This window comes from Streptomyces sp. 4N124 (assembly GCF_052245395.1).
Classification (GTDB): domain Bacteria; phylum Actinomycetota; class Actinomycetes; order Streptomycetales; family Streptomycetaceae; genus Streptomyces.
This window is the reverse complement of record NZ_JBQQBS010000007.1, coordinates 1-222,199: the sequence shown is the minus strand read 5'-3', so window position 1 is coordinate 222,199 and position 222,199 is coordinate 1. Positions and strand designations below refer to the sequence as shown.

The 222,199-nt window shown below is 70.4% G+C and carries 223 protein-coding genes, 2 rRNA genes, 7 pseudogenes and 2 riboswitches (1 of these 234 cut by a window edge); of the genes and pseudogenes, 122 read left to right on the top strand and 110 right to left on the bottom strand.

Annotated elements, in window-relative coordinates; translation table 11 throughout:
* Positions 1–473 carry the final stretch of a glycoside hydrolase family 43 protein gene (locus ACTWQO_RS10055; protein WP_443236862.1) on the top strand. It extends 1,039 nt beyond the left edge of the window, so 473 of the gene's 1,512 nt are visible here — the last part of the coding sequence; its start codon lies beyond the left edge, outside the window; it ends in the stop codon at positions 471–473.
* A 57-nt stretch (positions 474–530) separates the two neighbouring features.
* Complete coding sequence (locus tag ACTWQO_RS10050; RefSeq protein WP_443236861.1) at positions 531–2,285, top strand: cellulase family glycosylhydrolase; 1,755 nt, start codon at positions 531–533, stop codon at positions 2,283–2,285.
* Positions 2,286–2,352: 67 nt separating this feature from the next.
* On the opposite strand, the gene ACTWQO_RS10045 is transcribed toward ACTWQO_RS10050, so the two are convergent.
* The 3 genes from ACTWQO_RS10045 to ACTWQO_RS10035 form a co-directional block, all read right to left on the bottom strand.
* Positions 2,353–2,520, bottom strand: a complete 168-nt coding sequence (locus tag ACTWQO_RS10045) for a substrate-binding domain-containing protein (RefSeq protein WP_443236860.1) — start codon at positions 2,518–2,520, stop codon at positions 2,353–2,355.
* Between the two features lie 94 nt (positions 2,521–2,614).
* Positions 2,615–2,761 (bottom strand): hypothetical protein, encoded by a 147-nt coding sequence (locus tag ACTWQO_RS10040; RefSeq protein WP_443236859.1) that lies wholly within the window; start codon positions 2,759–2,761, stop codon positions 2,615–2,617.
* On the bottom strand, positions 2,754–3,101 hold the full coding sequence (locus ACTWQO_RS10035) for a LacI family DNA-binding transcriptional regulator (protein ID WP_443236858.1): 348 nt from the start codon (positions 3,099–3,101) through the stop codon (positions 2,754–2,756). The genes ACTWQO_RS10040 and ACTWQO_RS10035 overlap by 8 nt, the downstream gene beginning before the upstream one ends.
* Positions 3,102–3,138: 37 nt before the next feature.
* Here ACTWQO_RS10035 and ACTWQO_RS10030 point away from each other — a divergent pair, with 37 nt between their 5' ends.
* A complete protein-coding gene (locus ACTWQO_RS10030) occupies positions 3,139–4,263 on the top strand; it encodes a GH12 family glycosyl hydrolase domain-containing protein (RefSeq protein ID WP_443236857.1) in 1,125 nt (374 codons plus the stop codon).
* 139 nt (positions 4,264–4,402) lie between these two features.
* Here the strand turns inward: ACTWQO_RS10030 and ACTWQO_RS10025 are convergent, their stop codons facing one another.
* Positions 4,403–6,049: a glycoside hydrolase family 27 protein gene (locus ACTWQO_RS10025; protein ID WP_443236856.1), complete on the bottom strand. Its 1,647-nt coding sequence runs from the start codon at positions 6,047–6,049 to the stop codon at positions 4,403–4,405.
* 413 nt (positions 6,050–6,462) lie between these two features.
* Between ACTWQO_RS10025 and ACTWQO_RS10020 the strand changes: the two genes are divergently transcribed.
* The 3 genes from ACTWQO_RS10020 to ACTWQO_RS10010 are packed head-to-tail and all read left to right on the top strand — an operon-like array spanning position 6,463 to position 11,131.
* Entirely contained in the window at positions 6,463–8,079 is a 1,617-nt protein-coding gene (locus ACTWQO_RS10020; RefSeq protein ID WP_443236900.1) for a glycoside hydrolase family 43 protein, read from the top strand.
* A gap of 52 nt (positions 8,080–8,131) precedes the next feature.
* Positions 8,132–10,138 carry a non-reducing end alpha-L-arabinofuranosidase family hydrolase gene (locus ACTWQO_RS10015; RefSeq protein ID WP_443236855.1) on the top strand — a complete coding sequence of 669 codons (2,007 nt, stop codon included), beginning with the start codon at positions 8,132–8,134 and terminating at the stop codon, positions 10,136–10,138.
* A 27-nt stretch (positions 10,139–10,165) separates the two neighbouring features.
* A complete protein-coding gene (locus ACTWQO_RS10010; protein ID WP_443236854.1) occupies positions 10,166–11,131 on the top strand; it encodes a glycoside hydrolase family 6 protein in 966 nt (321 codons plus the stop codon).
* A gap of 60 nt (positions 11,132–11,191) precedes the next feature.
* Here ACTWQO_RS10010 and ACTWQO_RS10005 read toward each other — a convergent pair.
* A pseudogene (locus tag ACTWQO_RS10005) lies at positions 11,192–11,332 on the bottom strand (twin-arginine translocation signal domain-containing protein); the annotation flags it as partial.
* A gap of 210 nt (positions 11,333–11,542) precedes the next feature.
* Here ACTWQO_RS10005 and ACTWQO_RS10000 point away from each other — a divergent pair.
* The 4 genes and pseudogenes from ACTWQO_RS10000 (at position 11,543) to ACTWQO_RS09985 (ending at position 17,320) form a co-directional block, all read left to right on the top strand.
* Positions 11,543–12,084 (top strand): annotated as a pseudogene (locus ACTWQO_RS10000) (GNAT family N-acetyltransferase).
* 105 nt (positions 12,085–12,189) lie between these two features.
* Positions 12,190–15,564: a pyruvate carboxylase gene (locus tag ACTWQO_RS09995; RefSeq protein ID WP_443236853.1), complete on the top strand. Its 3,375-nt coding sequence runs from the start codon at positions 12,190–12,192 to the stop codon at positions 15,562–15,564.
* Positions 15,565–15,646: 82 nt separating this feature from the next.
* Positions 15,647–16,006 carry a DUF779 domain-containing protein gene (locus tag ACTWQO_RS09990; protein ID WP_443236852.1) on the top strand — a complete coding sequence of 120 codons (360 nt, stop codon included), beginning with the start codon at positions 15,647–15,649 and terminating at the stop codon, positions 16,004–16,006.
* Positions 16,007–16,081: 75 nt separating this feature from the next.
* The gene (locus ACTWQO_RS09985; protein WP_443236851.1) at positions 16,082–17,320 is read left to right on the top strand and encodes a phosphodiester glycosidase family protein; all 1,239 of its coding nucleotides are present in this window, start codon (positions 16,082–16,084) and stop codon (positions 17,318–17,320) included.
* Between the two features lie 14 nt (positions 17,321–17,334).
* Here the strand turns inward: ACTWQO_RS09985 and ACTWQO_RS09980 are convergent, their stop codons facing one another.
* The 6 genes from ACTWQO_RS09980 to ACTWQO_RS09955 form a co-directional block, all read right to left on the bottom strand.
* Positions 17,335–17,529 (bottom strand): hypothetical protein, encoded by a 195-nt coding sequence (locus ACTWQO_RS09980; protein ID WP_362943950.1) that lies wholly within the window; start codon positions 17,527–17,529, stop codon positions 17,335–17,337.
* A gap of 129 nt (positions 17,530–17,658) precedes the next feature.
* Positions 17,659–18,522, bottom strand: coding sequence for a phosphatidylinositol-specific phospholipase C/glycerophosphodiester phosphodiesterase family protein (locus ACTWQO_RS09975; protein ID WP_443236850.1), 864 nt, complete (start codon positions 18,520–18,522; stop codon positions 17,659–17,661).
* 223 nt (positions 18,523–18,745) lie between these two features.
* Positions 18,746–19,819 (bottom strand): acyl-CoA dehydrogenase family protein, encoded by a 1,074-nt coding sequence (locus tag ACTWQO_RS09970; RefSeq protein WP_443236849.1) that lies wholly within the window; start codon positions 19,817–19,819, stop codon positions 18,746–18,748.
* The gene (locus ACTWQO_RS09965) at positions 19,816–20,997 is read right to left on the bottom strand and encodes an acyl-CoA dehydrogenase family protein (protein ID WP_443236848.1); all 1,182 of its coding nucleotides are present in this window, start codon (positions 20,995–20,997) and stop codon (positions 19,816–19,818) included. Before ACTWQO_RS09965 ends, ACTWQO_RS09970 begins: the two co-directional genes overlap by 4 nt.
* Positions 20,994–21,971 carry an NADPH:quinone oxidoreductase family protein gene (locus ACTWQO_RS09960; RefSeq protein ID WP_301978027.1) on the bottom strand — a complete coding sequence of 326 codons (978 nt, stop codon included), beginning with the start codon at positions 21,969–21,971 and terminating at the stop codon, positions 20,994–20,996. The genes ACTWQO_RS09965 and ACTWQO_RS09960 overlap by 4 nt, the downstream gene beginning before the upstream one ends.
* A gap of 84 nt (positions 21,972–22,055) precedes the next feature.
* The gene (locus ACTWQO_RS09955) at positions 22,056–22,643 is read right to left on the bottom strand and encodes a helix-turn-helix domain-containing protein (RefSeq protein WP_443236847.1); all 588 of its coding nucleotides are present in this window, start codon (positions 22,641–22,643) and stop codon (positions 22,056–22,058) included.
* 79 nt (positions 22,644–22,722) lie between these two features.
* Between ACTWQO_RS09955 and ACTWQO_RS09950 the strand changes: the two genes are divergently transcribed.
* The 8 genes from ACTWQO_RS09950 (at position 22,723) to ACTWQO_RS09915 (ending at position 30,442) form a co-directional block, all read left to right on the top strand.
* On the top strand, positions 22,723–23,658 hold the full coding sequence (locus ACTWQO_RS09950; protein ID WP_443236846.1) for an NAD(P)/FAD-dependent oxidoreductase: 936 nt from the start codon (positions 22,723–22,725) through the stop codon (positions 23,656–23,658).
* Positions 23,659–23,775: 117 nt separating this feature from the next.
* The gene (locus tag ACTWQO_RS09945) at positions 23,776–25,314 is read left to right on the top strand and encodes an ATP-dependent DNA ligase (RefSeq protein ID WP_443236845.1); all 1,539 of its coding nucleotides are present in this window, start codon (positions 23,776–23,778) and stop codon (positions 25,312–25,314) included.
* The gene (locus tag ACTWQO_RS09940; protein WP_443236844.1) at positions 25,311–25,769 is read left to right on the top strand and encodes an NUDIX domain-containing protein; all 459 of its coding nucleotides are present in this window, start codon (positions 25,311–25,313) and stop codon (positions 25,767–25,769) included. Before ACTWQO_RS09945 ends, ACTWQO_RS09940 begins: the two co-directional genes overlap by 4 nt.
* A 74-nt stretch (positions 25,770–25,843) precedes the next feature.
* Positions 25,844–27,238: an NADP-dependent succinic semialdehyde dehydrogenase gene (locus ACTWQO_RS09935; protein ID WP_443236843.1), complete on the top strand. Its 1,395-nt coding sequence runs from the start codon at positions 25,844–25,846 to the stop codon at positions 27,236–27,238.
* A 25-nt stretch (positions 27,239–27,263) separates the two neighbouring features.
* Positions 27,264–27,500, top strand: a complete 237-nt coding sequence (locus tag ACTWQO_RS09930; protein ID WP_443236842.1) for a DUF6213 family protein — start codon at positions 27,264–27,266, stop codon at positions 27,498–27,500.
* A 74-nt stretch (positions 27,501–27,574) separates the two neighbouring features.
* Positions 27,575–28,684, top strand: coding sequence for a type III polyketide synthase (locus ACTWQO_RS09925; protein ID WP_301978033.1), 1,110 nt, complete (start codon positions 27,575–27,577; stop codon positions 28,682–28,684).
* Positions 28,685–28,698: 14 nt separating this feature from the next.
* The gene (locus tag ACTWQO_RS09920; protein WP_443236841.1) at positions 28,699–29,913 is read left to right on the top strand and encodes a cytochrome P450; all 1,215 of its coding nucleotides are present in this window, start codon (positions 28,699–28,701) and stop codon (positions 29,911–29,913) included.
* 7 nt (positions 29,914–29,920) lie between these two features.
* Entirely contained in the window at positions 29,921–30,442 is a 522-nt protein-coding gene (locus tag ACTWQO_RS09915; RefSeq protein ID WP_443236840.1) for a cupin domain-containing protein, read from the top strand.
* On the opposite strand, the gene ACTWQO_RS09910 is transcribed toward ACTWQO_RS09915, so the two are convergent.
* Complete coding sequence (locus tag ACTWQO_RS09910) at positions 30,439–31,668, bottom strand: acyl-CoA dehydrogenase family protein (protein WP_443236839.1); 1,230 nt, start codon at positions 31,666–31,668, stop codon at positions 30,439–30,441. The genes ACTWQO_RS09915 and ACTWQO_RS09910 overlap by 4 nt on opposite strands.
* Before the next feature lie 165 nt (positions 31,669–31,833).
* On the opposite strand from ACTWQO_RS09910, the gene ACTWQO_RS09905 reads away from it, so the two are divergent.
* Positions 31,834–32,475: a TetR family transcriptional regulator gene (locus ACTWQO_RS09905; RefSeq protein WP_443236838.1), complete on the top strand. Its 642-nt coding sequence runs from the start codon at positions 31,834–31,836 to the stop codon at positions 32,473–32,475.
* Positions 32,476–32,487: 12 nt separating this feature from the next.
* Here ACTWQO_RS09905 and def read toward each other — a convergent pair whose 3' ends face one another.
* Positions 32,488–33,027 carry a peptide deformylase gene (def, locus tag ACTWQO_RS09900; RefSeq protein ID WP_443236837.1) on the bottom strand — a complete coding sequence of 180 codons (540 nt, stop codon included), beginning with the start codon at positions 33,025–33,027 and terminating at the stop codon, positions 32,488–32,490.
* A 111-nt stretch (positions 33,028–33,138) separates the two neighbouring features.
* Here def and ACTWQO_RS09895 point away from each other — a divergent pair, with 111 nt between their 5' ends.
* The 7 genes from ACTWQO_RS09895 (at position 33,139) to ACTWQO_RS09865 (ending at position 40,882) form a co-directional block, all read left to right on the top strand.
* Positions 33,139–34,377: a MurT ligase domain-containing protein gene (locus ACTWQO_RS09895; protein WP_443236836.1), complete on the top strand. Its 1,239-nt coding sequence runs from the start codon at positions 33,139–33,141 to the stop codon at positions 34,375–34,377.
* A 16-nt stretch (positions 34,378–34,393) separates the two neighbouring features.
* On the top strand, positions 34,394–35,122 hold the full coding sequence (locus ACTWQO_RS09890) for a type 1 glutamine amidotransferase (RefSeq protein WP_210571132.1): 729 nt from the start codon (positions 34,394–34,396) through the stop codon (positions 35,120–35,122).
* A 191-nt stretch (positions 35,123–35,313) separates the two neighbouring features.
* The gene (locus tag ACTWQO_RS09885; RefSeq protein WP_443236835.1) at positions 35,314–36,339 is read left to right on the top strand and encodes a 6-phosphofructokinase; all 1,026 of its coding nucleotides are present in this window, start codon (positions 35,314–35,316) and stop codon (positions 36,337–36,339) included.
* Between the two features lie 114 nt (positions 36,340–36,453).
* Positions 36,454–37,404 carry a cytochrome c oxidase assembly protein gene (locus ACTWQO_RS09880; protein WP_443236834.1) on the top strand — a complete coding sequence of 317 codons (951 nt, stop codon included), beginning with the start codon at positions 36,454–36,456 and terminating at the stop codon, positions 37,402–37,404.
* A gap of 135 nt (positions 37,405–37,539) precedes the next feature.
* A complete protein-coding gene (locus tag ACTWQO_RS09875; protein ID WP_443236833.1) occupies positions 37,540–38,853 on the top strand; it encodes a DUF6777 domain-containing protein in 1,314 nt (437 codons plus the stop codon).
* 27 nt (positions 38,854–38,880) lie between these two features.
* Positions 38,881–40,698, top strand: a complete 1,818-nt coding sequence (locus ACTWQO_RS09870; protein WP_443236832.1) for a protein kinase domain-containing protein — start codon at positions 38,881–38,883, stop codon at positions 40,696–40,698.
* A gap of 13 nt (positions 40,699–40,711) precedes the next feature.
* Positions 40,712–40,882 carry a hypothetical protein gene (locus ACTWQO_RS09865; protein ID WP_301978043.1) on the top strand — a complete coding sequence of 57 codons (171 nt, stop codon included), beginning with the start codon at positions 40,712–40,714 and terminating at the stop codon, positions 40,880–40,882.
* 3 nt (positions 40,883–40,885) lie between these two features.
* On the opposite strand, the gene ACTWQO_RS09860 is transcribed toward ACTWQO_RS09865, so the two are convergent.
* The 4 genes from ACTWQO_RS09860 to ACTWQO_RS09845 are packed head-to-tail and all read right to left on the bottom strand — an operon-like array spanning position 40,886 to position 44,936.
* Positions 40,886–42,100: a sensor histidine kinase gene (locus ACTWQO_RS09860; protein WP_443236831.1), complete on the bottom strand. Its 1,215-nt coding sequence runs from the start codon at positions 42,098–42,100 to the stop codon at positions 40,886–40,888.
* Positions 42,097–43,809, bottom strand: a complete 1,713-nt coding sequence (locus ACTWQO_RS09855; protein WP_443236830.1) for a sodium/solute symporter — start codon at positions 43,807–43,809, stop codon at positions 42,097–42,099. The genes ACTWQO_RS09860 and ACTWQO_RS09855 overlap by 4 nt, the downstream gene beginning before the upstream one ends.
* Before the next feature lie 12 nt (positions 43,810–43,821).
* Positions 43,822–44,184, bottom strand: coding sequence for a hypothetical protein (locus ACTWQO_RS09850; RefSeq protein ID WP_443236829.1), 363 nt, complete (start codon positions 44,182–44,184; stop codon positions 43,822–43,824).
* A 2-nt stretch (positions 44,185–44,186) separates the two neighbouring features.
* Positions 44,187–44,936, bottom strand: coding sequence for a LytR/AlgR family response regulator transcription factor (locus ACTWQO_RS09845; protein WP_443236828.1), 750 nt, complete (start codon positions 44,934–44,936; stop codon positions 44,187–44,189).
* A 76-nt stretch (positions 44,937–45,012) separates the two neighbouring features.
* Here ACTWQO_RS09845 and ACTWQO_RS09840 point away from each other — a divergent pair, with 76 nt between their 5' ends.
* The 5 genes from ACTWQO_RS09840 (at position 45,013) to ACTWQO_RS09820 (ending at position 51,550) form a co-directional block, all read left to right on the top strand.
* Positions 45,013–45,504: an Lrp/AsnC family transcriptional regulator gene (locus tag ACTWQO_RS09840; RefSeq protein ID WP_443236827.1), complete on the top strand. Its 492-nt coding sequence runs from the start codon at positions 45,013–45,015 to the stop codon at positions 45,502–45,504.
* Positions 45,505–45,639: 135 nt separating this feature from the next.
* Positions 45,640–46,452 carry a dimethylargininase gene (gene ddaH, locus ACTWQO_RS09835; RefSeq protein WP_443236826.1) on the top strand — a complete coding sequence of 271 codons (813 nt, stop codon included), beginning with the start codon at positions 45,640–45,642 and terminating at the stop codon, positions 46,450–46,452.
* Positions 46,449–47,669 carry an ornithine--oxo-acid transaminase gene (rocD, locus tag ACTWQO_RS09830; RefSeq protein ID WP_443236825.1) on the top strand — a complete coding sequence of 407 codons (1,221 nt, stop codon included), beginning with the start codon at positions 46,449–46,451 and terminating at the stop codon, positions 47,667–47,669. Before ddaH ends, rocD begins: the two co-directional genes overlap by 4 nt.
* A gap of 143 nt (positions 47,670–47,812) precedes the next feature.
* A complete protein-coding gene (locus tag ACTWQO_RS09825; protein WP_443236824.1) occupies positions 47,813–50,260 on the top strand; it encodes a SpoIIE family protein phosphatase in 2,448 nt (815 codons plus the stop codon).
* A 60-nt stretch (positions 50,261–50,320) separates the two neighbouring features.
* Complete coding sequence (locus ACTWQO_RS09820; RefSeq protein WP_443236823.1) at positions 50,321–51,550, top strand: SpoIIE family protein phosphatase; 1,230 nt, start codon at positions 50,321–50,323, stop codon at positions 51,548–51,550.
* 33 nt (positions 51,551–51,583) lie between these two features.
* Here the strand turns inward: ACTWQO_RS09820 and ACTWQO_RS09815 are convergent, their stop codons facing one another.
* Positions 51,584–53,221 carry a cutinase family protein gene (locus ACTWQO_RS09815; RefSeq protein ID WP_443236822.1) on the bottom strand — a complete coding sequence of 546 codons (1,638 nt, stop codon included), beginning with the start codon at positions 53,219–53,221 and terminating at the stop codon, positions 51,584–51,586.
* A 152-nt stretch (positions 53,222–53,373) separates the two neighbouring features.
* Positions 53,374–54,210: a winged helix-turn-helix domain-containing protein gene (locus ACTWQO_RS09810; protein WP_443236821.1), complete on the bottom strand. Its 837-nt coding sequence runs from the start codon at positions 54,208–54,210 to the stop codon at positions 53,374–53,376.
* Between the two features lie 329 nt (positions 54,211–54,539).
* Between ACTWQO_RS09810 and ACTWQO_RS09805 the strand changes: the two genes are divergently transcribed.
* Positions 54,540–55,265: a lysophospholipid acyltransferase family protein gene (locus tag ACTWQO_RS09805; RefSeq protein ID WP_443236820.1), complete on the top strand. Its 726-nt coding sequence runs from the start codon at positions 54,540–54,542 to the stop codon at positions 55,263–55,265.
* A 70-nt stretch (positions 55,266–55,335) separates the two neighbouring features.
* A complete protein-coding gene (locus ACTWQO_RS09800) occupies positions 55,336–56,349 on the top strand; it encodes an NAD-dependent epimerase/dehydratase family protein (protein ID WP_443236899.1) in 1,014 nt (337 codons plus the stop codon).
* A 48-nt stretch (positions 56,350–56,397) separates the two neighbouring features.
* Here ACTWQO_RS09800 and ACTWQO_RS09795 read toward each other — a convergent pair whose 3' ends face one another.
* The 8 genes from ACTWQO_RS09795 to ACTWQO_RS09760 all read right to left on the bottom strand — a co-directional run bounded on the left by ACTWQO_RS09795 (position 56,398) and on the right by ACTWQO_RS09760 (position 63,470).
* Positions 56,398–57,984 (bottom strand): alpha/beta hydrolase, encoded by a 1,587-nt coding sequence (locus ACTWQO_RS09795; RefSeq protein WP_443236819.1) that lies wholly within the window; start codon positions 57,982–57,984, stop codon positions 56,398–56,400.
* Positions 57,985–58,096: 112 nt separating this feature from the next.
* The gene (locus ACTWQO_RS09790) at positions 58,097–58,888 is read right to left on the bottom strand and encodes an urease accessory protein UreD (protein WP_443236818.1); all 792 of its coding nucleotides are present in this window, start codon (positions 58,886–58,888) and stop codon (positions 58,097–58,099) included.
* Positions 58,876–59,553, bottom strand: coding sequence for an urease accessory protein UreG (ureG, locus tag ACTWQO_RS09785; RefSeq protein WP_443236817.1), 678 nt, complete (start codon positions 59,551–59,553; stop codon positions 58,876–58,878). The genes ACTWQO_RS09790 and ureG overlap by 13 nt, the downstream gene beginning before the upstream one ends.
* A 72-nt stretch (positions 59,554–59,625) precedes the next feature.
* Positions 59,626–60,300, bottom strand: a complete 675-nt coding sequence (locus ACTWQO_RS09780) for an urease accessory protein UreF (RefSeq protein ID WP_443236816.1) — start codon at positions 60,298–60,300, stop codon at positions 59,626–59,628.
* Positions 60,301–60,311: 11 nt separating this feature from the next.
* Entirely contained in the window at positions 60,312–62,033 is a 1,722-nt protein-coding gene (locus tag ACTWQO_RS09775; protein WP_443236815.1) for an urease subunit alpha, read from the bottom strand.
* A complete protein-coding gene (locus ACTWQO_RS09770; protein WP_443236814.1) occupies positions 62,026–62,337 on the bottom strand; it encodes an urease subunit beta in 312 nt (103 codons plus the stop codon). The genes ACTWQO_RS09775 and ACTWQO_RS09770 overlap by 8 nt, the downstream gene beginning before the upstream one ends.
* A 49-nt stretch (positions 62,338–62,386) precedes the next feature.
* Positions 62,387–62,689: an urease subunit gamma gene (locus tag ACTWQO_RS09765; protein WP_067256018.1), complete on the bottom strand. Its 303-nt coding sequence runs from the start codon at positions 62,687–62,689 to the stop codon at positions 62,387–62,389.
* Between the two features lie 151 nt (positions 62,690–62,840).
* Positions 62,841–63,470 (bottom strand): TetR/AcrR family transcriptional regulator, encoded by a 630-nt coding sequence (locus ACTWQO_RS09760; protein WP_443236813.1) that lies wholly within the window; start codon positions 63,468–63,470, stop codon positions 62,841–62,843.
* A 124-nt stretch (positions 63,471–63,594) separates the two neighbouring features.
* Here ACTWQO_RS09760 and ACTWQO_RS09755 point away from each other — a divergent pair, with 124 nt between their 5' ends.
* On the top strand, positions 63,595–64,611 hold the full coding sequence (locus ACTWQO_RS09755) for an ABC transporter permease (protein WP_443236812.1): 1,017 nt from the start codon (positions 63,595–63,597) through the stop codon (positions 64,609–64,611).
* A 75-nt stretch (positions 64,612–64,686) separates the two neighbouring features.
* Here the strand turns inward: ACTWQO_RS09755 and ACTWQO_RS09750 are convergent, their stop codons facing one another.
* Positions 64,687–64,974, bottom strand: a complete 288-nt coding sequence (locus ACTWQO_RS09750) for a type II toxin-antitoxin system Phd/YefM family antitoxin (RefSeq protein WP_443236811.1) — start codon at positions 64,972–64,974, stop codon at positions 64,687–64,689.
* Between the two features lie 87 nt (positions 64,975–65,061).
* Between ACTWQO_RS09750 and ACTWQO_RS09745 the strand changes: the two genes are divergently transcribed.
* The 3 genes from ACTWQO_RS09745 to ACTWQO_RS09735 all read left to right on the top strand — a co-directional run bounded on the left by ACTWQO_RS09745 (position 65,062) and on the right by ACTWQO_RS09735 (position 67,049).
* A complete protein-coding gene (locus ACTWQO_RS09745; protein ID WP_443236810.1) occupies positions 65,062–65,697 on the top strand; it encodes an ATP-dependent Clp protease proteolytic subunit in 636 nt (211 codons plus the stop codon).
* A 7-nt stretch (positions 65,698–65,704) separates the two neighbouring features.
* On the top strand, positions 65,705–66,013 hold the full coding sequence (locus ACTWQO_RS09740) for a hypothetical protein (protein WP_301978068.1): 309 nt from the start codon (positions 65,705–65,707) through the stop codon (positions 66,011–66,013).
* 357 nt (positions 66,014–66,370) lie between these two features.
* Positions 66,371–66,571: riboswitch (cyclic di-AMP (ydaO/yuaA leader) on the top strand.
* Between the two features lie 4 nt (positions 66,572–66,575).
* Positions 66,576–67,049 carry a C40 family peptidase gene (locus tag ACTWQO_RS09735; protein WP_362951850.1) on the top strand — a complete coding sequence of 158 codons (474 nt, stop codon included), beginning with the start codon at positions 66,576–66,578 and terminating at the stop codon, positions 67,047–67,049.
* Between the two features lie 86 nt (positions 67,050–67,135).
* Here the strand turns inward: ACTWQO_RS09735 and ACTWQO_RS09730 are convergent, their stop codons facing one another.
* On the bottom strand, positions 67,136–67,597 hold the full coding sequence (locus ACTWQO_RS09730) for an ATP-binding protein (protein ID WP_443236809.1): 462 nt from the start codon (positions 67,595–67,597) through the stop codon (positions 67,136–67,138).
* A 212-nt stretch (positions 67,598–67,809) separates the two neighbouring features.
* Here ACTWQO_RS09730 and ACTWQO_RS09725 point away from each other — a divergent pair, with 212 nt between their 5' ends.
* A complete protein-coding gene (locus tag ACTWQO_RS09725) occupies positions 67,810–68,679 on the top strand; it encodes a helix-turn-helix domain-containing protein (RefSeq protein ID WP_443236808.1) in 870 nt (289 codons plus the stop codon).
* A 9-nt stretch (positions 68,680–68,688) separates the two neighbouring features.
* The gene (locus ACTWQO_RS09720) at positions 68,689–68,913 is read left to right on the top strand and encodes a DUF397 domain-containing protein (RefSeq protein WP_443236807.1); all 225 of its coding nucleotides are present in this window, start codon (positions 68,689–68,691) and stop codon (positions 68,911–68,913) included.
* Between the two features lie 62 nt (positions 68,914–68,975).
* Here the strand turns inward: ACTWQO_RS09720 and ACTWQO_RS09715 are convergent, their stop codons facing one another.
* Positions 68,976–70,103 (bottom strand): 8-amino-7-oxononanoate synthase, encoded by a 1,128-nt coding sequence (locus ACTWQO_RS09715; protein ID WP_443236806.1) that lies wholly within the window; start codon positions 70,101–70,103, stop codon positions 68,976–68,978.
* A gap of 147 nt (positions 70,104–70,250) precedes the next feature.
* Between ACTWQO_RS09715 and bioB the strand changes: the two genes are divergently transcribed.
* The 4 genes from bioB (at position 70,251) to ACTWQO_RS09695 (ending at position 74,187) form a co-directional block, all read left to right on the top strand.
* Entirely contained in the window at positions 70,251–71,408 is a 1,158-nt protein-coding gene (bioB, locus tag ACTWQO_RS09710; RefSeq protein ID WP_443236805.1) for a biotin synthase BioB, read from the top strand.
* Positions 71,401–72,681 carry an adenosylmethionine--8-amino-7-oxononanoate transaminase gene (locus ACTWQO_RS09705; protein WP_443236804.1) on the top strand — a complete coding sequence of 427 codons (1,281 nt, stop codon included), beginning with the start codon at positions 71,401–71,403 and terminating at the stop codon, positions 72,679–72,681. The genes bioB and ACTWQO_RS09705 overlap by 8 nt, the downstream gene beginning before the upstream one ends.
* 1 nt (position 72,682) lies before the next feature.
* Entirely contained in the window at positions 72,683–73,399 is a 717-nt protein-coding gene (gene bioD, locus ACTWQO_RS09700; RefSeq protein WP_443236803.1) for a dethiobiotin synthase, read from the top strand.
* Positions 73,400–73,497: 98 nt separating this feature from the next.
* Positions 73,498–74,187 carry a class I SAM-dependent methyltransferase gene (locus tag ACTWQO_RS09695; protein ID WP_443236802.1) on the top strand — a complete coding sequence of 230 codons (690 nt, stop codon included), beginning with the start codon at positions 73,498–73,500 and terminating at the stop codon, positions 74,185–74,187.
* Here the strand turns inward: ACTWQO_RS09695 and ACTWQO_RS09690 are convergent.
* Positions 74,182–74,556 (bottom strand): fic family toxin-antitoxin system, toxin component, encoded by a 375-nt coding sequence (locus tag ACTWQO_RS09690; protein ID WP_210586041.1) that lies wholly within the window; start codon positions 74,554–74,556, stop codon positions 74,182–74,184. The two genes, ACTWQO_RS09695 and ACTWQO_RS09690, sit on opposite strands and share 6 nt — an antisense overlap.
* Positions 74,557–74,560: 4 nt before the next feature.
* Positions 74,561–74,800, bottom strand: coding sequence for a toxin-antitoxin system HicB family antitoxin (locus ACTWQO_RS09685; RefSeq protein ID WP_086853303.1), 240 nt, complete (start codon positions 74,798–74,800; stop codon positions 74,561–74,563).
* A gap of 167 nt (positions 74,801–74,967) precedes the next feature.
* Between ACTWQO_RS09685 and ACTWQO_RS09680 the strand changes: the two genes are divergently transcribed.
* From ACTWQO_RS09680 to mug, 9 genes and pseudogenes are all read left to right on the top strand, one after another.
* The gene (locus ACTWQO_RS09680; protein ID WP_443236801.1) at positions 74,968–75,768 is read left to right on the top strand and encodes an ABC transporter ATP-binding protein; all 801 of its coding nucleotides are present in this window, start codon (positions 74,968–74,970) and stop codon (positions 75,766–75,768) included.
* Positions 75,769–75,772: 4 nt separating this feature from the next.
* The gene (locus ACTWQO_RS09675) at positions 75,773–78,343 is read left to right on the top strand and encodes an ABC transporter permease (RefSeq protein WP_443236800.1); all 2,571 of its coding nucleotides are present in this window, start codon (positions 75,773–75,775) and stop codon (positions 78,341–78,343) included.
* 46 nt (positions 78,344–78,389) lie between these two features.
* A complete protein-coding gene (locus ACTWQO_RS09670) occupies positions 78,390–79,253 on the top strand; it encodes an LLM class F420-dependent oxidoreductase (RefSeq protein WP_443236799.1) in 864 nt (287 codons plus the stop codon).
* A 61-nt stretch (positions 79,254–79,314) separates the two neighbouring features.
* Positions 79,315–79,740: pseudogene (locus ACTWQO_RS09665) on the top strand (GNAT family N-acetyltransferase).
* 172 nt (positions 79,741–79,912) lie between these two features.
* Complete coding sequence (locus tag ACTWQO_RS09660; RefSeq protein ID WP_443236798.1) at positions 79,913–81,247, top strand: hemolysin family protein; 1,335 nt, start codon at positions 79,913–79,915, stop codon at positions 81,245–81,247.
* Positions 81,244–82,257: a hemolysin family protein gene (locus ACTWQO_RS09655; RefSeq protein ID WP_443236797.1), complete on the top strand. Its 1,014-nt coding sequence runs from the start codon at positions 81,244–81,246 to the stop codon at positions 82,255–82,257. The genes ACTWQO_RS09660 and ACTWQO_RS09655 overlap by 4 nt, the downstream gene beginning before the upstream one ends.
* Positions 82,258–82,322: 65 nt before the next feature.
* A complete protein-coding gene (locus ACTWQO_RS09650) occupies positions 82,323–83,105 on the top strand; it encodes an SGNH/GDSL hydrolase family protein (protein ID WP_443236796.1) in 783 nt (260 codons plus the stop codon).
* 105 nt (positions 83,106–83,210) lie between these two features.
* On the top strand, positions 83,211–84,653 hold the full coding sequence (gene purB, locus ACTWQO_RS09645; RefSeq protein WP_443236795.1) for an adenylosuccinate lyase: 1,443 nt from the start codon (positions 83,211–83,213) through the stop codon (positions 84,651–84,653).
* Positions 84,650–85,222: a G/U mismatch-specific DNA glycosylase gene (gene mug, locus ACTWQO_RS09640; RefSeq protein WP_443236898.1), complete on the top strand. Its 573-nt coding sequence runs from the start codon at positions 84,650–84,652 to the stop codon at positions 85,220–85,222. Before purB ends, mug begins: the two co-directional genes overlap by 4 nt.
* On the opposite strand, the gene ACTWQO_RS09635 is transcribed toward mug, so the two are convergent.
* Genes ACTWQO_RS09635 through ACTWQO_RS09625 form a run of 3 tightly spaced genes read right to left on the bottom strand, consistent with a single transcriptional unit; the run spans position 85,200 to position 87,319 of the window.
* Positions 85,200–85,613 (bottom strand): hypothetical protein, encoded by a 414-nt coding sequence (locus ACTWQO_RS09635; protein ID WP_443236794.1) that lies wholly within the window; start codon positions 85,611–85,613, stop codon positions 85,200–85,202. The genes mug and ACTWQO_RS09635 overlap by 23 nt on opposite strands.
* 58 nt (positions 85,614–85,671) lie before the next feature.
* Positions 85,672–86,397 (bottom strand): ABC transporter permease, encoded by a 726-nt coding sequence (locus ACTWQO_RS09630; RefSeq protein ID WP_443236793.1) that lies wholly within the window; start codon positions 86,395–86,397, stop codon positions 85,672–85,674.
* Position 86,398: 1 nt separating this feature from the next.
* Positions 86,399–87,319 carry an ABC transporter ATP-binding protein gene (locus tag ACTWQO_RS09625; RefSeq protein WP_443236792.1) on the bottom strand — a complete coding sequence of 307 codons (921 nt, stop codon included), beginning with the start codon at positions 87,317–87,319 and terminating at the stop codon, positions 86,399–86,401.
* A gap of 107 nt (positions 87,320–87,426) precedes the next feature.
* On the opposite strand from ACTWQO_RS09625, the gene ACTWQO_RS09620 reads away from it, so the two are divergent.
* The 3 genes from ACTWQO_RS09620 (at position 87,427) to ACTWQO_RS09610 (ending at position 90,524) form a co-directional block, all read left to right on the top strand.
* The gene (locus ACTWQO_RS09620; RefSeq protein WP_443236791.1) at positions 87,427–88,590 is read left to right on the top strand and encodes a sensor histidine kinase; all 1,164 of its coding nucleotides are present in this window, start codon (positions 87,427–87,429) and stop codon (positions 88,588–88,590) included.
* Positions 88,591–88,604: 14 nt separating this feature from the next.
* On the top strand, positions 88,605–89,267 hold the full coding sequence (locus ACTWQO_RS09615) for a response regulator transcription factor (RefSeq protein ID WP_443236790.1): 663 nt from the start codon (positions 88,605–88,607) through the stop codon (positions 89,265–89,267).
* A gap of 99 nt (positions 89,268–89,366) precedes the next feature.
* On the top strand, positions 89,367–90,524 hold the full coding sequence (locus ACTWQO_RS09610) for an ROK family transcriptional regulator (protein WP_443236789.1): 1,158 nt from the start codon (positions 89,367–89,369) through the stop codon (positions 90,522–90,524).
* Between the two features lie 69 nt (positions 90,525–90,593).
* Here the strand turns inward: ACTWQO_RS09610 and ACTWQO_RS09605 are convergent, their stop codons facing one another.
* Both ACTWQO_RS09605 and sigJ read right to left on the bottom strand, forming a co-directional pair.
* A complete protein-coding gene (locus ACTWQO_RS09605) occupies positions 90,594–91,355 on the bottom strand; it encodes a GntR family transcriptional regulator (protein ID WP_443236788.1) in 762 nt (253 codons plus the stop codon).
* Between the two features lie 120 nt (positions 91,356–91,475).
* A complete protein-coding gene (gene sigJ / locus ACTWQO_RS09600; protein WP_443236787.1) occupies positions 91,476–92,363 on the bottom strand; it encodes an RNA polymerase sigma factor SigJ in 888 nt (295 codons plus the stop codon).
* A gap of 144 nt (positions 92,364–92,507) precedes the next feature.
* Here sigJ and ACTWQO_RS09595 point away from each other — a divergent pair, with 144 nt between their 5' ends.
* On the top strand, positions 92,508–93,338 hold the full coding sequence (locus tag ACTWQO_RS09595; RefSeq protein WP_443236786.1) for an alpha/beta fold hydrolase: 831 nt from the start codon (positions 92,508–92,510) through the stop codon (positions 93,336–93,338).
* 87 nt (positions 93,339–93,425) lie between these two features.
* Here the strand turns inward: ACTWQO_RS09595 and ACTWQO_RS09590 are convergent.
* Positions 93,426–94,214 (bottom strand): annotated as a pseudogene (locus ACTWQO_RS09590) (DMT family transporter); the annotation flags it as partial.
* Positions 94,215–94,261: 47 nt separating this feature from the next.
* Between ACTWQO_RS09590 and pdxR the strand changes: the two are divergent.
* The 3 genes from pdxR (at position 94,262) to ACTWQO_RS09575 (ending at position 98,872) form a co-directional block, all read left to right on the top strand.
* A complete protein-coding gene (gene pdxR / locus ACTWQO_RS09585; RefSeq protein WP_443236785.1) occupies positions 94,262–95,743 on the top strand; it encodes a MocR-like pyridoxine biosynthesis transcription factor PdxR in 1,482 nt (493 codons plus the stop codon).
* A gap of 142 nt (positions 95,744–95,885) precedes the next feature.
* The gene (locus ACTWQO_RS09580; protein ID WP_443236784.1) at positions 95,886–97,460 is read left to right on the top strand and encodes an alkaline phosphatase D family protein; all 1,575 of its coding nucleotides are present in this window, start codon (positions 95,886–95,888) and stop codon (positions 97,458–97,460) included.
* 146 nt (positions 97,461–97,606) lie between these two features.
* Entirely contained in the window at positions 97,607–98,872 is a 1,266-nt protein-coding gene (locus tag ACTWQO_RS09575) for a GNAT family N-acetyltransferase (RefSeq protein ID WP_443236783.1), read from the top strand.
* Between the two features lie 11 nt (positions 98,873–98,883).
* On the opposite strand, the gene ACTWQO_RS09570 is transcribed toward ACTWQO_RS09575, so the two are convergent.
* Positions 98,884–100,104 (bottom strand): trans-sulfuration enzyme family protein, encoded by a 1,221-nt coding sequence (locus ACTWQO_RS09570; RefSeq protein WP_443236782.1) that lies wholly within the window; start codon positions 100,102–100,104, stop codon positions 98,884–98,886.
* Positions 100,105–100,163: 59 nt separating this feature from the next.
* Between ACTWQO_RS09570 and ACTWQO_RS09565 the strand changes: the two genes are divergently transcribed.
* Both ACTWQO_RS09565 and ACTWQO_RS09560 read left to right on the top strand, forming a co-directional pair.
* Entirely contained in the window at positions 100,164–100,655 is a 492-nt protein-coding gene (locus ACTWQO_RS09565) for an Lrp/AsnC family transcriptional regulator (RefSeq protein WP_443236781.1), read from the top strand.
* Positions 100,656–100,687: 32 nt separating this feature from the next.
* Positions 100,688–102,379, top strand: coding sequence for a DUF885 domain-containing protein (locus ACTWQO_RS09560; protein ID WP_443236780.1), 1,692 nt, complete (start codon positions 100,688–100,690; stop codon positions 102,377–102,379).
* Positions 102,380–102,394: 15 nt separating this feature from the next.
* On the opposite strand, the gene ACTWQO_RS09555 is transcribed toward ACTWQO_RS09560, so the two are convergent.
* The 3 genes from ACTWQO_RS09555 to ACTWQO_RS09545 all read right to left on the bottom strand — a co-directional run bounded on the left by ACTWQO_RS09555 (position 102,395) and on the right by ACTWQO_RS09545 (position 104,361).
* Entirely contained in the window at positions 102,395–103,228 is an 834-nt protein-coding gene (locus tag ACTWQO_RS09555) for an SDR family oxidoreductase (RefSeq protein WP_443236779.1), read from the bottom strand.
* 94 nt (positions 103,229–103,322) lie between these two features.
* Positions 103,323–103,838: an immunity 21 family protein gene (locus tag ACTWQO_RS09550; RefSeq protein ID WP_443236778.1), complete on the bottom strand. Its 516-nt coding sequence runs from the start codon at positions 103,836–103,838 to the stop codon at positions 103,323–103,325.
* A 46-nt stretch (positions 103,839–103,884) separates the two neighbouring features.
* A complete protein-coding gene (locus tag ACTWQO_RS09545; protein WP_443236777.1) occupies positions 103,885–104,361 on the bottom strand; it encodes a rhodanese-like domain-containing protein in 477 nt (158 codons plus the stop codon).
* A 94-nt stretch (positions 104,362–104,455) separates the two neighbouring features.
* Here ACTWQO_RS09545 and ACTWQO_RS09540 point away from each other — a divergent pair, with 94 nt between their 5' ends.
* On the top strand, positions 104,456–104,902 hold the full coding sequence (locus tag ACTWQO_RS09540; protein ID WP_210571067.1) for an Lrp/AsnC family transcriptional regulator: 447 nt from the start codon (positions 104,456–104,458) through the stop codon (positions 104,900–104,902).
* Between the two features lie 2 nt (positions 104,903–104,904).
* Here the strand turns inward: ACTWQO_RS09540 and ACTWQO_RS09535 are convergent, their stop codons facing one another.
* The 5 genes from ACTWQO_RS09535 to ACTWQO_RS09515 all read right to left on the bottom strand — a co-directional run bounded on the left by ACTWQO_RS09535 (position 104,905) and on the right by ACTWQO_RS09515 (position 111,101).
* Entirely contained in the window at positions 104,905–107,889 is a 2,985-nt protein-coding gene (locus ACTWQO_RS09535; protein ID WP_443236776.1) for an AAA family ATPase, read from the bottom strand.
* Positions 107,886–109,049, bottom strand: a complete 1,164-nt coding sequence (locus ACTWQO_RS09530; RefSeq protein WP_443236775.1) for an exonuclease SbcCD subunit D — start codon at positions 109,047–109,049, stop codon at positions 107,886–107,888. Before ACTWQO_RS09530 ends, ACTWQO_RS09535 begins: the two co-directional genes overlap by 4 nt.
* A gap of 108 nt (positions 109,050–109,157) precedes the next feature.
* Positions 109,158–109,784 carry a YigZ family protein gene (locus ACTWQO_RS09525; protein WP_443236774.1) on the bottom strand — a complete coding sequence of 209 codons (627 nt, stop codon included), beginning with the start codon at positions 109,782–109,784 and terminating at the stop codon, positions 109,158–109,160.
* Positions 109,785–109,848: 64 nt separating this feature from the next.
* A complete protein-coding gene (locus ACTWQO_RS09520; RefSeq protein WP_443236773.1) occupies positions 109,849–110,388 on the bottom strand; it encodes a SixA phosphatase family protein in 540 nt (179 codons plus the stop codon).
* Positions 110,385–111,101: a hypothetical protein gene (locus ACTWQO_RS09515; protein ID WP_443236772.1), complete on the bottom strand. Its 717-nt coding sequence runs from the start codon at positions 111,099–111,101 to the stop codon at positions 110,385–110,387. Before ACTWQO_RS09515 ends, ACTWQO_RS09520 begins: the two co-directional genes overlap by 4 nt.
* Before the next feature lie 167 nt (positions 111,102–111,268).
* Between ACTWQO_RS09515 and ACTWQO_RS09510 the strand changes: the two genes are divergently transcribed.
* From ACTWQO_RS09510 to ACTWQO_RS09500, 3 genes are all read left to right on the top strand, one after another.
* Positions 111,269–111,676, top strand: coding sequence for a CoA-binding protein (locus ACTWQO_RS09510; RefSeq protein WP_443236771.1), 408 nt, complete (start codon positions 111,269–111,271; stop codon positions 111,674–111,676).
* A 44-nt stretch (positions 111,677–111,720) separates the two neighbouring features.
* The gene (locus tag ACTWQO_RS09505) at positions 111,721–112,671 is read left to right on the top strand and encodes a formylglycine-generating enzyme family protein (RefSeq protein ID WP_443236770.1); all 951 of its coding nucleotides are present in this window, start codon (positions 111,721–111,723) and stop codon (positions 112,669–112,671) included.
* Between the two features lie 69 nt (positions 112,672–112,740).
* The gene (locus tag ACTWQO_RS09500; RefSeq protein WP_443236769.1) at positions 112,741–113,964 is read left to right on the top strand and encodes a 4-hydroxybenzoate 3-monooxygenase; all 1,224 of its coding nucleotides are present in this window, start codon (positions 112,741–112,743) and stop codon (positions 113,962–113,964) included.
* Here the strand turns inward: ACTWQO_RS09500 and ACTWQO_RS09495 are convergent.
* A pseudogene (locus ACTWQO_RS09495) lies at positions 113,959–114,027 on the bottom strand (transcriptional regulator); the annotation flags it as partial. The gene ACTWQO_RS09500 and the pseudogene ACTWQO_RS09495 overlap by 6 nt on opposite strands.
* Before the next feature lie 74 nt (positions 114,028–114,101).
* Between ACTWQO_RS09495 and ACTWQO_RS09490 the strand changes: the two are divergent.
* Entirely contained in the window at positions 114,102–115,133 is a 1,032-nt protein-coding gene (locus ACTWQO_RS09490; protein ID WP_443236768.1) for a cation diffusion facilitator family transporter, read from the top strand.
* Between the two features lie 3 nt (positions 115,134–115,136).
* On the opposite strand, the gene ACTWQO_RS09485 is transcribed toward ACTWQO_RS09490, so the two are convergent.
* Positions 115,137–115,697: a YbaK/EbsC family protein gene (locus tag ACTWQO_RS09485; RefSeq protein ID WP_443236767.1), complete on the bottom strand. Its 561-nt coding sequence runs from the start codon at positions 115,695–115,697 to the stop codon at positions 115,137–115,139.
* A gap of 23 nt (positions 115,698–115,720) precedes the next feature.
* Positions 115,721–116,293, bottom strand: a complete 573-nt coding sequence (locus tag ACTWQO_RS09480; RefSeq protein ID WP_443236766.1) for an XRE family transcriptional regulator — start codon at positions 116,291–116,293, stop codon at positions 115,721–115,723.
* A gap of 115 nt (positions 116,294–116,408) precedes the next feature.
* Between ACTWQO_RS09480 and ACTWQO_RS09475 the strand changes: the two genes are divergently transcribed.
* Entirely contained in the window at positions 116,409–117,266 is an 858-nt protein-coding gene (locus ACTWQO_RS09475) for an EamA family transporter (protein ID WP_443236765.1), read from the top strand.
* 1 nt (position 117,267) lies between these two features.
* Here ACTWQO_RS09475 and ACTWQO_RS09470 read toward each other — a convergent pair whose 3' ends face one another.
* The gene (locus ACTWQO_RS09470) at positions 117,268–118,032 is read right to left on the bottom strand and encodes an acyltransferase (RefSeq protein ID WP_443236764.1); all 765 of its coding nucleotides are present in this window, start codon (positions 118,030–118,032) and stop codon (positions 117,268–117,270) included.
* 110 nt (positions 118,033–118,142) lie between these two features.
* Here ACTWQO_RS09470 and ACTWQO_RS09465 point away from each other — a divergent pair, with 110 nt between their 5' ends.
* The gene (locus tag ACTWQO_RS09465; protein WP_443236763.1) at positions 118,143–118,673 is read left to right on the top strand and encodes a gamma carbonic anhydrase family protein; all 531 of its coding nucleotides are present in this window, start codon (positions 118,143–118,145) and stop codon (positions 118,671–118,673) included.
* Between the two features lie 67 nt (positions 118,674–118,740).
* Here ACTWQO_RS09465 and ACTWQO_RS09460 read toward each other — a convergent pair whose 3' ends face one another.
* Together ACTWQO_RS09460 and ACTWQO_RS09455 are read right to left on the bottom strand one after the other, a co-directional pair.
* Entirely contained in the window at positions 118,741–119,385 is a 645-nt protein-coding gene (locus ACTWQO_RS09460) for a DedA family protein (protein ID WP_443236897.1), read from the bottom strand.
* 121 nt (positions 119,386–119,506) lie between these two features.
* Positions 119,507–120,916: an MFS transporter gene (locus ACTWQO_RS09455; protein ID WP_443236762.1), complete on the bottom strand. Its 1,410-nt coding sequence runs from the start codon at positions 120,914–120,916 to the stop codon at positions 119,507–119,509.
* A gap of 198 nt (positions 120,917–121,114) precedes the next feature.
* On the opposite strand from ACTWQO_RS09455, the gene ACTWQO_RS09450 reads away from it, so the two are divergent.
* On the top strand, positions 121,115–121,981 hold the full coding sequence (locus ACTWQO_RS09450; protein ID WP_443236761.1) for a helix-turn-helix domain-containing protein: 867 nt from the start codon (positions 121,115–121,117) through the stop codon (positions 121,979–121,981).
* Between the two features lie 42 nt (positions 121,982–122,023).
* Here the strand turns inward: ACTWQO_RS09450 and ACTWQO_RS09445 are convergent, their stop codons facing one another.
* The 3 genes from ACTWQO_RS09445 to ACTWQO_RS09435 form a co-directional block, all read right to left on the bottom strand.
* Positions 122,024–124,501 (bottom strand): beta-glucosidase family protein, encoded by a 2,478-nt coding sequence (locus ACTWQO_RS09445; protein WP_443236760.1) that lies wholly within the window; start codon positions 124,499–124,501, stop codon positions 122,024–122,026.
* A 221-nt stretch (positions 124,502–124,722) separates the two neighbouring features.
* Positions 124,723–126,477 (bottom strand): RICIN domain-containing protein, encoded by a 1,755-nt coding sequence (locus ACTWQO_RS09440; RefSeq protein ID WP_443236759.1) that lies wholly within the window; start codon positions 126,475–126,477, stop codon positions 124,723–124,725.
* Between the two features lie 343 nt (positions 126,478–126,820).
* Positions 126,821–127,258: a DUF4442 domain-containing protein gene (locus tag ACTWQO_RS09435; protein WP_443236896.1), complete on the bottom strand. Its 438-nt coding sequence runs from the start codon at positions 127,256–127,258 to the stop codon at positions 126,821–126,823.
* 135 nt (positions 127,259–127,393) lie between these two features.
* Between ACTWQO_RS09435 and ACTWQO_RS09430 the strand changes: the two genes are divergently transcribed.
* Positions 127,394–128,707 carry an MFS transporter gene (locus ACTWQO_RS09430; protein ID WP_443236758.1) on the top strand — a complete coding sequence of 438 codons (1,314 nt, stop codon included), beginning with the start codon at positions 127,394–127,396 and terminating at the stop codon, positions 128,705–128,707.
* Here the strand turns inward: ACTWQO_RS09430 and ACTWQO_RS09425 are convergent.
* The 3 genes from ACTWQO_RS09425 to ACTWQO_RS09415 all read right to left on the bottom strand — a co-directional run bounded on the left by ACTWQO_RS09425 (position 128,669) and on the right by ACTWQO_RS09415 (position 131,771).
* Positions 128,669–129,514: a spermidine synthase gene (locus tag ACTWQO_RS09425; protein WP_443236757.1), complete on the bottom strand. Its 846-nt coding sequence runs from the start codon at positions 129,512–129,514 to the stop codon at positions 128,669–128,671. The genes ACTWQO_RS09430 and ACTWQO_RS09425 overlap by 39 nt on opposite strands.
* 96 nt (positions 129,515–129,610) lie before the next feature.
* Entirely contained in the window at positions 129,611–130,780 is a 1,170-nt protein-coding gene (tuf, locus tag ACTWQO_RS09420) for an elongation factor Tu (RefSeq protein WP_443236756.1), read from the bottom strand.
* Between the two features lie 268 nt (positions 130,781–131,048).
* A complete protein-coding gene (locus ACTWQO_RS09415) occupies positions 131,049–131,771 on the bottom strand; it encodes a DNA alkylation repair protein (protein ID WP_443236755.1) in 723 nt (240 codons plus the stop codon).
* A 49-nt stretch (positions 131,772–131,820) separates the two neighbouring features.
* On the opposite strand from ACTWQO_RS09415, the gene ACTWQO_RS09410 reads away from it, so the two are divergent.
* Positions 131,821–132,591: a TVP38/TMEM64 family protein gene (locus tag ACTWQO_RS09410; protein WP_443236754.1), complete on the top strand. Its 771-nt coding sequence runs from the start codon at positions 131,821–131,823 to the stop codon at positions 132,589–132,591.
* A gap of 10 nt (positions 132,592–132,601) precedes the next feature.
* On the opposite strand, the gene ACTWQO_RS09405 is transcribed toward ACTWQO_RS09410, so the two are convergent.
* Positions 132,602–133,771, bottom strand: coding sequence for a thiolase family protein (locus ACTWQO_RS09405; protein ID WP_443236753.1), 1,170 nt, complete (start codon positions 133,769–133,771; stop codon positions 132,602–132,604).
* Positions 133,772–133,898: 127 nt separating this feature from the next.
* Between ACTWQO_RS09405 and ACTWQO_RS09400 the strand changes: the two genes are divergently transcribed.
* Positions 133,899–134,369, top strand: a complete 471-nt coding sequence (locus ACTWQO_RS09400) for a winged helix-turn-helix transcriptional regulator (protein WP_443236752.1) — start codon at positions 133,899–133,901, stop codon at positions 134,367–134,369.
* Between the two features lie 21 nt (positions 134,370–134,390).
* On the opposite strand, the gene ACTWQO_RS09395 is transcribed toward ACTWQO_RS09400, so the two are convergent.
* Both ACTWQO_RS09395 and ACTWQO_RS09390 read right to left on the bottom strand, forming a co-directional pair.
* Complete coding sequence (locus ACTWQO_RS09395; RefSeq protein WP_443236751.1) at positions 134,391–135,317, bottom strand: PmoA family protein; 927 nt, start codon at positions 135,315–135,317, stop codon at positions 134,391–134,393.
* Complete coding sequence (locus ACTWQO_RS09390; RefSeq protein ID WP_443236750.1) at positions 135,314–136,570, bottom strand: Gfo/Idh/MocA family protein; 1,257 nt, start codon at positions 136,568–136,570, stop codon at positions 135,314–135,316. The genes ACTWQO_RS09395 and ACTWQO_RS09390 overlap by 4 nt, the downstream gene beginning before the upstream one ends.
* 261 nt (positions 136,571–136,831) lie before the next feature.
* Between ACTWQO_RS09390 and ACTWQO_RS09385 the strand changes: the two genes are divergently transcribed.
* Together ACTWQO_RS09385 and ACTWQO_RS09380 are read left to right on the top strand one after the other, a co-directional pair.
* Positions 136,832–137,707 (top strand): undecaprenyl-diphosphate phosphatase, encoded by an 876-nt coding sequence (locus ACTWQO_RS09385; protein ID WP_443236749.1) that lies wholly within the window; start codon positions 136,832–136,834, stop codon positions 137,705–137,707.
* A 138-nt stretch (positions 137,708–137,845) separates the two neighbouring features.
* Positions 137,846–138,025, top strand: a complete 180-nt coding sequence (locus tag ACTWQO_RS09380; protein ID WP_301978154.1) for a hypothetical protein — start codon at positions 137,846–137,848, stop codon at positions 138,023–138,025.
* A gap of 20 nt (positions 138,026–138,045) precedes the next feature.
* On the opposite strand, the gene ACTWQO_RS09375 is transcribed toward ACTWQO_RS09380, so the two are convergent.
* On the bottom strand, positions 138,046–138,786 hold the full coding sequence (locus ACTWQO_RS09375) for an SDR family NAD(P)-dependent oxidoreductase (RefSeq protein WP_443236748.1): 741 nt from the start codon (positions 138,784–138,786) through the stop codon (positions 138,046–138,048).
* Between the two features lie 148 nt (positions 138,787–138,934).
* On the opposite strand from ACTWQO_RS09375, the gene ACTWQO_RS09370 reads away from it, so the two are divergent.
* Positions 138,935–139,411, top strand: a complete 477-nt coding sequence (locus tag ACTWQO_RS09370; protein WP_443236747.1) for a nuclear transport factor 2 family protein — start codon at positions 138,935–138,937, stop codon at positions 139,409–139,411.
* A gap of 124 nt (positions 139,412–139,535) precedes the next feature.
* On the top strand, positions 139,536–141,101 hold the full coding sequence (lnt, locus tag ACTWQO_RS09365; protein ID WP_443236746.1) for an apolipoprotein N-acyltransferase: 1,566 nt from the start codon (positions 139,536–139,538) through the stop codon (positions 141,099–141,101).
* Here lnt and ACTWQO_RS09360 read toward each other — a convergent pair.
* Both ACTWQO_RS09360 and ACTWQO_RS09355 read right to left on the bottom strand, forming a co-directional pair.
* The gene (locus tag ACTWQO_RS09360) at positions 141,025–141,930 is read right to left on the bottom strand and encodes a Gfo/Idh/MocA family protein (protein ID WP_443236745.1); all 906 of its coding nucleotides are present in this window, start codon (positions 141,928–141,930) and stop codon (positions 141,025–141,027) included. The genes lnt and ACTWQO_RS09360 overlap by 77 nt on opposite strands.
* Positions 141,902–143,146: an FAD-dependent monooxygenase gene (locus tag ACTWQO_RS09355; protein WP_443236744.1), complete on the bottom strand. Its 1,245-nt coding sequence runs from the start codon at positions 143,144–143,146 to the stop codon at positions 141,902–141,904. The genes ACTWQO_RS09360 and ACTWQO_RS09355 overlap by 29 nt, the downstream gene beginning before the upstream one ends.
* Positions 143,147–143,233: 87 nt before the next feature.
* Here ACTWQO_RS09355 and ACTWQO_RS09350 point away from each other — a divergent pair, with 87 nt between their 5' ends.
* The 3 genes from ACTWQO_RS09350 to ACTWQO_RS09340 all read left to right on the top strand — a co-directional run bounded on the left by ACTWQO_RS09350 (position 143,234) and on the right by ACTWQO_RS09340 (position 144,941).
* The gene (locus ACTWQO_RS09350; RefSeq protein WP_443236743.1) at positions 143,234–143,830 is read left to right on the top strand and encodes a TetR/AcrR family transcriptional regulator; all 597 of its coding nucleotides are present in this window, start codon (positions 143,234–143,236) and stop codon (positions 143,828–143,830) included.
* 40 nt (positions 143,831–143,870) lie between these two features.
* Complete coding sequence (locus ACTWQO_RS09345; protein WP_443236742.1) at positions 143,871–144,383, top strand: DinB family protein; 513 nt, start codon at positions 143,871–143,873, stop codon at positions 144,381–144,383.
* A 99-nt stretch (positions 144,384–144,482) separates the two neighbouring features.
* Complete coding sequence (locus ACTWQO_RS09340) at positions 144,483–144,941, top strand: hypothetical protein (RefSeq protein ID WP_443236741.1); 459 nt, start codon at positions 144,483–144,485, stop codon at positions 144,939–144,941.
* 33 nt (positions 144,942–144,974) lie between these two features.
* Here the strand turns inward: ACTWQO_RS09340 and ACTWQO_RS09335 are convergent, their stop codons facing one another.
* The 8 genes from ACTWQO_RS09335 to ACTWQO_RS09300 all read right to left on the bottom strand — a co-directional run bounded on the left by ACTWQO_RS09335 (position 144,975) and on the right by ACTWQO_RS09300 (position 151,846).
* Complete coding sequence (locus ACTWQO_RS09335; protein WP_443236740.1) at positions 144,975–145,448, bottom strand: hypothetical protein; 474 nt, start codon at positions 145,446–145,448, stop codon at positions 144,975–144,977.
* A gap of 105 nt (positions 145,449–145,553) precedes the next feature.
* Entirely contained in the window at positions 145,554–146,237 is a 684-nt protein-coding gene (gene ung / locus ACTWQO_RS09330; RefSeq protein WP_443236739.1) for a uracil-DNA glycosylase, read from the bottom strand.
* An 80-nt stretch (positions 146,238–146,317) separates the two neighbouring features.
* Positions 146,318–147,898, bottom strand: a complete 1,581-nt coding sequence (locus ACTWQO_RS09325) for an ABC transporter substrate-binding protein (protein ID WP_443236738.1) — start codon at positions 147,896–147,898, stop codon at positions 146,318–146,320.
* Positions 147,899–148,084: 186 nt separating this feature from the next.
* On the bottom strand, positions 148,085–148,849 hold the full coding sequence (locus ACTWQO_RS09320; RefSeq protein WP_443236737.1) for an SDR family oxidoreductase: 765 nt from the start codon (positions 148,847–148,849) through the stop codon (positions 148,085–148,087).
* Between the two features lie 11 nt (positions 148,850–148,860).
* On the bottom strand, positions 148,861–149,622 hold the full coding sequence (gene fabG / locus ACTWQO_RS09315) for a 3-oxoacyl-ACP reductase FabG (RefSeq protein ID WP_443236736.1): 762 nt from the start codon (positions 149,620–149,622) through the stop codon (positions 148,861–148,863).
* A 113-nt stretch (positions 149,623–149,735) separates the two neighbouring features.
* A complete protein-coding gene (locus tag ACTWQO_RS09310; RefSeq protein WP_443236735.1) occupies positions 149,736–150,185 on the bottom strand; it encodes a DUF3037 domain-containing protein in 450 nt (149 codons plus the stop codon).
* On the bottom strand, positions 150,182–150,946 hold the full coding sequence (locus ACTWQO_RS09305; RefSeq protein WP_443236734.1) for a HipA family kinase: 765 nt from the start codon (positions 150,944–150,946) through the stop codon (positions 150,182–150,184). Before ACTWQO_RS09305 ends, ACTWQO_RS09310 begins: the two co-directional genes overlap by 4 nt.
* Before the next feature lie 195 nt (positions 150,947–151,141).
* Positions 151,142–151,846 carry an ANTAR domain-containing protein gene (locus ACTWQO_RS09300; RefSeq protein WP_443236733.1) on the bottom strand — a complete coding sequence of 235 codons (705 nt, stop codon included), beginning with the start codon at positions 151,844–151,846 and terminating at the stop codon, positions 151,142–151,144.
* 124 nt (positions 151,847–151,970) lie between these two features.
* Between ACTWQO_RS09300 and ACTWQO_RS09295 the strand changes: the two genes are divergently transcribed.
* Entirely contained in the window at positions 151,971–152,297 is a 327-nt protein-coding gene (locus ACTWQO_RS09295; RefSeq protein ID WP_443236732.1) for a helix-turn-helix transcriptional regulator, read from the top strand.
* Between the two features lie 289 nt (positions 152,298–152,586).
* Here the strand turns inward: ACTWQO_RS09295 and ACTWQO_RS09290 are convergent, their stop codons facing one another.
* Entirely contained in the window at positions 152,587–153,063 is a 477-nt protein-coding gene (locus tag ACTWQO_RS09290; protein ID WP_443236731.1) for an SRPBCC family protein, read from the bottom strand.
* 285 nt (positions 153,064–153,348) lie between these two features.
* Between ACTWQO_RS09290 and ACTWQO_RS09285 the strand changes: the two genes are divergently transcribed.
* Positions 153,349–153,525: a hypothetical protein gene (locus ACTWQO_RS09285; RefSeq protein WP_443236730.1), complete on the top strand. Its 177-nt coding sequence runs from the start codon at positions 153,349–153,351 to the stop codon at positions 153,523–153,525.
* Positions 153,526–153,753: 228 nt separating this feature from the next.
* Here the strand turns inward: ACTWQO_RS09285 and ACTWQO_RS09280 are convergent, their stop codons facing one another.
* Positions 153,754–155,271: an FAD-dependent monooxygenase gene (locus ACTWQO_RS09280; RefSeq protein ID WP_443236729.1), complete on the bottom strand. Its 1,518-nt coding sequence runs from the start codon at positions 155,269–155,271 to the stop codon at positions 153,754–153,756.
* 297 nt (positions 155,272–155,568) lie between these two features.
* Here ACTWQO_RS09280 and ACTWQO_RS09275 point away from each other — a divergent pair, with 297 nt between their 5' ends.
* From ACTWQO_RS09275 to ACTWQO_RS09220, 12 genes are all read left to right on the top strand, one after another.
* A complete protein-coding gene (locus ACTWQO_RS09275) occupies positions 155,569–156,588 on the top strand; it encodes a sigma-70 family RNA polymerase sigma factor (protein ID WP_443236728.1) in 1,020 nt (339 codons plus the stop codon).
* A 103-nt stretch (positions 156,589–156,691) separates the two neighbouring features.
* Positions 156,692–157,582: an SDR family oxidoreductase gene (locus ACTWQO_RS09270; RefSeq protein ID WP_443236727.1), complete on the top strand. Its 891-nt coding sequence runs from the start codon at positions 156,692–156,694 to the stop codon at positions 157,580–157,582.
* A 372-nt stretch (positions 157,583–157,954) separates the two neighbouring features.
* Positions 157,955–158,242, top strand: a complete 288-nt coding sequence (locus tag ACTWQO_RS09265; RefSeq protein ID WP_443236726.1) for a gas vesicle protein GvpO — start codon at positions 157,955–157,957, stop codon at positions 158,240–158,242.
* 46 nt (positions 158,243–158,288) lie between these two features.
* On the top strand, positions 158,289–158,735 hold the full coding sequence (locus ACTWQO_RS09260; RefSeq protein WP_443236725.1) for a gas vesicle structural protein GvpA: 447 nt from the start codon (positions 158,289–158,291) through the stop codon (positions 158,733–158,735).
* Positions 158,732–159,481, top strand: a complete 750-nt coding sequence (locus ACTWQO_RS09255) for a GvpL/GvpF family gas vesicle protein (protein ID WP_443236724.1) — start codon at positions 158,732–158,734, stop codon at positions 159,479–159,481. Before ACTWQO_RS09260 ends, ACTWQO_RS09255 begins: the two co-directional genes overlap by 4 nt.
* A gap of 27 nt (positions 159,482–159,508) precedes the next feature.
* A complete protein-coding gene (locus ACTWQO_RS09250; RefSeq protein WP_443236723.1) occupies positions 159,509–159,772 on the top strand; it encodes a gas vesicle protein GvpG in 264 nt (87 codons plus the stop codon).
* Positions 159,769–160,371, top strand: a complete 603-nt coding sequence (locus tag ACTWQO_RS09245; RefSeq protein ID WP_443236722.1) for a DNA primase — start codon at positions 159,769–159,771, stop codon at positions 160,369–160,371. The genes ACTWQO_RS09250 and ACTWQO_RS09245 overlap by 4 nt, the downstream gene beginning before the upstream one ends.
* Positions 160,368–161,366: an SRPBCC family protein gene (locus ACTWQO_RS09240; protein WP_443236721.1), complete on the top strand. Its 999-nt coding sequence runs from the start codon at positions 160,368–160,370 to the stop codon at positions 161,364–161,366. Before ACTWQO_RS09245 ends, ACTWQO_RS09240 begins: the two co-directional genes overlap by 4 nt.
* Positions 161,363–161,731, top strand: coding sequence for a gas vesicle protein (locus ACTWQO_RS09235; RefSeq protein ID WP_443236720.1), 369 nt, complete (start codon positions 161,363–161,365; stop codon positions 161,729–161,731). Before ACTWQO_RS09240 ends, ACTWQO_RS09235 begins: the two co-directional genes overlap by 4 nt.
* A complete protein-coding gene (locus ACTWQO_RS09230) occupies positions 161,728–162,510 on the top strand; it encodes a GvpL/GvpF family gas vesicle protein (protein WP_443236719.1) in 783 nt (260 codons plus the stop codon). Before ACTWQO_RS09235 ends, ACTWQO_RS09230 begins: the two co-directional genes overlap by 4 nt.
* The gene (locus tag ACTWQO_RS09225) at positions 162,507–162,695 is read left to right on the top strand and encodes a gas vesicle protein (protein WP_443236718.1); all 189 of its coding nucleotides are present in this window, start codon (positions 162,507–162,509) and stop codon (positions 162,693–162,695) included. Before ACTWQO_RS09230 ends, ACTWQO_RS09225 begins: the two co-directional genes overlap by 4 nt.
* Positions 162,692–162,976 (top strand): gas vesicle protein K, encoded by a 285-nt coding sequence (locus ACTWQO_RS09220; RefSeq protein ID WP_443236717.1) that lies wholly within the window; start codon positions 162,692–162,694, stop codon positions 162,974–162,976. Before ACTWQO_RS09225 ends, ACTWQO_RS09220 begins: the two co-directional genes overlap by 4 nt.
* Before the next feature lie 73 nt (positions 162,977–163,049).
* On the opposite strand, the gene ACTWQO_RS09215 is transcribed toward ACTWQO_RS09220, so the two are convergent.
* Positions 163,050–163,553 carry a DUF5709 domain-containing protein gene (locus ACTWQO_RS09215; RefSeq protein ID WP_443236716.1) on the bottom strand — a complete coding sequence of 168 codons (504 nt, stop codon included), beginning with the start codon at positions 163,551–163,553 and terminating at the stop codon, positions 163,050–163,052.
* 108 nt (positions 163,554–163,661) lie between these two features.
* Between ACTWQO_RS09215 and ACTWQO_RS09210 the strand changes: the two genes are divergently transcribed.
* A complete protein-coding gene (locus tag ACTWQO_RS09210) occupies positions 163,662–163,928 on the top strand; it encodes a DUF6480 family protein (RefSeq protein WP_443236715.1) in 267 nt (88 codons plus the stop codon).
* Positions 163,929–163,992: 64 nt separating this feature from the next.
* On the opposite strand, the gene ACTWQO_RS09205 is transcribed toward ACTWQO_RS09210, so the two are convergent.
* Complete coding sequence (locus tag ACTWQO_RS09205) at positions 163,993–164,196, bottom strand: cold-shock protein (RefSeq protein ID WP_443236714.1); 204 nt, start codon at positions 164,194–164,196, stop codon at positions 163,993–163,995.
* 456 nt (positions 164,197–164,652) lie between these two features.
* Here ACTWQO_RS09205 and ACTWQO_RS09200 point away from each other — a divergent pair, with 456 nt between their 5' ends.
* Positions 164,653–165,138 carry a Rieske (2Fe-2S) protein gene (locus tag ACTWQO_RS09200; RefSeq protein ID WP_443236713.1) on the top strand — a complete coding sequence of 162 codons (486 nt, stop codon included), beginning with the start codon at positions 164,653–164,655 and terminating at the stop codon, positions 165,136–165,138.
* Here ACTWQO_RS09200 and ACTWQO_RS09195 read toward each other — a convergent pair.
* Positions 165,125–165,775, bottom strand: coding sequence for a cysteine hydrolase family protein (locus tag ACTWQO_RS09195; RefSeq protein ID WP_443236712.1), 651 nt, complete (start codon positions 165,773–165,775; stop codon positions 165,125–165,127). The genes ACTWQO_RS09200 and ACTWQO_RS09195 overlap by 14 nt on opposite strands.
* A gap of 142 nt (positions 165,776–165,917) precedes the next feature.
* On the opposite strand from ACTWQO_RS09195, the gene ACTWQO_RS09190 reads away from it, so the two are divergent.
* Entirely contained in the window at positions 165,918–166,385 is a 468-nt protein-coding gene (locus ACTWQO_RS09190; protein WP_443236711.1) for a pyridoxamine 5'-phosphate oxidase family protein, read from the top strand.
* 1 nt (position 166,386) lies between these two features.
* Here the strand turns inward: ACTWQO_RS09190 and ACTWQO_RS09185 are convergent, their stop codons facing one another.
* Positions 166,387–167,289, bottom strand: a complete 903-nt coding sequence (locus ACTWQO_RS09185) for a LysR family transcriptional regulator (RefSeq protein ID WP_443236710.1) — start codon at positions 167,287–167,289, stop codon at positions 166,387–166,389.
* Between the two features lie 75 nt (positions 167,290–167,364).
* Between ACTWQO_RS09185 and ACTWQO_RS09180 the strand changes: the two genes are divergently transcribed.
* On the top strand, positions 167,365–168,417 hold the full coding sequence (locus ACTWQO_RS09180) for a DMT family transporter (RefSeq protein ID WP_443236709.1): 1,053 nt from the start codon (positions 167,365–167,367) through the stop codon (positions 168,415–168,417).
* Here the strand turns inward: ACTWQO_RS09180 and ACTWQO_RS09175 are convergent.
* Complete coding sequence (locus tag ACTWQO_RS09175; protein WP_443236708.1) at positions 168,379–169,710, bottom strand: aminotransferase class I/II-fold pyridoxal phosphate-dependent enzyme; 1,332 nt, start codon at positions 169,708–169,710, stop codon at positions 168,379–168,381. The two genes, ACTWQO_RS09180 and ACTWQO_RS09175, sit on opposite strands and share 39 nt — an antisense overlap.
* A gap of 59 nt (positions 169,711–169,769) precedes the next feature.
* On the opposite strand from ACTWQO_RS09175, the gene ACTWQO_RS09170 reads away from it, so the two are divergent.
* Positions 169,770–170,462, top strand: coding sequence for a pyridoxamine 5'-phosphate oxidase family protein (locus ACTWQO_RS09170; RefSeq protein WP_443236895.1), 693 nt, complete (start codon positions 169,770–169,772; stop codon positions 170,460–170,462).
* Entirely contained in the window at positions 170,456–171,088 is a 633-nt protein-coding gene (locus tag ACTWQO_RS09165) for an FMN-binding negative transcriptional regulator (RefSeq protein WP_443236707.1), read from the top strand. The genes ACTWQO_RS09170 and ACTWQO_RS09165 overlap by 7 nt, the downstream gene beginning before the upstream one ends.
* A 94-nt stretch (positions 171,089–171,182) precedes the next feature.
* On the opposite strand, the gene ACTWQO_RS09160 is transcribed toward ACTWQO_RS09165, so the two are convergent.
* Complete coding sequence (locus ACTWQO_RS09160) at positions 171,183–172,187, bottom strand: EamA family transporter (RefSeq protein ID WP_443236706.1); 1,005 nt, start codon at positions 172,185–172,187, stop codon at positions 171,183–171,185.
* A gap of 80 nt (positions 172,188–172,267) precedes the next feature.
* A complete protein-coding gene (locus ACTWQO_RS09155; protein WP_443236705.1) occupies positions 172,268–172,798 on the bottom strand; it encodes a Clp protease N-terminal domain-containing protein in 531 nt (176 codons plus the stop codon).
* Positions 172,799–173,018: 220 nt separating this feature from the next.
* Between ACTWQO_RS09155 and ACTWQO_RS09150 the strand changes: the two genes are divergently transcribed.
* Both ACTWQO_RS09150 and ACTWQO_RS09145 read left to right on the top strand, forming a co-directional pair.
* Complete coding sequence (locus tag ACTWQO_RS09150) at positions 173,019–173,186, top strand: hypothetical protein (RefSeq protein ID WP_443236704.1); 168 nt, start codon at positions 173,019–173,021, stop codon at positions 173,184–173,186.
* A 112-nt stretch (positions 173,187–173,298) separates the two neighbouring features.
* Positions 173,299–173,727 (top strand): type II toxin-antitoxin system Rv0910 family toxin, encoded by a 429-nt coding sequence (locus tag ACTWQO_RS09145; protein ID WP_443236703.1) that lies wholly within the window; start codon positions 173,299–173,301, stop codon positions 173,725–173,727.
* A gap of 105 nt (positions 173,728–173,832) precedes the next feature.
* On the opposite strand, the gene ACTWQO_RS09140 is transcribed toward ACTWQO_RS09145, so the two are convergent.
* Positions 173,833–174,450, bottom strand: coding sequence for a PadR family transcriptional regulator (locus tag ACTWQO_RS09140; protein ID WP_443236702.1), 618 nt, complete (start codon positions 174,448–174,450; stop codon positions 173,833–173,835).
* Positions 174,451–174,638: 188 nt separating this feature from the next.
* On the opposite strand from ACTWQO_RS09140, the gene ACTWQO_RS09135 reads away from it, so the two are divergent.
* The gene (locus ACTWQO_RS09135; protein ID WP_443236701.1) at positions 174,639–175,448 is read left to right on the top strand and encodes a PhzF family phenazine biosynthesis protein; all 810 of its coding nucleotides are present in this window, start codon (positions 174,639–174,641) and stop codon (positions 175,446–175,448) included.
* 70 nt (positions 175,449–175,518) lie between these two features.
* Here the strand turns inward: ACTWQO_RS09135 and ACTWQO_RS09130 are convergent, their stop codons facing one another.
* Positions 175,519–176,319 (bottom strand): CPBP family intramembrane glutamic endopeptidase, encoded by an 801-nt coding sequence (locus ACTWQO_RS09130; RefSeq protein ID WP_443236700.1) that lies wholly within the window; start codon positions 176,317–176,319, stop codon positions 175,519–175,521.
* 186 nt (positions 176,320–176,505) lie between these two features.
* On the opposite strand from ACTWQO_RS09130, the gene ACTWQO_RS09125 reads away from it, so the two are divergent.
* Entirely contained in the window at positions 176,506–178,278 is a 1,773-nt protein-coding gene (locus ACTWQO_RS09125) for a substrate-binding and VWA domain-containing protein (protein WP_443236699.1), read from the top strand.
* Positions 178,279–178,288: 10 nt separating this feature from the next.
* Here the strand turns inward: ACTWQO_RS09125 and ACTWQO_RS09120 are convergent, their stop codons facing one another.
* Positions 178,289–179,806, bottom strand: coding sequence for a glutamate--cysteine ligase (locus ACTWQO_RS09120; protein WP_443236698.1), 1,518 nt, complete (start codon positions 179,804–179,806; stop codon positions 178,289–178,291).
* Positions 179,807–180,364: 558 nt separating this feature from the next.
* Between ACTWQO_RS09120 and ACTWQO_RS09115 the strand changes: the two genes are divergently transcribed.
* The 3 genes from ACTWQO_RS09115 to ACTWQO_RS09105 all read left to right on the top strand — a co-directional run bounded on the left by ACTWQO_RS09115 (position 180,365) and on the right by ACTWQO_RS09105 (position 182,903).
* On the top strand, positions 180,365–180,949 hold the full coding sequence (locus ACTWQO_RS09115; protein ID WP_328441655.1) for a hypothetical protein: 585 nt from the start codon (positions 180,365–180,367) through the stop codon (positions 180,947–180,949).
* A gap of 472 nt (positions 180,950–181,421) precedes the next feature.
* A complete protein-coding gene (locus ACTWQO_RS09110; RefSeq protein ID WP_443236697.1) occupies positions 181,422–181,616 on the top strand; it encodes a DUF5999 family protein in 195 nt (64 codons plus the stop codon).
* Positions 181,617–181,859: 243 nt separating this feature from the next.
* A complete protein-coding gene (locus tag ACTWQO_RS09105; RefSeq protein ID WP_443236696.1) occupies positions 181,860–182,903 on the top strand; it encodes a LacI family DNA-binding transcriptional regulator in 1,044 nt (347 codons plus the stop codon).
* Here the strand turns inward: ACTWQO_RS09105 and ACTWQO_RS09100 are convergent.
* The 9 genes from ACTWQO_RS09100 to kdpF all read right to left on the bottom strand — a co-directional run bounded on the left by ACTWQO_RS09100 (position 182,896) and on the right by kdpF (position 192,751).
* Entirely contained in the window at positions 182,896–183,951 is a 1,056-nt protein-coding gene (locus tag ACTWQO_RS09100) for an endo-1,4-beta-xylanase (protein WP_443236695.1), read from the bottom strand. The two genes, ACTWQO_RS09105 and ACTWQO_RS09100, sit on opposite strands and share 8 nt — an antisense overlap.
* 48 nt (positions 183,952–183,999) lie before the next feature.
* On the bottom strand, positions 184,000–184,764 hold the full coding sequence (locus tag ACTWQO_RS09095; protein WP_443236894.1) for a carbohydrate ABC transporter permease: 765 nt from the start codon (positions 184,762–184,764) through the stop codon (positions 184,000–184,002).
* A gap of 56 nt (positions 184,765–184,820) precedes the next feature.
* Entirely contained in the window at positions 184,821–185,819 is a 999-nt protein-coding gene (locus ACTWQO_RS09090) for a carbohydrate ABC transporter permease (RefSeq protein WP_443236694.1), read from the bottom strand.
* A 6-nt stretch (positions 185,820–185,825) separates the two neighbouring features.
* Positions 185,826–187,118, bottom strand: a complete 1,293-nt coding sequence (locus ACTWQO_RS09085; protein ID WP_443236893.1) for an extracellular solute-binding protein — start codon at positions 187,116–187,118, stop codon at positions 185,826–185,828.
* Between the two features lie 435 nt (positions 187,119–187,553).
* Positions 187,554–188,237 carry a response regulator gene (locus tag ACTWQO_RS09080; protein WP_443236693.1) on the bottom strand — a complete coding sequence of 228 codons (684 nt, stop codon included), beginning with the start codon at positions 188,235–188,237 and terminating at the stop codon, positions 187,554–187,556.
* Complete coding sequence (locus tag ACTWQO_RS09075; RefSeq protein ID WP_443236692.1) at positions 188,237–188,869, bottom strand: potassium-transporting ATPase subunit C; 633 nt, start codon at positions 188,867–188,869, stop codon at positions 188,237–188,239. The genes ACTWQO_RS09080 and ACTWQO_RS09075 overlap by 1 nt, the downstream gene beginning before the upstream one ends.
* 5 nt (positions 188,870–188,874) lie before the next feature.
* A complete protein-coding gene (gene kdpB / locus ACTWQO_RS09070; RefSeq protein WP_443236691.1) occupies positions 188,875–190,992 on the bottom strand; it encodes a potassium-transporting ATPase subunit KdpB in 2,118 nt (705 codons plus the stop codon).
* A complete protein-coding gene (kdpA, locus tag ACTWQO_RS09065; RefSeq protein ID WP_443236690.1) occupies positions 190,989–192,653 on the bottom strand; it encodes a potassium-transporting ATPase subunit KdpA in 1,665 nt (554 codons plus the stop codon). Before kdpA ends, kdpB begins: the two co-directional genes overlap by 4 nt.
* Positions 192,654–192,661: 8 nt before the next feature.
* Positions 192,662–192,751: a K(+)-transporting ATPase subunit F gene (gene kdpF / locus ACTWQO_RS09060; RefSeq protein WP_009326374.1), complete on the bottom strand. Its 90-nt coding sequence runs from the start codon at positions 192,749–192,751 to the stop codon at positions 192,662–192,664.
* Positions 192,752–193,257: 506 nt separating this feature from the next.
* Between kdpF and ACTWQO_RS09055 the strand changes: the two genes are divergently transcribed.
* The 4 genes and pseudogenes from ACTWQO_RS09055 to ACTWQO_RS09040 all read left to right on the top strand — a co-directional run bounded on the left by ACTWQO_RS09055 (position 193,258) and on the right by ACTWQO_RS09040 (position 196,147).
* Positions 193,258–195,207, top strand: a complete 1,950-nt coding sequence (locus ACTWQO_RS09055) for an amino acid transporter (RefSeq protein ID WP_443236689.1) — start codon at positions 193,258–193,260, stop codon at positions 195,205–195,207.
* A 233-nt stretch (positions 195,208–195,440) separates the two neighbouring features.
* Positions 195,441–195,554: pseudogene (locus tag ACTWQO_RS09050) on the top strand (transposase family protein); the annotation flags it as partial.
* Complete coding sequence (locus ACTWQO_RS09045) at positions 195,511–195,933, top strand: transposase family protein (RefSeq protein WP_443236688.1); 423 nt, start codon at positions 195,511–195,513, stop codon at positions 195,931–195,933. The pseudogene ACTWQO_RS09050 and the gene ACTWQO_RS09045, both read left to right, overlap by 44 nt.
* Positions 195,917–196,147: a transposase family protein gene (locus ACTWQO_RS09040; protein WP_443236687.1), complete on the top strand. Its 231-nt coding sequence runs from the start codon at positions 195,917–195,919 to the stop codon at positions 196,145–196,147. The genes ACTWQO_RS09045 and ACTWQO_RS09040 overlap by 17 nt, the downstream gene beginning before the upstream one ends.
* 364 nt (positions 196,148–196,511) lie before the next feature.
* Here ACTWQO_RS09040 and ACTWQO_RS09035 read toward each other — a convergent pair whose 3' ends face one another.
* A complete protein-coding gene (locus tag ACTWQO_RS09035; RefSeq protein WP_443236686.1) occupies positions 196,512–197,276 on the bottom strand; it encodes an SDR family oxidoreductase in 765 nt (254 codons plus the stop codon).
* A gap of 137 nt (positions 197,277–197,413) precedes the next feature.
* Between ACTWQO_RS09035 and ACTWQO_RS09030 the strand changes: the two genes are divergently transcribed.
* Both ACTWQO_RS09030 and ACTWQO_RS09025 read left to right on the top strand, forming a co-directional pair.
* The gene (locus tag ACTWQO_RS09030; RefSeq protein WP_443236685.1) at positions 197,414–198,454 is read left to right on the top strand and encodes a hypothetical protein; all 1,041 of its coding nucleotides are present in this window, start codon (positions 197,414–197,416) and stop codon (positions 198,452–198,454) included.
* 152 nt (positions 198,455–198,606) lie between these two features.
* The gene (locus ACTWQO_RS09025) at positions 198,607–198,792 is read left to right on the top strand and encodes a hypothetical protein (RefSeq protein ID WP_443236684.1); all 186 of its coding nucleotides are present in this window, start codon (positions 198,607–198,609) and stop codon (positions 198,790–198,792) included.
* A 279-nt stretch (positions 198,793–199,071) separates the two neighbouring features.
* On the opposite strand, the gene ACTWQO_RS09020 is transcribed toward ACTWQO_RS09025, so the two are convergent.
* On the bottom strand, positions 199,072–199,524 hold the full coding sequence (locus tag ACTWQO_RS09020) for a MarR family winged helix-turn-helix transcriptional regulator (protein WP_443236683.1): 453 nt from the start codon (positions 199,522–199,524) through the stop codon (positions 199,072–199,074).
* A gap of 499 nt (positions 199,525–200,023) precedes the next feature.
* On the opposite strand from ACTWQO_RS09020, the gene ACTWQO_RS09015 reads away from it, so the two are divergent.
* The 3 genes and pseudogenes from ACTWQO_RS09015 (at position 200,024) to ACTWQO_RS09005 (ending at position 203,150) form a co-directional block, all read left to right on the top strand.
* Complete coding sequence (locus ACTWQO_RS09015; protein WP_443236682.1) at positions 200,024–200,929, top strand: NAD(P)H-binding protein; 906 nt, start codon at positions 200,024–200,026, stop codon at positions 200,927–200,929.
* 262 nt (positions 200,930–201,191) lie between these two features.
* Complete coding sequence (locus ACTWQO_RS09010; protein WP_443236681.1) at positions 201,192–201,665, top strand: VOC family protein; 474 nt, start codon at positions 201,192–201,194, stop codon at positions 201,663–201,665.
* Between the two features lie 96 nt (positions 201,666–201,761).
* Positions 201,762–203,150, top strand: a pseudogene (locus ACTWQO_RS09005) (dihydrolipoyl dehydrogenase family protein).
* Here the strand turns inward: ACTWQO_RS09005 and ACTWQO_RS09000 are convergent.
* On the bottom strand, positions 203,107–203,340 hold the full coding sequence (locus tag ACTWQO_RS09000; RefSeq protein ID WP_443236680.1) for a transposase: 234 nt from the start codon (positions 203,338–203,340) through the stop codon (positions 203,107–203,109). The pseudogene ACTWQO_RS09005 and the gene ACTWQO_RS09000 sit on opposite strands and share 44 nt — an antisense overlap.
* 176 nt (positions 203,341–203,516) lie before the next feature.
* Here ACTWQO_RS09000 and ACTWQO_RS08995 point away from each other — a divergent pair, with 176 nt between their 5' ends.
* From ACTWQO_RS08995 to ACTWQO_RS08970, 6 genes are all read left to right on the top strand, one after another.
* Complete coding sequence (locus tag ACTWQO_RS08995) at positions 203,517–204,044, top strand: hypothetical protein (RefSeq protein ID WP_443236679.1); 528 nt, start codon at positions 203,517–203,519, stop codon at positions 204,042–204,044.
* Between the two features lie 57 nt (positions 204,045–204,101).
* Positions 204,102–204,497, top strand: a complete 396-nt coding sequence (locus ACTWQO_RS08990; RefSeq protein WP_443236678.1) for a TOBE domain-containing protein — start codon at positions 204,102–204,104, stop codon at positions 204,495–204,497.
* Between the two features lie 165 nt (positions 204,498–204,662).
* The gene (gene modA / locus ACTWQO_RS08985) at positions 204,663–205,481 is read left to right on the top strand and encodes a molybdate ABC transporter substrate-binding protein (protein WP_443236677.1); all 819 of its coding nucleotides are present in this window, start codon (positions 204,663–204,665) and stop codon (positions 205,479–205,481) included.
* 17 nt (positions 205,482–205,498) lie between these two features.
* Positions 205,499–206,317: an ABC transporter permease gene (locus ACTWQO_RS08980; RefSeq protein ID WP_443236892.1), complete on the top strand. Its 819-nt coding sequence runs from the start codon at positions 205,499–205,501 to the stop codon at positions 206,315–206,317.
* A gap of 145 nt (positions 206,318–206,462) precedes the next feature.
* Complete coding sequence (locus ACTWQO_RS08975; RefSeq protein WP_443236676.1) at positions 206,463–207,554, top strand: ABC transporter ATP-binding protein; 1,092 nt, start codon at positions 206,463–206,465, stop codon at positions 207,552–207,554.
* Positions 207,555–207,581: 27 nt separating this feature from the next.
* Positions 207,582–208,001 (top strand): TOBE domain-containing protein, encoded by a 420-nt coding sequence (locus ACTWQO_RS08970; RefSeq protein WP_443236675.1) that lies wholly within the window; start codon positions 207,582–207,584, stop codon positions 207,999–208,001.
* Between the two features lie 48 nt (positions 208,002–208,049).
* Here the strand turns inward: ACTWQO_RS08970 and gcvP are convergent, their stop codons facing one another.
* On the bottom strand, positions 208,050–210,935 hold the full coding sequence (gcvP, locus tag ACTWQO_RS08965) for an aminomethyl-transferring glycine dehydrogenase (protein ID WP_443236674.1): 2,886 nt from the start codon (positions 210,933–210,935) through the stop codon (positions 208,050–208,052).
* A 175-nt stretch (positions 210,936–211,110) separates the two neighbouring features.
* Positions 211,111–211,206: riboswitch (glycine riboswitch) on the bottom strand.
* A 113-nt stretch (positions 211,207–211,319) separates the two neighbouring features.
* On the opposite strand from gcvP, the gene ACTWQO_RS08960 reads away from it, so the two are divergent.
* Positions 211,320–211,691, top strand: a complete 372-nt coding sequence (locus ACTWQO_RS08960) for a PRC-barrel domain-containing protein (RefSeq protein WP_443236673.1) — start codon at positions 211,320–211,322, stop codon at positions 211,689–211,691.
* Here the strand turns inward: ACTWQO_RS08960 and ACTWQO_RS08955 are convergent.
* From ACTWQO_RS08955 to ACTWQO_RS08900, 12 genes are all read right to left on the bottom strand, one after another.
* Positions 211,613–213,079, bottom strand: coding sequence for a DNA polymerase IV (locus tag ACTWQO_RS08955; protein WP_443236672.1), 1,467 nt, complete (start codon positions 213,077–213,079; stop codon positions 211,613–211,615). The two genes, ACTWQO_RS08960 and ACTWQO_RS08955, sit on opposite strands and share 79 nt — an antisense overlap.
* Positions 213,080–213,136: 57 nt before the next feature.
* The gene (locus tag ACTWQO_RS08950; RefSeq protein WP_443236671.1) at positions 213,137–213,781 is read right to left on the bottom strand and encodes a MerR family transcriptional regulator; all 645 of its coding nucleotides are present in this window, start codon (positions 213,779–213,781) and stop codon (positions 213,137–213,139) included.
* 259 nt (positions 213,782–214,040) lie between these two features.
* The gene (locus ACTWQO_RS08945; protein WP_004002801.1) at positions 214,041–214,514 is read right to left on the bottom strand and encodes a bifunctional nuclease family protein; all 474 of its coding nucleotides are present in this window, start codon (positions 214,512–214,514) and stop codon (positions 214,041–214,043) included.
* Between the two features lie 85 nt (positions 214,515–214,599).
* Positions 214,600–215,337 carry a transcriptional regulator FtsR gene (gene ftsR / locus ACTWQO_RS08940; RefSeq protein WP_443236670.1) on the bottom strand — a complete coding sequence of 246 codons (738 nt, stop codon included), beginning with the start codon at positions 215,335–215,337 and terminating at the stop codon, positions 214,600–214,602.
* A gap of 44 nt (positions 215,338–215,381) precedes the next feature.
* Positions 215,382–216,272, bottom strand: a complete 891-nt coding sequence (locus ACTWQO_RS08935; protein ID WP_443236669.1) for an FHA domain-containing protein — start codon at positions 216,270–216,272, stop codon at positions 215,382–215,384.
* A gap of 130 nt (positions 216,273–216,402) precedes the next feature.
* The gene (locus tag ACTWQO_RS08930; RefSeq protein ID WP_443236668.1) at positions 216,403–217,251 is read right to left on the bottom strand and encodes a DUF881 domain-containing protein; all 849 of its coding nucleotides are present in this window, start codon (positions 217,249–217,251) and stop codon (positions 216,403–216,405) included.
* Positions 217,252–217,256: 5 nt separating this feature from the next.
* The gene (locus tag ACTWQO_RS08925; protein ID WP_003988855.1) at positions 217,257–217,589 is read right to left on the bottom strand and encodes a small basic family protein; all 333 of its coding nucleotides are present in this window, start codon (positions 217,587–217,589) and stop codon (positions 217,257–217,259) included.
* Positions 217,586–218,416 (bottom strand): DUF881 domain-containing protein, encoded by an 831-nt coding sequence (locus ACTWQO_RS08920; protein WP_443236667.1) that lies wholly within the window; start codon positions 218,414–218,416, stop codon positions 217,586–217,588. The genes ACTWQO_RS08925 and ACTWQO_RS08920 overlap by 4 nt, the downstream gene beginning before the upstream one ends.
* A gap of 167 nt (positions 218,417–218,583) precedes the next feature.
* A complete protein-coding gene (locus tag ACTWQO_RS08915; RefSeq protein ID WP_443236666.1) occupies positions 218,584–221,079 on the bottom strand; it encodes a sugar phosphate nucleotidyltransferase in 2,496 nt (831 codons plus the stop codon).
* 115 nt (positions 221,080–221,194) lie between these two features.
* Positions 221,195–221,806, bottom strand: coding sequence for a CDP-alcohol phosphatidyltransferase family protein (locus ACTWQO_RS08910; protein WP_210570956.1), 612 nt, complete (start codon positions 221,804–221,806; stop codon positions 221,195–221,197).
* Positions 221,807–221,914: 108 nt separating this feature from the next.
* Positions 221,915–222,031, bottom strand: a 5S ribosomal RNA gene (rrf, locus tag ACTWQO_RS08905).
* 72 nt (positions 222,032–222,103) lie between these two features.
* Positions 222,104–222,199 (bottom strand): 23S ribosomal RNA (locus ACTWQO_RS08900); the annotation flags it as partial.

Below are 222,199 nucleotides of genomic sequence, written 5' to 3'. Positions count from 1 at the left end.
GGGGCGGCTCCCTGGACGAGCCCGACGTGGTGTTCACCGGCCGACGCCAGCAGCACCACACCTGCCGGTCCCGCACCCTGGTCGACCCGTCCGAGGGAAGCGGCGGCCTCGCCGTCCGGCTGGACGAGCGGCACCACTACGCGATCGAGGCGTCCGGGACTGACGTACGGGTGATCGCGCGCGTCGGCTCCCTGCGCACGGTGGTGGCCGAACACTCCGTGCCTGCCGGGCCCTTGGTTCTCGCCCTCACCATCACGGACCCACCACCTCCGCACGGACCGTGCACCGGACCCGACGTCGTCTCCCTCGGCATCGAACAACCCGACGGCACCTTCACCGAGTTCGCGGCCCTCGACGGCCGCTACCTGTCGACCGAGGTCGCGGGCGGCTTCACCGGCCGGGTCATCGGCATGTACGCCACCGCAGGCACCGTCCACTTCGACTGGTTCGACTACGAGCCCCTCGAAGGCTGAACCGGCCGAACGGCACGACCGAAACCGAAGGGCACGACCGACCGAGAGGGACGACATATGAAGGACATACGGCACCCCGCACACCATCACAGCCGCGCCCCCGGCCGCCTGGCCTCTCTGCTCCTGGTGCTCGCCGTCATGCTGGGACTGGCCGGCGGCACCTCGACCGCCGCGACCGACACCACGGCGGAGCCGACGCGGTCCACCGTCAGAGTTCCGGCCCGCGCGATGGACGCCGTCGCGGCGATGCAGCCCAGCTGGAACCTGGGCAACACGCTGGACGCGATTCCCAACGAGGATTCGTGGGGCAACGGGCAGACCACCAAGGCGACGTTCGAGAAAGTCCGCGCGGAGGGTTTCCGAAGCGTCCGCATCCCGGTGACGTGGGGCGACCACCAGTCCGCCACCGCGCCGTACACCATCGACGCCACCTACATGGCCCGCGTCAAGCAGGTCACCAACTGGGCGCTGAACAGCGGACTGTACGTCGTGCTCAACGTCCACCACGACTCGTGGCAGTGGGTCGAGAAGATCACGAGCGACCACGACAACGTGATGGCCCGGTTCAACTCCACCTGGTCCCAGATCTCCACGACCTTCCGTGACGCGCCGCGCGCTCTGGTCTTCGAGGGCATCAACGAGCCGAGCTTCGCCGGCGCCACGGATGCGCAGAAGTTCCAGTACCTGAGGGAGCTGCAGACCTCGTTCCACTCCCTGGTCCGCGCCTCGGGCGGCGCGAACGCGAACCGCCTGCTGAGCCTGACCACGCCGGCCGGCAGCCCCGACCAGGCCTTCATGGACGACCTGTACAAGACGATCACCTCGCTGAACGACAGTCAGCTCATAGCTCAGGTGCACTTCTACAGCTGGTACCCGTTCAGCGTGAACGTCGCGGGCGGCACCCACTACGACGCCACCGCGCAGAAGCACCTGGACGACACCTTCGCCAACATGCACAACACCTTCGTCGCCAAGGGCATCCCGCTCTACATCGGCGAGTACGGCCTGCTCGAATGGCCCAACCACTTCCACCCCTCCCGCGTCGAGCGGGGCGAGGCGCTGAAGTACTACGAGCATGTCGGCTACACGGCGCGCAAGTACGGCCTCACCACCGCCCTGTGGGACCCGTTCTCGTACCTGAACCGCGAGACCCTGCAATGGCGTGACCCGGCCCTGATGAACTGGATCAAGTCGAGCTGGACCACCCGCTCGGGCACGGCCTCCTTCGACAAGGTCTTCGTGCCGAAGTCCGGCCCGATCACCGCCAAGTCGCTCACCCTGAACCTCAACGGGACCAAGTTCCGCGGGGTGTGGCAGGGCGACACCAAGCTGACCGCGGGGCGGGACTACACCGTCTCCGGCAACCAGCTGACCTTCACCCCGACGGCGCTGACCCGCCTGGTCGGCAACCGCGAGTACGGCGTCAACTCGACGCTCCAGGCCCGGTTCACCAGTGGGCTGCCCTGGAACATCGACATCGTCACCAACGACGTCCCTGTCCTGACGAACGCCTCCGGCACCACCGAGTCGTTCGCCGTTCCCACCCAGTACCGGGGCAACGACCTGGCAACGATGCACGCCACGTACGCCGACGGCACCAACGCCGGCCCGACCGACTGGACGCCGTTCCAGGAGTTCAACAAGGCCTTCTCACCGGACTACCCGAACAGCACGATCATCCTGCCCCCCGAGTTCCTCAAGACGCTCCGCGACGGGGAACCGGCGACGCTGGTCTTCCACTTCTACAGCGGCACCACCGTCACGTACCACGTCACGAAGTCCGGCAGCTCGGTCACCGGCACAGCCTCCTGACCGACCGACCAGCCCTTCGCCCTGGTTGCCCTGCCCGGCAACCAGGGCACGCGTGTCAGCGGCTCCCTCACTCCTCCTTCGGCGGAGCCGTGCTCTCCCGGACGGTGAGGGTGGTCGCGATCTCCAGTCCCACCTGCGGCACTTCCTCGCCGCGACCGAGCGCCAGAGCCAGCTCGGTGGCGGCCGCCGCCATCTCGGCCAGCGGCTGATGGACCGTGGTCAAGGGGGGATCCATCCAGGCCACGGTAACCCGTGCTCGCGGGTGAGCTGGGTCTTCACCACCAGGCCGGGTTCCATCGGCACGGTCCGGCTTCCGTGAGAGCGGAATACTAGCCGGACAGCCGTGCGAGGCAGAAGGAGTGGTCAGGTCCGCTGATCATGGCGATGCGCGGGTGCCCCAGGTCGACCAGATGCCGGGTCGCCGCCTGACCGCCCCTCCAGTTCGTGGCACCCACGAACGGAACGTCGTCAGGCAACTCGTCGATCGGGTCGAAGACGACGAACGGGATGCCCTTCGCCGCCAGTTGGCCCCGTTCGGCTTCCGAGAGCTGGGCGACCGACGCGGGCCCGGGTCTCGTCCGACACCCCCGACCGGCCGTTGAGCACCTTCGACACGGTGGGCACGGATACGCCCGCGGACTCGGCGATGTAAGCGATCGTCACCGATGCGGGTCCCCCGCCGCGCTCTCCGTGGCCCCCGTCGAAGGTCTTTCCGCCCGGTTGTCCGGCACAGTCGCCTTTCCCCGGGGCACAGCTCCGACGTGGAGGATTGTCATGAGCATGCAAGCACTCTACAGTCCGCCGAAAACAGCTCATGGGAGCGCTCCCAACCACCTCCGAAAGAGGGTTCACCATGCGATCGTTACCGCACCTTCCCCGCACCGTGCGCGGCACATGGGGCGCGCTCGTCACCGCGCTCGCCACCGTCGCCGCGCTCTTCGCCGCCACGCCCCCGGCCCAGGCCGACACCACCGTCTGCGAACAGTTCGGCTCGACCGTCATCCAGGGCCGATACGTCGTCCAGAACAACCGCTGGGGCACCAACGACCCTCAGTGCGTCACCGCCACCGACACCGGCTTCCGGCTCTCCCGGGCCGACGGCTCCGTGCCCACCAACGGCGCGCCGAAGTCGTACCCGTCCCTCTTCAACGGCTGCCACTACACCAACTGCTCGCCGGGGACCAACCTCCCCGCGCAGCTCTCCGGCATCTCCAGCGCGCCGAGCAGCATCTCGTACGGCTACGTCGGCGACGCCGTGTACAACGCCTCGTACGACATCTGGCTGGACCCGACGCCCCGCACCGACGGCGTGAACCGGACCGAGATCATGATCTGGTTCAACAAGGTGGGCCCGATCCAGCCCATCGGCTCCCAGGTCGGCACGGCCACCGTCGGCGGACGCACCTGGCAGGTGTGGTCGGGCAGCAACGGCTCCAACGACGTGCTGTCCTTCGTCGCTCCGTCGGCGATCGACGGCTGGAGCTTCGACGTGATGGACTTCGTCCGGCAGGCCGTGGCCCGCGGACTGGCCCAGAACAACTGGTACCTGACCAGCGTTCAGGCCGGCTTCGAGCCCTGGCAGAACGGCACCGGACTGACCGTGAACTCGTTCTCGTCGGCCGTCAACACGGGTGGTGGACCGGGCGGCCCGGGCGGCGCCACGACCTGCGCGGTGTCGTACGCCACGAACGTGTGGCAGGGAGGCTTCACCGCGGACGTCACCGTCGCCAACACCGGTTCGGCCCCCGTCGACGGCTGGCGCCTCGCCTTCGCTCTGCCCTCCGGCCAGCAGATCACCAGCGCCTGGAACGCCTCCGTCTCCCCGTCCTCGGGATCCGTCACGGCCAGCGGCCTGACGTACAACGCGAGCATCGCCCCCGGCGGCAGCCGTACGTTCGGGTTCCAGGGCACCTACAGCGGCAGCTTCGCCGCGCCGGGCGGGTTCAGCCTGAACGGGACCGCCTGCACCGGGACATGACGTGACCGGCGCCGGACGCTTTCGTGCCGTCCGGCGCCATGACAGCCATCCGCGGCGAGGGCCGTCGCCGCGGATGGCGCCAAGAAGGTTCACGGTGTGGGCCCGCCTGGAGGCACTCCTCTTCTCAAGCCGCGGCTCCTCACACGCGGGTCCACTTCTGGTTGGCCTGGCCGTTGCAGGTCCACAGGACCAGCGGGGTTCCGTTGGCGGTGCCGGCGCCGTTGACGTCGAGGCACAGCCCCGCGTTGACGTTGCGGATCGATCCGTCGGAGCCGACGGTCCACTTCTGGTTGTTCTGGCCGTTGCAGGGCCAGGTGATGACCCGGGTGCCGTTGGTGGTGCCCTGGTTGTAGGCGTCCAGGCACTTGTCGCCGAAGACGCGGATCTCGCCGCCGGCCCACGTGGTCCACAGCTGGTTGGCGGCCGTGTGACAGTCCCAGATGAGTACGGTGGCCCCGGCCGCGGTGGAGGCGTTGTCCACGTCCAGACAACGGCCGGATGCGGTGCCGCGCAGCCGTGAGGTGGTGGCGGCGAGCGGGCTGCCCCCGGTCACCCGGAACACGGCCACGCCGTGCGCGGGGACGCTCGCCGAGATCTGCCCGGACGTGCGGGACGTGCCGCCGGTCCACAGGTCGGTGAGGGTGAACTGCCCGCCGGACAGGCCGACTTGCGCGGCCGTGGTGGTGACCGTCGCCGTGCTGCCTCCCCGGTTGAACAGGCCCACCGCGACCGAGCCGTCGGACAGGGGCTTGGCGAACACCTCGGTGGCGCCGTCGTCGCGCACCCTGCGCCCGCCCGCGCCCAGCGAGTCCTGGTTCACCGCCAGCAGACGCGGGTTGCGCAGGATCGCGCTCACGTCGGCGGACATGGTGCGGATGTCGTTGCCGGCCATGAGCGGGGCGCCCATCAGCGCCCACAGGGCGAAGTGGGAGCGGGACTCGGTCAGTGACAGGCCGGGGCGGCCGACGACCAGCATGTCGGGGTCGTTCCAGTGGCCCGGGCCCGACTGCGCGGCGAGCGGCGCGGTGACGTCCAGGACGTTGCCGACGCCCATCGGATAGCTGTTGGTGTTGCCGTTCTGCCAGATGTCGAGCAGGTCCTCGGTCGTCCGCCACAGATCGGCGACCTCGCCCCAGTTGTACGTGGCGCCGGTGATGGCGTGGAAGCTGTTGGGGTTGATGCTGTAGACGATCGGCCGCCCGGTGGCGCGCAGGGCGTCGCGCATGAGCGAGAACCGCACGACCTGCTCGTCACGGGTGCCCTCGGAGGAACACCAGTCGTACTTGAGGTAGTCGACGCCCCACGAGGCGAACGTGTTGGCGTCCTGGACCTCGTGCCCCCTGCTGCCCGTCGCCCCGGGATAGGCGCCGGTGGTCTGCGCGCAGGTGCGCTCGCCCGGCACCTGGTAGATGCCGAACTTCAGGCCCTTGCTGTGGATGTAGTCCCCGAGGGCCTTCATCCCGCTCGGGAACTTGGCCGGATTGGCCCGCAGGTTTCCTGCCGCGTCGCGCTGCGGGTCGAACCAGCAGTCGTCGACCACGACGTACCGGTAGCCGGCGTCCCGCATGCCGGAGGACACCATCGCGTCGGCGGCCTGGCGGACCTGCGCCTCGGTGATCCCGCACCCGAAGCTGTTCCAGCTGTTCCACCCGAGAGGCGGGGTGAGCGCCGGGCTGCCCGGCGCGGCCGAGGCGGTGGTTTGAGAGGAGGCCGTCACGGACGCGGTGATCGTCAGCGCAGCGGTCGCGAGGAGGCGGAGCAATCGTCCGCCTGATCGTCTGGACACCTAGGGCTCCTTTTCCGGGGATCACGCAAGGAAGGTGGTCCGAAATTTCGGATGTCATTCGGAAACTGAGAGCCTCACGGATACTAGAGAGGCGAGCGGTCATGTCAACACGTCCGGCAGACCTGCCACGCCTTGCACGCCAGGCACCTGGGAATGCGGCACATCCGGGCTCATCCGAGTAAGTGACCTGCACTGATTCGCACTCAGCAGGCTCGAATATTTCGAGACATCCTACGAATCATGCGGAAACTCTTGACGGCGCCCACCGGCCCCCTATCATCCAGGTTGCTCGACAACTCGACTTGTATTCGAGATCCCGAACACGCCAGAGCCGCTCCACTCGAACCCGGCAGGGCACTTCCGGGTTGCGCCACCACAACGGCCGAGCCGCAAGGAGCACGCCACCCATGCATATGTCATGGCCCCATCAACCACTGTCCCGTCGTCGCGCGCTGACGGCCGCCACCGGCCTGGCCACCGGCGCGGTCCTCCCCCTGGCCACAGCCCAGGGGCCGGCCCGCGCAGCCGCCGCGGCGTACACGAACCCGGTGATCTGGCAGGACTTCGCGGACATCGACATCATCCGCGTCGGCGACACCTTCTACGCCTCCGCCTCGACGATGCACTATGCGCCGGGGGCGCCCGTCCTGCGGTCGTACGACCTGGTGAACTGGGAGATCGCCGGCCACTCGGTGCCCGTGCTCGACTTCGGCGCCAAGTACGACCTGAACGGCGCCCGTGGCTACGTCCGGGGCGTCTGGGCGTCGTCGCTGGCCTACCGTCCGAGCAACAGGACGTTCTACTGGCTGGGCCAGATCGACTTCGCCCGGACGTACATCTACACCGCCACCGCCGTCGAGGGGCCGTGGAGCAGGCTGACGACGATCAGCACGCCGTACTACGACGCGGGCCTGCTCGTGGACACCGACGACACCCTGTACGTGGCCTACGGGAACACCACCATCAGCGTCGCCCAGCTCTCGCCCGACGGCCGCAACCAGGTGCGCACGCAGCAGGTGTTCACGACACCGTCGAGTGTCGGCACGCTGGAGGGTGCCCGCTTCTACAAGATCAACGGGCAGTACTACATCTTCCTGACCCGCCCCGCCAACGGCCAGTACATCCTGAAGTCGTCGAGCGGCCCCTTCGGTCCGTACACGATGCGGCAGGTCCTTCTCGACCTGCGCGGGCCGATCCCCGGCGGTGGCGTCCCGCACCAGGGCGGGCTGGTGCAGACGCAGAGCGGCGCCTGGTACTACATGGCCTTCGTCGACGCGTATCCCGGCGGCCGGATGCCCGCCCTGGCACCCGTCACCTGGACCTCGGACGGCTGGCCCGTCGTGCAACTCGTCAACGGCGCATGGGGCACCTCGTATCCCAGCCCGGCCGTGCCCAATCCACCCCGCCAGGTCACCCCCATGACCGGCGTCGACACCTTCGACGGCACCACCCTCAAGCCCAGGTGGGAGTGGAACCACAACCCGGACAACACCAAGTGGTCGGTCGCCAACGGCCTGACCCTGCGGACCGCGACCGTCACCAACGACCTCTACTGGGCCCGTAACACCCTCACGCACCGCATCCAGGGCCCCACCTCCACCGCCACGGTCCAGCTCGACCACTCCGCGATGCGGTACGGCGACCGGGCCGGACTCGCGCTGCTGCGTGACTCCTCCGCCTGGGTCGGCGTCAAGCGCGACAGCGGCGCGACGCGGGTGGTGATGGTCAACGGGCTGACCATGGACGGCAATTGGAACACCACCGGCACCGGCACCGAGGTCGCGAGCGCGCCCGTCTCAGGCGGCCTGATCTGGCTGCGCGCGGGCGCGGACATCCGACCCGGCGCGGCTCGCCCCGGCGCCTTCTCCTACAGCACCGACGGCACCACGTTCACCCGGCTCGGGCCCGCCTTCTCCATGGGCAACGACTGGCGGTTCTTCATGGGCTACCGATTCGCCCTCTTCAACCACGCCACGCAGGCGCTCGGCGGCGCGGTCCGCGTCACGCGGTTCGAGCTGTCCACGCCCTGAACGATCGGAGGATCGCACACCCATCCCCCCACCGAACCGAACGAGGAGAACCATGAACCCGCTGAAACGACTCGGCCGTCGCCGAGCCTCGGTGTCAGCCCTGCTGGCGGCGGTCACCCTGGTGACGCCCGGGAGCGCGACCGGCGCACCCGACGACGTCAAAGCCTCCACCCTGGGCGCCCAAGCCGCCCAGTCCGGACGCTACTTCGGAACCGCCGTGGCCGCCGGACGGCTCGGCGACGGAACGTACACCGGCATCCTGGACCGCGAGTTCAACTCGGTCACACCCGAGAACGAGATGAAGTGGGACGCGACCGAGCCGTCCCGCGGCTCGTTCAACTTCGGCCCCGCCGACCAGATCACCAACCGCGCGGCGGCCCGCGGTCAGCGCCTGCGCGGCCACACCCTGGTCTGGCACTCCCAACTGCCCGGCTGGGTCAGCTCCATCAGGGACGCGAACACCCTGCGCAGCGTGATGAACAACCACATCACCACCGTGATGAACCGCTACAAGGGCCGGATCCACTCCTGGGACGTGGTCAACGAGGCCTTCGCGGACGGCGGCAGCGGTCAGCTGCGCGGCTCGGTCTTCCGGGACGTGCTGGGCAACGGCTTCCTCGAGGAGGCGTTCCGCACCGCGCGGTCGGCCGACCCGGCGGCCAAGCTCTGCTACAACGACTACAACATCGAGAACTGGAGCGACGCGAAGACGCAGGGCGTCTACCGCATGGTCCGCGACTTCAAGGCGCGCGGCGTGCCCATCGACTGCGTCGGCCTCCAGGCCCACTTCGGCACCGGCGGCCCGCCCGCCGGCTTCCAGACGACGCTGTCGAACTTCGCCGCCCTCGGCGTGGACGTACAGATCACCGAGCTGGACATCGCGCAGGCGCCGCCGACCGCTTACGCGAACACGGTGCGGGCCTGTATGAACGTCGCGCGCTGCACCGGCATCACCGTCTGGGGCATCCGGGACAGCGACTCCTGGCGGGCCTCGGAGAACCCGCTGCTGTTCGACCGCGGTGGCAACAAGAAGCCGGCGTACAACGCGGTGCTGACGACGCTGGGCGGCACGCCCGCCGCCACCCGGAGCGCCCCCAAGGCCGCCGCCCTGCCCGGTAGTTACTCGTGGAGCTCCAGCGGCCAGCTGATCTCGCCGAAGCCGGACGCCGCACACAACATCGCCGGGATCAAGGACCCGACGGTCGTCCACTACAACGGCAAGTACCACGTGTTCGCCAGCGTCGCCAGCTCCTCGGGATACAACCTGGCGTACCTGAACTTCAGCGACTGGTCCCAGGCCGGCTCGGCCACGCACCACTATCTGGACCGCAGCGCCATCGGGCAGGGGTACCGGGCCGCGCCGCAGGTCTTCTACTACGCGCCGCAACGCCTGTGGTACCTCGTGTACCAGACCGGCAACGCGTCGTACTCCACCAACCCCGACATCAGCAACCCGAACGGCTGGAGCGCGCCGCGCAACTTCTACTCGCAGATGCCCGACATCATCCGGCAGAACATCGGCAACGGCTACTGGGTCGACATGTGGGTGATCTGCGACAGCGCCAACTGCTACCTGTTCTCCTCCGACGACAACGGGCACCTCTACCGCTCGCAGACGACCGTCGGCCAGTTCCCGAACGGCTTCACCAACACGGTCATCGCGGCACAGGACTCCAAGTACGCCCTGTTCGAAGCGAGCAATGTCTACAAGGTGCAGGGCAGTAATCAGTACTTGCTCCTGGTCGAGGCCATCGGCTCGGACGGCCGGCGCTACTTCCGCTCCTGGACCTCGGGCAGCCTGGCCGGCTCCTGGACACCTCTCGCAGCGTCCGAGAGCAATCCGTTCGCGCGGGCCAACAACGTCACCTTCCCCTCGGGGGCCTGGACCAGGGACATCAGCCACGGCGAGATGATCCGTGCCGGCTACGACCAGACACTCACCATTCCCTCCTGCCGGCTCCAGTACCTCTACCAGGGCATGAACCCCAACGCGGGCGGCGACTACAACCTCCTCCCGTGGCGGCTCGGCCTCCTCACCCAGACCAACTCGACCTGCTGACCGAGTCAGAAAGCCGAGGTACCCGTCATGCGCCGCAGACTCCTCGCCCTGGTGGCAGCGCTCTCCTCGCTGCCACTGGCGCTCGCCGCCGCCCCGTCCGCCCACGCGGCCGACCCGACGACCATGACCAACGGGTTCCACGTGGACCCCGACTCCAGCGCGAAGCGGTGGGCCGCCGCCAATCCCGGTGACGGCCGGACATCCGCGATCAACACCTCCATCGCCAACACCCCGACGGCCCGCTGGTTCGGGTCCTGGAGCGGCACCATCGGCACGGCGACCGGCGCGTACGTGGGCGCCGCGGACGCCCAGGACAAGCTGCCCATCCTCGTCGCCTACAACATCTACAACCGCGACTACTGCGGCGGGCACTCCGCGGGCGGAGCCTCCTCGCCGTCCGCCTACGCGAACTGGATCGCCCAGTTCGCGGGCGGGATCGCGGGCCGCCCGGCCGTCGTCGTCCTCGAACCGGACTCCCTCGGGGACTACGGCTGCATGACCCAGGCCCAGATCGACGAACGCGAGACCATGCTCACCGGCGCGCTCGCCGAGTTCAACCGCCAGGCTCCCAACACCTGGGTGTACATGGACGCCGGCAACCCGGCCTGGGCGAGCGCGGCGACCATGGCCCAGCGCCTCCACGAAGCCGGCCTCCGACAGGCCCACGGCTTCTCGCTCAACGTCTCCAACTACCTGACCACGGCCGAGAACACCGCTTACGGCAACGCCGTCAACAATGAACTGCGCACCCGGTACGGCTACACCAAGCCGTTCGTCGTGGACACCAGCCGCAACGGCAACGGCTCCAACGGCCAGTGGTGCAACCCTTCAGGCCGCCGTATCGGCACCCCCACCCAGCTGGACGGAGGCGCCGAGATGCTCTTGTGGATCAAGGTCCCGGGCGAGTCCGACGGCAACTGCGGGGTGGGAAGCGGCTCTTCGGCCGGACAGTTCCTCCCGGAGGTCGCCTACAAGATGATCTACGGCTACTGATCCGGGTGCGGGCCGAGGTCGACCGCAGGGTGGTCGGCCCAGGCACCCCAGTTGGTCCCGGTCACGCGAGCCGGATTCCGAACCACTGCAGGCGGAGAGCAGTGGCATCCCACCTGCCACCGCTGCGGTGGCGACCGCCGTGGAGGCGAGGAAGCCTCTCCTGCTGGGTCCGGAGGGGGCGGAGGCGGAGTTCGGCGTCATTGCTTCAACCCTTCCTGGCGCACCTGAAGCAGACATCCAACTACTACGACGCGAGGTAGGGGGTGCTGACCACTTGAGCTCGCCCTGGCGTCGAACAATCGTCGAAGCGCTTCGAAATACCTGCTTCTTCACATCAATGGCACCCCGCTCGCGGCCGGCCTGGAGGACTTCGTCGCGGCTCTCGCCCAGGTCCGGGAAAGGCACGGAACGATGAAGAGTGAGGACGCCGCCGCACTCGACGATCCGGTGGGCGAGTCACTGCGCGGCCACCACGCGGCCCTCGCCCGGCTGCTCGGTCCGGGCGGGTTCGCCGACATGTTCAGCTGCCCGGCGACCGGCCCGTCCAGCCGCGTGCCGCGACCGGCACCGACATGGTCGAACTGGGTCCGGCCGATGTGCCCGAGATGCTCGACCTCGCCGCGCGAACCCGGCCCGGGCCGTTCTGGCAGCGCACCCACGAACTCGGCACCTACCTCGGCATCCGCGCGGCCGGCAGGCTGGTGGCCATGGCGGGCGAACGGCTCCGGCCTCCGGGATGGACCGAGATCAGCGCGGTGTGCACGGCACCCGAGGCACGCGGGCAAGGCCATGCCGCCCGCCTGGTGAGCCCGCTCACCGCAGGCATCCGCTCCCGGCACGAACGTCCCTTCCTGCACGTGGCCGAGACGAACACCGCCGCGATCGCACTCTACGGGCGGCTCGGCTTCGAATCCCGCACCCACGTGACCTTTCGAGGGTTCCGGACGCCGTGAGCGCAACGGCCGCATCTCCCAAATCGTGTCCCGGCTCACATGGCATGACCGCGGCGTCGCCGACACCATGGTCCTCGTCACGGGCAGGCCGCGAAGGGATCCAGGATGTTCCGCAAGGTACTGGTCGCCAACCGAGGCGAGATCGCCATTCGTGCGTTCCGCGCCGGCTATGAGCTGGGGGCGCGCACCGTCGCCGTGTTCCCGCACGAGGACCGCAACTCGCTGCACCGGCTCAAGGCGGACGAGGCGTACGAGATCGGCGAGCCGGGCCACCCGGTGCGGGCGTATCTCTCGGTCGACGAGATCGTACGAGCGGCTCAGCGGGCCGGCGCGGACGCCGTCTACCCGGGCTACGGCTTCCTCTCCGAGAACCCGGAGCTGGCCCGTGCCTGCGAGAGCGCGGGCATCACCTTCGTCGGGCCGGACGCGGACACGCTGGAGCTGACCGGTAACAAGGCCCGCGCGGTGGCCGCCGCCCGCGCGGCCGGCGTACCGGTGCTCGGCTCCTCGCAGCCCTCGAACGACGTCGACGAACTGGTCCGTGCCGCCGACGACGTCGGCTTCCCGGTGTTCGTGAAGGCCGTCGCGGGCGGCGGAGGGCGTGGCATGCGGCGCGTGGAAACGCCGGCGCAGTTGCGCGAGTCCATCGAGGCGGCCTCGCGCGAGGCGGCGTCGGCTTTCGGTGACCCGACTGTCTTCCTGGAGAAGGCCGTTGTGGAGCCCCGCCACATCGAGGTGCAGATCCTCGCCGACGGCGAGGGCAACGTCATCCACCTGTTTGAGCGGGACTGCTCGGTGCAGCGCCGCCACCAGAAGGTGATCGAGCTGGCGCCCGCGCCCAACCTCGACCCGGATCTGCGGGAGCGGATCTGCGCGGACGCCGTGCGCTTCGCCCGCGAGATCGGCTACCGCAACGCCGGCACCGTGGAGTTCCTGCTCGACCGCGACGGCAACCACGTCTTCATCGAGATGAACCCGCGCATCCAGGTCGAGCACACGGTCACCGAGGAGGTGACCGACGTCGACCTGGTCCAGGCACAAATGCGCATCGCCTCCGGCGAGACCCTCGCCGACCTCGGGCTCGCCCAGGAGACGCTCACCCTGCGCGGCGCCGCGCTGCAGTGCCGTATCACCACCGAGGACCCGGCCAACGGCTTCCGCCCCGACACCGGCCGGATCAGCGCCTACCGCTCACCGGGCGGCTCGGGCATCCGTCTGGACGGCGGCACCACGCATGCCGGTACCGAGATCAGCGCGCACTTCGACTCGATGCTGGTGAAGCTGACCTGCCGGGGCCGGGATCTCACCGCCGCGATCGGCCGGGCCCGGCGCGCGGTCGCCGAATTCCGGATCCGCGGTGTCTCCACGAACATCCCGTTCCTCCAAGCCGTCCTGGACGACCCCGACTTCCAGGCCGGCCGGGTCACCACGTCGTTCATCGAGCAGCGGCCTCACCTGCTGACGGCACGGCACTCCGCGGACCGCGGCACCAAGCTGCTGACCTATCTCGCCGACGTCACCGTCAACAAGCCGCACGGCGAGCGACCGGACCTCATCGACCCCACGACCAAGCTGCCGCCCCGGCCGGCCGGTGAGCCGCCCGCCGGCTCCCGGCAGCGGCTTGCCGAGCTCGGCCCCGAGGGCTTCGCCCGAGCGTTGCGCGAGTCGCCGCTCCTCGGCGTCACCGACACCACCTTCCGCGACGCCCACCAGTCCCTGCTGGCCACCCGGGTACGCACCAAGGACCTGCTGGCCGTCGCCCCCGTCGTCGCGCGCACCCTGCCCGAGCTGCTCTCCCTGGAATGCTGGGGCGGCGCGACCTACGACGTCGCCCTGCGTTTCCTCGCCGAGGACCCGTGGGAGCGCCTGGCCGCCCTGCGCGAGGCCGTGCCCAACGTCTGCCTGCAGATGCTGCTGCGCGGCCGGAACACCGTCGGCTACACCCCGTATCCCACCGAGGTGACCGACGCGTTCGTGCAGGAGGCCGCGGCCACCGGCATCGACATCTTCCGCATCTTCGACGCGCTCAACGACGTCGGCCAGATGCGCCCGGCCATCGACGCCGTACGCGAGACGGGGACGGCGATCGCCGAGGTGGCGCTCTGCTACACCGCGGACCTGTCCAACCCCTCCGAGCGCCTGTACACGCTCGACTACTATCTGCGCCTCGCCGAGCAGATCGTCGAGGCGGGCGCCCACGTCCTGGCCGTCAAGGACATGGCGGGCCTGCTGCGCGCCCCCGCCGCCGCGACCCTCGTCTCGGCGCTGCGCCGCGAGTTCGGCCTCCCGGTCCATCTGCACACCCATGACACCGCGGGCGGCCAGCTCGCCACCTACCTCGCGGCGGCCCAGGCGGGCGTGGACGCGGTGGACGGGGCGGTGGCCTCGATGGCGGGTACGACGTCGCAGCCGTCCCTGTCGGCGATCGTCGCCGCCACCGACCACTCCGAACGGCCGACGGGCCTGGACCTCCAGGCCGTCGGGGACCTGGAGCCGTACTGGGAGAGCGTCCGCCGTGTGTACGCGCCGTTCGAGGCGGGCCTCGCCTCCCCCACCGGGCGCGTCTATCACCACGAGATCCCCGGCGGCCAGCTGTCCAACCTGCGCACCCAGGCCGTCGCGCTCGGCCTCGGCGACCGCTTCGAGGAGATCGAGGCGATGTACGCCGCCGCCGACCGCATCCTGGGCCGGCTGGTGAAGGTCACTCCCTCGTCGAAGGTGGTCGGCGACCTGGCCCTGCATCTGGTGGGAGCCGGTGTGACGCCGGAGGACTTCGAGGCGACGCCCGACCGGTTCGACATCCCCGACTCGGTCATCGGCTTCCTGCGCGGCGAGCTGGGGACCCCGCCGGGCGGCTGGCCGGAGCCGTTCCGCACCAAGGCGCTCCAGGGACGCGCCGAGGCAAGGCCCGTACAGGATCTGACCACCGAGGACCGCGACGGCCTGGAGAAGTCCCGTCGCGCCACCCTCAACCGGCTCCTCTTCCCGGGCCCGACGCGCGAATTCGAGACCCACCGTCAGTCGTACGGCGACACCAGCGTCCTGGACAGCAAGCACTTCTTCTACGGCCTGCGCCCCGCCAAGGAATACGCCGTCGATCTCGAGCGCGGTGTACGCCTGCTCATCGAGCTCCAGGCCATCGGCGAGGCGGACGAACGCGGCATGCGCACCGTCATGGCCGGCCTGAACGGCCAGCTGCGGCCGGTCCAGGTCCGCGACGTGGCCGCCGCCTCGGACGCCCCCGTCACCGAGAAGGCGGACCGGACCAACCCCGGGCATGTGGCGGCGCCGTTCGCCGGCGTGGTGACGCTCGCGGTCGCCGAGGGCGACGTGGTGGAGGCCGGCATGACCGTGGCCACCATCGAGGCGATGAAGATGGAGGCCGCCATCACCGCGCCGACGGCGGGCCGGGTCACGCGGCTGGCCATCAACCGCATCCAGCAGGTGGAGGGCGGAGACCTGCTGGTGGAGGTCGTGTAGCGGGACGGAGGGGCGGGGGCCGGCACACAGGCCGCCGGCCCCTGCAACCCCCTCGCAACCTCCCGCGTGCTGCGCTGTCGGCATGTATGAAGAGACCCCGCGTGTCCAGCTCACGCCTGCGGCGGCCGACCTGTTGCGTCGGCTGCGGCAGGCGCACGGTCCGCTGATGTTCCATCAGTCCGGCGGCTGCTGCGACGGCAGTGCGCCCATGTGTTACCCGGAGGGCGAGTTCCGTACCGGCGGCTCGGACGTGCTGCTCGCGGAGCTGGCCGTGGACGGGGTCGAGGAGCCGGTGGGCTTCTGGATGTCGAGGAGTCAGTACGAGGTGTGGAGCCACACCCGGCTGATCGTCGATGTCGTCGAGGGCCGGGGCAGCGGCTTCTCGCTGGAGGCACCCGAGGGGGTGCGTTTTCTGATCCGTTCGCGCGTAGTCGGCGCTTAGGCACCCCGGCGGTCACCGCCCTCTGTTCCAATTCCCCTGAGTTCCACGACATGTGACGAGACCTCAGGGGGCACGGTGACGCGTCGTCAGAAACGGTTCGGAGCAGGCAGATCGGCACTCACGCTTCTCACGGCATTCGGCGCGCTGGTCGGTGCGGCCCTGGTGGGGGCGGCACCGGCCGGCGCCGTTCAGGGCGGCACCCGGATCGCGCCGGGTGTCACGTACGAGCAGTTCGACATCCAGGCGGCCAAGGGGCTGACGCGGGCGCATGTGCTCAGCGTCGACCTGCGCAATCCGAAGGTCCGGCTCGGACTGCTGTATCCGGGGGCGGTGGCCGCCCGCGGGACGGTTTCCCGGCTGGCCAACGCCCAGGGCGCCGTAGGGGGCGTCAACGGCGACTTCTTCAACCTCACCGAGACCCAGCACCCGGGCGTGCAGGCGACCGGCGCGAGCGTGGGACCGGCGATCGCCAAGGGCAGCGCCCTGAGCGCCGCGGTGCCCAATGGCCAGCGCTTCGGCCCCGCGCTGCCGCCCGGCACGAGCACGAAGGACGTGTTCGGAGTCGGCGACGACCGGCGGGCCCGGCTGGACAGCCTCTCCCTGACCGGGTCAATCAGCACGCCCGACGGGAAGGTGCCGCTCGGCGGGCTCAATCAGTACGCACTGCCGGTGGGCTCGGTCGGCGCCTACACCGCCAAGTGGGGCAGCGTCTCCCGGGTGCGCGCGACGTGCGGCACGGACACCAACCGGGCCGCGCCGTGCAGTACCGACACGTACGAGGTGACGGTTCGCGGGGGACGCGTGGTGTCGACCGCCGACACCCCGGGCAGCGGCACCATCGCCAAGGACAGCACCGTGCTGGTCGGCCGGGAGGCGGGTGCGCAGCAGCTGCGGAAGCTGTCCAAGGGGGAGCGCGTCACGGTGCAGCACAAGCTGGTGGCGGCCGAGTCCCGGAAACCGTTCAGCTTCGCCCTGGGCGGCTTTCCGGTCCTGGCGGACGGACAGCCGTTGGCCGGACTGGACAACAGGACCGCGGCGGTGCGCACGGCCGTGGGCATCGCGGACGGCGGGCGGCGGGTGATTCTGCTCGCGCTGGACGGCGCCGCCGAGTACCGCACGGGCCTGACGGTCGCCGAAGTCGCCGACGTCATGCGGAAGTTGGGCTCGGTCGACGCGTTCAACCTGGACGGCGGCGGGTCATCGACACTGGTCGCCCGCGCGCCGGCCGCGAGCGCCGCGAGCGTACGCAACCACCCCTCCGGCGGCATGGAACGCCCCGTCCCGAACGGCATCGGGGTCTTCTCGGCCGGCTGACCGCAACGGTGGCCTCACGGTCTCAGACTGCTGACGATGTCCGCGGTCGCCGTGAGGCCGCTCTCGATGGTCGGCGCCATGCTCGAACTCGCCATGTAGAACCCGAGCAGCGCGCAGACGATCGCGTGGCTGGGCTTCAGCCCGCCGTGGCGCAGGAAGATCACCGCCAGGACCAACAGCAGCAGCACCACAGAGATGGACACGGCCATCGAAAACCTCCTCCGCTACGTCCGCTTCGCGGCGTTCGGCCACGAGTGTGGCGTAGCGGAGGGTTCGTCCGGGCGGCTGGCGTGTCCTCCGAACGTGTGGTGTCCAGCGCCTGATCCGCCGGGCAGGCCCTAGGCCGACCGGTGTGCGTCCAGGAAGGCTTCCAGGCCGATCAGGTCGTCGGTGTTGAGGTAGTCGACGTCGGCGGCGAGGAGTTCCGTCCACAGGGCGTCCCGGGCGGGGCCCGCGATGTCCGGGGTGGCCCAGAAGCGGACCTTCTGCCCGCGGGCGTGTGCGGCCTGGACGATGGTGTGCAGCTTCTGCCGCTCGGCGGCCGGGAAGGCGCCCACGCCCCGCCAGGTGAAGTTGAGCGTCCAGTTGTCGCTGATCAGCGAGACGAAGGAGGCGGGCGCGGAGCTGCCGAGGTCGGCGAGCCGGCCGTCGTAGAAGGCCCGGCGTACGGTCTGGGCCTCCATGGGGACGCGGGCCGCCCGGTCGCCGGAGATCACCGCGGTGACGGGACCGGGGTACACCCGGCCGTGCGCGTACGTGGTGAACAGGCCCTTGTAGCGCCGCAGGTGCCGGTCGAGCTCGAGGTACGTCGACGAGCCCTCGGTCTTGATGTCGATGAGCAGCTGGAGCGAGCCGCGGTAACCCCGGTAGACGGAACCGTGGTTGGCCTTCACACGGGACGCGAGCGTGTCCAGGTAGAGGGATTCGAGGGTGCGGGCCGGGTCGAGGTCCACCTGGTCGTGCGCGACGAGGAGCTGGTCCCCGACGAGCCAGATGTCGGCCTCGACGCTGCCGAAGCGGTGGTCGAGGGCGTCCAGGAGGGGACGGGGGTGCTCGTAGTCGTTGTGTGCGTGGGCGCGCCAGAGCGGGCGCGGGTGATGCTTCTTCTGCTCGCCCGCCAGTGCCTGTGAGGCGGGCACCACGACCGCGCCCGCGAGGGCGGCGCCGAGGGTGAGGACTCTGCGACGGGTGGTGTGGGCCATGCTCTCTCCCCGAGGTGTTCTGAAGTGAAACCGAATGGGGGTACCACCCGGTTGAGCGAATTCGAAACCGGGGGAGAGTATGCGTTCGAGGGGGTCCCAAGAAACCCCGTGGGAAAGTGAGTTGGCCGGACTGCCGCCGTGAGTTCACTTCCTTGGCCGAAGGCACACCGAAAAGCCCGCCCCTGGTGGGACGGGCTTCTCTCGGTCTACTCCCAGGTGTACGTCAGGGGGCGCGCAGGTCGACCAGTTCGGCCAGCGCGGTACGGTGGCCGCCCGCGGTGCCGTAGGCGATCGAGTCCGCCTTGGCGCGCTTCAGATACAGATGCGCCGGGTGCTCCCAGGTCATCCCGAGACCGCCGTGCAACTGCACCGCCTCCTCGGCGGCATGGACGGCGACGCCCGCCGCATAGGCCTGCGCGACGGCGACCGCCACCTCGACGTCCTCGCCGGTCGCGAGCGCGTCCGCCGCGTTCCGGGCAGCGGCGCGCAGGTTGACGACCTCCAGCCACAGCTGCGCGAGCCGGTGCTTGAGCGCCTGGAACCCGCCGACGGGCCGGTTGAACTGCTTGCGCTCCTTGAGATACCGGACCGTCTCGGTCAACGCCCAGTCGGCGAGTCCGAGTTGCTCGGACGCGAGCAGCCCGGCTCCGGCCCGCAGGGCCCGTCGTACGGCGGGCCCGGCATCGCCCAGCCGCCGCCCGCGAGCACCCTCCAGCACCACGCGCGCCACCGGCCGCGTCAGGTCCAGCGACACCTGCGGTACGACGGTCACGGCAGCGGCGTCCACGGCGTACAGCCCACCGTCGTCCGCGGGCACCAGCAGCACGTCCGCGGCCGACGCGTCCGCGATGCCGGTCAACTCGCCGCGCAGGGCACCGTCTTCATGTCGTACGGCCTTGAAGGCGCCGTCCGGAGCGACGTTCAGGGCGACGGCGAGGACGCCGATCCGCCGCCCGGACGCCAGCTCGGCGAGCAGGTCGTCGGCGTCGCAGGCCAGCAAGGCCTCCGTGGCGACCACCGCGCTCGTCAGATACGGCACGGGGGCGACGGCCCGCCCCAACTCCTCCAGCACGACGGCGACTTCGCGGTGGGTGGCGCCCTGGCCGCCCTGTGCCTCGGGGACGAGCAGCCCCGCGAGTCCCATGCCGTCGGCGAGGGACTTCCACAACGAGAGGTCGTGCGGGGCGTCGGACTCGGTGCGGGCGATGACGCCCGCCGCGTCGCAGTGGTCGGTGAGCAGGTCACGGACGGCCGCGCGCAGCGCCTCTTCCTCCTCGGAGTACAGCAAATCGCTCATCGGGCCAGGTCCTTCCACGCGACGTCCTTGTCGGTGCGCGGCTCCGCGGGCAGGCCCAGGACGCGCTCGGCGACGATGTTCAGCAGGACCTCGCTGGTCCCGCCCTCGATGCTGTTGCCCTTGGAGCGGAGGTAGCGGTAGCCGGCGTCACGGCCGGTGAAGTCGACCAGTTCCGGGCGTCGCATGGTCCAGTCGTCGTACAACAGGCCCTCCTCGCCGAGGAGTTCGACCTCCAGGCCGCTGATCTCCTGGTTGAGGCGGGCGAAGGACAGCTTCATGCCGGAGCCCTCGTAGCCGGGCTGGCCCGCGACGAGTTGCTGGCGCAGGCGTTCGCCGGTGAGGCGGGCGACCTCGGCCTCGACCCAGAGCTTCAGCAGGCGCTGGTGGAGGTCATGGGTGCGCAGTTCGGGGCGTTCGCGCCAGGTCTTCGCGATCGGCCCGATCATGCCGCCCTCGCGCGGGATGCGCATGCCGCCGATCGAGACGCGCTCGTTCATCAGCGTCGTCTGCGCGACCTTCCAGCCGTCGCCGACCTCGCCGAGGCGGTGTGCGTCCGGGATGCGGACGTCGGTGAGGAACACCTCGTTGAACTCGGCCTCGCCGGTGATCTGGCGCAGCGGCCTGACCTCGACGCCCGGGTCGGTCATGTCGCAGATGAAGTACGTGATGCCCGCGTGCTTGGGCAGATCGGGGTCGGTGCGGGCGATGAGGATGGCCCAGCGGGCGAGGTGGGCGCTGGAGGTCCACACCTTCTGCCCGTTGACGACCCAGTCGTCGCCCTCACGTACGGCACGCGTGCCGAGCGCGGCCAGGTCGGAGCCGGCACCCGGCTCGCTGAACAGCTGGCACCAGACCTCCTCGCCCACCCACAGCGGCCTGAGGAACCGCTGCTTCTGCTCCTCGGTGCCGTACTTCAGGATCGTCGGCGCCGCCATCCCGAGGCCGATGCCGATGCGCCGCGGGTCGTTGTCCGGGGCGCCCGCCGCCTCCAATTCGGCGTCCACGACGGCCTGGAGGGAGCGCGGCGCACCGAGTCCGCCGAGGCCCTCGGGGTAGTGCACCCAGGCGAGTCCGGCGTCGAAGCGGGCCTTGAGGAAGTCGATGCGTTCCGTGGTGGCGGGCGGGTGCGCGGCCAGCAACTCCCGTGTGCGGATGCGCAGTTCTGCGGCGTCGGTCATGCGGCGGCTCCGTTCTCCAGGGAGGGAACGACGGCGACCCGGCCCGTCGTGGCGCCGTCGGCGACCCGCTGCACCGCCGCCGCGGCCCCCTCCAGCGGCACCCGCTCGCTCACCAGCGGCTTGATCGCGCCCCGCGCGGCCAGCTCGGTGAGCTGCTCGTGGCAGTGCTGGACCAGCTTCGGGTTCTTGGTGTTGTACAGGCCCCAGTGCAGGCCGAGGATCGCGTAGTTCTTCACCAGCGCGTGGTTGAGGCCCGGGCTGGGGATCGTCCCGCTGGCGAAGCCGACGACCACGATCCGGCCCTCGAAGGCGACGACCTTGGCGGACTGGGTGTAGGCCGCGCCGCCGACGGGGTCGTAGATCACGTCGGCGCCCCGGCCGCCGGTGGCCTCCTTCACGGCGGCAACGACATCCTCGGCGCGGCGGTCGACGACGACATCGCAGCCCAGCTCCCGGGCGACGGCTGCCTTTTCGGCGCCGCCCACGACACCGATGACGGTGGCGCCGGCCGCCTTCCCGAGCTGCACGGCCGCGCTGCCGACCCCTCCTGCGGCAGCGTGGACGAGCAGCGTCTCGCCGGCTTCCAGCCGGGCCCGCCGGTGCAGGCCGAACCAGCCCGTCTGGTAGCCGATGTGCAGCGCGGCGGCCTCGGCGTCGTCCAGAGAATCGGGCGCGGGCAGCACAGCCGCGGCATCCGCGACGGCGTACTCGGCGAAGCCGCCGTACGGCAGGGCGGGGTTGGCGATCACCCGGCGCCCGTCCTCGGTCTCACCGCAGATCTCGACGCCCGGCGTGAACGGCAGCGGCGGCTTGACCTGGTACTGACCCCGGCACATCAGGGCATCGGGGAAGTTGATGTTGGCGGCACGCACCTTCAGCAGGACCTGGCCGTCGCCGGGCGTCGGCCGCTCGACGTCCGCCAGCCGCATCACCTCGCCCGGCTCACCGATCTCGTGCACTTGCCATGCCTGCATGCGGGGCCTCCACAGACTGCTTCGTCCGACCAGGTCCCTCGCATACTAAGCGGTCGCTTGCCGATCAGGGAACAGTCGCGTCCGTCACGCCCGCTTCGGCCGCGCCCGCACATGCATCCGCTCCCCCTGCGGCCCGAACAGACTGAGGAACTCCACCGGCCCCTCCCCCGTCGACCCGAACCAGTGCGGCACCCGCGTGTCGAACTCGGCCGCCTCCCCCGCGTTCAACACGATGTCGTGATCGCCCAGGATCATCCTCAGCCGCCCCGACATCACATACAGCCACTCGTAGCCCTCATGGGTCCGCGGCTCCACCGGCTCGGCCTCCTCCTGCGGCACCAGCACCTTGAAGGCCTGCAGGCCGCCGGGCTGGCGGGTCAGCGGCCAGTACGTGCGCCCATGCCTTCTGATCGGCTCGGCCCGCACCCGGGGATCGCGCACCGCGGGCGCGCCCACCAGCTCGTCCAGCGCCACCTCGTGCGCCCGCGCGATCGGCAGCAGCAGCTCCAGGCTGGGCTTGCGCAGGCCTGACTCCAGCCGGGACAGCGTGCTCACCGAGATGCCGGTCGCCTCGGAGAGCCCCGCCAGCGTGGCGCCCCGCTCCTTGCGGATCCGCCGCAGCCGCGGACCGACCTCGGCGAGCACCTCGTCCATGTCCTCGTCGTCGCTCATGGAGTCCATTGCAGTTTCGGCAAATGTGTTTGTCAATGTGGCAGTGGTGGCGCGACCGTCTGGCGTGGAGGTGGTCACCATGACCGAGACATACAGCGACACATACGAGGTGGTCGTCATCGGCGGCGGTGCGGCGGGCCTGTCCGCCGCTCTCGTCCTGGGCCGGGCCCGGCGCCGCACGCTGGTGGTCGACGCGGGCGAGCCACGCAACGCGCCCGCCGCGCACATGCAGGGCTATCTGTCCCGCGACGGCATGTCCCCCGCCGAGTTCCTCGCGATCGGCCGCGAGGAGATCGCGCGGTACGGAGTCGAGCTGGTCCGGGACACGGCCGTGGACGTCACCAAGGGCGAGGACTTCGCGGTCGAGCTCGCGAGCGGACGGACGGTGCGTGCCCGGCGTCTCGTCGTCACCACCGGCCTCAAGGACGAGCTGCCGGACGTCCCCGGCGTCGCCGAGCGCTTCGGGCGTGACGTGCTCCACTGCCCGTACTGCCACGGCTGGGAGGTGCGCGACCAGGCCTTCGGAGTGCTGGCGACCAGCCCGATGGGCGTGCACCAGGCGCTGATCGTCTCCCAGTGGTCCAAGGACGTGACCTTCTTCCTGCACAAGGTCGCCGAGGACGACCTGTCGGACGACGACCTGCGCAGGCTGGCCACGGCCGGCGTGCACGTCGTTCCCGGCGAGGTCGCAGGCCTGGTTGTCGAGGATGACCGCCTGACCGGCGTGCGACTCGCGGACGGTTCGACGTACGACCGCCAGGCGCTGTTCGTGGCACCGCGCGCGATCCCGCAGACCGGGCTGCTCGAACGGCTGGGCGCAGAGATGAACGAGACCCCCTTCGGCGCGTACCCGGTGGTCGACGCGACCGGCCTGACGACCGTGCCGGGCGTGTGGGCCGCGGGCAACGCGATGGGCTTCGGCGAGCAGGTCGTCAACGCGGCGAGCGGCGGCTACCGGGCGGCGGCCACGATCAACGGGGAACTGCTGATGACGGACCTTGACGACACGCCCTAAGGGGCGCAGGGAACTGCGCGACCAGCCACAACGAACCCGCAGACGACCGACGACCCATCGCGGCAATAACCGTTCGTCGGGGTGAAAACCGGCGGAGCCCGTCGCACCATGGGCTGCATGCTGCTGACCCGGCTGGCCCAGGTGTCCCGGGACGTCGCCGCCACCTCGGCGCGGTCCCGGAAGATCGCGCTGCTCGCGGAGCTGTTCCGGGACGCGGAGGCGGACGACGTGCCCATCGTCATCCCGTATCTGGCGGGAAGGCTGCCGCAGGGGCGGCTCGGCGTCGGCTGGAAGGTGCTGAGCCGACCGGTCGCCCCGGCCGCCGAGCCGACCCTGAGCGTGCGCGAGGTGGACGCCCTGCTCAGCGAGCTGGGCAAGGTGGCCGGTCCCGGTTCGCAGGCGGAACGGGCCCGGCTGGTGGGCGAGTTGATGGGCGCGGCCACCGAGGACGAGCAGCGGTTCCTGCTCGGGCTGATCACCGGTGAGGTACGGCAGGGCGCGCTGGACGCGGTGGCGGTCGAGGGCCTCGCGGTGGCGACCGGGGCGCCGCCCGCGGACGTACGCCGGGCGGTGATGCTCGCCGGGTCCCTCCAGACCGTCGCCCAGGCACTGCTCGCGGCCGGCCCGGCGTCCCTGGACCGCTTCCGGCTCACCGTCGGCCGCCCGGTCCTGCCGATGCTGGCGCACAGCGCGTCCTCCGTGGCCGAGGCGGTCGACAAACTCGGCGCGTGCGCGGTCGAGGAGAAGCTCGACGGCATCCGCGTCCAGGTGCACCGGGACGGCGATGTCGTACGCATCTACACCCGCACCCTGGACGACATCACCGACCGGCTGCCCGAACTGTCCTCGGCGGCCCTGGAGTTGAACGGCGAGCGCTTCATCCTGGACGGTGAGGTGATCTCCTTCGGCGCGGACGGGCGGCCCCGTTCCTTCCAGGAGACCGCCGGGCGCGTCGGCTCCCGCGTGGACGTGGCGACGGCGGCCAAGGCGGTCCCCGTCTCCCCCGTCTTCTTCGACGCGCTGTCCGTCGACGACCGCGATCTGCTCGATCTGCCGTTCGCCGAGCGGCACGCGGAGCTGGCCCGGCTGGTGCCCGAGCCGATGCGGGTCCGCCGGACGCTCGTCGACGGACCCGACGGCATCGACGCGGCGGACGCCTTCCTCGCCGAGACCCTGAAGCGCGGCCACGAGGGCATCGTCGCCAAGGCCCTCGACGCCCCCTACAGCGCGGGCCGGCGCGGCGCGTCCTGGCTGAAGGTGAAGCCGGTGCACACGCTCGACCTCGTCGTCCTGGCCGTCGAGTGGGGCCACGGCCGCCGCACCGGCAAGCTCTCCAATCTCCATCTGGGCGCGCTGGGCCCCGACGGCTCCTTCGTCATGCTCGGCAAGACCTTCAAGGGCATGACCGACGCGATGCTCACCTGGCAGACCGAGCGCCTCCAGGAGCTGGCCGTCGAGGACAACGGCTGGGTCGTGACCGTACGCCCGGAACTCGTCGTGGAGATCGCCTACGACGGTCTGCAGAAGTCCACCCGCTATCCGGCCGGCGTCACTCTCCGCTTCGCCCGCGTGGTCCGCTACCGCGAGGACAAGCGGCCGGAGGAGGCCGACACGGTGGAGACGCTGCTGGCCGCACATCCCGAGGTGACGCCGTGAAGACGAGCGCCGGCCTGCTGTTGTTCCGGCACACGAACCAGGGCGTGGAGGTGTTGCTCGGGCATATGGGCGGCCCGTTCTTCGCGCGGCGTGACGCCGGCGCGTGGACCGTGCCCAAGGGCGAGTACGAACCCGAGGAGCCCGCCTGGGACGCCGCCCGCCGTGAGTTCCAGGAGGAGCTGGGGCTGCCGCCGCCGGACGGTGAGGCGATCGACCTCGGCGAGGTCCGGCAGACAGGCGGCAAGATCGTCACCGTATGGGCGGTGGAGGCCGACCTCGACCCGGCTGATGTCGTCCCTGGCACCTTCCGGATGGAGTGGCCGCCGAGATCCGGGCAGACGCAGGAGTTCCCCGAGCTGGACCGGGTGGAGTGGTTGGGGCTCGACCGCGCCCGCGGCGTGATCGTGAAGGCGCAGGCCGCGTTTCTCGACCGGCTGGCGGAGCACTCGGGCTGAACAGCGGCCTACGCGTTGCGGTCCCCGGCGGCGCGCGGGAAGGTCGAACCAAAGCCGCCCTCAGGAGGTCAGCCATGCCCATCGCGACGGTGAACCCGGCGAACGGCGAGACGCTCAAGACGTACGAGGCCATGGGCGCCGAGGAACTGGAGCGCAGGCTCCAGCTCGCCGAAGCCACGTTCCGCACCTACCGGGCGACCGGCTTCGCCGAGCGCGCCCTGCTGCTGCGCCGGGCCGCCGATCTCCTGGAGGAGGACCAGCAGGACATCGGCCGTGTCATGACCACCGAGATGGGCAAGCCGGTCAAGCAGGCCCGCGCGGAGGCCGCGAAGTGCGCCAAGGCGATGCGCTGGTACGCCGACCACGCGGCGGAACTCCTCGCCGACGAGGAACCCGCCGACTCCGACGTGAAGGACTCCGGCGCCTCCCGCGTCCTCGTCCGCTACCGGCCGCTGGGCCCGGTGCTCGCGGTCATGCCGTGGAACTTCCCGCTCTGGCAGGTCATCCGCTTCGCCGCGCCCGCGCTGATGGCGGGCAACGTCGGCCTCCTCAAACACGCCTCGAACGTCCCGCAGACCGCCCTCTACCTGGAGGACCTGTTCCACCGCGCGGGCTTCCCCGAGGGCTGCTTCCAGACCCTGCTCATCGGCTCCGGCTCGGTCGAGGAGGTCCTGCGCGACGAGCGTGTCCGGGCGGCCACCCTCACCGGCAGCGAGCCCGCCGGCCGCGCGGTCGCGTCGGTCGCCGGGGAGATGGTGAAGAAGACGGTGCTGGAGCTGGGCGGCAGCGACCCGTACATCGTCATGCCCTCCGCCGACGTCGACCGGGCCGCCCAAGTCGCCGTCACCGCGCGGGTGCAGAACAACGGTCAGTCCTGCATCGCCGCCAAGCGGTTCATCGTCCACACCGATGTGTACGACGCGTTCGCCGAGCGGTTCACCAAGGGCATGAAAGCGCTGAAGGTCGGCGACCCGATGGAGGAGGACACGGACGTCGGGCCGCTGGCGAGCGAGCAGGGACGGGCCGACCTGGAGGAGCTGGTGGATGACGCGACGCGCAGCGGTGCGGCGGTGTTGTGCGGCGGCCACCGGCTCCGACGGCCCGAGCTGCCCGGTTGGTACTACCCGCCGACTGTTCTCACCGGCATCACGCGCGAGATGCGCATCCATCGCGAGGAGGCGTTCGGGCCAGTGGCGACGCTGTACCGCGTGGGCGACCTGGACGAGGCCGTGCTCATCGCCAACGACTCGTCGTTCGGGCTGAGTTCCAACGTCTGGACGCGCGACGGGGCCGAGGTCGACCGGTTCGTACGGGACCTGGAGGCCGGTGGCGTGTACGTCAACGGGATGACGGCGTCCCACCCCGCGTTCCCGTTCGGCGGAGTGAAGCGGTCCGGGTACGGGCGTGAGCTGTCCGGGCACGGAATCCGCGAGTTCTGCAACATCACGACCGTATGGCACGGAGCGTGAGGGTTCCGCGGCTACGATCCCCTTTGTGAACCGCGAAGTGACTCTGCCTCTGATCGTCGACGACCGCGGGACCTTGCAGGTGGCTGCCGCCGATGTCAGCAAGTTGTTGCGGACGGTGGGTGCGCGATGGCTGCATCTTGTCGAGGCCGAGCAGGAGGAGCTGGACGAGGACACGGTGGCGGCGCTGACGATCGAGCTGGCCAAACTGGCCGACCGTATCGATGTCGCCTGTATCGCGCACAGCAGCGGGGGCACGCCGTAGGCGTTAGGCAATTCCAGTGATCCCCAATTTGGAGTAGTCCGGCGCGAGATAGTCGCCCCGTCGGGTGATCGTGAATGCACAACCTTCTGACCGGGGGGCGCAGGCCTTCCGGAAGGCGAAAGCAGGCACGGTTCATGGCGACTTTGTGCAGACCCTCGGTGTCCGTTCCAGAGCACGTGATCACGATGGAGGAGACGCTGGAGCTGGCTCGCTCCCGCCACTCCGACCACCCTCAACTGCCGCTGGCCCTCCGGCTGATCGAGAACACCGGCGTACGCACCCGGCACATCGTGCAGCCGATCGAGGAGACCCTGAAGCACCCCGGCTTCGAACACCGCAACAAGGTCTACGAGGCCGAGGCGAAGGCCCGGGTCCCGGCGGTCGTACAGCGGGCGCTCGACGACGCGGAGCTGCTCACCACCGACATCGACGTGATCATCTATGTGTCGTGCACGGGCTTCATGATGCCCTCGCTCACGGCCTGGCTGATCAACGAGATGGACTTCGACAGCACCACCCGCCAGATCCCCATAGCCCAGCTGGGCTGCGCGGCCGGCGGGGCGGCGATCAACCGGGCGCACGACTTCTGCACGGCCTACCCCGAGGCCAACGCGCTCATCGTGGCCTGCGAGTTCTGCTCGCTGTGCTACCAGCCGACCGACCTCGGCGTCGGCTCTCTGCTGTCCAACGGCCTGTTCGGCGACGGCATCGCCGCCGCGGCGGTCCGCGGGCGCGGGGGCGAGGGGATCACGCTGGAGCGCAACGGCTCGTACCTGATCCCCAAGACCGAAGAGTGGATCATGTACGACGTCCGGGCCACCGGATTCCACTTCCTGCTGGACAAGCGGGTGCCGGCCACCATGGAGCCGCTCGCCCCGGCGCTGCAGGACCTCGCGGGCATGCACGGCTGGGACGCCGCTGACCTGGACTTCTACATAGTCCATGCGGGCGGGCCCCGAATACTCGACGACCTCAGCAAGTTTCTGCAGGTCGACCCGCACGCGTTCCGGTTCAGCCGGTCGACGCTCACCGAGTACGGCAACATCGCCAGCGCCGTCGTCCTGGACGCGCTGCGCCGGCTGTTCGAGGAGGGCGGCGCCGAGCACAAGGCGCGCGGGCTCCTCGCCGGGTTCGGTCCCGGTATCACCGCCGAGATGGCCCTGGGCCGCTGGCACCGCAACTGACGAGACGACGTGAGATGACCGAAGAGACGATCACCGAGACCCTTCCCCCCGTGCGGCACTGGCCGGCGCTCGACCTGTCGGGCGTGGACTTCGACCCGGTCCTCGGCCAGCTGATGGACGAGGGCCCGGTCACCCGGATCCAGCTGCCCAACGGCGAGGGCTGGGCCTGGCTGGTCACCCGCTACGACGACGTACGCATGGTGACCAACGACCCCCGGTTCAGCCGCGAGGCCGTCATGGACCGGCAGGTCACCCGGCTCGCCCCGCACTTCATCCCGGCCCGCGGCGCGGTCGGCTTCCTGGACCCGCCGGACCACACCCGGCTGCGCCGCTCGGTGGCCGCCGCGTTCACCGCGAAGGGCGTGGAGCGGGTACGGGAGAAGTCGCGCCGCATGCTGGACGAACTGGTCGACGAACTCCTCCAGGACGGCCCGCCCGCCGACCTCACCGAGACGGTGCTGAGCCCCTTCCCCATCGCCGTGATCTGCGAGCTGATGGGCGTCCCGGCCGCCGACCGGCACGGCATGCACACCTGGACCCAGCTCATCCTGTCCTCCTCGCACGGCGCCGACGTCAGCGAGAAGGCCAAGAACGAGATGGGCGCCTACTTCGCCGACCTCATCGGCATGCGCGAGGGCAGCACCGGCGAGGACGTCACCTCGCTGCTCGGCGCTGCCGTCGGCAAGGGCGAGGTGACGCTGGAGGAGGCCGTCGGGCTCGCGGTGCTTCTCCAGATCGGCGGCGAGGCGGTCACCAACAACAGCGGGCAGATGTTCTACATCCTGCTGACCCGCCCCGACCTCGCGGCCCGGCTGCGCGCCGAGCCGGAGATCCGCCCCCAGGCCATCGACGAGTTGCTGCGCTACATCCCGCACCGCAACGCCGTGGGGCTGTCCCGGATCGCGATGGAGGACGTCGGCATCAAGGGCGTACGGATCCGGGCGGGCGACGCGATCTACGTGTCGTACCTCGCCGCCAACCGCGACCCGGACGTCTTCCCGCAGCCCGAGATGATCGACTTCTCGCGCAACCCCAACCCCCACGTCTCCTTCGGCTTCGGCCCGCACTACTGCCCCGGCGGCATGCTGGCCCGGCTGGAGTCCGAGCTCCTGGTCGACGCGCTCCTCGACCGGGTGCCGGGACTGAAACTCGCCGTGCCGCCCCGGGAAGTGCCCTTCAAGAAGGGCGCGTTGATCCGCGGGCCCGAGGCCCTGCCGGTCACGTGGTGAGACGCCGATGACGGCGACGGAGGGGCTGCTCGTACCACCGGGCCACGGCCGGGTCGTCCAGACACCGGCCCAGCACGTGACCTTCAAGGTGACCGGCACGCACTCCCGGACGGCCTCCACCTTCGAGGTACTCGTCCCCCCGGGCTTCGACGTCGGCGCCCATGTGCACACGCGCAGCGAGGAGTTGTTCTACGTCCTGGAAGGCGAGCTGGACGTGCTCGCCTTCGAGCCGCGTATCCGCACCCCCGACAACTGGCAGAAGTGGGAGTCGAGTTCGGGCAGCAGGGTCGTACGGGCGACACCGGGCACGGTCATCGTCGTCCCGCCCGGCTGCCCGCACGCCTTCGCCAACCCGACGAACACCCAGGCCAAGATGTTCTTCCAGGCATCCCCGCCACCGGATCACGAGCGGTATTTCGAGGAGCTGCTGGAGATCCTGGGGAATGGGGGTCCGCCGGATCATGCGGCGATCGAGGAGTTGCGCAGGCGCTATGACATCGAGCAGCTGACGCCGCTACGACATCGTTAACGGATGGGCATGCCGGACAGGGTGCGTGCGATGACCAGGCGCTGGATCTCGCTCGTCCCCTCGAAGATCGTGTAGATCGCCGCGTCCCGGTGCATCCGCTCCACGGGGTATTCCCTCGTGTACCCGTTCCCGCCCAGGATCTGGATCGCCTGGGCGGTCACCTTCTTGGCCGTCTCGCTCGCGAACAGCTTGGACATCGAGCCCTCGGCCGCGGTGAACGGCTTCCCGTTGACCGCCATCCAGGACGCACGCCAGACCAGCAGACGGGCCGCGTCGATGGACGTCCGCATGTCCGCGATCTCGAAGGCGACACCCTGATTGTCGATGATCGGGCGCCCGAACTGCTCACGGGTCGTGGCGTAGTCGAGGGCCACCTCGTACGCGGCACGGGCCGTACCGACGGCCATCGCACCCACCGCCGGCCGCGAGGCTTCGAACGTAGCCATCGCCGCGTTCTTCACCCGCTCACCACCGGACGCCTTCGCCCTCTCGCGGGCCCGCGCCAGCCGCTCGTCCAGCTTCTCCTTGCCGCCCAGCAGGCAGGAGCCCGGAACCCGCGCGTTGTCCAGGACGACCTCGGCGGTGTGCGAGGCGCGGATGCCGTGCTTCTTGAACTTCTGGCCCTGGGACAGGCCGGGCGTGTTCGGCGGGACGATGAAGGAGGCGTGACCCTTGGAGCCGAGGTCGGGGTCGACGACCGCGACGACCACATGGACGTTGGCGATGCCGCCGTTGGTCGCCCAGGTCTTCGTGCCGTTGAGCACCCACTCGTCCTTGGCCTCGTCGTACACGGCACGCGTCCGCATGGAGGCCACATCGGAGCCGGCGTCGGGCTCGGAGGAGCAGAACGCGGCGACCTTGACATCGTTGGCATCGCCGTACATCTGGGGAATCCAGGTGCCGATCTGTTCCTCGGTGCCGTTGGCGAGGACGCCGACGGCGGCGAGGCCCGTGCCGACGATGGACAGGCCTATGCCCGCGTCGCCCCAGAACAACTCCTCCATGGCCATGGGGATGCCGAGGCCGGTGGGGTCGAAGTACTGCTGGGCGTAGAAGTCCAGGGAGTAGATGCCGACCTTGGCGGCCTCCTGGATGACAGGCCAGGGAGTTTCCTCACGCTCGTCCCATTCGGCGGCTGCGGGACGGATGACGTCGGCGGCGAAACCGTGCAGCCAGTCCCGGACCTCCTTCTGTTCGTCGTTGAGCTCCATGGTGAACTCAGCCATGTCCCCTCCAGCAGCGCACTATCCTGTTACTTGCGGTAACCGCAGTCTGTTACCGACCGGTAGGAAAAGTCAACTCCCGACGACGGCCCGCCAGCCAGTTCGATGTCAGGAGCGTAATGAGTGTTAGTTTGCGCAGGCGTCACCGATCGAGCAGGGGGAGATCACATGGACACCACACAGCGGACCGATCAGCAGCGCTCCGCCGACCGCCGGCGGCGTGAGCTGCTGGAGGCCGCGGACAGAGTGGTGCTGCGCGACGGCCCGCAGGCCTCGATGAACGCTATCGCGGCGGAGGCGGGCATCACGAAGCCGATCCTCTACCGGCACTTCGGTGACAAGGGCGGGCTTTACGCAGCCCTTGCCAAGCGGCACACCGATGCGCTGCTGGATTCCCTGAGGGCCGCGTTGGACGCCCCGGCGGACCGGCGGGAGCGGGTCGAGGCCACGCTCGACACGTATCTCGCGGCGATCGAGGCACGTCCTCAGGTGTACCGGTTCCTGATGCATCCGTCCGAGGGGTCGACGAGTGACCACGGGTTCGATGTCGGCGTTCAGTCGGGGCCGCTGCTGCGGCGGATGGGCGAGGAGTTGGCCCAGGTCATCGAGGACCGGCTGGATCTCGGGCCGGGGAGCCAGCAGTTGGCTCGGGTGTGGGGGCACGGGATCGTCGGGATGATGCACGCGGCCGGGGACTGGTGGCTGGGGGAACGGCCGTGTTCTCGGGCTGAGTTGGTGCGGAGTCTGGCCGACCTGTTGTGGGGTCGGTTGGCTGCGGCGGGGGACAAGGTGGGGGGTCCGGGGTTCTGAGGGACGTGACCCTCAGCGGCCCCAGGAGGCTTTCGTCACTTGTCGCATCAATCTTCTGTGGCGCCAACCCGTCAAGTGGTCCGCGTAGACCCTGCCCTCCAAGTGGTCGCACTCGTGCTGCAGGCACCGCGCGAAGAAGCCCGTGCCATGAAGCGTGATCGGCTCTCCCGTCGCTGTGAAGCCCTCCACCACCGCATGGTCGTACCGTTCCGTTCCCGCCTCCAGGCCCGGCAGGGACAAGCAGCCCTCCGGGCCGCGGATCACCACGCCATCCGCCTCCACCAGCCGCGGGTTCACGACATGTCCCAGATGCCGTATGTCCTCGTCGTCCGGGCAGTCGTAGACGAAGACCCGCAACGGCTCACCCACTTGGTTCGCGGCGAGGCCCACGCCCTGCGCCGCGTACATCGTGGCGAACAAGTCCTCCACGAGTGCCGAGAGTTCCGGACCGAAGTCGGTCACCTCGCGGCACCGCTCATGCAACAGCGGAGCACCATGCAGGGTGAGGGGCCGGACGCGCCCGTGCGCGCCCGGAATGGAGCCGTTTCGCATGGCCGCAAGGGTACGGCGATTCGGGAGTGCGAATGGATCTCGATAGGCTGACCACCACCACGTTGCCGTCAGGCAGAGGCGCGGCGCGTACGCAAGGAGGATCGAGAACTGATGGCAGGCAACTCGGACCCGCTCACGCCGCGGGCCAAGCTGGCCGTGACCGCGGGCAAGGCGGTCGCGGCGGCATCGCGTGCCGCGGGGCGCGGGAGCGGTTCGGTGATCGGCGGCCGCGTGGCGCTCAAGCTCGACCCCGACCTCCTCGCCCGGCTCGCCCAGAACCTGGACGTGATCCTGGTGTCGGCGACCAACGGCAAGACCACGACGACCCGGCTGATCGCCGAGGCCCTGCGCGCCGCGGGCCCGGTCGTCTCGAACGCCCTCGGTGCCAACATGCCCGCCGGTATCACCTCCGCGCTGGCCGGTGGGTCCGAGGCGCGGTACGGCGTGATCGAGGTCGACGAGAAGTACCTCGCCGGGGTGGCCCGGGACACCGACCCGAAGTGCATCGCCCTGCTCAACCTCTCCCGCGACCAGCTCGACCGCGCCGCCGAGACCCGGATGCTCGCCGAGAACTGGCGGGAAGGGCTCGCGGGCTCCAAGGCCGTGGTCGTCGCCAACGCCGACGACCCGCTCGTGGTGTGGGCCGCGTCCTCCTCCCCCAACGTGATCTGGGTCGCCGCCGGACAGATGTGGAAGGACGACGCCTGGTCCTGCCCGTCCTGCGGTGGCGTGATGCAGCGGCCGGGCGACGACTGGTTCTGCAGTGAGTGCGGTTTCCGGCGGCCGACGCCCAGCTGGGCGCTCTCGGGCGACCACGTACTCGATCCGCACGGCTCCGCCTGGCCCATTCACCTCCAGCTGCCGGGCCGTGCCAACAAGGCCAACGCCGCCTCGTCGGCCGCCGTCGCCGCCGTGTTCGGGGTGCCGCCGCAGGTCGCGCTGGAGCGGATGTACCAGGTGCAGGCCGTGGCCGGGCGCTATGACGTGGTGCAGTTCATGGAGCGCGATCTGCGGCTGCTGCTCGCGAAGAACCCGGCCGGCTGGCTGGAGACGTTCTCGCTCATCGACCCGCCGCCCACCCCGGTGATCCTCTCCGTGAACGCGCGCGGCGCCGACGGCACCGACACCTCCTGGCTGTGGGACGTCGACTACACGCGGCTGACCGGGCACCCGATCTGCGTCATCGGCGACCGCAGGCTGGACCTCGCGGTACGTCTGGAAGTCGCGAACCAGCACTTCCAGGTCTGCGAGAACCTCGACCAGGCCGTGCAGATGAGCCCGCCCGGCCGGATCGAGGTCATCGCCAACTACACCGCCTTCCAGGACCTGCGCCGCCGCGTCGGCAACTGACACACAGGGGACTTTTGTGAGCGACAACAGCCTGCGGGTCGTCTGGATCTATCCCGACCTGCTCAGCACCTACGGCGACCAGGGCAACGTCCTGGTCGTGGAGCGCCGGGCCCGGCAGCGCGGCCTCGACGTGGCCCGCCTGGACGTCCGCAGCGACCAGCCGATCCCGACGTCCGGCGACATCTACCTGATCGGCGGCGGCGAGGACCGGCCGCAGCGGCTCGCGGCCGAGCGGCTGCGACGGGACGGCGGACTGCAGCGCGCCGTCGGCAACGGCGCGATCGTGTTCTCGGTGTGCGCGGGCTACCAGATCCTCGGCCACGAGTTCATCAACGACCTCGGCCAGCGTGAGCCCGGTCTCGGGCTGCTGGATGTGGTGTCCGTGCGCGGTGAGGGTGAGCGATGCGTCGGCGACGTGCTCGGGGACATCGACCCACGCCTCGGGCTGCCGCCGCTGACCGGCTTCGAGAACCACCAGGGCGTCACCCACCTCGGCCCCACCGCCCGCCCCCTCGCCCAGGTGAAGCTCGGCAAGGGCAACGGCACGGGAGACGGCACGGAGGGCGCGTACAACGACACGGTGTTCGGTACGTACATGCACGGTCCGGTGCTGGCCCGGAACCCGCTGATCGCGGACCTGCTGCTGAAGCTGGCGCTCGACGTGAACGCGCTGCCGCCGACCGACGACCGGTGGTACGAGGCACTGCGGGGCGAGCGCATCGCGGCGGCGCAGCAGCCTGCCTGAGCTGCCTGTACACCTGGGCTCCAGCCAGGCTTTACCAGCCCGTCTGACGCTGTGTCCGCACAGGTGAGCGGGGTCGTCCAGCAGGCGGACGCACGGTTCGGCCCCGCCCCCACCTCCCGCTAGGGTGGCGGGGATCGAACCGGACAACGTGGTCCGGTCCCCGGCCCCACGTTGAGAAGGTATTTCGGGCGATGCGCATTGGTGTCCTCACGTCCGGCGGCGACTGCCCCGGCCTGAACGCCGTCATCCGGTCCGTCGTGCACCGTGCCGTCGCCGACCACGGCGACGAGGTCATCGGTTTCCGGGACGGCTGGAAGGGCCTCCTGGAGTGCGACTACCTCAAGCTCGACCTCGACGCGGTGGGCGGCATCCTCGCTCGCGGCGGCACGATCCTCGGTTCCTCCCGCGTCCAGCCGTCCCACCTGAGGGACGGGGTCGAGCGGGCGAAGGGCCACGTCGCGGACCTCGGTCTCGACGCCATCATCCCGATCGGCGGCGAGGGCACGCTGAAGGCCGCCCGGCTGATGTCGGACAGCGGCCTGCCCATCGTCGGCGTGCCCAAGACCATCGACAACGACATCGCGGTCACCGACGTCACCTTCGGCTTCGACACGGCCGTGGGCGTGGCGACCGAGGCGCTGGACCGCCTCAAGACCACCGCCGAGTCCCACCAGCGTGTGCTCGTGGTCGAGGTCATGGGCCGCAACACCGGCTGGATCGCCCTCCACTCCGGCATGGCGGCGGGCGCCCATGCCATCGTCGTACCGGAACGGCCCTTCGACATCGAGGAGTTGGCCGCGGTCGTCGGGCAGCGGTTCCAGGCCGGGAAGCGGTTCGCGATCGTCGTGGCGGCGGAGGGGGCCAAGCCGAAGCCGGGCTCCATGGCCTTCGACGAGGGCGGCAAGGACATCTACGGCCATGAGCGCTTCGCCGGGATCGCCCGTCAGCTGTCGATCGAGCTGGAGGAGCGGCTGGGGAAGGAAGCCCGGCCGGTGATTCTCGGGCATGTGCAGCGTGGGGGGACGCCGACCGCGTACGACCGTGTGCTCGCCACTCGGTTCGGGTGGCATGCGGTGGAGGCCGTGCACCGTGGGGAGTTCGGGAAGATGACGGCGCTTCGTGGGACCGACATCGTGATGGTGTCGTTGGCGGAGGCCGTCGAGACGCTGAAGACGGTTCCGGCGGACCGATACGAAGAAGCCGAATGCGTGCTTTAGCTCAGGTAGTGGCGAACTGAAGAGTCTGCCCCCGGCCGCAGCTGCGGCCGGGGGCAGTTCTAGTCTGTGTGCGGACAGACTTGCACAACCCCCACGAATCAGGAGCCGCCGGAAATGGATCACAGCGGGCACGGCATGACCATGGATCTGCCGCCGTTCACGCTGGGGCGGGGTCTTCAGTGGTCGGCCGACCCGTTCTTCCTCGTCGCCTGTCTGGTGGGGCTCGCGCTGTACGCGTACGGCGTCGTGCGGCTGCGGCGGCGCGGTGACAGCTGGCCGGTGGGGCGGACGATCTCGTACGTCGTCGGTGTACTGACCATCGCGCTGGTGATGTGCACCAAGCTGAACGACTACGGCATGGTGATGTTCAGCGTGCACATGGTGCAGCACATGGTGATCAGCATGCTGTCGCCGATCCTGATCCTGCTCGGCGCCCCGATCACGCTCGCGCTGCGGGCGCTGCCCGTCGCGGGCAAGGGGCGCAAGGGGCCGCGCGAGTTGCTGCTGGCGGTGCTGCACAGCCGGTACATGCAGATCATCACGCACCCGGCCTTCACCATTCCGTTGTTCATCGCGAGCCTGTACGCGCTCTACTTCACGCCGCTCTTCGACTTCCTGATGGGGTCCAAGACGGGGCACATCGCGATGATGGTGCACTTCCTCGCCGTGGGGGTCGTCTTCTTCTGGCCGATCATCGGCGTCGACCCGGGACCGAACCGGCCCGGTTATCTGATGCGGATGCTGGAGCTGTTCGCGGGCATGCCGTTCCACGCGTTCTTCGGTATCGCGTTGATGATGGCGTCCACGCCGATGGTCGAGACGTTCAAGAACCCGCCTGCCTCGCTCGGTATCGACGCGCTCTCCGACCAGAACGCGGCCGGCGGAATCGCCTGGGCGTTCAGTGAGATCCCATCGGTGCTGGTGCTGCTCGCGTTGTTGTTCCAGTGGCACAGCAGTGAGCAGCGGCAGGCACGGCGCAAGGACCGGGCGGCCGACCGGGACGGCGACAAGGAACTCGAGGCGTACAACGCCTATTTGGCCTCATTGAACGCACGGGGACACTGACCGGCATTTCGTTCAGTAGCATGAAGCGCATAGGGGGAACCGCCGGGGGGAGCGGTGATGACTTTGCGCAGGATTGCCGTCCTGTTGATTTTCGTTCTGTCGTTGAGTGCGTGCGACGCGGATACACCGTTGCGCGTGGTGAAAGCGGTCGCCGCGGGAGCTCCGTCGCTCGCGCCCTTCTTCGGCGAGAGCAGCGGGCTGGGGCGCGACGCACAGATACGGTCGCAGCCTGCCCGGGGCAGCCTTCAGCAAGGGGACACGCCCGGACTGTACGGGGGTTCGAAGCAACCGACGATCTGTGATGCCGGGAAACTCGAACGGTTTCTCACTGATCCCGCGAATGAGCAGAAGGCGCGGGCGTGGGCGCAGGCGCTCGACATCACGACGGACGGGATTCCGGCCTATCTGGACCGGCTCACACCAGTTCTGCTGCGTCACGACACTCTCGTGAAGAACCATGACTACAAGAAGGGAAAGGCCGTCCCCTTCGACTCATTGCTCCAGGCTGGAATCGCGGTTCTCGTGGATTCGCAGGGGCAGCCCGCCGTCAAGTGCTCATGCGGAAATCCATTGCGGCCGTTCGATGGGGACACCGGTCGGATTTCCGTCGAGTTCGAGGACGGGAATAGGCAATGGGCCGGATTCGACCGTTCCGCCGTCGTGGCCGTGCGGCCGGCGCCGCGTGCCCTGGAGCGGATCGCCCTCGTCGACGTGGCGGATCCCGACCGGGGCATGAACCGTCCGGTCGGCACGGCGGGCGGGGAAGACCGCGCCTTCGACACACGGGAGCGGCGGGCGGTGCCGAACGTCGCCGGGACGACCTTCGGCGAGGCGAGCCGGCGGTTGGCCGACAAGGGGCTGGCGGTCGCGTTCGACGGGACGGGACTGCCGCCGGACGGTGCGCGGGTCACGACGTCGGATCCGCCCGCGGGGACCGAGCTGAGGTTCGGGGAGTATGTGCTGCTGAGTGTGGGCGGGGGTGAGTCGGGAGGCTCCGGCGGATCCGACGGGCCGGGTGGGTCCGGTGGGTCGACCTCTCCCCCGGCATCCGGCTCCTCCCCGTCGACCGACGGACCTGGCAGCACGCCGCCCTCATCGTCGGGTGGCAGCCCGGGATCATCGTCTTCGCCGCCCTCGTCCGGTACGACGCCCAGTCCTCCGGCGCCTCCATCGAGCCCGCCGCCCGGTTCCAAGCCGCCTGCCACAAGCACGCCGCCGCCCGCCGATCCTCCCCCAAGCAGCCCACCGACGCCGCCGACGAGCAACCCCCCGGAGACCGGCAGCGCGCCCCCACCCAGCGCCTCGGCCACCAGCAGCGCGCCCGTCACCAGCGGACCGGCGACAAGCGAACCCGCAGGCAGTACCCCGGTCACCGGCACAGCCACGACCAGCACCCCGGAGAGCCGCGTCCCGGTCACCGGCGCGGCCGCCTCCGGCGTCACCACGTAGCACCCCGCAGAACCCGGGAGTCAGCGGATGCCTTCAGGATCACCGACGTCGGGAGTGGGCCGGGTCATCGCCGGCCGCTATCTGCTGCTGAATCGGCTCGGCAGCGGCGGTATGGGCCATGTGTGGCTCGCTCACGACCAGAGACTGGCGTGCGAGGTCGCGCTCAAGGAGATCGTGTTCCGCGACCCGGCGGAGGCGGGGCACGAGCGGGAGGCGCGGGTGGCACGCGCTCGCGCGGAGGCCCGGCACGCGGCCGGGCTGCGTGGCCATCCGCATGTGGTGACCGTGCACGACGTGCTGGAGCACGACGGCCTGCCGTGGATCGTCATGGAGTACCTGCCCGGCGCGGTCGACCTGCGCGACCTGGTCACCCAGCGCGGCCCGCTGGGCCCCGCGGAGGGCGCCCGGATCGGGCTCGCGGTGCTGGACGCGCTGACCGCAGGGCACGAGCGGGGTGTGATGCACCGGGATGTGAAACCGGCGAACATCCTGCTGGCGCCGGACCGCACCGGGTCGCCGTACGGCCGGGTCCTGCTCACCGACTACGGCATCTCGGTGCAACCGGACGCGGGCGAGACGCGGTACACGCTTACGTCCATGCTGGTCGGCACGGCGGGGTATCTGGCGCCGGAGCGGGCCGCGGGCGGGCCGCCGACCCCGGCCGCCGATCTGTTCTCGTTGGGCTGCACGCTGTATCACGCGGTCGAGGGGCTGGGGCCGTTCGAGCGGGAGTCGCATCTCGCGGAGATCACCGCGGTGGTGACCGAGGAGCCGCGTCCCCCGGAGCGCGCGGGTGCGCTGGGGCCGGTGATCCAGGCGATGCTCGTCAAGGATCCGGGGCAGCGGATCTCCGCGACGGAGGCGGAGGCGGCGCTGTCGCGGATCGTGACGCCGCAGGCCGAGCCGTATGCGCGGACGCAGACCGACCTCGGGTCGCAGCCGCCCTGGGCCGCCGGGCCGGAGCCTTCTCCTCAGGGGTTCGGGCCGGTTGTCCTCGCGCCACCGGGCAGGCGCCGGCGTACCCGTCCGAACGCTGTTCGGGCCGTCGTCGCCGGTCTGCTCGGGCTGGCGCTCGCGGCAGGCGGCGTCTGGTACGCCGTGGCCCAGCAGAGGAGCAGCGGTGAGGACGGGACCGGGCTGCCGTACGGAACGGCCGTCGGGCTGGCCGAGCCGCTGAAGGACGGCGACTGTGTCCTCGCCGACTGGCCCACGGCGACCCGGTTCCAGGGCACCCCGCGCCTGACCGTGGACGCCGGCTGCGGTGACCAGGCGACGGACGGGCAGGTGATGGCGTTCGTCGAGACCGCGTCCGCCGAGGAGGCTGCCGCCGAGGGGGCTGCGCGCTGTGAGGAGCGGACGCAGGAGATCCGCGGAAAGCTCGCGGACGTCCGCAGTCTCGCCGTCGTGCCGTCCGAGCCGGGTTTCGAGGCGGCCGGTGGGCGGATCGCCTGTCTGGTGCTGGGTGCGCACGGGCCGGTGTACGGGCCGCTGGACGGGCACCGCAAGGTGGGGACGGCGTTCGCGGACACGTCGACGATGCAGAAGCGGGACTGTCTGGCCGTACCGTCGAACCGGGCTGCCCGGCTGGTCTCCTGCGAGGGCCCGTACGACGAGATGGTGCTCGGATTCACCCGGCTGGGCGCCGATGTCACGCTCACCGAGGCGCGTACCGAGTCGGATGCGGCGTGTGCGCGGGATGTGCCGCCGCGGGACTACGGCTTCGATCCGTCGGCGTATCTGGCGGGGTCGTGGACGAGCGCGGGGCCGTGGAAGTCGGGAACGCATTTCGTCGTGTGCACCGTGCGGAGGCAGAACGGGGGCACCATGGAGGGGGACGGACCATGAGGAGGGTGTTGCGATGCCCGGTTCTTCGGACGGATCGACCAAGGCGATGGGGGTGCTCACGGTCGGCGGACTGGTCGTGGTGACCGCCTATACGGTGGCGCTCGGCAGCAGTGGCTGGCTGTGGTTCGGCTGGGTCGTGCTGGGGCTGATCACCCTCGGAATGATCGTCACCAAGAGCACGTGAGCGTCAAGGGCGGGTCAGCCGGCTCGCCGAGTGCACGCCCGGCTGGTACTTCGGCAGCCGGGCGGTGACTTTCATGCCCGCTCCCACGGCGGTCTCGATGACGAGGCCGTAGTCGTCTCCGTACACCTGGCGGAGCCGGTCGTCGACGTTGGACAGGCCGATGCCGCCCGACGGGCTGGCCTCGCCGGCGAGGATGCGGCGCAGGGCGACGGGGTCCATTCCGGCGCCGTCGTCCTCGATGACGACCAGCGCCTCGGCTCCGGCGTCCTGTGCGGTGATGCTGATGTGGCACTTGCCCGCGGAGGCCGCCTTGCCTTCGAGCCCGTGCTTCACGGCGTTCTCGACGAGCGGCTGGAGGCAGAGGAAGGGCAGGGCGACCGGCAGTACCTCCGGGGCGATCTGGAGGGTGACGGAGAGGCGGTCGCCGAAGCGTGCCCGGACGAGCGCCAAGTAGTGGTCGATGGCGTGGAGTTCGTCGGCGAGGGTGGTGAAGTCGCCGTGCCTGCGGAACGAGTAGCGGGTGAAGTCGGCGAATTCCAGGAGCAGTTCGCGGGCGCGCTCGGGGTCGGTGCGGACGAACGAGGCGATCACCGCGAGCGAGTTGAAGATGAAGTGGGGGGATATCTGGGCGCGCAGGGCCTTGATCTCGGCCTCGATCAGGCGGGTGCGGGACTGGTCCAGGTCAGCCAGCTCCAACTGGACGGAGACCCAGCGGGCGACTTCACCGGCGGCGCGCACGAGCACCGCCGATTCGCGCGGCGCGCACGCGACGAGCGTTCCGTGCACCCGGTCGTCGACGGTGAGCGGGGCGACGACGGCCCAGCGGACCGGGCAGTCGGGCGTCTCGCAGGTCAGCGGGAAGGCCTCCCCGCGGCCGGACTCCAGGGGGCCGGCGAGGCGGTCCATGATCTCCGCCCGGTGGTGGCCGCCCACCCCGTCCCAGACCAGCACCTCCTTCTGGTCCGTCAGGCACAGCGCGTCCGTGCCGAGCAGCGTGCGCAGCCTGCGGGCCGACTTGCGGGCGGTCTCCTCGGTCAGGCCCGCGCGCAACGGGGGCGCGGCGAGGGACGCGGTGTGCAGGGTCTGGAAGGTGGCGTGCTCGACCGGGGTACCGAGACCGACGAGGCTTTCGGGGCGTGCGGTGCGACGCCCGAGCCAGAATCCGGCGGCCAGCAGCGGGAGGATCGCCACGCACAAACCTGCGATGAATCCGCTCACGCCTTCACCTCCGTCCGCAGCTCCTCCGGCAGATGGAACCGGGCCAGGATCGCCGCCGTCCCCGCCGGTACGCGACTGGGCGTGGCCAGGGACACCAGCACCATGGTGAGGAAGCCCAGCGGGACCGACCAGATGGCGGGCCAGGCGAGCAGGGCGTGGAAGGCGCCGCTGCCCGGGAAGCCCGCCATGGTCGCGGCGACGGCGACGAGTGCGGAGCCGCCGCCCACCAGCATTCCGGCGGCGGCACCGGGCGGGGTGAGCCGCCGCCACCAGATCCCGAGCACGAGCAGCGGGCAGAACGACGACGCGGACACGGCGAAGGCCAGCCCTACGGCGTCGGCGACCGGCAGTCCGCCCACCAGGACGCTGGCGGCCACGGGTACGGCCATCGCGAGGACCGTACCGAGCCGGAAGTGCCGTACACCGCGCGACGGGAGGACGTCCTGGGTGAGCACGCCCGCCACGGCCATCGTCAGTCCCGACGCCGTCGACAGGAACGCGGCGAAGGCTCCCCCGGCGACCAGCGCGCCGAGCAGGTCGCCGCCGAGGCCGCCGATCATGCGGTCGGGCAGGAGCAGGACGGCGGCGTCCGCGTCGCCGGTGAGGGTGAGTTCGGGGGCGTACAGGCGGCCCAGGGCGCCGTAGACCGGGGGCAGCAGGTAGAACGCGCCGATCAGGCCCAGGACGGCGACCGTGGTGCGGCGAGCGGCGACTCCGTGTGGGCTGGTGTAGAAGCGGACGACGACGTGCGGCAGGCCCATGGTGCCGAGGAAGGTGGCGAGGATCAGTCCGTACGTCGCGTACAGCGGGCGTTCGCCGCGGCTCTCGGCCTGCGAGGGTGACAGGCTGCCGTCGCCGACGCGGTCGGCCTCGGGGACGGGGGCGCCCTTGGCGAAGGTGAGCCGGGTGCCGGCGTCGATGTGGTGGGTGCCTGCGGGGAGGCGTAGTTCGGTGTCCTCGTGGGCGCGGCCGTCGACGGTGCCGCTCACCGTGACCGTCAGCGGCGTGTCGAGCTTCATGTCGAGGCTGTCGTTGACGCGGACGACGCGCTGTTCGCGGAAGGTGGCCGGTTCCTCGAAGGCGCGGGTCGGCGAGCCGTCGCCCTGCCAGGCGAGGACCAGGAAGAGGGCGGGGACCAGCAGGGCGGTGAGCTTGAGCCAGTACTGGAAGGCCTGCACGAAGGTGATGCTGCGCATGCCGCCGGCTGCGACGGTGGCGACCACGACGACCGCGACGATCAGGCCGCCGAGCGAGTCGGGCGCCCCGGTGAGGACGGTCAACGTCAGCCCGGCGCCCTGGAGCTGGGGCAGCAGGTAGAGCCAGCCGACGCCGACGACGAAGGCGCCCGCGAGCCGCCGTACCGCCTGGGAGGCGAGGCGGGCCTCGGCGAAGTCGGGCAGCGTGTAGGCGCCGGAGCGGCGCAGCGGGGCGGCGACGAAGATCAGCAGCACGAGATAGCCCGCCGTGTAGCCGACGGGGTACCAGAGCATGTCGGGGCCCTGCACCAGGACCAGCCCCGCGATGCCCAGGAAGGAGGCGGCGGAGAGGTACTCGCCGCTGATGGCGGCCGCGTTGAGGCGGGGGCCGACGGTGCGGGAGGCGACGTAGAAGTCGGAGGTGGTGCGGGAGATGCGCAGGCCGAACGCGCCGACGAGGACCGTCGCCAGAACGACGAGGGCGACGGCGGGGACGGCGTAGCTGGAGTTCATCGGTCCGCGGCTTCAGCGGTCTTCGACGAGGCGTACGAAGTCCCGCTCGTTGCGTTCGGCACGCCGCACGTACCAGCGGGCGAGGAGGACCAGGGGGGCGTAGATGCCGAAGCCGAGGACGGCCCATTCCACACCGTGGGCGTCCGGCACGGTCGCGAAGAGCAGGGGCAGCGGGCCGACGAGCAGGCCGAGGACGGCGAACACGGCGAGGGCGGCGCGCAGCTGGGTGCGCATCAGGGAGCGGACGTAGGTGTGGCCGAGGGTGGTCTGCTCGTCGATCTCGGTGCGGGGGCGGTAGTAGCCCGAGGTGGGGCGGCTGCGGCGCGGCGGGCCGGTGACGACGACGCGCCGTTCGGCGGGGTCCTGGTTCGGCACGGCTACGGCCTCCTCATCAGCAGGTCCCGCAGCTCGCGGGTGTGGCGCCGGCTGACCTGGAGTTCCTCGGAGCCGACCACGACGCTCACGGTGCCGGCGTCCAGCCGGAGTTCGCCGATGTGGCGCAGGGCGACGAGATGGCGGCGGTGGATGCGGACGAAGCCGCGGGAGCGCCAGCGCTCCTCCAGGGTGGACAGCGGGATGCGTACGAGGTGGCTGCCCTTGTCGGTGTGCAGCCGGGCGTAGTCGCCCTGGGCCTCGACGTGGGTGATGTCCTCGACGGCGACGAAACGGGTCACGCCGCCGAGCTCGACGGGTATGTGGTCCGGGTCGGGTTCGTGCACGGGTATGTGCGGGGCGCTGTCCCGCAGCTCGGCGGCGCGGCGGATCGCCTCGGCCAGCCGTTCCTTGCGGACGGGCTTGAGCACGTAGTCCACGGCCTTGAGGTCGAAGGCCTGCACGGCGAAGTCCTCGTGGGCGGTGACGAACACGACGAGCGGCGGCTGGGCGAAGCCGGTGAGCAGCCGGGCCAGGTCGAGTCCGTCGAGGCCGGGCATGTTGATGTCGAGGAAGACGACGTCGATGGCCTCGGGGCCGTGCGGGCCCGATTCCAGGGCCCGGTTGATGCGGCGCAGCGCCTCGGTGGCGTCGCTCGCGCCCTCCGCGGTGCCGATCCGGGGATCCGCGTTCAGGAGGTAGAGCAACTCCTCCAGCGAGGGTCGTTCGTCGTCGACGGCGAGGGCGCGCAGCATGAACCCGGAGTCTAGGAGCAATTCGTACGCCTGCGCACGTGCTCGGGGAGACGTTTCCGCTGGATACAGTGCGGCCATGAACAGCAGGGCCACTTCCTTCGACGACCTCGACCGGAAGATCATCACCGCGCTGATGGCCAACGCGAGAACCAGTTTCGCCGAGATCGGGACGGCAGTCGGGCTGTCCGCCACGGCCGTCAAGCGGCGGGTGGACCGGCTGCGGGAGACGGGGGTGATCACCGGGTTCACGGCGACGGTGCAGCCGTCGGCGCTGGGCTGGCGCACGGAGGCGTATGTGGAGGTGTACTGCGAGGGGGCGGCGCCGCCGCGGCGGCTCGCGGAGGTGGTGCGCAACCATCCGGAGATCACGGCGGCGATGACGGTGACCGGCGGTGCGGACGCGCTGCTGCATGTGCGGGCGCGGGACGTGGAGCACTTCGAGGAGGTGCTGGAGCGGATCCGTGCGGAGCCGTTCATCCGGAAGACGATCAGCGTGATGGTGCTGTCCCATCTGATCCCGGAGAGTCCGGAGGCGGGCGCCAGCCAGCCCGCCCCCGAGGGCGCATGAGACGTGCGCCGAGCATCGTAAAGACGCAGCATTCCTGCGCGGACACGCAAGCCTTGTTTCTTGTCGGGCGTATCGGTCACTTCCTACCGTGGTGTACACCCCAGTCGACACCCCAGGAAGCGGAGGAACCCCTCTGTGTCCGAAACCCGTGTGCCGCGCCGGCGGCGCTTCCTCGTCTGTGAACCCAGACATTTCGCCGTGCAGTACGCGATCAACCCCTGGATGCATCCCGACGTCCGCGTGGACGTCGATCTGGCCCAGGAGCAGTGGCAGTCCCTGATCAGCACCTACCGGGCCCACGGCCACACCGTGGACACTGTGGAGCCGGTCCCCGGCCTCCCGGACATGGTGTTCGCCGCGAACTCGGCGGTCGTCGTGGACGGCCGCGTCTTCGGCTCGCTCTTCCACGCACCGGAGCGGCGCCCCGAGTCCACGCACTACGACATGTGGTTCAAGGGGGCGGGCTTCGCCGTCCACCGCCCGGAGTCGGTCTGCGAGGGTGAGGGGGACCTGGTCTGGACGGGCCGGTACGTCCTGGCCGGCACCGGATTCCGGACGACACGGGAGGCGCACCGCGAGGTGCAGGAGTTCTTCGGGCACCCGGTGATCAGCCTGACGCTGGTCGACCCGTACTTCTACCACCTGGACACGGCGCTGTTCGTCCTCGACGAGGACACCGTCGTGTACTACCCGGAGGCGTTCTCGCCGGGCAGCCGTGAAGTGCTCAGGCGGCTGTACCCGGACGCCGTGCTCGCGACCCGCGACGACGCGATGGCGTTCGGGCTGAACTCCGTGTCCGACGGACGCCATGTCTTCATCGCGCCCCAGGCCGAGTCCCTCGCCGCCCGGCTGGACGACCACGGCTATGTTCCCGTCCCCGTCGACCTCTCCGAGTTCCAGAAGGCCGGCGGTGGCATCAAGTGCTGCACCCAGGAGATCCGCCCATGACAGCGCCCGCCCGTACCCGTTCCTCCGCCGACCTGATCAGTGCCGAAGAGCCGGTCCTCGCGCACAACTACCACCCGCTGCCCGTGGTCGTCGCCCGCGCCGAGGGCACCTGGGTGGAGGACGTCGAGGGCCGCCGCTACCTCGACATGCTGGCCGGCTACTCGGCCCTCAACTTCGGCCACCGCCACCCCGCGCTGATCGAAGCCGCCCACGCCCAGCTCGACCGGCTGACGCTGACCTCGCGCGCCTTCCACAACGACAAGCTCGCCGAATTCGCCGAACGGCTCGCCGCACTGACGGGCCTGGACATGGTGCTGCCGATGAACACGGGCGCCGAGGCCGTGGAGAGCGGCATCAAGGTGGCCCGCAAGTGGGCGTACGACGTGAAGGGCGTCCCCGCCGACCGGGCGACGATCGTGGTCGCGGCGGAGAACTTCCACGGCCGTACGACGACCATCGTCAGCTTCTCCACCGACGAGACCGCCCGCACCGGCTTCGGGCCCTTCACCCCGGGCTTCCGGATCGTGCCGTACAACGACCTGGCCGCGCTGGAGGCGGCGGTCGACGAGACGACGGCGGCGGTGCTGATCGAGCCGATCCAGGGCGAGGCCGGGGTGATCATCCCGGACGCCGGCTATCTGGCCGGCGTACGCGAGCTGACCCGCCGCAAGGGCTGTCTGTTCCTCGCGGACGAGATCCAGTCGGGGCTGGGCCGCACGGGCCGGACGCTCGCCGTCGAGCACGAGTCGGTCGTCCCCGACGTCCTGCTGCTCGGCAAGGCGCTCGGCGGCGGCATCGTGCCGGTGTCGGCGGTGGTCGCGCGCCGGGACGTGCTGGGTGTGCTGCGGCCCGGCGAGCACGGGTCGACGTTCGGCGGCAACCCCCTGGCGGCGGCTGTGGGTACGGCGGTCGTCGAGCTGCTGGAGACGGGTGAGTTCCAGCAGCGGGCGGCCGAACTGGGCACGGTGCTGCGGGACGGGCTGTCCGCGCTGGTCGGCAAGGGCGTCGTCGGTTTCCGCTCGCGCGGGCTGTGGGCGGGCGTCGACGTCGACCCGGCCCTCGGCAGCGGGCGCGAGGTCAGTGAACGCCTCATGCGGGAGGGCATCCTGGTCAAGGACACCCACGGCTCGACGATCCGCCTCGCCCCGCCCCTCACCATCACCGCCGAGGAACTCACCCAGGCTCTGGCGGCGCTGGAGAAGGTGCTGGGGGCCTGACACGCGGGGTGGCAGGGCGCGCGGCACCGGTCCGTACGCGCCCTGCCACCCGGTCACCACGCCGCCCGCGCCCCGGTCCGTCCCGAAGGGTGAAGATGGGGACAAGAGGTGGTAGACCACTCTCAGCGACAGAGAGGTCGGCCGTGGGCACATATGAGGAGCACGACCTTGCCCGGCAACGGTTCGACGTGGCCGATGCCGCGCCCCTGCTGCTCGACGCACAGGGCGTCGTGACCGGCTGGACCGACGAGGCCAGGCGGCTGCTGGGCCACGCGGCCTCCGAGGTGATCGGGACGAGCGTGGCCGGGCTGCTGTCCGCCGAGGACGCGGAGCGGATGCCGGGCATCGTCGAGCGGTGCCGCAGGGACGGCGGCTGGGCGGGCCTGCTGACGGTCAGGCGCAGCGGCGGACAGCAGATCAGGCTCATGGTGCGGATCACCGGCGCGGAGGAGCCCGGGAGCCGCACGCGGTGGCTGGTGCTGCTCTCGGAGCTGGCCGGGGCTCCCGGCTGGGACATGAGCCGCTCGGTGCTGGAGCAGATCGCCGACCGGTCGCCGGTCGGCATCGCCATCGTCGACACGGACCTGCGCTTCGTATGGTCCAACGCGGCCCTGGAGCAGTACGGCGGCGGACCGCCCGTACACCGGCTCGGGCTGCGTCTCGCGGACATCCAGCCGGGTCTGGACGCCGACGGCATAGAGGCGCAGATGCGGCATGTGCTGGAGACCGGTGAACCGGTGGTCGGATACGAGCACGTGGGCCAGGTGCAGTCCGCGCCGCACCGGGAGACGGCGCACGTCATGTCGTTCACCCGGCTGCACGACGACCGGGGCCGTCCGATGGGCGTGTACTACACCGTCGTCGACATCACCGAGCGGCACCGGGCCCGGCAGCGGCTGGCGCTGCTGGACCGGGCCGGCGAGCACATCGGCCGCAGCCTGGACATCCTGCGGACCGCGCAGGAGTTGGCCGACGTGGCGGTGCCGGACTTCGCGGACTTCGTCACCGTGGACCTGCTGGAACCGGTGCTGCGGGGAGCGGAGCTGGCGCCGGGGCCGATCGGCGACCTGGACCATGTGCCGCTGTGCCGGGCCGGTCAGCAGTCGGTGCACGAGAACGTCCCCGAGGCGGTCGTCCCCGTCGGCTCCGTGGCCGCCTACGTCGCCGGGTCGCCCCCGGTCCGTTCGCTCACCACCGGCCTGTCCTGGCGCGAGGAGCGGCTCGACCCGCTCGCCCGGGAGTGGGCCACGGACATCCCGGGCGGCCGGGAGGCGACCTTCCTGGAGCTGGGGCTGCACAGCGTCGTGATCGTGCCGATCCGGGCGCGGGGCACCACTCTGGGCGTCACCACGTTCTTCCGGCGCCATCGCCAGGAACCGTTCGACGAGGACGACCTCGCCCTGGCCGAGGATCTTGTCTCGCGGGCGGCCGTCTGTGTGGACAACGCCCGGCGCTACACCCGCGAGCGCGACGCGGCGCTGGTGCTGCAGCGCAGTCTGCTTCCGCACCGGCTGCCCGAGCAGGACGCGGTGGAGGTGGCCGCCTGCTACCGCCCGGCCGACGAGCTGACCGGCCTCGGCGGCGACTGGTACGACGTCGTCCCGCTCTCCGGTGCCCGCGTCGCCCTCGTCGTGGGCGAGGTGCCCGGTCACGGCATCGACGCGGCCGCCGCCATGGGACGGCTGCGGACCGCCGTACGGACGCTCGCCGCGCTGGATCTGCCGCCCGAGGAGGTGCTGGCCCACCTCGACGACCTGGCCGCCCGGTCGGCGCGCGAGGAAGGCGTCATGCCGGACTCCGAAGAGGCGGGCACCGTGGGCTCCGGGTGCGTGTACGTCGTGTACGACCCCGTCGACGGGCAGTGCTCGATGGCCGCCGCCGGGCATCCCGCGCCCGCCGTGATCATGCCCGACGGCAACGTGACGTTCGTCGATCTCCCGCAGGGGCCGCCGCTCGGTGCGGGCGGACCGCCCTTCGAGGCGGTCGAGCTGGCGCTGGCCGAGGGAAGCACCCTCGCGCTGCACACCGACGGGCTGCTGGCCCGTGGGGACGACTGGGCCCTGGACGCGGGCCGGGAGCGGCTGCGCCGGGCGCTGGCGGAGCGCGCGCCCTCGCTCGACCTGCGCTGCCGGACCGTGGTCGACGCGTTGTCCCCGGAGCGCCCGCACGACGACGTGGCCCTGCTGATGGCCCGTACCCGGCTGCTGGGCGCCGACCAGGTCGCGGACTGGGACCTGCCCATGGATCCGGCGATCGTCGCCGACGCCCGCAAGGCCGCCGCCCGGCAGCTCACGGAATGGGGCCTGGAGGAGCTGGCCTTCACCACGGAACTGGTCGTCAGCGAGCTGGTCACCAACGCCATCCGGCACTCCGCCGGCCCCGTGCGGCTACGGCTGATCAGGGAGCGCTCCCTGGTCTGCGAGGTCTTCGACGGCGGCGCCACCGCACCCCATCTGCGTCATCCCCGCACGACGGACGAAGGCGGGCGCGGCCTGCTGCTGGTCTCCCAGTTCACCCAGCACTGGGGTACCCGGTTCGTGCCCGAGGGGAAGATCATCTGGGCCGAGCAGTCCCTGACAGATCCGCAATGAGCCACGAGCCCTGGTTTATATCGTGCGAAACTGGGGTGAATCGGCGGTGAGGCGGCAGCCATGAAGGACGCGGCGATCGACTACGAGGCGGTCTTCAAGGGCCTGCCCGGAATGGTCGCGCTGCTCACCCCCGAGCTGGTGTACGCGGACGTCAACGAGGACTTCCTGCGCATCTCCGGGCGCAAGCGCGAGCAGGTGGTGGGGCGCTACATCTTCGACGTCTTCCCGGAGAATCCCGACAACCCGACGTCGAAGGGCATGCACAACGTGCAGACCTCCATGCGCCGGGTGGTGGCCACGGGTGAGCGCGACACGATGGCACTGCAGCGGTACGACGTCGAATCCCCCGAGCGCCCCGGACAGTGGGAGGAGCGCTACTGGAGCCCGGTGAACGCGCCGGTGTTCGGACCGGACGGCACAGTGGTGCTGGTGGTGCACCGGGTCGAGGAGGTCACCGAACTCATCCGGGCCCGCGGCGGCCCCACGGGGGGCCGCCCCCGGGTGCTGGAGGCCGAGCTGTACACGCGCGGCCGTGAACTCCAGGAACTCAACGACCGGTTGCGCCAGGCCCACGCCCGCGAGCGCGAAGTCGCACTCGCCCTCCAGGAGGCGATGCTCCCCGCCCGCCGCCAGGTCGGCGACCAGCGCGCCGCGGTCCGCTACCGGCCGGCCGTCGGCGCCCTGAACGTGTGCGGGGACTGGTACGACCTGGTCGACCTGGTGGGCGGCAACCGCATCGGCGTCTCCGTGGGCGACGTGGTCGGCCACGGCCTGGAGGCCGCCGGTGTCATGGGCCAGCTGCGCAGCGCGCTCACCGCCACCTCGCGCGTCGCCGACGGACCCGCGCAGGCCCTGGACGTCCTGGGCCGCTACGCCCATGTGGTCGACGGCGCCGAATCGGCCACCGCGGTCACCACGTTCATCGACTTCGACGCCCACACCATCACCTACAGCAGCGCCGGGCACCCACCGCCCGCACTGCTGCACCCCGACGGCCGGGTGGAGTTCCTCGACCGGGCCACCGATCCCCCGCTGGACGCCCGCCCGAGCCCGATCCCCAGACCGCAGGCCTGCACCACCTTCACCGAGGGCGCGACGCTCGTGCTGTACACGGACGGCCTGATCGAACGCCGCATCGAGGACATCGACACCGGCCTGACCCGCCTCGCCGAATCACTCAGCCGCCATCTGGGGGCCGACCCCGAGACCCTCGCCGACGCCGTCCTGCTCGAACTGCTGCCGCCGGGAGGTGCCACCGACGACACGGCACTGATCGTCGTACGGCTGTGATGACTCAGAGCCGTACGACGATCCGCTCCGGTTTCAGCAGGGCGGGATGACCTGGCTCCAGTCCGCGAACTTGCCCGTCGTCAGGTAGTGGTCGTTGACGTAACCGCCCGGCAGGGCTCCGCCGGTGTCGGCGAAGAACCAGTACCGGTTGCCGGTCCCGTCGGCGTCGACCGCGCCCGTCGTCCAGCAGAGCACGATCAACTCGTCGCCGTTGTGGCCCTGGTAGGACGAGCTCCGCCCGTGATCGTAGTTCGGTTCGTTGTACATGCCGAGGAACGATCCCGGGTCGATGCCGGTCACCCGGGCGCACCAGCTCTCGGGGTCACCGCCGATGTCGCAGTGGTAGAGCCCCTGCTCGGGCGGTGGGGTGGAACCCGCGCACTCCGGCACACCCGGAATCCAGGCGGGGCCCCGCAGGTAGACGTTGCTGATCCAGCCGTGCTGGACGGGCAGATACGACCAGACGTCGTTGGTGACACCGCCGTCCGTCACCGACTCGGCACGCTTCTGGCACTGGACGTAGACGGTGGTGGGACCCGGGAACCGGTGGGTGATCCCGGCGTCGGTCGTCGGGGCCGTGCGCACGTTGACATCGGTCGCCCACATCTCGACCGGGGTGGTGCCGGGCGGCACTTCCGGCTCGGGCGGCGGGTGGACGATGTTCCGCTGGGCGACCGCCGAGGCCACGGCACGTTCGGCGACATCGGCCGCGACGCGTGCGCCTTGCTGGTTCTGCCACTCGACCCTGGGGTTCCCGTTGGTGCGGGCGTTGTCCCGGTAGGCGATGTGCGGCGGGTTGGTCGTACCGTCGTCGATGCTCAGGCCGAACTCGGCCAGCCAGTTGCCCGTGCCGGGGCGTCCCGGCTTGTTGCACACGAGGTCGTCGGTGCGGCAGACGTCGAAGTACCGTCCGTCACCGATGAACCCGGCGAACACCGACGGCACCGACACCCGCTGCATCAGTCCACCGCGGTCGATGGTGGTGGTGGTCTCCTGGTAGTCGCGGTTGAGGGTCAGCATCTGCCGGTTCTGCGCCATCCCGGCCTGGCCGTTGTGGCGGGCCGCGTCCCCGATGGTGATGGCGGCGCCCACCGAGTCGGAACGGCGCTGGTCTCCGGCGACGGCCGAGTTGGCGAGGGCGTTCTTGATCACCTGACCGCCCTGTGAGTACCCGATCAGCACCAGTGTCGGGCGGCTCGGGCAGTCGGAGTAGAACTCGATCTCACGGACCAGTTCGTCGCGCCCCTTCCACATCGACTCCCAGTAGTCGTCCGGTCCCGGGTTGTCGCCCAGGAAGGGCGGCCACGGCAGGTCCCAGTCGATCGCCGACGCGGGATAGGGCAGGTTGCGTGCGGTGATGTCGCTGTCCGGCACTCCTTGCTCGTTGAGCGCCGCGTTCACCGCCCTGACGTAGGTGTCGTTGACTCCGATGGATCCGTACGGAGTGGTCACGCCCGGCTTCACGTACTCGGCCGTGCCGTAGGCATTGATGATCACCCACGGCTTGTCACAGTTCATTGCCGGTTGGGGCGGCGGCGGCAGCGCGGACGCGCGGTCGGCACCGGCGAGTTGAGCCGTCGAGAACACTCCGGCCAGCAGTGCGAGGACGGCCGCCCATATCGCCCGGCGGCGTGGCGCGTGATTTCTCCCTGGTCCTGCGGCGTATCTCATGCGTTGTTCCCCCTGGTTCGGCCCGGCGCAGCGCACAGGGCTCAAACAGTTCAATCGCAAGGACAGCCGTCACATTGGCATCGGCGGACGCGGAGCTCAAACACTTCAATGTGGTTCGAAATGTCGGTGGTTCGAAAGGTCACACCGTCGCGTCACCGCGCGTCGAGTAACCGTAAGCCCAATGCGGTTGCCGCGTGGAGGACGTATTTACCGGCGCGTTGACTGTCCACCAGTCCGCCGGCCCGCAGGACGCCGATCTGGTAACTCACGCTGGCCGGCGCGATACCGATCGCTTCGGCGACCTCGGAGCTGGTACGGCCGTCCCGCCGGGCGACATCGGCCAGGATGGCGGCCCGAGTGCGGCCGAGCAGGCGTACGACGCCCTCCTCGGTGGTCCGGGCCACGTCCAACGGGGCTTTCGCGACGGGGTAGACGAGCACCGGAGGCAGACCGGGATCGGCCAGGGCGGTGGGCCGGCGCCAGCAGAAGAAGGACGGGACGAGGAGCAGACCGCGGCCTTCGAGGCGGAGGTCGCGGCGTACGGGGTAGTCCACCTCCAGGACGGGGGCGTGCCAACGGGCCAGCGGATACAGGCCGTTGAGCAGCGCCTGGGTGCCCCCGTCCAGGAGAGTGCGGGTGCGCAGGTCGATGTCATTGCCGACGACCGCTCGGATATGGGACCAGTGCGGCTGCAGCACGGCGCCGAAGTACGCATCCAGCGCGCGGGTCAGCGCGGCCAGCCCCTCGTCCCCCGGCCTGCCCAGCGTCACGGTCCAGCCCGGCAGGACCCGGCTCTCGCCGAGCCGGGTCAGCTCACGGACGATCCGCCGACGCGGGGTGCCACGCACCAGGTCGAGCGCGTCGGACAGCTCCCCTCCGGCGGCCGGGGGTGTGAGGAAATCGGGAATGTATCCGACGCTGGGGACCAGTGTCCGTAACGGCTGCAGCGCCGCCCCCAGAACCCGGTCCACTTCCATTCTGGCGTACACCGAGCGACGCCAGTGGCCGAATTCCAGCGGCCCCTGGCCTGTTTTCAGGCGACACACACTGCAGATCAGCTCCCACAGCGGATCCGGTCTGCGGAGAATTCGAATATTCTGCAGGTCATGGGGGGTGAAATGAATGCGGAGCATTACATCCTCTTCGGCTCACGGGCATCGTCCGGGTGGTGATACGCCCATAGTTGTTCCAGAGCCACAGAAGGGGCAGGACGGTTCCCGCCGGTGCCGCCTGCCCCTACACTGACAGCCCACGACGTGCCGGTTGACCTGCTAGAACACGGCGGTTGAGCCGAACCACCGGAGTGAGGAGCCACCCCTTGTTCTACTACGTGCTCAAGTACGTGTTGCTGGGTCCGTTGCTGAGACTGGTCTTCCGTCCCCGGATCGAGGGACTCGAGCACATTCCCGCGACCGGCCCCGCCATCGTCGCCGGCAACCATCTCTCCTTCTCGGACCACTTCCTGATGCCCGCGATCCTCAAGCGGCGCATCACCTTCCTGGCGAAGGCCGAGTACTTCACCGGCCCCGGTCTCAAGGGCCGTCTGATCGCGACGTTCTTCCGCAGTGCCGGTCAGATCCCGGTCGACCGCTCCGGCAAGGAGGCGGGCCAGGCCGCGATCCGCGAGGGCCTCGGCGTGCTGCGCAAGGACGAACTGCTCGGCATCTACCCCGAGGGCACCCGCTCGCACGACGGCCGCCTCTACAAGGGCAAGGTCGGCGTGGCGGTGATGGCGCTGAAGGCCCGGGTCCCGGTCATCCCCTGCGCGATGATCGGCACCTTCGAGGCCCAGCCGCCGGGCCGGAAGATCCCGAAGATCCACCCCGTCGCGATCCGCTTCGGCAAGCCCCTCGACTTCTCCCGCTATGCCGGCATGGAGAACGAGAAGGCGATCCTGCGCGCCGTCACCGACGAGATCATGTACGCGATCCTCTCGCTCTCCGAGCAGGAGTACGTCGACCAGTACGCGGCCGTCGTCAAGGCCGAGCAGGCCGCGGCGGGCGCGGCGAAGGAGCGCCGGTTCCCGCGGCTGCCGCTCGGCTGAACTCTGCTGTCGGCAAAAGCCGTTCCACAGGGGATCTCGTCGCCCGTACGGTCCCCGTATGAGACGTGCTGTGGTGCTCGGAGCGACAGGACAGATCGGACGGCCCGCGGTGGGCGCGCTGGCCCGGGACGGCTGGGAGGTGACCGCCGTCTCGCGGGGCGGCGGGCGGGACGAGGGCTGGCCCGAGGGGGTGCGCGTCGCGCGGGCCGACCGGGCGGACGACGCGGCCCTGGCCGCCGTGGTCGGCGACGGCTGTGACGTGCTGGTGGACATGGTCGCCTACGGGACCGAGCACGCCCGGCAATTGACCTCGCTCGCCGGTCGCGTGGGCTCGGCCGTGGTGATCTCCAGCGTGTCGGTGTACGAGGACGACAAGGGCCGGAACTTCGACACGCAGGACGAGCCGGACGGCTTCCCCGAATATCCGGTGCCGCTCACGGAGGAGCAGCGCACGGTCCCGCCGGGCGACGCCTCGTACAGTACCCGCAAGGCGGCACTGGAGCGTGAACTGCTCGCTGCCGGAGACCAGTTGCCGACGACGCTGCTGCGCGCGGGCGCCATCCACGGCCCGCACTGCCAGACCCCGCGCGAGCTGTACTTCGTCAAGCGCAACCTGGACGGCCGGACCCGGCGGATCCTCCCCTTCGGCGGCAAGAGCCGCTTCCATCCGGCGAGCGTGCACAACATCGCGGAGCTGATCCGGCTGGCCGCCTCGCGGCCCGGCACGCGCGTCCTCAATGCCGTCGATCCCGACGCGCCGACGGTGGCGGAGATCGCCGGGGCGATCGACGCGGTCATGGGCGTCGAGACGGAGAGTGTGCTCGTGGACGGGCCACCTCCGGCACCGACCGTCGGCGACACGCCATGGTCGGTTCCGGCGCCTGTGATCTGCTCCATGTCCGCCGCCGAACGGGAGCTGAGCTACCGCCCGGTGGCGCGGTACGCGCAGACGCTCCCCGACACGGTCGCCTGGATCGAGCGCCAACTGGCCGGCCGGGACTGGCGGGAGGCGTACCCGAGGATGTTCCCGGCGTACGGCGACCTCTTCGACTACGCGGCGGAGGACGCCTGGCTGGAGGCGTGAGCGAGGGGCGGCCGGAGTCTCCGGCCGCCCCTCGTGTCGTACGACGCTTTACGGCTTGGGCGTGGCGTGCGGTGCGCAGGTCACGTCGGCGCCGTCCAGCTTGCCGGTGAGCAGGTAGGTGTCCACCCGCTCGTTGATGCACGGGTTGACCAGGCTGGTCACGCCGTGGGAGCCCGCGTTCTTCTCGGTGATCAGGCGGGAGCCCTTGAAGCGCTTGTGCAGTTCGACGGCTCCCCCGTACGGGGTGGCCGCGTCACGCGTGGACTGCACGATCAGCACGCCCGGCAGACCCTTGCCGGTCTTCACGTTCACCGGGGTCTGCTGCTTGACCGGCCAGGTGGCGCACGGCAGGTTCATCCAGGCGTTGGACCAGGTAAGGAACGGGTGCTTCGCGTGCAGCTGCGTGTTGTCGCGGTCCCACTTCTTCCAGCTGGTGGGCCACTTGGCGTCGGTGCACTCGACGGCCGTGTAGACGGCGTTGCCGTTCTCCGAGGCGGCGTTGCCCGCGGTGTCCGACGGATCGGGGGCGGCCGCGTCGACGAGCGCCTGGGTGTCGCCCGCGAAGTACTTGCTGAACACCGTCGCGACGGGCACCCAGGAGGAGTCGTAGTACGGCGCACCCTGGAAGAAGCCGAGCAGCTCGGCCGGTCCGACGACCCCGCCGATGGGGCTCTTCTTGGCCGCGGCACGCAGCTCGAGCCACTTCGCCTGGACGGCGTCGCGGGTGGTGCCGAGGTGGAAGGTGGCGTCGTTCGCGGCGACCCAGTCCTGCCAGTCCTGCCAGCGCGTCTCGAAGGCGACGTCCTGGTCGAGGTTGGCCTCGTACCAGATCTTCTCCCGCGACGGGTTGACGACGCTGTCGACGACCATCCGGCGGACATGGCCCGGGAACATGGTGCCGTAGACCGCGCCGAGGTAGGTGCCGTAGGAGACGCCGAGGAAGTTGAGCTTCTTCTCGCCGAGCGCGGCCCGGATCACGTCCAGGTCGCGCGCGGTGTTCGGCGTGGTCATGTGCGGCAGCATCTCGCCGCTGCGCTCGTAGCAGCCCTCGGCGTACTCGCGGGCCAGCTTGCGCTGGGCGAGCTTGTCGGCCTCGGAGTCCGGCACCGGGTCCAGCTTGGGCGCCTTCACGAACTCCTGCGGGTCGGCGCAGGAGATGGGCGCCGACTTACCGACGCCGCGCGGGTCGAAGCCCACGAAGTCGTACGCCTTGGCCGTGTTCGCCCACACCGGCGCCTTGGTCGTGACGCGGCGGGGGAAGCGCAGGCCGGAACCGCCGGGGCCGCCGGGGTTGTAGAGGAGCGCACCCTGCCGCTCCGCCTTGGTCCCGGTGTTGCCGATGCGGTCGACGGCGAGCTTGATCTGCTTGCCGTAGGGCTTGGCGTAGTCGAGCGGAACGCTGACCCAGCCGCACTGGATCGGCTTCTCCAGCCCCCAGTCGGCCGGACAGTCCTTCCAGTCGATCCCGGCCTTCTCGGCACGTGCGGCGGCCACCGACACGCCACGGGCCTCGCGGTCCTGCCCGTGCCGGCTGGTCGCGCCGGCGGTGGGCGCCGCGACAGCACCCGCTATCAGGGTCGCCGTGACGAGCACTCCGGCCGAGCCGAGCGCCGCAACCCGGCCTTTTGGTCTCATATCCCTCAAGTGGGACCTCCCCGTACGTCGTTGTGATGTACGGGGATCCTCTCGGCTGTGTGATCCCTGAGAACAGGGTTGAAGAGCGTTCTTTGCCAATCCGATAACCGGATTACGCCGTTCGCTGGCCGGAACCCTCCCCGAGAGCCACCAGCGCCTCGTCCAGCACCCGGCGCAGCCGCAGCGCGTCCGGCGCGACGGCCGTGACCAGCGCGGCGGGACCGGCGAGCGGCGTGACGGCAGCCGTGTCCCCGACGACCCGGGCCACCGCGGGCTCTGCCGTGAACTCCGGTCGTACGACGACCAGTTGCCCCACCGCCCGATGCCCTCCGAGGACGGCGGGCCCGTCCCAGCCTCCCGGCGCCCCGGGCCCGCACGCCAGCTCCTGGTCGAGGACGGTACGCCCCGCGATCCGCACAGTGAGACGGCTGGTGAGCCTCCCGGGTTCCTCACCGACGCGACCGAGTACCTGCTCCTCGCGGAGCACGAGCCGGGCGTTCGCACCGAGGTCGACCTGTGTGCCGACGTACAGATCGCTGCCGCCCGCTGAGATCAACTGCTCGGGCAGCCAGCGCAGTTCACCTCCGTCGGCGACGGAGATCCGCACGTCGTAGCGCGCCTCACCCTTCGTCTGCCCGGGCAGCGCGATGGTCGCCGCGGCCGACCCGACCCGCAACCGGGCTCCTTCGGCCACATCCGCGATCACCGTGAAGTGGTCCCCGCCGAGCGGCCCGCTCATCGCGCCGACGAGCATGACATGCGCCTCCGGGCCACTCCCCCGCGTACGCCGCAGGGCGATCGGCCCCTCGCCCTCCAGCACCGGCAGGGCGGTACCACCACGCCCGTCCTCCCGGGCGCCGATCCGCGCGGTGGCCCGCACACCTGTCACGGTCACGCCCGCCACGAGGCGAGCTGCGCCCGCACCCACCCGGCGACGTCCGCCACACCGGCCTCGCTCCTCAACGACTGGAACACGACCGGCAGTTCGGCCCGCTGCGCCTTGGCATCGGCCGCCATCCGCGCCAGATCCGAGCCGACGTACGGTGCCAGGTCGGTCTTGTTCACGACCAGCAGATCGGCGGTGGTGACGCCCGGTCCCCCCTTCCTCGGAATGTCATCACCTCCGGCGACATCGATCACGAAGATCTGCGCGTCGACAAGCCCCTTGGAGAAGGTGGCGGTGAGGTTGTCCCCACCGGATTCGACGAGGATCAGATCGAGCGGCCCCACCTCGTCCTCCAGATCCTCAACTGCTTCCAGGTTCGCCGAGATGTCATCCCGAATCGCCGTGTGCGGACAGGCCCCCGTCTCCACAGCGGTGATCCGCTCCGGCGGCAACACCGCCTCCTTGAGCAGGAACTCAGCGTCCTCGCGCGTGTAGATGTCGTTGGTGACCACGGCAAGGGACAGTTCGTCACGCAGGGCACGACACAGCGCGGCGACGGTGGCGGTCTTCCCGGAACCGACGGGTCCACCGAGCCCGATACGGAGGGCACGACGGGAGCCGTCGGGGCGACGGGCGTCGGCGCTCAGGGCGGAAACACCCTCGTGAGAGTGGTCAAGATGCATACAAGCGGCTCCAATGACTAACCAGCCCGTTGGGGGTGCCCCCTCTGGGGGAGTTTGAGGACGAGGCGAAACTCAGGACGCGAACAGCCGTACAGCCCAAGCCGCATGCACCTCCGCCCCGATCTCCAACAACGGAGCCGAACCCGCAGGCAACCCCCCGACCCCCTCATCGACCACCCGCCGAGCCGCCTCCACCGCCCGATCCGCAACCAGGTCCATCTCAGGCGCCAACCGCGCCAACACTCCGGTCGCGTCAAACGGATCGAGACTCAGCAACCGCACGGTCGCACTCGCAGCCCCGCTCACAGACTCATACACCGAGCAATACGCCGCATCCACAGCCCCCAACCCCGCAGCCCGCGCCGCCAGCCCCAGCACCACCGGCTGATGCGCCCCCTTGGGAAACTCCCGCGCCAGCGCGTCGAGTTCGGAAGACGGCCACGTCGCCCGAGCGGCCCGCATCAGCTGCCGACCCAGCTTCCGCGCGGCAACCCGCAACGCCTCGGACGGTGTACGCGCATCCGCCGCCGCATCCAGCGACACCGGATCGACCCCCATCGCAGCGGCCGCCGCCAGCGCCCCCGACACCAGCCCCGCCGTATGCAACCGCCCCCGGCAGAAGGCCTCCAGGCTCCCCGCCCCGGTGACCCGCCCGGCCTTGACCGCGGCCTCGGCCCCACCGGAGTGCGCATGCCCCCCGGCGGGAAACCGGCCGTCGGCCAGAACGAGTAGCGCTGCCCTGGACATCGGACCCGGCCTCAGAAGAGGAAGTAACGCTGGGCCATGGGCAGTTCGGCGGCGGCGGTCGCTTCGACCAGCTCCCCGTCGATGTGCACGGCGAAGCTGTCGGGGTCGACTCGCACCCGCGGCCGTGCGTCGTTCTCACGCATGTCGGCCTTGGTCACGGCACGCGTCGACGCGATGGCGACGAACCTCTTCCCGAGCTGCAGCCGCTCCGGCAGCCCGTCCTCGATCGCCAACGGCGCGACGAAGTTGACCGAGTTGGACGCGGGCGCCCGCCCGATCGCACCGAACATCGGCCGCGGAAGGATCGGCTGCGGGGTCGGAATGGAGGCGTTCGCGTCGCCCATCTGCGCGTACGCGATCTGCCCGCCCTTGATGACGAGCTGCGGCTTGACGCCGAAGAACGCGGGCTCCCACAGCACGAGGTCGGCGAGCTTGCCGGTCTCGACGGAGCCGATCTCGCCCGCGAGGCCCTGCGCGAGTGCCGGGTTGATCGTGTACTTGGCGACATAGCGACGTACTCGACGATTGTCCGCGCGACCGTCACCCGGTAGGGCACCCCGCCGCCGCTTCATCACGTGCGCCGTCTGCCAGGTCCGCATGATGACCTCGCCGACCCGGCCCATGGCCTGGGAGTCCGAGGAGATGATCGAGATGGCGCCCAGGTCGTGCAGGATGTCCTCGGCGCCGATCGTGGACGGCCGGATCCGGGACTCGGCGAAGGCGAGGTCCTCCGGTACGGCCGCGTTCAGGTGGTGGCACACCATCAGCATGTCGAGGTGTTCCTCGGCGGTGTTCACCGTGAACGGCCGCGTCGGATTCGTCGAGCTCGGCAGCACATGCGGTTCGGAGACCACGGTCATGATGTCGGGCGCGTGCCCGCCGCCCGCGCCCTCCGTGTGGTACGCGTGGATGCCGCGTCCGGCGATCGCGGCGAGGGTGTCGCCCACGAAACCGGCCTCGTTCAAGGTGTCCGTGTGGATGGCGATCTGAATACCCGTCTGATCCGCCACGGTCAGCGAGGCGTCGATGACGGCCGGAGTGGACCCCCAGTCCTCATGCAGCTTCAGACCCAGCGCGCCGCCACGGATCTGCGACAGCATCGCCTCGCGGGAGACGGTGTTGCCCTTGCCCAGCAGACCGAAGTTGACGGGGTAGGCCTCCATCGCCTCCAGCATCCGGGCCAGATGCCACGGGCCGGGGGTGACCGTGGTCGCCTTGGAGCCCTCGGCCGGGCCCGTGCCGCCGCCGATCAGCGTGGTGATGCCGGAGGACAGCGCCTCGTCGGCGATCTGCGGGCAGATGAAGTGGACGTGCGCGTCGATGGCGCCTGCCGTCAGGATCCGCCCGTTGCCCGCGATGACCTCGGTCTCGGGGCCGATGACGAGGTCGGGGTGCACGCCGTCCATCGTGTCGGGGTTGCCGGCCTTGCCGATGCCGGTGATCCGGCCGTCGCGGATGCCGATGTCGGCCTTGACGATCCCCCAGTGGTCGACCACCACGGCGCCCGTGATGACCGTGTCCGGGGTGCCGTCTGCGCGCGTAGCACGCGACTGGCCCATGGACTCGCGGATGACCTTGCCGCCGCCGAACACGGCCTCGTCACCGGCGAGTCCGGGCCCGCCGCTGCGGTCCTCCTCGATCTCTATCAGCAGATCGGTGTCGGCCAGCCGGATCCGGTCGCCGGTGGTCGGGCCGAACAGGTCGGCGTACGCGGCACGCGAGATCTCAGGCATCGAGGGCACCTCCGGTCTCCCCGCGCAGCCCGGGCACGATACGGGCGCCGGCGAGGGGGACGAGTTCGACGTCGACGGGGATGCCGGGCTCGAACCGTACGGCCGTACCGGCGGCTATGTTGAGCCGCTTGCCGCGGGCGGCGGCGCGGTCGAAGTCCAGACCGGGGTTGGCCTCGGCGAAGTGGTAGTGGGAGCCGACCTGGACGGGCCGGTCGGCGGCGTTGAGGACGGTCAGGCTGGTGACCTCGCGGCCCTCGTTGTACACAACGGGCTCGTCCGCGAACAGGATCTCGCCAGGGATCATCGGCTCACTCCGGGTTTCTTCGGCGCTCCGGGATTCATCGGCCGGCCCCTCAGACGATCGGATCGTGGACGGTGACGAGCTTGGTGCCGTCGGGGAAGGTCGCCTCGACCTGGACGTCGTGGATCATCTCGGGGATGCCTTCCATGACGTCGTCCCGGGTGAGCAGCTTGCGTCCGGAGGCCATGAGTTCGGCCACCGTACGCCCGTCACGGGCGCCTTCGAGGATGTGCGCGGTGATCAGGGCGACCGCCTCGGGGTGGTTGAGCCTGAGGCCGCGGGCCCGGCGCTTCTCGGCCACGTCAGCCGCCACGTGGATGAGCAGCCTCTCCTGCTCGTGCGGGGTCAGTTGCACGTCCCACCTCTCATCCTCGCTCCGGACCGTGCGGGTCCGGTTGCCGCGGCCACGGGGCAAAGTGCCTGGTGGCGTGGATGGGCAGGCTAGTTGGGAGGAGTTTCAGGCACGTTGTCACGAGTTTCGGGCACGTTAACCGGGCTGTGATCCATCAGGCTTCGGGCTGCGGTTCCCGTGCGCCCATCAACGCCCGCAGGCCGCTCTGGAGAACCTCGACGGGAGCTGGACCGAACACCGTCTGCTGGGCGATGAACCCCTGCACAGCGGCGATCATGGTCCGCGCCACATGATCCGCGGGCACGTCCTTCGGCATCATCCCGGCGTCCTGGTACGCCTCGACGATCCGCCCCCAGGCCAGGCGAATCGCCCCGAAGCCCTCGCGCATGACGGCGGCCAGGTCCTTGTTGCGCAGCGATTCCGCCCAGACCTGGATGATCAGCCGCGGTAGGACCGGCTCGCCGTCGACGGTCAGATGGGCCCGCGCACCATAGGTCCGACCCAGCACCGAGCCGATCAGGACGTCCGGCGTCGGGGGCGGGGCCTGCTCGGCGGCGGCCTCGAAGGACATGCGCACCTCCCCGAGCACTTCGGTGAAGATCGCGGTGATCAGCTCGTCCTTCCCGCTGAAGTAGCGGTACACCGCGCCGGCCGAGAGATCCGCCTCCTTCAGCACATCCTGCATGGACGTGGCGTGGAAGCCGTTGCGGGCGAAGCAGCGGGCGGCGCCGTCCAGGATCTGGCGGCGGCGGGCGTCGAGGTGTGCCTGGGATACGCGGGCCATGGCGTCAAACGTAAAACGAACATTCCTTCTTGACAAGACGCGGCATCCGCAAGACGGTGGTGACAGAGCAAAAACGAACGATCCTTCTTTTTAACTCGCACCTCGCCCATCCGAGGGGAAACCCATGTCCACCGTCACCGCTGCACCCGCCGGCGGCACCGCGTCAGCCCCGTCGCACACCCGCCGCCTGATCGCGATCCTCGTGCTCGTTCCCGTCATCGCGGCACTGGCACTGTGGGCCTTCGCCTGGCCCGCCGCCCGTACCGCGCCGCGCGACCTGCCGCTCGGCGTGGCAGGGCCCGCCGCCGCGACAACGCAGGTGGAGGAGCGACTGGCACAGCAGGAGGGCGCGTTCGACGTCCACCGCTACGCCGACGAGGCCGCCGCCCGGGACGCCATCGAGGACCGGACCGTATACGGCGCGATCGCCGTCACCCCCGAAGGCCCCGCCCTGCTGACCTCCACGGCCGCGAGCCCCGTCGTCGCGCAACTGCTGCAGCAGGCGTCCGCCGACATGAACCCGGTCAGGACAGTCGACGTCGTGGCCGCCCCAGAGAACGATCCACGCGGCGCGGCCCTCAACGCGAGCGTACTGCCGCTCGCGCTGGCCGGTATCGCGGCCGGCGCGGTGGTGACCCTCCTCGGGCTGCGCGGACTGCGCGCCTTGGCCGCACTGATCGGCGCCGCCACCCTGGTCGGCATCGCGGCGACCGCGATCGCGGACAGCTGGCTCAACGTCCTGACCGGTGACTGGTGGGCGGAGGCCGGCTCGCTCGGCCTGGCCACACTGGCAGTGAGCGGCGCCGTCGCCGGACTCGCCGCGCTCATCGGTCCCGCCGGAACGGGGCTCGCGGCCGGTGTGGTGATGCTGTTCGGCAACCCGTGGTCCGGGGCCGCCTCGGCGCCGCAGATGCTGCCGGAGCCCGCCGGGACGATCGGCCAGTGGCTGCCGCCCGGCGCGGGGACGACCCTGCTGCGCTCGGTGTCGTTCTTCGACGGCGCGGCGGCGACCGGGCCCGCGCTGACGCTGACCTGGTGGGCGGCGCTGGGCCTGGGCGCGGTACTGCTCGGGAATGCGCTCAAGAGGCGGCCGGAGAAGGCCACACCGACGGGGGCTCGCGAGCTATCGCCGATCAGCTAACAGCGCCCCGATAGGGGCGCGGGGAACTGCGCGACCAGCCCCCACCGGCCCGCAGCAAGCAAACAAGCGGAGCACCTACGGCTGATCGCCCCCCCGATGCTCCGCAGCGATGCCGAACCGCTGCCGTTCGCGGGGAGCCGAGGCGAGTTCGCGGACGGCGGAGACAGAGCTGATCACCTGCTCGTCCGCGGGCGCCTGGCGCTCCGGGAGCTGCTCGAGTCGTTCGAGGTCGGCGGCGGAGACAAGGGCGACGAGGGGCTTGCCGTGCCGTGTCACGACGACGCGCTCACCGCCGTACACCACCTTGTTGATCAGGTCGGCGAGCTCAGCCCTGGCTTGCGTCACCGGAATCTCGTAGGCCATGCCACCAGCTTACGGTGACCCCCTCACGCTCGTTACGTACGTCCTGTACATTTTTTACAGAGACAGTCAGCTGAGGAGGGGTTCGTCATGACCCGACCGTCCGCCCGCTATGTCCTGCCCGAATTCACGGAGCGCACCAGCTTCGGGCAGAAGACGATGGACCCGTACTCGAAGCTGCTGGAGGAGCGGATCGTCTTTCTCGGCACCCAGATCGACGACACCTCGGCGAACGACGTGATGGCGCAGTTCATGCACCTCGAGTACCAGGACCCCGACCGGGACATCTCGCTCTACATCAACTCCCCCGGCGGCTCCTTCAGCGCGATGTCGGCGATCTACGACACGCTGCAGTACGTCACCTGCGACGTGGAGACGATCTGCCTGGGCCAGGCGGGCGCGTCCGCCGCCGTGCTGCTGGCCGCGGGCACACCGGGCAAGCGGTTCGCGCTGCCGGGAGCGCGCATGGTGATCCATCAGCCGGGACTGCCCGAGCCGATCGAGGGACAGGCCAGTGATCTCGCCATCCACGCCGAGGAGTTGATGCGGATCAGGGCCCGCCTGGAGGAGATGCTCGTACGGCACACCGGGCGCACGCGCGAGCAGGTGAGCGCGGACATCGAGCGGGACAAGATCCTCACGGCGCAGCAGGCCCTGGACTACGGGCTGGTGGACCGGATCATCCCCAGCCGCAAGGACACCATGGCTCCGCCCACCGGGAAGTGACGCGCCCGTGCTCCCACCCGAACTCCCGCCGCTGCCCGCCCTCACGCGCGCCGAGGGCGAGTTGATCGACCGTTATCTCGATGTGGTCGACCTGCTGGGCCGGATCAACCCGGCACACCACGGGGACACCTACCGCGGACTGCGCGCCGCCCAGGCGTTGGTGTCCAAGGCGACCGAGCTGCGCGACGCGCTGGCGCTGATGCACCAGCGGGGCGAGACCGAGCTGCACGCCCCGACGCTCACGCGGGCGCTGCGCGTGCTGGACGGCGAGCGCCGCACGGCGCGCGTCATCGTGCCGCCGCGCTCCGACAGTTGACGCACCGTTGACGCACCCCGCCTCCGGTCCGGGCGTTCGCCACGCGGCAAGACGTCCGGACCGGAGCTTAAACGGACCAAATGACGTACCCCTGTTCGGAGTAGATGTTTGTCGTTTTTTGGGACCGCCGAGGTTGCGCAACCCGCGGGCCTCCGGGGCGGATGAGAGGTTTTCGCGCTGGTCCGGGGGTCCGTGGGGCCCTCGACATCCACCCGAACACAGGGGTGTCCACCCGAACGGGTGAGTGGTGAGTAACACCACAAATCCCCGATTCCATTGGGTATTTCGCTCACCCGTGAGTGAAGATCCCTGTCTGACGACAAGCCCCCGCCGCAGCGGCGGGGCGGTCCGGGCGGACGCCGAATCCTGCCGCCGCCCGGATGACCGGTCGACAGAAGTGGATCGGCAGGAGTGGAGGACCCAAGCACGACGGGTCGCCGGAACGGTCACGCCATGACCGGGCCGAGCAGCCCTTGGGGTGAAGCCGCGTCAGCGGCCGGGCAACTTCGCCAGCCCGAATCCGACAGGTCATCCTTCACAGGCGGCTGACGAAGGGTTGCGCATGACTGCGCTCAATCGTGTCCCGTCGCTGATGGCCCGGGCCGGTACGGCCTCGGCCCTCACCCTGGCCGCCGTGGGCGGCTCCGTCGTGGTGCCGGGTCTCTCCTCAGACGCCGCGGCCGCGACTCCGGCGACGAAGGCGCTCCAGGTCGCGGCTTCCAAGAAGGGCTCGCCGTACAAGTACGGCGCCACGGGGCCGCGCCGGTTCGACTGCTCGGGGCTGACGCTGTATTCGTACAAGAAGGCGGGCAAGAGCCTGCCGCGGACGGCTGCTCAGCAGTACAACAAGACGCGCCACATCTCGGCCAAGAGCCGCAAGGCCGGAGACCTGGTGTTCTTCCACTCGGGCTCGAACGTGTACCACGTCGGCATCTACGCCGGGAAGGGAAAGATCTGGCACTCCCCGAAGACCGGGGACGTCGTAAGGCTGCAGAAGATCTGGACCAGGAGCGTCTGGTACGGCCGGGTCAAGTGACCTGAGCGACGTGGTGGCGGTGCCCTGAGGCGCCGTCACCGCGTCATCCCAGCGGTTCGAGGGCTACGCCCCTCCCGCTCTGATCCCTAAGGGTCCTGCTGTACTGCCGTCGTCGTCACGGGCCGCGCCGGTACCGTCCACGGCAGTTCGATGGAGACCGTCTTGCCGCCCTCCCGGGTGGGCCTGATTCTCAGCTTGCCGCCGAACTCCACGGTCAGCCAGCGAATGATCACGAGCCCGCGGCCATTGTCCTGCTGGACGGCCGCGGGCAGACGTTTGGGAAACCGCGGATGGCTGTCGGTGACGCCGATGCGCAGGTGTTCGTCGCGGTCGAGTTCGATGTCCACCGTGAAGGTGGGTGACTGCCCGAAAGTGTGCTGTACGGCGTTGGTGGCGAGTTCGGAGACGATGAGGCGGATGGTGTCGGCCAGTTCCGTGTCGGCCGGCAGTCCCCATTCCACCAGGGTGCCGACCACGTAGGTGCGGGCGGCGGAGACCGAGGCGGGATCGCTCGGCAGAGTGACGGATGCTTCCAGATGGTCTGCCATGGCGACGTCGTCCCTTTCCCACGGGACCGCAGTCCGACACGGAGCGGAGGGTTCGAGTACGGTCCCGGACTGGTGCTTCGCCGCCAGACTGCCATCACCGGGCCGGTCACGGGTGCGATCCACCAAGATATGCATATATCTGTCGCTCGAAGCGGTGAACTCTGCGACGGCAGACCGTATTTGGGCGGCCCGGAAGGAGTAAGGAGGAGCCCATGCAGCACGGTCCCGCGGTACGCCGCCGAAAACTGGGCGCCGAATTGCGCACGCTGCGCACCGGCGCCGGGCTCACGAGCGGCGAGGCGGCCCGGCTCGTGGGCTGGCACCAGTCCAAGGTGAGCCGCATCGAGACCGGCGCGAGCGGGGTGAAACCGGCCGATGTGCGGTTACTCCTGGATGCCTACGGAGTGGCGGATGCTCAACTACGGGAGTTGCTCCTGGTGTTGGCGGGACAGGACGACAGTGCCGGGCGGCACCACTGGTGGCATGCGTATCGGGGCGTACTGCCGCCGACATACCGGGATTTCATCAGCCTGGAATCCCAGGCCAGCGCGATGCGCACGCTGGAGACCTCCGTCGTTCCGGGGCTGTTGCAGACGCCGGAGTACGCGCGGGCGGTGACCCGGGCCGCGGTGGGCGGACTGGACGAGGACGCCGACGACCGGCTGGATGCGCTGGTGGAAGTGCGCCTGGCCAGGCAGGACGTGCTGCGCTCGCGGCCACCCCTGGCGCTGAGCGCGGTACTCGACGAGGCGGTGCTGCACCGGGAGATCGGCGGGCCGGATGTCATGGCACGGCAGCTGGAGCGGCTGATCGAGGCGGCGCGCTACCCCCAAGTGCGGCTTCAGGTCCTGCCGTTCGCGGCCGGTGCCCACATCGGTATCACCGGGCCTTTCGTTATCTTCTCATTTTCGAGCACTTCTGATCTGGATGTGGTTGTTCTCGACCACTTGACGAGTAGCCTCTACCTCGAACGGAAAGAAGACCTCCAGGCCTACACCGAGGCCTTCAACACCCTTCAGTTCCACGCCCTTTCGCCCGAGGACTCGTTGGACTACATCGCCGGGATAGGTGCCGGCGTGTAAGGAGGCACCATGTCTGCACTGCCTCGGAACGTGACTTCCAGTACTCAACTGCACGGTGTGCAATGGCTGCGCAGCAGCTACAGCACGGGAGCGAACAACTGCGTCGAGACGGCCCGGCCGCTCTCCGGCCCCGGGACCGGGCTGCTGGCCGTACGCGACTCCAAGGACCCGACCGGACCCGCGCTGCTCTTCTCCCCCGAGAGCTGGGCGGGATTCACGGCCGCGTTCCGGTGATCGCCCGCACCTCGCAACCCTTCTGAATCAGTTCGCGCGACGCACGGCCATGTCACGCCGACTCATGGTCGCGTCTCGCCGATCACTTCCACCGCGCGCTCGATCTGGTCCTCGGAGAGGTCCGCACGGGCGGTGAGCCTCAGCCGTGAGATGCCGTCGGGCACGGAAGGAGGACGGAAGCAGCCCACGGCGACACCTGCCGTACGGCAGTCGGCCGCCCACCGCACGGCGCCCTCCGGAGACGGCGCGCGCACGGAGACGACCGCGGCGTCCGGACGTACCGCTTCCAGACCCGCGGCGGTCAGGCGTGTGTGGAGTTCGCGTGCCACCGCACGCGCCCGCGCCGCCCGCTCCGGCTCGCGGCGCAGCAGCCGGAGCGCCGCCAGGGCCGCCCCCGCCGCGGCTGGGGCCAGGCCCGTGTCGAAGATGAAGGTGCGGGCCGCGTTGACCAAGTGCTCGATGACCCGGGCGGGTCCGAGCACGGCACCGCCCTGGCTGCCGAGCGACTTGGACAGCGTGACCGTCACCACGACATCGTCCGCGCCGGCGATTCCCGCCGCGTGCGGGGCGCCGCGCCCGCCGTCGCCAAGGACGCCGAGACCGTGAGCGTCGTCGACGACCAGACCGGCGCCGTGCTCCCGGCATGCCGTCGCCAGCCCGGTCAGCGGGGCGGCGTCGCCGTCGACCGAGAAGACCGTGTCGGACACGGCGACGGCGGGACCGTCATGGGTCCGGAGTGCCTTGCGCACGGCATCCGGGTCGGCGTGTGCGACGACCTGGGTGGTGCCGCGGGCCAGCCGGCAGCCGTCGATCAGCGAGGCGTGGTTGCCGGCGTCGGAGACGATCAGTGAGCCGTGCGGTGCCAGCGCGGTGACCGCGGCGAGGTTGGCCGCGTAGCCGGAGGAGAACACCAGGGCCGCCTCGAAGCCGCAGAAGTCCGCCAGCTCGCGTTCCAGTTCGGCGTGGAGCGCGGTCGTGCCGGTGACCAGGCGGGAGCCGGTGGCGCCGCCGCCCCAGGTGCGGGCGGCGGAGGTGGCCCCCTCGACGATCTCGGGGTGGCGGGCCAGGCCCAGGTAGTCGTTGCTCGCGAGGTCGAGCAGTGGCGAGTCGGCGGGGCGGGGGCGCAGGGTCCGTACCAGTCCGGCGCGGCGGCGCAGCTCCGCCAGTTCGTCGATCCAGCCGAACGCCATGACTCCTCCGGGGCTTTTGTAGGCAGTGCACAGACAGTAGTCGCCGGACCAGCCGCCCAGGATGTGGCAATACCCACACGTCGAACCGCCTCTGTTGTCCGATCTCTCCTTGGCCCGGGGCGGTTCCGTAGGACAGGATCGGACCTCATGGACCTGCTGAACACGCTGGTGGACAAGGGGCTTCGGCGCGAGCTGCCGAAGCGCGAGGAGGCACTGGCCGTCCTCGCCACCTCCGACGACGACCTGCTCGATGTGGTGGCCGCGGCCGGCAAGGTACGCCGGCACTGGTTCGGCCGACGGGTGAAACTCAACTACCTCGTCAACCTCAAGTCCGGCCTGTGCCCGGAGGACTGCTCCTACTGCTCCCAGCGGCTGGGCTCGACGACCGGGATCCTGAAGTACACCTGGCTCAAGCCCGACGAGGCCTCCCAGGCGGCGGCTGCCGGGCTGGCCGGCGGCGCCAAGCGGGTCTGCCTGGTGGCGTCCGGACGCGGTCCCACCGACCGTGACGTGGACCGGGTCGCGGGCACCATCAAGGCGATCAAGGAACAGAACGAGGGCGTCGAGGTGTGCGCCTGTCTCGGTCTGCTCTCCGACGGCCAGGCCGAGCGGCTGCGCGAGGCCGGCGCCGACGCCTACAACCACAACCTCAACACCTCCGAGGCGACGTACGGCGACATCACCACCACCCACACCTACGCCGACCGCGTCGACACCGTGCAGAAGGCGCACGCGGCCGGGCTGTCCGCCTGCTCGGGCCTGATCGCCGGCATGGGCGAGTCGGACGAGGACCTGGTCGACGTCGTCTACTCGCTGCGTGAGCTGGACCCGGACTCGGTGCCGGTCAACTTCCTGATCCCGGTCGAGGGCACTCCGCTCGCCAAGGAGTGGCACCTCACCCCGCAGCGCTGTCTGCGCATTCTCGCGATGGTGCGGTTCGTCTGCCCGGACGTCGAGGTTCGGATCGCGGGCGGCCGTGAGGTCCATCTGCGCACGATGCAGCCCCTCGCACTGCACCTGGCCAACTCGATCTTCCTCGGCGACTATCTGACCACCGAGGGCCAGGCGGGCAAGGCGGACCTGGAGATGATCGCGGACGCCGGGTTCGAGGTGGAGGGCACGGATCAGGTGACGCTGCCGGAGCACCGGGCGGCCGGCGGGTGCCACGAGGGCGGCGGAGCGTGCGGTTCCGCACCTCAGGTCTCCACATCCCAGGTCTCCACATCCCAAGCCAACGAGGCCCGTACGGACCTCGTCGCCGTGCGCCGCCGGGGTGCCGGAACGGACCTCGCGCCCAATGCCTGACCTGACCGTCCCCGAGCTGCTGGACCTCGATCGGCGGCACGTCTGGCATCCGTACGGGCCCATGCCGGGCGTGGTGGAGCCGCTTGTCGTGGAGTCGGCGAGCGGGGTCCGGCTGAAACTCGCGGACGGCGCGGGTGAGTTGATCGACGGCATGTCGTCCTGGTGGTCGGCGATCCACGGCTACCGCCACCCCGTGCTCGACGAGGCCGCGCGCGAACAGCTCGGCCGGATGAGCCATGTGATGTTCGGCGGGCTCACGCACGAGCCCGCCGTACGGCTCGCGAAGCACCTTGTCGACATGTCGCCCGACGGCCTGGAGCATGTCTTCCTCGCCGACTCCGGGTCCGTGTCGGTCGAGGTCGCGGTCAAGATGTGCCTCCAGTACTGGCGTTCGCTGGGCCGCCCGGCGAAGCGGCGCCTGCTGACCTGGCGCGGCGGCTATCACGGCGACACCTGGCAGCCGATGTCGGTGTGCGACCCCGAGGGCGGGATGCACGACCTGTGGACCGGCGTGCTCCCCCGCCAGGTGTTCGCCGACGCCCCGCCGACGGAGTACGACGAGGCGTACGCCGACCAGCTGCGCGCGCTGATCGAGCGGCACGCCGACGACCTGGCCGCGGTGATCGTCGAGCCGGTCGTGCAGGGCGCGGGCGGGATGCGGTTCCACTCCCCCGCGTATCTGCGGGTGCTGCGTGAGGCGTGCGACGCGTACGGCGTGCTGCTGGTGTTCGACGAGATCGCGACCGGGTTCGGGCGGACGGGCGCGCTGTTCGCGGCGGAGCACGCGGCGGTGACGCCCGATGTGATGTGCGTCGGCAAGGCGCTGACCGGCGGCTATATGACGATGGCCGCCACCCTGTGCATCTCCCGGGTGGCCGAGGGCATCTCGCGCGGCGAGGTGCCGGTGCTGGCGCACGGCCCGACGTTCATGGGCAATCCGCTGGCCGCGGCGGTGGCCTGCGCCTCGATCGAGCTGCTGCTCGGCCAGGACTGGCTCGCGGAGGTCAAGCGGATCGAGGCGGGACTGCGGGAGGGGCTGGTTGAGGCCGCGGCGCTCCCGGGTGTCCGCGATGTCCGCGTCCTCGGTGCCATCGGGGTCGTCCAGCTCGACCACGCGGTGGACATGAGGGCGGCCACGGCGGCGGCAGTGCGTGAGGGCGTCTGGCTGCGGCCGTTCCGCGACCTCGTCTACACGATGCCGCCGTATGTCACGGGCGACCCGGACGTGGCACGGATCGCGCGCGCGGTGTGCGCGGCGGCGCGGGAGGGATGACATGCCGGTCCTGGTGATCACGGGCACGGGCACGGAGGTCGGCAAGACCGTCGCGACGGCCGCCGTCGCCGCAGCAGCGCTCGCGGCCGGGCGGTCGGTGGCCGTCCTGAAGGCCGCGCAGACGGGCGTACGACCGGACGAGCGCGGGGACGCCGACGAGGTCGCGCGGCTCTCGGGTGCCGTGACGGCGGTCGAACTCGCCCGGTATCCGGACCCGTTGGCGCCGGCGACGGCCGCGCGGCGGGCCGGGTGTTCTCCGGTCCACCCGCACGACATCGCCGAGGCCGCCGCCAAGCTGGCCGCCGAGCACGATCTGGTGTTGGTGGAGGGAGCGGGCGGGCTCCTCGTACGGTTCGACCCGGCGGGCGGCACACTGGCGGACGCGGCGGGGCTGCTGGCGGCGCCGGTGCTGGTCGTGGTCTCCGCCGGCCTGGGCACGCTCAACACGACGGAACTGACGGCACGTGAAATCCGCTCCCGCCGACTGAACCTGGCGGGAATCGTGATCGGCAGCTGGCCCGAGGCGCCCGACCTGGCGTCCCGTTGCAATCTCGCGGACCTGCCGATCGTCGCCGACGCCCCGCTGCTGGGCGCGCTGCCCGCCAGTGCCGGGTCCCTTGAGCCCGCCGACTTCCGTGCGGCAGCGCCCACTTGGCTGGCACCGCGACTGGAGGGCATGTGGGACGCGGAGGCGTTCCGGGTACGCGAGGCACCCTAACCCGCGTCTCCTGACCACGACCCGCGAACAGCGGGGGTGCGCGGGGCGCGTACGGGGGACAATCGCGGTAGGGCACTCCATCCGCCCAGGAGGTCGCCATGCCGCAACGGCCCGCCACCGGCTCCGGCAAGGTGCCACGGGATCCCGTGCACCACCCGCTGTTCGCCCGGTACTACGCCCGCATCAGCGTCGCCGCCGAGTCACGCATGGGGATGGGCGCCGTGCGCGACCGCATGCTGTCCGGGCTGTCCGGGCGGGTGATCGAGATCGGCGCGGGCAACGGCCTGAACTTCGCGCACTATCCGAGCGCGGTCTCGGAGGTCGTCGCCATCGAACCGGAGCGCCTGCTGCGGCAGTTGGCGGTGGAGTCCGCGCTGCGCGCCGAGGTGCCGGTGGATGTGGTGCCGGGTGCGGCGGAGGCGCTGCCGGTCAAGAGCGAGGCCTTCGACGCGGTGGTGCTGTCGCTGGTGCTGTGCAGTGTGCGGGACGTCTCGCGGGCGCTCGGCGAGGTGCGGCGGGTGCTGCGGCCCGGCGGTGCCGTGCGGTTCTTCGAGCACGGCAGGGGCGGCGGCCGGGTGATGCGCTTCACCCAGCGCGCGCTGGACAGCACGCTGTGGCCGCGGCTGAACGGCGGCTGCCATGTGGCCCGGGACCCGATCGCCGGGCTGCGGTCCGCCGGGTTCGAACTCGGCCCGTACCGGCGGGTGCTGATGCCGGAGAACGGGCCGACGTTGCCGACCTCGTACTGCGTCCTGGGCACGGCGTGGCGGCCTACGGTCGACTCATAGGCTCCACTGCCGCAGTTCCTGCGCGATGTCGTGCACCGTGGCCTCACCGCTCTTCACCAGCCGGGCCAGGTCGCGGACCTGCTCCGGGGAGGTGACGACCTTCAGGCCGCTGGCGACGAGGTAGGCGTACGCGACCGCGGAGGCGAACAGGGCGTTGGAACGCTCCAGCGCGGGCACGTGGAGCAGCAGTTGCAGGAGCGAGGCGGCTCGGGCCTGCGGGGTGTCGTAGACGGGGACGTCGAATATCTCGGCCTCATGGCGTGCGACGGCGGCGACGAGCGCGCCCCAGTCGGTGACCTGGGGGTCTCCGGGAGTGTTCTGTTCGGCGAGCATGAGCAGCCAGGCGAGGTCGATTCTGAGATGGCTCAACGGATCAGCGGCGACCTTCGCGTGTGCCTTCACGGTCCGGGCCGAACTCTTCGGCGAACACGGACTCGTACTGCTTCATGAAGTCGGCGGCGGCCTCCACGAAGGTGTGGCCGACCTCCCCGGTGTCCTGTCTGACCAGCTCTTCGATGTAGCGGTTGACGCTCATGCCGCGGGCCAGGGCACGTTCGCGAGCCGCGCGGGCGGTGCCTTCGTCCACGCGTACGTTCAGCTGGGTCTTCGCCATGCCTCAAAGCTAGCGCCGAAACGCTAGCGGCGGCAAGGGCTCATCCCATGGGTGGAGACCGACCGGCACCCAACGGGACCCAAGGGGGATACCGAGTGTGTGCCGGATCACATTACGCTCGGCCCTGACAAGGAAGTCGCGATGTCCCGAATCGAGGAGGCAGCCTTGTGTCCGCTTCTGCTGTGGAGCACGCCTTGGCCGACGGGATCGCGGCCCGCGCCCGCGGTCTGACCAAGGCGTACGGCTCGGGCGAGACGACGGTACTCGCCCTCGACTCGGTGGACGTGGACATCACGCGCGGCCGGTTCACGGCGGTGATGGGGCCGTCGGGCTCCGGGAAGTCCACGCTGATGCACTGCCTGGCGGGGCTGGACACCGTCTCGGCGGGCCAGGTGTGGCTCGGCGACACCGAGATCACGGGGCTCAGGGAGCGGGAGCTGACCCGGTTGCGGCGGGACCGGATCGGGTTCATGTTCCAGTCGTTCAACCTCATCCCGACGCTGAACGCGGCCGAGAACATCACGCTGCCCATGGACATCGCGGGCAAGAAACCCGACGAGAAGTGGCTGGACCAGGTCATCGACACACTCGGGCTGCGGGACCGGCTGGCCCACCGGCCGTCACAGCTGTCCGGCGGCCAGCAGCAGCGCGTCGCCTGCGCCCGCGCGCTCGCCTCCCGCCCCGAGCTGATCTTCGCCGACGAGCCGACCGGCAACCTCGACTCGCGGTCCGGCCTTGAGGTGCTGGGCTTTCTGCGCGACGCGGTCGACAACCTCGGGCAGACGGTCGTCATGGTCACCCACGACCCGGGCGCCGCCGCCCATTCCGACCTGGTGCTGTTCCTCGGTGACGGACGGATCGTCGACGAGATGGAGCGACCGACGGCGGAAGCGGTCCTCGAACGGATGAAGCGGTTCGACGTGATCCGCGGTCAGTACGACGACGCCGCGCCCTCCCAGGAGGACTGACCCCGTGCTCAAGGCGACGCTCCGGAGCTTTCTCGCACACAAGGGACGGCTGCTGCTGTCCGCGCTGGCCGTGATCCTGTCCGTGGCGTTCGTCGCGGGCAGCCTGATCTTCTCGGACACCGTCAGCCGTACCTTCGACCGGCTCTTCGCCTCGACCGCGGCCGACGTCACCGTCAGCCCGAAGGAGAACCTCGACGAAGCACTGCCCTCCGGCTTCACCCCCACCCTGCCCGCCTCGTTCGTGGACCGCGCGGCCCGGGTCGAGGGGGCCGAGTCGGCCCGTCTGGACGTGGACGTGGAGGGCATCACCGTCGCCGACGAGGACAACGAGTCGGTGGGCCCCACCACCGGCGCCCCGACCATCGGCACCAACTGGAACCCGACCGACCGCAGCCCCGTCGAGCTGACCTCCGGTCACGCCCCGGAGGGGCCGAACCAGGTCCTGCTCGACGCGGACACCGCCGACAGCAAGGACGTGGCGATCGGGGACACGCTCACCGTGATCGCCGCGCCCGGCTCCTTCAAGGCCGAGGTCGTCGGCATCGCCACGTTCACCACCACCAACCCCGGTGCCGCGCTGGTCTTCTTCGACACCGAGACCGCGCAGACCAAACTGCTGGGCGACCCGGACGCCGGCACCAGCATCTCCGTGGACGCGGCGGACGGCGTCAGCGACCCGCAGCTCAAGCAGCGCGTCGCCGCCGCGCTGGGCACTGACACCCTCGACTTCCGGACCGCCGACGAACAGGCCGAGTCGGACGTCGAGCAGCTGGGCGGCTTCCTCGACGTCATCAAGTACGTGATGCTCGGCTTCGCCGGGATCGCCGTCCTGGTCGGTGTGTTCCTGATCGTCAACACCTTCTCGATGCTGGTCGCCCAGCGCACCCGCGAGCTCGGTCTGCTGCGGGCGCTCGGCGCGGACCGCCGTCAAGTCCGCCGCTCGGTCCTCACGGAGGCGCTGCTGCTGGGCCTCGTCGGCTCCACGCTCGGCCTGGCCACCGGCATCGGGCTCGCCGTCGGGCTCATCGAGCTGATGGGCCTGCTCGGCATGAACATCAGGTCCGCCGACATGGTGATCGGCGTGGCGACACCCGTCGCGGCGTACGTCGTCGGCCTCGGCGTCACCTTCGTGGCGGCGTATCTCCCGGCCCGGCGCGCGGCGGGTGTGTCGCCGATGGCGGCACTCGCGGACGCCGAGATCGCCGACGTGGGAAAGCCGCTGCGGGTGCGCGCTGCGGTGGGCGCGGTCGTCGGGGCGCTGGGCGCGGCAGCGCTGGTGGGCTGTGCCACGGCGACGGAGACGTCGTCGGCGGCCTCCCTGCTCGGCCTCGGCGTGGTCCTGACGCTCATCGCCACGGTCATCGCGGGGCCGCTGCTGGTGCGCCCGGTGATCCGCGTCCTCGGCGGAGCCTTCCCGGCACTGTTCGGCTCCGTCGGCCGAATGAGCCAGCGCAACGCCCTGCGCAACCCCCGCCGTACCGGCGCGACCGCGGCGGCCCTGATGGTCGGGCTCGCGCTGGTCGGCGGGATGTCGGTGGCGAGCGCCTCGATGACCAAGTCGTTCGACGAGCAGATCGACAAGACGCTCGGCGCCGACTTCGTCGTACAGAACGCCAACTTCGTGCCCTTCCCCGCGGAGGTCACCAAGCGCGTGAAGGAGGACACGGACGGCGTCGGGCTCGTCGTGCGCTCACGGCTCACACCGGTCGCGGTGAGCCTCCCGGACGGGGACCGCGTCGAGACGACGGCGGGGGCATACGATGCCCGGCTCGACGACGTCGCCAACATCACGTACGCGCAGGGCGACTCGGCGGCGGCGCTGGCCAAGGGGCGGCTCGCCATGGACCGGGACTTCGCGCGGGACCACGGCGTGCGCGTGGGCAGCACGATCCCGGTCGAGTTCCAGGGCGGACGCACGGCCGATCTGACGGTGGGCGCGCTGACCGACCAGGACACCGCCGACGGGTTCGGGACGCAGGGCGGGCTGTTCTTCGGCATGGGCACGATGAAGGAGTACGCGCCGGGCAGCCAGGACTCCGCGGTGTACGTGAACGCCTCCCCCGGCACCAGCGCCGACGACCTGCGCACGAACCTGGAGGCGACGCTCGACCCGTATCCGCAGGTGGACGTCCGGGACATCGCCGACTACAAGGAGCTGATCCACGACCAGATCGCGGTCCTGCTCTACCTCGTGTACGCGCTGCTCGGGCTCGCGATCATCATCGCGGTGCTCGGCGTGGTCAACACCCTTGCCCTGTCGGTCGTCGAGCGGACCCGGGAGATCGGCCTGCTGCGGGCCATCGGGCTCGCGAGGCGCCAGCTGCGCCGCATGATCCGGCTGGAGTCGGTGGTGATCGCGGTGTTCGGCGCGGTGCTGGGGCTCGCGCTGGGACTGGTGTGGGGTGTGTGCATCCAGCAGGTGCTGGCGCTGCAGGGCATGCAGGCGTTCGCGATCCCGTGGACCACGATCATCGCGGTGGTGATCGGCTCGGCGGTCGTGGGCGTGGTGGCGGCCCTGCTGCCCGCGTTGCGTGCATCCCGCATGAATGTGCTGGCGGCCATCGCGCACGAGTGATGGAATCGCGGCACGACCTCAAGTCGCTTTCAGGTGAGGAGAGTTCATGCCGCGCCCGTTCCGCTTCGGTGTCAGTCTGATCACCCCTGCCCCCGCCGCGGAGTGGCGGGCCAAGTGCCGCCGGGCCGAGGAGCTCGGCTACGACGTGATCCTGGTCCCGGACCACCTCGGGATGGTCGCGCCCTTCCCGGCGCTGGTCGCCGCCGCCGAAGCGACCGAGCGGCCACGGCTCGGCACGTTCGTGCTCAACGCCGGCTTCTGGAATCCGACGCTGCTCGCCCGCGAGGTGGCGACGACGAACGCGCTGACCGGCGGACGCCTCGAACTCGGGCTCGGCACCGGCTACGTACAGGCGGAGCACGAGGCGGCCGGGCTGCCGTACGGCACGCCACGCGCCCGTGTGGACCATCTTCAGCACACGGTCGAGGAATTGGACCGGCTGCTCGACGGGGAGGCGCGGGTGCCGTTGATGATCGGCGGCAACGGCGACCGCATGATGCGCATGACCGCCGAGCACGCGGACATCGCGGCGTTCACCGGCGCGCGTGTGGTGCCGGGGAGCACGACGGGGCAGCTGCTGCCGATCTCTCCCGAGGAACTCGACGGGCGCATCGCTCTGTACCGCGGGCTGGCCGAGGGCCGCAAGGAACCGGCCGAGCTGAATCTGCTGATCCAGATGGTGACCGTGACGGAGGACCGCGCGGAAGTCATACGGCCGCTCGTCGACCGGGTGCCGGACCTGACGCTGGAGCAGGCGCTCGACCTGCCGATCATCCTCGTCGACACCCTGGAGCGGATCACCGCGCAGGTGCGGGCGCAGCGGGAGCGCTACGGGTTCTCGTATCTGACGGTCCTGGAGCCGTACATGGAGGCGTTCGCGCCGGTGATCGGGGCGTTGCGGGACGGGTAGCCGTCCGTCCGAACAGTGGAATGTCACATGCCACAGGATTCGCCTGTGATGTGATCACGCCATGACTGATCTGCGGATACGGGCCGCCGGGCCCGACGACCTCGACGCCGTGCTGTCCTTCTGGAAGACGGCGGCCGAGGGCACGAGCATCAGCGACGACCACAGCGGCGTGGAGCGGCTGGTCGACCGTGACCCGGAGGCGCTGATCATCGCCGAGCAGGACGGCGAACTGGTGGGCACGGTGATCGCGGGGTTCGACGGCTGGCGCTGCCATCTGTACCGGCTGGCGGTGCATCCGGACCGCCGCCGTCAGGGGATCGGTGCGGCGCTGCTGGCCGCCGCGGAGGAGCGGTTCGTATGACTCGGCGGGCGCCGTGGGGACGCGATGGTGCTGCAGCGCAACGAAACCGCCCACCATGCCTGGCACGCGGCGGGGTACGCGCCTCAGGAGCAGTGGCGGCGCTGGATCAAGCCCTTCGGAGACTAGAGGCCGCCCGGGCAGCTTTGCTCGTCCTTTACCCTTGGAGGACCACGGACCACTTCGGTTCTCCTTCGGTTTTCACGGAAAGGTGTGAGCGTCCGCCCATGGGCGAGCCTCCCAGTAGACGACATCGCGCGATCCTCCCCGCTCTGCCCGATCATGGGACGGGGGTGACCCGATGACCGAAGTGCTCCTCCTCCTGGTGGCGATCCTGCTGTCGCTGGCCTGCGGTGCCTTCGTCGCGGCGGAGTTCTCGCTCACCACGGTCGAACGCAGCGAACTCGAACGGGCCGCGGAGCGCGGCGAGCGGGGCGCCGCGGGCGCGTTGAAGGCCGTACGGAACCTGACCTTCCAGCTCTCCGGGGCGCAGCTCGGCATCACCGTCACCAATCTGGTCGTCGGCATGCTCGCCGAGCCGTCGATCGCCGCGCTGATCGCGGGCCCGCTGGAGTCGATGGGCATCTCGCGCTCCACCGCGTCCTCGGTCGCCCTGGTGCTGGGTACGGCCCTGTCGACCGTGGTGCTGATGGTCGTCGGCGAGCTGGTGCCGAAGAACTGGGCGATCTCGTCGCCGCTGGCCGTGGCCAAGCGCGTCGGCAATGCGCAGCGCTGGTTCAGCGCCGCCTTCCGGCCCTTCATCACGCACCTCAACAACACGGCGAACCGGATCGTGCGCCTCTTCGGCGTGGAGCCCGCCGAGGAACTGGCCTCCGCGCGCGGACCGCAGGAACTGGCGGCGCTCGCCCGGCACTCGGCCCGGGAGGGCGCCCTGGAGGCGGACACCGCCGAGCTGTTCGTGCGGACCCTGAACCTCGCCGACCTGACCGCGGAGAACGTGATGACGCCCCGCGTGCAGGTCTTCGCCCTCGACGTCCAGGCGACCTGCGAGGACGTGGCGAACGCGACCCGGGCCACGGGCCTGTCCCGGTTCCCCGTCTTCCGCGGCAACCTCGACTCGGTCGTGGGCACGGCACACATCAAGGACGTGCTGGCGGTGCCCGCGGAGCGCCGGGCGCGCGTGCGGGTCGCGGAACTCATGCGTGAGCCGCTGCTCGTGCCCGAGTCGCTGACCGTCGACCGGCTGCTGGACCGGCTCTCCGGCAAGCGCACGATGGCCGTCGTCATCGACGAGTACGGCGGTACGGCGGGCGTGGCCACGCTGGAGGACATCGTCGAGGAGGTCGTCGGCGAGGTGCGGGACGAGCACGACCCGCACGAGACGCCGGACCTGGCCGTCGCCGGCAGCGACGACGACGGCCGCGCGCTGTTCTCGGCGGACGGCGCCGCCCGCATGGACCAGCTCGCGCGCGTCGGGCTGAGGGCGCCCGAGGGACCGTACGAGACGCTGGCCGGTCTTGTCGCGCACGAGCTCGGCCGCATACCGGCCGTCGGTGACTGTGTCGAGGTCGTGGGCTGGCGACTCGACGTGGTCGACGCGACGGGCCGCAGGGCCGCGCGCGTGCTGCTGCGTGCGCCGCTCGACGACGCGCGCGAGGGGGAGGACGAGCGATGACCGCCGTACAGCTTCTGATCGGTTTCGCGACCCTGGTCGTCAACGCCTTCTTCGTGGGTGCCGAGTTCGCGCTGATCTCGGTGCGCCGCGGCCAGATCGAGCCGCACGCCGAGCAGGGCGACCGGCGGGCGAAGAGCGTGCTGTGGGGTCTGGAGCATGTGTCCGCGCTGATGGCCGCGGCACAGCTCGGCATCACGTTGTGCACGCTGGTCCTGGGTGTCGTCGCGGAGCCGGCGATCGAGCATCTGCTGGAGCCGGTGTTCCACGCGCTGGGTGTACCGGAGAGCGCGGGACATGTGGTGTCCTTCGCCATCGCGCTGGCCCTGGCGACGTATCTGCACATGCTGCTCGGCGAGATGGTGCCGAAGAACATCGCGCTGGCCGAGCCGGTGCGCAGCGCGCTGGTCCTGGGACCGCCGCTGGTCGCCCTGTCGCGGACGCTGCGACCGGTGATCTTCACGATCAACGCCTTCGCGAACGGCCTGCTGAAGCTGATGCGCGTGGAGACCAAGAACGAGGTGACCGCGACCTTCTCGGACGCCGAGCTCGCCCGTCTGGTCCGGGACTCCGGCGAGGCCGGCCTCATCGACGAGCGTGCACGGGAGCGGCTGCACGACGCCCTGGAACTGGGCCGACGGCCCGTGCACGACGTCGTGCTTCCGCTGGAACAGGTTGTCCACGCGCGCGTGGGCGTCACGCCGGAGCAGTTGGAGGGGCTGTCCGCCGAGTCCGGGTTCTCCCGCTTCCCCGTCGTGGACGAGGGGCGGCGCATCGTCGGGTATCTCCATGTGAAGGACGCGCTGGACAAGATGCCGCGGGACCTGCCGTTCGAGGTGCGGGAGATGCGGTCCATCGCGCGCGTGCGCGCCAGCACACCGCTGGACGACGTACTCACCGCGATGCGGGGCAGCCGTACGCACCTCGCCGCCGTGCTGGGCGACGACGGGCGGCTGGCGGGGCTGGTGACGATGGAGGACGTGCTGCGGGAGTTGTTCGGGCAGCGGACCTGACCGGTGTCCGGCGGAACAGGCCGACCGACCGACGGGTATGGAGCCGGGATACCATCTCTGTCGCCATGCAGAAGAACCCCACTTTCACCAGTCTGGTCGCGGTCGGCGACTCGTTCACCGAGGGCATGTCGGACCTGCTGCCGGACGGCTCCTACCGGGGCTGGGCCGATGTCCTCGCCGGGCGGATGGCCGCCCGCGCGCCCGGTTTCCGGTACGCGAACCTCGCGGTGCGCGGCAAGCTGATCCGGCAGATCGTGGACGAGCAGGTGGACGTGGCGGCCGCCATGGAAGCCGACGTGATCACGCTGGTGGGCGGGCTCAACGACACGCTCCGCCCCAAGTGCGACATGGGCCGGGTGCGCGGTCTGCTGACGGAGGCCGTGGAACGGCTGGCGCCCGCCTGCAAGCAACTGGTGCTGATGCGCAGCCCGGGCCGTCAGGGCCCGGTCCTTGAACGGTTCCGGCCCCGCATGGAGGAGCTGTTCCTCTGCGTCGACGACCTCGCCGCACGGCACGGCGCGGTCGTCGTCGACCTGTACGGGGCCCCGTCGCTGGGCGACCCGCGCCTGTGGGACGTGGACCGGCTGCACCTGACGGCCGACGGGCACCGGCGGGTCGCGGAGGCGGTGTGGCAGACCCTCGGCTACGAGCCTGAGGACACCGAGTGGCGCACCCCGCCGCCGCCCACGGCGCCGCCGGGGTGGGCCAGGCGCAGGGTCGTCGACGCCCGATTCGCCAGGCAGCACCTGCTCCCGTGGATCGGCCGCCGTCTGACCGGCCGCTCCTCGGGCGACGGGCTGCCGCCGAAGCGGCCCGAACTGCTGCCGTACGAGGGTCCGGCGGCGTAAGCCTGGAGCTCCCGGGAGGCTGCCGGGCGTGACTCAGGTCTCGTAGGTTCCGCCGAACGCAACCGCGGCGCTGGCCTGCAGGAATCGCCAGTAGAATCTGGACACGTGACTTCTGCTCCCGCCAAGCCCCGCATCCCGAACGTCCTCGCCGGACGCTACGCCTCCGCCGAGCTCGCCACGCTCTGGTCCCCCGAGCAGAAGGTGAAGCTGGAGCGTCAGCTCTGGCTCGCCGTGCTGCGGGCCCAGAAGGACCTCGGGATCGAGGTGCCGGACGCGGCGATCGCCGACTACGAGCGCGTCCTCGACACCGTCGACCTGGCGTCCATCGCCGAGCGTGAGAAGGTCACGCGGCACGATGTGAAGGCGCGGATCGAGGAGTTCAACGACCTCGCAGGGCACGAGCACGTGCACAAGGGCATGACGTCCCGCGACCTCACCGAGAACGTCGAGCAGCTGCAGATCCGGCTCTCCCTGGAGCTGATGCGCGACCGTACGGTGGCCGTGCTGGCGCGCCTCGGCAAGCTGGCCGGCGAGTACGGCGAGCTGGTCATGGCCGGCCGCTCGCACAACGTCGCCGCGCAGGCCACGACGCTGGGCAAGCGGTTCGCGACGGCCACCGACGAGCTGCTCGTCGCGTACGGCCGGGTCGAGGAGCTGCTCGGCCGTTATCCGCTGCGCGGCATCAAGGGCCCGGTCGGTACCGCGCAGGACATGCTGGACCTGCTCGGCGGGGACGGCGCCAAGCTGGCGGAGCTGGAGCAGCGGATCGCCGGGCACCTGGGCTTCTCCACGGCCTTCACCTCGGTCGGCCAGGTGTACCCGCGCTCGCTGGACTACGAGGTCGTGACCGCGCTGGTGCAGCTGGCGGCGGCGCCGTCCTCGCTGGCGAAGACGATCCGGCTGATGGCCGGACATGAGCTGGTGACCGAGGGCTTCAAGCCGGGCCAGGTCGGTTCGTCGGCGATGCCGCACAAGATGAACACCCGCTCCTGCGAGCGCGTCAACGGCCTGATGGTCATCCTGCGCGGCTACGCCTCGATGACCGGCGAGCTGGCGGGCGACCAGTGGAACGAGGGCGACGTGTCCTGCTCCGTGGTGCGCCGGGTCGCGCTGCCGGACGCGTTCTTCGCCCTGGACGGCCTGCTGGAGACGTTCCTGACGGTGCTGGACGAGTTCGGCGCGTTCCCGGCCGTGGTCGCCCGTGAGCTGGACCGCTACCTGCCGTTCCTCGCCACCACCAAGGTGCTGATGGGCGCGGTGCGGGCGGGCGTCGGCCGTGAGGTCGCGCACGAAGCGATCAAGGAGAACGCGGTGGCGTCGGCGCTGGCGATGCGCGAGCAGGGCGCCGAGCGCAACGAACTCCTCGACAAGCTCGCCGCGGACGAGCGCATCCCGCTGAGCCGCGCCCAGCTCGACGAGCTGATGGCCGACAAGCTGTCCTTCACCGGCGCCGCGGCCGACCAGGTCGCCGCCGTCGTCGGCCGGGTCGAGGAGATCGTGAAGCAGCGCCCGGACGCCGCGGGCTACACCCCGGGAGCGATCCTCTGACGCGCTTCACCCCCGAGGAACTGGAGGCCGCCCGCGACCGTCTCGTACCGGACGTGATCGCGTCCGGCCTCCGCGTCCTGTTCTGCGGCATCAACCCCGGTCTGATGACGGCGGCGACGGGCCATCACTTCGCCCGCCCCGGCAACCGCTTCTGGCCGGTGCTGCACCTGTCCGGCTTCACGCCCCGCCTCATGAAACCGTCCGAGCAGAGCGAGTTGCTGTCCTACGGCCTCGGCATCACGAACGTCGTCGCACGGGCCACGGCTCGGGCCGACGAGTTGAGCACGGAGGAATACCGCGCGGGCGGACGGCTGCTGGCGACGAAGGTGGCAGAGGCACGGCCGCGCTGGCTGGCCGTGGTGGGGGTCACCGCCTACCGGGCGGCCTTCGACGACCGCAAGGCCCAGGTGGGTCCGCAGGAGCGGACGATCGGTGACACGCGGGTGTGGGTGCTGCCCAATCCGAGCGGGCTGAACGCGCACTGGACGGCCGGGACGATGGCGGAGGAGTTCGCGCGGTTGCGGGTGGCGGCGGAGGGTCAGCAGATCACGGCCAGTCCTTGTCCGTGACGACGACGAACAGCTGAGGTTCGTTCTCCTCGTCCTGGTCGGCGACCGCCAACATGACCGTGCGCCCGGTGCCGGTCGCCTCCCACGTACGCACGTCCTGCGCGAAGGCGGTGAGCGTTGTCCACGGCTGGGACAGGTCCTCACCTCGTGCGATGCGCTCGCCGAGCGTAACGGTCCCCGACCGCAACGGTGTTCCCCAACGCGTGGTGAACCGGCCTATCATCGCCGTCTCATAGGCGTAGCAGTCCTCCGGGCTTGGCCACTCCCCCGGCCCTAACCGGGCTATGAAGTAACCGGGCCCGCCCATGCCCTCCTCCGTCCTGCCGTGCTCCGCGGGAAACTCCCGGGTGCACAGCAGGTCGACGAGGGCCAGGTCCTTCACAATGTCCATGTGATCCAGTAAAGCGCCTCCCTCTGACAATTGGCGTGGCGTCAGACGACTCCTGGGTTCACGCGTCCCGGCGTCGTACGCTCCACGCTCCCGCCACGACCACGGCGGCCGTCCACAGCGCGGTGACCGCAAGGCCCGGCCACGGGCCGAGCGTTCCGTCGTGCGTCTCGTACAGCACGATCTGCCCAGCCCTGTCGGGCAGGTAGTCGGTGAGCCCGCCGGCCGCGTCGCCGATCACGAAGGAGACGACGAGGACGAACGGGATCAGCAGCGACAGGGCGCCCACCCCGCTGCGCAGCAGGGCCGTGAGCCCGGCGGCGAGCAATGCCATGAGCGTGAGGTAGATTCCGGCGCCCACGACGCCCCGCACCTGCTCCCCCACCGTCAGCCCGCTCGCCGCCGGGCCCAGGCCCGCGCGCCCGGCCAGCAGGGCGGCGAACGCGGTCACCAGCCCCACGACCAGAGTCGGTACGGCGATCACCGCCAGCTTCCCCACGAACCACCGCCCGCGCTGCGGCACCGCGGCGAGCGACAGCCGGAGCCCACCCCCGTGGAACTCCGACGACACCGCCATGGCCCCGAAGGAGATGGCGGCGATCTGACCGGGCGCGACACCGGACAGCGCCATGAACAGCGGGTCGAACTCCGGATCGGACGTGTCGGAGACGCCGGCTATCGCGGAGAACAGCGTGGTCGCCGCGAAGAGAGCCAGAAGGGCCCCGAGGAGCGAGCGGAGCGTACGTATCTTCAGCCACTCGGAGTGGAGTACGGGTGCGAACGACATCTCAGGCCTCCTGCGGCTGTGCGGTGAACTCGGTCTCCGAAGCGGTGAGATCGAGATAGGCCTGCTCCAACGTGCCTTCCTCCGTGCTCAGTTCGAGGATCGGTACGCCCGCGGCCGACGTGAGGCGGCCGATGTCGTCCACGCGCGCGTGGTGCACCGTCCAGTGCCCGTCCTCGTGCTCCACGGCGTCGTGGCCGTGCCGGGCGAGGACGTCCTTGAGTGCGGTGGCATCCGTCGTGCGGATCCGCACGCTGGGCTGCACGCGCGCGTGGATGAACTCCCGCATCGGGGTGTCGGCCAGCAGGCGGCCCCGGCCGAGGACCACGAGATGGTCGGCGAAGGAAGCGGTCTCGTTCATCAGATGGCTGGAGACCAGGACGGTGCGCCCCTCCCCCGCGAGCCGGCGCAGCAACCGGCGGATCCAGATGATGCCTTCGGGATCGAGACCGTTCGAGGGCTCGTCGAGCATGACGACCTCGGGGTCCCCGAGCAGCGCGGCGGCGATGCCCAGCCGCTGGCGCATCCCGAGGGAGTACGTCCTCACCCGGCGGCGCGCCACCGACGCGAGCCCGGTCTCCTCCAGCACCTCGTCGACCCGGCGGGACGGGATGCGGTTGCTCGCCGCCAGGGTGCGCAGATGGTCACGGCCGGTACGGGAGCCGTGCGCGGCCTGCGCGTCGAGCAGGGCGCCCACGTGGCGCAGGGGTTCGCGGAATGTGGCGTAGGCCCGGCCGCCGATGGTGGCCGTCCCGGAGGTCGGCCGGTCGAGGCCGAGCACCAGACGCATCGTGGTGGACTTTCCGGCGCCGTTGGGGCCGAGGAAGCCGGTGACGCGGCCGGGGAGGACGCGGACGGTGAGGTGGTCCACGGCTCGCCGGGTGCCGAACTCCTTGGTGAGGTTCTGGACTTCGATGCTGGTCATGGCAGCAGCCTGGCCGGTGGCGGGGTGCGGGGCCTCCCCCGCGCGTGGAGATCGTCTCCCCCGAGCGGGGGAGGTCCGTTGTCAGTGGTGGCTGGCACGATGTCGCAATGGCCCGCATTCTGCGCCCGTTCACCCGGGCGGTGACGTACACACGATGGCTGCATCTGTTCATCGCCGTCGTGTGGCCGGCCATGTGGTGGTACATCGACAACACCCGGATGTACCTGGCGGCGGTGCTCTTGGCGCTCGCCGGGCTCGTGCCGGCGATGCGCACCGTCGAGGGGCTGCAAGCCGGTCTGTTGCTGCTCGGCCGACGGCATGACGCGAAGGACCCGGAGATCGTCACCGCCCGCTCCGCGACCTGGGCCGACCGCGGGCGGACCGTCGTATGGCTCGAGTGCCGACTGCTGCTCGGCTGTGGTGTCTCCTTTCTCACCATCCATCTCCCCATGCTCGCCGGGGACTTGATGAAGACGGCTCAGGGAGGCACCGCGGACCCGGCCACGTTCCTGCACGTGTCGGGCCATCACTGGTGGCACGCGCTGCTCGTGCCCGTCCCCCTCGCCGTGCTCGGTGCGGTGGTCGTCGTCGCCGGCGAATTCATCACCCTTCTCGCCCGCCACCTCCTCGGCCCCTCCCCCGCCGAACGCCTCGCCGCCCTTGAGGAACGCACCGACCAACTGCTCGAACGCACCCGTATCGCCCGCGAGTTGCACGACTCGATCGGCCATGCCCTGACCGTCGCCGTCGTGCAGGCGGGTGCCGCACGCGCAGCCGGCGACCCCGCGTTCACCGACCGTGCCCTGGACGCCATCGAGGAGACCGGCCGGGCCGCCCTGGAGGACCTGGAGCGGGTCCTCGGCATTCTGCGCGAGTCGGAGCGGCCGGTGAGCAGCAGGCCGGCCCTCACCGACGCCGACCGGCTGCTGGAGTCCGCGCGTGCCTCCGGGGCGAAGGTCGACGCCGAACTGACCGGCGCCGTGGACACGCTGCCGGGTCCGGTCTCGCGCGAGGGCTATCGCATCCTCCAGGAGTCGCTGACCAATGTGCTGCGGCACGCGGGCGCCGTTCCCGTCCGGGTCCGCATCGCCGTCGCGGACGGCACCCTCGGCCTGGAGGTCCGCAATCCGCTGACCGCCGACATACCCGGACCGGGCCGGGGCAGCGGTCTGCGCGGCATACGCGAGCGCGCGGCGCTGCTCGGCGGAAGCGCACGGACCGGCCCGGACCGAGGTGACTGGCAGGTCCATGTCGAGCTGCCCCTGCGCTGATCTACGCTGGTCGGATGCCGGTCACCGTTCTCCTCGTCGACGACGAGCCCCTTGTCCGCGCGGGTCTGCGGGCCGTGCTGGAGGCGCAGCCCGACATCGAGGTGGTCGGCGAGGCGGCCGACGGGGCGGCGGTGATCCCGCTGGTGCGGCAGCTGCGGCCGGACGTGGTCGCCATGGACGTACGGATGCCGCTCCTGGACGGCATCGAGGCCACGCGCGCGGTGCTGCGGACGGTGGACGAGCCGCCGAAGATCCTCGTGGTGACGACCTTCGAGAACGACGAGTACGTGTACGAGGCGCTGCGGGCGGGTGCCGACGGCTTCCTGCTGAAGCGGGCGCGGCCCGCCGAGATCGTGCACGCGGTGCGGCTGGTCGCCGAGGGCGAGTCGCTGCTGTTCCCGGCCTCGGTGCGGCAGCTCGCCGCCGAGTACGCGGACGGCGACGGGAACCGCGCGGCCCGCGCCGTGATGGAGCGGGCCCAGTTGACGGAGCGGGAGGCCGAGGTGCTGCGGCTGATGGCCAGAGGGCTGTCGAACGCGGAGATCGCCGCCCGGCTCGTCGTCGGCACGGAGACGGTCAAGTCTCATGTCAGCGCCGTGCTGTCCAAGTTGAGGGCCCGCGATCGCACGCAGGCGGTGATCGCGGCGTACGAGTCGGGGTTCGTCGCGCCGGGCTGATCCCACTCTGCTACCGATCAGCACGGGCCGGGCACTCGCCGGGGTACGGTGCGCCGAGTACGATCCCGCCAACACGCGCACTAGCTGGGAGGACGGACGTTGGGGCGGCTGACCGGCGGGGATCCCTCGCTGCTGCGAAGGATCAATTCCGCGGTGGTGCTGCATGCGCTGCGCGCCACGGACTGCGCCACGCTGACCGAGATCACCCGGGTGACCGGACTGTCCCGGCCGACGGTGGAGGGCGTCGTCGAGGGACTCATCGAGGCCGGACTCGTCGTCGAGAAGGCCGCCGACGAAAGTGTCGCCCGGCGACAGGGGCGGCCTGCGCGGCGCTTCAGGTTCCGGGCCGAGGCCGGTCATCTGCTGGGCCTGGAGATCGGGCCGCATCGGGTCGCCGCGCTCCTCTCCGACCTCGACGGACGGGTGCTGGGCGCGATCGCGAAGGACGTCGACGAGACGGCCCCGGCGGACGAGCGTCTGGAGCGGCTGCGCACCGCGGTCGCCGAGCTGCTGCGCCGGGCCGGTGTCGCCCGCAGCTCCCTGCGGGCCGTCGGCGTCGCCACGCCCGGGATCGTCGAGGAGGACGGCACCGTTCGCCTGGGCACCGCGCTGCCCGAGTGGACAGGGCTGCACCTGGGCGAGCGGCTGAGCCGTTCCTTCAAGTGCCCGGTCCTGGTCGAGAACGACGCCAATGCCGCCGCGGTCGCCGAGCACTGGAAGGGCGCCGCCACCGAATCGGACGACGTCGTGTTCGTACTGGCCGGACTCAGCCCGGGCGCCGGATCGCTGATCGGCGGACGGCTGCACCGCGGGTACGGCGGGGCGGCCGGCGAGATCGGCGCCCTGCACCTGCTCGGCCGTGAGGTGACTCCGGAGACCCTGCTGTCGACGACGGACGAGCCGCTGCATCCGCTGGACGAGCAGGCAGTGGCGGAGGTGTTCGCGCAGGCCCGCGAAGGCGACCAGCGCGCTCGTGCGGCAGTCGACCGCTTCATCCAGCGCCTCGTCCACGATGTGGCCGCGCTCGTCCTGGCCCTCGACCCCGAACTCGTCGTCGTCGGCGGCTGGGCGGCCGGACTGGACGGCGTCCTGGAGCCCTTGCGACGCGAACTGGAGCGCTACTGTCTGCGGCCCCCGAAGGTCACGCTGTCCCTCCTCGGCGAGGCGGCCGTGACGACGGGCGCGCTGCGGCTTGCCCTCGACCATGTGGAGGAGCAGCTCTTCGCGGTGGAGGGCACGGTGACGGCACGCCGCTGACCCGCACCGGGCCGGAAACGCGTCGCGCCCCGGAGAAGCCCGGGGCGCGACGCGTTTCCGGTCCGGCTCTCAGGAGGCCTGGCGTTCCGGCCCCTGGTGTATCTCCACTCCGCCCGAGTCACCGAAGGTCAGCCGGCAGGTGTCCGCGCGGTACGTGGCGACGGAGAGCGCGGCCGTGCGGCCCTCCGCGTTGAAGCGGGTGGTGACGACAAGGACGGGCGATCCGGGGAGCCGGTCCAGCTGCTTGGCGTCGTCCGCGCGGGCCGAGCCCAGCTCGACGGCGCTCTCCTGGCCCTCCAGTTCCAGGCGCTGCAGCTCGCGCAGCACGGCACGCGCGCGTGCGGGCCCCGACGGGGCGTCGATGGCGGAGAGTTCGGGCACCGCCGACTCCGGGACGTAGATCAGTTCGGCCGCGACGGGCTGGCCGTGCGTCCTACGGGAGCGGCGCACCGTGTGCATCGGCTCCTGGGCGCCCGTCTCCAAGGCGGACGCGACCGCCGCGGGCGGGACCTCGGTCGTGCAGTCGACGGGCTGCCAGGCGTCGCCGGCGGCGCCCGGCCAGGTGTGCTGCTCGGTGCCGAGGGCGACGCCGACGCGCGGCGGGGCGACCGTCGTACCGACGCCGCGGCGGCGCTGCAGCCTGCCTTCGAGTTCGAGCTGTTCCAGGGCCTGGCGGAGCGTGGCCCTGGCGACGCCGAAGCGGGCGGCGAGGTCGCGCTCGTTCGGCAGGATCTCGCCCACGGAGAACTCGGAGTCCAATGCCTCACTGAGCACGGTCTTGAGATGCCAGTACTTCGGTTCCGGCACCGATTCCAGCTGCGTGGTCCCCACCCTGTCCTCCGCAATCGCCGTGGTCCGGCGGCGTTTTAGCGCCCTTGTTTATTAAAGGTTGTTGCACTTATCTGCGACCATAGGGCGGCCCCCACCCTTGGTCAAGACCAATCAGGGCGGCTATCCGGCGAGCGACCGGAGCTTGTCGGGGTTGCGGATGATGTAGACGGACTGGATGCGCCCGTCCAGGATCTCCAGCTGGAGGACGCTGTCCGGCTTGTCGCCGGACATCAGCAGCACCGCGGGACCGCCGTTGACTTCCAGGAACCGGAAGGACAGGTCCGGAACGCCGCCGCCCTTGCCTGCCGCACCGGCGATGAAGCGGCCCACCTTGTCGGCGGTCTCCAGCACCCGCACCGGCGCCTTGGCCTTGCCGCCACTGTCGCCCACGAGGCGGACGTCCGGGGCGAGCAGGGACATGAGCCCTTCGATGTCCCCCTCCATGGAGGCGGCGAGGAAGCGCTCGGTGAGATCACGACGCTGGGCCGGGTCGACGTCGTAGCGCGGCCGCCGCTCCTCGACATGCTTGCGGGCGCGCCCGCCGAGTTGCCGTACCGCCGACTCGCTGCGGTCGAGCATCGCGGCGATGTCGGCGTACGGGTAGCCGAACGCCTCCCTCAGGACGAAAACCGCCCGCTCCAGGGGCGACAGCGACTCCAGGACGACGAGGACGGCGAGGGAGACGGAGTCGGCGAGCACGGCCCGGTCCGCGGCGTCCGGCACGGTCTCCCCGAAGTCGGTGACATACGGCTCCGGCAGCCATGGGCCGACGTAGGTCTCGCCGCGCGCCTTGACCTGGCGCAGCCGGTCGATGGCGAGGCGGGTGGTGATGCGCACCAGATAGCCGCGCGGTTCGCGTACCTCGCTCCGGTCCGCCCCGGACCAGCGCAGCCAGGCCTCCTGGACCACGTCCTCCGCGTCGGCCACCCGCCCGAGCATGCGGTAGGCGACTCCCAGGAGAACGGGACGGTGCTCTTCGAAGACGTCGGTCTCGATGTCGGTTGTCACGCATTCCATCCCAACCGACTCATCCGGACCTGTCCAGGCGATATCTGGGGACCGCGTAGACCTTCAGGGGCTACCCGTCGGTAGCAGTTGCTGACAAGCTGTCTATGAGCAGCCCGCCAGCGAGCCCCAGACGAGGAGCAGTTCATGTCGGCCACCGTCTCCTTCAAGGTCCCCTCCGCCCGCGGCCCACGGGCCGTGACCCTCTCCTACGCGCGCGTGGGAACGGGCGAACCGCTGCTCCTGCTGCACGGCATCGGGCACCACCGGCAGGCCTGGGACCCGGTGGTGGACATCCTCGCGACCGAGCGCGATGTGATCGCCGTCGATCTGCCCGGGTTCGGCGCGTCCCCGGCCCTTCCGGAAGGCCTCGCACACGATCTGCCCACGATGAACGCCGCGCTCGGCGCACTGTGCGAGGCGTTGGAGGTCGAACGGCCGCATGTCGCGGGCAACTCGCTCGGCGGCCTGCTGGCCCTCGAACTCGGCCGCGAAAAGCTCGTACGGTCCGTGACCGCCCTGTCCCCGGCCGGGTTCTGGACACCGGCCGAACGACGCTACGCCTTCGGCGTCCTGCTGGGGATGCGGCAGATCGCCACGCGGATGCCCCCGCCGCTGGTCGAGCGGCTGTCCCGTTCGGCGGCCGGCCGTACGGTCCTGACGAGCACTATCTACGCCCGCCCGGCACGCCGTTCACCCGAGGCCGTGGTCGCCGAGACCCTCGCGCTGGTGAACGCCTCGGCATTCTCCGAGACCCTCCGGGCCGGCTCCGAGGTCCAGTGGACCGACGACATCCAGGGCATCCCGGTCACCGTGGCCTGGGGCTCCAGGGACCGGCTCCTCGTGCGCCGGCAGGGGGTCCGGGCCAAGCAGATCATTCCGCGGGCCCGGCTGGTGCGGCTGCCCGGCTGCGGTCACGTCCCCATGAACGACGACCCGGCGCTGGTCGCCCGCGTGATCCTCGACGGCAGTCGCTGACCGGCGCCGGGCCAACGCGCCCGATCCGAGGGCGACTCCGGCACCGACGAGGGCACTGCCGACGGCCTGCACGGCCCCGTAGGAGCCCGTTCCGACGAGGGGCGCGGTGCCGGCCGCCGCGACCGGGATCAGGCCGGAGAACAGCGTGGCGCGCTCCGCGCCGATCCGCTGCATGGCCATGTACCAGCACACGAATCCGATGACGGTGACGATCGCCGCCTGCCACAGCAGTGCGGCGGCCTCCGTGCCGTCGGGTCGCCGCAGCCACGCGCCGCCGTCCAGGAGGAGCCCGGCCGCCAGGGACTCGAGTGCGGCGACGCCACACACCGTGGCGGACAGCAGCCGCGGGCCCAGGGGCCGCAGCACGGGCACGGCGAGCACCGCGAAACCGACCTCACCGGCGAGTGCGCACACCGAGAACGCGATTCCGGCGCCGTCCGTGCGTCCCCAGCCCTGGACCGTGAAGGCGCCGACGGCGACGAGCAACGCGCCGTACAGGACGACGCGTTGGGGTCGGCGTCCGTCCAGGAGTGGCACGAGGACCGCCACCATCACGGGCGCGCAGCCGACGAAGACGCCCGGAACGGCCGGTTCGGCGGTGCGCTCCGCCGCGATGACCGCCAGGTTGAAGCCGACCATGCCCACGCCCGCGAGCAGCGCGAGGCGGGCCCAGTGGCGGGGCGTGAGCGTCCGCAGCCGGGCCGTGGCGTCCCGGCCGGCCAGCGGGACGAGCAGCAGGAAGGCCAGGCCGTAGCGGAGGAACTGGCCGCCGGCGTACGGGTATTCACCGAGGACGCTGTTGGCGGTGAAGGACCCTCCTACGAGGACACAGGCGAGCGCGGCGAGCAGGGCTCCCCGTGTGGTGGTGGCGTTCATGGACACGACGCTAGGAATCACGGCGGTCCGGTTTAAGGTCCACTTTCATGAGGCCATCGGAGACCAATCGGAGTGGGGAGCCGTACGAGTCCGAGGAACAGGAGCCGCCATCGGGTGCCGATCCGGGATCCCCGGCCTGGGAGCTGCTCCTGCCGGCCGCTTCCGCACCGGCACGCGCGCGTGGGCGCTCGTTGCAGGCGGCACTGCGGGAGGCGGTGCGGGCGGGCAGGCTCGCGCCGGGGACCCGGCTGCCGTCGAGCCGTGATCTGGCCGCCGACCTCGGGGTGTCGCGCGGGCTGATCACGGAGGCGTACGAGCAGCTGACCGCGGAGGGCTATCTGCGCAGCGGGCGGGGTGCGGGGACCTGGGTGGGCGGTGCCGTACGGGCCGCGTCGCCACGCGCGCGTGACCTCGCTCCGCGCCTGCCGGGCGCCCGGGCCGACTTCGTGCCCGGGACGCCGGACCTGTCGCTGTTCCCGCGTGCCGCGTGGGCGGCGGCCCAGCGCGGGGTGCTGGCCGAGCTGCCGCACCACGACCTCGGCTATCCCGATCCGCGCGGACTGCCCCGGCTGCGTACGGCGCTGGCCGAACTGCTCGCCCGCCGCCGCGGCGTGGTCGCGGACCCGGAGCGGATCCTGGTCGTCTCCGGCGTGGCCCAGGCGACGACGTTGCTCGGATTCGCCCTGCACGCGCGCGGGCTGACAGCCGTCGGCGCCGAGAACCCGGGCAGCCCGCAGCACGACGCCCTGTATGCCGCGGCCGGCGTCGCCACCGTGCCGGTGCCCCTGGACGACGAAGGGCTGGCCATCGGCCCGCTGCGCGACTCGGGCGTACGGTCGGTCGTGGTGACGCCGGCGCACCAGTTCCCCACCGGGATCGCCTACTCCGCGCGCCGTCGGGCCGAACTGCTCGACTGGGCACGGTCCGTGGACGGCTTCGTCCTGGAGGACGACTACGACGGCGACTTCCGCTACGACCGCGCTCCGGTCGGTGCGCTCCAAGGACTCGACCCGGAACGCGTCGCCTACGCGGGGTCGGTCAGCAAGTCCCTCGCTCCGGGGCTCCGGCTCGGCTGGCTGCTCGTACCGGAGGCGCTCGCCGATGAGGTGATCGAGCGCAAGCGCACCATGGATCTCGGCCATCCCACCCTCGACCAGGCGCTGTTCGCCCGGTTCGTGGAGCGCGGCGACTACGACCGTCAGCTGCGCCGCTGCCAGCGCGCGTACCGCGACCGGCGCGACACGCTCGTGGCCGCCCTGGAGGAACACTTCCCCGGCTCGGCGGTGTCCGGGATCGCGGCGGGCCTGCACGTCATCGCCACCCTCCCCCTCCGGTACGGGCCCGAAAAGCACTTCCTCGCGCGCGTGGCCGACGCCGGTGTCATGGTGCGTCCGCTGGAGGACTACGCGCACGCGACGGCCGACATCGGCGGCAGCAAGGACGTACGGCTGGTGCTGGGCTACGCCCACCTGTCACCGACGCGCATCCGGGCAGGCGTACGGCTGATGGCAGAGGCCGTCAGGGGCTGACAACGGCGCGCCCCGCATGACCGACCAGTCTGTTCCCTTGTTCCCGCGGTCGGTTGTTCACTTGTGGTTTGCGTGTGCGCTGCGGCGCACCAGTAGTTGTGGCATCGCACATTGACCGGATCTGGTCCCCGGAGGCGCATCCATGTCACACCGTCCCTTCCCCGGCCGTCGCAGCGTCCTGCGCGGCTCCCTCGCCGCGTCGGCGGCCCTGACCCTCCCGCCCGCGCTGGGCGCGGCACCGGCCCTCGCGCTGTCCGGGCGTCCCAAGGCCGGCTGGGGCGTGCAGACGGGAGACGTGACCTGCGACTCCGGTCTGGTGTGGGTGCGTTCCGACCGTCCCGCCCGGATGATCGTCGAGACGTCCGCGACCGAGTCGTTCCGCAACCCGCGCAGATGGCGCGGCCCGCTGCTCGGCGCCGGCACCGACTTCACCGGCACGACCCGGCTGCGCGGACTCCCGTCCGGCGAGCAGATCCACTACCGCGTCCTGCTGGCCGACCCGGACGACCCGCGCCGCACCGGCGAGCCGGTCACCGGCACCTTCCGCACGGCGTCCGACAAGCGGCGCGACGGCGTCCGCTTCGTCTGGTCCGGCGACCTCGCCGGGCAGGGCTGGGGCATCAACCCGGAGTTCGGGGGCTACCGGATCTACGACGCGATGGCGAAGCTCGACCCCGACTTCTTCATCGGCAGCGGCGACAACATCTACGCCGACGGCCCGATCACCGAGACCGTGGCCCTGCCCGACGGCAGCACCTGGCGGAACATCACCACCGAGGAGAAGTCCAAGGTGGCCGAGACGCTGGCGGAGTTCCGCGGCAACTTCCGCTACAACCTGCTGGACGAGAACCTGCGTGCCTTCAACGCCCAGGTCCCGTCCATCATCCAGTGGGACGACCACGAGGTCACCAACAACTGGTATCCGGGCGAGATCCTCACCGACACCCGGTACACCGAGAAGAACGTCGACGTGCTCGCCGCGCGCGCCCGGCAGGCGTTCTCGGAGTACTACCCGATCTCGACGCTGCGCCGCCCCGACGGCCGGGTCTACCGGGTCCAGCACCACGGCCCGCTGCTCGACGTCTTCGTCCTGGACATGCGCACCTACCGCAACGCCAACTCGCCGGACAACCAGACCACCGACCCGGTCGGCATCCTGGGCAGCGAGCAACTGGAGTGGCTCAAGCGCGAGCTGTCCCGCTCGCGTGCGGTGTGGAAGGTGATCGCCTCCGACATGCCGCTCGGCCTGGTCGTACCGGACACCGGCGACGGCAAGCCCAACATAGAGGCCGTCGCGCAGGGTGACCCCGGCGCGCCGCTCGGCCGTGAGCTGCAGATCGCCGAGTTGCTGCGGTTCATCAAGCACCGCCGGATCACGGGCACGGTCTGGCTGACCGCCGATGTGCACTACACCTCGGCGCAGCACTACCTGCCGTCCCGGGCCGCGTTCACCGACTTCGAGCCGTTCTGGGAGTTCGTCTCGGGCCCGCTCAACGCCGGTGCCTTCCCCGCGAACACGCTCGACAACACCTTCGGCCCGGACCGGGTGTTCCTCAAGGCGCCGACCACGGCGAACGTCTCCCCCGCCGGCGGCTACCAGTTCTTCGGCGAGGTCGACATCGACGGCCACAGCGGGGAACTGACGGTGCGGCTGCGCGAGTCGGACGGCACGGTGCTCTTCACGCAGGCGCTGCAGCCGGGACGCGTCGGCCAGTAGGTCCCGTAACCTCGTATCAGTGCCGCGTACCGGCGTCATCCCCTGGTGCGCGGCACTGACGTTTCACAAAAGCGACAGAAGGCTGCTTTACCCGTCAGTCACAGTGCGTTCGTGATCACGCAACACCCTTCCTTCACAGTGGCTGCATGAGTCGAGACATATCTGATGTGACGCGTGCACAGCACGGTCGTACGGTGCACCACTGGCGGCGGGACATCACGGCGGCGTTCCACACATGGTGGACACGACGCCACGGTCACGCCCCGCCGACGGGTGATACCAGCACCCGGCCGCTCCCCACGGAGCAGGCCGGGGTCCGGGAGCGTGCCCTGTGGCGGATGCGGACGACGGTGAAAGACGAACCGGGGTCGCTGGCCGCGCTCTGCATCGCCCTCGCCGGGCAGCAGGTCGACATCCTCAGCCTCCAGACGCATCCGCTGGCCGAGGGCACGGTGGACGAGTTCCTGCTGCGGGCTCCCGGTGAGCTCGCGGCGGACGAGATCACGCAGGCGATCACCCAGGCCGGCGGCACGGGTACGTGGATCGAGCGGGCCGACGCGCATGACCTGGTCGACGCGCCGACCCGAGTGCTCGGCCTCGCCACCCGCACCGCCCTGGACGCGGCGGAACTCCCGCTCGCGCTGCGCCAGTTGCTGGGTCGCTGCACCATCCGCTCGCTCCCCGCCACCCCGCCCGGCGGCGGCCGGGCGCCCGAAGGCGTCCCGGTGGAAGGGGCGTTGGAGGACACCGTGATGCGGCTGCGGGCACCGGAAGGCGGAGTGATCACCGTGGAGCGGCCGTATCTGCCGTTCACCCCGACCGAGTTCGCCCGGGCGCGGGCGCTGGTGGAGCTGGACGCCCGGCTCGGCCCGCGCGTTCCGCGTGGCCAGGACGTTCTCACGCTCCCCGAGGGCAACGCGATCACCGTCCGCCGCGCCGGCACGGACGATCTGGAGGCCGCGACGGCGATGCACGAGCGGTGCTCGGCACGGACGTTGTCCCTGCGGTACCACGGGCCTGTCGGTGACGCGCATCGTTACCTCCACCATCTGCTGAGCCCGCGCTTCGGCCGGACCCTTGCGGTGCAGACCGCGTCCGGGCGGATCGTGGGGCTCGGGCATCTGCTGTGGGACGGGGACGAGACGGAGGTCGCGCTGCTGGTCGAGGACGAGTGGCAGGGGCGTGGCATCGGCAGCGAGTTGCTCCGCAGGTTGGTCGCGATGGCGGTCGAGGCCGGTTGCGAGAATGTGTACGCGGTGACGCAGTCGTCCAACACCGGCATGGTTGCCGCGATGCGTGGTCTGGGGCTGCCTCTCGACTATCAGATCGAGGAGGGGACTCTGGTGATCACGGCTCGGCTGGATTCTCCGCTGGGAGCGGCGGAGGGCACGGTGGGGGTTACTAGGGCCTAGGCGCCGTTGGGCTACGGGGCGCTGGCGGGTGCGGGTTCGTTGTGGCTTGTCGCGCCCCGCGGCGGAGCCGCATATCGATACAGCCCCGCGCCCCTGTCGGGGCGCCCTAGCGCGCCGTCTATATCTCGCCACAGGTCCTCTACGTCCTCCAAACCCACCGACAGGCGCAGCAACTTGTCGCTCACCCCGGCGTCCTTTCGGTCCGTCGTGTCCACTATGCGGTGGCTGATGGATGCCGGGTGCTGGATGAGGGTGTCTACGCTGCCGAGGCTCACGGCGGGGGTGATCAGGCGGACGTCGGCGATGACCTGGTGGGGGTCGCCGTGGACCTCGAAGGCGATCATGGCGCCGCCGATGCGTGGGTAGTGGACGCGGGCCACGCGAGGGTCGGCGGCGAGGCGGCGGGCGAGTTCGGCGGCGTTCGCGGATGCCGCACGGACGCGCACCGGCAGTGTCGCGAGGCCGCGCAGCAGCAGGTAGCCGGCCAGCGGGTGCAGAACGCCGCCCGTTGCGAAGCGGACCTGCCGCAGCCGTCCGGCGAACTCCTCGTCGCAGGCGACCACGCCGGCCAGCACGTCACCGTGCCCGCCGAGGTACTTGGTGGCGCTGTGCAGCACGAGCCGGGCGCCGTGTTCGGCGGGGCGTTGCAGGACCGGTGTGGCGAAGGTGTTGTCGGCGAGCAGCGGTACGGAGCCGCAGGCGTGGGCGACCGCGCGCAGGTCGATTTCGGCCAGCGTGGGGTTCGCCGGGGACTCGACCATGACCAGTCCCGTGTCGGGTCGCAGCGCCGCCGCGATCCCGGCCGGGTCGGTCCACGTCACCTCCGAGCCCAGCAGACCGGCGGTGAGCAGATGGTCGCTGCAGCCGTACAGGGGCCGTACGGCCACGACATGGCGCAGGCCGAGCGAGCCCCGTACGAGAAACACCGCGCTCAGTGCTGCCATCCCGCTGGCGAAGGCGACGGCGGACTCGGTGCCTTCGAGGCGGGCCAGGGCGGTCTCGAAGCGGGCGACGGTGGGGTTGCCCAGCCGTCCGTAGACCGGCGGGCCCTCCGGCATGGCGCCGGTGGTGGCGAAGGCGTCGATGCGGGCCGCCTCGCCCTGACTGTCGTACGACGGATACGTGGTGGACAGGTCGATCGGCGGGGCGTGCAGGCCCTGGCGGGCGAGGTCGTCGCGGCCTGCGTGCACGGCCTCGGTGGCGAGGGCTCTCGATGCGGTGGGCGTGTCCATGAGGGAAGAGTGAACGCCGACCGGGTCACCGCCGCCGAATGCCGTGTTACGTTCGGCCGGTGCCTGAATCTGTCGTACTGGACCCGGTGGATCTCCAGCTGCTGCGGCTGCTGCAGAACGACGCCCGGACGACGTACCGCGACCTCGCCGCGCAGATCGGCGTGGCACCGTCGACCTGCCTGGACCGGGTGACCAGGCTGCGCCGCGCGGGGGTCATACTCGGGCATCGGCTGCGGCTGGATCCGGCCAAGCTGGGGCGTGGGCTTGAGGCGTTGCTGTCGGTTCAGGTCAGGCCGCACCGGCGGGAGTTGGTGGGGCCGTTCGTGGAGCGCATCCGGGCGCTGCCCGAGTCGCTGACCGTCTTCCATCTGACCGGCCCGGACGACTATCTCGTGCATGTCGCGGTCGCGGACATGGCGGATCTGCAGCGACTGGTCCTGGACGAGTTCACCTCCCGCCGGGAAGTGGCCCGGGTGGAGACACGGTTGATCTTCCAGAAGTGGGACTGCGGCCCGCTGCTGCCGCCCTCCACCCCGGCCCAATCCACGTGACGGCTGCGTCCCCTCGTACGAGGATGGTCCGCATGTCAGAGACCAAGAGCCCGCTGCCCCGCGAGGTCGCCGACGCCTACGTCGACGAGCTCATCGCCCTCGACCCGATCACCGGCACCTTCCTCGGCGTGAAGGAGAGTTCGAGCAGGCTGCCGGACACCTCGCCGGCCGGCCAGGAGGCGATCGCGGAGCTTACGCGCCGGACGCTGGCCCGGCTGGACGAGTCGGAGCGCCTGCCCGGCGCGGACAGTGACATCGAGCGCCGGTGCGCGCGCCTGCTGCGCGAGCGGCTCAGCGCCGAACTCGCCGTGCATGAGGCCGAGGAGGGCCTGCGTTCCGTCAGCAACCTGAGTTCCGTCGCGCATGCGGTGCGCCAGGTGTTCACCGTGACGCCGACGCAGACGGAGGAGGACTGGGCGGCGATCGCCGAGCGGCTGCGCGCCGTCCCGACCGCGCTGGAGGGCTACCGGGAGTCCCTGGCGCTCGGCCTGGAGCGGAAGCTGTACGCCGGTCCGCGTGCCACCGCCACCTTCGTCGAGCAGCTCGGCGAGTGGGCCGACACGGACGGTCAGGGCCACGGCTGGTTCGAGCAGTTCGCGGCGGCCGGTCCCGACGCCCTGCGCTCCGAGCTGGACGAGGCGGCCCGCTCGGCCACCGCGGCCATCGTGACGCTGCGCGACTGGATGCGGGACGTGTACGCACCGGCGATCGAGGGCGCGCCGGACGTCGTGGGCCGCGAGCGGTACGCCGGCTGGGTCCGCTACTTCAACGGCACCGACCTCGACCTGGACGAGGCGTACGCGTACGGCTGGTCCGAGTACCGCCGCCTCCTCGGCGAGATGAAGACCGAGGCCGACAAGATCCTGCCCGGCGCGGCCACGCCGTGGGTGGCACTCGCGCACCTCGACGAGCACGGCACGCACATCGAGGGCGTCGACGAGGTACAGCGCTGGCTGCAGTCCCTGATGGACGAGGCGATCGACTCGCTCGACGGCACGCACTTCGACCTGGCCGAGCGGGTGCGGCGGGTGGAGTCGCGCATCGCCCCTCCGGGCAGCGCCGCGGCGCCGTACTACACGCCGCCGTCGGACGACTTCTCGCGCCCGGGCTGCACCTGGCTGCCGACGATGGGCAAGGACCGCTTCCCGGTCTACGACCTGGTGTCGACCTGGTACCACGAGGGCGTGCCCGGTCACCACCTCCAGCTGGCCCAGTGGAAGCACGTGGCGCAGAACCTCTCCCGCTACCAGGCGAGCGTCGGCATGGTGAGCGCCAACGCCGAGGGCTGGGCGCTGTACGCCGAGCGGCTGATGGACGAGCTGGGCTTCCTGACGGACGCCGAGCGTCGGCTCGGCTATCTGGACGCGCAGATGATGCGCGCGGTGCGCGTGATCATCGATATCGGCATGCACCTGGAGCTGATGATCCCGGACGACTCCCCCTTCCACCCCGGCGAGCGCTGGACGCCCGAGCTGGCGCAGGAGTTCTTCGGCTCCCACAGCAGCCGTCCCGGGGACTTCGTGGAGAGCGAGCTGACCCGCTACCTGTCCATGCCGGGCCAGGCCATCGGCTACAAGCTCGGCGAGCGTGCCTGGCTGCTGGGCCGGGAGAACGCCCGCAAGCGGCTCGGCGACGCCTTCGATCCCAAGGCCTGGCACATGGCGGCGCTGTCGCAGGGCTCGCTGGGGCTGGACGACCTGGTCGACGAGCTGTCGGCACTCTGACCGTCCACGTTGTGATCAGCGCCGGAACCCGCCCTCCGAGTCGATGACCTGACCCGTGACCCACTCCGCCTCGTCCGTCGCCAGCCAGGCGATGAGACGGGCGGGGTCGTCGGGCATGCCCCACCGGCCGGCGGGGAAGCGGGCGGCGACAGCCTCATAGGCGTCGCCCGTCAGGTAATCCGTGTCCACGGGGCCGGGGTTGACGGTGTTCACCGTGATCGCCTGCTCGGCGAGCGTGGTCGCCAGAGAGCGGGTGATGGAGGCGAGGGCACCCTTCTGCAGCGCGTAGGCGATCTCGCCGGGCATACCACCCGCGATGTCCTGGCCGGAGGTCATCATCACCACACGTCCGCCACGGGGCCGCTCCGGCTGCCGGGCGTAGGCCTGGATCAGCAGCAGCACCGAGCGGGTGTCGACCGCCCAGTGCGCGTCGAGCATCGCCGCGTCGATCTCGTCGAGCGTTCCGTCGGAGCCGCTGAGGGCGTGGTTGGCGACGAGGATGTCGAGCCGTCCGCCGAGCGCCGAGGCGGCCGTGGCGATCAGGTGGGCGGGTGCCGCCGGGTCGGAGAGGTCACCGGGACCGGCGACGACACGGGCCTGGGGATCGCCGAGCGCCGCGCGCACGGACGCGGTCACGTCCTCGGGGCGGTCGGCGCCCCAGGGCATGGCGGCGTCGTGCGGCACATGGTGATGCAGATAGACGCTCGCGCCGTACGCGGCGAGCCGCCGGGCCACCGCATGACCGATGCCGCCGCGCCGACTGGCACCGGTCACGAGGGCGGTGCGGCCACGCAGGGGCAGGGGGTCACGGCGCAGGGCGTCGGGGGCGGGGTGCGGGAGTCGGGGCATGGTCGACCATGATGGGGAACGGGTGAGCGGGGCGCATCTGATTTCCCGGGTGAGCCATCCGACCTGAAGGCAGGTGAGCCACCCGACCTGAGCGTCAGTCCGCCAGCCGCCGCAACTGCACCAGCCCCAGCCAGGTCTCCGGCCCGGGCTGCACCTGCGCCGCCCGGACCGCGTACGGCCCCGGCTCCAGGGCGATCCTCAGGTGGCCGGCCCGCTCGGAATCCCCTCCGGGCCAGGCCGAGTCGAACAGCAGCACCGGCCCGGGCACGTGCCAGCGCACCTCGTCCGCCCAGACGGCGGTGGCGAGGGCCTCGGGGACATGGGCAAGGAGTTCGTCCTCGGAGTCGGCCGCGCACCACCGTACGAAGGTGTCGTGGGCCGGCAGGAAGGTGGTCAAGGCCGGCTCGTCGCCCAGGACCAGGGCCGCGGAGTCCCCGACCGGGAGCAGCCCGACGAAGCCGTCGACCTCGCAGGCCCGGTCGTAGTCGGAGGCGGTCTCGTCGCCGTCGGCGCCCGCCCAGAACGGCAGCACCGTCTCCGGCACCGCTATGAGCGGCCCGCCGCCCGACTCGACCCACTCCACGACGCCCGGTTCCGCGTATCGCACCATGGCGCAAAAACCTACACGCACAGGGGCCTCACACGTCACGCCGGTTTCAACAGCCGCAGTCCTCCGCGTCCATGGGCGCCGTCAGAGGGTCGGAGGCGCGGCGTTCGCTGCCCTGCCAGGTCTCGAACTCGAAGCCCTCGCGCACCCAGTACTCGAAGCCGCCGAGCATCTCCTTGACCTGGTAGCCGAGTTCGGCGAGGGCGAGGGCGGCCCGGGTCGCGCCGTTGCAGCCGGGGCCCCAGCAGTACGTCACGACGGGCACCGACTTGTCGAGGAGTTGCCCGGCCTGTTCGGGGATCAGCGCGGTCGGGAGGTGGACGGCGCCCGGGATGTGGCCCTGGTCCCAGGACTCGGTGGAACGGGAGTCCAGCACGACGAATCCCGGGTCGCCGCCGGCCGAGAGCGCGGCGGCCACGTCGGAGACGTCGGCGTGGAAGGCGAGGCTGGCGCGGAAGTGGGCGGCGGCCTCGGCCGGGGTGGCGGGGGCGACGCGCAGGACGGGGTTCACGGTGGTGGTCGTCATGGACAAGAACCTACGGTCGTTGAGCCACGCTCTGAAGTGGTGATCCCCGGCACTTCCCTTGATCGGCCGGGGATTCCCCTGCTATTCATCGCCCATGACCACGTATTCCCCGGACGCCACCGACTGGCGCATCCTCGACGTCCTCCAGCGGGAGGGCCGGGCCAGCTTCGCCGAGCTGGCCCGTGCCGTCTCCATGTCGCCGAGCGCGGTCACCGAACGGGTGCGGCGGCTGGAGGAGGCGGGCGTCATCCAGGGCTATGCGGCGGTCGTCGACCCGGAACGGCTCGGGCTGCCGATCCTGGCGTTCGTCCGGCTGCGGTACCCGACCGGCAACTACAAACCCTTCCACGACCTCGTCGCCGCGACCCCCGAGATCCTGGAGGCCCATCACGTCACGGGCGACGACTGCTTCGTCATCAAGGTCACCGCCCGCTCGATGCGCCACCTGGAGGAGGTCTCCGGGAAGATCGGCGCCCTGGGCTCGGTCACCACGAGCGTCGTGTACTCATCACCCCTGCCCCGGCGCCCGCTCGGCCGCTGACCTCAGCCGACGCCCCGCTGCCGCAGTTCGGAGCCCGCTCTGCCCTTGACGACCTCCAGCTGCGCGTGAACGCGTCTGCGCAAGTCGGCGACGTGACTGACGATGCCCACGCTGCGGTCGCGCTCGCGCAGTGAGTCAAGGACGTCGAGTACCTCGTCGAGGGTCTGCTCGTCGAGGCTGCCGAAGCCCTCGTCGATGAAGAGGGTGTCCAGCCGGACGCCGCCCGCCTCGTCCGTGACGACATCCGCGAGGCCTAGGGCGAGGGCGAGCGACGCGAAGAACGTCTCGCCGCCCGAGAGGGTCGCCGTGTCCCGCTCGCGCCCGGTCCACGCGTCTACGACGTGCAGGCCAAGACCGCTACGGCCGCGGCCGGTCCGGTCGTCGGAGTGGACGAGGGTGTAGCGGCCGGACGACATGCGCCGCAGCCGTGCGGTCGCGGCGGCGGCCACCTGTTCCAGGCGGGCGGCCAGCACATACGACTCCAGGCGCATCTTGCGTTCGTTGTCCGCCGAGGTGCCCGCACTGAGGCCGGCGAGGCGTGCCACCCGGTCGTACTCCTCGCGCAGTGGCGCCAGCCGTCGTACGCCCTCCGCCGATCGCGCGGAGAGCCGGTCGAGTTCGGTGCAGCGCCGGTCCGCCGCGTCGCGGGCGGAGGCGGCGTCGCGCAGCCGCTGGGCCGCGGCCGACGCGGCCCGCTCGGCCGCTTCGAGGTCGGCGGGCGGCTGCTGGGCGGCGGCCACCGTGTCGGCTTCGGCGAGGACCGCGCGGACGGCGGCCTCCTCGGACTGCCAGGCGTCCAGCCGCCGTTGCAGCTCGCGGTGGGCCGCGTCGTCGAGCAGGGCCGACGCCGCGGCCTGGGGGGTGTCGAACCCGGCGCGGAAGGCGGACTCGGCGAGCCGGCCGTCCGCGGCCTTGAGCCGCTCGGCGCTCTCGTCGGCGGCCCGCGCGGCGTCGGCGGCGTCGGAGAGCAGGGCGACCTGCTGCTCCAGCTGCGCCGACCGCGCGGCCACGCTCGCCGAAGCACCCCGGGCCTGCGCCAACTCCTCCTCCAGCGCGGCCTTCTCCAGCTCCAGGCGCTCCCGGTGGCCCACCCGCGACGCGGCTCGTACGGCCGCCTCCTGCCGTACGGCGGTGCGCTGCTCGTGCTCCTGCTCGGCCCGGCGCAGCTCCTCATGCCCGGAGTGCAGCCCGGAGGCGTCCCGGCGCGCCTGTTCGTACAGCCGCTCCAACTCCTCTGCCTCTTGGGCGAGTTGGCCGGTAGGCGCGTCTCCGGCTTCCGCGGTGGCGGCGGCCAGGGCTTCCCGTACGAGGCCGAGGCGGCGCTCGTCCTCCGCGCGCTGTTCGTCGGCGCGCTGGTAGGCCGCCAGTGCGCGCTCCTCCGCCTCCCGGTCGACGTGCCCGGCGATCTTCCGTGCGGGGGCGGGGTGTTCGGTGGCTCCGCAGACGGCGCAGGGCTCGCCGTCGGTGAGGTTCGCGGCGAGTTCGGCGGCGATGCCGTTCAGACGCTGTTCCTTGAGGTCCAGCCAGTGGGCGCGGGCCTCGACCGCACGCTCGGCCGAGGCGAGCGCCTGCTGCTGCGCGGCTTCGGTGTCGCCCGCGAACTGGTCCCGCTGCCGGGCCGCCCCGAGCCGCCGCTGGGCGGGTTCGCGCTGTACGGCGAGCTGCTCGGCCCGGGTCGCTGCCTGCTGGGCGGTGTCGATACGGGCCTGGAGCGCGGCGCGGGTCGTCTCCCACTCGGCGAGCCAGGCCTCCGCCTCCTGGAGGACGTCCTCGTCGGCGCGCTCCTGACGGTCCAAGTGGGCCCGCTCGGCGACGAGTTCGGCCAGCCGGTGTTCGGCGCGACGGGCCGACTCCAGGCCGCCCAGCTCCTCGGCAGCGCGGCGTGCGGCGGCGGCGAGCCCGCCCGCACCGGAGCCGGCGAAGGCCTCCGGCAGCAGGGCACGCGCGCGGTGCTGCGCCGCGGCCGCGCGCCGGTGTTCGGCGTCGGCGGCCTCCCGCAGCTCCAGCGCGGGCGCCACCACCTCCGCCTTGCGGGCCCGCTCCATGCGCGCCTGCGCCTCCCGGTAGGCGTCGACGCGCTCCTCCATCAGCGCCGCGCGCTCGCGTGCCTGAGCGAACCGCTGTTGCAGCCGCGCCAGTTCGCGCACGTCGGCCAGGGCGCGCTCGGCCGCGGCCTGCCCGGACTCGGCGGCCGTGAGGCTGCAGTGGGCGATCGTCAGCTGTTCGCGGGCGGTGCTGCGGGCGACGGCGGCGGCGCTCATGACGGCGTCGGCCAGTCCGGGGTCACCGGGCGCCAGCTCCGCCAGGTCCATGGCGTCGCCCGCCGCCTGCTGCATGCGGTGCGCGTCGGCCAGCAGAGCGGCGTCTTGGTCGCGCACCCGGGCCTCGGTGGCGCGCCGACGCTCGGCCAGGCTCTTCTCGACCTCCGCGAAGCGGTGCGTCTCGAAGAGGCGGCCCAGCAGTCTGCCGCGTGCCTCGGCGTCCGCGCGCAGGAAGCGTGCGAAGTCGCCCTGCGGCAACAGCACGACCTGGCAGAACTGCTCGCGGCTCATGCCGAGGAGTTGGGTGATCTCCTCGCCGATCTCCTGGTGGGAGCGGCTGAGGTCCTTCCAGGCGCCGGTGGCGGTGTCGTACTCGCGCAGCCAACTCTGGGCCTTGTCGAGGGTCGTCCCCGAACCTCGCTTCTTCGGCCGCTCCCACGGGGGCTGCCGGGTCAGCTCCAACCGCCGTCCGGCGACGGTGAGTTCGAGGGCCACCTCGGTACGGGTGCCGGCCGCCGCATGGTCGCTGCGCAGCGAACCACCCTGGCGGGCACCCGGCACCGAGCCGTACAGCGCGTAGCACACGGCGTCCAGGACCGAGGTCTTGCCGGCGCCGGTCGGTCCGTGCAGGAGGAAGAGGCCGGCCGCCGACAACTCGTCGAAGTCGACGGACTGGGACCCGCCGAAGGGCCCGAAGGCGGTCATGTCCAGCCGATGCAGCCTCATCGCGCCACCTCCCGCACCGCTCCGTCCGCGCGCACCGCGTCGAACGCGTCCCGCAGCACGGTCCGCTCGTGCTCGTCGGGCCCGGCGCCGCGCACATGGGCCACGAAGTCCTCGGCGATCTGCTGGTCGCTGCGTCCGGCGAGCCGCTTCGCATACGACACGTCCGGGTCGTCCGGGGTCCGCTCGGGGTCGAAGGCGAGGCTCAGCGTGTGCGGGAAGCGCTCGGTGAGCCGGGCCATCGGGTCGGCCGGGCGGACAGGGTCGGTGAGCGTGGCCTCGACCCACGCCTCCTCGTGCCGGGCCAGGCCGGGGTCGGCGAGCAGTTCCTCAAGGGTGCCGCGGATCCGGGCCAGCTCGCGGGGCACCGGACAGTCGACGCGCTCGGCGGTCACCGACCCGTCGGCGGCCAGGTCGACGAGCCACATGCTCTTGCGATGGGCGGCTTCCGAGAAGGAGTACGGCAGCGGGGAACCGGAGTAGCGCACGCGCTCGGTGATGGTCTGGCAGCCGTGCAGATGCCCGAGTGCCACATAGTCGACGCCGTCGAACACCCCGGCGGGGACCGAGGCCACCCCGCCGACCGTGATGTCCCGTTCGCTGTCGCTGGCCTCGCCGCCGGTGACGAAGGCGTGCGCGAGGACGACGGAGCGGGTGCCGGGGAGGTGTGTGTCGAGGTCGACGCGGACGCGGTCCATGGCGGCGGCGAGAACGGCCTCGTGTCCCGGCTTCTCCACCCCGAACTCGCCCTTGACCAGGGCAGGTTCGAAGTAGGGCAGGCCGTAGAACACCACGTAGCCGTGCTCGTCCTCCAGGATCACCGGCGTGCCGGCCGACGAGGCGTCGGTGCACAGGAAGATGCCTGCGTGCTCCATGAGTCCGGCTCCGACGCCGAGCCGGCGTGCCGAGTCATGGTTCCCGGAGATCATCACCGTGGGCACGCCGAGGTCGGCGAGCCGGTGCAGTGCGTCGTCGAACAGCTCGACCGCGGCGAGCGGCGGGACCGCGCGGTCGTACACGTCTCCCGACACGACCACCGCGTCCACCTCGCGCTCACGCACGGTCGTGACGAGGTGGGCGATGAACTCGGCCTGGGCGTCGAGCATGTTCACGCGGTGGAACGCCCGGCCCAGATGCCAGTCGGAAGTGTGCAGGAGCCTCATGATCCCCGAAGACTAACGGCCGGGTCTGACATCACGGGTGGTTACTCCCGTATCGGCCCGTCATGACGGCACATGCGCTTGCCCGTTATGCGCTTCTTGCCGTTTCTGTCAGGCGTCCCCGTACGCCTCTCCGCCCAGTTCGAACCCGGCCGTCCCCGCGGTGGCGTCGGCCAGCCATGCGCGGAACGCCTCCACATCGGCGTCCGGCAGCCCGATCTCGATCGTGACGGCCTCTCCGTAGCGCACGTCCCGCACCTCGCGGCCGGTGGCGCGCAGGTCGTTCTGGACCTTGCCCGCACGGAGGTGGTCGACGGTCACCGTGGCGAGGCGGAAGCGCCTGCGGGTGAGCGTGCCGAGGGTGTCCAGGGCCTCGCCCACCGCACCGCCGTACGCCCTGATGAGGCCGCCCGCGCCGAGCTTGACGCCGCCGTAGTAGCGGGTGACGACGGCGACGACGTACCGCATGTCGCGACGGAGCAGCATCTGGAGCATGGGGACGCCCGCGGTGCCGCCGGGTTCGCCGTCGTCGCTCGCCTTCTGGATCGCGGCGTCGGCGCCGATGACGTAGGCGTAGCAGTTGTGGGTGGCGTCCGCGTGCTCCTTGCGGACGGCCGCGACGAAGTCCTGCGCCTCGTGCTCGGTGGCTGCCGGGGCGAGGGTGCACAGGAACCGGGAGCGGTTGACCTCGGTCTCGTGCACGCCCGCGCGGGCCACTGTGCGGTACTCGTCCTGCATCGGGCCACCCTATGTGCAGGGCACGCGCGCGTGGACAGCCACTTCTTGCCGCTACTTCCTCCCGCTACTTCTTGCCGCGCGGCACCATCATCGACGTCAGCAGGGCCCCGCCCGGGGCGAGCCCCCGCCACGACGTGCCGTACCAGGCCAGGACGGCGATCGCCGACGTCGGGAACTTCACACGGACTCGCTCCAGCGCGTCGTCGAGACTGTCGCCGGCGAGCGCGAGGACCAGTTCCTCCAGGCCGGGGTTGTGCCCGATCAGCAGCAGGTTCTCGACCTCGGCGGACACGTCGTGCACGACGGAAAGCAGGTCGGGGACGTCGGCCGCGTACAGCGTCGGGTCGTGGCGCACCGGCGGCGGGGTGCCCCACTGGGCGGAGGCCAGCTCCCAGGTCTGCCGGGCGCGGACGGCGGTGGAGCACAGCGCCAGGTCCGGCAGACAGTCGGCCTCGGCGAGCGCTCTGCCCGCGGCGGGCGCGTCCCGGCGGCCTCGCGGGGCGAGCGGGCGCGCGTGGTCGGCGACGCCGTCCGGCCAGGCGGACTTGGCGTGCCGCAGGACGACCAGGCGGCGCAGGGGGCCGGTTCCGAAGCGGGCGTTCATGCCGGGGCTCCCAGATCGCGGGTGAGGTCGAGACCGAGGAGCCGGTCGGCGTAGGCGTACGTCTCGAAGCGGGCGCCGTCGGGGAGGTCGGGCTGGGTCTCCGCCCACCGCAGGGTCGCCAGCACTTCGGGGACGTCGAGATCGTCCTCCCAGGCGGTACGGAGCCGTCCGCGCACCTCGTCGGGGACGGGCCGCGAGGGCCGGTGTGCCCAGGCGGCGACGGCACTCCGCCAACGACGGAGTGTCTCGTCCGCCTCGCCGAGGGCGGCCTCGTCGAGACGCACCGATTCGACGCGCGGACGGGCCAGCAGCGCCAGCCTCAGCGCAGCGGGATCGGCGCCCTCGGGGGCCTCCGGGTGGACGGGGGCCACGGCGACCCGGACGCCGTCGGGTGCGCTGCCGCCATCGGTCATGACATGGATGACCTGTGCCTCGCCCAGGCCCGGGTCGGCGTCCCGGCTGTGCTCGAAGGGCCGGATGCCGAGTGCCGCGGCGCCCGCCACCAGCTCGGCGGGCTCCCGCTCGCAGCTCAGCAGCGCCCAGACCGGTGTACCGCCGAGTTCCAGGGCGCGGACGAGCACATCCGCGGCGAGCAGCACCCGCAGGCCGGTCATGCCGAAGCCCGGCGGATGGGCCTCGACACGGGTCAGCCCCCGCCGGACGGGAGCGGCGGCGACAAAGTCGCCGGTACGGGCGTCGGTGATGCGCAGCACGGGGTGAGCGTAGGCGGACGGAGGGCCGTACGCAGGATCCGGCGCGAAATCCGGACACGTTGGCGGGAATCAAGAGGGCACGCGAGTCGGCAGGGAACGGGAATCACGGCGCCGCCTCACCCGTTGTGCGCTACGACAGCTCTTCCCCGATGCCCAGGAGGCCAGCGGTGTACGGCGACGCAGCGACGGTCCGCAAGATCCTCACCGAGCTCGGCGACACCTGGGCCGTGGTGGGCCTGTCCAACAACCAGCGGCGCGCGGCCTACGGCGTCGCCGACGTGCTCCAGCGCTTCGGCAAGCGGATCGTGCCCGTCCACCCGAAGGCCGAGACGGTTCACGGGGAGAAGGGATACCCGTCCCTGGAGGCGATCCCCTTCCAGGTCGACGTCGTCGACGTCTTCGTCAACAGCGATCTCGCCGGTGCGGTCGCCGACGAGGCGGTCGCGAAGGGGGCCAAGGCGGTCTGGTTCCAGCTCGGCGTCATCGACGAGGCGGCGTACGACCGCAGCCGGGCGGCAGGCCTGGAGATGGTGATGGACCGGTGCCCGGCGATCGAGATACCTCGGCTGGGTTAGGGTCCGGACGCGTACCACGGCGCACTTCACCTCGAGGAACACAGATGCACGAGTCTCCCTGCTGCTCGCCGTCGGGACGCGGGCAGACGCAGCCCGTGGCGCTCTCCGCACCGCCGCCGACGGCGAGCAGAGGTGGCTCCACGGAAGGCATGGTGCTGCTGCCGGGCGGAGAGTTCCTGATGGGCGCGGAGGACAGCGAGGGGTTCCCGGCCGACGGTGAGGGTCCGGTGCGGGCCGTGCGGCTCGACGCGTTCCGTATCGACGCCTGCGCGGTGACCAACGAGCAGTTCGCGGCCTTCGTCGACGACACCGGACACCTCACCGACGCCGAGCGCTTCGGCTGGTCGTACGTCTTCGCGGGCTTCCTGCCCGGCGCCCTGCGCCGTGGTGCCCCGCGCCCCGAGCAGACGCCCTGGTGGTGCGGGATCGAGGGCGCGACCTGGCAGCGTCCGGAGGGGCCCGGCAGCACGGTGGAGGAGCGCGGCGACCACCCGGTGGTGCATGTGTCGTGGCAGGACGCGGCGGCGTACGCGGCCTGGGCGGGCAAGCGGCTGCCCTCGGAGGCCGAGTGGGAGTACGCGGCCCGCGGCGGACTGGAGCAGCGGCGCTATCCCTGGGGCGACGAGCTCAACCCGGGCGGCGAGTTCCGCTGCAACATCTGGCGCGGCACCTTCCCGACGAAGAACACCGCCGACGACGGCTACCGCGGCACCGCGCCCGTGGACGCCTTCGAGCCCAACGGCTTCGGCCTGTACAACGTCTCCGGGAACGTCTGGGAGTGGTGTGCCGACTGGTGGGCCACCGACCACACCACCGCGCACCACACCAACCCCGCCGGTCCCGGCTCCGGCACCGCCAAGGTCATCCGCGGCGGCTCGCACATGTGCCACAAGTCGTACTGCAACCGCTACCGCGTCGCGGCCCGCAGCGCCAACACCCCCGACAGCACCAGCGGCCACATGGGCTTCCGCTGCGCGCAGGACATACGTCCGTGAGGCCAGGGCATACGGCCGTGAATCGCATCGGCACTCCCCCGCGGCGCCCCGGCGCCCCATAATGCACGGGTGACCTTCGCCACCCCCCGCCCCAACTCCCCTGCCCCGCAACGCTTTCCGGTCGTCATCGTGGGCGCCGGGCCCGCCGGGCTGACCCTCGGCAACATCCTGCGGGCGGCCTCCGTCGGCTGTGTGGTCCTGGAGACCGAGACACGGGAGTTCATCGAGCGCCGGCCGCGGGCCGGAGTCATCGAGGAGTGGGCCGTACGCGGACTGGAACGGCGCGGACTCGCCGCGAACCTGCTGGAGCGGGCCCAACTCCACACCGAGTGCGAGTTCCGCTTCGCCGGTGAGCGGTTCCGGTTCTCGTACGGCGAGCTGACGGGGCAGCATCACTTCGTCTATCCGCAGCCGTTGCTGGTGACGGATCTGGTGCGCGAGTACGCGGATGTGCGGGGCGGCGCCATCCGCTTCGGCGTGCGGGACGTCGAGTTGCACGACCTGGACTCGGACCGGCCGTCGGTGTCGTACCTCTGCCCCGAGACCGGTCAACGGCAGTCCCTGCACTGCGACTTCGTCGCGGGCTGCGACGGGGCGCGCGGAGTGACCCGGACCGCACTGCCGCCCGACCGGACCCGGATCGCGCGCCACGACTACGGCATCGGGTGGCTGGCACTGCTCGCCGAGGCACCGCAGTCGGCGGACTGCGTGCTGTTCGGTATGCATCTCAACGGCTTCGCCGGACACATGGCCCGCAGCCCCGAGGTCACCCGCTACTACCTGGAGTGCCCGCCGGGCGACGACCCGGAGAACTGGTCGCACGACAGGGTCTGGTCCGAGTTGCAGGCGCGGCTCGGCGCGGCCGGCGCCCCGCCGCTCACCGAAGGTCGGCTGATCGAGAAGCGCGTCCTCGACATGCACAACTACGTGGTCGAACCGATGGTGTTCGGGCGGCTGTTCCTGGCCGGCGACGCGGCCCACCTCACCGCACCGATCGCGGCGAAGGGCATGAACCTCGCCCTGCACGACGCCTTCCTGCTCGGCGACGCGCTCGTCGCCCACCTCTCGAAGGGCGACGCCAGCGGCCTTGACGGCTATTCGGCGACCTGCGTGAGCCGCGCCTGGGACTACGCGGAGTTCTCGCAGTGGCTCTCCGAGGTCTACCACGGCACCTCGTCCGGCGACCCGTACCGCGCGGGCACCACCCGCGCCCGGCTGCACCGCCTCTTCGACTCACGCCTCGCGGCGGCCGCGTTCGCGGAGGGATATCTGGGACTGAACACCGGCAGCTGACAGGGCGAACTGTTCCTCGCCGGGGGTGCGCGGATGCGCATGGTGCGCAGGTGATAGGTGCATGCGTGCGCCCATACGCACATAATGGCGTCGTGGACGGCAAGAAGTCCACCAGCACGCAACGGAAGGGGGCCCACGTGAGCGACGGACACCACCACGAACACCACGGCACCCCCCACACGCACAAGCACTCCCTTCGCCACCGCCTGACCCACCTCCTCACCCCCCACTCCCACGAGACCGCCGACAAGCTCGACTCCGCCCTGGAGTCCTCCGCACGCGGCATGCGGGCGCTGTGGGTCTCGCTGGCGGTACTGGGGGTGACAGCGCTGGCACAGGCGGTCGTGGTGGCCGTATCCGGTTCGGTCGCGCTGCTCGGCGACACGGTGCACAACACCGCGGACGCGCTGACCGCCGTACCGCTCGGGATCGCCTTCGTGCTGGGCCGGCGAGCGGCCACGCGGCGGTTCACCTACGGCTATGGACGCGCCGAGGATCTGGCGGGCATCGCGATCGTGCTGACCATCGCCGCGTCCGCGGCCTTCGCGGGGTGGACGGCGATCGAGCGGCTGATCGACCCGCGCCCCGTCGAGCACATTCCCGCGGTCGCCGTGGCCGCCCTCGTCGGCTTCGCCGGCAACGAGTGGGTGGCCCGCTACCGGATCAGGGTCGGGCGGGAGATCGGGTCGGCCGCACTGGTCGCGGACGGACTACATGCGCGTACGGACGGATTCACGTCACTGGCCGTGCTGTTGGGTGCCGGGGGCGCCGCGCTGGGCTGGCAACTCGCCGACCCGATCGTGGGATTGGCGATCACGGCCGCGATCACGCTGGTGCTGCGCGACGCGGCCCGTGAGGTCTTCCGGCGCGTGATGGACGCCGTCGACCCGGCCCTGGTGGACCGGGCCGAGCGGGCGCTGCGGGAGGTGCCCGGCGTGCGTGGAGTGGGCGAGCTGCGGCTGCGCTGGATCGGGCATCGGCTGCGCGCGGAGGTGGCGGTCGTCGTGGACGGCGATGCGACGGTACGACAGGCCCATGCCGTCGCCGTGAATGCCGAACACGCGCTGCTGCACGCCGTTCCCCGGCTCACCGCGGCCCTCGTGCACGCCGATCCGGCGCCGGTCCCGGGCGAGGCGGATCCGCATCTGGCGCTGGCCCACCACACCTGACCGTCACACCGGAACGCCCAGCCCCTCCAGGACCACGGCCCCCGGCAGCTCGGCGAACGCCTTCCCCGGCACCAGCAGCTTGCCGCGCCGGCGCCCGCTGCCGACCAGGACATACGGCAGGTCGACGACGGCCGAGTCCACCAACACCGGCCAGTCGGCGGGCAGTCCGATCGGGGTGATGCCGCCGTACTCCATGCCGGTCTCGCCGGTCGCGGTGTCCATCGACGCGAACGAGGCCTTGCGCGCCCCGAGTTGGCGGCGGACGACGCCGTTGACGTCGACCCGGGCGGTGGACAGGACCACACAGGCGGCGAGCGAGGTCTCGCCGCCGCGCTTGCCCGCGACCACCACGCAGTTCGCGGACTGCTCCAGCAGCTCCCGGCCGTAGTGCTCCACGAAGACGGCGGTGTCGGCCCATTGCGGGTCGGTGTCGACGTAGACGATCTGGTCGGCGGGGACGCTGCCGCTCCAGTGGCGTACGGCGTCGGCGACCGGGCGGGTCAGCTCGTCGAGGGAGTCGGGGGCCGGGGCGGCGGTGTCGAAGTGTCCGATGGGTGCGTCCATGACCGCACGGTAACAGGGCCGCTTCAGTGCACGGGCGGGACCGAGACGGCCATGACCATGCGCATCGGCGCGTTGCCCGTATTGCCGTACACGTGCGGGGTGTTGGCCTCGAAGGAGGCGCTCGAACCGGCCGGGACCCGGTAGTCCACGCCGTCGACCGTGAGCGTGAGCTCGCCTTCCGTGACGTGCAGCAGCTCGACCGTGCCGGTGGGGTGCGGATCCGAGGGGCTGCTCTCGCCCGGCATCAGGAGCCACTGCCACATCTCCAGCGGACCGGGGGCCTCGGTGCCCGCGAGGAGCAGGTTGTAGCTGCCGGCGTCGGTGTGCCACAGGCGTACGGCCTGCTCGGCGGGGACGATGCGGACCTTCGGGCCCTGCTCGTAGTCGAGGAGGGTGGTGATGCTGATCCCGAGGGCGTCGCCGATCTTGACGACCGTGCCGAGGCTGGGGTTGGTGCGGGCCTGCTCGATCTGGATGAGCATGCCGCGGCTGACGCCGGACCGGCCGGCGAGCACGTCCAGCGTGTAGCCGCGCACCGATCGCCAGTGTTTGACGTTGCGCGCCAGGGATTGGGTCAGCAGGTCGAGGTCCGACACATTCCGTCCAACATCTAGGCCAATATTCTGGATGACAGCGTTCAGTTCGCTGAACTACGGTGGGGTGCAACCGACGCACCTGATGTGTTCACCGAACTGTACTGCGAGGCTACCCGTGACAGCATTCTTCGCCCTGGCCGCCAGCCTGTTGTGGGGGCTGGCCGACTTCGGCGGCGGACTGCTGACCCGGCGGACCCCGGCGCTCACCGTGGTCGTCGTCTCGCAGACGATCGCGGCGGCGGTACTGGGCGTGATCGTGGTGGCCACGGGCGCCTGGAGCGAGGCCGGTCCACGGCTGTGGTTCGCGGTCGCGGCCGGGCTGGTCGGGCCGGTCGCCCTCCTCTGCTTCTACAAGGCACTGGCGCTCGGGCCGATGGGCGTGGTCTCCCCGCTCGGCACGCTGGGCGTCGCCGTCCCGGTCGGTGTCGGGCTCTTCCTCGGTGAGCGGCCCGGCCTGGTGCAGGTCGCCGGCATCGCTGTCGCCGTCCTCGGCGTCGTCCTCGCGGGCGGACCGCAGCTCAGGGGCGCGCCGGTGCAGCGCCAGGCCATCCTGCTCACGCTTGTCGCGGCGGTGGGCTTCGGCACGGTGTTCGCACTGATCGCGGAGGCGTCGACCACCATCACGGGTCTCTTCCTCGCCCTCTTCGTGCAGCGCGTGACGAACGTGGCGGCGGGCGGCCCCGCGCTCTACTTCTCCGTGAAGAAGGGAGCAGCGGCCGTCCCGGAGGGCGGCTTCCTGTGGGCCTCGCTGCCCGCGCTGGCCTTCGTCGGCCTGGCGGACGTCGCGGCGAACGGCACCTACGCGATCGCCGCCCAGCACGGCCCGGTCACCGTCGCCGCGGTGCTCGCCTCGCTCTACCCGGTGGTGACCGCCCTGGCCGCGCGCGGCTTCCTCAGCGAACGGCTGCGGACGATCCAGGCGACGGGCGCGGGCCTCGCGCTGGTTGGCACGCTGCTGCTGGCGACGGGCTGAGTCAGGCTTCGGCGTCCAGTTGGGCAAGCCTGGCCGCGGCCTCTTCGTCCAACTCGCCCAGCGCCAACAGCTGCTCGGGCGTGATCCCGTCAGGAATCGGCACCGGCGCGGGGGTCCTGAGCGGCGGCTGCCAGCCCTCGCCGGGAGTCCAACGTCGTACGACCCGGGCGGGCGCGCCCGCTACCACGGCATGGTCGGGCACCACGCCTCGTACGACCGCCCCCGCCGCCACCACGACGTTCCGGCCGATCCGGGCGCCGGGCAGGATCACCGCGCCGGTGCCGATCCAGCAGCCCGGCCCGATCTCCACCGGCTCCATCCGCGGCCACTGCTTGCCGATGGGCTGGTGCGGATCGTCGTACGAGTGGTTCGTGGACGTGACATAGACGTACGGCCCGAAGTAGCAGTCGCTGCCGATGGTGACCGTCGTGTCGGCGATGACATGGCTGCCACGGCCCAGGACTACTCCGTCGCCTATCCGCAGGATCGGCTCCGGGCCGAGGTCCAGGTCGGGCATCAGACCGGCGGTCAGGGTCACCTGCTCGCCGACGATGCAGTGGGAGCCCAGGTGGATCCAGGGTTCGCCGAAGACCGTGCCGAGCGGGAAGGCGAGCCGGGTGGCTTCGCCGATCGCGCCGAAGTGGAACCGGCCGGGGCTCTCGGCCGTCACCGAACCCATGCGCTGCGCCCAGGCCCAGCCCGCGTGGACAGCGCGCTGTGTGAGGCCGCGCCGCCAGGACGAGAACGTGTTCTTGCGCTTGAGCACCCGCTTACCGTACTGAGCGTACGGCGCCCTTTTGAGGTGTGAGGCCTGTGATCTTCGCCCTACGCGGTGGCGTACGGTTCGTCTACGACGTTCGCGGTGAGGAGACGGCGATGACGCGCAGGGCGCTGGTCATGGGGATCGGGGACAGGGACCCGAAGGTCGACGATGAGGCGTTCGTGGCGCCGACAGCCTCGGTGATCGGCGACGTGACGCTGGAGGCGGGCGCGAGCGTCTGGTACGGCGCGGTCGTGCGTGGCGATGTGGAGCGGATCGCCGTCGGGGTCCAGAGCAACATCCAGGACAACTGCACCCTGCATGCCGACCCTGGTTTCCCTGTGAGCATCGGTGCGCGGGTGTCCGTCGGGCACAACGCGGTGGTGCATGGGGCGACCGTTGAGGACGACTGCCTGATCGGGATGGGGGCGACTGTGCTGAACGGCGCGGTGATCGGCGCGGGGTCTCTTGTTGCCGCGCAGGCGTTGGTGCCGCAGGGGATGCGGGTTCCGCCCGGTTCATTGGTTGCGGGCGTTCCCGCGAAGGTGAGGCGGGAGCTGACGGAGGAAGAGCGTCAGGGCGTTTCGCTCAACGGGACCATGTATGCGGAGTTGGCGAAGAGCCACCGGGAAGAGCACGGGGGCTGAAGGTCGTACGCGGTCTGCGGGCTTGTTGTGGCTTGTCGCGCAGTTCCCCGCGCCCCTGGTCGGCGTTCTACTCCCCGGCGCTTACCGGCTCCGGCTCCCGATGTGCCACCTGAGCCTTCTTTGCCTTGCGCTTCACGATCAGCATCGACGTCACGCCGATCAGGACCGCTGCCACCAGGCCCAGCCAGGAGAAGCGCTTCAGCCAGGATTCGGCCACGACGCCGACGTAGTAGATGACGGCGGTCGTGCCGCCTGCCCAGAGGATGCCGCCGAAGACGTTGGCGATGAGGAACTTCCAGTACGGCATGTGCAGTACGCCGGCGAGGGGGCCGGCGAAGATGCGGAGGAGGGCGACGAAGCGGCCGAAGAAGACGGCCCACATGCCCCACTTCTGGAAGGAGCGCTCGGCGGTGGCGATATGGCCCTCGCTGAAGTGCTTGGGGAACTTCTTGCCGAGCCAGGCCAGCAGGGGGCGTCCGCCCTTGCGGCCGATGGCGTAGCCGATGGAGTCGCCGATGATCGCGCCGGCGCTGGCGCACGCGCCGAGGATGAAGGGGTCGATGTCGCCGTGCTGGGAGGCGAGCAGCGCGGAGGAGACCAGGATGATCTCGCCCGGCAGCGGGATGCCCAGGCTCTCCAGGCCGATCACCACGCCCACCAGGGCGTAGATGGCGATCGGGGGTACCGTCTCGAGCCATTCCTGGACGTGCAACGCCGCTTCCTCCAGATTCGCGTCCTGCATCCTCATACCGGCGCGCGCCCGGAGCCGGGCGCACGCCGGGAAGCCTACCGGGTCACACTGACACCACGGCGTCCCACAGGTTTCAGGGTGTTCACCGGGTGCCCGCCCGGGCGTCGCGCAGGAACACCGCGCTGGTCAGGACGCCCAGGAGCACGATGGCCGCGTTCACGGCGACGGCTGCCTTCAGGCCGTCGAGGATCGCCGGCGTGCCGGTTCCGGTCATGGCCGCGGTGGCGACCGCGCTCATGATGGGCGCTCCCATGGTGATGCCCACCTGCTGGGTCATGGTGGCGAGGCCGGTGGCCAGTCCCTGCTCGTGGTCGGCGAGACCGGAGGTGGCGGTGACCATGAAGCCGACGATGACGAGCATGTTGCCCACGCCGCCGGCGAAGGTGGCGACCAGCAGGAGCCACATCCACGACCGGTCGTCGCCGAGTCCGAGCAGCGCGGCCGTGAACACGGTCTGCAGGATGCCGCCCACGATCAGCGTCGGTCTGCTGCCGGCCTTCCCGATGACCTTCGGGGCGATGGTGCCGCCGACGACCGTGCCGATGCCGAGCACACCGAAGGACAGGCCGGCGGCCAGCGGGGAGAAGCCGAGCACTTCCTGGAGGTAGAGGGTCAGCAGGAAGACGAGGGAGGTCTCGGTGAGGAACGCGATCAGACCGGCGACATTGCCCCACGCCACCGACCGCTTGCGGAGCACGCCGAGCGGCACCAGCGGCGCGGACACCCTGCCCTCCACGGCGTAGAACACCAGCAGCAGCACAACTCCGGCCGCCAGCGACAGCAGCGCCCGCGCCGAGCCCCAGCCGTGCTCACCGGCCTGGGTGAAGCCGAAGACGACGGCGAGGAGACCGAGCATCACACTGACGGCGCCGGGTATGTCCAGCTTCGGGCGCTCGTCGGGCCGTGACTCCTGGATGACCGTCGGGGCGACGAAGAGGACGATCAGGGCCACGGGCACATTGATGAAGAACGCCCAGCGCCACGACAGCAGGTCCGTGAGCAGACCGCCGAGGACGGCTCCGGTGGTGAACCCGGCGGACATCAGCGCCCCGTTGAGGCCGAGCGCCTTCTCACGCAGCGGCCCTTCCGGGAACGCGGTCGTCAGCAGTGACAGGCCGGCCGGGGTCACCGCGGCCGTGGCCAGGCCCTGGAAGACCCGCGCCACGATCAGCACCTCCGGACTCTGCGCCAGGCCGCCCACCAGCGAGGCAGCGGCAAGCACCACGAGACCGCCGAGGAACAGCCGCCGCCGGCCGAACAGGTCCGCGATCCGGCCGAAGAGCAGCGTGAAGCCGGCCGCGCAGAGGGCGAAGGCGGTGGCGATCCACTGGAGGTGCGCCAGCGAGAAGCCCAGGCCCGCACCGATCACCGGCAATGCGACGTTCAGGATCGAGAAGTCCACGGCGAGCATGAACTGGGCGGCGAGCAGCAGCACCAGCACGAGCTTCAGCCGGGGGGTGAGTGCGGTGGCCGGAGCCACGGTGACGGACATCGTGTCGAGTCCCTTTCTCTCACTGCGCGTTGCGAGGCGTTGTGGAGAAAGAGGCTCGTCGGCCCTCGGCATCCCAGCCAGAACCCTCTGCCGGGCAGCAAGCGCGAGGGTAGTCATCACATGACCACCCTCGCGGCATACGGAAGCGGGGCGTGGTGGGCATCATAGGAAGGCAGTGGCCCAACCCGGGAGGCATCGATGGACGCCCCGTCCGAACTGGGGGACTTCCTCAAGTCCCGCCGTGCCGCCCTGCGTCCCGAGGACGTCGGCATCGCCCCGCACCCGTCCCGCCGACGCGTCCCGGGGTTGCGCCGCGAGGAGCTGGCCATGCTGGCGGGCGTCAGCATCACGCACTACACCCGGCTGGAACAGGGCCGCGCGCTGGGCGCCTCGGACTCGGTCCTCAACGCCATCGCGCGCACCCTGCGTCTCACCGCGGACGAGACCGCCCACCTCAAGGACCTCGCCCGGCCCACGTCCGCACGCCGCCCCGCCGCCCCACGGGTGTCGCACGCCGGCCATTCGGCACGGCAACTGCTCGCAGCCATGACCGACGTGCCCGCGCTCGTGCTGGACCGGCGCAACGACGTCCTCGCCTGGAACCGTCTGGGCCACGCGCTGCTCGCCGGACACCTGCCGCCCGACAGCCCCGACACACCGGCCGCCCGCCCCAACCTGACCCGGATGCTCTTCCTGGACGAGCAGTACCGCGCGCTGTTCACCGATTGGCACGAGGAGGCGCAACTGGGCGTCGCCTCGCTCCGGCTGGTCGCCGGACGGCACCCGGACGACCGCGCGCTGGCCGAGCTCATCGGTCAACTCTCCATGAACTGCCGCGAGTTCGCCGCCCTGTGGGCCCGGCATCCGGTGCGCACCTGCACCTCCGGCGTGAAGCACGTGCACCATCCGCTGGTCGGCCCGATGGACCTCAGCTTCGAGAACCTCGTCATCCCCGGCAGCTCCGGCCAGCGGCTGATCGCCTACACCGCGGAGCCCGGCACCCCCTCCGAGGCCGCGCTGCGCCTGCTGGCCGGTGCCACCGCCGCCGCGACCGTACGGACCTGAGAGCCGCCGTACGAACACCCCCGGCGCGTGTGCGCCGACGCCCTATCCGCGTACTTCTCCCAGCCCCCGCAGCCGCAGATCCCGCGCCGAAGCCCCGACCCACACCACACGCAGGCCCGTGCCGAGTGCCCAGTCATGGCGGTTCGGGTCCCACGAGGAGAGGGTGCGGGCGGAGACGTGCACGGTGACGCGGCGCTGTTCGCCCGCAAGCAGGGAGAGTCGCCGATAGGCGCCCAGCACCCGTACGGCCTGGTCGAGTTGGAGGTCGGGCGACTTCCCGACGTACACCTGCGGCACGGCGACACCGGCACGCCGGCCCGTGTTGCGGACGATGAAGGTGACGTCGAGCCCACGGCCGGCGGGGCGTACGGACAGGTCCTCGTAGGAGAAGGAGGTGTACGACAGCCCGTGCCCGAAGGGGAACAGGGGCGGCACGCCCTCGGCCTCGTACCAGCGGTAGCCGAGGTGGATGCCCTCCGTGTACTCCTCACGGCCGCCGACCCCGGGGTAGCGGGCGGCGTTGCCGGCGACGGGATGGTGGTCGTCGTCGACGGGGAAGGTCTGGGTGAGCCGGCCACCCGGGTCGCAGTCGCCGAACAGCACGGCGGCGGTGGCGGCGGCGCCCTCCTGGCCCGGGTAGTACATCTGCAGCACGGCGCCGGTGCGGGTGAGCCATGGCATCGACGTGGCGGACGAGGTGTTGAGGACGACGGTGGTGCGCGGGTTCGCCGAGGTCACCGCGTCGATCAGCTCGTCCTGGTGGCCGGGGAGCGCGATGGTGGTGCGGTCCTGGCCCTCGGTGGCGTCCTCGTAGGCGAACAGGACGACATGGCGGGCGGCGCGCGCGGCCCGTACCGCCTCGGCGACGTCCTGCGTGCGGATCGCGCCGGTGGTGTGCCGCAGGCGGAACAGCTGGCCGGTGTCCCCGCCCCGAGCGGTGATCTTCAGGGTGTGCTTGCCCTTGGTGAGCCGCAGGGTCGTGCGGCGCACGGACAGCTGGTCGGGCGCGGTGTAGATGAGGCCGCCGCTGAACCATTCGCCGTAGCCGGGCTTGACCGGGAAGAGTTCCTTGCCGTCGACGAGAACCTTGGGGCGGAGGTCGGCCGCGCCCGAGTAGTGGATGACGAAGGTCCATTCATCGGTGTCGGAGACGGTCAGTTCACCGTCGTACGTCCAGGTCTTCCCGGCACCGACGCCCTGGCCCTCGCTCTTGAAGCCGGGGGAGAGCGCGGACGCCGGGAGCGGTCTGCCGTAGAGGTCCTCGCCGAGCGCGTACGTCACCTTCGCGGCCCGTCCGGCGCGCACCCGGATCGCGTCGAGGGGGCTGTCGGCGCGGTCGGGGACGACATGGGCGCTGCCGCCGCCGCTGACGAAGGGCAGTTCGCCGGTCGGGCCGATCACCGCGATGTCGCCGGCGGTCAGTGGGAGGGTGCCGCGCTCGTTGTGCAGCAGGGTCGCGCCCGCCTTGGCGACCTCCAGGGCGACGGCCGCTCCTGCCTTGGCGTCCCGGCCGGGGCGGGTCGGGGCGCTGCCGTCGAGCAGGCCGAAGCGGTCCATCACGGTGAGGATGCGGCGTACGGCCTGGTCGATGTGCTGCTCGGGCACGCTGCGGTTCTGTGCCGCCTTCTTGAGGGCCTGGCCGAAGTAGACGTCGCCCGGCATCTCCATGTCGAGCCCGGCGGTGAGGGCCTTGGCGGTGCTGTGCGCGGCCCGCCAGTCCGTCATCACCCAGCCGTCGAAGCCCCACCGGGTGCGCAGGATGTCGGTGAGGAGGGCCTTGTTCTCGCAGGCGTAGGTTCCGTTGACCTTGTTGTAGGCGCCCATGACCGCTCCGGTGCCGGCCCGCACGGCCGCTTCGAAGGGACGCAGTTCGGTCTCGTGCATGGTCTGCTCGTCGACCCGCACATCGACGGTCGTGCGGTCCTTCTCCTGGTTGTTCATCGCGAAGTGCTTGACGGTCGCGATGAGCCCCTCGCCCTGGATGCCCTCGATCTCGGCGGCGACCAGGTCGGAGGAGAGCAGCGGGTCCTCGCTGAAGGTCTCGAAGTTGCGGCCCGCGTACGGGGTGCGGATGAGGTTGACCATCGGGGACAGCAGGACGTCCTGGCCGAGGGCGCGGCCCTCGCGTCCGATGACCTGCCCGTAGCGGCGCGCGAGAGCGGGGTTGAAGGCGGAGGCCAGCAGGACGGGGGCGGGCAGGGCGGTGGCGTGCCGGGTGACGCGGACTCCGGCCGGGCCGTCGGCGAGGCGCAGTGGCGGGATGCCGAGGCGTTTCACTCCGGGGACGTAGCCCGCCTGGCCGAGTGTGGCGGGGTCGGTGGCACCGTGCAGCAGGGAGATCTTCTCGTCGAGGGTGAGCTTGGCGATGAGCGCCTCGACACGGGGTGCGGCCCCCGCACCGGGCTTGCCCTGCGCGTGGGCGCGCGACGGCGGGGTGAGTCCGCCGGAGGCCGCCGTGGCGACGGCGATCGCGGCGCCCAGCAGACGCAGCGTGGATCGTCGGGAGACGGTATCGGTCATGGGCCGTCACTCCTTCGGTGTGCGGGCACGACGGTGTGACCGCGGACGCGCCGGGCGCCCGTGGCTGCATTCGCCCTCTGAACGCACTATGCGTCAGAACCGACTTGACACTCCGTTAGACACCACGGGCGCGACGGGAAAACTATGTGCGAGGGTGACTCGTGTAAATGAAGACGGGGTCACCCTGCCCGGGAAGGGCCCCCGGCAGGGTGACCCCGTGATCAGTGGAGAGCGGCTTCAAGAGTCGCGACGACGGACGCGGTCCCTGCCGACGCCGCTTCCAGGACATGACCCTGGACCGGAAGATCGTCGGCACGCGCTCCCGGCGCCTCGGCCTCGGGTTCGGCCGCGGCCTGGACGGAACGCGTCTGGTACTGCTCGGGCGGATCGTCAGGACCCTGCTCCGAGGGCCGGTCGGGAGCCTTCCGCACCTCCGGCTCGGGAGCACTGGACTCGTCGGGCGCGTCGCTCCCCGGCTTGAGCACCCACCTCTGTTCCGGGGATCCGTCCCGGTCGGTGACGACCACGTCCTTGCCCGGACCGGGTGCGACGGCCTGCCCGTTGCGCCAGCGGAGCAGCAGCTCGCCGTGCACGGTCAAGTCGTACTGCACCTGCCCGGCGTGCACCACACAGCCGGACAGTGCGACCGCTCCCCGGTCGGCGTCGGAGCCGAGACAGAGGGTCGGATCGGCGAGGCTGCGCAACAGACCGTCCTTCTCGTACGACCACTGCTGCGACCCGGCGGACGAACAGGCTGCCAGTACGGCCGCCGTACCGGGCACCACCCGGCCGTCGCGGACATCGAGGCACGCGTCGGCGGCCGGGTTGCGGAACCTGCCGTGGCCGATCTCCGACGGCCGCTGCGCGGAGGCGGACGACGGCTGGGACGCCGCGCTCGGCCGACCGGAACTGCCGGTGGGTACGCCCCAGGTGGCCTGCGCGCCGGGGACACCGTTGTCTTCGGACCAGCCCTTGGCGGTGAGCACGGTGGCCAGCAGCGCGAGGGAGGTCAGACCGACTCCGACGACGACGGCCTTGGTGTGCCGTCGGGCCGGGGCGAGGAGCCCGGCGGGTGCCGGGCGGTGGCGTCCGCCGCTTCTCGGACCGCTGCTTCTCGGACGGGCGAACGGGCGTGCGGCGGGCAGCTCCCGGCCCCCACCGCGGCCGGGCCGTGAGTCGAGATAACGGACCGCGCCCCAGCCGAGCACCGTTTCGGCGAGCAGCACTTCCAGGCCGCCCTCGAAATGACTCAGCTGCTCGGCGGCGTGACGGCAGTACCGACACTCCATCAGATGACGCCGGACATCCGGCAGCAGTGCCCCGCCACGGCGAATCGGGACATCGAGGAGTCGGTTGTAGAAGCGGCATTCCGCAGAGGGCGCGAGTTCCCGGTGGGCGCGCACACAGCCCGCCCGGAATTGCTCCCGGGCCTGCTCGAGAGCGGCGGTCGCGGTGCCCGAATCCACCCCCAACAGACCAGCTGGTACGGATATGGGGTCACCCTCGGCTTCGGTGTGCCAGAGCAGGCATTGTGAGGCCCCCGGAAGTGCTCGGAAAGCGCGCTCGGCGAGCCGCCGCCTTTCGGGCGTCGCGGAGCGCGCCGCAAGCAGTCCGCGACCACCGGTCGGTTTGCGGAGTTCGGGCAGCACCATGGAAATGGTCTCCTCGGCCGCCCACTCCTTGACCGTGTCCCGCACGGCCGCGAGGAGGCGGGGCCGCAGCGCGCCGCCGGTGGGCCGCCCGAGCACCTGATGGAACGCGGCGGTGGCCGCCATCGCCGCCGAACTCTCCGTGGAGGCCAGGCAGATGACTGCGTAGTCGTACGTCGCCCGCCAGTGCCGGGTCAGCAGCAGCGCGACGGCACGGCCACCGCCGTCGGGTCCGTTCAACTGGGCGACGAGATTGCGGTCGGACTCCCCCTGGCTCGCTCCGGGCCGCGGCGGGTACGGGGGCCGTGGGGGGTAGGGAGATTGCACTGAACCATTTCCTTCCAAGCCGCTGGACGGCAATGCGAATGACGTCCGTCGGAAAGCAGGCGCCTGATTGGTGCAGACCGGAGAAAGAATCCTCACCTTTACCTTCTCGCGGGAGGCTCACTTTCGCACAAGCGCATCACAGGAAACAAGAAGTTCGAGTGACCGATGTTCAAAACGCGGGAAATTCAGACTGTTACCGGCGGTATCCGCACCCGCATTCGAAAATTGCCGGAGTGCGGCCGTCGAGTTGTGTGCGTCCAAAGCCGGTTGGCACACGAAATCTCCAACAAGATGACCGAAGGCCCCGGGACGCGCCCGGGGCCTTCGCCTTCATGACAACTGTTCAGCCATTGGGCCGGAGCGTCCACACCACCGTCATCTCACCCGTGACCACCCCGTCCTCGCGCTGGATGGCGACGGTCACCGGGAACTCCGGGCGCTTGCCCTCGTCGAGTTCGGCGACGATGTCGGCGATCGGGCGGCCGAGGGTCGCGGTGGCCCTGACGGGACCGAGCGCGATCTTCTTGAAGGCGATCTCGGCGTTGACCGGGAGGGGTACGGCGCGCGAGAGCTGGTCCCCGAAGGCGGCCAGGACGATCGCGCCGCTGGCCGACTCGCCGAGGGTGAACATCGCTCCGGCGTGCGGACCGCCGACGTGATTGCGGTACTCGCTCTGGTCCGGGAGGGCCAGCACGGCCTTCTCCGGAGTGGTCTCCAGGTACTCCAGGTTCAGGGTCCGAACCATCGGCACCGTGGCGGCGAGCAGTTCGCCGATCGACATCTGGTCTGCGCTCATGACCGGCATGTTACCCACGAGTAGCCCAGGCTGGCCAGATCTGTGTGGCCGGAGTTACCACGTCCCTGACGACCGGATACGGGTTTGGCAAGTCGGGGCCGGGGCGGGGATAGTCGGCCGGTGACCTCCGCCGCCGAATCCCGCGCCCGACGCCCTCGCAGGCCCGAGTGGGCGGGCCGCAATTACAGCCTGCTGACCGCCGCCGCGGTCGTCACGAACCTCGGCAGTCACGGCGCGCTGATCGCCGCCGCGTTCGCCGTGATCGAGACCGGCGGCGACGGCGGTGACGTGGGCCTGGTGGCGGCCGCCCGCACGCTGCCGCTGGTCCTCTTCCTGCTGATCGGCGGCGCCGTCGCGGACCGGCTGCCCCGGCATCGCGTGATGGTCGCTGCGAACGCTCTCAACGTCGTCTCGCAGGGCGCGTTCGCCGTGCTGGTCCTCGCCGGCGAGCCGCAGCTGTGGCAGATGATGCTGCTGACCGCGCTGGGCGGCACCGGCCAGGCGTTCTTCAGCCCGGCAGCGGAGGGCATGCTGCTGTCCACGGTCAGCGGGGAGCAGGCGAGCCGCGCGTTCGCGGTGTTCCGGATGGCGATGCAGGGTGCGGCGGTGGGCGGCGCTGCCCTCGGCGGCGCGATGGTCGCCGCGATCGGTCCCGGCTGGGTTCTCGCGGCCGACGCCGCCGCCTTCGCGGTCGCCGCATCGCTGCGGTCCTTCCTCGACGTCGGCCACATCCCGCCGCGCGAGCCGGGCGGCGGGCTCCTCGCCGACCTCCGGGAAGGCTGGCGGGAGTTCACCGGCCGGCCGTGGCTGTGGGCCGTCGTCGTGCAGTTCTCCGTCGCGAACGCCGTCGTCGCCGCGGCCGAGGCGGTCTACGGCCCCCTCGTCGCCCGGGACCACCTGGGCGGGGCGGGCCCCTGGGGTCTGGCATTGGGCTGCTTCGGCGCGGGCACGGTCGCCGGCGCACTCCTGATGACCCGCTGGAAGCCACGCCGTCTCCTCCTCGCCGGCACCCTCTGCGTCTTCCCCCTCGCCCTGCCCTCCGCCGCCCTCGCCGTGCCGGTGCCGGTCGCCACGCTGTGCGCGGTGATGTTCGTGACCGGGGTGACGCTGGAGGTCTTCGGGGTGTCCTGGATGACCGCGCTCCATCAGGAGATCCCGGAGGACAAGCTGTCGCGGGTCGCCGCCTACGACTGGTTCGGCTCGGTCGCTCTGGTGCCGCTGGCGACGGCGCTGGCGGGTCCGGCGGAGGAGGGAGTCGGGCGGACCAGTGCGCTGTGGGGGTGCTCGGCGCTGGTCGTGGTGGTGACCGCTGCGGCGCTGTGCGTGCCGGACGTACGGAATCTGCGCCGCACCTCTACGCCCGTGGCCAAGGGGGCGCCGGGTGCGGACAACGGCTCAGCCGATGCCGAACGCCCCGTCGGGGGGCTCGGGTGACGGCACGGCGTCCCCGTCCCCGACCGGACGCGCGCCGCCGGTGAAGTGCCGCAGCGCGAGCCCGTGTTCGACGCGGGCCGGGAAGGCGTCGGCGGCGGTGAGCCGGGCCAGCGCGCCGATGTCGACGGGCTGGTGCGCGGCGACGAGAACCGCGTTGCCGAAGCGCCGGCCGCGCAGAACCGCCGGTTCGGCGATCAGCGCCAGCTCCTGGAACACCGTGGCGAAGGTGGCGAGTTGGGAGCGCAGGAAGGTGAAGGGCGTGGCATCGGCGAGGTTGGCGAGATAGACGCCGCCCGCTCGCAGCACCCGGTCGGCCTGAGCGGCGTAGGCGACCGACGTCAGATGCGCCGGCACACGTGAGCCGCCGAAGACGTCCGCGACGATGACGTCCGCCGACCCGGCGGGCGCATCCGCCAGCCAGGCACGCGCGTCCGCGGCGTGCAGGGTGATGCCGGCCCCGTCCGGAAGCGGAAGCTGCTCGCCGACCAGCCCCAGTAGTGCCCGGTCGGCCTCCACGACGTGCTGCCGGGAGCCGGGCCGCGTGGCCGCCACATACCGGGGCAGGGTGAGCGCTCCCCCACCGAGGTGCAGGACGTCCAGCGGACTCCCCGGCTCGGCAACGGTGTCCAGGACATGCCCGAGCCGCCGCGCGTACTCGAACTCCAGATGCGTCGGCTCGTCCAGATCGACGTACGACTGCGGCGCCCCGTCGACGGTGAGCAGCCAGGCCCGCTTCCGGTCGACATCGGGCATGAGCTTGGCGATGCCGTGGTCGACCGTCCTGGTCACGGGTATGGATTCGTTCACTCCCCCATTGTGCGGTGAGTGTCCCTACCCAGGGGCGCGGGGAACTGCGCGACCGGCCACAACGGCCCCGCAGTCCCCCACGCACCTGTGCCACCCTCAGAGAAGGGCCGTGACGGTCCCCGCCCCAACGGTCCGTCCGCCCTCACGGATGGCGAACCCGAGCCCAGGCTCCAGCGGCACATCGCGCCCGAGCTCGACGGTCATCGTGACCGTCTCCCCGGGCCGCGCGACACCCACCTCACCGAGGTCGATGTCCCCCACCACATCCGCCGTACGGATATAGAACTGGGGCCGGTATCCGGAGGAGACAGGCGTCGTACGCCCACCCTCACGCGCCGACAGGACATACACCTGCGCCGAGAACCGACGACTGGGCACCACGCTGCCGGGTGCGGCCACGACATGCCCGCGCCGGACCACGTCACGGGCGACTCCCCGCAGCAACAGCGCCACGCTGTCCCCGGCCTGCGCCTCCTCCATCGGCTTGCCGAAGGTCTCCAGGCCGGTGACCACGGTGTCGACGGAGGCGCCGAGCACTTCGACCCGGTCGCCCACCCGGACCGTGCCCCGCTCGACGGCGCCCGTCACCACCGTCCCCCGGCCGGTGATGGTGAGCACGTTCTCGACGGACAGCAGGAACGGCGCGTCCAAGTACCGCTCCGGCATGGGCACATACGTGTCCACGGCGTCCAGAAGCGCCTCCACGGACGCCGTCCAGCGTGGGTCGCCCTCCAGCGCCTTCAGCCCGGAGACCCGTACGACAGGCGCCGCGTCACCGCCGTACCCGTGCTGGGAGAGCAGGTCACGGACCTCCAGCTCGACCAGGTCGGTCAGCTCCTCGTCGCCCGCGTCGGCCTTGTTGAGCGCGACGACGATGTGGTCGACACCCACCTGCCGGGCGAGCAGCACGTGTTCGGCCGTCTGCGGCATGATCCCGTCGAGCGCGGAGACGACGAGGATCGCCCCGTCGAGCTGCGCGGCCCCGGTGACCATGTTCTTGACGTAGTCGGCGTGGCCCGGCATGTCGACGTGCGCGTAGTGCCGGGTGTCGGTCTCGTACTCGACGTGCGCGATGTTGATGGTGATGCCGCGCGCGGCCTCCTCCGGCGCCCGGTCGATCCGGTCGAACGGGACGAAGGTGCCGGAGCCGCGCTCGGCGAGAACCTTGGTGATGGCGGCGGTCAGGGTGGTCTTGCCGTGGTCTACGTGGCCCATCGTGCCGATGTTCAGATGCGGTTTGGTGCGCACGTATGCCGTCTTGGACATGGCTGTACCTCGAAGTCTCTGTGTGGAGAGCGGGGACCCCAAGGACTTGCCGACCCTCCCCCTGCGGGGTCCGCCGGACGATCCGGAGAGGGTCAGCTTCGGGCGCCGTCGGCAGCGGCCAGAAAGATCGCGACGGCAGCCTTCGGAGCATCCGCGACTGCGGATGCTGCAACGACGAAGGCGTACCGGAACATGGCTCCGATCATTGCCGACGCTTTGCCCGACGTCGAATGATTTATCGGGGCAGCCAAGGTCGGGGCAGCGGAGTTCAGGCCCCGATGTTCTTCAGCGCCTCCCGCACCGACAGCGGCGCGAGCCTCCCCTGCTCCCGGGCCAGGAAGGCCCGTACGGCCTCCGGGTCGGTCTTGGCGAACTCGCGCAGGCACCAGCCGATCGCCTTGCGGATGAAGAAATCAGGGTGGCCCGACTGACGCAGGCAGTAGGCGAAGAGGCGCTCGGTGTCGGTGCGTTCCTTGTAGCGCAGCTGGTGCAGCAGGGCCGTGCGGGCGAGCCACAGGTCGTCGTCGGCGATCCAGGCGTCCATCTCGGTCTTCAGCTTCGGGTCGGCGGCGACCAGGCCTCCCACTACGTGGGAGGCGAGTGCGTCGACGGTGTCCCACCACGGGACGGTGCTCACCAGGTGCCGGGCCACCGGCAGGAACGCCGAGGAGCAGCGGCCGACGTGGCCGCGCAGATAGTCGACGGCGAAGTAGTGGTACTCCCGCTCGGGGAGCTGCCAGCAGCGCAGGGCGATCGCTGTGCAGTCGGTCTCGTCGGGGCGGGGCACGCCTTCCAGGACCGTGCGGGACAGGGCGCGCCGCTCCGGTGTGACGAGGCCGAGGAAGGGAGCGACGTCCTTCATGTACGCCCGCAGGGCCACGGCGCGTTCCGGGTCGGCCGCGGCGGCATAGGTGACGGTGAGTCGCTTCAGGACGGTGTCGGCAATATCGCTGCGGGGTACATTCGTTGTTCCCCCTCCTGTGACGCCCATGAGACGAACCATACGGCGATCACACACATCCGTCGGTTAGTGTCGCCGAATGCTCGATGCCACCACCCGCTCTGGGGGCACCGCACCCACGGCCGCTCCCACGGCCGGCGCCACGGAGCTCGCCGCCGCCGTATCCACTCCGGGGGGCTTCGCCGCGCGCTGCACGAGAGTGCTGCTGTCGCCATGGTCGCGCCTGTCCCTGCTCGTCGCGCTGCTGGCGGCGGCCGGGGCGTCGGTGCTGCTCTTCGAGCCCCAGAAGCTCATGGCGCAGGGCTGGCCGCCACAGGTCGGCGGTCCCACGGCGGTGGTGATCTTCGCTGTGGCGTACGGCCTGGTCACCGTGGCGTTCGTGCCGCGGCCGCTGCTGAACCTCGCGGCCGGCGCGCTCTTCGGCTCGGCCTTGGGCTTGGTCGCCGCCATGACCGGCACGGTGATCGGGGCCGCGATCTCCTTCGCGCTCGGCCGGATGCTCGGCCAGGACGCCCTGCGCCCGCTGCTGCGCGGCCGGTTGCTCAATGCGGCGGACAGGCAGTTCAGCAAGCACGGTTTCCGGTCGATGCTGGCGGTGCGGCTGTTCCCCGGTGTGCCCTTCTGGGCCGCGAACTACGCCGCCTCCGTCTCCCGCATGGGCTACTTCCCGTTCCTGCTCGCCACGGCGCTCGGTTCGATCCCCAACGTCGCCGCGTACGTCGTCGCCGGCGCCCGGGCCGGGGCGCCGACGTCTCCGGTGTTCCTGATCGCGGTGGCCGCCATAGCTCTGCCCGCCCTCGCGGGCGCCGTGGTGGCCTGGCGCAAGCGCCACCACCTGCGCCGCCGCTGAACCGGGCGGGTCAGACCGACTCGAGGACCATCGCGTTGGCGAGCCCGCCCGCCTCGCACATCGTCTGCAGGGCATACCGTGCGCCGCGCTCCCGCATCGCATGCACCAGCGTCGTCGTCAGGCGGGTGCCGCTCGCGCCGAGCGGGTGGCCGATGGCGATGGCGCCGCCGTGCACATTGACCTTGGCGAGGTCGGCGCCGGTCTCCTGCTGCCAGGCCAGCACGACGCTGGAGAACGCCTCGTTGACTTCGAACAGGTCGATGTCGTCGAGGGAGAGCGACGCCTTGCGCAGCACCTTCTCCGTGGCCGGGATGACGCCGGTGAGCATGAGGATCGGGTCGGAGCCGGTGACGGCGAAGCTGTGCAGCCGGGCCAGCGGGCGCAGGCCGAGTCGGGCGGCGGTCTCGCTGGAGGTGATGAGCACGGCCGAGGCGCCGTCGTTGATGGGGCTGGCGTTGCCCGCGGTGACGTTCCACTCGATCTGCGGGAAGCGCTCGGCGAACGCCGGGTCGTGGTAGGCGGGCTTGAGGCCGGCCAGGATCTCGGGGGTGCTGGACGGACGTACGCACTCGTCGCGGGTGACGTCGTCCAGGGGCGCTACCTCGGCGTCGAACAGGCCGGCGTCCCAGGCCGCGGCGGCCTTGCGGTGGGAGGAGACCGCGAAGGTGTCCATCTGCTCGCGGGTGATCGACCACTTGGCGGCGATCAGCTCGGCGCTGATGCCCTGCGGGACGAGTCCCTCGGGATAGCGCTCGGCGATGCCGGGGCCGAAGGGGTCGGTGCCGGGCGGGACGTTCGACCACATCGGCACCCGGCTCATCGACTCGACACCGCAGGCGACGACGAGGTCGTACGCGCCCGAGATGACGCCCTGGGCCGCGAAGTGCACGGCCTGCTGGGAGGAGCCGCACTGACGGTCCACGGTGGTCGCCGGGACGGTCTCCGGGAAGCCGGCGGACAGAGCGGCGTACCGGGTGGTGTTCATGGCCTGCTCGCCGACCTGGTCGACGGTGCCGCCGATCACGTCGTCGATCAGCGCCGGGTCGACGCCGGAGCGCGCGACAAGGGTGCGCAGGGTGTGGGCGAGGAGCTCGACGGGGTGGACGTGGGCGAGGGAGCCGTTCGGCTTGCCCTTGCCTATCGGGGTGCGTACGGCTTCGACGATGACTGCGTCACGCATGGTGCGGGCCTCCGCGACTAGGCAACTGCACAACTACCGGCAACTACACAACTACCGGTCAGTAGGAAATCCAAACTCACCATAGCTCGGAGGGTTGGAAAATCAAACCCTCCCCTAGACTGGCGTCATGGCCGCCACGAAAGACGCCCGCCCCTGCTCCATCGCCGACACCCTGGCGCTCGTCGGTGAGAAGTACTCGCTGCTCGTCCTGCGGGAGGTGTGCCTCGGCAACGGCCGCTTCGACCAGCTCGTGCGCAACATCGGCGCCCCGCGCGACATCCTGGCCACCCGGCTGCGCCGCCTCGTGGACGCCGGGATCCTGACGAAGCGGGCCTACAGTGAGCGCCCGCAGCGTTTCGAGTACCGGCCGACCCAGGCGGGGCTCGAACTGGAGCCGGTCCTGATCACGCTCATGGCGTGGGGCGACCGCCATCTCCGTGAACACGGCGACCGCCCCATGGTGATCGAGCACATCTGCGGCAATGAACTGGTCCCCGTCGTCACCTGCACCGCCTGCGCCGGCGCGGTCCACCACGAGGACCTGACGGCCCATCCGCAGGCGCCCGGCTGGACGGTGTCGGGACCGACGGCGGCGTAAGCCTTCAACAGGCCGCTGTCTTCACCAGGGGTGCGCCTCCAGGTACTTGGCGACCTCGTCCCGCTCCCAGGCTCCGTCGGCCACGACGACCCGGTAGCGGCGGGTGAGGGTGTCGCCTGGAGCGAGTTCCAGTTCGTCGAAGAAGGCCCACGAGGGGGCGACACCGGCGAAGGGCTCGTTGCGGACGAACCAGTGGGCGGGGTGCGCCCCTCGGTCGCCGAGGTGGTCGTTCTCGGGGGCATGCTCGAAGACGAGAGTCGCGTGGCCGTCGGTGCCGTCGTGTTCGCCGGAGAGGGCGAGCCAGGGCGCCTGGGCGCCCATCAGCTCCGGGCCCTCACCGTCCGGCCCGATGATCCGCCCGTCCCGGAAGGCACGCGGTCCGCGCCAGAACAGGCCCGTGTAGCCGGCCAATTCACGCCCCGCGGTGGTCGGGCTGCCGAACCGCAGCGGCTCGTCGCGCCGGTTGGTGACCGCGGTCGTCCAGGTCAGCGCCCAGGACCCGGCACCCGGATCGACATCGTGCACCTCGATCCGGCGCTCCTCATCGGCCCACAGCTCACCGCCGTACGGGTGCCAGGTCAGCCGCTCGGCGATGACGAGCCGGTCGCCGTCCGAGGAGATCTCGTCGAAGCCGGCGTGCGCCATCGACCCGACGCGCTCCGGGAGTTCGAGATATCCCTGTCCGTGCACATAGGTGTTGCCGCCCCACAGATTCGCCCCGGACAGATGCGAGGCCGTAAGTGACAGGCCCTTGTGCCAGCGGTGGTCGTTGGGCCGGTAGTCGGTGACGACGTCGCCCGCGAGGGTCCGGATCGGATGGACGTACGGCCGCGGCGCCTCCCAGGCGGCCTCCGGCCGGTAGACATAGGCGAGCAGTTCCACACCGGTGACCGGCTCGGTCACGGTGATGCGGTCGCCGTACGCGTGCGAGATGCGCAGCCCGGTCACGCGGACACCCCCTCGCCGACGACGGGCGCCCAGCCGGGAGCGCCGCCGTGCATCGCCGAGTAGTACGGGTCACCCGGGCCGATCTCGCCCGCCTTCACCGTCGCGTCCGTGAACGCCGACTTGTACAGCGCGGCGATCAGCTCCAGGCTCGTCCGCCCGTCCGCGCCGCTGCTGCGCGGTCGCTGTCCGGCCCGCATGCTCGCGACCAGTTCCCTCAGCTGCGCGAGATGCGAACTGGGCACGTCCTGACCGAAGTCCTGCCACTGCGCGGCCAGTTCGGCGGGCACGTCGGACGCCGGGGTGATGCGCCAGTGGGCGTTGCTGTGACCGTAGAGGTGGGTCAGCTCGACGGTGGCGCGGGCGCAGTCGATGCGGATGCGGCTGACCTCGTCGGGCGACAGGACGCTGTTGACGACGGTCGCCAGCGCACCGTTCTCGAAGCGGACCAGGGCGGTGGAGACGTCCTCCGTCTCCACGTCGTGCACCAGCCGTCCGGCCATCGCCCGGACCTCGCTCCACGGGCCGAGCAGATCGAGCAGCAGATCCATCTGATGGATCCCGTGCCCCATGGCCGGGCCGCCGCCCTCGGTCTGCCAGCGCCCGCGCCACGGCACCGCGTAGTAAGCGGTGTCGCGATACCAGGTGGTCTGGCAGTGCGCGACCAGCGGCCGCCCCAGCGCCTGCTCGGCGAGCAGCCGTCGTACATGCCGGGAGCCCGAACCGAAGCGGTGCTGGAAGACGATGGCGGCATACGGCCCGCCGTCCTCGCCCTCCGCGGCCTCGACGGCGTCGAAGTCGGCCAGCGTCGGCACGGGCGGCTTCTCGCACCACACCCAGGCACCGGCGCGCAGGGCGGTGACGGTCTGGTCGCGGTGGAGCGTGGGCGGGGTGCAGATGGTGACCAGGTCGGGCCGCTGCTCCCCAAGCATCCGGTCCAGGTCGGTGTACGCGTGCGGAATGCCGCTCTCCGTACAGCAGGCCTCGGCCGAGGCGGCGTCGATGTCGACGGCGGCGACGACCTCGACCTCGCCCTCCTCGGCGAGCCGGGCCAGCGCGGGCAGATGCGAGTCACGGGCGATCGCGCCGGTGCCGACGACCGCGACCCTGATGCGGCGGCCGGCGAGCGGGGCAGCCCCGTCAAGGCGCCCGGGGAACTGCGCGACAGGCCACGACGGGCCCGCAGGCGGTCGACGGCCCATCGCTGCACTTCCCGCGGAGCGATACGTCCCGGGTTCGGACTCGGATGCGGGCATGGACGTGATCAGCACTCCTCAGGGGACGAGCAGGACTCCCCAGGGAGCCAGCAAGCGCTTTCTCTACCGCTGCAACGTAAGCGCCGCCCCCGCCGCAGGTCAACACCGTCGAACCCGGTGCCACCGCCCGGCTGCGACGCCCCTGTGCCAGGCCTGTCGGCCCGGGACGCTACGCTTCCCCTCGACACTTGTGATCACCGCACCCGGCGGCTGGGGGCTCCCGTCGTTCCGGCCCGATCAGCACTTGGACTCCGTAACTTCATGTCTTGGTTTGAATCCCTCATCCTCGGACTCGTCCAGGGGCTGACCGAGTTTCTGCCCGTCTCCTCCAGCGCGCATCTGCGGCTGACGGCGGCCTTCTCGGGCTGGGAGGACCCGGGCGCGGCCTTCACGGCGATCACCCAGATCGGCACGGAGACCGCGGTGCTGATCTACTTCCGCAAGGACATCGGGCGGATCATCTCGGCCTGGACGAGATCGCTCACCGACAAGGCCATGCGCAAGGATCACGACGCGCAGATGGGCTGGCTGGTGATCGTCGGCTCGATCCCGATCGGTGTGCTCGGCGTCACGCTCAAGGACCAGATCGAGGGGCCGTTCCGCGATCTGCGGATCACGGCGACCATGCTGATCGTGATCGGCGTCGTCATCGGCGTCGCGGACCGGCTGGCGGCCCGCGACGAGAGCGGCGGCCGGCATCGCGCCGCCAAGGAGCGCAAGCAGCTCGCGGACCTGAACGTGAAGGACGGCCTGATATTCGGCGTCTGCCAGGCCGCGGCCCTCATCCCCGGCGTCTCCCGCTCCGGCGCGACGATCAGCGGCGGCCTCTTCATGGGCTACCAGCGCGAGGCCGCGGCCCGCTACTCGTTCCTGCTCGCCATCCCGGCCGTGCTCGCCTCCGGCCTCTTCGAGCTCAAGGACGCGATGGAGACCGACCACGTCTCCTGGGGGCCGACGGCCTTCGCGACGGTGATCGCGTTCGTGACCGGGTACGTCGTGATCGCCTGGTTCATGAAGTTCATCTCGACCAAGAGCTTCATGCCGTTCGTCTGGTACCGCATAGCGCTCGGCATCGTGATCGTCATACTCGTGACGGCGGGCGTCCTGAGCCCGCACGCGGCGGAGTCGGCGGGCTGACCTGGGCGGTCGAACAGGCGGACCCCAACTCCGCGTAACACTGCGGGACTTCCCGGGTCGGTACCCGTGACCAACCCCATACGGAATGAGTAGCGGTCCGGTAGCGCAGTGTCAGTGCTTGCCCCTAGGCTTGCCCGCATGCCCCGCGAATCCGTGTCCTCTGGTTCCTTACGGTCTGCCGCCGAGGTGAATGAGCAGATCCGCGCGCTGTGGATGCGCGCGGGCGGCTCGCTGTCGGCACAGGAGCGCGCGGAATACGAGCTGTTGGTGGTCGAGTGGGCGGCCGCGATCCGTGGAGACGTGATCGAGGCGGCCTGAGCGTTCGGCGAACCGGCGGGTCATCGTCCGCCCGAGACCCGCAGCACCGCTCCCGTCGCGTAGGACGCGTCCGGTGACATCAGCCACGCCACCGCCGCCGCGATCTCCTCGGCCTGTCCCGGGCGGCGCAGCGGGATCGTGGCGGCCGCGCGCCGGGCACGATCCGGGTCCCCCATGGTCGCGTGCATCTCGGTGTCGATGACGCCGGGGGCCACGGCGTTGACACGGATGCCGTCCGGGCCGAGTTCCTTGGCCAGGCCCAGGGTCAGCGCGTCCAAGGCCGCCTTGGTCGCCGCGTAGTGCACATACTCGCCGGGGCTGCCGAGGGTCGCGGCGGCCGACGAGACGTTCACGATCACGCCGCTGCCCCGCGCCGTCATCAGCTGTGCCGCCCGGCGCGAACACAGCAGCACACCCAGCAGGTTGACGTCGACGACGCGCCGCAGGACCGCGGGGTCCGTGTCCGCGAGCCGCCCCAGCGGGCCGGTCACCGCGGCGTTGTTCACCAGCCCCGTCACCGGACCGAGTCGCTCCTCCGCCACCTCGAAGAGCCGCGTCACATCCGCCTCGACCGACGTGTCCACCCGCACCGGCACCGACCGGCCGCCGGCCTTCCGCACCCCGTCGGCGACCGTCTCGGCGGCCTCGGCGTCCCGGACGTACCCCACCACGACGTCGTGCCCCTCCGTCGCGAGCCGCAGACAGGTCGCGGCGCCGATACCCCGGCTGCCGCCGGTGACCACGGTGACGGGACGGCTCATTCGGTACCCCCTGGCTCGCTCACGGTAAGAAGATCGCCCCAGCTTCGCAGAAGGGGTACGGCCGCTCGTACGGTCCCCCTGGTGAACGACCCCCGAATATCGCCGCGTACCCCTTGGCTCGGCCCGTCACATGCCCAAAACTGAGCCGATGACGCAGCGTGTGGAGCTTGCCACCGTGATGGACCGGCTGGCGGTCGACGAAATGATCACCGACTATGCGGTGGCCGTGGACGACGGCGACTGGGAGGCGTACCGGGAGTTGTTCACCGCGGACGGGCGGGCGGACTACCGCTCGGCCGGCGGGATCGAGGGAGACGCCGGGAAGATCGCCGAGTGGCTCGCGGAGACTATGCGGCTGTTCCCGATGCGGCAGCATCTGATCGTCAACCGCCGGGTGCGGTTCGGGACCCTGGAGCAGGACACCGGCGACACCGCCCGGGTGCAGGCCGACTATGTGAATCCGATGCGGTTCGCCGGTGACGACGGTGGGTCGGCCGCTCCGGACTTCCTGTGCGGCGGCCGGTACGCCTTCTCCTTGACGCGCACGGACGAGGGCTGGCGGCTGCGCGAGGTCGTGGTGCAGGAGAAGTGGCGCCGCATGCCCGACCGGCAGCCCACGCCCTGATCGGGCCGACGCGACCGACAGCCGACACCCCTGACCGCCCCGGCGTGATCAAGTCGGCCGATGCCGCCTGTCCCGCGATCATCCGGGCGCGCACACTGGAGGGACACCGGTCTGGGAGGCGCGTATGAAGTCGTTCGGGCAGTGGCTCACCTCCCCGTGGCGCCGGTCCGCGCTCGCCGCCCTGGCCGGCGCCCTGCCCGTGCTCGCGTTCCCCGCGCCGTCGCTGTGGTGGTTCGCCTACGTCGCCCTGGTCCCCTGGATCGCGCTGATCCGTTCCGCGCCGACCGGGAAACGGGCGCTGTACGACGGCTGGAGCGGCGGCTTCGGATTCATGCTGGCGATGCACCACTGGCTGCTGCCGAACCTGCATGTCTTCATCTTCGTGCTCGCGGCCCTGCTGGGCGCCCTCTGGGCCCCCTGGGGGTGGCTGGTACGGCATTTCCTGGCCGGGGTGCCGTCCGCGGGCCGTATCGCCGCCGCGCTCGCCGTCCTGCCGGCCGGCTGGCTGATGGTCGAGCTGGTGCGGTCCTGGCAGGGTCTTGGCGGGCCGTGGGGCATGATCGGCTCCAGCCAGTGGCAGGTGGAACCCGCGCTGCGGCTCGCCTCGGTCGGCGGGGTGTGGCTGCTGAGCTTCCTCGTGGTCGCCGTGAACATCGCGGTCGCCGTGCTCGTGGCGATACGCGCGTCCCGCGTGCCCGCTGTCGCCGGGCTCGTCGCCACCGCGGCCGCCACCTCGGCGGTCTGGGTGTGGTCACCGCGTCCCGACACGGACGGCCGGACACGGATCGCCGTCGTACAGCCGGGCGTCGTCCCCGGCCCCGACAACCGCTTCACCCGCGAGGAGCAGCTCACCCGCGAACTGGCCGGGCAGGACCTCGACCTGATCGTCTGGGGCGAGAGCAGCGTCGGCTACGACCTGGCCAGGCGGCCCGACCTCGCGCGGCGGATCGCCGCACTGTCCCGGGAGACAGGGACGGACATCCTCGTCAACGTGGACGCCCGGCGCTCCGACCGGCCCGGCATCTACAAGAGCTCGGTGCTCATCGGCCCGAACGGCTACACCGGTACCCGCTACGACAAGATGCGGCTCGTCCCCTTCGGCGAGTACGTCCCGTTCCGCTCGGTCCTCGGCTGGGCGACCTCTGTCGGAGAGGCGGCGGGCGAGGACCGCAGGCGGGGCACCGAGCAGGTCGTCATGGATGTCGGCCAGGGGCTGCGGGTCGGGCCGATGGTGTGCTTCGAGTCCGCGTTTCCCGACATGAGCCGCCGTCTCGCCGACGACGGCGCCGACGTACTGATCGCGCAGTCGGCGACCTCGACGTTCCAGCAGAGCTGGGCCCCCGAGCAGCATGCCTCGCTCGCCGCGCTGCGCGCCGCCGAGACCGGCCGCCCGATGGTGCACGCCACGCTGACCGGCGTCTCCGCGGTCTACGGGCCCGACGGAGAGCGGGTCGGCCCGTGGCTCGGCACGAGCGAGAGCGCGTCGCAGGTCTACGACGTGCCGCTGTCCCACGGTGTCACGCCGTACGCCCGCTTCGGCGACTGGGTGGTGCGGGCCGCGCTGCTGATCATGGCCGCGTGGTGCGCCGTCGAGGGCGTACGGGCGCTGCGGTTCAGGCGGCAGGCTCCTCGACCGCCTGTACGACCCGCTCGCACAGTTCGTGGGTGGCCAGCGCGTCACGGGCACTGAGCACCTTGCCCGCCCGCACCGCGTCGAGGAAGGCACCCGCGGCCTGCTCGATGCCGCGCTGCCGGGCCACCGGCACCCAGTCCCCGCGCCGCCGCACCGTCGGCTGCCCCTTGTGGTCGATCACCTCGGCGAGATTGACCACCTGACGCTTGGTGTCCTGCCCGGACACCTCCAGGATCTCCTCCGCCGAGCCGCTGAGCCGGTTCATCACACCGAGCGCGGTGAAGCCGTCCCCGGCGAGCTGGAGCACGACGTGGTGCAGCAGGCCGCCCTCGGTGCGGGCGCGCACGGTCACGTCGTCGACCGGGCCCGGCACCAGGAAGCGCAGCGTGTCCACGACATGGATGAAGTCGTCGAGGACCATCGTGCGCGGCTCCTCCGGCAGCCCGATCCGGTTCTTCTGCATCAGGATCAGCTCGCGCGGATGATCGGCGCACTGCACATACCCGGGCGCGTACCGCCGGTTGAACCCGACGGCCAGCGAAACGCCCCGCTGCTCCGCGAGCGCCACCAGCCGCTCGGAGTCGGCGAGTTCGTACGCCAGCGGCTTGTCGACGTACGTCGGTACGCCCGCCTCCAGCAGCCGGGCGACGATCTCGGGGTGCGCGACGGTGGGCGCGTGCACGAACGCGGCGTCGAGGTCCTGGGCGAGGAGCGCGTCGAGGTCCCGGTGGCGTCGGGTGCCGAGGAGGTGAAGCGTGTCGGCGACGCGGTCGAGCGTCGCGGGTGTGCGGGTCTGGAGGTGCAGTTCGATGTCCGGCTGCGTTCCCAGCACCGGCAGGTACGCCTTCTGCGCGATGTCACCGAGTCCGATGCAGCCGACCTTCACGGGGTGTGCTCCTCTGACGGTTGTCTGCCTGGGTCTTGCCGGAAGCATACGGCGACTGCGGTGGCCGCCAGTCGGCGATCCCGTCGAAGCTCCGCAGGAGCAGCGCCGGTCCGGCCTTCGACACCGTGGCGATCAGGGTGTTGCGTACGGCCATGGCGGCCCGGTTGCCGGTCAGGTTCAGGCGCGCGACCCGCACGGCCTGCCGGGCGATGGCGCTCGTACGAGGCAGCCGCGCCGCCGAATAGGCCGCGAGGTCGTCCCAGTGGTGGGCGAGCACGATCGCGTCCTCGATCGCCTGGTTGCCGCCCTGGCCGAGCGTCGGGGGCATGGCGTGCGCGGCGTCGCCGAGGAGGGCGACCCGGCCGCGGTGGAAGGCGGGCAGCGGGTCGGCGATGTGGTGGACGTCGTGGCGCAGGACGTCCTCGGGGCGGGGCGCGGCCTCGGGGGGGGCCGCGGAGAGGGTTGCGGGGAGTGGGTTGTGCCACTCACCCAACAAGCGGACCAGCTCGGCCTTCTCGTCGTCGGGCGCCCGCTCCCCCGCCGGGGCCAGGGCGGCGGCGTACGCGTAGACCCGGCCGTCCTTGAGCGGCTGGGTGCCCCAGATACGGCCCCTGCCCCAGGTCTCGTGCGCGGCGGGCTCGGCGCCCGGCACGGGGAGCACGACCCGCCAGGTGGTGAAGCCGGAGTAGACGGGTCCGGGGTGCTCGGGGAACAGGGTCCGCCGTACGCCGGAGCGGATGCCGTCGGCGGCCACGACCAGGTCGGCCTCCCACTCGCCCTCGGGCGTGTGCACCCGGGCCGGGCGGTCTACGCCGCCGGGGTCGGCGAGGGTCGCGGCGGTTGCCGTACGGACGGTGTCCGGCGGGAGTTGTGCGGCGAGGCTGTTGATGAGGGTGGCGCGGTGGAGGAGGACGAGGGGGTCGCCGAAACGCTCGGCGAGGGCCTCGGTGTTCGCGCGGGAGAGCCACCGTCCGCCGGGGGTGCGCAGGCCTCCGTCGCCCTGCCAGGCGGCGAGGTCGCGGGTCTCGTCGCCGAGACCGATGACATCCAGGGCGCGCAGGGCGTTGGGGGCCAGCGAGATGGCCGCGCCGACCGGGTCCAGCGTGCGGGCCCGCTCCAGCACGGTGACTTGCAGGCCGCGCTGATGCAGGGCCGCCGCCGCGGTCAGGCCGCCGATTCCGCCGCCGATCACGACCACCTTCGGTGTGTGTGCCATGGCTCCCCCTCAGGCCTTCACTACAGGTGTAGTGAGATGCCGTGCCGACGGTACTACAGGCGTAGTGCGACCGGTAGGTTGACGTCCATGTCCGAACGCACCGAGAGCCCGTCCCGCACCGACCTCGTCGCCGACACCGCGCTCGCCCTGCTCGCCGAGCGCGGGATGCGCGGGCTCACCCACCGGGCGGTCGACGAGGCGTCAGGGCTCCCCCAGGGCTCGACGTCGAACCTGGCGCGCACCCGGCAGGCACTGCTGGAACTGGCCGTGCGCCGCCTCGCCGAGCGCGAGTCACGCGTCCTGGCGCTGCATGAGATGCCGGACCCCCGGGGTGGCCACGACTCGGTGGTGGACGGCCTGGCGCTGGCCACGCACCGCGCCCTGACCCACCACCGCGACCTGACGCTCGCCCGCTACGAGCTGGCCCTGGAGGCGACCCGCCGTCCCGAGCTGCGCGCCTACTTCGACGCCACCGGCGCCCGGTTCCGTGACCAGCTCACCGCCCTGGCCACGGCGATGGGCTCGACCGCCCCGGCACGGCACGCGCTGTCGCTGATCGCCTGGGCGGACGGGCTGATGTTCTCGTGCGTGGCCGGGTCCTTCAGTGCGGAGACGCCGAGCCTCGACGAAGTGCGGGCGGGGCTGCGGGAGTTGCTCGACGGGATGCTGCCCGGGGCTGCGTAATTGCCTGGTGGGGCGGGACGGGTTGGGTCAGGATGCAGGCATGACCATCGAGCGCCGTGAACCCGCGAACACCGCCGACGAACGCACCATGCTGGAGGGCTGGCTGGACTACCACCGCGAGACCCTCGCCTGGAAGTGCGAGGGCCTGACCGACGCCCAGCTCAGGAGCGCCTCCGTGGAGCCGTCCACGCTCTCCCTGATGGGGCTGGTGCGGCACATGGCGGAGGTGGAGCGCGGCTGGTTCCGCAAGGTGCTCATGGACGAGGACGCGGGGCCCATCTACTACTCCGACGAGGATCCGGACGGCGACTTCCACGTCACCGACGAGGAAACCTGGGAGGAGGCGCACGCCACCTGGCGGGCCGAGATCGACATCGCCCGGCGCAACGCGGCCGGCCTCGACCTGGACGACCTCTCCAAGGGCAGGAGCCGACGCACCGGCGAGCAGTTCAACCTCCGCTGGATCTACACCCACATGATCGAGGAGTACGCCCGCCACAACGGCCACGCCGACCTGATCCGCGAGCGCATCGACGGCAACACCGGCGACTGACCTCGACGCGCCCACCGTACGGCGGCGTCGATCACCCATGTGGGGCATCCTGCGCTGTCCGCCACCCCGGAGGGCAGCCGACGCAGCAGAGTGGCGCGCGTGCATCGAACGTCGACCACCGCAACGCTCCTGGTCACCGCAGCTGTCTCGACCCTCTCCGGCTGTGTGACGGTCCAGCTGCCGCCCGCGTCGGGGCCCTCGGCGCCGCCGTCCCGGACCGTTCCGGCCCTGCCGGACGTCAGCGCGGAGCCGCAGATCGTGCAGGCGCCCGCGCGGGAGGCACTGGAGCGGATCGGGCCGCCGCGTGAGCCCTCGCCGACCGCATCGGTGCGGCGGCCTCCCCCACTGGCGCCGACCCCGGAGAAACCGGCGCCTTCACGCCCGAGACAACCGCGTCCGGCCCCGCGGACTCCAGAGGCACCGCAGCGGCCGCCCGTCGAGGTGACCCAGACGGTTTCCACGGACCTCGGCGATGTCTGTGACCTCGGCAGACAGTACGGCGGCTGGCCACAGGACAGCCCGCAGTCGAGGATCTGCGAGCAGACGTACGGGCGTTGAGGGATTCCCGCCCACGGGTCGCGCGACCCCGCGCTACGTCCCCAACCGCAGTTCCAGCCGGCTGATGGCCGCCCGCACCCCGTCCCCGTAGGGATCGTCCCCCAGGGCGTGCACCGCACCTCGGGCCCGCCGGACGTGTGCGCGCGCGGCCTCGGCGCGGCCCAGCTTCACATAGTCGGCGGCCAGATTGAGATGGAGGGAGGGATACAGCGCCCGCGCGGCCAAAGCCCCCTCGTGCTCGGCGAGCCGCTCGTCCGTCAGTTCTTCCGCCGCAGTCAACGCCCGCAGATCCCAGGCCAGTTCGTCCACGGGATCGTCCTGCGTGTCGGCCATGTAGTGCGCCAGGGTGCAGCGGTGCAGCGGGTCCCCGGTCGCGCCGATCTCCGCCCAGAGGTCCAGGAAGCGGTGCCGGGCCTCCTCGCGGTCGCCCGCGTGGTGCAGCATGACGACCTGGCCGATCCGGGTCATGACCGTATCCGGCGCCGCCTGCTCCTGTCGCTCCGCCACCGCATCCTCCCGGCCCTTCACCGATGTCGCTCTGCGACGACGCTAACCGCAGCCACGGACAATCCCGGCGAGGCGGGGCCGACCCAGGGGCCGGCCCGCTCCAGGTCAGCCGAGGTTCGGGATGCGCCAGTCGATCGGCTCGTGGCCCTGCCGGGCGACGGCCTCGTCGATCTGCGTGAAGGGACGGGAGCCGAAGAACTTCTTCGCCGACAGCGGCGAGGGGTGCGCACCCTTCACCACCACGTGGCGCTGTTCGTCGATCAGCGGGAGCTTCTTCTGGGCGTAGTTCCCCCACAGGACGAAGACCGCCGGGTCCGGGCGGCCGGCCACGGCGCGGATCACCGCGTCGGTGAACTTCTCCCAGCCCTTGCCCTTGTGCGAGTTGGCCTCGCCTGCCCGGACCGTGAGCACCGCGTTGAGCAGGAGCACGCCCTGCTCGGCCCACGGCATGAGATAGCCGTTGTCCGGGACGGGCGTGCCCAGCTCGGCCTGCATCTCCTTGTAGATGTTGCGAAGGGAGGGCGGGGTCTTGACTCCCGGGCGGACCGAGAAGCACAGGCCGTGCCCCTGGCCCTCGCCGTGGTACGGGTCCTGGCCGAGGACCAGGACCTTCACCTTGTCGTACGGCGTCGCCGCCAGCGCGGCGAAGACCTCCTCACGCGGAGGGTAGACAGGACCCTTCGCCCGCTCCTCCTCGACGAACTCCGTCAGCTCCTTGAAGTAGGGCTGCTGCAGTTCGTCGCCCAGAACCCCGCGCCAGGACTCGGGCAGCATGGAGATGTCGGTCACGTCGACTTCCTTACGATGTGCGGTCGCTTCGATGTCCCAGAACCTACCGGCGACCACTGACAGTCGACGCTGCTACCGCACTACCAGCTGGTCTTCCAGGACAGCTGCCACATCATCATCATCGTCGCGGGGTCGATGACCTTCTCCAGACCGGCGATCTCCTCGTTCGCGGCCGTGTACGCCTTGCCCTGCCACAGCGGGATCAGTCGCGCGTCGTCCACGAGGATCTGCTGGGCCGCCTCGAACTCCTTGGACACGGCCGCGCGGTCGCTCTCCTCGCGCGACTTCGGCAGCAGGTCGTCGGTGATCTCGGGGGAGTCGTACGGGGTGCCGAGCGCGTTCTGCTCGCCCACGAAGGGAGCGATGAAGTTGTCGGGGTCGTTGAAGTCTGGGTTCCAGCCACGCCCGAATACCGGGTACTCGCCGTTCTGGTAGCCCTCCGAGTAGGTCTTCCAGGGGCGGCTCTTCAGCGTGACCGTGAACAGGCCGGACCTCTCCAGCTGTCGCTTCAGCAACTCGAACGCCGGCTTGGTCTGGGAGCCGTAACGGTCGGAGGTGTACCAGAGCGTCAGAGGAACCGTTTCGGTGATGCCCGCCTCGGTGAGGATGGCCTTCGCCTTGGTCGCGCTGGGGTTGCCGTAGTCGTCGAAGAAGCCCGTCCCGTGGCCCACCAGACCCCTGGGGATCATGGAGTACAGCGGCTCGACGGTGTCCTTGTAGATGTTGTGGGCGAGCGCCTTGCGGTCGATGACCTGGGCGACCGCCTTGCGGACCGCGGGGTTCTTGGCCCAGGTGTCCTTGGGGTTGAACACCAGATAGCTGATCTCGGTGGTGGGGCTCTCCGCGATCTGGAGCCCCTGATCGTCGTAGTGGGTCTGGATGTCCACGATGTCCGAGGCGCCGAGACCACGGTAGATGACCGAGATGTCCTTGCTCTTCAGGGCCTTGACCAGCTCGTCCGACTGCTGGAAGTACTGGATGGTGACGGCAGAGTTCTTGATCTCCGCCAGGCCCTTGTAGTTCTCGTTGCGGACCAGTTCGGCCTTCTCGCCGTCTTCGTAGGAGGAGAGTTCGTAGGGCCCCGAGCCGGTGATGTTCCCGTCCTCGCGGAGCTTGTTCGCGGGGTACTCCTCGGGATCCACGATCGACATCGCGGGCGTGGTGAGCACCAGGGGGAAGGTCGCGTCGGGCTGGCTGAGGTGGAAGACGACCTCGCGGTCGCCCTTCGTCTGCACCCGGGAGAGGGTGGTCAGCAGGCCCGCGGGGCCACCGTTGACGTTGATCTTCTTGATCCGGTCGAACGAATGCTTGACGGCCTGGGCGTCGAGCGCGTGCCCGTTGGAGAACTTCAGACCCTCGCGCAGCGTGCACGTGTACACGGTGCTGGAGCTGTCCGTGAACTCGCAGCTCTCGGCGGCGTCGGGTTCGGGCTGGGTCGCAGCGGGCGAGTAGCCCAGAAGGGGCTGGTACACGTTGCGCATCAGCTCCCAGGAGCTGTCCCAGGCCGCGGCCGGGTCCAGGGTGCTCGGCGCGCTGGTTGTCCCCACGATGATGGGGTCCGCGTCTTCGGAGGCGTCCGAGGAGAACACACCGCACCCGGTCACCATGGATATGGACGCGATCACCGCGAGTGGCGGCAAGAATCGGTTCCGATTGAACACGTGCATGCTCCTCGAAATGCCGTACACAAGTGGCCGAACGATACCGCAGGCTCGCGGGGCCGCTACCGCCCGGCTGGCAGCGCTCTCGATCAGCCCGCTTGTGACGGTTCTTCGAGTCCTCGTGAGGGGTGCGGGCGGGCGCCGGAGATGTTCGGAGAATTCCGCACCGGCGCCCACCGCACTCTGTCAGCCGACCCCGGCGTTCAGGAAGATGCCGCCGTCGATGACGAGGGTCTGGCCGGTGATCCAGTCGGACTGCGTCGAGGTGAGGAACGCGGCGGCGCCGCCGATGTCGGAGGGCACGCCGAGCCTGGCCAGCGGGTAGGAGGAGGCAGCCTCCTCCTCGCGGCCCTCGTACAGCGCTTTCGCGAACTTGGTCTTCACGACGGCCGGGGCGATCGCGTTGACCCGCACCTTGGGCGCGAACTCGTGGGCGAGCTGCTGGGTCAGATTGATCAGCGCGGCCTTGCTGACGCCGTAGGCGGCGATGAACGGCGAGGGCGCGAGGCCCGCGACGGAGGCGATGTTGACGATCGCGCCGCCGTTGTCCTTCTGCCAGGCGTGCCAGGTCTTCTGTGCGAAGCCGAGCGCCGAGATCACGTTGGTCTCGAAGACCTTGCGCGCCACCTCCAGGTCGAGGTCGGCGATCGGCCCGAACACCGGGTTCGTACCGGCGTTGTTGACCAGGAAGTCGACCCGGCCGAAGGCCTCCATGGTGCGCTCGACGGCGCCGGCCTGGTGGGCCACGTCGTGCGCCTTGCCGGCGACGCCGATGACACGGTCGGCGCCGAGCGCCTCGACGGCCTCCTTGAGGGCGTCCTCATTGCGGCCGGTGATGCACACGCGGTCACCGCGCGCGACGAGCGCCTCGGCGACGCCGTAGCCGATGCCGCGGCTGGCGCCCGTGACGAGCGCGACCTTGCCCGAAAGCTCGGGGAGCTGTGAAGTCATGTCCCTGATCCCTAGTCGAGCGGTCCGCCGGCGATGTACAGCACCTGGCCGGAGACGAATCCGGCGGCCTCGCCGGTGAAGAAGGCGATTGCGTTCGCGACGTCGGCCGCCTCGCCGACGCGCTGCACGGGGATCTGGGTGGCGGCGGCGGCCTTGAAGTCGTCGAAGCCCATGCCGACCCGGTCGGCGGTGGCCTTGGTCATCTCGGTGGCGATGAAGCCGGGGGCGACCGCGTTGGCGGTGACGCCGAACTTGCCGAGCTCGATGGCGAGCGTCTTGGTGAAGCCCTGCATGCCGGCCTTGGCGGCGGAGTAGTTGACCTGGCCGCGGTTGCCGAGCGCGGACGACGAGGAGAGGTTGACGATCCGGCCGAACTTGGCGTCCACCATGTGCTTCTGGCAGGCCTTCGACATCAGGAACGCGCCGCGCAGATGCACGTTCAGCACGGTGTCCCAGTCGGAGACGCTCATCTTGAACAGCAGGTTGTCGCGGAGCACGCCCGCGTTGTTCACGAGGATCGTCGGCGCGCCGAGCTCCTCGGCGATCCGCGCGACGGCCGCCTCGACCTGCGCCTCGTCCGAGACGTCGCAGCCGACCGCGATCGCCTTGCCGCCGGCCGCGGTGATCTGCTCCACGGTGTCCTTGCAGGCGGCCTCGTCGAGGTCGATCACGGCGACCGCGCGGCCCTCGGCGGCCAGTCGTACGGCGGTGGCGGCGCCGATGCCGCGTGCTCCGCCGGTGACTACGGCGACCCGCTGCTCAGTGGTGGACATGGGTGACTCTCCTCGGGTGAGCGACCGCTTAGTACCTTCGATGACGTGACGCTAGAAGCCCTGGCACGCGGTGTCAACGGCAACCGCGCGCATGTGATCCATTACCCGGTCGGTCACTTCACCAACAGATCGAGCAGCCGCTGCGCCTCGGCCGCCGGATCCGACGTGAGTCCGGTGTGCACGGGCCCCGGCTGGACGACCGTGGAACGGGGCGCGATCAGCCAGCGAAAGCGCCGCCCGGCGTCGTCGACACCGGCCTGCCCCGCGGCCTCGCCGCCGGCGCAGACCCTCTCGACGGCTCCGAGGGCGGCCCGGATGCCGGCCACGTCCGCGCCCGGGTCGAGGGCGAGCAGCCGCGCCTCGTCGAGGTGGGTGCGGGCGCCGACGTAACCCTGGGCCCGGCAGTACACCAGCACGCCCGCATTGACGCACTCGCCGCGCTCGATGCGGGGGACGAGCCGCAGGAGGGCGTACTCGAAGACGTCCCGGTCGTTCTGCTCGCCGCCCCGGATGATGTGGCGTTCCACCACATGGCCGGCCATGTGAATGTGGCGCTCGCTCACTTGCCCTCCTCGATTCCGGTGACACGCTCGTGAACGACGGCGGCGCGAGCGAGCAGAGGGCGCGCATAGGCCCGCCGGAGATCGTCGGGTGTGTCGAAGCCCGGTTCACCGGCCAGCCAGGCGTCCGGGATCTCCGCGACGACCTCGGCGAGCAGGTCCTCGGTGACGCGCGGCGCGAGGTCGGCGGCGGCGCCGGCGACATCGGGGGCGAAGCGGGCCAGCGCGTGGTCCGAGGCGTCGTACGGGCGGGCCGCCGAGGTCTCGGCGCCGGGCCAGTTGTGGTGCCAGATCATCGTGGCGCCGTGGTCGATGAGCCACAGGTCGCCGTGCCACATCAGCAGGTTGGGGTTGCGCCAGGACCGGTCGACGTTGCCCACCAACGCGTCGAACCAGACGATCCGCCCGGCCTCCTCGGGGGTCACCTCGAAGGCGAGCGGGTCGAAGCCGAGCGCGCCCGACAGGAAGTCCATGCCGAGGTTGGTGCCGCCGCTGGACTTGAGCAACTCCTGCACCTGCTGGTCGGGTTCGCCAAGCCCGAGGACCGGGTCGAGGTCGATCGTCACGAGCCGGGGGACGCGGAAGCCCAGCCGGCGGGCGAGTTCGCCGCACATCACCTCGGCCACCAGCGTCTTGCGGCCCTGTCCGGCGCCGGTGAACTTCATGACGTAGGTCCCGAAGTCGTCGGCCTCGACGAGCCCCGGCAGCGAGCCGCCCTCACGCAGGGGCGTGATGTAACGGGTCGCGGTGACCTCTTTCAACATTTTCCCGGGCCATCCATCTCTTCAGCCTTGCAATCCACGACCGCCGTTGGAGGGGTGCGGCTGTGGGAATCACCCGTCAGCGGCCCTGGGGAGACAGTGCGCCTCTCGCTTCCGGCCTCCGGCATGAAGTGAGCATAGTAACCGAGGGTGATCGCGGATGAGGAAGGTCCGAGCCGCCGCGACGACGTTCCCGAGTCAGCCGGACGTTGGCGCTGCGTCCCGAAGCTCGTTCACCGCCGCGGCCAAGTGCGTTTGCAGCGTGGGGGGCAGCGCTTCGCCGTGGATGGCCGTCAGGAGTTCCTCGGCTACCTGGTAGAGCTTGGTGTTCGTGTTCTGGGAGACCGCGACCAGCACGGCCCACGCATCCTCGGCGCTCAGCGAGAACGTGGCCATCAGGATGCCTGTGGCCTGGTCTATGACCGGGCGCGTGCGCATGGCGCGGCGCAGTTGAGCGACCTCGTTCCGCAGGTCTTCCTGACCCTCGCTCAGAGCGTCCTCCATCGGCTGGGTGTCCGCGAACAGCGGCCACGTGTCCGTCTTGACCAGGAGCCTGCGTACGGCGGGGCTGGACGCCCGCATGGTGAGGAGTTTGCCTTGCCGCTCGGCACGCCGCCGCGCGGCCAGCAGGAGGTTCAGCGCCGAGCAGTCGCAGAACGTGACTCCGCTCAGGTCCAGCTCCACACGGCGTGCGCACCGGCTGACGGAGTCCTCCAGCACACTCCGCAGCAGTGCCTCGCTGTCCATGTCCAACTCACCGCAGACCTTGACGGTCACGTTGCCGTCGTGCGCCAGCGTCCGGATCGCCGGTTCGTATGGCACGGCCTCCTCCAGGTCCACCGGAGTGTCGACTGCCGCCCCGTCCGCGGCGCCGGAGCGATACGGGATCCGTGACTGCTGCATGGCGGCCTCCAGCGAGGGCGTTGGCTCCAATTCAGACTCCCCCGCCAACCATTACACGTCAAGAGATACCGGAAACTCGTTTCAGGCTTTTGAATGCATGAAAATCATGCCCTAGTCTGAGGGCATGGCCGAAGCCCCTGAGCCGCACACCGGCTGGACGTTCCTCACCAATCACGCACGCGTCCTGGCCGCCATCGCCAGCAACCACGCCACCCGCATCCGCGACATCGCCGCACGCTGCCGGCTCACCGAGAGGGCTGTGCAGAAGATCATCGCTGACCTGGAGGGCGAGGGTTATCTCACCCACACCCGGCAAGGCAGAACCAACGCCTACCGCATCCAGCCGGACACCATCCTCCGTCACCCGGCGGAAACCGGACTCACCGTCGCCGATCTGCTCGTCTTCCTCCAGCGGCACGACCACAGCCGCCGCGACCAGACGGTCACCTGATCCTGCGACCGGCTGATTCAGTGGGCTCGTAGGGCTCAGCCCGCCGGGAAGGGTGGTGCAGGAGGAGCGGTCCGCAGGGAGGCTCAGTGGGGGCGACGAAGGAGACATGAGTGACGGCCGTCTCGAGCAAGCTTGACCAAGGCTCTCCGGAGGCGGGTCGACGGGCAACGCTCAGCGAGGCGGACGAGGGGGACGAGGGGGACCAGCCCAGGATCGACTGGGCCCGCACGCCGACAGCACGTGTCCGCGTGCGGGCCAACCGGGTACCGGTGAGCGGCGCGTCTCGTGATCAGAGGGGTGCGTTCGGATCTCCTGGCCGGATCCGTCCACGCCATGCACCGCTTTCGCCGCCGCGGTGCTCGACGTAGTCCTTGAAGCGGCGCAGGTCCCCCTTCACCCGGCGGTCGACGACGCCGAGCATGTCCCCTCCCTTTTCGACGGCACCGGTGGGTTCGACGTCCATCGTGAGTTCCACCCGGGTGTGCATGTCGTCCAGGCGCTGGAAGCGGACGGATCCCCGCTGCTGGGAGTCGCCGCCGATGGACCTCCAGGTGATCCTGTCGTCCGGCATCTGGTCGACGATCTCGGTGTCGAACTCGCGCCGTACCCCGCCGATCTTGGTGGTCCAGTGGTTGTGCCTGTCGTCGAGCTGCGTGACCTCCTCGACGCCCTCCATGAAGTTCGGGAAGTCCTCGAACTGCGTCCACTGGTTGTAGGCCGTGTGCACGGGGACCTCGACATCCACCGTTTCCTTGACCGTGCTCATCTCTTCCTCCTCAGCAGTCGTCTGCCACGCCGGCCCTCTCGGCGCCGTGCGCGCCTGTGCGGCACCGAGTACCCATGCCGACGGCACGAAGACTCCCGACAGCGCGGGCAACACCTGACGCAGCGACCGCGGATTCTGCAGCCGCCCCACCGGGCGTTGGCCTTGGCCAACGTTTCCCGGAGCTCCGAACGGACACTCGGTCAACGAGCAATAGGTATGAGCCCAACGGGGCGACGGAACGAACCGGACCGCGACGGGCCGGGTGCAGAAGGAAGATGAACCGCCGTGACTGTGGAAGCCAGGAAGACGACGCCCGCCGTCCGTCGACTCGAAACGGGCTGGGCGAGGGCACGCCGCGTACGCGGCCAGAGCATACGTACCTGCGTGCGCGCGACGATCGACGGCGACGCGGGTCAGCTGCGGCGCGGGGATGACTGGAACGTCGTACGGGGCGAGGACTGAGTCACTGTCACGTGGGTACGGACGAGTCGATCGTCGGTGTGTCAGCCCCCGGTCGCTCAAGTGCCCCTCGACAACGGCCCGTAAGGCAAGGCGAGGGCCTCGGCGACATCCAGCACGCACTTGTCCCTCGGCGTCGAGAAAACGAAACCCCCGCGCGGTCACGGCTCATCGGCCTCGTTCGAGGGCCACCGGTCGGATACCTCGGATACCGGAGTCTCACGGCCCACGTCACCTACGGGTCGCGTACCGGTCCGGCGCTTCGCACCAGCGGTCCAGCGCGGCGGTCAGCTCCCGTCGGCGGTGTCCAGGGTCGGGTTCGTCGGTGGCCCAGGCGACATAGCTGTCCGGGCGTACGAGGATCAGCGGCGGTACGGCAGTGGCGCGGCTGTCCGCCACAGCGTGGACGTCGACCGCGTCCGCCACCCGCCCGTCGAGCGCGGCCGCCTCGGACGGGTCCGCCGTCAGCAGGACGAACCTCCCCGTCCGCAGCGCCTCGTACAGCCTGCTCACCCCTCCCTCACCGGACAGCGGCAGGTCGGGCGCCCGTGCTCCCGCCGACGGATGACCGCCCGGCCCGGCCTGATAGCGGATCGCGATCCCCGATAGCGCCCCCGCCACCTTGTCGGCGACGGGCCCGGCACGCAGCGCGGTCCGGCCGGCGAGCCCGCGCACGGCCCGTAGGGGTGGCGGGCGCAGTACGACGAGCCGGATGAGCGCCCCGGTCAGGCGCACCACACGCGCCCCGACGGGATGGCGCTCGGTTTCGTAGCTGTCCAACAGCGCGTCGTCCGCGCGGCCGTGCACGATGGCGGCCAGTTTCCAGCCGAGGTTGAAGGCGTCCTGCAGCCCGGTGTTCATACCCTGCCCACCGGCGGGCGAATGGGTGTGGGCCGCGTCGCCGGCCAGCAGCACCCGGCCCTGCCGGTAGTGCGGGGTCTGGCGCTCGTCGTTGTGGAACCGCGACAGCCAGCGGGCGTCGTGCATACCGTAGTCGGTGCCGAGCACACGGCGGGTGTCCTCGCGCACCTCCTCCAGCGTGGCGGGCGCGTCGTCGGGCAGCTGGCGGTGCCGGTACCAGGTGATGACCCGGTACCAGCCGTCACCGAAGGGCGCGACGAAGGCGAAGCCGTCCCCGGTGCCGTTGGCGGTGAGGACCTCCGCCGGGGGCTCGGCGAGCCGCACGTCGGCCAGGACCACCGAAGTCATCACCGAGGAACGGCCCACGAACGGCAGCCCCACCGCGCGACGCACCGTGCTGTGCACCCCATCGGCGCCGACCAGGTACGAGGTCCGCTCGGTGCGCACCGTCCCGTCACGCCCGCGCAGTTCGGCCTCGACCCCGCCGGGGTCCTGCCGCAGCGAGACCAGCTCCGTCCCCGACCGGATCTCCACGCCGACGGCCTCGGCTCGCTCCCGCAGCACACGCTCGGTCTCGTACTGCGGAGTCACCAGGACGAACGGAAAGCGGGTGGGCAACCGTGTCAGGTCGAGTTCGGCTGCGCCGAACACCCGGAGCCTGTCGACCGTGACGCCCCCAGCGACCAGTTCGTCGGCCATCCCCCTCGCGTCGAGGACTTCCAGCGTGCGAGCGTGGACGGCGAACGCCCGGGTGAGATTGGACTCGGTGTGGCGGCGCTCCACGAGCGTCGTCGCGACGCCTGCCTGGGCGAGTTCGGCCGCGAGCAGCAGCCCGGTGGGGCCGGCGCCCACCACCAGAACGTCCATGTCCGGGGCCTTGTCGGTCATCTCCGGTCCTCCGCCCGGTCCGACGCGATACGCGGGACCCTGCCGTCACCACGACCTCGTGGCCGCGTGCCCTCACGGCAGGCCCATAAACTCGCGGCGCGGGCGCGCAGCCGGGCGAAGTGTCGCGAAGCGGGGGCAGCTTCTACGACATCCCCCTGCGCCGCGCTGTCCGTCCGCCCCGGGAACCCGTGCGGCGCTGACCGCGTTTCGGTGGACCCCAGCCGGTTCGTCGCGGGCGCGTCGGGTACCCGGACCACCGGCAATGAAGGCGACCAGAACGGACGAAAGGCCGTGAGGATGCCTCCCCTGACCCAGACTCCCGCGACGGAACCCCGAGTGAGCCGTCGTGCCTCCACACGTTCCGCACGTTCGCGCGGCCGGGTTCCCGAACCCGACGAGGAACCGGATCTACTCGGCCAGTACCTGGCCCAGATCGCGGCGACCCCACTGCTGACCGCGGAGGACGAGGTACGGCTGGCCCAGCGCATCGAGGCCGGAGTGCGTGCCGTCGAGGAACTGCGGGAGGCCGACGTCGGCGAGCGCGACCTGGCCCCGGGGCGGCGCCGGGAACTCGACGCGGTCGCCCGCGACGGCAAGGCCGCCAAGGACCACATGATCCGGGCCAACCTCCGGCTCGTGGTGGCGATGGCCAAGCGGCACGCCCACCGGGGTGTGCCCCTGCTCGACGTCATCCAGGAGGGCAACCTGGGGCTGATCCGGGCGGTGGAGAAGTTCGACCACACCAAGGGCTTCAAGTTCTCCACGTACGCGACCTGGTGGATCCGCCAGGCGATCGAGCGAGGCCTCGCCCAGCACGCCAGGGCCGTACGGCTGCCGATGCACGTGGTGGAGGAGCTGCGGAAGCTCGGCAAGATCGAACGGCGTCTGCAGCTCGACCTGGGTCGTGAGCCCACCGCCGAGGAGGTCGCCCGGGACAGCGGCTTCTCCGAGGCCCGGGTCGGCTGGCTGCGCCGTGTCGGGCGGCAGGCGGTCAGCCTGGACACGCCGGTCGACGAAACCGGTGAGACGGTGATCGGCGACCTCATCCCCGACACCGAGGTGCTGCAGGCCGCGGACGTCGCCGAGTACCAGGCACTCGCGCAGGACCTGAGGAGGGCCATCGGCACCCTCGCGCCCCGCGAGGCCATGATCCTCAGCCTCCGCTACGGCCTGCACGACGGAGAGCAGCGCACCCTCGAACAGGTCGCACGGCACGTGGGCCTCACACGCGAGCGCGTACGCCAGCTGGAGAAGCAGTCACTGGCAAGGCTGCGGTCCCCCGAGACGGGGCAGCGCCTGCTGACGTGGGCGAGCTGAGCCCCTGATGCGCTGCTGACGCGCGTCCGCGACGGGCTTTCGGGTGGGGGCGAGGCGGGAACCCGGTCAGCGTTCGCGCCCGCACAGCGGTCAGGAGGCCGTCGTGACCGATCCGCAGCACACCCAGCAGAACCCGGCCACCCAGCACCCGCGCCCCGACTTTCCCTCGCAGGACCAGCCGCACCCCGGATGGACCGGGCCGATGGACCCGCCACCCGACCACGGCGAGGAGAGCTACCAAGGCGCCGGCCGGCTGGAAGGCCGCGAGACCGTCATCACCGGCGGCGACTCCGGCATCGGGCGGGCCGTGGCCCTGGCCTTCGCCCGGGAGGGTGCCGACGTGCTCTTCACCTACCTCAAGGAGGAGGCGGACGAGGCCCGTGAAACGTCCCGTCTCGTGGAGGATGCCGGCCGCAAGGCGGTCGCCGTCTCCTGCGACATCCGCGAGGAGGACAACTGCCGCGCCCTGATCGAGCGTGCGGCCGGGGAGTTCGGGCGCATCGACGTCCTGGTGAACAACGCCGCCTACCAGATGTCCCAGCCCGACGGCATCGAGGCGATCCCGACCGAGCAGTTCGACCGGGTGATGCGCACCAACCTCTACGGCATGTTCTGGCTGACGAAGTTCGCCCTGCCGCACATTCCCGAGGGCGGCAGCGTCATCAACTCCACGTCGGTGCAGGCCTACAAGCCGAGCCCGCACCTGCTGGACTACGCGATGACGAAAGCCGCGATCGTGACCTTCACCCAGGGGCTGGCCCAGATGCTCGTCGACCGCGGTATCCGCGTCAACGCGGTCGCCCCGGGACCGGTGTGGACGCCTCTGATCCCCGCGACGATGCCCGACACGGTCGAGTTCGGCAAGCAGAGCCCTCTGGGCCGCCCGGCCCAACCCGCCGAACTCGCTCCCGCGTACGTCTACCTCGCCTCTCAGGAGGCCAGCTTCGTCACCGCTGAGATCCTCAACGCGACAGGCGGGACGCCACTTCCGTAGCCCCGGAGGAACCCGCTTCGCGGCGCCGCACCTTGTCTGCCGGACGAGGAGCCCGCCGCGTACGTCGAAGCTGAGGTGCAGGGTGGAGTCGAAGGCCGCGGACATGCGGATGCCGCGCAGCGGCACGTAGAGTCCTTCGGTCGGGAAACGCCTTCCGCAGCATCCGACCGCCCCCGTCGAACACGGGCAGCCGACGCGCCGCACTCACACTCCTACCGTGTCTGCGCCATTCGTGAAGGTTTAGCCAAGAGGCTACGGGCCACTCGAATACGGTTGAAGGTGGGCGAAAACCCATAAACCTCACAAAGCTCATAGAAATCACGCATAACCGCAGACCGACGTACTGGAAGCGGGCGGAGCAAGGACGACGCCATGACGGACGACGACCGGCCGACGCCGATAGAGGTCCTGCGCCGGGCGCGCGACCAACTCGGCGACATGATCGGCATGACAGCGGAGACGGTGTCGTCCTTCGAGAAGACGGACGGCGGCTGGTCCCTGGCGATCGAAGTCCTCGAACTCGCCCGGGTCCCGGACACGATGAGCCTCATGGCGAGCTATCAGGTCGACCTCGACGAACAGGGACAGCTCACCGGTTACCGGCGCGTCCTCCGCTACGAGCGGGGGCGCTCCGACCGAGACCGCTCCGGCGGCCAGTAGGCCGCCGCCCGCGGCGAGCCCTTCCCCGGCAAGGAGGACGGCAGACATGACCGTTGTCCCGGCACAACAAGCCAGCGGAGGAGGCGGCAGCAGCAGCCTCTACGACGTACTGGAACTCGTCCTCGACCGGGGACTCGTCATCGACGCGTTCATACGTGTCTCGCTGGTCGGCATCGAGATCCTCAAGATCGACGTGCGGGTCGTCGTGGCCAGCATCGACACCTACCTCCGCTTCGCCGAGGCTTGCAACCGCATCGATCTGGAGGCGGGCCCCCGCAAGAGCCCTGGCCTGCCCGACATGGTCGGCGAGATCACCGAGTCCGGCGCCCGCGGCAAGTCCAAGGGCGCGCTGTCCGGTGCCGCGGAGACGATCTCCGACGCCTTCCGGCAGGCCCGTGACGAGGGCTCCTCGAAGGAGAAAGAGCACGAGTCCCGGCCGCGGACACGCAAGAGCACAGCCGCGCGTCACAAGGACAGGGAGGAAGACGAGTGAGCACCTACGTCTACGGCATCACCACGCGGTCGCACCCCGCCCTCCCCGAGGGCCTGGGCGGCGTGGGCGATCCGCCGCGGCCGGTGCGCGTGCTGGAGGAGGGTGAGCTCGCGGCGGTCGTCAGCGACGCACCGGAGGAGCTGCGTCCCAAGCGACGCGAACTCCTCGCCCACCAGAACGTGCTGGCCGAGACCGGCGCCACCGGCTGTGTGCTGCCCATGCGGTTCGGAAGTGTGGCCCCCGACGACGGCAAGGTCACCGATGTCCTCGCGGAGCGCGCGAGCCACTACGAGGAGCGGCTCAGGGCGCTCGACGGCAAGGTCGAGTACAACCTCAAGGCCTCCCACGTGGAGGAGACCGTGCTGCACCAGGTGCTGGCCGACAACCCCGAGCTGCGAGCCCTCGCCGAAGCCAACCGGCTGGCGGGCGGCGGCAGCCACGAGCAGCGGCTCCAGCTCGGCGAGATGATCGCCGCCGCCGTACAGGAAAGGGAGGTCCAAGACGCGGCAGCTGCGCAGGAGGCCCTCACGCCCCTCGCCGCGGCGACCAGTCCCGGCCCCGGATCGGCCGGATGGCTGGCCAATGTCTCCTTCCTGGTGGAACGGGACTCGGTCGCGGGCTTCCTGGAGAAGGTGGAGGAGTTGCGCGCGGCCAGCCCTCACCTCGAAATAAGCGTCAACGGTCCGCTGCCTCCATACAGCTTTGTCGATCCGGCCCCGGCCGGACCCGCCGACACGGACGGTTAGCCGGCACCAACGGTTAGAAGGCACATCGTGGGACTGATCTCGGAAGTGCTTCTCCTGCCGTTCGCCCCCGTGCGCGGCAGCGCGTGGGTCATCGAACAGGTGGTGCGGGAAGCCGAGCGCATCTACTACGACCCCGCGACGATCCAGGCCGAACTCGCCCGCCTGGAGAAGCTGCTGGAGGCCGGAGAGATCACCGAGGAGGAGTTCGACCGGCTGGAGGACGAACTTCTCGACAGGCTGGAGACGGCCACACACAGAAGCTTCGGAACGGACGACAGGACGACACCATGAACCGGACACTCATCGGCCTCGCGGTCGGGGCCGGGTACGTCCTCGGACGCACCAAGAAGCTCAAACTGGCAATGGCCGCGGGCACGTTGATCGCGGGCAAGCGACTGAAGCCGAGCCCCGGCGCCGTGGTGGACCTGGTCTCGCGGCAGCTCAAGGACAACCCGCAGTTCAAGGAGATCGGCGACGAACTCCGCCAGGACCTGAGCGGCGTCGGCAAGGCCGCCTCGGGGGCACTGGTCGAGCGGCAGATGAATGCGCTCGCCGACCGTCTGCACGACCGTACCGCCGATGTCCGCGATCAGCTCGCGGGTGTCGTGGGGACCGGGCGCGACGAGGACGAGGACGAGCAGAACGAGAAGCTCCAGGACCACGACGAGTCCCGGGACGCCGATGAGGACGAGGAGACGTCACGCGAGAGCACCGCCAGGAAGGCGCCGGCGAAGAAGAGCGCTTCCAGGACCGCCTCCAAGACCGCCAGGAAGGCCGCGCGCAAGGCGCCTGTCCGGAAGTCGGCCGCGAAGAAGACCGCAGGCGCCCGGAAGACGGCCACCAGGACCGCCTCGCGTGCCACGGAAGGGAAGGGAGGCGGTGAGCGATGACTCCGAACCCGGCATCCACGGCCACTGACGCGGCAGACAAGGCCACCAGTGAGACTCCGCTGTCCGGCCTCGCCCGGAGCGAGGCCGCCGACCGGCTCAAGGCGGAGGTGCAGGAGTACCTCTCCGCACAGGCCGAGCGCCTGCTCGTCGGCGTCGGTCGCAAGCTCGGCGAGACCACCGCCAAGCTCAACGACATCGCGGAGGGCAACAGCCCCGGCTTCGCCCAGCTCGCGCTGCACAGCGGCCGCAAGGCAACCGAGGGCAAGGGCCCACTGCGCTCCGCCCTGAAACTGGGCTCCGGAGCGAAGGACAACGTAGTCGGCGCCCTGAAGAACCTCGGCGGCGGCAAGGGCAAGCGCAAGGGCGGCGCGGGCAAGAAGCCGACCGTCATCGTCGAGCAGGTCGACGTGGGCGTGCCGGTGCGCACCGCCTACGACCAGTGGACGCAGTACCAGGAGTTCAGCACCTTCGCCAAGGGCGTCAAGAGCGCGGACCGGGTGGACGACACCCAGTCCGACTGGCAGCTGAAGGTCTTCTGGTCGAAACGCAGCTGGAAGGCGACGACCACCGAGCAGGTCCCGGACGATCGGATCGTCTGGTCGTCGGAGGGCGCGAAGGGCACTACGAAGGGCGTCGTCTCCTTCCACCGCCTCGCGGACAACCTCACCCGTGTCCTGCTGGTGATCGAGTACTACCCCCAGGGCCTGTTCGAGAAGACCGGCAACATCTGGCGCGCCCAGGGCCGCCGGGCCCGGCTCGACCTCAAGAACTTCGCCCGCTTCATCTCCCTCAAGGGCGAGGCGTCCGACGGCTGGCGCGGCGAGATCAGCGAAGGCGAGATCCTCCGCAGCCACGAGGACGCGGTCGCCGAGGAGTACGAGGACCAGGAGGGCGACGAGGAGGCCGAGGCGGAGGACGACTACGAGGAGGAACCCGAGGACGAGATGGCGTACGAAGACGAGAAGGAGTACGCCGAGGGCGGGAGCCGGCGATGACCACGCCGAGCCGGCTCCCGCAGCCCTATGGACACGACGGCAGCAGCAATCTCGCCGACGTACTGGAACGTGTCCTCGACAAGGGCATCGTGATCGCCGGTGACATCAGGATCAACCTGCTCGACATCGAGCTGCTCACCGTCAAGCTCCGCCTCATCGTCGCCTCCGTCGACAAGGCCAAGGAGATGGGCATCGACTGGTGGGAGGACGACCCGGCCCTCTCCTCCCGCGCCCGCCGCAACGAACTCGCGCGCGAGAACGCCGAGTTGCGCGAACGGCTGGCGCGGCTGGAGGAGCTGGAGGCGGCGCCTCCCACCGCCCGGGCCAAGCGCACCCGCGAGGACGGAGGAGGGGATGCGGTATGACCGAACTGCGGTATGTCTACGCGATCTGCGAGCCGCTCGGCGCACGACTCCCCGCCGAACTCACCGGCGTCGCGGGCGACCGGCCGCACATGTTCCCGCACCTCGGCCTGGTCGCCGTGGTCAGCCACGTGCCCGAACGGGACTTCGCCGAGAAGCCGCTCCGCGCCCACCTGGAGGACCTCGACTGGCTCACCGAGACCGCGCGCGCCCACGAACGGGTGATCCACGCGCTCACCGCCCTCACCACCCCGCTGCCGCTGCGCCTCGCCACCGTCTTCCGTGACGACACGGGCGTACGCGTGATGATGGAGGAGCAGGAGGCGCACTTCCGGGACACCCTGAACCGACTTCGGGGCCGCGTCGAATGGGGTGTGAAGGTCTACGCCGAACCCGAACCCGACGCTGAGCCGGCGGCGGGCGACGGCCCTCGGAGCAAGCCGGCCTCGGGCCGCGACTACCTGCGGCAGCGGCGCCGATCGGTCATGGCCCGCGAGGACACCTGGCAGCGGGCCGAACGGTTCGCCGACCGGCTGCACGACGCGCTCTCCGCGCACGCGGAGCGCACCCGGCTGCATCCGCCGCAGAACCCGGTCCTCTCCTCGGCCCCGGGCCAGAACGTGCTCAATGCCGCATATCTGGTTCCCCGTCCCCGCTCCGAGGAGTTCATGGACGTCCTGGACCACATCAAGAGCGGGGAGAGGGGAATCCGGATCGAGCTGACCGGGCCGTGGGCGGCCTACTCCTTCGTCGAGAGCAGCGGTGCGGAGGCGGGCACATGACCGTCGTGGCGGGCCGTGAGGTGGCCCTCGTGGACCTGCTCGACCGGCTGCTCGCGGGCGGAGTGGTCATCACGGGGGACATCACCCTGCGCATCGCGGACGTCGACCTCGTCCGTATCGACCTCAACGCCCTGATCAGCTCCGTGAACCGACAAGTGCCGTCCCCCTGGGGTGACTCGCCGTGACCGAGCGCCGCAACCGACTCGACCTCGAGCCCGACACCGTCGAACGCGACCTGGTGAAACTCGTCCTCACCGTGGTCGAGTTGCTGCGCCAGCTGATGGAGCGCCAGGCGCTGCGCCGCGTCGACCAGGGTGACCTGAGCGAGGAGCAGGAGGAACGCATCGGTCTCACGCTGATGTTGCTCGACGAACGCATGACCGAGCTCCGCGAGCGCTACGGGCTGCGCGCCGAGGACCTCAATCTGGACCTCGGGCCGCTGGGGCCGCTGCTTCCTCGGGAGTGAGACACCGGGAGCGTGACCCGCCGCGCCCCTCGGGCGCCGAGCTCGGGATACGGCCCGAACAGCGCCGATCGGTTCAGGCGGTCCGCGATCCCTCGTCGTCGGACTCGGCCGGGTTGTCCACCACGTGCACCGCGGCCTCTTCGGAGGATGCCGCGCCGCCGGCGATACCAGCGTCTTCGGCCACGGTGTCATCCTGCGTCCCGGCCCCTTCCTCCGCAGCCGTCAGCCGTCCCGCACGCCTGTCACCGGCCTCCGCGTCGACAGGCTCGCCTTCCCCGTCAGGTACGTCTCCGATCTCGTCGCCCGGCGGCGGCTCCGTGTCGGGACGCTCGGCCCGCAGGCGCTCGTCCAGCGAGTCCCGCTCACGCTGCTCCGCGGCCGTGGTGCCGCGGCGCTGCACCGCCAGCGGCTTCTCGGGCGGGGAGTAGCCCTCGTCGATCGCCGGGTCGATACCGCGGTCGTCCAGGGTGTCCTCCGGGTCCATGACCGCGGCATCGTCCTGGACCTCCGAATCGTCGGGCTGGTACACCTCGTCGCCCATGGACTCGTCGTCGTACTCACGCTGTTCGTCGGGCATCCGATGCTCCTCGGGCAGTCGTGCCGGGTTCTCTCTCTGGCGAACTGCTCGCACCGGGTTTCCGCTGGCCGAACGCGTGAAACCCGTCAGAAGCGAAGGGAAGAGCTCATGAACGACAAACGTGCACACCGAGCCGACGGCGCTGCGCCTGAGACCGATCCCCGACCCGTGGAAGGACTGGCCGTACCGGAGGACGCCTCGATGGCTCCTGGTGCGGCACCTCCCGCCGAATCCGGAGTCTCCGGGCTCGGCGCCCCCGAGCGCGAAGCGCTCAAAAGGGGATGGGCCGTCGCGCCCCTCACACTGATCTGGATCGTCGTCGCACTCGTCGTCATCGGCCTGGTGGCGATGGTGGTCGTATTGGCGACCACATGACCAGGTCCGCAGACGGGCAAGCCCCGGCCCGTGGGTTCACGGGCCGGGGCTTCCTCGTGCGTCGTCAGGCGGGAGTGATGTTCTCCGCCTGCGGGCCCTTCTGGCCCTGCGTGATGTCGAACTTCACCTTCTGGCCTTCCTGGAGCTCACGGAAGCCGGTGCTGGCGATGTTCGAGTAGTGGGCGAAGACGTCGGGGCCGCCGCCGTCCTGCTCGATGAAGCCGAAGCCCTTCTCCGCGTTGAACCACTTCACAGTGCCTGTAGCCATTTGCCTGTCTCCTTCGACGGGACTCGTATCGGATCCCGCACCGTGCGGGACCCGGAGGTGATCGCCCTGGTCCGGAGAGGCGTTGCACAGCAAAAACGCCCGTGACTGCGATCACGGGCGAACGGGACTTCGGAACCACGACTGCTGATCATGACGCTACACCGGCTCGTGACGCACGGCCACTGAAACACAGAGTTGGTCCCGTCGAACAGGCTCCAGACCACATCCCGGCTTGCCCTTGGCGCTTGCGCCGGCAGCGAGCCGCCCCCACGCAGGCGGGTCGCGGCGACTTCCTCGGGGCCGACAGCGGATCGACAGCCCTCGACAGGGAACCGACAGCTCCGCTTTACCCGCACGCCTGCGGAGACCGGCCAGGATTTCCCCATCGTGTGAACAGCCGGTCCTCATGGACCGTACATCTCGGCAGATCACGAACCCGCGGAAGGAAACGTCAGCATGACCAGCGAATCAGTTCAGCCGGTGTCGGCACCGAGCCGCCGTACCGTCGTGGCGGCGGTCGGCGCGGCGGGGCTCGCCGTCGCGCTGACCGCGTGTGGATCGGAGGACGACGCGTCCGGCTCGTCCACCGAGCAGGGCGCCGACGCCAGCTCCCCCGCTGGGGGTGCCGACGCCAGCTCCCCCGCCGCGGAGGGCGGCGCCGCGCTCGCGAAGACCTCCGACATACCGGAGGGCAGCGGCAAGATCTTCAGCAACGAGAAGATCGTGGTCTCGCAGCCGGCGGCGGGTGACTACAAGGCCTACTCGACGATCTGCACGCATCAGGGCTGTCCCATGACGGACCTCAAGGAGGACATCATCTCCTGCGCCTGCCACGGCAGTACCTTCTCCATCGCCGACGGCAGCGTGCAGAAGGGCCCCGCCACCAAGCCGCTGGAGGCCAAGGAGATCACCGTGTCCGGGGACTCGATCACGCTCGCGTGACCGGGCGCGGTCGTTTCCAGCAGCTCAGCACCTCGTCCGTGGTCGCGACCGTAGCGACCAATGCGAGGGTGTTGCGGATCATCGCCGGGGTGTAGTCGGAGGGCACCCCGGCGATGGCGTCCGTCGGGACGACGGCGGTGTAGCCGCGGTTGACCGCGTCGAAGACGGCATTGGGGACGGCCACGTTGGCCGAGACGCCGGTGACGATCAGGGTGCGGCAGCCGAGGTTGCGCAGCAGCGCGTCGACCTCGGTGCCCTGGACCGGCGACAGCCCGTGCAGCCGTCGTACGACGAAGTCCTCCTCGGCGACCTCGATCGGAGCCGCCACCCGGACCGCCGTGGAGCCGGCGAGCTGCTGGACGGGGAGCCGTTCGGCGGCGCGGAACAGCCGGGCGTTGTGGCTCGCGCCCCGGCCGTCCGGGCGGCGTTCGGCGATCGCGTGGATCACCTGGACCCCGCTCTCGTGCGCTCCTGCCACCAGCCGGGCGACGTTGGCGAGGACGCCGGAGGAGCGGGCCTCCTTCGCGAGGTCCGGCAAGGCGCTGTCCGGGCCGACGACGCCCTGCTGGCACTCGACCGTGAGCAGCACCGTGGTGACGGGGTCGAGGAGTTCGCGAAGCTGTTCGTGCGACGGCATGGTGCCCCCTTGTCGCCGACCTGATGGGGCGGGCGAGACTAGCCACCATTGCGCGGGGAAGGAAGACCACTCATCCTTTTCTGACGTGATGTCAGAGGATCTCTCCTCTGACACGACGTGGGAGAAGAGAAGAGGGGGACACATGACCGTCACGCAGCGCCGGGGCCGGAAGATCATGATGACACCGGGTGAGCTGGACGAGTTCCTCACCAGCCAGCGCACCTGCAGGGTCGCCACCGTGTCCGCCGACGGCGCCCCGCACGTGAGCACACTCTGGTTCGCCTGGGACGGCACCTCGATGTGGCTGTACTCGGTGGTGCGGAGCAAGCGGTGGACCGATCTGCTCCGCGACCCGCGGGTCGCGATCGTGGTCGACACGGGTGAGGAGTACGACGAACTGCGCGGCGTCGAGCTGTCCGGGACCGTCGACTTCGTGGGCGAGAGCCCGCGCACCGGCGAACTGCGCGCGGAACTCGACGTCCCGGAGACGCTGTTCGCGCGGAAGAACTTCGGCCTTGAGGAGATGCCGCACGACGGACGGCACGCATGGGTGCGGCTGACGCCGGAGAAGATCGTCTCCTGGGACTTCCGCAAGCTGGGTTCCGCGTAGGTCAGCCGACCTTCAGGGCCGCCTCACGCAGCGCCTCCACCGCCGCCCGGATCGACGGGCGGCGGTCCGCGTCCGCGCGCCACACCGCGTAGATGTACCGCTGGGCGCCGTGCCGCACGGGCACGGCCCGCACTCCCGCGGGCATCGGGTCGCGGCCGAGGCGGGGGGCGACGCAGACGCCCAACCCGGCGGCGACGAGGGCGAGTTGGGTGTGGTGCTCCTCGGCGCGATGGGCGATGCGGGGCTCGATGCCCTTGGCGCGCAGGGTGTAGAGCAGCCACTCGTGGCAGAACTCGCCCTCGGGCCAGGCGACCCACTCGTCGCCCGCGAAGTCCTCCAGGTCGACCTCGTCCCGCCCGGCGAGCGGATGTCCGTCGGCCATGGCGACGCCGACGGGATCCTCGAGGATCGACGCCTTGGCGAGCCCCTGCGGCATGGGCAGCGGCTTGTTGTACCAGTCGAGGACGACGGCCAGGTCTGCGTCGCCCCGGAGCACCGCATTGACCCCGTTCTCCGGCTCCAGTTCCCGCGAGCGCACGCGCAGCGCCGGATGGTGGGTGCGCAGGGTGGTGAGCGCTATGGGAAACAGCCCGCGCAGGGCGGTGGGGAACGCGGCCAGCCGCAGCTCGCCGACGACCTGCCCGCGCTGCGCCTCCAGATCCGACTGGGCGAGCTCCACCTGGGAGAGGATGCGCGCCGCGTGCTCGGCGAGGAGCCGGCCGGCGTCCGTGAGCCGTACCCCCCGGCCGTTCTTGGCGAGGAGCTGCTGGCCGACCTCGCGCTCCAGCTTGGACATCTGCTGCGAGACGGCCGAGGTCGTGATGTGCAGACCCTCGGCGGCACCACTGACCGAGCCGTGCCGGGCCAGGGCGTCCAGGGTGCGGAGGCGCTCCAGGTTCAACATGTAAGCAATGCTACGAGATACCGTGCGGAAAATCTAGGTTGTGCTACGAGGTTAGGGTCCACCATCCTGGTCGCCATGAGCACCCCCACCCCCGCCCGCGCCGCCCTCGACTGGCGGCTTCGCTTCGGCGCCCTCGCCCTGGTCTGGGGCTTCAGCTTCCTGCTCATCAAGGTGGGCACCGAGGGCTATGCCCCCTTCCAGGTCACGCTCGGCCGGCTGGTGTTCGGGACGGCGGTGCTCGCTGCCGCGATGGCGATGAAGCGGCAGCGCCTGCCGCGCGAGCCGCGAACCTGGGGGCATCTCGCAGTCGCCGCGTTCCTGCTCAATGCCCTGCCGTTCTCGCTCTTCGCCTACGCCGAGCTGACCATCCCGTCCACCCTGGCCGGCATCTGCAACGCCACCTCGCCGCTGTGGGGCATGGCCCTGTCCCTGGTCGCCCTCTCCGAGGACCGTCCCACCCGGGTCCGCGTCGCCGGTCTCGGCCTCGGCTTCCTCGGCGTACTCACCGTGCTCGGCGCCTGGCAGGGCTTCCACGGCCTGGACGCCACGGGCACGGCGATGGCACTGGGAGCGTCCCTGAGCTATCCGATCGGCTGGATCTACGTCCGCCGCACCCTCGCCGGATCCGACCACTCGCATCTCTCGCTGGCCGGCGCCCAGTTGCTGCTGGCCACCCTGCAACTGGCGGTCGTGACCCCGCTGTTCACGTCCTGGCCGACACAGGTGGCCGTCGGCCCGCTGCTGGCCATAGCGGCCCTGGGCACACTCGGCACCGGCCTCGCCTTCCTGATCCAGTACGGCCTGGTCGCCGAGGTCGGCCCCACCACGGCCACGATGGTCACGTACTTCATCCCCGTCATCGCCACGGCCGCGGGTGTCGCGATCCTGGGCGAGTCGCTGAACTGGTGGACACCGGTGGGCGCGACCGTCGTCCTGGCAGGCGCGGCACTGACGCAGGCGCGACCGAAGGCGCAGCGCCCCGAAGGGGCGCGGGGCTGTATCGATATGCGGCTCCGCCGCGTGGGCGCGACCAGCCACGACGGCGCCGCAGCGGACCGACAACACCTCCCGCCACTGCCCCCGAATGACTCAGACGTAACTCCGGATCGGAGCCGGACCCACCGCTGAGGCGATCGCGTCCGCCAGCATCACCGTCTCGTCCACCGCCAGCGTCGAGACGGTGACCCGGATGCCCGGCGGTGCGCTCATCCGGAAACGAGCACCGGGGGCGACGGCCCAGCCGGCGTGCAGCAGGCGGGCCACGGCTCCGGTCTCGTCCGGCACGGGAATCCAGACGTTCAGGCCACTGCGCCCGTACGCGGCGACCCCGCGCTCAGCGAGCGCGCCGATCAGCGCGTCCCGGCGCCGCCCGTACGCCGCCGCCACCGCGCGCGCGTCCACCGCGCCGTCGGCCCACAGCCGTACGACGGCCCGCTGGGTGATCCGACTCACCCAGCCGGGCCCGAGCCGATGCCGCCCGATCACCCGGTCGACGGTGACGGCGTCCCCGGTGAGTACGGCGAGCCGCAGATCGGGGCCGTACGCCTTGGCGACCGAGCGCACGAAGGCCCAGCTGCCGGTGACACCGGCGAGGGCGTGCAGAGGCAGGTCGACGATGCCGTGCCCGTGATCGTCGTCGATCAGCAGGGTGTCCGGGTACTCACGCAGCACGGCGCGCAGGGCACGCGCGCGTGACGCGCTCACCGCGGCACCGGTCGGGTTCTGCGCCCGGTCGGTGACGATCAGGGCGCGCGCCCCGGCCCCGAGAACGCGGCGTACGTCATCGGGGAGCGGACCTTCGTCGTCCACACCGACGGCGGCGGTGCGCAGCCCGAGCGCCGGGACGAGGTCGAGCAGGCTGCCCCAGCCGGGATCCTCGACGGCGACCGTGTCCCCGGGCTTGAGATGGGCGGCGAGGACGCGCTCGATGGCGTCGAGGGAGCCGGAGGTCACCGCGAGGGGCCCGTCCGGCACACCGCCCGCGTCCAGATCGGCCCGCGCACGACGGGCCAACTCCGGTTCCACCGGCTCGTCTCCGTATAGCACGGGTTCGCGGTCGCCCTGCTCGGCCGCCACCGCGAACGCCTTGGCCAGCGAGGGCAGCAGGGCGGGATCGGGGTTGCCGCTCGCCACGTCCCGCACCCCCTCGGGCACGTCCACCCTGAGGTACTCGCGTCCCGTGGTGGCCGGCTTGGACCGCACGCGGCTGCCACGACGCCCGGCGGTCTCGATGACCCCGCGCTCACGCAGGATGCGGTACGCCGCCGCGACCGTATTGGGATTCACGCCCAGCTCGACCGCCAACTCACGCATGGGCGGCAGAAGTTGGCCCGGCTCCAGCCCGCCCGAGCCCACCGCGCTCTCGACACTGGCCGCAATCTCGGCTGCACGCCGCCCACTGATCCGATATCCTTCTAGCACAAAGTCGAGTATGCACTAGTGCAATACAGAATGCAATGGAGGACGTTATGCAGGACCTAATGCAGGGGACCCAGCAGCAGCCGACGCAACACCAGACCGCCTACACACCCACCGACCGCACCGTCCCCACGCGCTCCGCCGACCGGGCGTCGTACGACAAGGACCTGGTGCACGCGATACTCGACGAGGCCTACGTCTGCCACCTCGGCTTCGTCCGCGACGGAGCGCCGGTGGTGCTGCCCACCCTGTACGCCCGGGTCGGCAAGCGGCTCTACGTGCACGGCTCGACCGGTTCACGCCCCCTGCGCATGACGGGCCAGACCGACCCGGGCCTCCCCGTGTGCCTGACGGTGACGCACGTGGACGCGCTCATCCTGGCCCGCTCGGCCTTCCACCACTCGATCAACTACCGCTCGGTCGTGGTGCACGGCATCGCCCATGACGTCACCGACCCCGAGGAGAAGCGGGCCGCGCTCGACGCCCTCGTCGAGCAGGTCGTGTCCGGACGTTCGCAGGACCTCCGGCCCGCCAACAAGAAGGAGCTGGCGGCCACCGCCGTCATCCGCCTCGACCTCGACGAGGTCTCCGCCAAGGCCCGCACCGGCGGCGTGAACGACGAGCCCGAGGACCTCTCGCTCCCGCACTGGGCCGGTGTCGTCCCCCTGCGCAAGGGCTACGACACCCCGGTCGCCGACGCCCAACTGGCCCCCGGCACCGAACTCCCCGACTACCTGGCGGCGCTGTCATGCTGATCCACCCCTGGGACGCACCCCACGACGACACCGAGTGGCAGCAGTGGCTGGCCGTCCACGACTTCGGGCACCTCGCCGTCAACGGCTTGGAGGGCGAACCACCGCACGTCCAGCCCCTGCACTTCACCTACGACGCCGACCGCGGCGAGGCCCTCACACATCTGGCCCGCCCCAACCCCATATGGCCCGCGCTCCTCGCCGACCCCGAGGCCGTCCTGAGCGTCGTCGACGACTACGTGTACGTACCCGGCCCCTGGCAGGCAGCACCGGAGGATCCACCCGCCCACGGCACACCCACCAGCTTCTACGCGGCCGTCCAACTCCACTGCCGGGCCCACATCGTGGACGACCCGACCGAGAAGTCCGCACTGCTCAACCGTCAGGTCGACCACTTCCAGCCGGAGGGCGGCTCGGCGAAGGTGGCGGTGGGCGAGGCACCGTACGGGCGGATGCTGTCCGGAATCCGCGGACTACGGCTCGAAGTCACCGACGTACGCGCGAAGTTCAAGTACGCGAACCACCGGTCGGAGGAGGTCAAGGACCGAATAGCGAAGGAACTCACACACAGGGCAGGCCCACGAGACGCGTCGGCACTCGAGCACCTACAGCGCAGGCGCACCTTGTGAGATGCGGCACTACCGGCGCCGCGTCAGGGGCGCGGGGAACTGCGCGACCAGCCACAACGAACCCGCACACAACACACCCACCCCAGCAAGGCACCTACCCGGCAGTCCCCCGCGCCGACACCCGCGTGTCAGCACCGCCCCCAGCAACGGGCTCGGCGGACCCCTTCGCCGGAGCCGAAGTCTGCGCAATGAACGCCCCTACCAGCACCACTGCACCGCCAAAGATCTGCGGAGCCGAAAGGTGCTCACCGAGCAGCACCCACGCAAGGACCGTCGCAATGACCGCCTCAAGACAGGCCACCACACCCGCGACCTGCGGAGACAACCGCCGCACGGACACCACGCCGGTCATATACGCAACGACCGTGGCCACCAGCACGATCCACGCGAGCAACAGACCCGCAGCGACCGGCGTCCCGTTCATGTCCGCACTGTCCGCCAACAGCGACCACTCCATGCTCCACGGGCGGGCGACAACGGTCAGCACGGCAGCGCCGACCAGCAGGCCGTAGGCGATGACGCCCAGCGGGTCCGGCGCCTGAGCGCCGGAGTCGCCGCCATGGTCGGACAGCACGAAGTAGCCGACCTGGCAGCACGCGGCGCCGAACGCGAGCAGCAGTCCGAGCGCGTCGAAGCTCAGCCCGGACCAGACCTCCACGACACAGGCGAGCCCACCGACCGCGAGGACCACGCCGAGCGCGGCCGCACGCGTGACCGGCCGCCGCTGCACGAACCGCACCCAGCCGAGGACGAGGGCGGGCGCGAAGTACTCGACGAGCAGGGCGACTCCGACGGGGATCCGGGAGATCGAGGCGAAGTAGCAGGCCTGGACACCGGCGACGGCGAACAGCCCGAACCCGGCGAGCAGCGCGGGCCGCCGGCGCAGCAGCGACCGGTGACGCACGGCCAGCGGCAGCATGACCAACGCCGCCCCCGCCACCCTCAGCCACACCACGTGGAGCGGGTCGAGCCCCGCCTCGATCAGCGGCTTGGCCGCGACACCGGATCCCCCGAAGGCGAGCGCGGAAACGAGCGCGAGACCGAGCCCCACGCCCTTTCCACCGCTGCCGCTGCTGCTGTCTGACGTATGCACCGGCACATGATGACAGGCGATGACATGAGCGTCACCCCCAATGACACCTGTCTCAGCGCGTGGACGGGATCCGGGTCGCCGGCCGGTCAGCCGGTCTTCGCCAAGTGCTTCTCGATCCGCACGTAGAGGGCCCGCGCGTCGACCCCGGCACGGTCGAGCACCTCGACGGCGCGTGCCTGCGGGTCCACGACGATGGCGGCGAGCAGGTCGATCCCGAGGGCCGGTTCGCCACCGCGCCGGGCGGCGCGCTCGCGGGCGTACTCCATCGCGCCGGCGGCGAGGGGAGAGAAGCCCGCCTCGCCCCCCACCACGGGTACGGCACCGGAGTCCTCTACGGCGCCCTGCCAGCGCAGGCCGTAGCCGATGCTGCGCTGCACGAGATAGCCGAGCAGCCGGGCCACCTGCGGCCCGTCCTCCAAGACGGCACGCACCTCGGGGTCGGACTCCAGGAGCGAGTGCAGCAGATGGGCCGTGTCGATCTGCCGGTCCCCGTCCCGCACGGCCCGTCGGCGAGCACCGGAGAGCACCGCTGCCAGCTCGTCACTGAGCCCGGCATCGTTGTCCGTTCGCCGGCCGCCCTGTTCTTGGGCCGCCTGCCGGGGGATTCGGGGTTGCACACCCCTACCCCATCAGTCCCTCCAGATCGGGACATCCCCGGAGGGAAGCATTTTTGCGTCCCACACAGAGTGGACTCGGGCGATCCCAATCTCCTCCTTACGGATGAGATCACGCTCTTTCGCCCGCGGGGCGCGCATCTCCCGTCCCCCGTGCGCCGCACGCAACCGTAACGCTCCGTCGCACGTCCCCTACAGAGGGATGGAGAGCAGGTGCTGGCTGGTGACCCTTCCGGCCGTCGATGGCAGGCAGTACGTGTACCGGGTGTACGCCCCGGAGGACGCACTGCCGGCCGATCTGTTCTGGGACGCCTGGCACTGCCACGACGAGAGTGCTTTCCCGCGCGCGTGGGACCTGTTCGACGCGGCGGAGATACGGCTGGCCGGCTGAGGCCGGTCCGGCCGGCCGCCTCCACATTTTCTGACGGTTCATCAGTATTGAATGTTCCAGGCCATGCGGCTACGTTCCGCGACACCGTAGCCCGACACGAAGAGGTGGTCGCATGGCCGAAGTCAGCGCGGAGGCACGGATCGAGGCCCCCGCGGAGAAGGTGTGGGCGCAGCTCACGGACTGGTCCGCGTACGCCGAGTGGAACGCGACCCACACCGGCTTCCCCAAGGGCGGTCCCGAGACCCTCGCAGTGGGCGGGACCTTCCAGGAGAACATGAAGCTGATGGGCTTCCCGGCCGAGGTCGACTGGACCATCGAGGAACTTCAGCCGGCCCGGGTGCTGGCCATCCGCGGCAAGGGCCCGATGGCGGTCGACCTGGCCACGCGCTACACGTTGACGCCGGACGGCGACGCCACCACGGTCCGCATCGACGGCGAGTTCACGGGCGCCGCGGTGTCGTTGATGGCGGGCCGGCTGAGGGACTCGGCGACGGCCGCGCTGAACGAGTCGCTGCGCAAGCTGGCGGGGCTGGTGGCCTGACCCCCGGACGCGCGAAGGCGCCCCCACGGATGTCTCCGCGAGGGCGCCCGGCGCCGGACCGAGCCTCAGAGCTCATCGGTCCTCATCGGTCCTCGACAGTCCTCGTCAGTCCTCGTCGGCGAGGATCAGGTACAGCTTCTTGCGGGCCTCATTGATGACGGCCAGCGCCTTCTCGCGCTGCTCCTTGCTGCCGGTCTTCCAGACCTGCCCGAAGGCCTCCATCAGACCGAAGCCGGCCTGCCGGATCTCACCGAGGGCCTCCCAGTCGACGCCACGGGAGGCTTCCTCCCAGGGCGCCTCGGGGCCCTCGTCGGCCGCGGTACGGCCGGCCTCGGTGAGCGAGAACAGCTTCTTGCCGCCCTCGGACTCACTGGTGATCAGCCCCTCGTCCTCCAGCAGCTGGAGGGTGGGGTACACCGAGCCGGGGCTGGGCTTCCACGCCCCACCGCTGCGCTCGGCGATCTCCTGGATCATCTCGTAACCGTGCATCGGCCGGTCCTTCAGCAGGGCGAGGATCGACGCGCGTACGTCGCCGCGCCGCGCCCTCCCCCGCGGTCCGCCGCGCCCTCGATGACCCCAGGGGCCCGGACCGCCGAAGCCCGGTCCGCCGAAGCCGGGGCCGCCCGGCCCGAAGGGCCCGAAGGCACCCCGCAGGGCCTCGAAGCCGCCTCGCTCGTGCGAGCCGTGTCCACCGTGTCCACGTTCGAATCCATGGGAACGCATCGCCATCACTCCATTCAGTCGTTGATCAGTCGCGATGCCTCAACGATATATCGGAATAGCTCGCCTGACAACACCCGCCCGGAAGACAGCCCGGAAGACGGCCCTGAAGACGGCCCGGACCAAAATCGGTCCAGCACCCCGGAATTGGCCTTGGCCTGCCGCTTCGCGCCGCGCCTAGCGTCTGCGGCATGCGGATTCGAATCGTCGACGCCTTCACCGACCGCCCCTTCGCCGGCAACCCGGCCGGCGTCCTGCTCCTGGACGCCTTCCCGGACGAGACCTGGCTCCAGAACGTGGCCAGGGAGGTCAACCACCCCGAGACGGCGTTCGCCCACCGCCTGCCCGAGGGCGGCGACGCGGATTGGGCGCTGCGCTGGTTCACGCCCGTCACCGAGGTCGCCATGTGCGGCCACGCCACGCTCGCCACGGCCCACGTCCTGCACACCATGGGCGCCCACCAGGGCCCGGTGCGCTTCGCCACCCGCAGCGGCGTACTGGGCGCGACGCCGCGCGAGGACGGCTCGATCACCCTGGACTTCCCGACCGCACCCCTCACCCCGGTCGACGTGCCGGACGGGGTCACCCACGCGCTGGGCGCCGAGCCGCGCGCCGCCTTCGACACCGGCCCGAACGTCGGCGACCTGCTCCTCGAACTCGCCGACGAGAAGACCGTCCACGCACTGGCGCCGGACCACAAGGCACTCGCCGCCTACTCCACCCGCGGCATCATCGCCACCGCCCGCGCCGAGGACCCCACGCGGGGCTACGACTACGTCTCCCGCTGTTTCTTCCCGAACGTCGGCATCGACGAGGACTCGGTCACCGGCAGCGCCCACACGGCCCTCGCCCCCTACTGGTCCGAGCGCCTCGGCCGCCCCGACCTCACCGGCCTCCAGGCCTCACCCCGCTCCGGCCGCGTCCGCACCGAGCTGCGCGGCGACCGCACGCTGCTCACCGGACGCGCGGTCACCGTCATCGACGGGGAGCTGCTCGCGTAACGGCGCCCGATCGAACGGGGGCGTACCAAAGGGGGCGTACGAACCTGTCGTACGCCCCCTTCGAAAGCACTCAAGCCGTCGGCAGCCAGCCCACCTTCCCGGCCAGCAGCGCGTAGCCGACGAACGCCCCTATGTCGAGCAGCGAATGCGCCACGACCAGAGGACCGACCCGGCCCCAGCGCCGGTACAGGTAGACGAACACCACACCCATCGCCAGGTTGCCGAGGAAGCCGCCGATGCCCTGGTAGAGGTGGTAGGAGCCGCGCAGTACGGAACTGGCCATCAGCGCGGTGCCCGGGGTCCAGCCCAACTGGCCGAGCCGGCGCAGCAGATAGCCGACGACGATGACCTCTTCGAGGATCGCGTTCTGCATCGCGGACATGACCAGGACCGGGTACTTCCACCACACGTCGGGCAGCGCCTCGGGCACCACCGTGAGGTTGAAGCCGAGTCCGCGGGCGGCCAGGTAGAAGGCGATTCCGGTGCTGCCGATCACGGCCGCGACGGCCGCACCGCGGCTGAGGTCCGGCCAGGGTTTGGCGCGGTCGAAGCCGATGGTGCGCAGGCTCTCGCCCTCGCGCAGCAGGAAGTGCGCGACGAGCAGGACGGGCACGAGTGCCGTGGTGATCCCGAAGAGCTGCCAGGCGAGATCAAGCCAGGGGCGGCCCGGCGCGGCCGAGGCGTTGAGCGTGGCCGCCTGGTCCTTGAGACCTCCCGGTTTGGTGACCGATCCGACAAAACTGATCAGGGCGGACACACCGCTCGCACCGAGCGAAAGGCCCAGAACGAGCAGCATCTCGGAGCGCAGAATTCGTCGCGAGGGCCGCTCCTGAGGAAAAGAATCGGCCACCTGGCCCGCCTCCGCCTGCACACATGCCTCCACTTGAGTAATCCCGCCTCATCCCCATCGCCGCGCCGCTAAGGTCTCGAAAGAAGTTACGAAGATCGTGCGCGACAGGCCGTCGGGGGGACGGACGCCGTACGGGGCGTACCTCCCCCTTTGCCTGCCATGTGGCCGTTTTCCGCCACGGGGTCGACAGGGAGGGGCACCACCGTCATGGGACGTCACAGCTTGCCCGATCAGTATGGGGCGGGCGGCAGCGACCCCCGTCCACGCGCCCGCCGCCGCACGGTGGCCGTCGCCACGGCACTGGTTCTCGCCATCGCCGGAGGCACCGCGGTCGCCGTCCAGAGCGGGCTGCTCTCCTTCGGCTCCTCCTGCCAGGACGACCCGGTCCGGCTGAAGCTCGCCGCCTCCCCCGACATGGCCCCCGCGCTGCGGGAGGCGGCGAAGCAGGCGCGCGAGGACGACATCACCTCCGACGGGCGGTGCGTCGCGGTCTCGGTGAGCTCGCGCGACCCGTACAAGGTCGCCGACGCGCTCGCCACGGGCGAGAAGGCCGACGTCCAGGTGTGGGTGCCGGACTCGGACGTGTGGGTGCAGCGGGTCTCGGCGGACAGCGGTGCCACGCAGGTGACTCCGGCGGGCAGGGTGGCGTCCACCCCGGTCGGGGTGGCGATGGTGCCGGCGGCCGCGAAGTCGCTGGGGTGGCCGAAGCGGACGTACAGCTGGATGGAGCTCGCCGGTGCCAGCCTCCAGGACGACGCCCTCCGGCTCGGCGCGGCAGACCCGGCGCGCAGTGCGACGGGGCTGCTCGCGCTCACGCAGGTCGGCACGGCCGCCGCGCAGATCAAGGGCGGGGACACCCAGGCCGCGGCCATGATGAAGACGCTGGCGCAGCGCACCTCCGACAGCGACACCCAGGTCCTGGACACCCTGCCGCGTGACTCCTCGGGCACCGAGCAGGGCAACCCCCGGCGCAACCAGGCGCTGATCCTCAGCGAGCAGGCGGCGTTCGCGTACAACTCGTCGGCCGGGGGCGCGGGCAGCCTGGACATGTTCTATCCGAAGGACGGCTCACCCCGCCTCGACTACCCCTACACCCTGGTCGACCAGACCCGGCTGTCGACGGACGAGAACCGGGCCGCGATCCGGTTCATGACCTACCTGCGGCAGCCGGAGCAGCGCCGGGTGCTGGAGAAGTACGGCTTCCGCACCTCCGAGGACGAGGTGTCGGAGGCGCTGGTGACCAAGGCAGGGGGCAGTCAGCCCCAGCCGTACTCACAGCCCGCCGCGCGGCCCGCCGACGAGATCGCGCTCCAGGAAGCGCTCGGCACCTGGACGATCACGGTGCAGAGCGCCCGGATCACCACCGTCGTGGACGCCTCCGCGTCCATGTCCGAGCCGGTCGGCAAGACCGGACAGACCCGCATGGACGTCACCAAGGCCTCGCTACTGCAGGCCCTGGCCACGTTCACGCCCGAGGACGAGATCGGGCTGTGGGACTTCTCCACCAAGCTGGACGGCGACAAGGACTACCGCGTCCGCGTGCCGACCGAGCGGCTCGGCGACCGGACCGGCGAGGGCACACAGCGGGATCTGCTGTCGGCGGCGTTCAGCGCGCTGGCGCCGGTACCGAACGGGGCGACCGGGCTGTACGACACGACGCTCGCCGCGTATCAGGCGGCCATGTCCTCGTACGACAAGGGCAAGTTCAACGCGCTGGTCATCCTCACCGACGGTGTGAATCAGGACCCCGGCAGCATCTCCCGCTCCGGCCTCGTCGAGCGGCTACAGCAGCTCACCAACCCCGAGCGTCCGGTGCCGCTCATCATGATCGCCGTCGGCCCGGACGCCGACCGCGAAGAGGCCGAGCAGATCGCCAAGGCGACCGGCGGCTCAGGACACGAGGTCAGCGACCCGTCGCAGATCCACTCGGTGATCCTGCAGGCGATCGTCGCGGTGGGGGCGCGGGGGAACCAAGGGTGACCGACGGCTCCTATCCCAGCGGCACCGCCTCCGGCAGCCCCACCGGCCAGGTGTGCACCGGCTCCCCGTGGTGCATCAGCTCGCGGTAGCGCTTGGTGGTGGCCGCCAGCGCGACCTCCCTGGACACCCCTGTCTCCAGGGCCCGGTGGAAGGTCGCCGACTGCCATGCCGCCCCGTTGACCCGGCGGCGGCAGCGCTCCTCGATCACGCCGAGATACAGATCCCGGTCGGCCGGATCGACGCCCCACGCGTCCAGCCCGGCCTCGGCGAGCGGCAGCAGTTCGTCGCGTACGAGACTCACCGCGTCGACCTCGGTGGTGCCGCCGTAGCGCCCGCGCCGCGGCCAGATCAGGCGGGCGTCGATGCCGTACCGGCACGCGGTGTCGAAGTTGGCCGCGGCCGCCTCGAACGGCAGCCGGGACCACACCGGCCGTGACTCCTCGGCGAGGGCGCGGACGACGCCGTAGAAGAAGGCGGCGTTGGCGAGCACGTCCGTGACGGTCGGTCCGGCGGGCAGGACGCGGTTTTCGACGCGCAGGTGCGGGATGTCGTCGGCGATGCCGTAGACGGGCCGGTTCCAGCGGTACACGGTGCCGTTGTGCAGGACGAGTTCGGCGAGTTTCGGGGTGCCGCCCGCGTCGAGGACGGCGAGGGGGTCCTCGTCGTCGCAGATGGGCAGCAGGGCCGGGAAGAAGCGCAGGTTCTCCTCGAAGAGGTCGTACGCCGAGGAGATCCACCGTTCGCCGAACCAGGTGCGCGGCCGGACGCCCTGGGCCTGGAGCTCGGGCGGGCGGGTGTCGGTGGACTGCTGGAACAGCGGCGGCCGGGATTCGCACCACAGCTCGCGGCCGAACAGGAAGGGCGAGTTGGCGCCCACGGCGATCTGCGCGGCGGCGACGGCCTGCGCGGCGTTCCACACGGCGGCGAAGCGGCCCGGCGTGACCTGGAGGTGCAGTTGGACGGAGGTGCAGGCGGCCTCCGGCGCGATGGACCTGGAGGTGCAGCGCAGATGCTCCACGCCCGCTATGTCGAGCAGGAAGTCCTCGCCGCGGGCGGCCACGATCTGGTCGTTGAGCAGGGTGTAGCGGTCGACGTCGGAGAGGTTCGTGGAGACCAGGTCGTCGCGGTCGAGCGTCGGCAGAATACCGATCATCACGATGCTCGCATCGACCTCGTGCGCTTTCCGGTCGGCATATGCCAGTGAGGTGCGCAGTTCCTCCGCGAGCCGGTCGAATACCCGCCCGGTCAAGCGATGTGGGGCTATGTTGACTTCCAGATTGAACATGGCGAGTTCTGTTTGGAAATCTCGGCTTGCGATCCTCTCCAGTACTTGCGCATTCAGCATTTTCGGCATGCCGTCGGCACCGGTGAGATTCAATTCGATCTCCAGCCCCATGAGGTTCTTCGGGCGATCGAACCGCTGCTCCGCCAGAAGCCGCTCCAGGCCCGTCAGGCACTCCCGGAGCTTGCCGCGGTACCGCTGCCGATCGGACAGGTCGAACCCGCCTGCCACGACCTTCTCCCCCATCGAAGCGTCCCTCCTCGAATGGGCAGGCCGATCAGCTCCGGCCGCCGGTGTCCCGGGTCAGGTGGGATGATGCCCAGCCGAAGCGATCGATAACGTCGCGGGCGGAGCGGGTGCGCGCTACTCTGACGGACGTGACCGGCGGCACATTCACCGGGCATGGCACATAGTGCAGTTTCCGGCACCTTGCCAACTCGTGAAAAACACCGACGAGTATTGGCCGACCGAGTCATCGGCATTTCCCGAGGTCATCGCAGGGTGACGGGTTCGGAACCGGGATGATTCCCGCTTGTCGCCGACCGAATGGACCCTTGCCGAAGTCCCCGGAAACAGCTAGACGAAACACAATCTGAACACGTGTCGTATAAACTCCGCGAACAAGGCAGAGGGTTGGCGCCCCGGTCCGGGTTCCTGCCGCGAGGTGACGTGCGGCAGGCTTCACTCACACCCACGCACCCCCAGACCCCGGCCCCCGCCCCTCTGACCCCGCGAGCTGACAGCGCCGTCCGCCCCCGCCACGCCCTCGCGCCACTGTGCCTGTCGAATGAGAGGCGACCCACCATGCCGCTGCATGTCCCCCCGGCTCCAGCGCCCGCCCTTCGCTCCGTCCTCACCGCCCTCGGTTCCCCCACCGCGGTCCGCGAGGCCCGGACTCCCGCCCTGCGCACCGCACAGGGCACCGCCACTCCCGAACTCCCACTGCCCGTGCACGTACTCGACCGCATCACCTCCGAGGGCGTGTCCGCGACACGGCTGGCCGGGTGGCGTTTCCTGATCCGCTGCGGCGACCGCGCGGTGGCCGCGGCCGAGACCATGCTGACCCCTGACGGCTGGGCCTTCTCGCACTTCTTCGAAGGCCCGTACGTCGCCTCCACCGAGCGCGCGCTGCGCCAGGCCGAGTCGGTGACCGGGGCCTACCAGCCCCGCCTGCTGTCGCTGCCCGGCCTGTACATGCTCACGCTGTGGCTGCACGGCGACTGCTCCTCGGACGGCACCACCGGCCACCCCGCCGCCACCGACCTGCTCGTCCCGCTCGCGCCGGCCCCGCCCGGCATCGCGGCACACCGGCCGCACCGGGTCGCCGAGCTTCTGCCGATGCTGACCCACCGGGTGACGCCCGCCCCTCTGCTCGGCCAGCCCGCCTGACATGTGACATGTGACATGTGACATAGCACTCTGGCCCCGCGAAACACCCTCGTACCCCGCCGCCGGAATTCCGGGTAGCGGGGTACGACGCTGTTTCCGGGACCCGTACGCTCGTACGCGCCACAGAAACGCTTCTATGCGCCTGGAAACCCCCTCAAGCCTTATCGCGCTCGCACGAGCATTACCGCGCTCGAACGAGCCGAAATGGGTCGCCTCCCCGTTCTGACTAGCCCCATCCGACCATCCCGAACCACCCGAAGTGGCAGTGCAGTTGGAATGAACCCTCCGCGCGGGTGATGCGTCCTGAACCTGTGAGAAGCGGTGCCGCTAAATCCCTGCGGATTGACGCCCGTGGGGCAACACTGGGTTCGACCGACTTATACAAACGGGGGCGGCCATGAACGAGGCTTCACGCCACAGGACAGACCCGACAACCCACTCACTCCACACGACAGAGCGAAAGATCCCACCCATGTGCCAGCACCAGCCACCCTGTCCGACAGCCGAATCAGCCGACCGGGAGTCCGCCCGACTCATGGCGCACCACCCGGAGCAGGGATGGAGCCTGCTGTGCAACGGCGTTCTGCTGTTCGAGGACACCGGTGAGCTTCTACCCGACGGCCAGATCATCGCCCCGCACCGCGCACTGGTGATGACCGCGGCCTGAGCGGCGCCGGGCGGACCGACATCCCGCCCGGAGACTTGAGGGGCCGGACGCAACCCATCCTGCGGACCGGCCCCGACGCATGTCTGGCGCCGGTCACTCCCCGTAGTCCCCCGTGCGTGATCCGGTCCGCCTCACCTCTTCCCTTCCCAACACCACCCGCTTTCCGGAAGACTCCTGGAAGTTTCGAGATGTGTGTCCGGTACAGCGGTGGCGGATGCGCAACCGGTCGACGGAGGTGGGGAATTGGCAGCACGCGAGGCCGATGCCGAGCGGGCGCCGGAGGACGGGGGCAGGGTCACGATCACGGACATCGCCCGGCAGGCCGGGGTCTCGGTGCCGACCGTGTCCCGGGTCGTCAACGGCCGCTCGGACGTGTCGCCGCAGACCCGCGCCCGCGTGGAGGACCTGCTGCGCCGGCACGGCTACCGCAGGCGCCCCGCGACCTCCACCGCCCGCGCCGCCCTGCTCGACCTGGTCTTCAACAGCCTCGACAGCCCCTGGGCCGTGGAGATCATCCGGGGTGTGGAGGAGGCGGCCCACGAGGCCGGCGTCGGCACCGTGGTGTCGGCGATCCACGGACGCTCGGGCGACGCCCGCGAGTGGATGCGCAACCTGCGGGCCCGCGCCTCCGACGGCGTCATCCTCGTCACCTCGGCCCTGGAGCCGGTGCTGTACGAGGAACTGCGCATCCTCGGCGTCCCGCTCGTGGTCGTCGACCCGGCCGGCTCCCCCGCCCTGGACGCCCCGACCATCGGCGCCGCCAACTGGTCCGGCGGCATGGCGGCCACCGAGCATCTGCTGGCCCTGGGCCACCGCAGGATCGGCCTGATCGCCGGGCCGCCCCGGCTGCTGTGCTCCCGGGCCCGACTGGACGGCTACCGTACGGCCCTGGAAAGCGCCGATCTCACGCTCGACGACACCCTCGTCGTGCCCGGCGACTTCCACCCCGAGTCCGGATTCACCGGCTGCAACACCCTCTTGGACCTGCCCGACCCGCCCACCGCCGTCTTCGCGGCCAGCGATCAGATGGCGCTCGGGGCGATCGAGGCGCTGCGACGGCGGGGCCTCAGGGTGCCGGAGGACATGAGCGTGGTCGGTTTCGACGACCTTCCGGAAGTCCGCTGGTCGGCCCCGCCGCTCACCACCGTCCGCCAGCCGCTCGCCGACATGGGCAAACTCGCCGTCCGTACGGTCCTGCGCCTGGCCCGCGGCGAGCAGCCGGACTCGCCGCGGGTGGAGCTGGGCACGGAGCTGGTGGTGCGGTCGAGCACGGCCCCCGCTAGCTGAGCGCCTCCCTGATCGCGAAGTACGCGGGCTTGGGCCGAAGCTCCTCGTCCCAGGGCAGCGCCGCGCCCTCACCCTCGAAGAACGCCGGGATCCAGGAGTATTTGTCGGTGTAGTCCCACAGCGTGATCCCCACGCACCGGCGCACGGCGAGGCACGCCTCGGTCATGTCCCGGTACCACTCCGCCTGCGTGGCCAGCTTGGCCTCGTCGGCGGGCACGTACATCCGCACATCCACCTCGGTGAGCGCGGTGTCCAGGCCCAGCCGTGAGAAGCGGCGGAGGTTGTCCTCCAGGGTGCTCGGATAGCCGTACTGGAGGGCGAGATGGGCCTGCAGGCCGAAGCCGTGGACCGGGACGCGCTGCGCCTTCAGCTCCTTGACCAGCCGGTAGTAGGCGTCGCTCTTCGGGCCGATCCCCTCGACGTTGTAGTCGTTGAGGTAGAGCTTGACCTTCGGGTCGGCCTGGTGGGCCCAGCGCAGCGCGTCGGCGATGTAACCCGGGCCGAGGGTCTTGTAGAAGATCGTCTCCCGGTAGGTGCCGTCCTCGTTGAAGGCCTCGTTGACGACGTCCCAGGCGTAGACCTTGCCCCTGTAGTGGCGTACTTCCGTCTGGATGTGCTTCTTCAGTACGGCCCTCAGCTCGGCGGGCGTCCAGTCGCGCGAGGTGAGCCAGTCGGGGAGCTGGCTGTGCCAGACCAGGGTGTGGCCGCGTACGCGCTGGTGGTTGGCGCGGGCGAGGTTCACGATCTCGTCGCCCTGGGAGAAGTCGAAGACGCCCTGCTGGGGCTCGGTGGCGTACCACTTCATGCCGTTGCCGGGGGTGATCATGTCGAACTCGGTGCCGAGGATCGCCTTGTAGGGCTCGTCGGTGAGCTCGGGGTTGTCGGTGGCGCTGCCGAAGTAGCGGCCGTGGCGCTGGGCGAGTTCGGCGAGGGTCGGCTGGTCGGGGGGCGGCCTGTCCTCCCCGGCCTGGGCCGCCGGGACGCCGGCGGACAGGAGCAGGGCGACGAGTGCGCCGGTGAGTCTGAGCCGTGTGCGGGTGGTGCGCATGGTGCGACTCCTCACGGTCGATGTGGTGTACGTCCCCGCCGGCGCGGGTCATCCCTTGGTGGCGCCGGCGGTGAGGCCGCCGACGAGCTGACGCTCGGCGACCGAGTAGAAGGCGAGTGCGGGGACCATGGCCAGGACGAGGTAGGCGAAGACCCTGGCGTACTCCGCGGAGTACTGGCCCTGGAACTGCTGGACGCCGATCGGGATGGTCCACCACGTGGAGTCGGTGAACACCAGCAGCGGAAGGAAGAAGTTGTTCCAGCTGGTGACGACGGCGAGCACGGAGACGGTGCCGAGCGCGGGCCGCGCCATCGGCAGCAGGACCCGCCAGAAGAACCCGAGCGGCGTGCACCCGTCGAGCGTGGCCGCCTCCTCCAGCTCGCCGGGGATCTCCCGGAAGAAGCCGCGCAGGATGATGATGGTCATCGGCAGCCCGAACGCGGCCTGCGGCAGGATCACGCCCAGCGGGTTGTCCAGCAGGCCCAGGGAGCGCAGCAGCAGGAACAGCGGCAGCGCCGCCACCGCGAAGGGGAACATCAGCCCCATCGTGAACAGGGTGAACAAGAACTCCCGGCCACGGAAGGCGAATCGCGCGAAGGAGAACGCGGCGAGCGCGGACACCGCGACGACAAGCACGGTCGTACCGATGGCGATGAACGTGCTGCTGCCGACCAGCCGCCAGAAGGAACCGGAGCCGAGGATGTCGGTGTAGTTGGAGGTCACCCACGACTCGGGCAGCCCGATCGGGTTCCGGGAGAGCTCGTCGGTGGACTTGAAGCCGGAGATGACCGCAAAGAGCAGCGGTATGCCCATGATCGCGCCGACGAGGACGAGGATGACGTGGACCGGAAGTTTCCGCGCCGGTGCCTTCACTTCTGGCCTCCCCGCATGGTCGTGGTCGCCCCTTCGAGGTCGCGGCGGAGCACGAACCGCTGGTAGGCGAGGGCGAAGACGAGACTGATGCCGAACATGACCACGCTGATCGCGCTGGCATAGCCGACCTGGTAGCGCTTGAAGCCGTACTGGAACATGGTCACGGCCATGGTCTCGGAGTGATGGTCGGGACCGCCCGCGGTGGTCACCCACACCAGGTCGAAGAGTTGGATGGCGCCGATGACGGACAGGAAGACGCTGATGCGCAGGGTGGGCGCGAGCAGCGGCAGGGTGACATTGCGGAAGCGCTGCCAGGGGCTCGCGCCGTCGATGAGCGCCGCCTCCGTCAACTCGGCCGGGATGGACTGGAGTCCGGCCAGGTAGAGCATCATGTGGAAGCCGAAGTACTTCCAGGTCATGACGAGGAACAGGGTCGCCATGACGGTGGAGGGATCGGCGAACCAGGTCCCGCCGAGCCCGTCCAGGCCCACGCTGCCCAGGACATGGTCGGCGAGACCGTCGTCCGGGGCGAAGATCATGGCGAACAGGATGCCGGTGATGGCCTCGGACAGGACGTACGGCGCGAAGAACAGCATCCGGTACACGGCCCGGCCGCGGATCCGCTGGTTCAGCAGGACGGCCATGGCGAGCGCGAACGGGAGTTGCACGGCGAGCGACAGCAGGACCAGGACGAGGCAGCGCCACAGGTCGCCCAGGAAGACCGGGTCGTCGAAGAGCCGGGTGAAGTTGTCGACGCCGACGTAGTCGGAGGGCATGCCGAAGCCGCCCCACCGGAAGAAGGCGGCGTACAGGGCGAACAGGATCGGCAGCACGACCAGCACCAGGAACAGCACCAGCGCGGGCAGCTGGAAGCCCACCGCGGTGAGCCAGTTCAGCGCCCGCCGCCGGGCCCGCCCCCGGCTTGCCCTGACTGCCGGGGGCGGAGTTTCGGCGTCGGGGCCGGTCCGCTTGTCCGGAAGGAACGTGGAGGTCATCGGGGCCTACTGCTCTTCCTTCGCGGTCTGTGTGATCGACTCGGTGACCTGCTCGGGCGACTTGGAACCGGCGATCAGCGCGCCCACACTGTCGTTGACCTCCTGGCCGAGCGCGGGCGCGTACGCCTGGTCCAGGTACAGCTGGAAGCCGGTGGACCCCTTCAACTGCGCTTGTACGGCCTTGAGGTTGGGGTCGGTGAGGGCGCTCTCGGCGCCGGGTACCACCGGAATGGCGCCGGTCTTCTTGACCAGTTCCAGGTCCGTCGCCTCGGAGGCGAAGAACTCCAGGAAGTCGACGGCCGCCTGCGGAGCGCCCTGCCGCAGGGCATGTCCGCCGCCCCCGCCGAACACCTCGGTGATGGCGCCCTTGCCGCCCTCGACCTCCGGGAACGGGAAGAATCCGAGGTCGTCGCCGAGACCCTTGCCCGCGTCCGCCTGGACCACCGGTGCCCACTGGCCCATGAGTTCCATCGCGGACTTGCCGTTGCCGACGGCCGCGGCCTGGCCGGTCGGGCTGGAGTAGGCGGCGCCGAGGAACCCCTTCTGGAACGGCTGGAGGTCGACGAGTTCCTTGAGGTGCTGTCCGGCCTGGACGAACTCGGCCCCGCTGAAGTCCTTGTCGTCGTTGGCCTTCTCCAGCGCGCCGGCGCCCGCGGTGCGCATCGCCAGGTACGCCCAGTAGTACATGCCGGTCCACGTCTCCTTGCCCGCGAGGGCGAGGGGGGTGATGCCGGCGGACTTCAGCTTGCCGACGGCGTCGAGGAAGCCGCTCCAGGTGGTGGGCGGCGTGGCGATGCCGGCCTGCTTGAACAGCGCCTTGTTGTACCAGAAGCCGATCATGCCGATGTCGAACGGGACGCCGTACAGCCGCTCGTCGAGCAGATACGGCTCCTTCGCGACGGACAGCAGACCGTCGGACCACGGCTTCGTGCGATCCGTGAGATCCTCGACGAGCCCGGCGTCGACCTGCTGCTTCAGGACGCCGCCGCCCCAGGTGTGAAAGATGTCCGGCAGCTTGCCGGAGGCGGTCAGCGCCGTCATCTTCGACTTGTAGGCGTCGTTCTCCAACTGGACGATCTTTATCTTGACCTTGGGGTTCTGGGCCTCGAACTTCTTCGCGAGGCCGGCCCAGACATCCTTGGTCGGCTGAGTGGTGGAGATGTTCCACCACTCGACCGTGGTCGTCCCCGAGGATCCTCCGTCCGAGTCGCCGCCACAGCCGCTCAGTGCCGTCATGCCCAGACCGGCCGCGGCGGAGGCCGCCAGGAAGCCGCGGCGGGACAGTGCCCGGTCGCCCATCATGCGCTCCTTGGGTACGGGACGGCGCGTCCACGCCTGTCCACTGGACCGAAAGTTTCGGAACAATTCCAGAAAGCTTCGTTGATGCCGCACCCTAGAGACAGCGGCCAAAGCGTGGCAACCCCTTGTACACAGCGAATCTGCGGTCAGGGGCCGGAGCATGCGGCGCAGCGGCCGTCCAGCTCGGCCAACGGGCGCGTGTGGTCCGGGCCTTCGAGCGAGGAGACGACCGCGTCGGTACGGCCGGCAGCGCACGCACGGCAACTCCCTGCCGCAGCGGGCCGATACGGGCGATCCCTCTCGCCTCTCAAAGGGGTGACTGGACGAGCGGGCCTGCGCCGCGAACGAAACATTCGCCTTCACTGACGAACATTACGGAGCGGACTGAGAGCGGCAGGTCGGCTGCCGTGAAGGGCCCCCGGCGGCAGCCCCACGTCATCCTTCGAAGCGGTAACCCATGCCAGGTTCGGTGATGAGGTAGCGGGGATGCGAGGGGTCCACTTCCAACTTGCGGCGCAGCTGGGCCATGTAGACGCGCAGGTAGTTGGTCTTGTTGCGCTGGGACACCCCCCAGACCTCCTGGAGGAGGTACTTCTGCGTAATGAGCCGGCCGGGATGGGTGACCAGGATCTCCAGCAGATGCCATTCGGTCGGCGTCAGCCGCACGTCGCGCCCGCCGCGCACGGCCTTCTTGGCGAGCAGGTCGATGGTGAACTCGTCGGTCGTGACCCGTCTCGTCTCGGGGGTGAGCGGTAGCTCCTCGGTGCGGCGAACGGCGGCCCGCAGCCGGGCGAGCAGTTCATCCATGCTGAAGGGCTTGGTGATGTAGTCGTCGGCGCCCGCGTCGAGCGCGGCGACCTTCTCGTCGGACCCCTGGCGGGCCGACAGCACCAGGATCGGCACACGGGTCCAGCCGCGTACGGCCTTGATGACGTCGACCCCGTCCATGTCGGGCAGGCCGAGGTCGAGCACCATCACGTCCGGCTGACGCGCGGCCGCCAGCCGGAGGGCCGTGGCGCCGTCGGGCGCCGCGTCCACTCCGTACCGGCGTGCCTGCATGTTGATCACGAGTGCTCGTACGAGCTGTGGGTCGTCTTCCACGACCAGCACTCGGGTCATCAGTTGCCCTTGGTCAGTTCCTTGAGAGCGATGTTGAGTTCGAGGACGTTCACTCGGGGCTCACCGATGAAGCCGAGGATGCGGCCCTCGGTGTGCTGGTCGACGAGCTTCCGGACCTGGCCGACGGACAGGCCGTTGCGCTCGGCGACCCGGTGTATCTGGAGGTCGGCGTAGGCGGGCGAGATGTCCGGGTCCAGGCCCGAGCCGGAGGACGTGACCGCGTCGGCGGGCACGTCGGACGGCTTCACCTTGTAGTCGGCCGTCGAGTTGTCCTTGACGACCTTGGCCTGGGCTTCCTTGACCCACTTGATGAGTTCGGGGTTGTCGCCGGAGCGGTTGGTCGCGCCCGAAAGGATCAGCTTGTACTGGGTGTTGACGGAGTTCTCGCCCAGTCCGTTGGCGGGCCGCGGCTGGAAGTAGTCCAGGCCGTAGCCCTGTTGACCGATCAGGGACGAGCCGACGACCTTGCCGTCCGCCTTGATCTCCGAGCCGTTCGCCTTGTCGTTGAACAGCGCCTGGGCCACACCGGTGACCGCGAGCGGATAGATGATGCCGGTGAGCACGGTCAGCACCAGCAGCGCGCGCAGGCCCGCCCCGAGCAACCGGGCTGTGTTCGTAACCGAGTTGTTCATGGCGATCAGCCGATTCCGGGGATGAGGGAGATGAGCATGTCGATGATCTTGATCCCGATGAAGGGGGCGATCAGGCCGCCGAGGCCGTAGATCCCCAGGTTCCGCCGCAGCATGCGGTCCGCGCTCATCGGCCGGTACTGCACACCGCGCAGGGCGAGCGGGACCAGCACGATGATGATCAGGGCGTTGAAGACGACCGCGGAGAGGATCGCGGAGTCCGGCGAGGACAGGTTCATGATGTTGAGTTTGTCCAGGCCCGGGTAGACCGCCGCGAACAGCGCCGGGATGATCGCGAAGTACTTCGCGACGTCGTTGGCGATGGAGAACGTGGTCAACGCGCCCCGGGTGATGAGGAGTTGCTTGCCGATCTCGACGATCTCGATGAGCTTCGTCGGATTGGAGTCGAGGTCGACCATGTTGCCGGCCTCCTTGGCGGCCGACGTACCCGTGTTCATCGCCACGCCGACGTCCGCCTGCGCGAGGGCGGGCGCGTCGTTCGTACCGTCGCCGGTCATCGCGACCAGCTTGCCGCCGGCCTGCTCCCGCTTGATCAGCGCCATCTTGTCCTCGGGCGTGGCCTCCGCGAGGAAGTCGTCGACGCCCGCCTCCTCGGCGATGGCCTTGGCGGTCAGCGGGTTGTCGCCCGTGATCATGACGGTCTTGATGCCCATGCGGCGCAACTCGTCGAACCGCTCCCGCATACCGTCCTTGACGACGTCCTTGAGGTGGATGACGCCCAGGATCCGGGCGCCCTGCGAGTCCTCCACGGCGACCAGCAGCGGCGTACCGCCGGCCTCGGAGATCCTGTTGGCGAGCACGTCCGCGTCGTCCGCGACCCGGCCGCCCTGTTCCCTGACCCAGGTGATGACCGAACCGGCCGCCCCCTTGCGGACCTTGCGCCCGTCGACGTCCACACCCGACATCCGGGTCTGGGCGGTGAAGGCGATCCACTCGGCCTGCGCCAGCTCGCCCTGGTGCCGCTCCCGCAGTCCGTACTTCTCCTTCGCCAGTACGACGATGGAGCGGCCCTCGGGCGTCTCGTCGGCCAGCGAGGACAACTGGGCGGCGTCGGCGAGTTCGGCCTCGGTGGTGCCGCTCACCGGCACGAACTCGGCGGCCTGACGGTTGCCGAGCGTGATGGTGCCGGTCTTGTCGAGCAGCAGCGTGGAGACGTCACCGGCGGCCTCAACTGCCCTGCCGGACATGGCGAGGACATTGCGCTGCACCAGCCGGTCCATTCCCGCGATCCCGATCGCCGAGAGCAGGGCACCGATGGTGGTCGGGATCAGACAGACCAGTAGGGCCACCAGGACGACCAGCGTCAGATGGGTGCCCGCGTAGTCGGCGAACGGCGGCAGCGTGGCCACCGCGAGCAGGAAGACGATCGTCAGAGACGCGAGCAGGATGTTCAGCGCGATCTCGTTCGGGGTCTTCTGGCGCGCGGCGCCCTCGACCAGGTTGATCATCCGGTCGATGAAGGTCTCGCCCGGCTTCGTCGTGATCTTGATGACGATGCGGTCGGAGAGCACCTTCGTACCGCCGGTGACGGCGCTTCGGTCGCCGCCGGACTCACGGATGACCGGAGCCGACTCGCCGGTGATCGCCGACTCGTCGACGCTGGCCACGCCCTCGACCACGTCTCCGTCGCCGGGGATGATGTCGCCCGCCTCGCAGACGACCAGGTCGCCGATCCGCAGTTCGGTGCCGGCGACCACGGTGCCGTCGACCCTGCGGGCCACCGTGTCGGTCTTGGCCTTGCGCAGGGTGTCCGCCTGCGCCTTGCCACGGCCCTCGGCGACGGCCTCCGCCAGGTTCGCGAAGATCACCGTCAGCCACATCCAGGCGCTGATCGCCCAGCCGAACCAGTCACTCGGGTCCGTGAACGAGAAGGCCGTTGTCAGCACCGAGCCGACGAGGACCACGAACATCACGGGCGACTTGATCATCACCCGTGGGTCGAGCTTGCGGAAGGCGTCCGGCAGCGACTTCAGCAGCTGGCCGGGGTCGAACAGGCCCGCGCCGACGCGTCCCTCGGGAGCCTTGTGCCCGGTCGGCGCGTCCTGATGGGGCGCAAGGGTGGGAGTGGACATGGAGTCCTCGTGATTCGTTACGTCGGTGGTCATGCCGCCAACCCCTCGGCCAGCGGGCCCAGCGCGAGGGCCGGGAAGTAGGTCAGACCGGTGATGATCAGGATCGCGCCCACCAACAGGCCGGTGAACAGCGGCTTCTCGGTGCGCAGCGTGCCCGCGGTGACCGGCACCGGCTTCTGCTCGGCGAGCGAACTGGCCAGCGCCAGCACGAACACCATCGGCAGGAAGCGGCCGAGCAGCATCGCCAGACCGAGCGTGCTGTTGAACCACTGCGTGTCCGCGTTCAGACCGGCGAACGCCGAGCCGTTGTTGTTCGAGGCGGACGTGTAGGCGTACAGGATCTCGGAGAATCCATGCGCCCCGCTGTTGGTCATGGAGTTCGCCGGGGTCGGCAGCGCCATCGCGAAGGCGGTGAAGACGAGCACCAGCGCCGGGGTGATGAGGATGTAGCAGGCCGCCAGCTTGATCTCGCGGGTACCGATCTTCTTGCCCAGGTACTCGGGCGTACGGCCGACCATCAGACCGGCGATGAACACCGCGATGACCGCCATGATCAGCATGCCGTAGAGGCCGGAGCCGGTACCACCGGGCGCGATCTCGCCCAGCATCATGCCGAGCATGGTGATGCCGCCGCCGAGACCGGTGAACGAGGAGTGGAAGGAGTCCACCGCGCCGGTCGAGGTGAGCGTCGTCGACACCGCGAAGATCGACGAGGCGCCGACGCCGAAGCGGTTCTCCTTGCCCTCCATCGCCCCGTGCGCGAGCTCGAACGCCGTGCCGTGGTGGGCGAACTCGGTCCACATCATCAGGGCGACGAAACCGACCCAGATGGTCGCCATCGTGGCGAGGATCGCGTAACCCTGCTTGACCGAGCCGACCATGACACCGAAGGTCCGGGGCAGGGAGAACGGGATGACCAGGAGCAGGAAGATCTCGAAGAGGTTCGAGAAGGGGGTGGGGTTCTCGAACGGGTGGGCACTGTTGGCGTTGAAGTAGCCGCCACCATTGGTACCCAGCTCCTTGATGGCCTCCTGCGAAGCGACCGCGCCGCCGTTCCACTGCTGCTGGCCGCCCATGAACTGACCGACCTCGTGGATCCCGGAGAAGTTCTGGATGACACCGCACGCGACCAGCACCACCGCGGCGACGGCCGCCAACGGCAGCAGGATGCGTACGACACCACGCACCAAGTCGGCCCAGAAATTACCGAGTTCACCGGTACGGGAGCGCGCGAACCCGCGTACGAGCGCCACCGCCACGGCCATACCGACCGCGGCCGACACGAAGTTCTGCACGGCCAGACCGGCGGTCTGCACGACATGGCCCATGGCCTGCTCGCCGTAGTACGACTGCCAGTTGGTGTTGGTCACGAAGGACACGGCGGTGTTGAACGCTTGGTCCGGATCGATCGAGGCGAACCCGAGCGAGCCGGGCAGGACACCCTGGAGGCGCTGGAGGGCGTACAGGAAGAGGACGCCGATCACGGAGAAGGCCAGCACCCCACGCAGATACGCGGGCCAGCGCATCTCCGTGTCGGGGTTGGCTCCGATCCCCTTGTAGATCCACTTCTCGACCCGCCAGTGCCTGTCGGAGGAGTAGACCTTGGCCATGTAATTGCCGAGGGGGATGTAGGCGAGCGCCAGCGCCGCTGTCAGGGCGAGCAACTGGAGGATGCCTGCGAGTACGGGACCCATATCTGTTCTCAGAACCTCTCCGGAAAGATCAGGGCGAGGACGAGATAGCCCAGCAGGGCGACGGCCACGACCAGACCGACGACGTTCTCGGCGGTCACAGCTTCGTCACCCCCTTGGCGGCGAGAGCCACCAGCGCGAAGACCGCGATCGTGGTGACGACGAAGGCCAGATCGGCCATCGTGAGCTCCTGGAGTTGAGGTTCGGTGGGACAGGGACTCGGTGGGACAGGGACGATTAGAGGAAACCGCCCGTGCGGGCGGAGACGACCGCCATTGACGGGTCCCTAACGGGGCGCTGGGCTGCCTTGACGGAACTCTGACGGCGCGTATGGCGCGGGTCTCAGAAGACCCTTCCGAGATGACGCTGGGTATCCGTGCCGCCGCCACCGAGCCCCGCATCCCCCATGCAGCGCAAGCGCAGCGACCGGGCTCCTGTAGTCCACTTCTTGATGTGCTGCCCCCGCTGACCCGGCCAGTCTTAACGCAAGCTTGACGCCCCCAGCCCCCTCATCCGTGGGCCCGGGCGTCACTCTCTGCTTACGCTGGTGCGGCCGTCCGCGTGATGGCCGGAATCGCACGCTGAGCAGCACATCAGGAGCACGCCGATGGCCACCACGGAACAGCCGCCCAGTCGCCTGCGGGCCTGGATGCTGGAGGGCCTGTCCGACATGGGCAAGGGCGGCGCCCAGCACGCACCGCACGCCGAGCCGAAGCCGGAAGAGGGCCAGCACTGGTTCCGAGTGATGTGCCTGACGGGTGTCGACTACTTCTCGACCCTCGGCTACCAGCCAGGCATCGCGGCCCTCGCGGCCGGCCTGCTCTCACCCATCGCGACCATCATCCTCGTGATCGTCACCCTGGCGGGCGCGCTGCCGGTCTACCGCAGGGTGGCGGAGGAGAGCCCGCACGGGCAGGGCTCGATCGCGATGCTGGAGCGGCTGCTCACCTTCTGGAAGGGCAAGCTCTTCGTCCTGACCCTCCTCGGCTTCGCCGCCACCGACTTCCTGATCACCATCACACTCTCCGCCGCGGACGCCTCCACCCACCTGGTGGAGAACCCCCATCTGCACAGCGCACTGCACGACCAGCAGATGCTGATCACCCTCGTGCTCGTCGCCCTGCTCGGCGCGGTGTTCCTCAAGGGCTTCCTGGAGGCGATCGGCGTCGCCGTCGCCCTGGTAGGGCTCTACCTCGCGCTGAACGTCGTCGTGGTGATCGTCGGCCTGTGGCACATCATCACCGAAGGACACGTCGTCACCGACTGGTCGAGCGCCCTGACCGCCGAGCACGGCAACGTCTTCGTCATGATCGGCATGGCCCTGATCGTCTTCCCGAAGCTCGCCCTCGGCCTCTCCGGCTTCGAGACCGGCGTCGCCGTGATGCCTCATGTCAAAGGCGACCCGGGAGAGACCGAGGAGGACCCGAAGGGCCGGATCCGGGGCACCAAGAAGCTGCTCACCGCGGCCGCTCTGATCATGAGCTGCTTCCTGATCTGCACCAGCTTCATCACGACCCTCCTGATCCCCGAGAAGGACTTCGAGGAGGGTGGCCCGGCCAACGGCCGCGCCCTCGCGTTCCTCGCGCACGACTACCTCGGCGGCGCCTTCGGCACGGTCTACGACGTCTCGACCATCGCCATCCTCTGGTTCGCCGGCGCCTCCGCCATGGCCGGCCTGCTCAACCTGATGCCCCGCTATCTCCCCCGCTACGGCATGGCCCCGCACTGGGCCCGCGCGGTGCGCCCGATGGTCATCGTCTTCACCCTGGTCGGCTTCCTGGTGACCTGGATCTTCGACGCCGACGTCGACGCGCAGGGCGGCGCCTACGCCACTGGTGTACTGGTGCTGATCAGCTCCGCCGCCATCGCCGTGACGATCGCGGCTCGCAAGGCCGGACAGCGGAACTGGACCATCGGCTTCGCGGTCATCTCGGCGGTGTTCCTCTACACGACCGTCGTGAATGTCATCGAGCGCCCGGACGGCGTGAAGATCGGTGCCTGCTTCATCGCGGGCATCATCATCCTCTCCCTGGCCTCCCGGCTGGCCCGCGCCTTCGAACTCCGCGTGACCAGCGTGACGATGGACGACATGGCGGAACGATTCGTCCGCGACATCGCCAGCCGCAAGATCCGCTTCATCGCCAACGAGCCCGACGCACGCGACATCGCCGAGTACCGGGACAAGATCGAGCAGATCCGGCAGGACAACGACGTCCCCGAGCAGGAGGACTTCGTCTTCGTCGAGGTCACGGTCACCGACCCGTCCGAGTTCGAGTCCGGCCTGACGGTGCGCGGCGAGGTCATGCACCACCGCTATCGCGTCCTGTCCCTGGAGTCCTCGTCCGTCTCCAACGCCCTGGCCGCGCTGCTCCTCCACGTCCGTGACACCACCGGCTGCATCCCGCACATCTACTTCGAGTGGACCGAGGGCAACCCCTTCGCCAACTTCCTCCGCTTCTTCCTCTTCGGTCAGGGCGAGGTCGCCCCGGTCACCCGCGAGGTCCTGCGCGAGGCAGAACCGGACCGCGCCCGCCGACCGCGCGTGCACACAGGCTGAGCGGGGGCGTCCGGTACGCGGCTGACGACCTCGTGCATGGTTGGCCGTGGCCCGGCGCCCAGGCGGCTCCTTGCACTGATCATGGTGGGGGCTGGGGCGCGTGAATTGATCGTGGCGGAGTACCGGGTCACCGGGCTGTCGCCGGATGTGATCGCTGAACTCATCGCCGAGGTAGGCCGTTGTGGCATGAGCAGCATCAGGATCGGCTCACGACCCGGCCGCGGCAGCGGGCTGTGGGAGCCGGTGCGAGGCACAAGTTCGTCTTCGTCGACGGACTGCCGGCCACACTGGTGAATCTGCGCCATGGCACCACTCATGACGTGCTGGCCTGCCGGTTCGGCGTCGACCGCTCCACCATCACAGGCGCCATCTGCGAAGTGCGGCCGCTGCTGGCGCAACGAGGCTGCACCGTCGCACCGGGCATCCGGCTGCGCACCCTCATCGAGGTCGTCGAGCACCTGGGCGCCGACGGTCGGGACCGGGATCATCGACGGCACAGAGATCCGTGTGCGTCGCCCAGCCGCGGGCCGCAAGGACCGGGACAAGTTCGTCTCCGGCAAGGCCAAAAAGAACGCCGTGAAGTCCATGGTCCTCACGGACGCCGAGGGCCGAGTGTTGTTCTGCAGCCCTGTGCGGCCGGGCAGTTGCGCGGACATCACGCAGGCCCGACAGCTCGGACTGGACAAGCTCCTGCCTCGACGGTCCGTTCATGGAGATCCTCGCTGATGCCGGCTATCAGGGCATGGGCGCGCAGACCGGCGGACGGGTGGTGACACCGCCACATCGCAAGTTCAAGAAGAACGCTCCCGCCTGGTGCGAAGAGCGGCACGAACAGCAGCGCAAGGCGCACTCCTCACGACGTATCCGCGTCGAGCACGGAATTGCGCACCTGAAGAACTGGAGGGCCTTGCCCGCCACCTTGGCCGTCGTGAGCACATGAGCGAGATCGTCCAGGCCATCGCCGGACTGCTCTCACACCAGCAGACCGCCACCCTCCCACGGCCGTCGAGCGTGAACACCGTCAGCACCGCAGACCTCGACGTGCCACGGCCAACCATGCATGAGGTCGTCAGGAGTTGTCTTCAAACAGTGAGGCGGCCGCACACCCAACGCCGGTGGCCGCAGCTGCAAGGCCGAACCTGGGACCAGATGCCGCTGCCGGTTCCGGCCTGAGTGCGTGGCTGAGCAGACCACAGCCAGATGACCAACTCATCCCACGACGTCCGTCAGCGCGAAGTGTCATGCCGACCGAGTCCGGGTGCCCAGTCCGGCAGGTCCGGATGGAGGGCCGGGATCAGGTGAGCCTATTGCGGATCCACCAGCCATGCGTCGAAGGTGGTCGGCGCGATACGGGCGTTCTCGCCGGGCAGGAGGACGTCGCCGGCCATCTCCGGTCCCAGCAGTGACGACCAGGTGGGCACAAGCTTGACAGCGTGTCCGCGTGCGTCGTTGGTTCGTCTGGCCATGTCCACCAGGTCCTGCGTTTCCGGGCCGGCGACATCACGGTGGCGCCCCTGGGGCGGGCCCGTAGCGATCTCGGCGAGGATGTCGGCCACGTCCGCAGGGGCAATCGGCTGTACGAGCAGTGGAGGGATCGGGGCGACCCCGTCCTGTTCGGTCCAGCTCGCCACGGTCGCGCCGAAATCGTGGAACTGCGTGAAGGGAACGATGGTCCACGGCACCGGGCCCTCGCTCACGAGGTGCTCCTGCTCACGCTTTCCGGCGTAGTGCGCGTTGCCCTCGACACGGTCGATGCCGACGATCGAGAGCAGTACGTGGTGACGGACACCGGCTCGCTCCCCGGCGGCGAGGAGGTTCCGGGTGGCTGTGCCGAAGTACGCCACTGCGGCGTCCCGGTCGGTTGCCTCGTGGCTCATGGCGTCCACTACGGCGTCCACGCCGGTCAGGGCGGCGTCGAGGCCGTCTCCGTTGATCAGGTCCACGCCGAGTGAGCGGCTGATGCGCACGGCTTCGTGTCCTGCCCGTTCCACGGCGGCGGCGGTGCGCGCGCCGATGTTGCCAGTCGCTCCGACGATGGCGATACGCATGGTGATCTCTCCTGGTGTCATGTGCGGTGACTCCGTTCTTTCCCTCGCTGCTGCCGTCTGCGAGGTGGGAGGCCTTGCCCTTTCCAAGATAGGAGCATATGCTCGTATTGCAAGTGGGGTGCACCCCGATCCCGCGATTCCCGTCAAAAGGTTGTGCCATGACTATCTCCATCGGACCGGCCGCCGAGCTCGAGCGTGCGCTCCCCGCGGCGGCAGAGCAAACTGACGAGCCGGGCCGGGGCACTCGCCGGCCGCCGGTGAAGGCGTGGCTCCAGCCAACGCTGATCTCCCTCATCGTCGTGGCCGCCTTCATCGCGTGCTACGTCGGTCTCCAGCGGGACCCGCAGCCCCACCAGGTGCCTGTCGCCGTCACCGGGCCCAGCCTGCCGGGCGAGATACAGCAGGCCCTGGGGGACGCGGTCGAGGTCCACCCCGCGGCGGACGCCGAGGCGGCACGCCATGCGCTCCTGCGACACGACGTCGTGGCGGCGCTCGGCACGGCAGGTCCCGGGCACCTGAATCTGGAGATCGCCGGAGCCGCCGGTACGTCCACCACGTCGGCCGTGAGTCACCTCGTCGAGGCATACGCCCGTGGGACCGGCGCGGACGTGACCACCACGGACGTCGTCCCGCTGGCCGAGCACGACGCCCGGGGCCTGGCCGGCTTCTATGTGGCCTTCGGTGTGAGCCTGGCCGGCTTCGTTCTGGGCTCGAACGTCCTGGGGCTGGCCGGCATCATGCGCCTGCGTCACCGGTTCTTCCTGCTCATCGGAGCCTCGGCCGCGATCGGCACCGTCGGGGCGATCGTCGTGGGGCCCGTCCTGGGCGCCGTCCCGGCCCCGCTGGTGCCGCTGGTTCTCGTCCTGACCCTGCTGGCCGCTGCGACGGCGTTCACGACCAAGCTCCTGGGCGCCTTCCTGGGCCCGGTCGGGCTACCGATCACCACTCTGGTGCTGCTGACCGTCGGCAACGCCACGAGCGGTGCGGTCATCGGAGCCGACCTGCTGCCTGGGTGGGCCCACGCAGTCTCCGCTCTGCTGCCGCCGGGAGCTGCCGTGCGGGGCATCGCCGATCTCAGCTACTACGACGGCTCGCACCTGGTCGGCCCGGTCATCACCCTGGCCCTGTGGGCCGCCGCCGCCGGGTTGCTGTTGAGCCTGCGCCCCCGACTGAAGCCTCGTCGAGTAGCCGTCGCGTGACCCTCAGCGCCACGAGCCCCGCGCCTGCCGCTCCGCCGGGCGGGACCTCGCGGCCGTGCGAAGCGACCGGGGCAAGGTCCACTTCCGTTCCGTCGCAGACGGGGCGGGTGCCATCGAGTGCGGCGCGAACGCCGCGAGGAGGAGAGGCTGGCGTGCATCACGAAAACGAAGACACATGCGCCGAATCGGCACAGCGGCAGCCGAGTCCGCGGTTCTCCAAGCTGCCGGACCGCGTTCGGCCGGAGGACATGGTGGAAGAGCGGCCGGCAACGCCGAACGACTCAGCGAGTGGCGCCTACAACCCGGATTGGTGGCTCATCCGCATGGGCGGCCTGTGAGGTGAGGGAGACGATATGAAGTACCGGAAGATCCTCGTCCCTCTGACATCACTCGCAGCCGCCGGTGCGGTCACGATCGAATGCTTCCTCCACGTCTTCTAGTGCGGTCACGCGGCTGTTGGCGCTCTGGGCATGAACGATCACCGCGGTTGGCCGCGCAGCCGGAATGGGACTCTGCGCGGCCGGCGCATCCGTGGATGCCGGTGCGGAGATCGCCGCCAAGGTGACCGCACTGGGCGAAACCAGCGATCGATTCCGGCTCAGGCCCTTCGGAGCCGCCTACTCGGCCCAGGGGTGGAACCCGGTGGTGAGGACGTCCTCGAGTGCGGCGCGGAGCTGGGCGGCCTTCTCGCTGCCGAAGCTGTCTTCGAACTGGGCCTGCGCGGTGCGCCAGTGAGGGAGGGCCGCCTGCAGGCGGGCGAGGCCATCCGGGGTGATGGTGACCATGCGAGCCCGGCGATCGGTGGCTGAGGGCTCGACCGTGACGAGGCCTTCGCGTGCGAGCGGTTTGAGGTTGGTGGCCAGCGTGGTGCGATCCATGGCGATCGTCTCGGCCAGGCTCGTGATCGTTATCTCGTCGTGCTGACTCAGGTGCTGCAGGATGCTGAACTGCGTGGCGCGCAGGCCCGTCGGGGCGAGGGCCTTGTCGTAGGTGGCACTCAGATAGCGGGCCGCTTTGCGCAGGGCCAGGTTGTTGCACGAGCCGACGCCGTCCGCCGCAGTGCGAGTCATGATCTCCTCCCGAATCCATGTACGAGTATATGCGCCTAACTGTCGTCGTGCCACCTGTCGCACCGCCGCTAGTGCCGACGCGCGACGCACGGCGGGCATTCCCCCACTCGGGCGCGACGTTGCGCCAGCCGGGGCGTAGGCTCGATGGGCGCCGCAGTTGCCGGGTGTTGCAGCCGGGCAGACGTGGGCGCGGGAATCAACTGTCGCGACGTTGCCTCACCGGCACAGACGTTGCGCAGGACGAGCGGGTCGGCACACCTCGCGCACCCCGGGAGGCAGGTGACCCGGAGCCGGCGGGAACGGTTTGCACTCACAGCATTAGGAGCATATGCTCCTAATGTGTCGACGGGTGGCACCGCTTACGCGTCGCGCTCTCTCGCCCAGCACGTGCACCACATACAGCCCGTGCGCCGGCACCCCGCCGAACGGGCGCGCGCCGCCCAGCACGCGCGGCACCCATACGCACGATCTTGTCCACCACGAAGAAGGTGACCCGCTGATGACTGTCGGCAACCTCGTCCTGATCACGGGCGCGGGCGGTGTGGGCAGTGCTGTCCTGGAGAAGCTGCGGGCGCAGGACGTGCCCGTGCGCGTCATGGTCCGCCGGGACGACGGCCGTGCCACGCGGCTGCGTGCCCTCGGCGCGGAGGTCGTCCTCGGTGACCTTACGCGGCCCGAGACCGTAGCGGCCGCCATGGATGGCGCCCGGAGCATGTACTTCGCCATGCCGGTGTCGCCCGACCACCTGCTGGCGGCGACCGTCGCGGCAAGTGTCGCGCGCGAGTACGGCCAGCTGGACGCGCTCATCGGCATGTCGCAGATGACGGTGTCGCAGATGACCGCCACCAGCACCGCCGAGTCGCACCAGCAGCGGCTGCACTGGCTGGCAGAGCAGGTGCTGAACTGGACCGGCCTGCCGGTCGTACACATCCGGCCTACGTCGTTCCTGGACAACCCGCTGTTCACCACGCTCCCGGCACGGACGATCCAGGAGAACGGCACCATCGTTCTGCCGTTCGGAGCGGGGCGCACCTCACCGATCGCCGCGGACGACGTGGCTCGGGCGGTGGCGGCCGTGCTGCGCGACCCGGGCCCTCACGTCGGACGCGTCTACGAGCTGACCGGGCCGCGCACGGTCGACATGACGGAGATGGCCGACGCGTTCGCGAAGGCGCTGGACCGGCCGGTGTCGTACATGGACGTGCCGCTCGAGACGTGGCGCAAAGAGGTGCTCTCGACGATCGGCCTGCCGCCGCACATCGAGCAGCACATCATCACCATGTGCCGCCTGCACCAGCAGAACCGCTACGACCGGGCTTCCGGCGATGTCGAGCGCCTGACCGGGCGCCCCGCCCGGACGATCGAAGAGTTCGTGGCGGCACGCAAGGACTTCTACCTGGGCTGATGGAGAGCGCAGGCGGATCGCCGCTCATCGGACAAGGCGCGGGACAGCGCGGTGCGTGTCGCCGAGCATGCAGCCGCTGTCCGTGGTGCTCACGGCTGCGCCACAAGCCCCTTCCGCGCCGACAGCCCCGACACTCTCGTGGCCGCTATGCCCGCCGCCGCACCGGACCCGCTGAACGAGCGGAGAACTGGTTCCAGGCCTTTCCTCCCACGACAAGTCCCGTAAGAGGTACGGGACTCGGACAACGAAGGTGAACACAGACATGGACATGAAACTCGAACTCTTCGTCCTGCCCGTCTCGGACCTCGACCGCGCCAGGGCCTTCTACGAGAAGGCGGGATTCCGGCTCGACCTCGCCAAGGATGTCACCGACGACTTCAAGGTCGTTCACCTCACGCCGCCCGGTTCCGAGGCCTCGATCATCTTCGGCGAGGGCCTGACCACGGCCCCGCCCGGATCGGCCCAGGGGCTGTACCTCATCGTCACCGACATCGAGCAGGCCCGTGCGCAGCTCGTCGACCGCGGTGTCGAGGTGAGCGAGGTCTTCCACGACGGCAAGGGCGTCTTCTTCCACGGACACGACGCCGGAGAGGTCGTCCACAAGGGTCAGGGGCAGGAGCGGCTCGCCGGGCCGCACCCCGAGCGCGCCAGCTACGGCTCCTATGCCACCTTCAGCGACCCGGACGGCAACGGCTGGGTGCTCCAGGAGATCACGCAGCGAGCTCCCGGCCGCTGACCTCTGCTCTCACCACCGACGCCACAGGGTGCCGTCCAGGCACCTCATGAGGGGCGTGACGGAGCCAAGCCGAGCCGACAGGAAGCAGGACCAGAGATCAGTGGAACAGCGACCGGAACGACACGGAGCTACGACGTCGTCGTCATCGGCGCCGGGCCGGTCGGTGAGAACGTCGCCGACCGGACCCGTGCCGCAGGGCTCAGCACCGTCATCGTGGAATGCGAACTCATCGGCGGCGAGTGCTCGTACTGGGCCTGTGAGCCGAGCAAGGCCCTGCTCAGGCCGGTCCTGGCCCGTGCCGACGCCCGGCGTGTCCCGGGCTCCGCGAGGCGGCGGCCCGACCGCTGGACGTCGCCGAAGTGCTCGCCCACCGCGACGAGATGACCTTCCATTGGGACGACGGCGACCAGGTCGCTCGGCTCGGCTCGGTTTCCGTCGATCTCGTCCGTGGCCATGCGCGCCTGGACGGCCCCCGGCGTGTGTCGGTGGTGCCCCCGGACGGGGACACCGTCCTGCTTACCGCGCGCTGCCCGAGCTCGACACCACGCGGCACTGGACCAGCCGGGAGGCGACCAGCGCGGAGCACGTGCCCGGCAGGCTCGCGGTGGTGGGCGGCCGTGTGGTGGCGGTCGAGATGGCCACGGCCTGGCAGGCACTCGGGGCCCAGGTGACCATGCTCGTGCGTGGCGACGGTCTGCTCCACCGGATGGAGCCCTTCGCGGGCGAACTCGTCACCGACGGCCTGAGTGAAGCAGGCGTCGACATCCGCCTCGGTGTCACCGTCACCGCGGTGAAGCGGCACGGCACCGACGACGGTGAGGTGACCGTCACCCTCGACGACGGCGGCGACCTGGTCGTGGACGAGATCCTCTTCGCCACCGGCGCCGGCCGCGAACGACCGACGTCGGACTGGAGAGCGTCGGCCTGACCCCGGGTGACTGGCTCGCCGTCGACGACTCCTGCCAGGTGACGGCCGTGTCCGGCGGCTGGCTCTACGCCGTCGGAGACGTCAACCGCCGTGCGCTGCTCACCCACCAGGGCAAATACCAGGCCAGGATCGCCGGAGCCGTCATCGCGGCCCGCGCGAAGAGCGAGCCCGTCCTGGCCCACCGATGGGGCCCGCACACCACCACCGCCGACCGTGCGGCAGTCCCGCAGGTCGTCTTCACCGACCCGGAGGTCGCGTCCGGCGGCCTGACCACATCCGAGGCCGAACGGTCCGGGCGGCGGATCGAAGTGGTCGACTACGACCTTGCACACGTCTCGGGCGCCCACCAGTACGCCCAGGGCTACCGAGGCAAGGCCCGTATCCTCGTCGACGCGGACCACGGCACGGTCGTCGGCGCCGGCGTCGGTGAGCTGCTCTACTCCGCCACCGTCGCCGTCGTCAGCGAGGTGCCGCTGGAACGCCTCTGGCACGCCGTGCCGGCCTTCCCGACGATCAGCGAGGTATGGCTGCGGCTCCTCGAGACATACCGGGGCTGAGCGCAGAAGCGGCAAAACGCCCGCCGCGCGCTCCGGTCGGCGGTGTCCGAGCCGTCCGTGTACGGAACTTCCACACGATCCCGTTGAGCACGGTGCGGTCGTCCAGCCGTTTCCTGCTCCGCAACGCGGCGGGCAACAGCGGCCGGACGAACTCCCATTCGGCATCCGACAGTTCATGCCGATGTACCACCCGACCATGGTCCACCGCTCAAGATCATTTGAAGACACCGCCTAGGACACCCGGAGGAATCCCGTATCCGGGGATCGCCCTGCCGTGCGCTGGGATCGCGTCAAAATGCGGCCGTACGGCGCCAGAACCCCGTCAACGACACCGCCGCCGTACGACCGAGGCCCTACCGTCGGCCCATGCGACCGAGCGGACCGCCGAGCCCGGCCGGCGACCGCCACTGGCACGGCGACGTCCGGTTCGCGGGGGCGTGCGCTCTCGCCTTCGGCGCGATGGCCCTGGCCGTCGACTGGGACGCACACACCCTCACCCCGCCCCGCACCCTGCTGTGGCTCACCCTCGCGGCCACGGTCTTCGCGGTCCTCCTCCCCCAGCGCATCACCGCGGGCCCCGGCTGGCTCACCGCCCGCGGCCCGCTGACAAGCCACACGGTCCATACGGACGCGCTGGTCGCGGTACGCCAGTACGGCGACGTCTCCTCGCACCTGATCCTGCGCGACGCCCACGGTCACCGCCTGGAACTCGACCCCCGCGTCCTGATCGCCAACCCCCTCCTCTGGCACGAACTCGACACCGGCGTCCGGCGCTCCCTCGAATGCGGCACGCTGTGCCGGAACTCCAAGGACTCCGACGTCCTGCTCCGGCTCCGGCACCGAATCGACGACGAGACCGCGCAGGCCGTACTCAGGGCTTCGGGGATTTCTTGAGGACGTCGGGCAACCCCACGTCCACCACCGCCCGCTCCCCGCCCTATCGTGACCGGCATGCAGTCCTACACGATCGGCCAGGCGGCTCGGCTGCTCGGCGTGAGCCCGGACACCGCACGCCGCTGGGCGGACGCGGGCCGGATGGCGACCCATCGCGACGACAGCGGGCGAAGGCTCATCGACGGACGGGACCTGGCCGCGTTCTCGGTCGAACTCGCGAAGACGGGAACCGGCGACGAGGAGACCCCGCACACCTCGGTCCGCAACGCGTTCCCCGGCATCGTCACCGCGATCAAACTCGGCGACGTCGCCGCCCAGGTCGAGATCCAGGCCGGCCCGCACCGACTCGTCTCCCTGCTCACTCGCGAGGCCGTCGAGGAACTGGGCCTGGAGGTGGGCATGGAGGCCACGGCCCGCGTGAAGTCGACGAACGTGCACATCGACCGCGCCTGAGCGCAGCTGGACCTCCGCACATACGAACATCCACCCCCACTCTCCCCCGCTCATGCAATGCGACAGGAGACTTACGCCTCGCATATGCGCCAGTATGATCGACGCATCGGGAAGAGCCGGGGACCCTTGGGAACCTCGCCGGGAGACAGAGGGAGTGGACCTGTGATGACCCGTTCCGCGCGCCGGACCCGCCGGACCCTGCAGGCGGCCGGCGCAGGAGCCGCCCTGCTGCTGGCCCTGACGGCTTGCTCCTCCTCGTCCGACTCCGCAGCGGATTCCGACCCCTCGTCATCGGGGTCGCCGAAGTTGTCCGGCACCGTCACCGTCTTCGCCGCCGCCTCCCTCAAGGAGAGCTTCACGGCCCTGGGCAAGGAGTTCGAGACGGAGCACCCGGGCACGAAGGTCACCTTCAGCTTCGGCGGCAGCGACAGCCTCGCCGCGAGCATCACGGGCGGCGCCCCGGCCGATGTCTTCGCCGCGGCCAGCGCCAGGACGATGGCGATCGTGACGGACGCGAAGGCCGCGGACGGCACCCCGTCCACCTTCGTCCGCAACCAGCTGGAGATCGCCACCCTGCCGGGCAACCCCGACAAGATCGCCTCCCTCAAGGACCTCACCAAGTCCGGCCTGAAGGTGGTCCTGTGTGACAAGACGGTGCCGTGCGGCGCCGCCGCGGAGAAGGCCCTGCAGGCCAGTGACCTGAAGCTCACCCCGGTCTCGTACGAGCAGGACGTGAAGAGCGCCCTGACGAAGGTCGAGCTGAAGGAGGCGGACGCCGCCGTCGTCTACAAGACCGATGTGAAGGCGGCGGGTGACAAGGTGGAGGGCGTGGACTTCCCCGAGTCGGCCGAAGCCATCAACGACTACCCGATCACCCTCCTCAACGACGCCCCCAACCCGGAGGCTGCGAAGGCGTTCATGGAGCTGGTGAAGTCGGCCGCGGGCCAGCGGGTCCTGACCGAGGCGGGGTTCCTCAAGCCGTGAGAGCGCCGGCCGAGACGATCGAGAGCGGGCGCGCCCGTACGCGCACCCGCACCCGCCCCCGCCTGGTGCCGCTCCCCCTGCTGGTCCCGGCCCTCATCGGCCTGGCGTTCCTGCTGCTCCCCCTCGTCGCCCTGCTCGTACGGACGCCCTGGCGCACCCTGCCCGAGCAGCTGACCAGCACCGAGGTGTGGGAGGCGCTGCGCCTGTCGCTGGTGTGCGCCACGGCGGCGACGGCACTGAGCCTGGTCATCGGCGTCCCACTGGCCTGGCTGCTGGCCCGCACGGACTTCCCCGGCCGGGGCCTGGTCCGCGCCCTGGTCACCCTGCCGCTCGTCCTGCCCCCGGTGGTGGGCGGCGTGGCCCTTCTGCTGGCACTCGGCCGCAACGGCGTCGTCGGCCAATGGCTCGACGAGTGGTTCGGCATCACGCTCCCCTTCACCACCACCGGCGTGATCCTGGCGGAGACATTCGTGGCGATGCCGTTCCTCGTGATCAGCGTGGAGGGCACGCTACGGGCTGCCGACCCCCGCTACGAGGAGGCAGCCACCACACTCGGCGCCTCCCGCTTCACGGCATTCCGCCGGGTCACCCTGCCCCTCATCGCCCCGGGCATCGCAGCAGGCTCGGTCCTGGCCTGGGCCCGCGCCCTCGGCGAGTTCGGCGCGACGATCACTTTCGCCGGCAACTTCCCCGGCCGCACCCAGACAATGCCCCTCGCGGTCTACCTCGCCCTCCAAAACGACCCAGCAGCCGCCATCGCCCTGAGCCTGGTCCTCCTGACCGTCTCCATCGCAGTCCTGGCAGGCCTACGGGACCGATGGATGACGCCGTCATGAGGACCACCTGCGGTTCGGCAACGCCGGAAAGGGGCGCGGGGAACTGCGCGACCAGCCACAACGGGCCCGGCAGACGATCGACGGCCTATCGCTGCACTCGCCGCGGAGCGTTTCGCACCGCGCCCACCCCTCGGACGTGCACCCCATGACCGACTTCGCCAAAACACCCCCCGACGAGCTCACCAGCCGCACAAACACCGGCGGCCTGGACGCCCACCTGGTCGTCACCCGCGGCCTGTTCCACCTGAACATCACCCTCACCGCCGCCCCCGGCGAGGTAGTCGCCCTACTCGGCCCCAACGGCGCAGGCAAAACCACCGCCCTCCGCACCCTCGCCGGCCTCACCCCCCTCACCTCCGGCCATCTCCTCCTGGACGGCACGGAGTTGCACCACACACCCCCGGAAACCCGCCCGGTCGGCGTCGTCTTCCAGGACTACCTCCTCTTCCCCCACCTCACCGCCCTGGACAACGTCGCCTTCGGCCCCCGCTGCCATGGCGCCACCAAGACCGAGGCCCGCGCCCAGGCAGCCGAGTGGCTGGACCGCATGGGCCTCACCGCCCACACCACCGCCAAGCCCCGCAACCTCTCCGGCGGCCAGGCCCAACGCGTAGCCCTCGCCCGCGCCCTCGCCACCCGCCCCCGCCTGCTCCTCCTCGACGAACCCCTCGCCGCCCTGGACGCCCGTACCCGCCTCGAAGTCCGTGCCCAACTCCGCCGCCACCTCGCCGACTTCGAGGCGGTCGCCGTCCTGGTCACCCATGACCCACTGGACGCCATGGTGCTGGCCGACCGACTGGTCGTCATCGAACAGGGCCAAGTCGTCCAGGAGGGCACCCCGTCCGACATCGCCCGCCATCCCCGCACGGACTACATCGCCCAACTGGTGGGCCTGAACCTCTACAAGGGACAGGCAGCGGGCCACACGGTCCACCTCGACAGCGGCCCGGCCATCACCACCACGGAAGACCTCGCCGGACCGGTCTTCGTCGCCTTCCCTCCCAGCGCGGTCACCCTCCACCGCGACCGCCCCACCGGCTCCAGCGCCCGCAACCTGTGGCGCTGCGAAGTGGCCGGCCTGGAAACCCACGGCGACCAGATCCGCACGGACCTCACCGGCGAACTCCCGCTCGCCGCCGACCTCACCACGGTCGCCGCCGCCGAACTCGACCTGCACCCGGGGGCCCCGGTGTGGGCAACGGTCAAGGCGACGCAGACCCACGCATACCCGGCATGAGCCGCCCGGAGCCCTAGGTTGATGCCCATGACCCTGAGCATCCGCAACCAGCTCCCCGGCACGGTCGTCACCGTCACACCCGGCGAGGTGATGGCAACCGTCGGCGTCCGCCTCACCGGCGGCCAGAGCCTCACCTCGGCGATCACGCTGGAAGCCGTGACCGACCTCGGCCTCGCCCCGGGCTCCGCCGTCCGCGCCCTCGTGAAGTCGACGGAGGTGTCCTTGGCCACCGCCCCAGTCGAGGGCCTGTCCATCCGCAACCAGCTCCCCGGCATGGTCACCGACATCACCACCGGGAACGCGATGGCTTCCGTGAAGATCGGCGTCGAGGGCGGCGAACTGACCGCCGCGATCACCAAGGAGGCCGCCGCGGACCTGGGCCTGTCGCCGGGTACGCCGGTGGTCGCCTTGATCAAGTCGACCGAGGTCTCACTGGCGACCGCATGACGCATCGGGGGCTCCGCCATGACGGCGGAGCCCCCGATGACGTACGGCTCAGTCCTCGTACTCGTCCAGCGGCGGGCAGGAGCACACCAGGTTCCGGTCACCGAAGGCCTGGTCGATCCGTCGCACCGGCGGCCAGTACTTCCCGGACGCCGAGACGCCCTCCGGGAAGACGGCCTCCTCGCGCGTGTACGCGTGCTTCCACTCCCCGCCGAGCGCGGCCGCGGTGTGCGGCGCGTTCCGCAGGGGGTTGTCGTCCGCGGGCCACTCGCCCGACCCGACCTTCTCGATTTCCGCCCGTATGGCGATCATCGCCTCGCAGAACCGGTCGAGTTCGATCAGATCCTCGGACTCGGTCGGCTCGATCATCAGCGTCCCGGCCACCGGGAACGACATCGTCGGCGCGTGGAACCCGTAGTCGATCAGCCGCTTGGCGACATCGTCGACGCTCACGCCGGTCGCCTTGGTCAGCGGCCGCAGATCGATGATGCACTCGTGCGCGACCAGCCCGCCGGGACCGGTGTAGAGCACCGGGTAGTGCGGCTCGAGCCGCTTGGCGATGTAGTTGGCGCTGAGCACCGCCACCTGCGTGGCCCGCTTGAGCCCCTCGCCGCCCATGAGCCGGACGTACGCCCACGAGATCGGCAGGATCCCGGCGGAGCCCCAGGGCGCGGCCGAGATCGGCCCGACACCCGTCTCCGGACCGGCGGCAGGCTGCAGCGGGTGGTTCGGCAGATACGGCGCCAGGTGCGCACGCACACCGACGGGCCCGACGCCCGGGCCGCCACCACCGTGCGGAATGCAGAAGGTCTTGTGCAGATTCAGATGCGAGACGTCACCGCCGAAGTGCCCCGGCTTGGCAAGCCCCACCAGGGCGTTGAGGTTGGCGCCGTCGACGTACACCTGGCCACCCGCCTCATGCACCTGCGCGCAGATGTCGGCGACATGCTCCTCGAACACACCATGCGTCGACGGGTACGTGATCATCAGCACCGAGAGCTCGTCGCGGTACTGCTCGATCTTCGCCCGCAGATCCGCCACGTCGATCTCGCCGTCCTCGGCGGTCTTCACGACGACGACCTTCATCCCGGCCATGACGGCACTGGCGGCGTTGGTCCCGTGCGCCGAGGACGGAATGAGGCACACGGTCCGCTGCTCGTCGCCGTTGGCCCGGTGATACCCGCGTACGGCGAGCAGCCCGGCGAACTCGCCCTGCGAACCGGCGTTGGGCTGCAGCGACACCTTGTCGTACCCGGTGACCTCGGCGAGCCGCTCCTCCAGCTCACGGATGAGCGTGAGGTAGCCCTGCGCCTGCTCGGCGGGCGCGAAGGGGTGCAGCTGCCCGAACTCGGGCCAGGTGACCGGCTCCATCTCGGTCGTGGCGTTGAGCTTCATGGTGCAGGAGCCCAGCGGAATCATGCCGCGGTCCAGCGCGTAGTCCCGGTCGGCGAGCCGGCGCAGATAGCGCAGCATCGCGGTCTCGGAACGGTGCTGGTGGAAGACGGGGTGGGTCAGGTACTCGTCGGCGCGCAGCAGCACGTCCGGCAGCGAGTCCGCCGCAGCGGCGTCCAGCGCCTCGATGTCGGCCTCGACCCCGAACGCGGTCCATACGGCGCCCACTTGGGCCCGATTCGTGGTCTCGTCGCAGGCGATCGACACGAGGTCGGCGTCCACCAGCCGCAGGTTGACGCCGTTCTCACGCGCGGCCGCGACGACCTCGGCAGCCCGCCCCGGAACCCGGACGGTGACGGTGTCGAAGTAAGCGCCGTGGACGACCTCGGCACCACCACTCCGCAGCCCCTCGGCGAGGATCGACGCATACCGGTGCGTCCGGCGAGCGATGCCCTTCAGCCCCTCGGGCCCGTGGTAGACGGCGTACATTCCGGCCATCACGGCAAGCAGCACCTGAGCGGTGCAGATGTTGCTGGTCGCCTTCTCTCGGCGGATGTGCTGCTCACGCGTCTGCAGCGCGAGCCGGTACGCCTTGTGCCCGTCCGCGTCGACGGACACGCCCACCAGCCGTCCGGGCAGGCTGCGCGCGAACTTCTCGTGTACGGCCATGTAGCCGGCGTGCGGCCCGCCGAAGCCCATCGGCACACCGAACCGCTGCGTCGTACCGACCGCGATGTCGGCACCCAGCTCACCCGGCGACTTCAGCAGCGTCAGCGCGAGCAGATCGGCGGCGACGGTGACAAGCGCGCCCAGCCCGTGCGCCTGGTCGATGACCGGCTTGATGTCGCGTACGGCACCGGAGGCGCCCGGGTACTGGATCAGCACGCCGTTGATCTCACGCTCGGCGAGCTCGGCCGGGATGCCCTCGCTGAGGTCGGCGACGACAACCTCGACGCCGGTCGGCTCGGCCCGCGTCTCGATCACGGCGATGGTCTGCGGCAGCGCGTCCGCGTCGACCAGGAACAGGCCCTTCTTGTTCTTGCCCATCCGCCGGGAGAGCGCCATCGCCTCGGCGGCGGCCGTGCCTTCGTCGAGCAGCGAGGCACCGGAGGTCGGCAGCCCGGTGAGGTCGGCGACCATGGTCTGGAAGTTGAGCAGCGCCTCTAGCCGCCCCTGGGAGATCTCCGGCTGGTACGGCGTGTAGGCCGTGTACCAGGCCGGGTTCTCCATGACGTTGCGCAGGATGACAGGCGGCGTGAAGGTCCCGTAGTACCCGAGCCCGATCATGGAGCCGAGCACCTGGTTGCGGTCGGCCAGCGTGCGCAGCTCGGCCAGCACCTCGGCCTCGGTGCGCGCGCCCGGCAACTCCAGGTCGTCGGCGTTCTTGATCACATCCGGCACCGCGGCGGCGGTCAGCTCGTCGAGGGAGCCGTAGCCGACCTGCGCGAGCATCTTGGCCCGCGCCTCCTGGTCGGGCCCGATGTGGCGCTGCTCGAAGGGGATTCCCTGTTCGAGCTCGGAGAGCGGAATGCGATGGGCGGTCATTGCGGAGGCCTCCTGGTCTGACACGACCTTTGAGGGACACCACGGCGCGGGTGCCCGGACGGCCTCCCCCTCTGTCATCTCAACCTGAGAGCTTCACCGGACGCCCAAGGGCACCCGGCTTTCACCGTCGGTGAGAGCGGAAGCCGTCGACACCCGCCCTGCTTTCCAGAGTGACCTCGTCCGTGCGGTACGTGAGCCTGAGAGATTCCGGGGAGGATTTGCTCCTTCGGCGCCTCCGGTGGTGTCCGGAGGACTCTCCCGCACGGGGTCAGCAGCCGCTGCCAGAGTACCAGCGAGGTCAACGCCGCAACCTTCGAGTGGCCACCTTGGTGAATCTGCTCTTTTGTAGTGCTTACGGATGAGTTGCGACCAATTGGAGGGCCCGTGCAGACCGACATCGATCCGCGCAACCTGATCGGCCGCAAGGCGTTCGACCGCAGTGGCACCAAGATCGGCACCATCGACGAGGTCTACCTCGACGACGCCACCGGAGTGCCGGAGTGGGCCGCCATACGCACCGGCCTGTTCAGCAGGGACGCCTTCGTCCCACTGGAGCCCAGCGAGCTGATAGAGGGGGCCCTGCATGTGCCCTTCGACCGCGCCCTGATCAAGGACGCCCCCGACTTCGGCGTCGGCCGCCACCTCTCACCGGAGCAGGAACTCCAGCTCTACCACCACTACGGCCTCGACGTCGCCCCACCGCCCTCGCTCCCGGACCGCGACTTCGGCAAGCTGGCCGGCACGGACGACACCTGAACCGGAGGCACCGCGGGCTCCTCCGGCACCTCAGACTCTTCCGGCGCGTCGGGTCTTCGCGGCACCAGCGGCAACGGATCCGCCGGCACCAGCTCGGGATCGTCGACCCGGAAGGTCCGGACCCTCCCGGGCTCGGAGTCGGGCGTCTCAAACCGCACGGTGACCCGCCCGAGCCCACTGCCCTGCACCCATCCGTGCCCGTACTCGCCATGTCGTACGTCATGCCCCGCCGGCCACCGCCGCTCCACGGGCGTCGGCTGCACCTCGGCCGGTTCGCCGGGCACAGGCTCCTCCACTTCACTCTCCGCCAGCTCCCCCGCCGCCTGTGCGAACAGGTCCTCCTGCGTGTAGTCGGCGAGCCCGCTGACGCCCACGCCCAGCAGTCGCACCCCGCCCGTGGTGTCCACGGACTCCAGCAGCCGGGCCGCGGCCTCCCGCACCACCCCGGGGTCGTCCGTGGGCCCGCGCAGGGTCTCCGACCGAGTCAGCGTGGAGAAGTCGTACCGCCGCACCTTCAGCACGATGGTCCGCCCGGACAGCCCGGCCCCGCGCAGCCGCCGCACACACCGGTCGGCGAGCCGCTGCACCTCCAGACCGACCCGGACCCGGTCGTGAATGTCCACGTCATAGGTGTCCTCGACCGACACCGACTTGGTCTCCCGCTCGGCCACCACGGGCCGGTCGTCGCGCGCCAGCGCCATGGCGTACAGCGCGTGTCCATGAGCGTTGCCCAGCAGTCGTACGAGCTCGTCCTCGCCCGCTTCGGCGATCTCGTCGACCGTGGTGATCCCGGCCCGCCGCAGATGGTCGCCCGTCGCCGGTCCGACCCCCGGCAGCGTCCGCACCGACATGGGCCCGAGCAGCGCCCGCTCGCTCCCCGGCTCGATCACCACCAGACCGTCGGGCTTGGCCTGCTCCGAGGCGATCTTCGCGAGCATCTTGGAGGCGGCGAGTCCGACCGACCCGGTGAGCCCGGTGACGGCCCGTATGTCGGCCCGCAGCTTCACCCCGGCCAGCCGCGCGGACGCCTCGTCCCAGGCCGCCCCACCGGCCTCCAGATCGACGAACGCCTCGTCCAGGCTCAGCGGCTCCACCAGCGGCGACAGATCCCCCAGCAGCCCCATCACCTGCTCACTGATCGACCGGTAGAACCCGAACCTCGGCACGAGATACGCGGCGTTCGGCGCGAGCCTCCGGGCCTGCGCCATCGGCATCGCCGAGTGAACCCCGAAGACACGCGCCTCGTAGGAACATGTCGCCACCACACCCCGGAGCCCGAGCCCGCCCACGATGACGGGCTTCCCGCGCAAGCTCGGCTTGGATGCCTGCTCCGCCGAGGCGAAGAAGGCATCCATGTCGAGATGCAGGATCGTGGGCGCGGTTCTCACATGTCCGATGCTGCCCTACGCCACTGACAATGCCCGTGAACCGCTGTTGAACGGGGCTCAGACCGCCCGGTTCCGCCGCCGCGCCAGTTCGTCGGCCGGATTGTTCCCGACGAGCGTCTCACCGGTGTCGATCCGCTCCCCGTGCAGCTGCGAGAGCGCGCTCTCGACGTCCCGCCACACGACGCCCACGGCGATCCCGAAGATGCCCTGGCCGCCTTGGAGCAGCGCGTGGACCTCGTCGGGCGAGGTGCACTCGTAGACCGTGGCGCCGTCGCTCATCAGCGTCATGCGCTCCAGGTCGCGGAACCCGCGTTCCCTGAGGTGCAGGACGGCGGTGCGGATGTTCTGCAGCGACACCCCGGTGTCCAGGAACCGCTTGACGATCTTCAGGACGACGACGTCCCGGAAGCTGTACAGACGCTGCGTGCCGGACCCGTGCGCGGGCCGCACGCTCGGCTCGACCAGCCCGGTGCGCGCCCAGTAGTCGAGTTGCCGGTAGGTGATGCCCGCGGCCGCACAGGCCGTCGGACCGCGGTAGCCGATCTGCTCGGACGCCATGGACGTCGCCCCTCCGCTGCTGGGCACGGCCGCCATGTGCTGCGGAGCGTGATCGGCCGCGCTGCCGTGAAGCGGGTACGGACCGCTCGCCCCCGGGCCATATCCGGGAGCACCCCCAGCCGTACCGTCGCCGCTGCTTCTCACGCCGACCTCCGTCCTTGACCTGCCTTCTCGACGGTAGGCAGTCACCAGGGGTGCGTCAACGATCGCCACACTCGGCACGCCGAGTGATAATCACCCTAGGAGTGGTTTCCCGTACCCCACCGCGGGGAAAGGCTAGCCGAATGCCCTCGGGGGGAGCTTGACCGACGCTCTCACGCGCCCATGGCACATGCCGGCATTTCGCGCCACCGCGAGGTATCGACCGACCCGACAGGGGGCTGCGTCCGCAGGCTGCCGCGTCTCACTGGCTGCTGGTGCCGAAGTCCTCGGGCGAGATCTGGTCGAGGAACTCGCGGAACTTCTCCACCTCGTCCTCCTGCTCGTCCGGGATCGCGATCCCCGCGTCGTCGAGCACGCCGTCGCTGCCGTAGATCGGCGTCCCGGTGCGCAGGGCCAGCGCTATGGCATCGGACGGGCGGGCGCTCACCTCGACGCCGCTGGCGAAGACCAGCTCGGCGTAGAAGACGCCCTCACGCAGATCCGTGATGCGCACTTCGGTGAGCTCCTGGCCGACGGCCTCCAGCACGTCCTTGAACAGGTCGTGGGTCAGCGGTCGTGCGGGGGCCATGCCCTGCTGGGCGAAAGCGATGGCCGTCGCCTCCCCCGGGCCGATCCAGATGGGGAGGTAACGGTCGCCTCCCACTTCGCGCAGGAGCACGATCGGTTGGTTGGAGGGCATTTCGACCCGGACACCTACGACATCGAGCTCGTTCACACAGCAACCCTAGGCCGTGCCCGGGACGTTTGGGTAGTCGGGCCGAAAACGGGTGCCGCATCCGGACGCCCGCGACCCGGCAGCCTCAGGGCAACCGCACTCCCAGCGCGGTCTTCACCAGCGCGGCGTGCAGCTTCACGGTCAGCACAGCCAGTTCCTTGGTACGCGCCTCCGCATGCGCCCTGGTCTGCGGATTGCGGTGCCGCTTGAGTGGGGCCACGACCTGGTCCACCAGCCCGGCCTCGCGGTCCGCGGCGGCCTTCATGGCCCGCAGATGGCGCGGCTCGATCCCGAACCGCCCCAGCTCGGAGACGAGCGACGCAACTGTGACCGCCTCCGCGTCGTACGCCCCGTCCGGCAGCGGAGCGATAAGGCCGTACGCCTCCCACTCCTCCAGCTCCCGCTCGCAGATCTCCGCGGCGGCGAGCAGTTCGGCCCGGCCGATCCGGGCCGCCATGGGAGCCTCGGAGGCCTCGACCACGGCTTCACCGTCACGCTGGCGTGCCAGCGCGGGCAGTTGTACGGCCTCCCCGCGGGCTATCGCGTCCAGGTGCTCGCGGATCACCTTGAGCGGCAGATAGTGGTCCCGCTGCATCCTCAGCACATGGCCGAGGCGCTCGACGTCGTCCGCGCTGAACTTGCGGTACCCCGAGGGTGTCCGCTGCGGCTCGATCAGCCCCTCCGACTCCAGGAAACGGATCTTGGAGATGGTGACTTCCGGGAACTCGTCGCGCAGCACGCTCAGCACCGTGCCGATGCTCATCAGCCCACTGTCCGTGGCGGCGGTACCGGCTCCGGCACCGCCGCTCGGTGTTTGAAGCATGGACCTTCCCTGGGGAGTCCCCCCGGACGGCGCCCGGGGGAGGGTCAGTAGCCCCGCTGGCTCGCGTAGAAGACCAGCCGGTACTTGCCGATCTGCACCTCGTCACCGTTCGACAGGGCGACCTGGTCGATGCGCTCGCGGTTGACATACGTGCCGTTCAGACTGCCCACGTCGGCCACCGTGAACGAGCCGTCGGGGCCGCGCCGGAACTCCACATGCCGCCGGGAGACCGTCACGTCGTCCAGGAAGATGTCGCTCTGCGGGTGCCGCCCGGCGGTGGTCAGGTCGCTGTCCAGGAGGAAGCGGCTGCCGGAGTTCGGCCCGCGGCGCACCACCAGCAGCGCCGAGCCCAGCGGCAGCGCGTCGACGGCCGCCTGCGCCTCCGGGGAGAGCATCGGCATCTGCGTCTGGCCGGTGACCTCGGCGTCGTACGCCTCAAGGCCGGAGATGGAGATCGTGGAGGTCGTCTCGGACGGACGCTCAGCCGCGGCCCCGGACCGCAGCGGGGCACCGCAATTGGAGCAGAAGCGGCTGTTCTCCGCGTTGCGGTTACCGCACCTCGTACATACCAGGGCCGACATGGACGGATCCTCCTGCCGCGGCTGCCCCGCCGGGGCGTTGGACGCGTACGGGTCGGCGGAAAATCCTCCACCCGCACCTGAGGTTGACGGTTGCCCGAAACCTATGCCGCCGGACTGCGCAGGGTCAACAGACGGCGCGCCCTGACCTCCCGAAATGTCACCTCCCGGACCAGGGACCTGGTCCCGGAACAGCGGGCGCTGACCTTCCGCGTCGGGCTGCGCGCGATGACGAGCCGTGGCGTTTTCACGACCCTCTCGCGCGCTCTTGCCGAACAACTTCGCAAACAACTTCACGGGCGATTCCCCTTGACCGAAACAGACCCGCCCGTGGGGCAGGACGAACCCTGATTGCACTCACCGGTCGACCCGGACATCCTCACAACGTCCGTATCCACCAGACAGTTTCCACCACGCACCACCCATTCGGTGCGCCGACCCCCCGCAACGTCTTGCCCTGGCCGGACGTCCCCCATGCACCCCCGGTTCACTGGGAGGACGACCGAGCGTAGTCAGGCCGCTTCGCCGCTCGCAAGGCGTCCACAACGATCTTGCTGGACCGCTCGACGCTCACGGTGGCCTGCTCCTTCTCGAGAGTCTGCACCACGCCTCCTGGGATGTTGAGCGCCGGTTCGAGGTCCTGCGGCTTGCCGATGACCTTGAAACGATAGGGAGCGTTGATCTTGTTCCCGTCGACGCTCACGCTGTTGCCGGAGTCCGTCAGGTAAGTGCCGGCGACGACCCGTACGCCGTTCACCTGGATCGCCTCCGCGCCGGCCGCGCGCAGCTCCTGGATCGCGTCGAGCAGCATGTCCGCCTCGACCGTCCCCTTCGTATCGTCGATGGTCACCGTGATGCCCGGCCCCTGCGCGGCCACCGTGCCCGCCAGGATGCCGAGTTGCCGCTCCTTCTCGACTGTCTGCTTCCGGGCCTCCTCGGCCTGGTCCGAGCTGTTCTCCAGCTCGTCACGCTGCTTCTCGAGCCCCTGCTTCTCGTCCTCAAGACGCTGGGTACGGTCATCCAGTTCATCGAGGATGCGAACGAGATCCTCCTGACGCGCACCGCGCAGGGCACTGTCGCCGTCACTGTTGGAGGCCACCTGGACGGCCAGGCCGAAGCCGAGGCCGAACAGCAGCAGGGCGACGATGAGTTGGGCCCTGGTGACGCGCGGCGGCCAGATCCCCTGCACCAGCCGCTGCCGTCCGGTCAGCTCGGGCTCCGCCGCAACGGGGGTGTCCTCAGCCGGCGTTTCCTCTGCATGGCCAGCCACCGCGGGAAGCTCTTCGGGGAGCTCCTTGCGCAGCCTGTTCTCCGCCGCCTCGTCCTTGTCGCTCATCGCCCTCACGCCCGGAACACATGCCGCCGGATCGCGGCGGCGTTGGAGAAGATGCGGATGCCGAGGACCACGACGACGCCGGTGGACAGCTGGGCCCCGACGCCCAGCTTGTCGCCCAGGAACACGATCAACGCGGCCACGACAACGTTGGACAGGAACGACACGACGAAGACCTTGTCGTCGAAGATGCCGTCGAGCATGGCCCGCAGACCCCCGAAGACGGCGTCGAGCGCCGCCACGACGGCGATCGGCAGATAAGGCTCGACGACCGCCGGAACCTCCGGCCGGACCAACAGGCCGGCCACGACTCCCACGACGAGGCCCAGTACGGCGATCACGATGTGCCCTTCTCGGTTTTCGGCTGTGCTGTTCGTACGGTCACGCTCGGTGCGGCGGGCAGCCGGAGGTCCTCCTGCGCGGAGATGGAGGTCCGGATGCCGTAGTTCTCCTGCAGGGCATTCAGATACAGCCCGTCGGCGCTGTTCTGGAACCTGGTGCTCAGCCGCTCCCCGTCCCCCACCGCGAGCACCGTGTACGGCGGCACCAGCGGCTTGTTGTCGACCAGTATCGCGTCACCGGCGGCCCTGATCGCCGACAGCGCCGTCAGCCGCTGCCCGTTGATGGAGACGGCTTCGGCCCCCGACTCCCACAGCCCGTTCACCACGCGCTGCATGTCACGGTCGCGCACCCGTCCGGTGTCGGAGAACCCGGAGGTCTCACGTGGATCACCGTCACCGCCGGTCGACGCTTCCTCGGCGTCGTCGACGACCAGCTTCACACCGGGGCCGTGCACCTCCGTGGCCCCCGACAGCAGACCCACCAACTCCGCCTGATCACTGCCGCCGCTCCGCTTCAGAGCCTCGCGCTGCCGCGTACTCACCTCGTCGCGCAGCTGGTCGACGTCGTCCTCGAGTTGGTCCGCGGCCGTGGTCTCACGGTCGATGCGGTCGATCAGTTCCTCGCGCTCCTTCGCCACGACAGGAGCGGCGACACGCGCCTGTGCGGCTCCGACGGTGACGACGAGAGCCGCCAGCACCAGACCGACCGCAAGGCCCAGTTTCGCCCTGAGGGTCTTGGGCATGCCGCCAGCGGCCGCTTTCCGGGCCGCCGCTTCGGCGTATCCGTCGTCGAGGCTGTGGTCCATGACATTGGTGAGCAGCGACATGGAGGCATCCGGACGCGCAGGGCGCGTGGGTGTGCTCCGAACGGGGGGCTGCTGCGGCATGCCGCACATCGTCGCATGTCGCCGCCACTACCTCCGAATGGCCCCACCGGCGTGCCGGACAGGCCCCCTTGAGGACACTTGTCCGGCACGCGCGCGTGCTGCGTTTTTCAGCGTCCGGCGCTGTCCACGACCGCCGACCACTCGTCGAGCAGGGCCTGCGCGGAGGCGTCGTCGGGACCCTCTGCCCAGAGGTGCGTGACCGCCTCGGCCGGGTCGGGCAGCACCATCACCCAGCGCCCGTCGGTCTCCACCACCCGCACTCCGTCCGTGGTGTCCACGAAGCGGTCTCCGGCAGCCTCCACGACCCGCCGCATGACAAGTCCCTTGACGGCCCAGGGCGTCGCCAGATCCCGCTTGATGACATGCGCCCGCGGAATCCGCGCATCGATCTGGCTGAGCGTGAGCTGCGTCCGCGCGACCAGCCCGATCAGGCGCACGAAGGCCGCCGTACCGTCGAAGACACTGCTGAACTCCGGAATGATGAACCCACCCCGGCCGTCCCCGCCGAAGATCGTCGAGTCGTCGCGTCCGACCCGGGTCAGATCGTCGGGCGAGGTGGTCGTCCACTCGACCTGCGTCCCGTGGTACGCCGCCACCTGCTCGGCGATCCTCGTGGTCGTCACCGGCAGCGCCACACGCCCGCTGCGCCGCTCCGCGGCCACCAGGTCGAGCATGACGAGCAACGCCCGGTCGTCCTCGACGATCCGTCCCTTCTCGTCGACCAGCGAAAGCCGCTCTCCGACAGGATCGAACCGCACCCCGAACGCGGCCCGGGCGGACGCCACGATCTCTCCCAGCCGCACCAGACCCGACCGCCGCGCATCCGCCGTCTCCGTGGGCCTGGACTCATCCAGACCAGGATTGATCGTCAGCGAGTCCACGCCCAACTTGCCGAGCAGGCTCGGCAGCACCAGCCCCGCGCTGCCGTTCGAGGCGTCCACGACGACCTTGAGCCCGGACTCGGTGATCCCGGTCGTGTCGACATTCCGCAGCAGTGACCCGGTGTACGAATCAAAGACGCTGGCCGGGAAGTGCAGATCACCGATCTCACCCGGGAACGCCCGCCGGTACTCCTGCCGCGCGAACACCCGGTCCAACTTCCGCTGGCTGCCCTGCGAAAGGTCGGCACCCTGTCCGTCGAAGAACATGATGTCCACGGAGTCCGGCACCCCTGGAGTGGTCCGGATCATGATTCCACCGGCACTGCCCCGCGCGGTCTGCTGCCGCGCCACGGGCAGCGGTACGTTCTCCAGATCTCGTACGTCGATGGCGCTGGCCTGCAGTGCGGAAATGACCGCCCGCTTCAGCGCCCGTGCACCACGCGAGTGGTCGCGGGCCGTAGTGACCGTGGAGCCCTTCTTGAGGGTCGTGGCATAGGCGCCGGCGAGCCGCACAGCGAGTTCGGGTGTGATCTCCACATTCAGGATTCCGGAGACCCCACGAGCCCCAAACAGATGTGCCTGGCCCCTGGACTCCCAGATCACCGAGGTGTTGACGAAGGCACCAGCCTCGATGGTCTTGAAGGGGTAGACGCGAACGTTGCCCTGAACGATCGATTCTTCACCGATCAGGCACTCGTCGCCGATCACGGCGCCGTCCTCGATCCGGGCCGCGCGCATGATGTCGGTGTTCTTGCCGACGACACAGCCACGCAAGTTGCTGTGCTGCCCCACGTACACGTTGTCGTGGACCACGGCCTTGTGCAGAAACGCCCCGCTCTTGACGACCACGTTCGAGCCCACGACCGTGTGCTCTCGAATTTCGGCGCCGGCCTCGACTTTGGCGTAGTCCCCGATATAGAGGGGACCGCGGAGCACGGCGTCGGCATGCACCTCGGCGCCCTCCGCCACCCACACCCCCGGCGAGATCTCGAAGCCGTCGAGCTCGACGTCGACCTTGCCTTCCAGGACGTCGGCCTGCGCCTTCACATAACTCTCGTGAGTGCCGACGTCCTCCCAGTAGCCCTCGGCGATATAGCCGAAGACAGGCTTGCCCTCCTTCATCAGCTGAGGGAAGACATCGCCGGACCAGTCGACGGGCACATCGGGCTCGACATAGTCGAAGACCTCGGGCTCCATGACGTAGATACCGGTGTTCACGGTGTCCGAGAAGACCTGGCCCCAGGTCGGTTTCTCAAGGAACCGCTCGACCCGGCCTTCTTCGTCGACGATGGTGATACCGAATTCCAGCGGATTGGGCACACGCGTCAGACAGACGGTGACCAGTGCGCCCTTCTCCTTGTGGAAACGGATCAGTTCCGTGAGATCGAAGTCGGTCAGTGCATCGCCGGAGATGACGAGGAAAGCATCATCCTTCAACGCCTCCTCGGCGTTCTTGACGCTTCCGGCAGTACCGAGTGGCTTCTCCTCGTTGGCATAGGTGAGCTCCATTCCGAGCTCCTCACCGTCACCGAAATAGTTCTTGACCAGCGAGGCCAGGAACTGGACGGTGACGACGGTCTCGGTGAGCCCATGCCTTTTGAGCAGCCGCAGAACATGCTCCATGATCGGGCGGTTGGCCACAGGCAGGAGCGGCTTGGGCATGCTTGAGGTCATAGGGCGAAGGCGTGTGCCTTCGCCTCCGGCCATCACGACGGCCTTCATGTCGGAAGCGTCCTCCTCGAAGAGACGACTGTCTAGCCGACTTCACCCGCCCAGATTGTCCCGCATATTTCCGTCGCGGGCCATCGCGGGACTACGCCCGCCTCAATCCGCGAGTTCAATCGGCCATGGCTGCGTCCGCACGGATCAGCCGGCGGACTTGTACCACGTAGAGGACTCCTGCCCACCAGTACAGCGTTGTACCCCATCCGGCGAACGCCCAGCCGAAAATAGCAGCGAGTGACGAGATCCATCCACTTCCGTCACTGAGCAACAGCAGAGGGAAGGCGTACATCAAGTTGAACGTGGCCGCCTTGCCCAGGAAGTTCACCTGCGGGGGCGGATAGCCATGGCGCCTGAGGATGCCCACCATGACCAGCAGGACCAACTCTCGCGCCAAAAGTACAGCGGTCAACCAGATCGGCAGAATCTCCCGCCAGGTGAGTCCGACCAGCGTCGAGAGAATGTAGAGCCGGTCCGCAGCGGGATCAAGAAGCCGACCAAGGCTGCTGATCTGGTTCCAACGCCGTGCGAGCTTGCCGTCCAGGTAGTCGCTCACCCCGCTGAGCATCAGCACGAGGAGCGCCCAACCATCGCTCTTGGGCCCTCCGAACTCGGGCCTGAGGATCAGCCACAGGAAAACAGGCACGCCGACAAGGCGAGCCATGCTCAGGATGTTGGGGATGGTGAGGACCCGGTCTGTCTGGACGCGGGTCTCCTGGACCTCCACCCGGGAGCCTCCTGTGGGAACGAGCCAACGATGCTCCCTGACCTTACCTCAACGCAAAAAAGCTCTGGCTCTTGGGCATGATGCCCAAGAGCCAGAGCTGTAAAAGGAGTTCGGCGGTGTCCTACTCTCCCACAGGGTCCCCCCTGCAGTACCATCGGCGCTGTAAGGCTTAGCTTCCGGGTTCGGAATGTAACCGGGCGTTTCCCTCACGCTATGACCACCGAAACACTATGAAGTTTCGACCGGAAACATGACACGGTCGTTGCCTCAGAACTAACACAGTGGACGCGAGCAACTGAGGACAAGCCCTCGGCCTATTAGTACCGGTCACCTCCACCCCTTACAGGGCTTCCAGATCCGGCCTATCAACCCAGTCGTCTACTGGGAGCCTTA

Excerpts from the sequence above, each read along its gene's own strand:
- ACTWQO_RS10050 (WP_443236861.1), top strand. The coding sequence starts at position 531 with ATGAAGGACATACGGCACCCCGCACACCATCACAGCCGCGCCCCCGGC.
- ACTWQO_RS10045 (WP_443236860.1), bottom strand. The coding sequence starts at position 2,520 with ATGGATCCCCCCTTGACCACGGTCCATCAGCCGCTGGCCGAGATGGCG.
- ACTWQO_RS10035 (WP_443236858.1), bottom strand. The coding sequence starts at position 3,101 with ATGAGCTGTTTTCGGCGGACTGTAGAGTGCTTGCATGCTCATGACAAT.
- ACTWQO_RS10030 (WP_443236857.1), top strand. The coding sequence starts at position 3,139 with ATGCGATCGTTACCGCACCTTCCCCGCACCGTGCGCGGCACATGGGGC.
- ACTWQO_RS10020 (WP_443236900.1), top strand. The coding sequence starts at position 6,463 with ATGTCATGGCCCCATCAACCACTGTCCCGTCGTCGCGCGCTGACGGCC.
- ACTWQO_RS10015 (WP_443236855.1), top strand. The coding sequence starts at position 8,132 with ATGAACCCGCTGAAACGACTCGGCCGTCGCCGAGCCTCGGTGTCAGCC.
- ACTWQO_RS10010 (WP_443236854.1), top strand. The coding sequence starts at position 10,166 with ATGCGCCGCAGACTCCTCGCCCTGGTGGCAGCGCTCTCCTCGCTGCCA.
- ACTWQO_RS09995 (WP_443236853.1), top strand. The coding sequence starts at position 12,190 with ATGTTCCGCAAGGTACTGGTCGCCAACCGAGGCGAGATCGCCATTCGT.
- ACTWQO_RS09990 (WP_443236852.1), top strand. The coding sequence starts at position 15,647 with ATGTATGAAGAGACCCCGCGTGTCCAGCTCACGCCTGCGGCGGCCGAC.
- ACTWQO_RS09980 (WP_362943950.1), bottom strand. The coding sequence starts at position 17,529 with ATGGCCGTGTCCATCTCTGTGGTGCTGCTGCTGTTGGTCCTGGCGGTG.
- ACTWQO_RS09975 (WP_443236850.1), bottom strand. The coding sequence starts at position 18,522 with ATGGCCCACACCACCCGTCGCAGAGTCCTCACCCTCGGCGCCGCCCTC.
- ACTWQO_RS09970 (WP_443236849.1), bottom strand. The coding sequence starts at position 19,819 with ATGAGCGATTTGCTGTACTCCGAGGAGGAAGAGGCGCTGCGCGCGGCC.
- ACTWQO_RS09965 (WP_443236848.1), bottom strand. The coding sequence starts at position 20,997 with ATGACCGACGCCGCAGAACTGCGCATCCGCACACGGGAGTTGCTGGCC.
- ACTWQO_RS09960 (WP_301978027.1), bottom strand. The coding sequence starts at position 21,971 with ATGCAGGCATGGCAAGTGCACGAGATCGGTGAGCCGGGCGAGGTGATG.
- ACTWQO_RS09955 (WP_443236847.1), bottom strand. The coding sequence starts at position 22,643 with ATGAGCGACGACGAGGACATGGACGAGGTGCTCGCCGAGGTCGGTCCG.
- ACTWQO_RS09950 (WP_443236846.1), top strand. The coding sequence starts at position 22,723 with ATGACCGAGACATACAGCGACACATACGAGGTGGTCGTCATCGGCGGC.
- ACTWQO_RS09945 (WP_443236845.1), top strand. The coding sequence starts at position 23,776 with ATGCTGCTGACCCGGCTGGCCCAGGTGTCCCGGGACGTCGCCGCCACC.
- ACTWQO_RS09935 (WP_443236843.1), top strand. The coding sequence starts at position 25,844 with ATGCCCATCGCGACGGTGAACCCGGCGAACGGCGAGACGCTCAAGACG.
- ACTWQO_RS09925 (WP_301978033.1), top strand. The coding sequence starts at position 27,575 with ATGCACAACCTTCTGACCGGGGGGCGCAGGCCTTCCGGAAGGCGAAAG.
- ACTWQO_RS09920 (WP_443236841.1), top strand. The coding sequence starts at position 28,699 with ATGACCGAAGAGACGATCACCGAGACCCTTCCCCCCGTGCGGCACTGG.
- ACTWQO_RS09915 (WP_443236840.1), top strand. The coding sequence starts at position 29,921 with ATGACGGCGACGGAGGGGCTGCTCGTACCACCGGGCCACGGCCGGGTC.
- ACTWQO_RS09910 (WP_443236839.1), bottom strand. The coding sequence starts at position 31,668 with ATGGCTGAGTTCACCATGGAGCTCAACGACGAACAGAAGGAGGTCCGG.
- ACTWQO_RS09905 (WP_443236838.1), top strand. The coding sequence starts at position 31,834 with ATGGACACCACACAGCGGACCGATCAGCAGCGCTCCGCCGACCGCCGG.
- def (WP_443236837.1), bottom strand. The coding sequence starts at position 33,027 with ATGCGAAACGGCTCCATTCCGGGCGCGCACGGGCGCGTCCGGCCCCTC.
- ACTWQO_RS09895 (WP_443236836.1), top strand. The coding sequence starts at position 33,139 with ATGGCAGGCAACTCGGACCCGCTCACGCCGCGGGCCAAGCTGGCCGTG.
- ACTWQO_RS09885 (WP_443236835.1), top strand. The coding sequence starts at position 35,314 with ATGCGCATTGGTGTCCTCACGTCCGGCGGCGACTGCCCCGGCCTGAAC.
- ACTWQO_RS09880 (WP_443236834.1), top strand. The coding sequence starts at position 36,454 with ATGGATCACAGCGGGCACGGCATGACCATGGATCTGCCGCCGTTCACG.
- ACTWQO_RS09870 (WP_443236832.1), top strand. The coding sequence starts at position 38,881 with ATGCCTTCAGGATCACCGACGTCGGGAGTGGGCCGGGTCATCGCCGGC.
- ACTWQO_RS09865 (WP_301978043.1), top strand. The coding sequence starts at position 40,712 with ATGCCCGGTTCTTCGGACGGATCGACCAAGGCGATGGGGGTGCTCACG.
- ACTWQO_RS09855 (WP_443236830.1), bottom strand. The coding sequence starts at position 43,809 with ATGAACTCCAGCTACGCCGTCCCCGCCGTCGCCCTCGTCGTTCTGGCG.
- ACTWQO_RS09845 (WP_443236828.1), bottom strand. The coding sequence starts at position 44,936 with ATGCTGCGCGCCCTCGCCGTCGACGACGAACGACCCTCGCTGGAGGAG.
- ACTWQO_RS09840 (WP_443236827.1), top strand. The coding sequence starts at position 45,013 with ATGAACAGCAGGGCCACTTCCTTCGACGACCTCGACCGGAAGATCATC.
- rocD (WP_443236825.1), top strand. The coding sequence starts at position 46,449 with ATGACAGCGCCCGCCCGTACCCGTTCCTCCGCCGACCTGATCAGTGCC.
- ACTWQO_RS09820 (WP_443236823.1), top strand. The coding sequence starts at position 50,321 with ATGAAGGACGCGGCGATCGACTACGAGGCGGTCTTCAAGGGCCTGCCC.
- ACTWQO_RS09815 (WP_443236822.1), bottom strand. The coding sequence starts at position 53,221 with ATGAGATACGCCGCAGGACCAGGGAGAAATCACGCGCCACGCCGCCGG.
- ACTWQO_RS09795 (WP_443236819.1), bottom strand. The coding sequence starts at position 57,984 with ATGAGACCAAAAGGCCGGGTTGCGGCGCTCGGCTCGGCCGGAGTGCTC.
- ureG (WP_443236817.1), bottom strand. The coding sequence starts at position 59,553 with ATGCATCTTGACCACTCTCACGAGGGTGTTTCCGCCCTGAGCGCCGAC.
- ACTWQO_RS09780 (WP_443236816.1), bottom strand. The coding sequence starts at position 60,300 with ATGTCCAGGGCAGCGCTACTCGTTCTGGCCGACGGCCGGTTTCCCGCC.
- ACTWQO_RS09775 (WP_443236815.1), bottom strand. The coding sequence starts at position 62,033 with ATGCCTGAGATCTCGCGTGCCGCGTACGCCGACCTGTTCGGCCCGACC.
- ACTWQO_RS09770 (WP_443236814.1), bottom strand. The coding sequence starts at position 62,337 with ATGATCCCTGGCGAGATCCTGTTCGCGGACGAGCCCGTTGTGTACAAC.
- ACTWQO_RS09760 (WP_443236813.1), bottom strand. The coding sequence starts at position 63,470 with ATGGCCCGCGTATCCCAGGCACACCTCGACGCCCGCCGCCGCCAGATC.
- ACTWQO_RS09755 (WP_443236812.1), top strand. The coding sequence starts at position 63,595 with ATGTCCACCGTCACCGCTGCACCCGCCGGCGGCACCGCGTCAGCCCCG.
- ACTWQO_RS09750 (WP_443236811.1), bottom strand. The coding sequence starts at position 64,974 with ATGGCCTACGAGATTCCGGTGACGCAAGCCAGGGCTGAGCTCGCCGAC.
- ACTWQO_RS09745 (WP_443236810.1), top strand. The coding sequence starts at position 65,062 with ATGACCCGACCGTCCGCCCGCTATGTCCTGCCCGAATTCACGGAGCGC.
- ACTWQO_RS09735 (WP_362951850.1), top strand. The coding sequence starts at position 66,576 with ATGACTGCGCTCAATCGTGTCCCGTCGCTGATGGCCCGGGCCGGTACG.
- ACTWQO_RS09730 (WP_443236809.1), bottom strand. The coding sequence starts at position 67,597 with ATGGCAGACCATCTGGAAGCATCCGTCACTCTGCCGAGCGATCCCGCC.
- ACTWQO_RS09725 (WP_443236808.1), top strand. The coding sequence starts at position 67,810 with ATGCAGCACGGTCCCGCGGTACGCCGCCGAAAACTGGGCGCCGAATTG.
- ACTWQO_RS09720 (WP_443236807.1), top strand. The coding sequence starts at position 68,689 with ATGTCTGCACTGCCTCGGAACGTGACTTCCAGTACTCAACTGCACGGT.
- ACTWQO_RS09715 (WP_443236806.1), bottom strand. The coding sequence starts at position 70,103 with ATGGCGTTCGGCTGGATCGACGAACTGGCGGAGCTGCGCCGCCGCGCC.
- bioB (WP_443236805.1), top strand. The coding sequence starts at position 70,251 with ATGGACCTGCTGAACACGCTGGTGGACAAGGGGCTTCGGCGCGAGCTG.
- ACTWQO_RS09705 (WP_443236804.1), top strand. The coding sequence starts at position 71,401 with ATGCCTGACCTGACCGTCCCCGAGCTGCTGGACCTCGATCGGCGGCAC.
- bioD (WP_443236803.1), top strand. The coding sequence starts at position 72,683 with ATGCCGGTCCTGGTGATCACGGGCACGGGCACGGAGGTCGGCAAGACC.
- ACTWQO_RS09695 (WP_443236802.1), top strand. The coding sequence starts at position 73,498 with ATGCCGCAACGGCCCGCCACCGGCTCCGGCAAGGTGCCACGGGATCCC.
- ACTWQO_RS09685 (WP_086853303.1), bottom strand. The coding sequence starts at position 74,800 with ATGGCGAAGACCCAGCTGAACGTACGCGTGGACGAAGGCACCGCCCGC.
- ACTWQO_RS09670 (WP_443236799.1), top strand. The coding sequence starts at position 78,390 with ATGCCGCGCCCGTTCCGCTTCGGTGTCAGTCTGATCACCCCTGCCCCC.
- ACTWQO_RS09660 (WP_443236798.1), top strand. The coding sequence starts at position 79,913 with ATGACCGAAGTGCTCCTCCTCCTGGTGGCGATCCTGCTGTCGCTGGCC.
- ACTWQO_RS09655 (WP_443236797.1), top strand. The coding sequence starts at position 81,244 with ATGACCGCCGTACAGCTTCTGATCGGTTTCGCGACCCTGGTCGTCAAC.
- ACTWQO_RS09650 (WP_443236796.1), top strand. The coding sequence starts at position 82,323 with ATGCAGAAGAACCCCACTTTCACCAGTCTGGTCGCGGTCGGCGACTCG.
- ACTWQO_RS09635 (WP_443236794.1), bottom strand. The coding sequence starts at position 85,613 with ATGGACATTGTGAAGGACCTGGCCCTCGTCGACCTGCTGTGCACCCGG.
- ACTWQO_RS09630 (WP_443236793.1), bottom strand. The coding sequence starts at position 86,397 with ATGTCGTTCGCACCCGTACTCCACTCCGAGTGGCTGAAGATACGTACG.
- ACTWQO_RS09625 (WP_443236792.1), bottom strand. The coding sequence starts at position 87,319 with ATGACCAGCATCGAAGTCCAGAACCTCACCAAGGAGTTCGGCACCCGG.
- ACTWQO_RS09620 (WP_443236791.1), top strand. The coding sequence starts at position 87,427 with ATGGCCCGCATTCTGCGCCCGTTCACCCGGGCGGTGACGTACACACGA.
- ACTWQO_RS09615 (WP_443236790.1), top strand. The coding sequence starts at position 88,605 with ATGCCGGTCACCGTTCTCCTCGTCGACGACGAGCCCCTTGTCCGCGCG.
- ACTWQO_RS09595 (WP_443236786.1), top strand. The coding sequence starts at position 92,508 with ATGTCGGCCACCGTCTCCTTCAAGGTCCCCTCCGCCCGCGGCCCACGG.
- pdxR (WP_443236785.1), top strand. The coding sequence starts at position 94,262 with ATGAGGCCATCGGAGACCAATCGGAGTGGGGAGCCGTACGAGTCCGAG.
- ACTWQO_RS09580 (WP_443236784.1), top strand. The coding sequence starts at position 95,886 with ATGTCACACCGTCCCTTCCCCGGCCGTCGCAGCGTCCTGCGCGGCTCC.
- ACTWQO_RS09575 (WP_443236783.1), top strand. The coding sequence starts at position 97,607 with ATGAGTCGAGACATATCTGATGTGACGCGTGCACAGCACGGTCGTACG.
- ACTWQO_RS09570 (WP_443236782.1), bottom strand. The coding sequence starts at position 100,104 with ATGGACACGCCCACCGCATCGAGAGCCCTCGCCACCGAGGCCGTGCAC.
- ACTWQO_RS09560 (WP_443236780.1), top strand. The coding sequence starts at position 100,688 with ATGTCAGAGACCAAGAGCCCGCTGCCCCGCGAGGTCGCCGACGCCTAC.
- ACTWQO_RS09555 (WP_443236779.1), bottom strand. The coding sequence starts at position 103,228 with ATGCCCCGACTCCCGCACCCCGCCCCCGACGCCCTGCGCCGTGACCCC.
- ACTWQO_RS09550 (WP_443236778.1), bottom strand. The coding sequence starts at position 103,838 with ATGGTGCGATACGCGGAACCGGGCGTCGTGGAGTGGGTCGAGTCGGGC.
- ACTWQO_RS09545 (WP_443236777.1), bottom strand. The coding sequence starts at position 104,361 with ATGACGACCACCACCGTGAACCCCGTCCTGCGCGTCGCCCCCGCCACC.
- ACTWQO_RS09540 (WP_210571067.1), top strand. The coding sequence starts at position 104,456 with ATGACCACGTATTCCCCGGACGCCACCGACTGGCGCATCCTCGACGTC.
- ACTWQO_RS09535 (WP_443236776.1), bottom strand. The coding sequence starts at position 107,889 with ATGAGGCTGCATCGGCTGGACATGACCGCCTTCGGGCCCTTCGGCGGG.
- ACTWQO_RS09530 (WP_443236775.1), bottom strand. The coding sequence starts at position 109,049 with ATGAGGCTCCTGCACACTTCCGACTGGCATCTGGGCCGGGCGTTCCAC.
- ACTWQO_RS09525 (WP_443236774.1), bottom strand. The coding sequence starts at position 109,784 with ATGCAGGACGAGTACCGCACAGTGGCCCGCGCGGGCGTGCACGAGACC.
- ACTWQO_RS09520 (WP_443236773.1), bottom strand. The coding sequence starts at position 110,388 with ATGAACGCCCGCTTCGGAACCGGCCCCCTGCGCCGCCTGGTCGTCCTG.
- ACTWQO_RS09505 (WP_443236770.1), top strand. The coding sequence starts at position 111,721 with ATGCACGAGTCTCCCTGCTGCTCGCCGTCGGGACGCGGGCAGACGCAG.
- ACTWQO_RS09485 (WP_443236767.1), bottom strand. The coding sequence starts at position 115,697 with ATGGACGCACCCATCGGACACTTCGACACCGCCGCCCCGGCCCCCGAC.
- ACTWQO_RS09465 (WP_443236763.1), top strand. The coding sequence starts at position 118,143 with ATGACGCGCAGGGCGCTGGTCATGGGGATCGGGGACAGGGACCCGAAG.
- ACTWQO_RS09455 (WP_443236762.1), bottom strand. The coding sequence starts at position 120,916 with ATGTCCGTCACCGTGGCTCCGGCCACCGCACTCACCCCCCGGCTGAAG.
- ACTWQO_RS09450 (WP_443236761.1), top strand. The coding sequence starts at position 121,115 with ATGGACGCCCCGTCCGAACTGGGGGACTTCCTCAAGTCCCGCCGTGCC.
- ACTWQO_RS09445 (WP_443236760.1), bottom strand. The coding sequence starts at position 124,501 with ATGACCGATACCGTCTCCCGACGATCCACGCTGCGTCTGCTGGGCGCC.
- ACTWQO_RS09435 (WP_443236896.1), bottom strand. The coding sequence starts at position 127,258 with ATGTCGATCGGCGAACTGCTCGCCGCCACGGTGCCGATGGTTCGGACC.
- tuf (WP_443236756.1), bottom strand. The coding sequence starts at position 130,780 with ATGTCCAAGACGGCATACGTGCGCACCAAACCGCATCTGAACATCGGC.
- ACTWQO_RS09415 (WP_443236755.1), bottom strand. The coding sequence starts at position 131,771 with ATGGGCGTCACAGGAGGGGGAACAACGAATGTACCCCGCAGCGATATT.
- ACTWQO_RS09410 (WP_443236754.1), top strand. The coding sequence starts at position 131,821 with ATGCTCGATGCCACCACCCGCTCTGGGGGCACCGCACCCACGGCCGCT.
- ACTWQO_RS09405 (WP_443236753.1), bottom strand. The coding sequence starts at position 133,771 with ATGCGTGACGCAGTCATCGTCGAAGCCGTACGCACCCCGATAGGCAAG.
- ACTWQO_RS09400 (WP_443236752.1), top strand. The coding sequence starts at position 133,899 with ATGGCCGCCACGAAAGACGCCCGCCCCTGCTCCATCGCCGACACCCTG.
- ACTWQO_RS09390 (WP_443236750.1), bottom strand. The coding sequence starts at position 136,570 with ATGCCCGCATCCGAGTCCGAACCCGGGACGTATCGCTCCGCGGGAAGT.
- ACTWQO_RS09385 (WP_443236749.1), top strand. The coding sequence starts at position 136,832 with ATGTCTTGGTTTGAATCCCTCATCCTCGGACTCGTCCAGGGGCTGACC.
- ACTWQO_RS09380 (WP_301978154.1), top strand. The coding sequence starts at position 137,846 with ATGCCCCGCGAATCCGTGTCCTCTGGTTCCTTACGGTCTGCCGCCGAG.
- ACTWQO_RS09375 (WP_443236748.1), bottom strand. The coding sequence starts at position 138,786 with ATGAGCCGTCCCGTCACCGTGGTCACCGGCGGCAGCCGGGGTATCGGC.
- ACTWQO_RS09370 (WP_443236747.1), top strand. The coding sequence starts at position 138,935 with ATGACGCAGCGTGTGGAGCTTGCCACCGTGATGGACCGGCTGGCGGTC.
- lnt (WP_443236746.1), top strand. The coding sequence starts at position 139,536 with ATGAAGTCGTTCGGGCAGTGGCTCACCTCCCCGTGGCGCCGGTCCGCG.
- ACTWQO_RS09355 (WP_443236744.1), bottom strand. The coding sequence starts at position 143,146 with ATGGCACACACACCGAAGGTGGTCGTGATCGGCGGCGGAATCGGCGGC.
- ACTWQO_RS09350 (WP_443236743.1), top strand. The coding sequence starts at position 143,234 with ATGTCCGAACGCACCGAGAGCCCGTCCCGCACCGACCTCGTCGCCGAC.
- ACTWQO_RS09345 (WP_443236742.1), top strand. The coding sequence starts at position 143,871 with ATGACCATCGAGCGCCGTGAACCCGCGAACACCGCCGACGAACGCACC.
- ACTWQO_RS09320 (WP_443236737.1), bottom strand. The coding sequence starts at position 148,849 with ATGACTTCACAGCTCCCCGAGCTTTCGGGCAAGGTCGCGCTCGTCACG.
- fabG (WP_443236736.1), bottom strand. The coding sequence starts at position 149,622 with ATGTCCACCACTGAGCAGCGGGTCGCCGTAGTCACCGGCGGAGCACGC.
- ACTWQO_RS09305 (WP_443236734.1), bottom strand. The coding sequence starts at position 150,946 with ATGTTGAAAGAGGTCACCGCGACCCGTTACATCACGCCCCTGCGTGAG.
- ACTWQO_RS09300 (WP_443236733.1), bottom strand. The coding sequence starts at position 151,846 with ATGCAGCAGTCACGGATCCCGTATCGCTCCGGCGCCGCGGACGGGGCG.
- ACTWQO_RS09295 (WP_443236732.1), top strand. The coding sequence starts at position 151,971 with ATGGCCGAAGCCCCTGAGCCGCACACCGGCTGGACGTTCCTCACCAAT.
- ACTWQO_RS09290 (WP_443236731.1), bottom strand. The coding sequence starts at position 153,063 with ATGAGCACGGTCAAGGAAACGGTGGATGTCGAGGTCCCCGTGCACACG.
- ACTWQO_RS09280 (WP_443236729.1), bottom strand. The coding sequence starts at position 155,271 with ATGACCGACAAGGCCCCGGACATGGACGTTCTGGTGGTGGGCGCCGGC.
- ACTWQO_RS09275 (WP_443236728.1), top strand. The coding sequence starts at position 155,569 with ATGCCTCCCCTGACCCAGACTCCCGCGACGGAACCCCGAGTGAGCCGT.
- ACTWQO_RS09265 (WP_443236726.1), top strand. The coding sequence starts at position 157,955 with ATGACGGACGACGACCGGCCGACGCCGATAGAGGTCCTGCGCCGGGCG.
- ACTWQO_RS09260 (WP_443236725.1), top strand. The coding sequence starts at position 158,289 with ATGACCGTTGTCCCGGCACAACAAGCCAGCGGAGGAGGCGGCAGCAGC.
- ACTWQO_RS09245 (WP_443236722.1), top strand. The coding sequence starts at position 159,769 with ATGAACCGGACACTCATCGGCCTCGCGGTCGGGGCCGGGTACGTCCTC.
- ACTWQO_RS09240 (WP_443236721.1), top strand. The coding sequence starts at position 160,368 with ATGACTCCGAACCCGGCATCCACGGCCACTGACGCGGCAGACAAGGCC.
- ACTWQO_RS09235 (WP_443236720.1), top strand. The coding sequence starts at position 161,363 with ATGACCACGCCGAGCCGGCTCCCGCAGCCCTATGGACACGACGGCAGC.
- ACTWQO_RS09230 (WP_443236719.1), top strand. The coding sequence starts at position 161,728 with ATGACCGAACTGCGGTATGTCTACGCGATCTGCGAGCCGCTCGGCGCA.
- ACTWQO_RS09225 (WP_443236718.1), top strand. The coding sequence starts at position 162,507 with ATGACCGTCGTGGCGGGCCGTGAGGTGGCCCTCGTGGACCTGCTCGAC.
- ACTWQO_RS09215 (WP_443236716.1), bottom strand. The coding sequence starts at position 163,553 with ATGCCCGACGAACAGCGTGAGTACGACGACGAGTCCATGGGCGACGAG.
- ACTWQO_RS09210 (WP_443236715.1), top strand. The coding sequence starts at position 163,662 with ATGAACGACAAACGTGCACACCGAGCCGACGGCGCTGCGCCTGAGACC.
- ACTWQO_RS09205 (WP_443236714.1), bottom strand. The coding sequence starts at position 164,196 with ATGGCTACAGGCACTGTGAAGTGGTTCAACGCGGAGAAGGGCTTCGGC.
- ACTWQO_RS09200 (WP_443236713.1), top strand. The coding sequence starts at position 164,653 with ATGACCAGCGAATCAGTTCAGCCGGTGTCGGCACCGAGCCGCCGTACC.
- ACTWQO_RS09195 (WP_443236712.1), bottom strand. The coding sequence starts at position 165,775 with ATGCCGTCGCACGAACAGCTTCGCGAACTCCTCGACCCCGTCACCACG.
- ACTWQO_RS09190 (WP_443236711.1), top strand. The coding sequence starts at position 165,918 with ATGACCGTCACGCAGCGCCGGGGCCGGAAGATCATGATGACACCGGGT.
- ACTWQO_RS09185 (WP_443236710.1), bottom strand. The coding sequence starts at position 167,289 with ATGTTGAACCTGGAGCGCCTCCGCACCCTGGACGCCCTGGCCCGGCAC.
- ACTWQO_RS09180 (WP_443236709.1), top strand. The coding sequence starts at position 167,365 with ATGAGCACCCCCACCCCCGCCCGCGCCGCCCTCGACTGGCGGCTTCGC.
- ACTWQO_RS09170 (WP_443236895.1), top strand. The coding sequence starts at position 169,770 with ATGCAGGGGACCCAGCAGCAGCCGACGCAACACCAGACCGCCTACACA.
- ACTWQO_RS09165 (WP_443236707.1), top strand. The coding sequence starts at position 170,456 with ATGCTGATCCACCCCTGGGACGCACCCCACGACGACACCGAGTGGCAG.
- ACTWQO_RS09145 (WP_443236703.1), top strand. The coding sequence starts at position 173,299 with ATGGCCGAAGTCAGCGCGGAGGCACGGATCGAGGCCCCCGCGGAGAAG.
- ACTWQO_RS09140 (WP_443236702.1), bottom strand. The coding sequence starts at position 174,450 with ATGCGTTCCCATGGATTCGAACGTGGACACGGTGGACACGGCTCGCAC.
- ACTWQO_RS09135 (WP_443236701.1), top strand. The coding sequence starts at position 174,639 with ATGCGGATTCGAATCGTCGACGCCTTCACCGACCGCCCCTTCGCCGGC.
- ACTWQO_RS09125 (WP_443236699.1), top strand. The coding sequence starts at position 176,506 with ATGGGACGTCACAGCTTGCCCGATCAGTATGGGGCGGGCGGCAGCGAC.
- ACTWQO_RS09120 (WP_443236698.1), bottom strand. The coding sequence starts at position 179,806 with ATGGGGGAGAAGGTCGTGGCAGGCGGGTTCGACCTGTCCGATCGGCAG.
- ACTWQO_RS09115 (WP_328441655.1), top strand. The coding sequence starts at position 180,365 with ATGCCGCTGCATGTCCCCCCGGCTCCAGCGCCCGCCCTTCGCTCCGTC.
- ACTWQO_RS09110 (WP_443236697.1), top strand. The coding sequence starts at position 181,422 with ATGTGCCAGCACCAGCCACCCTGTCCGACAGCCGAATCAGCCGACCGG.
- ACTWQO_RS09100 (WP_443236695.1), bottom strand. The coding sequence starts at position 183,951 with ATGCGCACCACCCGCACACGGCTCAGACTCACCGGCGCACTCGTCGCC.
- ACTWQO_RS09095 (WP_443236894.1), bottom strand. The coding sequence starts at position 184,764 with ATGGGCATACCGCTGCTCTTTGCGGTCATCTCCGGCTTCAAGTCCACC.
- ACTWQO_RS09090 (WP_443236694.1), bottom strand. The coding sequence starts at position 185,819 with ATGACCTCCACGTTCCTTCCGGACAAGCGGACCGGCCCCGACGCCGAA.
- ACTWQO_RS09085 (WP_443236893.1), bottom strand. The coding sequence starts at position 187,118 with ATGGGCGACCGGGCACTGTCCCGCCGCGGCTTCCTGGCGGCCTCCGCC.
- ACTWQO_RS09080 (WP_443236693.1), bottom strand. The coding sequence starts at position 188,237 with ATGACCCGAGTGCTGGTCGTGGAAGACGACCCACAGCTCGTACGAGCA.
- ACTWQO_RS09075 (WP_443236692.1), bottom strand. The coding sequence starts at position 188,869 with ATGAACAACTCGGTTACGAACACAGCCCGGTTGCTCGGGGCGGGCCTG.
- kdpB (WP_443236691.1), bottom strand. The coding sequence starts at position 190,992 with ATGACCACCGACGTAACGAATCACGAGGACTCCATGTCCACTCCCACC.
- kdpA (WP_443236690.1), bottom strand. The coding sequence starts at position 192,653 with ATGGGTCCCGTACTCGCAGGCATCCTCCAGTTGCTCGCCCTGACAGCG.
- ACTWQO_RS09055 (WP_443236689.1), top strand. The coding sequence starts at position 193,258 with ATGGCCACCACGGAACAGCCGCCCAGTCGCCTGCGGGCCTGGATGCTG.
- ACTWQO_RS09045 (WP_443236688.1), top strand. The coding sequence starts at position 195,511 with ATGGCACCACTCATGACGTGCTGGCCTGCCGGTTCGGCGTCGACCGCT.
- ACTWQO_RS09040 (WP_443236687.1), top strand. The coding sequence starts at position 195,917 with ATGGAGATCCTCGCTGATGCCGGCTATCAGGGCATGGGCGCGCAGACC.
- ACTWQO_RS09035 (WP_443236686.1), bottom strand. The coding sequence starts at position 197,276 with ATGACACCAGGAGAGATCACCATGCGTATCGCCATCGTCGGAGCGACT.
- ACTWQO_RS09030 (WP_443236685.1), top strand. The coding sequence starts at position 197,414 with ATGACTATCTCCATCGGACCGGCCGCCGAGCTCGAGCGTGCGCTCCCC.
- ACTWQO_RS09020 (WP_443236683.1), bottom strand. The coding sequence starts at position 199,524 with ATGACTCGCACTGCGGCGGACGGCGTCGGCTCGTGCAACAACCTGGCC.
- ACTWQO_RS09015 (WP_443236682.1), top strand. The coding sequence starts at position 200,024 with ATGACTGTCGGCAACCTCGTCCTGATCACGGGCGCGGGCGGTGTGGGC.
- ACTWQO_RS09010 (WP_443236681.1), top strand. The coding sequence starts at position 201,192 with ATGGACATGAAACTCGAACTCTTCGTCCTGCCCGTCTCGGACCTCGAC.
- ACTWQO_RS08995 (WP_443236679.1), top strand. The coding sequence starts at position 203,517 with ATGCGACCGAGCGGACCGCCGAGCCCGGCCGGCGACCGCCACTGGCAC.
- ACTWQO_RS08990 (WP_443236678.1), top strand. The coding sequence starts at position 204,102 with ATGCAGTCCTACACGATCGGCCAGGCGGCTCGGCTGCTCGGCGTGAGC.
- modA (WP_443236677.1), top strand. The coding sequence starts at position 204,663 with ATGACCCGTTCCGCGCGCCGGACCCGCCGGACCCTGCAGGCGGCCGGC.
- ACTWQO_RS08975 (WP_443236676.1), top strand. The coding sequence starts at position 206,463 with ATGACCGACTTCGCCAAAACACCCCCCGACGAGCTCACCAGCCGCACA.
- ACTWQO_RS08970 (WP_443236675.1), top strand. The coding sequence starts at position 207,582 with ATGACCCTGAGCATCCGCAACCAGCTCCCCGGCACGGTCGTCACCGTC.
- gcvP (WP_443236674.1), bottom strand. The coding sequence starts at position 210,935 with ATGACCGCCCATCGCATTCCGCTCTCCGAGCTCGAACAGGGAATCCCC.
- ftsR (WP_443236670.1), bottom strand. The coding sequence starts at position 215,337 with ATGCTTCAAACACCGAGCGGCGGTGCCGGAGCCGGTACCGCCGCCACG.
- ACTWQO_RS08930 (WP_443236668.1), bottom strand. The coding sequence starts at position 217,251 with ATGAGCGACAAGGACGAGGCGGCGGAGAACAGGCTGCGCAAGGAGCTC.
- ACTWQO_RS08920 (WP_443236667.1), bottom strand. The coding sequence starts at position 218,416 with ATGTCGCTGCTCACCAATGTCATGGACCACAGCCTCGACGACGGATAC.
- ACTWQO_RS08915 (WP_443236666.1), bottom strand. The coding sequence starts at position 221,079 with ATGAAGGCCGTCGTGATGGCCGGAGGCGAAGGCACACGCCTTCGCCCT.